This window comes from Ruegeria sp. SCSIO 43209, from assembly GCF_019904295.1.
Classification (GTDB): domain Bacteria; phylum Pseudomonadota; class Alphaproteobacteria; order Rhodobacterales; family Rhodobacteraceae; genus Ruegeria.
Map to the genome: position 1 here is coordinate 2,205,897 of NZ_CP065359.1, position 229,286 is coordinate 2,435,182.

Below are 229,286 nucleotides of genomic sequence, written 5' to 3' on the forward strand. Positions count from 1 at the left end.
CGATCCTTCAGGCCTAAAACCCGCGCGGGACCGGACGAGACAAGCGCCCAGGCGCTCGCAATATCCAGCAGGCCAGATTTTACCAACATCAGCGCAGCGCGGCGCGGGCTGGGGTAGTGGTAATCCGATGCCAATGCATCACACAAACCCATCGAGATCAGATCCACCGCGCTGGCATTTCCCTTATGTGAGCCGCCCCGCACAACATTGGGTGAGCCGAGGATGATGTGATCTCCGCCCGCCCGGGCACATTCGGCGGCTTCCAGCGTTTCCGGAAATTCCGAGATCATCACCCCGCGCTCGCGCCACTCAGCACGATCCTGCGGCGTTGTATCATCATGGCTGCCGAGCCGAATTCCTCGGTTCGCAAGGACAGTGCAAAGGCTGTCCAGTGCTGCTGGCACCTCGGCGCTGCGGTTGTGCATTGCCTTCAGCATCTCAAAATGCACTTCGGGATTCCGTCCCGCCTTCAGCGCCTGCCCCGTCAAGCGGGGTGGTTTTCGCCCCTCAGCCAGCCGGTCATGAGGTAGATGATCATTCAGAACCACATAAGGCACCTGCCAATCCGCGATACGTTCGGGCAGCCCGTCATAGTCGTCCAGCATATGGGTTTCGAAGCGCAGTTGAGGGATCAGTTGGGTTACAACATCATCCCGAACCGCAGCGATGGCGTCAAAAACCTGACCAGCAAACTCGGGCCCGCGCACGCCGCCTTCCCAACTGTGGAACTGCGCCAGAACAGCTGTGGTTATTCCATTCGCGGCCAGTTCCGCCTCGACCGATAAAATGCCCTCTGCCATCTGCTTCATGGCACCGCGCCGGGGCGCGATGTGACGTTCAAAACCGTCGCCATGCAAATCAATGATGCCAGGCAGGATGAGGTATCCTGACAAATCAATCTGCCGCCCTGCCCTGTCGGATTGAATGGTACCTTCGGCGATCGTCAGTTCAGCACGCGACACCCCTTCGCCGGGCAACAGAACATTCGCGCCGGTCAATGTCAGTTCCAATGAGTTCATTGAGTGGGCTCCGAGTCCGGTTCCGAGCAATCTTCCCCAAGACAGATCTGGTCGATGATATCCATCACCCCGTCAAGCCAGGTGATTTGTGGATCGAACTGTCCGAATTCGATGAAATGCAGGGTCTGCGCCATGACCCGCGGGTTGTTCATCATGAACGTATGCGTCACCGGCAAGACGATGTGATCAGCCATACCCTCAACCTTTGTGGTCTCTATCGATACCTTGCCGTCATCTGGACCATCGATCAGAGACGAGAACAATGGGTTCAATGAGTTCTCGCCTGCAATCACCCCCAAATCGAACTCCACGGGCGGCAGGCGGCGTGGAATACCCTCTGGTCCGGTTCCCAACGCAAGCCCTGCAGGGCCATTCAGAAAGCCGAAAACCTCCCAGGCGCCAAGCTCGTCTACCAGTTGGCTGCCCTGATTAGGAGGTCCGAGCATGACAACGCGTCCCAGATTCTCGGGGTCGTTGTCCTGCAACCAATAGCGCAGCAGAATGCCCCCCATCGAATGCGCTACAACGTTAACCGTATCCTCTCCGCAGGCGGCGAACGCAGCTGGTAAAGTCTGGTTGGCGAGGTCTGGTATTGGTAGGTCTGTCGAAGGGTAACCTGGACGAACCACAGTGTAACCATGCGCATGAAAAAGCTGTTCCATGACGGTAAACGAGGCCTCTGTGCGCGCGAGGCCATGCAGAAGAACCACGCATTTCGCATTGGCCACCGCAGGCATAAGGCACAAGAGGAGAACAGCAAGAAATTTCATACACGCCAGATAAGGCCTAACCCAGGCCGAGGGAACCCCTAGCCACGGTTCCGGCGCAGCACCGCCAGTGCGATGCCGCCGAGTACAAATCCGGCGCCGAGCAGAAGCCTTAGACTTGCCATCTCGGCTAACAGGATGACCCCGGCAGCAATTGCGATAACTGGAACGCTGAGTTGCACGATCGCGGCCACCGCCGGTGAAAGCTGTGGCACGACACGGTACCATAGCGCATAGCCGAGACCGGACGTGACGCCTCCGGAAAGCGCAGCCAGCCCATAGCCAAGCGGAGACATTTGCCAATTGCTTCCCAGCAGGAACAGGGCAAATCCCGTGACGGGCAACGCCATGATGAAATTTGCTGCAGTTCCCGACAATGCATCTGGTTCGGACCGGCCCGCGATGGAATATATGGCCCACCCGACCCCGGCAGCCGTCATTAAGCCGGCCCCTGTCGGGTCGACCTGAACCGTCCCAGCAGGCCAAAGAACAAACGCCAGTCCACCAAGCGCAATACCGGCACCCAATATCTGTCTCAACGTGGGTGCAGAACCGGTCATTGCACCAATCGCAAACATGGTAATTTGCACAACCCCGAACAGGATCAGCGCACCAAGCCCGGCATCAAGCGTCAGATACGCTACTGAAAACCCGATCATATAAAGCGACAGTGACCCGGCCCCAACAACACGTCGACGATCCAAAACAGGGATCGAGCCGCCCCTAAGCGCCACCAATACCGTTAAAACCAAGGCACCAGCCAAAACCCGGATGATGGCAAATCCCGCCGGATCACTTGCGCCACTATCGATAGCAAGGCGGTTCAGGATCGAATTCGCAGCGAAGGCGCACATGGTTAAAGCGGTCAGAAGAAACAGTCGCATATCAACCGCATAGCCGTTTCAAAGGGATTTGCACACTCACATTCCCGATTGCCGAGCCAATCCCGACCCTCCTCGGACCAGAGCCTACCAGCGCCAATGATACGAATGCACAACAGACATTCCAAACAAAACCGGGGCCGCCCAAAGGCGACCCCGCTATTAAGCACTAAGGCTTAAGCAGCTTACATCATGCCGCCCATGCCGCCCATGTCGGGCATGCCGCCGGCAGGTGCCGCGCCTTCTTTGGCGGGCTTATCGGCAACCATTGCTTCGGTGGTGACCAGCAGGCCCGCAACCGATGCCGCATCTTCCAGAGCGGTACGGACAACTTTGGCCGGGTCGATCACACCGAACGAGAACATGTCGCCATATTCTTCGGTCTGAGCGTTGAAGCCGAATGCTGCGTCGTCGCTTTCGCGAACTTTGCCAGCAACAACCGCACCGTCGACACCAGCGTTCTCGGCGATCTGGCGCAGAGGCGCTTCGATTGCCTTACGAACGATGTTGATACCTGCGTTCTGGTCGGCGTTTGCACCTTCCAGAGCTTCCAGTGCTTTACCGGCCTGAACCAGAGCAACACCACCGCCCACAACAACGCCTTCTTGTACAGCAGCGCGGGTTGCGTTCAGAGCATCGTCCACACGGTCCTTACGCTCTTTCACTTCAACTTCGGTCATGCCGCCAACGCGGATAACGGCAACACCGCCTGCCAGTTTGGCAACGCGCTCTTGCAGCTTCTCACGGTCGTAATCCGACGAGGTTTCTTCGATCTGAGTGCGGATCTGAGCAACACGTGCTTCGATCTCGGCTTTCTCGCCAGCACCGTCGACGATGGTGGTTTCGTCTTTGGTGATCTCGATCTTCTTGGCGGTGCCCAGCATGTCCATGGTGACGGACTCGAGCTTCATGCCCAGATCTTCGGAGATCACCTGACCACCGGTCAGGATCGCGATGTCCTGCAGCATGGCTTTGCGGCGGTCGCCGAAGCCCGGTGCTTTGACAGCAGCAATTTTCAGGCCGCCGCGCAGTTTGTTGACCACGAGGGTCGCCAGCGCTTCGCCTTCAACGTCTTCCGCGATGATCAGCAGCGGCTTCTGCGACTGGATCACCTGCTCGAGCAGCGGAACCATCGGCTGCAGCGAGGACAGTTTCTTTTCGTGCAGCAGGATCATGCAGTCGTCGAGTTCTGCGATCATCTTGTCTGCGTTGGTGACGAAGTAAGGCGACAGGTAGCCACGGTCGAACTGCATACCTTCGACAACATCGGTCTCGGTTTCCAGACCTTTGTTTTCTTCGACGGTGATAACGCCTTCGTTGCCAACTTTCTGCATCGCGTCTGCGATCTGCTGGCCGATTTCGGCTTCGCCGTTGGCCGAGATGGTGCCAACCTGAGCAACTTCTGCCGAGTCTTTGACTTCACGCGAAGCGTCTTTGATGCCTTCGACAACCTTGGCAGTTGCCAGGTCGATGCCGCGCTTCAGGTCCATCGGGTTCAGGCCAGCAGCAACCTGCTTCAGACCTTCGCGAACGATGGCTTGGGCTAGAACGGTTGCGGTGGTGGTGCCGTCGCCGGCTTCGTCATTGGTGCGGCTGGCGACTTCTTTCACCATCTGCGCGCCCATGTTTTCGAACTTGTCTTCCAGTTCGATTTCCTTGGCAACCGAAACACCGTCTTTGGTGATGCGCGGCGCGCCAAAGGATTTGTCCAGAACCACGTTGCGGCCTTTCGGGCCCAGGGTCACTTTAACAGCATCGGCCAGAACATTTACACCGGCCAGCATGCGGTTACGGGCATCGGTGTCAAACTTGACGTCCTTTGCAGACATGTTGTCTCTCCTTGAGAATATCTGTTGAAATGAAGATCAGAGAAAGCAGGTGCGCTTACTCGATGATCCCCATGATGTCGCTTTCTTTCATCATCAGCAGCTCTTCGCCGTTGACCTGAACCTCGGTGCCCGACCATTTGCCGAACAGGATCTTGTCGCCAGCTTTTACAGCCATCGCGATCAGTTCGCCGCTGTCCTTGCGCGCGCCTTCGCCGGTTGCAACGACTTCGCCTTCGCTGGGCTTTTCTTTTGCGCTGTCGGGAATGATCAGTCCGCCTGCGGTTTTCTCTTCGCTTTCTACGCGACGAACCAGCACACGGTCATGAAGCGGTTTCAATGCCATCTTTGCAGCTCCTTGGGCTCAAAGTTTGTTATCCTCCCCTCGCCGACTGACGAGGCGTTAGCACTCGGGTCTCATGAGTGATAACGACGCATAGCTAGGGAGTTGCAGGAAGCGAGTCAACAATATGTGAAAGATTTTTTTGCCCGGCGCGATAAGCAGGCAAGAACAAGGCAGCTAGTCTGGCTGATCCCAGCTGTACGCCCAGTGTTTCAGACCTTCTTGCCCAGCCTCAGACAACGCGTAGACGCCCTTTTCCACTTTTTCGAACCAGCCGTAGTGATTGTCGTACATCAAACGTGTCGCCGCACTTACGCCAGTGGCCTTTGCGACATCGGCCCCCTTGCCCGCTCCGTTCTCTGCCAGATGGGCCGCGCATTTTAGTGCATCTTGCCGATAGGCCGTTACGATCCCATGGCGGGTTGCACCACCCGAATTGGGATCACCTTGCAACCGTTCAAACTCGCGCAGCAACCGTTTGGCCCTGACCTTATCCTTGCGCGGCGCATATGGGCCGGGATCGCATTGAACCTCGACCGTTCCATCAGAGCGCACGGTGATCAGACCCAACCCCAGGCGACGGCACAACGCCAGATTATCCCTCAACGCCCGTCGCGCTGCTCGGCCTTTTGGTTTACAGACCCCAATGTAGACCTGATCGGTTATTTTCAGACGAGTGATGGCCTGGTGAAACAGCGCGAGGCTGAAGCGAAGCTTGAGTTCAACGATCACCGGCTCCTGCCCGTCTCGCAGAGCAACAATGTCGGCGGCGCCAACTTCACCTTTCACGGTATAACCCTGACGTTCCAACAAGGCTTTGATGGGTGGGTAAAGGTCCTGCTCGAGCTTCATAACGCTATGCTATGTAGTTTCGCGCGGATTGCCAGCCACGGTTTGAAGACAAACTACATTGCAACTGACAAGAAGGCAGGAGTACGTCTTAGTCATATTCGCCATTTCCGGAAGGTTCCATATGCGCTTGCTCAGCTTTTGTCTCGGCCTTTTGCTTCCGATTACCGCCCATGCGGCCTGCGAAGGGAGAGATCTTAGGCTTGACCTGTCGGCCGAAAGTCAAGCTGATCTCGAGAAGACAATCAGTGACATTCCGTTTCCGGAGGGCAACCACTGGATCGCGACAAAAGACGGGACCGTCTTGCACCTGATCGGCACCCTCCACACCAGCGACCCCCGCATGGCACCCGTGGTCGAGCGCTTGGAGCCAGTTCTGAGTCAGGCCGACGCGTTTTTCTTCGAGGTCACACAGGACGAAATGGACGCATTCGAAAAAGATCTGGCCGATGATTTCAGCCCGGTCCTGATTACGTCTGGCCCCACTTTGATTGACCTGATGTCGGAAGAAGATTGGACAGCGCTGTCCGCGACTCTGGCCGAGCGTGGCATTCCTGGCTGGATGGCGGCCAAGATGCGCCCCTGGTTTCTCAGTATGATGCTGGGTATTCCGCCTTGCCTGATGAATACCCCTGATTTTGATCGCGGCATGGACACGCGCCTGACGGAACTGGCCGAACAACACGGGATACCCCAGTACTCGCTAGAGCGGATCGAGGATTTGATCGCGATGTTCGACAGCCATCCGCTGGAAGAACAAGTGGCCTCTCTGACCCGTCTGTCCGGGGCGCTGCAGGCTGGGGACGACCAGATGATCACAATGGCCAACGCCTATATCGAAGAGCAGCACGCCGCGATCATTGAGCTTGCCAAGCTTCAAGGGCTTGAGGCCTCGGGGATGACGCCAGAAGAGTTTGAAGCCGAATGGAAAGGCTTCGAAGATCAGCTTCTGGTGCAGCGCAATGCAAGCTGGATGGAGAAGATTCTGGACCTGAAGGATCAGACCGCGGTGATCGCTGTCGGGGCCGGACATCTGAGCAACGACTACGGCTTACTGAACCAGCTACATCAAGCCGGATATACACTGGAACGCGCTGAATTCTAGGTTTTCAGACCAAGGGTCGCAGCAAGTTTGCTTCCGGGTGACAACCGTGTTTGACCACCCTATAAGGCGCGCAAATCCATATTCTTCAGGACACGAGACATGACAACGCTAGTTTTTGGCCACAAATCTCCCGACACCGATTCCACCGGCTCTCCGATCCTGTGGTCATGGTATCTGAACGAAGTAAAAGGTGAACAGGCACAGCCCGTTTTGCTAGGCGAACCCAACACCGAAGCCGCCTTTATGCTTGAGCGTTGGGACCTGCCCAAGCCGCAAATCATCGAGGACGTGGCCGAGGATGCACCGGTTGTCATCGTCGACACCAACAATCCGGCCGAGCTGCCCGCCAGCATCAACAGCGCAGATATCCGCGCCATAATCGACCACCACAAACTGGTTGGCGGGCTTGAAACCAAAGGCCCCATCGACATCACTGTGCGCCCGCTGGCCTGCACGGCAACCATCATGGTCGATCTAATGGGTGACGACGCCGCCAAGATGCCCGACGCGATCAAAGGTGCCGCGCTGACCTGCATCCTGTCGGACACACTGGAATTCCGCTCACCCACAACCACCGCACACGACCGCGCCGTGGCTGAGAAACTGGCGGCTGAACTTGGTCTGGATGTCTCGGCCTACGCCGCCGACATGTTTGCAGCAAAATCGGATGTATCGTCATTCTCGGACGCCGAACTGATCCGCATGGACAGCAAAGAATACGAAGTAGACGGCACCAAGTTCCGGGTCTCGGTTCTGGAAACCACAGCCCCCGGTGTCGTGCTGGATCGGAAGGACAGCATCGTAAGCTCGATGGCTGATGTGGCCAAGGAAGACGGCGTTGATCAGGTGTTGCTGTTCGTGGTCGACATTCTGAACGAAGAGGCAACGCTGCTGGTTCCAAATGATCTGGTCAAAGGTGTCGCTGAGAAGAGCTTTGGCGCAACCGTGGACGGTGACGCGGTTGTGTTGCCCGGCGTGATGAGCCGGAAAAAGCAGATCATTCCGAACCTCAAGGTTTGAATTTAGATCATCAAAGGCGCCCGAAACCGGGCGCTTTTTTTTGCGAGGCTCTGCCTCGTGCTCCGAGATATTTTTGGCCAGATGAACAAGGCGGGTTGATTTCGGCCGCTCCGCCTTGGGCTGCACCTCTGGCCAATTGCGCCACGCTCTGCCATAGGCTTTGACATCTCGCATTCCCTGCTGCACGAGGCGCGCCATGACCCAGATCGTTTCTTCACTCGCTGAAATCTCTGACCGCTACAAAGCGCTGTTTGTTGATTTGTGGGGTTGCGTTCATAATGGGATAACTGCCTACCCAGAGGCTGTCGCGGCACTGCAAGCTTATCGTCAACGTGGTGGCACGGTGGTTCTTGTAACCAATTCCCCTAAGCCTCGGGCTGGGGTTGCCGAGCAGCTTTTACATTTCAATGTGCCGGCAGATTCCTATGACACGATTGCAACCAGCGGTGATTCGGCGCGTTCAGCGATGTTTCGCGGGGCGATTGGCGAAAAAGTCTATTTCATGGGGGAATGGCAGCGGGATGCCGGTTTTTTTGAACCCCTGAAACTGCTGGATCATCCGATCCACATTGAACGCGTTCCGCTGGACGCGGCCGAAGGCATCGTGTGTTGCGGCCCGTTCGACCCGATGGCGGACCCAGATGTGAACCGGCCCGACTTTCTTTATGCCAAGCAGAAAGGGATGAAACTGCTCTGCGCAAATCCGGACATCGTGGTGGACCGAGGCGAAACGCGCGAATGGTGCGCAGGTGCTTTGGCCCGACTTTATACCGAGATGGGTGGTGAAAGCCTATATTTCGGTAAGCCACACCCGCCCATCTACGATCTGGCCCGGCGCAGGTTGCAGGCGATTGGGGTTGATGTGTCGGATTCTGAAATACTTGCCATAGGGGACGGGCCGCAAACAGATATCGCTGGAGGCATGGGGGAAGGCATTGATACCCTCTTCATCACCGGCGGTTTGGCAGCCGCAGAAACCAAAACATCACATCATCCAGACGAAGACGCGTTGAAAGCTCATAACGAGAAGGAACAGATCAATCCAACCTATTCGATTGGTCGCCTGAGATAGCAAAAAAGACTTGATTTTCTGCAACTGCGAAGTAATAAAGTTGCCGACGAGCGGCAGATGATGGTCTTTTGTTGCTCTTTCGATCTCGAATGAGGGCAGCATGTTGGACAACCTTCCGCGCGGAACGATTTGCATCGAAGACATCGAAATGGGCATGTCACGGCACTTGCGCAAAGTCGTGACCGATGAAGATATCGAGATGTTCGCTCAAGTATCGACCGACCGGAATCCGGTTCATCTGGATGATGACTATGCCCGCGATACGATTTTCGAAGGACGTATTGCGCATGGCATGCTGACCGCTGGCCTGATCTCTGCGGTTATCGGAGAGCAGCTGCCCGGACATGGAACCGTGTACATGGGACAATCGCTTAAATTTCTGGCGCCGGTGCGTCCGGGCGACATGGTTTATGCCGAGGTCAAGGTGATCGATATCGATTTCGCCAAACGCCGGGTTAAGCTGGATTGCCACTGCGCAGTTAACGGAAAGAAAGTGCTGGTGGGTGAGGCCATGGTGCTGGCTCCGAGCCGCAAGTTCGACTGATAATCCACCTTAACCGATCTGCGGCTTGAACCTGACGGGCAGTCCCGCTAGGCAAGCCGCATGCATATCATCCGGGACTTCCAGTTTGTTGAACCAGAAGACCGAGGCGCAAGTGTCGCCATCGGGAACTTTGACGGTGTTCATCTTGGCCATCAATCCGTCATCGAGTTGGCGCGCAATGCTGAATTGAACGCGCCGCTGGGGGTCATGACATTTGAGCCGCATCCACGAGAGTATTTTTCCCCAGAGGCACCGCCCTTTCGTCTGATGCGCGGCAATGCACGCGCGCACCGGCTGGAAAAACTCGGCGTGCAGAAGCTTTATGAACTGCCTTTTAATTCAACGCTCGCGGGTATGACGCCCGAAGCTTTTGCGAGAAATGTCATATGCGATGGTCTGGGGCTTTCTCATGTTGTCGTGGGTGCCGATTTTTGTTTTGGCAAAGGGCGCAGCGGTAACCCTCAGGACCTGGTTCGCTTTGGCGAAGAGATGGGGTTCGGTGTGACCATCGCGCCCCTGTTGGAGCGCACCGAGAATGTGGTTTCGTCGACTGCGATCCGGACAGCTCTGTCAGAGGGGCGCCCGCGCGATGCGGCAACAATGTTGGGGCACTGGCACCGGATTGAGGGTGAGGTCGTCGGAGGCGAGCAACGCGGACGAGAGTTGGGGTACCCGACAGCCAATATGTCGATCGAAGGACTGCACCCTCCAAGATTTGGCGTTTATGCAGTTTTGGTCGACGTCCTGGATGGCCCGCATCAGGGCAGCTATCACGGGGCGGCATCGGTCGGGACCCGGCCCATGTTCCAAGGCGAGGTTCCTAACATCGAGACATTTCTGTTCAATTTCTCAGGTGATCTTTACGGTGCCACGCTGTCCGTTGGTCTGGTCGACTATCTGCGGCCCGAAATGACATTCGACGGCCTTGACGGGTTGATCTCGCAGATGGACGCCGATTGCGCGCGCGCCCGAGAGATACTGGCCAGTACATGACTACGGATCCAATCGATCGAGCTGGCCTCGCGCCCCGATTCTGGGAACGCAAGCCGCTGCGCAAGATGAACCAGCGTGAGTGGGAGGCCCTGTGCGATGGTTGCGGCAAATGCTGTCTGAACAAGCTGGAAGACGAAGATACGGGCGAGGTCGCATTGACCTGTGTTGCCTGTCGCCTGCTGGATGACGAAACTTGCCGGTGCACCCAATATGATATCCGCCACCAATTCGTGCCCGAATGCATCGTCATGACACCCGATAACATCGACAACCATGCCTATTGGCTGCCCCAGACTTGCGCCTATCGACTGCTCTGGGAAGGCAAACCGCTTTACGACTGGCACCCTTTGCTATCAGGTACGCCTGAAAGCGTTCACACCGCCGGCGTTTCCGTTCAGCGGCGAACCGTATCTGAATTCGAAACGCCCATGGAAGAGTGGGAAGACTACATCATCGAGGAGCCGAGTTAATGCATTTTGCCTCTGATAATTCCGGGCCCGTTCATCCCGAAGTTCTGGCCGCATTGGCCGAAGCCAATCAGGGCTATCAGATGGCTTATGGCGCCGACACCTTGATGAACGAAGTGCGCGACCAAATCCGCGGCATTTTCGAAGCACCGGGTGCGGCAGTTTATCTGGTCGCTACGGGAACGGCCGCTAATTCACTGGCGTTGGCAACGCTGAGCAAGCCGTGGGAAACCGTGTTCTGTTCACCCGTTGCTCATATCCACGAAGATGAGTGCAATGCCCCCGAATTCTACACCGGCGCGAAACTGACTCTGGTGCCGGGTGGCGACAAGATGACCCCCGAAGCATTGACCAAGTCCATTGAGGGGGAAGAAACCCGCGGCGTGCATGGTCCGCAGCGCGGGCCTGTCTCGATCACTCAGGTGACCGAGCGTGGCTCGGTTTACTCGCTTGCCGAACTTCAAGCCTTGTGTGGCGTTGCCAAGAAGTATGGGTTGCCGGTGCATATGGATGGTGCACGTTTCACTAACGCTCTGGTCGCTTTGAATTGCTCACCGGCAGAGATGACGTGGAAATCTGGTGTTGACGCAGTCAGCTTTGGCGGCACCAAAAACGGGCTGATGGGTGTCGAGGCCGTAATCTTCTTCGACGAAAGCAAAGCTTGGGAGTTCGAGCTGCGGCGCAAGCGCGGGGCGCACCTGTTTTCCAAGCACCGTTACCTGTCTGCCCAGATGGCTGCTTATCTGCAGGATGACCTGTGGCTGAAATCAGCTCGCAAAGCGAATGCCAATTGCGCGCGATTGGCGGATGGTCTGCGGGCAGTCGGGGCAGAATTCCTGCATGAACCCCAGGCAAACATGATTTTCGCAAGCTTTCCCCGCAGCCAACACAAGCGCCTGCACGAGGCCGGCGCCGTCTATCACTTGTGGGGCGATACGTTGGACGGTGAGGACGAAGACGAGATGCTGGCCTGCCGCTTTGTCTGTGACTGGTCCATCGGAACCGAGCAGGTCGATCGGTTTCTGAACCTCTTGTAGCCGTGCCTCCCTGCCCCGGCTATTTCATCTCAGCCAGATGCTTGTCCAGATCATCAAGACGGTCCTGTCCCCAGAACCTCTGATCGTCCAGTGTGATGTAAAACGGTGCCCCGAAAACACCCCGGTCCACGGCTTCTTCCAGATTTGCGGCGTAGGTTTCCGCACCTACCAACAGGCCACTATCAGCTAGATTTGGATTAAATCCTGCCTGTTCCAGGCAATCCCGGATCACGCCGTCATCAGAGATGTCCTTTTCTTCTGCCCAGCAGGCACGCAAGAAGGAATGGCAAAGTTTACCCACATCACCTGATCCATCCTGTACTGCTGCGATCACAGCGTAAGAGGACGGTGCCATGTTCGTCGGCCAGTGCGCAGGCTGCAGGTTCAACGGCATATCCAGATTGCGCGCTTGGCGCACCAATTCCTGCGCGCGGTATTCGATGCGAGATATATGTCGGTCTTTTGGTGGCGTTCCACCTGTCCGGCCGAACAAGGCAACAATATCCAATGGTTTATAGTTGATCGTCGCACCGTGTTTTGCCGCGATCTCTTCAAGGCGCATTCCCGCCAGATAGGAATAGGGCGAGAGTGTCGCAAAAAAGTAGTCAATCTGGGCCATGTTCACTTTCTCCGCTGCGTTATCTTTGCGGGACGGTAGACCCATGCTAAGCGGTGTCAACATCACGAATCTGTCACATTGCCACTGCTGCCCGGGGAAAATCAGCCGATGCCGACACTTCACGAACCCAAGCTTATCGCTGGGAACGCCAATCTTCCGCTTGCCGAAACCATTGCACGTCGCATGAGCCTGCATCGCGGCGTTGACCAGGGGCTGGTCGATGCTCGGGTCGAACGGTTCAACGACGGAGAGATTTTCGTCGAGGTTTTCGAGAATGTGCGTGGTGAGGATATGTTTATCGTTCAACCAACCTCGAACCCCGCCAATGACAATCTGATGGAGCTGCTGATCATCGCAGATGCCCTGCGCCGTTCATCCGCAGCCCGGATCACCGCTGTCATTCCGTATTTCGGGTACGCCCGTCAGGACCGCCGCACCAAAGCGCGCACGCCAATCAGCGCCAAGCTGGTGGCAAACATGCTGACTGGTGCGGGTATCGAACGGATTCTAACCATGGATCTGCACGCAGCCCAGATTCAGGGCTTTTTCGACATGCCGGTGGACAACCTATATGCCTCTCCGATCTTTGCCCTGGATGTGAAGAAACAATTCAAGGATCAGATGGACGACCTGATGGTGGTCTCGCCGGATGTCGGCGGTGTTGCACGTGCCCGTGAATTGGCCAAACGCATCAATGCGCCCCTTTCGATCGTTGACAAACGCCGCGAAAAGGCAGGCGAAGTGGCCGAGATGACGGTCATTGGTGACGTGAAAGACAAAATCTGCCTGATTGTCGATGACATTTGCGATACCGCTGGCACTCTGTGCAAAGCTGCCCAGGTGCTGATGGATAACGGCGCCAAGGAAGTACACTCTTACATCACCCACGGTGTCATGAGTGGACCGGCGGTTGAACGTGTGACCAATTCGGTGATGAAATCTCTGGTCCTATCGGACACGATCCAGCCTACGGCCGAGATCAACAAGGCCGCCAACATCCGCATCGTACCCACCGCGCCGATCTTTACGCAGGCGATCCTGAACATTTGGAACGGCACAAGTGTATCATCGCTGTTCGAAGACAAGACACTGACGCCGATCTACGAGTCACTTTATCATATGGATTGATCGAAAAACTGCTGACTACCATAGATAATGTCTGAATTCATGACGGCCTGCCTATTCGGCGACCGTCATGATTTCTTCCAACGGCTTTTTCATCTTTGCAACTTTTGGCACCTTCGCGTCGTCTTGCGGATGGCCTACAGCTACGATCATAATAGGCTTTTCATGATCAGGGCGGTTTAGCAGTTTATTCAGGAATTTCATCGGGTTGGGTGTGTGGGTCAGCGATACCAGCCCTGCATGGTGCAGCGCCGTCAACAAAAAGCCCGTGGCAATTCCCGTGCTTTCAGGCACGTAGTAGTTTTTGAACCGATCTCCATCATCGAAATGACCCCAACGTTGGGCGAAAATCACTATCAGCCACGGTGCGTCTTCCAGATGCGGCTTCTGATCGTTAGTCCCGATTGGTTCAAGCGCCTTCAGCCATTCATCTCCGGCACCGCCTTCATAAAACCTGCGCTCCTCAGCTTCTGCCTCTTCCCGAATACGGCGTTTCATCTCAGGGTTCGAGATGGCCACAAAGTGCCAGGGCTGATGATTGGCCCCTGAGGGCGCTGTTCCGGCTGCGCGAATGCACTCTTCGATGACCGTGCGCTCGACGGGCCGGTCCGAATAGTCACGCACGGTATGGCGGCGTTTCATCTTGTTGTAGAACGCTCGCGCTTCGGCCAGCATTTCTTCATCAGACAAGTCCATACGATCCGGAAGGTCCAGGGCCTCGTATTCGATATGATCTCGTGCAAACACCTATAAGATACTCCGGTTGCGTTAGCCGCTATTTGGGATGGCCAGTCTTCTTTATGGGACGACGCGCGAAGGTGCGCAATCTTATGTCACGAACAGGCCTGCTTCACGAGATATCCCAATCGTCTTCATGCGAAACATCTCCAATTGCGGTCCAACTCACCCGAATTCTGGCGATACGCGTATCGGACCAGGTGCGAAACACCGCATTGAATCCTTCCGGCGTTATATCTTCGGCCTGAACTTCAGCCCGTAAAGCGGAAGACGTATCCACATCCCAAAGTACCACCCCTATCTGGATGATTGGCACAGAGCGGAACACTTCTGAAAAACGGACGCTTACGCGACGCTCACGCGGGCCCTCACCAGTCCACATCACGCCACCATCGGCGAAATCGGAAAACAAGACCTCCTCGCCCTGATCAATGCCGATGGGATGGGTTTGAAACTTTTTCATATATCGTCTTTTATTGTTCAATTCCTGCAGCTTAACTTCAGCGAATGGCAAAATCACGACAAAAAAACGGCCCCGCGGATACGGGGCCGTTCCAAGTGATCAGAATGTCATGAACCCTTACAGGCTCATATGCGTTCCTAGAGCTTCCATGTCAGCCAGCAACTTTGCAGCATCGTCGACGATGGTCTGATCGTCACCGGCCTTGGCTGCCTCGTGCGAGGCGCGGGCGTCAGCGATCAGATCGTCCAGATGCGAGCGTGTTACTTCAGCAACCGGAATGGCCTTTTCGGCCAGAACCGACAGGCCATCACCATTGATCTGAGCAAACCCACCGGTGACCAGGTATTCGCTGGAGCCTTGGGGTGCTTCGACCTTCAGGATGCCCGGGCGCAGAGTTGTAATTGTGGGGGCATGATCGGGCATTGCCGTCATGTCCCCGTCCGCGCCGGGAATCTGGACCGCGGTGGCCTCGAGCGAAGCAAGGCTCCGCTCGGGGCTGACGAGGTCGAATTGCATCGTGTTTGCCATCAGGGATACTCCTTAGGCGGCTTCTGCGGCCATCTTCTCCGCTTTGGCGATCACTTCTTCGATGCCGCCAACCATCAGGAAGGCCGCTTCGGGCAGGTGATCGTATTCGCCAGCGACAACCGCTTTGAACGACGCGATGGTCACATCCAGAGGAACCTGAACGCCCGGCGAACCGGTGAAGACTTCGGCCACGTCGAACGGCTGCGACAGGAAGCGCTCGATCTTACGGGCACGTGCCACGGTCAGTTTGTCCTCTTCCGACAGTTCGTCCATGCCGAGGATGGCGATGATGTCCTGCAGTGACTTGTAGCGCTGGAGGATCTGCTGAACGTCGGTCGCAACCTTGTAGTGCTCTTCACCAACGATGGCCGGGTCGAGCAGACGCGATGTCGAGTCGAGCGGGTCAACCGCAGGGTAGATACCCTTTTCCGAGATCGCACGGTTAAGAACGGTGGTCGCGTCCAAGTGCGCAAACGAGGTTGCCGGCGCAGGGTCGGTAAGGTCATCCGCAGGCACGTAGATCGCCTGCACGGACGTGATCGAGCCCGACTTGGTCGAGGTGATGCGTTCCTGCAGGGCACCCATGTCGGTTGCCAGGGTCGGCTGGTAGCCCACCGCCGAAGGAATACGACCCAGCAGAGCCGAAACCTCGGAACCCGCCTGCGTGAAGCGGAAGATGTTGTCGACGAAGAACAGAACGTCAGTACCGGACTGGTCGCGGAACTGCTCAGCCAGGGTCAGACCGGTCAGAGCAACACGCGCACGCGCACCCGGAGGTTCGTTCATCTGACCGTAAACCAGGGCCACCTGCGATTCCGACAGGTTGTCCGGTTTAATAACGTTCGATTCGATCATCTCGTGGTACAGGTCGTTGCCTTCACGGGTCCGTTCACCAACACCCGCGAACACCGAGAAGCCCGAATGCACTTTTGCGATGTTGTTGATCAGTTCCATGATCAGAACGGTTTTACCAACGCCGGCGCCGCCGAACAGGCCGATCTTACCGCCTTTGGCGTATGGGGCCAGCAGGTCAACAACCTTGATGCCGGTTACCAGAACTTCCGACTCGGTCGACTGTTCATCAAAAGTCGGCGCGGGCTGGTGGATCGCACGGGCTTCGGTTGCTTCAACCGGGCCTTTTTCGTCGATCGGCTCACCAACCACGTTCAGGATGCGGCCCAGGGTGGCGTTGCCAACCGGAACCGAGATCGGTGCGCCGGTGTCGGTGACGGCTTCGCCGCGGACCAGACCTTCGGTCGCGTCCATTGCGATGGTGCGGACGGTGTTTTCACCCAGGTGCTGAGCAACTTCCAACACCAGGCGCTTGCCGTTGTTGGTGGTTTCCAGCGCGTTCAGAATTTCAGGCAGCTGATCTTCGAAGTGCACGTCGACGACGGCCCCGATGATCTGTGTGACTTTGCCTTTTGCATTCGCCATGTTTCGTCTCCGGTATGTCTCTACAGCGCTTCGGCGCCGGAAATAATTTCAATCAGCTCGTTGGTGATCACGGCCTGACGCGAGCGGTTGAACTGGATCGTCAGCTTGTCGATCATCTCACCCGCGTTGCGTGTCGCGTTGTCCATTGCGGACATCCGTGCACCCTGTTCAGACGCTCCGTTTTCGAGCAGAGCCGAGAAGATCGCGGTGGCAACCCCCTTGGGCAGCAGGTCGGCCAGGATGGCCTCTTCGCTGGGCTCGTAGTCGAATACCGCACCGCTGTCGTCACCCGTCGCTTCGTCTTCGAACGAGGCGGGGATGACCTGCTGTGCCGTCGGGATCTGGGTCACAACGTTGACGAACTTCGAGTAGAAGATCGTGGCAACGTCGAACTCACCCCCGTCGAAACGAGACAGGACGTCCTTGGCGATGTCTTGCGCGTTGGAATACCCCAGACGCTTGACCTCGCTCAGGTCGATATGTCCAACGAACAGATCGCTAAAATCACGCTTGAGCGCGTCGCGGCCTTTTTTGCCGACGGTCAAAACCTTGACCGTCTTACCTTTGGCGCGCAACTCGTCCGCCTTTTGGCGAGCGAGCTTGGCGATGTTCGAGTTGAAGCCGCCACACAGGCCGCGTTCAGCTGTCATGACAACCAGCAGATGGACATCATCACTGCCCGTGCCACGGAGCAGCTTGGGGGCGCTGTCGCTGCCCCCGACCGAAGCCGCCAGCCCCGCCATCACGGCATTGAACCGCTCGGCATAGGGACGCGAGGCTTCGGCAGATTCCTGGGCGCGACGCAGTTTTGCAGCCGCGACCATCTGCATGGCCTTGGTGATCTTGCGGGTCGATTTGACCGACTCGATCCTGTTTTTAAGGTCCTTAAGATTTGGCATATGCCCGCCTCTCCCTTAAGCGAAGGTTGCGGCGTATTCGTCCAGCGCAGCCTTGATCTTGTCGGAAGCGTCACCCTTGATCTTGGGATCTTCGTCCGTGATCCACTGAAGCAGATCCGCGTGCTTGCCACGCAGGTGCGCCAGCAGGCCAGCCTCATAGCGGCCAACATCGGACACGTCGATCTTGTCGAGGTAACCGTTGGTACCGGCGAAGATTACGCAGACGATTTCAGCGTTGGTCAGCGGCGAGTACTGCGGCTGTTTCATCAGCTCGGTCAGACGCGCACCACGGTTCAGCAGCTGCTGGGTCGCGGCGTCGAGGTCAGAACCAAACTGCGCAAAGGCAGCCATTTCGCGGTACTGAGCCAGCTCCAGCTTAACCGGACCGGCAACCGACTTCATCGAGTTGGTCTGAGCCGAGGAGCCCACACGCGAAACCGACAGACCGGTGTTCACGGCAGGGCGGATGCCTTGGTAGAACAGTTCGGTTTCCAGGAAGATCTGGCCGTCGGTGATCGAGATCACGTTGGTCGGAATAAACGCCGAAACGTCACCACCTTGAGTTTCGATAACCGGCAGAGCGGTCAGCGAGCCCGCACCGAAGTCTTCGTTCAGCTTTGCCGAACGTTCCAACAGACGCGAGTGGAGGTAGAAAACGTCGCCAGGATAGGCTTCACGTCCGGGCGGACGGCGCAGCAGCAGCGACATCTGACGATAGGACACAGCCTGCTTCGACAGGTCATCATAGATGATCAGCGCGTGGCGGCCGTTGTCGCGGAAGTATTCAGCCATCGCGGTCGCGGCGTAAGGTGCCAGGAACTGCATCGGTGCCGGGTCGGACGCGGTTGCCGCCACAACGATCGAGTAGTCGATCGCACCGGACTCTTCCAGTTTCTTCACCAGCTGAGCAACGGTCGAACGCTTTTGACCGATCGCAACGTACACGCAGTACAGCTTCTTCGACTCGTCGTCGCCTGCTGCGTCGTTGTAGACTTTCTGGTTCAGGATCGCGTCCAGAGCAACGGCGGTTTTACCGGTCTGACGGTCACCAATGATCAGCTCACGCTGGCCACGGCCGATTGGGATCATTGCGTCAACCGATTTCAGGCCGGTTGCCATCGGCTCGTGAACCGATTTACGCGGAATGATGCCCGGCGCTTTAACGTCTGCAACGCCACGCTTGGTCGCGTTGATCGGGCCTTTGCCGTCCAGCGGGTTGCCCAGACCGTCAACAACGCGGCCCAGCAGCTCGTCACCGATCGGAACGTCCACGATCGAGTTGGTGCGCTTAACAGTGTCACCTTCTTTGATGTCACGGTCGGAACCGAAGATAACAACACCGACGTTGTCGCTTTCCAGGTTCAGCGCCATACCCATGATGCCGCCGGGGAATTCGACCATCTCACCGGCTTGCACATTGTCCAGGCCGTATACACGGGCAATCCCGTCACCGACGCTCAGCACGCGGCCGATCTCGGCCACTTCGGCTTCCTGACCAAAGTTCTTGATCTGGTCCTTCAGGATTGCAGAAATCTCTGCAGCTTGGATTCCCATTTATCCGACCTCTTTCATTGCATTCTGTAGGGAGTTCAGCTTCGAACGGATCGAGCTATCGATCATTTTCGAGCCCACTTTAACGACAAGACCGCCGATGAGGCTTTCATCAACGGTCGCATTGATTGTCACGGTCTTGCCCACACGCTCGGACAGCGTCTTGGACAGTTTATCCATTTGGGTCTTGGTGAGCGCCTTGGCCGAGGCGACATCGGCGGTCACCTCGCCACGCTCGTCAGCCAGCATGTCGCGCAGAACCTGCACCAGTTGCGGTACAACGAACAGACGACGTTTCTGCGCCATCAGACCCAACGTATTGCGCAGGATGGCATGTAGGCCCATCTTGTCAGCAACAGCAGTGATTGCGCTTTCCTGTTCGGCGCGCGAAACCAAAGGCGATGCGATCAGGTCGCGCAATTCTGCGCTATCACCCAATGCGGCTGCCAGATCGTTGATTCCGCTTTCCAGACCTGCAAGGTCATTATTCTCTTTGGCGATCTCGAAGATCGCGGTGGCATAGCGCTCGGCGATGCCAGTGGAAATCGAAGCTGGTTCGGACACGTCCACCCTTCCGATATTTGAGGCCCCGATTTTGAGTAGCGGCCGCTACCTTGGGGCGTGAGGAAACCCCGTCCATTTAGGGCGGGGATCAAAATCACCGGGGATGTAGCAGAGGTGTTCCAACCAAGCAATACGCTATAGCGGTAACAGTTTTATCCACAAATTATTATTTTTCATACACTTAACCCAACTGCGACCCTTTGGACCGATTGGGGCAGTTGAAAAATGTTACGAATATACAGGTTTTTGCGATTCCTGTGACCTTTTTCCCGCATTTTTTCCGTTCAAAATGCGCCGGACTGTCACGCAGGCTTTAACAAACCATCCAACGCTTTGATCGGGCGCTTCGCTGTGTCTTTGGTAACGCTTCCGCTAGGCGGGCGAATGAGTTTACTGGCCTCAACCATAAGCACGCCTCCGGCCATGACGGTTGGGATGCGTTGTCCAGTCTTCTCGATCAGGCTACCTGATTTTAGCCAGAACCGACGGAACGATGGCGGCAGGTAAAGCGCCGAGCAATGGTTTTCAGGGACGAAGTGGTGCGCTCGCAATTGGTTTTCCAATTGGGTCGTTGAATAGGGCTGCCCAAAGCCAAACGGCGTCCGGTCTGAGCGCGACCAAAGCCCGGCCCGGTTCGGTACGACAAATAGCACACGCCCTCCGGGCCCCAGAACGCGCCAGCATTCTTCCAGCAATTGGCTGGGTCGGTTTGAAGTTTCCAAACCATGCATCACCACGAGTTTATCCACATGGCCAGTTTCGATTGGCCACATCGTCTCTTCGGTCAGAACGGAAACATTGGGCATCCCCGCAGGCCATGGCATTACACCCTGCGGACCAGGCATAAGACCAATCACACGACGCGCATCTTTGAGGTAAGGCCGCAATAAAGGTACGGCAAAACCAAATCCGACCACAGTTTGCCCTTTGGCTTCGGGCCAAAGATCCGCCAACCGACCACGGATCGCTGCCTGGGCCGCGCGACCCAGGGTGCTGCGATAGTAGAAATTCCTCAGATCCTGCACATCAAGATGCATTGCGGACACCCGGTCAATCGGCTTAGCTGGGCGCAGTCTAGCAATGAAAGGGCAAAAGGCCATGCCTCTTGAGATCGTTACCATTCCTTGCCTCAGCGATAATTACGCCTTTCTCGCCCATGATCCGGCCAGCGGTGAGACTGCCTTGATCGATGCGCCAGAGGCAGCTCCGATTCTGGCTGAACTGGATTCGCGCGGCTGGCAGCTAAGCCATGTGTTGCTGACCCATCATCATTGGGATCATGTGGACGGGCTGGGCGACATTCTGGCGAAACAGCCCGCGCGTGTGATCGGCGCAAAAGCAGATGAGCATCGGTTGCCAAAACTCGATCAGGCGGTGGTTGAGGGTGACACATTTTATATCGGCGGTGAGCCGGTCGAGGTTCTTGATGTGTCCGGTCATACAATTGGGCACATTGCATTCTACATGCCCCAAACTGGCGTTGTATTCACCGCTGACAGCCTGATGGCGCTGGGATGTGGGCGATTGTTCGAGGGCACGCCTGCGCAAATGTGGGCCTCTCTCAGCAAGTTGGCGGCCCTGCCCGATGAAACAATCGTGTGCTCAGGCCACGAATACACACAGGCAAACGCCAAGTTCGCCCTGACCATCGATCCCGACAACCCAGCCTTGCTTGACCGCGTGGCCGATATTAATCGCGCCCGCGCTGCTGGAGAACCTACTGTGCCTTCGCTTTTAGGCCTGGAAAAGGCGACAAATCCGTTTCTAAGGGCCACTGATCCGGCGATTCAGGCCCATCTGGGCATGGAAAACTCTGATCCCGTGTCCGTATTCGCCGAAATTCGAGCCCAAAAAGACAGCTTTTAACCCGTTTCAAGCCCCAATCACGGCCACGGTCACAACAAATGTGACTGTCAAGTGAAAGAAAACCCTTGAAGCCGGGGCGGGATCAACCAAACTCTAATAGTATGAGGACATGGTTGGGATGGGGATCCGGCCTGCAGCCCGCCCCCTTCCGGCCCAATACAGAGGAGCACCCGCGTGCCTTCATTCTCGAGCACACTTGAACAAGCCATCCACGCGGCCCTTGCGGCGGCGAATGAACGGCGACATGAATTCGCAACGCTAGAGCATCTGCTGCTGGCGCTGTTGGAAGAACCCGATGCGGTGCGCGTCATGAAAGCGTGCAGCGTCGATCTGGACGAGTTACGCAGCACCTTGGTCGAATTCATCGACGAAGATCTGTCAAACCTCGTCACTGATATCGACGGGTCAGAAGCAGTACCGACTGCAGCCTTCCAGCGTGTCATTCAGCGCGCCGCGATCCACGTTCAAAGCTCTGGCCGCACAGAGGTGACCGGGGCCAATGTATTGGTGGCCATCTTCGCCGAACGTGAAAGCAACGCAGCCTATTTCCTGCAAGAGCAGGACATGACCCGTTATGACGCGGTAAACTTCATCGCACATGGTGTGGCCAAAGACCCGGCCTATGGAGAGAATCGTCCTGTAACGGGTGCTGATGAAGCCGAAGAAGAGGCTCAGACGACATCTGGTGACGCCGAGCAAAAAGAAAGTGCGCTTGGCAAATATTGCGTTGATCTGAACGCCAAATCACGCGCCGGTGATGTAGATCCGCTGATCGGACGCTCGGACGAGGTTGAACGCTGTATTCAGGTGCTGTGTCGCCGGCGCAAGAACAACCCGTTGCTGGTAGGTGACCCCGGTGTCGGCAAAACCGCCATCGCCGAAGGTCTGGCGCATAAGATCGTTGCGGGCGAGGCCCCGGACGTGTTGTCGGAAACCACCATCTACTCGCTCGATATGGGTGCCCTGCTTGCGGGAACTCGCTATCGCGGCGATTTCGAAGAGCGTCTGAAAGCGGTTGTGACCGAATTGGAAGAGCACCCTGATGCAGTTCTCTTCATCGACGAGATTCACACTGTGATCGGAGCGGGTGCAACCTCGGGCGGAGCGATGGATGCGTCGAACCTGCTGAAGCCAGCGCTTCAGGGTGGCAAACTGCGCACCATGGGCTCGACCACGTATAAAGAGTTCCGTCAGCATTTCGAAAAAGACCGCGCGCTGAGCCGCCGATTCCAGAAAATCGACGTGAACGAGCCGTCGGTCGAGGACAGTGTCAAAATTCTGCGCGGTCTGAAACCATATTTCGAAGAGCATCACTCGATCAAATATACTGCCGACGCGATCAAGACAGCTGTCGAATTGTCGGCGCGCTATATCAACGACCGCAAACTGCCCGACAAGGCCATCGACGTGATCGATGAGGCCGGGGCAGCGCAGCACCTGCTCGCCGAAAGCAAACGTCGCAAGACCATCGGCGTCAAAGAGATCGAGGCGGTGGTTGCCAAGATTGCGCGTATCCCACCCAAGAACGTCACCAAGGATGATGCCGAGGTTCTGAAAGATCTCGAAACCTCGCTGAAACGCGTGGTGTTTGGTCAAGATGAAGCGATCGAAGCGCTGTCCAGTGCGATCAAACTGGCGCGCGCCGGTCTGCGTGAGCCCGAAAAACCCATCGGCAACTATCTGTTCGCTGGCCCCACCGGTGTTGGCAAAACAGAGGTGGCGAAACAGTTGGCTGACACGCTTGGTGTTGAACTGCTGCGTTTCGACATGTCGGAATACATGGAGAAGCACGCGGTCAGCCGTCTGATCGGTGCGCCTCCGGGTTATGTCGGGTTTGATCAGGGTGGTTTGCTGACCGACGGTGTCGACCAGCACCCACATTGCGTCTTGTTGCTTGATGAGATCGAAAAAGCGCACCCGGACGTATTCAATATCCTGTTGCAGGTGATGGATCACGGCGAATTGACCGACCACAATGGCCGGACGGTGAATTTCCGCAACGTGGTCCTGATCATGACTTCGAACGCAGGTGCGCAGGAGCAGGCGAAAGCCGCCATCGGCTTTGGCCGCGACCGGCGCGAAGGTGAGGATACCGCAGCGATCGAACGTATGTTCACGCCGGAGTTCCGCAACCGCCTGGACGCTGTGATCTCATTTGCACCACTACCGAAAGAGGTCATTTTGCAGGTCGTTGAGAAGTTTGTCCTGCAGCTGGAAGCACAGTTGCTGGATCGTGGCGTGACCATCGATCTGACACCGCGTGCCGCCGAATGGCTGGCCGACAAGGGCTATGATGACAAGATGGGTGCGCGACCTCTGGGTCGTGTTATTCAGGAACACATCAAGAAACCTCTGGCCGAGGAACTGCTATTCGGCAAACTGGCCAAAGGCGGCGTGGTCCGTGTCTCGATGAAGAAGGGCGAGCTGAATCTGGAAATCCTGGGCCCCGATCAGCCCCGCATTCCGGGCGACAAGCCCCCGCTTTTGACGGCGGACTAACCCACTGCTTCTATAACGAAAAACGCCCGCCTTTTCGGTGGGCGTTTTTCATTTTTGGCAGGTAATCCAAGTTGGTTCGTACCAGCCTTATCGCTCTGTCAGCTTCAACTCGATCCGACGGTTTTGGGCGCGCGCCTCGGGTGTGTCGGCGGGATTAACGGGCTGGAATTCTCCGAACCCGTTTGCCGCCAAACGATCAGGTGGAATGCCCAGCGCATCAACCATGTAGCGCACCACAGAAAGGGCACGGCCCTGGCTGAGCTCCCAGTTGTCGCGATATCGTCCGCTGCCTGCAAGTGGCACATTATCGGTATGCCCATCGACACGGATGACCCAGTTCAGCCCCTCGGGTATTTCGGCGGCAACGCTTCGCAGGATATTGGCAACTTTGGCAACCTCCTGACGACCTTCCGCAGACAGGTTTGCGGACCCGGTGGCAAACAACACCTCAGACGAGAACACGAAACGGTCACCTTCAATGCGCACGCCATCCTGATCACCCAGCACATCGCGCAGTCGCCCGAAGAATTCCGAGCGATAGCGCTGCAAATCCTCGGCCTGTGCGGCTAGTTCCTGATTTTGGCCCGCCAGTTTCTCGGCCTCGGCTTCCAGCCGAATACGTTCAGCCTCTTCCAGCAGTCGGCGACGGCGTTCTTCCGAGGCTGCGCGCGCTAGAGCGGCATTCAGATCCTGGCCCAGCGTCTGTATCTGGATCTCGGCGGCGGTATTACGTTCTTCGTAATCGTCTAACAAAGCCTGCAGCGATCCCAACTGGCTGCGCAAGGCTGCCATCTGCTGATTAAGCAGCGCGGTCTGACGTTGCGCTTCGGTCGAGATTTCCTGTTCCGATGCAAGCGCCTCTCGGGCGAGCGCCAGCAGCGCCGCGCGCTCCTCGGCCAGCGACCTCTGTTCGGCTGCATTTGCTTGCGCCTGGGTTTGGGCATCCAATGCGGCTTGCAATTGTGCCCTCAGTTCTTCGGCATTGATCTCACCAAACTGGCGCTCAAGCTCTGCCTTGGCAGCCTGTGCCGCAGCCAGCAAAGTCAGAGTGTCCTCGGCTTCCTTTCGCTGCGCTTCCAGCGCCAAGGTCATCGCTGTCAGTTCAGCATCTGCATTCTGCAATCGATCACGCAACGCCTCAGCAGCGGCGGCTTCGGCCAGACGCGCGGCCTCTTCCTCGGTCAGTTGCTGTTCTAGCTCGGATATCTGAGCTGCCTGTGCATCTTCGCTGGTTTCAAGTTCGGCGACGAGAGCTTCAAGTGCTTCGCGTCGAGCCGCGGCAAGGCGGGCGGCTTCGGCCTGTGCGTCGATTTCTTGTCTGCTTTGAGCAAGTGCCAAATTCAAGGCATCTTGTTCATTTAGCAACTCATCGCGTTGCGTTTCTAGCGCGGCGATATCCCCCTGCGCACGCGCCTGATCAGCCAGCAAAGCCGCGACCTGTGCTTCAAAGTCGGTTATGCGGGTTTGTGCCTGCGCCAGATCGTCTTCGACCTGATTAAGCGTTGCATTCAAGTTCCCAAGACGCGCTTGAAGACGGCTGTTTTCCCGCTCTTCCAGCCCCAGCGCCCCGGCCAGCGCGGCGATTTCGTCGGATAGGGCCGTCAGTTCATCCTCTTGCCCCGAAATCGTTTCGCGCAGCACAAATTGCACGACCATGAAGATGGTCAGTACAAAGGTCAGCACCATCAACAATCCCGTCATCGCATCCACGAAGCCGGGCCAGACCGAGCCCGAGAATCGTTGACCTGTGCGGCGGGACAGCGCCATGAGTTACTCTCCTTCTGGCGGCGTACGTACGGCGCCCCGTGGCAAGGTCAATGCTTTGACCAGTAGCTCAAAATCCTTGCGCAGTTCGTTCATGCTGTCCTGACGACCAGCGGAGATTTCTTCGAGTATACGCAGCAACTGAACATCCATCGACCGCAGGCGCATGCGGCTTTCCGCATCGATCCCCTCGCCCGCGCCATGTTCGCGCATGTGATCAAGCAACGCGTCCTGCCCCAGCGCCACACGTTCAAGCGCAGCCGTAACACCTTCGGTCTGGGCCTGACGCTGGTTCATTTCCCCGATGACATCGACCAATTGCCCCAGCTTGGCTGATACGTCCGTCCGATCAGCCTCTTGCGCCGAGAACATATCCTGCAGTGCATCCATCTGCTCGGACATGGCATCCAGTACTGGGGTCAGCACGGCCAGTTCCGCGCCGCCCTCATCGCCCGCAGCAAAGCCAACGCGGGTGATTGAGGACAACCATTCTTCCAATTCGCGATAGAACCGGTTCTGGCCATGGCCCGCGAATAGTTCCAGCAAACCGACGATCAAGGATCCGGCCAGACCCAGCAATGACGACCCAAAAGCAACGCCCATGCCCTGCAGCTGCGCTTCCAATCCTGTCATCAGACGGTTGAAGACGGCCAGACCTTCTTCACCTTCCTGCGGGTTCAGGCTGCGGATCGTATCAACGATGGCGGGGACAGTGGTGGCCAAACCAAAAAATGTCCCCAGTAGGCCAAGGTAGATCAGCACGTTGGTGATGTAGCGGGTGATCTCGCGCTCTTCTTCGACCCGTTCGGCGACGGAATCGAGGATCGATCGGGTAGAGCTAGAGCTGATCTGAGACCGCGCCCCGCGTTCCCTCAACAACGACGCCAGTGGGGCAAGCAGTTGCGGCGGGCGCACATCGTCACGTTCGACCCCTCCGGCAAAGGCTTCGATCCAACGAACCGATCCGATCAGCTGTGTGACCTGCAGAAAACAGGCAGCGACACCGATGACAAAGACCAGCAAAATGAACCCGTTAAGATACAGATTGGCCTGAATAACCGGCAGTACATATGGCAACGCCATGAACACGCCAAGTCCTGACAGCCCTATTGCGATCAGCATCATCAAAATCTGACGGATCGGTTGTGAGAAATGTGGTCTCACGCCCTGTTGTGCCTGCGCCATGCGCGTGGCTCCTGGTATTGTCTGCTCTGGGCTGAACCTATCGAAGTTCGCCCCGTGACGCCAAGAGTTTATGCGCTGATTGTCCGCACCCGTTGCGACAACCACTCAAGATCAGGGTCGTGCAGTCCGATCTCGGTCAAGTGCGAGGCAGTATTGTAGAGATATTCGGTATTTGGCCCACGTCCGCCAACCGCGTGGGCGATGATCTGGGCCTGCTCTTCCAATGGAAGACCGCCGCAATACTGAACGTGGTGAGCATCGATGACGTAAGTCACTGCATTTACGATCTGCCCGCAGTCCAGATGCACGTCCAGCATCCGCTCCAGATAGGCTGACGAGATCAGCTCACGCTCACGCAATTCAGCCAAAGTGCGCTCTTCGTGACCTGCCTCGACAGCAAGCGCCAATCCAGTGCAATGCGCGTCTGGCTGTTCGTCCAGCGCCAATACCAAACCGGGGTCTTCTTCCGTGCCGCGATGGTGGATAGAGCGCATGCAAAACGACCGCGCATATCCGTGCAACTTAGCGCGTTCGCTGCGTGCCACCGGAAAGCCCGGGTTCCACAGCAGCGATCCATATCCGAATACCCACATCGTCATTGCACTGGTCCTTGCCCGTTTGGCCCTATAAACATCAAATCCGAGGCAGGAAAAAGGGCCATTCATCATGCGCCGTCTGATACGCGTTTTCGTATTTATCGCCCTCGCGTGGAGCGCCTACTGGTTTGTCGCCGGTTATGGTCTGCGAAACGCCCTGACCGGTTGGTTTGACCGGCAGCAAGAACTGGGCTGGCAGGCCGAATTCTCGGACGTGTCGACGGCAGGATATCCATTTCAGCACATCACACGCCTAAATAATCCCGCTTTGGCCGATCCGGTCAACGGAACGGCGTGGAGTGCGGACTGGGTCGAGTTCCAAAGCCCAGCAATCTGGCCCGGCCGCCAGATGCTGCGCTTTGCCAGTACGCCGCAGCGCCTTTCCTATTTCGACCAGACCACGACCGTTCAGGCCGAAGCGTTACAAGCCGAATTGCAGCTCCAACCCGGTGTCGCGCTGGTGCTCGAGAAAATGGCGCTGACCTCAAAGCGCTGGCTGCTGACAACCGAAGGTGATCCGCAAGCCGGAGGCCAGTCGCTGAGCCTTGTAATGGAGCAATCTGGAGCGCCCGAAAGCTATGGGATTACCGCGAAGATCGACGGATTTACTCCCGGCGATGATTTGAGACGCCTGATGCGTTCAGCATCGACCCTGCCGCAATCGTTCGAAACGCTGGAAATGGATATGTTTGTCACTTTCGACAAACCCTGGGACCGCACCGCACTTGAGCAGCGTCGCCCCCAACCCGTTGCGATTGATCTGCGTTTGGCAGAAATGAAATGGGGTGAGCTGCGTCTGTTCGCCACCGGCGAACTGGAAGTTGACGAACAGGGCATTCCAACGGGTGAAATTGCGATGAAAGCCGAAAACTGGCGCGACATGATCGCGATGGCAAACGCCGCAGGTGCGCTGCCCGATCAGGCAGTCGATCCTGTAACCCGCGCATTGGGCTTCATGGCTGGACTGGGTGGCAACCCAAATGCGCTGGATTTACAGCTGAATTTCCGAGATGGGTTCGTCGCCTTGGGTCCGTTGCCCCTTGGTCCTGCCCCGAGACTGGTACTGCGTTAACGGCAATAGGTGCCGCTGCGGTAGCGCGCGGTGTCTAGGTGGAAATGATCCCGATGGTAGCGATCAGAGTTTGGTCCGAGAACCGTGCCAAATGGCCCACACGCGCCGCGCCATACCTTGGTCAGTTGCTTCTTGGACGGATTTTTGCGCCAGCCATTTAGAACCGTCACCACCTCACCATCGGCCATCTTGAAGCCCGAAATGTCGATGGCGCGCCCTTTACCATGCTCAGAGATCCGCGCCCCTTTACGGTTGTTACGTGTTCTGCAGGCGTAATGCGCGGCGACCTGTAGCTCGACCACCGGACCTCGGCGTTTGAACGTGGGCTTTACAGTTTTGTCGACCCAATTATTCAGCGCCTGTGCAGTGCCGCAATCCATCGTCGCTGGGCGGCTCAGCCCGACCCCCGATACTGAGGTGATTTGCACTGCATCCTTAATCCCGCAGGCTTTGATCTTGCCCTTCACACGTCCAACCGGCTTACCCTGAATATCGATATCGCCACACACTGAACCCTTGCGCAGCTTGCGTTTCTTAAGAAAGACTCGCTGTTCCAGCGCTTCCGGGCGCACAAACGGACGGATCGAATTCTCGGGCCCGAGCAATGGTAATTCAGCGGGACGGGCTGCAGCGGCCGTTACCTGCGGCGAAGCGGGCCGTAGCACCGGCCGGATGTTGGGGGTGACGACTGCCACCATCGCTTGGGTGGTTTCCGGGCGCGTCAACGGCACAATAGAAGTCTCAGGCGCCGCCGCATTTGCAGTCGTTGCCGCCAAAGCAACGCAGAAAATCAAATGGCTGCAACCGATCTTTCTCATGTCGATGTTTTTCCCCGCCCGAAATCTGGCGCATCCGTATCCTGGCCCGCATCAATGATGCCGCGGCGGATCGCCCGTGTGCGCGTAAAGTAGTCGAACAATTGCTCTCCGTCACCAGTTCGGATGGCCCGCTGTAGCGCAAAGAGCTCTTCCGTAAACCGGCCCAGAATCTCCAGCGTTGCGTCTTTGTTGGTCAGAAACACATCACGCCACATCGTCGGGTCCGAAGCCGCGATGCGAGTGAAATCGCGGAAACCAGCTGCCGAATACTTGATGACTTCGGTGTCTGTAACCCGCCGGAGATCATCCGCAACTCCCACCATCGTATAGGCAATCAGGTGAGGTGCGTGCGAGGTGACCGCCAGCACCAAATCATGATGCGCGGCGTCCATTTCATCGACATTCGATCCCAGACCCTCCCACAAAGCCCGCAGGCGAGCGATCGCATCCGGATCGGAATCTTCGACCGGCACCAACAGGCACCAACGGTTGTCGAACAGTTCGGCGAAACCCGATTCAGGCCCGGAATGCTCGGTCCCGGCCAGTGGGTGCGCCGGAATGAAATGAACGCTATCGGGTATGTGGGGTGAGACGGCGTCAATCACGTGACGCTTTACCGACCCCACGTCTGAAACGGTGGCACCGGATTTCAGAACCGGCGCAATCTGCTGCGCCACAGGTCCCATTGCACCAACGGGGACACACAAAACCACTAGATCAGCACCCTCGACCGCCTCTTGCGCGGTCTCGCAAACCCGGTCACAAAGGCCGATCTGGCGCGCCGTCTCGCGGGTTGCCTCGGATCGCGCATAGCCCGTCACTTCCCCCGCAAGCCCAGCCCGTTTGATCGCCCAAAACATGGACGATGCAATCAGGCCCAACCCGATCAGCGCAACACGGTCGTAAATCTGGCTCATGCAGCGCCCCCTTTGAACGCAGTAATCGCTGCAACCACGCGGCCGCAGGCGATTTCGTCACCTACGGTGATCCGCAGCGCGTTTGGCAGGTTGTAGCCCGCGACCCGCCGCACGATCAAACCCTGCGTTTTCAAATAGTCATCGCAGGCTTCCGCCTCGGCCCTGTCAGCAAAGCGGGCGAGGATGAAATTCGTGCATGACACATCGGATGAAACGCCGACCTTCGCCAGTTCATCAGACAACCAAATCCGGAGGCGTGCATTTTCAGACAGGCAGAACCGCAGATATTCCTCATCCCGCACGGCGGCCTCGGCCGCCGCGAGAGCCGTCAGCGATAGGTTGAACGGCTGACGAACGCGGTTCAGCACATCAATAATCTCTTTCGCCGCATAGCCCCAGCCAACGCGCATCCCACCTAGACCGTACACTTTCGAAAACGTCCGGGTCATGATGACATTGCTAAACCGGTCCACCAGCCCCGCGCCTCCATCGAAACCATCGACAAATTCGGCATAGGCACCATCCAGCACCATCAGGCAATCGGCTGGCAATGCATCCGCCAACCTCTGCAATTCGGCGTCAGAGATCATGGTTGAAGTAGGATTTCCCGGATTGGTCACAAAGACAATCCGTGTCTGCCCAGTGACCGCGGCAAGGATGCTATCTACGTCTACACGGCGATCCCTCTCGGGCACCATGACCGGGGTCGCGCCCGCCATTCGCGCGATGATCGGATACATGGAGAATCCATGCTCGGTATATATCACCTCATCACCCGGACCAGCATAGGCCTGCGCCACGAACTGCAACACTTCATCACTGCCGACACCGCAGATGATCCGATTGGAATCCAGTCCGAGCCGTTCAGAAATTGCGGCGCGCAGGCTGGAATGATCGGTGCTGGGATAACGATGCAGCGAAACGGCACTTTCGCGCACCGCTTCGATCGCCTTGGGACTTGGCCCAAACGGGTTTTCGTTGGAACTCAGCTTGATGACATCCGCAACACCGTCAACATGCGACTGTCCGCCCTGATACAGCGCGATGTCCATTATGCCGGGTTGAGGTGTGATCTGGTTCATGAGGGGCTCCACTAGCTTGGCCCCTCATACCTTTCTCAACGGGTTGAGAAAAGCGGCAATTATCTTACGCCGCTTTGAAGCGCGCCGTCGCCGGATCGGCATTGTAGAATGGGACGAATTCCTCGGTCCGGCGCGACAGCTCGTTAACGCTGTCGATAATGAACTGAACGGTCTCTTCGCTCATGAGGTAAGAGAAATTCAACCGCACCCAACCCGGTTTCTTCATTTCCTCACCCTCCGACAGGGCCGCATGCAATTCTTCCGACGCTGCCCGATCAATGCCCAGCAAACGATGCGCATAGGGTCCGGCACAGGCACAGCCGCCACGTGCCTGGATGCCGTAGATATCGCTGAGCATCCGGGTAAACAGCTGCTGATGCACCGGCTGCCCATTCCGATCACACACGAGGAACGAGAATATCGGCAGGCGGTGTGCATTCTCGGCACCTAGCAATGTCAGATGTGGGTTGTCGGACCACCCATCCAACGCCATGCGGTTACACTGCGCCTCACGCTGTGCGATTTCATCCGTTCCGACCGCATCCTTGACAATGAAGGCCAGGGCCGCGCGAATGTCTCCGATCACATTTGGTGTACCCGCCTCTTCTCGTGTCGCGAGATCGGCGCTGTAGTCGTGCCGCCAAGGCGAGACAAAGCTGACAGTCCCACCGCCGGGCCAACTCGGACACGTCCGCTTCACAGCGCATTGGTTAACGACCAGAACACCCGACGCCCCCGGCCCACCCGGAAACTTATGCGGAGAGACAACGATCGCGTCCTTCCGCGCATCTTCCGGCCCCATGTCCATTGGCAAATAAGGTCCACCACCCGCATAGTCCCATACCGCAAGCGCACCATGCTCTTTCAGCATCCGCGTCACTGGATCAGGGTCGGTGATGATGCCGGTGACGTTTGACGCCGCTGAGAATGACCCAATCACAAGATCGGAATCTGCGTGCTCTACCAGTGCCGCCTTTAGCACCTGCATATCGGGACCGCCGTCAACGGCTTCTGGAATCTCGATCACCCGCGCCTTGCTTTCACGCCACGGCAGAATGTTCGAATGATGCTCATACGGACCGATCAAAACGACCGGCTGATTAGCCTCTTGCACTCCCAGCAGACTAACCAGCCGGTTAAGACCCGCTGTAGCGCCAGACCCGGTAAAGATCACCGCGTCCTCTTCCTTGGCGCCAACTATGCGGGCGATCTCGGCCCGCGCCTCGCGGCGCAAACGGGTTATATAGGAACCGCAATAGGAGGCTTCGGTGTGGCTGTTGGCATAGAACGGCAACACATGCTCGGCCACGAAATTTTCGACCTGTCGCAACGCGCGACCCGAGGCAACGTAGTCCGCATACACAAGCGGCACGTCCCCATGCAGACCCGGGATGAGTACCCCCTCACCGATCAGCCCATCACGCAGAGTATTTCCGTGAGCAGCAGATTGAATTTCTGCGCGAAAGTTGGACAAGGTCATAACACAGGCTCCATATTGCTAACTCCAATATGATTGATCCATCCTGTGGAAACCTCACAATTTTATGCTTTATGTGTCCGAGTTTTGTGTCATATGAGTTTATATGGAGAAAAAATTAGATCAAATTGACACGCGTCTTCTGAAGGAACTGCAAAAAGACGCAACACTTTCCCAGCGAGAATTGGCAGATAGGGTCGGCCTGTCCCAAAATGCCTGCTGGCGAAGAATAAAGGCCTTGAACGACGCGGGTGTCCTGCAAGGTTCTACGGCGCGCATCGCGCGCGAAAAGCTTGGGCTGAATCTGGTGGTTTTCGTCATGCTACGCACGCGCCACCACTCTGCCCAATGGTTGCAGGCCTTTCGCAGTCATGTCCTGACCATTCCTGAAGTGGTCGATTTCCATCGCATTGGCGGCGACTATGACTATCAACTCAAGGTCGTTACAGAAGATATGGCCTCTTACGACAAAGTCTATCAACGCCTCATCGATAAGATCGAACTGGACAGCGTCACCTCCTATTTCGCAATGGAGGCCATTGCCGAAAGTCGCCCGCTTCCTATCTGATCCGCCTCTTCATCTGGCCAAATATATCTCGGGGGAGTCGCGCAGCGACTGGGGCAGAGCCCCATCAAAACAAAAAAGACCGCGCTGAAAGCGCGGCCCTTAAACTCAACAGGTCGGCGAAGATTAGTTCTTCGCGTAGAATTCGACGACCAGGTTCGGTTCCATCATAACCGGGTAAGGCACATCGCTCAGGCCCGGTGCACGCACGAAAGTCGCGGTCATTTTCGAGTGGTCGGCGTCGATGTAGTCAGGCACATCACGCTCGGCCAAGCCGACAGCTTCCAGGACAACGGCCAACTGCTTGGACTTATCACGCACTTCGATAACGTCGCCTTCTTTGACGCGATAGGACGGGATGTTGACCCGCTTGCCGTTCACTTTAACGTGGCCGTGGTTCACGAACTGACGTGCGGCGAACACGGTCGGAACAAACTTGGCGCGGTAAACAACGGCGTCCAGACGGCGCTCCAGCAGACCGATCAGGTTTTCACCGGTGTCGCCTTTGACACGCTCAGCTTCTGCATAGATGCGGCGGAACTGCTTCTCGGTCAGGTCGCCGTAGTAGCCTTTCAGCTTCTGCTTGGCACGCAGCTGCAGACCGAAGTCAGACAGTTTGCCCTTGCGGCGCTGGCCATGCTGGCCAGGGCCGTATTCACGACGATTAACCGGGGATTTCGGACGACCCCAGATGTTTTCGCCCATCCGGCGGTCGATTTTGTACTTGGCAGACGTGCGTTTGGTCACGGCTGATCTCCTTCTTTAGATTGAGGCCCCGATGGGCCACTATGAAGGGCGTTGTCCTCTTGAGGTTTCCCCCATGACAGGCATCCCCTCGCGGGGGCCACCAACACCAATGAAGCCGCGCTTATATCCCTGCTTCGGCCAGAGTCAACACGCCACAGCAAGCAAAGGGTAGGATTTCTGCTTAGAGTTGGAATCTTTCTGAGAAGTATCCGTTATTCAGCGGCCCAACCGGCAGTATTTGATAGACTTACCGGCACTGAACTTGCATTTGCGCGAGCCGCCGGGAACACGACAACCTTGTCGTCATAACCGCTGTCAATCTCAACAGGTTCAATATGCGAAGCTGCCAAACTGACCCAGAAATCTTGATCAGGCTCAGGGCATCCATCCTCAAACACAAGCACCAGAGACGCTTCGTTCACCTCACGCACCAGCTCGGCAACGAAAGTCTGAGCCCCGTTTGACAACTCGATCTTGGCACTTTCGTTGATCTCGCCGGGGTTGGCGAAACTGGCTCTGGCCGCCAATATATATCCAAGACCGGTGGAGCCTGCGTGCAGCGCAACTTGGTCAGCACTTGCGGCGAGTTGGACACCTCGCCCCCTCCAGGACCAAGAGCTACCAACGCGCAAGTGGGCCAAAGGCGCCGCCTCAAGCCCGTCAACTTCCGTCTGTGTCCAAAATATTGCTATCCGACCGTTACAACCGGTTCTCATCTGTCCGCCCGCACTTTTACTCATCCCACAAGTAACTGTGCTTGTGTATCAACGAAAAAATGGGCGGAAAAGAGACCGAAATGCAGCAATCACGAAAATGTTGCTAAAGAACAGCCTCATATTGATACTTTTCGTCGAATGTTGGTGAACGTCTGGCACACTGCGCTAGCCCCTAGGCTCATTGAATTTCGGAGCCTGAAAATCTCTGCGAGTGCGATGGCTGATGGGAACACTTTCAGCCATCTTTCGTAGCGGGTTTCTACTCGGCCCTATTCATTCAAGCGACCGAATATGATCTTGATGCGGTTTCGGTGCTTGAACCTGTGTTTATCTTTTCGGACAGGCTTCTCGCGTGACTTTCTGCCGGGGAAGCATGGGCGTATCCCTTTGTCTTTCATAGCCTTTCGGAACCAGTCAGAATCGTAACCCCGATCAGCAATCATCCAATCGGCGGCTGGTAGGCTGCTTAGAAGTGCCCTGGCACCCGTGTAGTCACTGATCTGATCGACAGTTATGAAAGACCGGATTGGGTGGCCAGAAGCATCGCTGACGGCATGCAACTTGGCGCTCATTCCGCCGTTGGCACGCCCAATCAGGCACCAGCGCCCCTTTTTTCAACCGTAGGCTTGAAGCCATGCGATGTGCCTTCAGATACTTGCGCAGGCTCAATTGAACGCATGGCGTTCGCCTGCTCACTTTTATCATGATCGCCCTGTGATCGGAATGGTCCGAAGCCAGCCTTTCCATGATCCGTGCAAACACGCCGTTGTCGCTCTAACGTTTTTAGCAGTTGTAGAGCGTCTTGGGTGGGCCATACTCCTTCGGAGCATCGGACCAGCCCCGTATCGGACTAGCCGACCTTGAACTCGCTTTTCAATCGCTGCTACCGAAATTCACACTAAACGCTTGGCAATTCCGTTTGCGGTTGTTGCAAAAAATTGGCAATCACGCTGCCTTGTAATGGTTGAAAACTTCTGTGGTGCCATCCTTACCGATCAGGAAAACCGAATAGGCTTCCCGCTCACTCTCCGGCCCCATACCAGGTGAGCCATAGGGCATACCTGGCACTGTCAGCCCGACCGCATCAGGGCGTTCGGCCAACAAGCGCCGGATGTCCGCCGGGGGCACATGACCTTCTATGACATAGCCCTCGAGCAAGCCTGTGTGACAGGACGCCATCTCTTCTGGAATACCCTTGTTAGCTTTGTATTCAGACAAAGTCTCCCAGGAGGCATTCTGCACTTCCATCTCGAATCCTTCGCGTTGCATAATATCAATCCACGCGCCACAACACCCGCATGCGGGGTCCTTGAGAACCTGCACCAGCGGTTTGGTCGTTGCAAATGTAGGTGAAGCCAGGGCGATGCCGGAGGCGCTGAGGCCAGCCAGGAAAAGGCGTCGGTCAAGTTTCGTGGTGGTCATGTCATTTCCTTTCCGTGTTTACGCCTGCGCTATGATATTCGGTCTTGTGACCGAAATCGCAGGCAAGTGCTATGATTTGTGTCAAGCGGGCGATCATGACCAGCCCTGTTTCTGTTCGCTTTCGGTGCATAGCGCACGCATGTCGCAACCGCTTGGATAAGATGAGCGCCAAGGCAAATACTGATAGTTTAGCCTCTCTTCCACGCATAATAATCTCCTGTCGACCGCAGTGCATGCTCGAACAGAAACAATTTGAAAACCCGCACTTTCAGGACTTTGGATGTTAGGATATTTGTGGAGGAAGATTGGGCGTCAGAGGCGCTTGAGAATTCTGGTTATCCGTGTCCATGTTACGGTTTCTCTGGCCATAAGCTTCCACCAAAACCGCAAGTCCTAATTGGGTCGGGTTTTCACCAACGCAACAGGTTCCAGTGTGGCATGCCCCGCCACAACTCACGCAGTCGTCCGCGCAATCTTGATCGGTGGTGGAATGAAAACGGCAATTGTTGTGTTTGAATTCTGATGCTTTTGACGCGATCGAAACGCCATTTTGTTTGTGGCTGTCTGCGATCTCAAAGTCGTTATTTGCAAAAGCAACAGAGCCGATGATTGTCACCGTAAAACAGACGCACACTAAAAGCGTTTCTCTTAAAACAGGGATCAACTCATTCACCGTACTGCGGACGTAGTGTGATCGTGGCAACGTGCTGACCCGAAGCCAACAAAACTACAATTGATAGTGCGGCGCGCACTAGAGAAGAGCGGATTGCCACGTCTGAAGAAAAAGATTGCCAAACTTGGAGGCAGATCAAACAACAAGGTTAACTACGCTTGGCCCAAGTTTTTTAGAATTGGACAGTCTGGGCGGTGGTCGCCAGCGCATTCTTCGATCAGATGAGACAGTGTTTCATGCATCGCCTTCAGATCGGAAATCTTATCGTCGATCTCTTTTAGATTCTGTTTTGCAATTTCTTTCACGTCCGCGCTGGCACGTTCTTTGTCCTCGTACAACGCCAGTAGTGAACGACAATCCTCAATGGTAAAGCCCAATGAACGGGCCCGCCCGATGAAGGCCAGCTTGTGCAGTTCCTTTTCGTCGAAATGGCGATACCCATTGAGGCTCCGCTTGGGTTTGATGAACCCGATATCCTCGTAATAGCGGATGGTTTTGGCAGGCAGACCCGAACGTTCTGCTACATCTCCGATATTCACAGCGGTTCTCCTATACTATCCAGCAGGCGCTGAACGCAGCGTCTGCTCGGTGTTCTGCGAGATCTGTTCTCGCCCAACTTTGATCGGCTTTACCCAGCGCAACCGCAGCGCATTGGTTAGGACAAATACGCTGGACAGCGCCATGGCACCTGCGGCCAAAACCGGCGATAGCAGCGGACCGCCAAACGGATAAAGCACCCCTGCCGCTACCGGTATGAGCAGTGTGTTGTAGCTGAATGCCCAGAACAGGTTTTGGCGGATGTTACGCATGGTGCGCTGACTAATATCGAAGGCATTGACCACGCCCGTCAGGTCGCCTGACATCAGAACGACGTCAGCCGCTTCGATGGCAATGTCAGTGCCTGTCCCGATCGCAATTCCTACGTCAGCTGCCGCCAAAGCAGGCGCATCATTGATGCCATCACCCACAAAGGCCAGTTTTCCGCCATTTGTACGCAAATCCTGTAACGCGGATACTTTACCCTCGGGCAGAACTTCAGCCACGACATGATCGATGCCAAGCTGCGCCGCAATGGATTTGGCAGTAGAGGCATTGTCACCGGTGATCATCGCTACTTTCAGGCCCAGCCCGTGCAGAGCTTCGATTGCGTCCGGCGTGGTGGTTTTGATTGGGTCCGCCACAGCGATTACGGCCGCGATAGCCCCGTCTACGGCAGCATAAAGTGGAGTCTTTCCGTTGATTGCGAGTTCAGCGCCCCGATCAGAAAGCGCGCCCATTTCTACCCCTTCGCGACTCATCAGGCGGTCGGCCCCGATCAGGATTTTATGGCCTTCGACTGAGGCGCTTACCCCGTAACCGGTGATCGACGTGAAGTCTTCTGGCTTGGAAAGCTCCAGACCACGGGTTTCTGCCGCGCGCACGATGGCTGTGGCGATTGGATGTTCGGATGTGACCTCAACGGCAGCAACAAGGCGCAGAACCTCATCCTCGGCCAATCCTTCGGCCACAATCAGGTCGGTCAGCTCCGGACGCCCTTCGGTCAAGGTCCCCGTCTTGTCCACCGCAACAACGGTGGTTTCCTGCAGCATTTGCAAGGCGTCGCCCTTTCGAAACAGGACACCCATCTCGGCAGCGCGGCCAGTGCCGACCATGATGGAAGTAGGTGTGGCCAACCCCATGGCGCAGGGGCAAGCAATGATCAGTACCGCAACCCCGGCCACCAACGCCAGGCTAAGCGCGGGATCGGGTCCGAACAACATCCATACCAGCACTGTTACAACGGCCACTGCGATCACTACCGGCACAAACCACAGCGTGATGCGGTCGACCAGGCCTCGAATCGGAAGCTTGGCACCCTGTGCTTGTTCGACCATCTGAATGATCTGGGCCAACATAGAGTCTGCGCCGATCTTTTCAGCACGGTACGTCAATGCACCCGCGCCATTTACGGTCCCCCCGACCACAGTTGCGCCCTCGGTTTTTTCGACGGGAACCGGCTCTCCGGTGATCATGCTTTCATCGACATATGACGCGCCGGTCATTACGGCACCATCCACCGCGATTTTTTCGCCCGGTCGAACGTGCACAATATCCCCTACAACGATCTGCTCAATCGGTAGCTCGACAACCGATCCGTCGCGCTCAACTCGTGCTGTTTTTGCCTGCAGACCGACCAGTTTTCGGATCGCTTCACCAGTTCGGCCCTTGGCGCGCGCCTCGAGGAACCGCCCAAGCAATATAAGAACCACGATTACCGCTGCGGCCTCGTAGTAGACATTTGCGGTTCCGGCAGGAAGAATATGCGGCGCGAAGGTCGAGATCAGTGAGAACCCATATGCCGCCGAAGTGCCCAGGGCCACCAGAGAGTTCATGTCCGGCGCGCCTTTGAACAAGGAAGGGAATCCCTTGGTGTAGAACTGCAAGCCTGGCCCAAAAAGAACGATCGTGGTCAGAAGGAATTGCAGGTAATAGCTGTTCTGGATGCCTATGGTGCTCGCTATCAGGTGGTGCATGCCCGGAATAACATGCGAGCCCATTTCGAGAATGAATACCGGCAATGCGAGCAAGGCGGCGAAGCATGTTCGCCGCGCCAGATGGCTGATCTCTGCCGCTTTGCGGTCTTGTGGTTCGGTCTGCGTTGCGGATCGCAGGCTCGCCGGATAGCCGGCAGATGCCGCAAGCGCCGCGATTGCTTCGGGTGTTGTGACTCCCTCAGCAAAACGCACAGTTGCACTTTCAGTGGCCAGATTGACCGACGCGGACAAGACGCCGCCATCGGCTTCCAGGGCTCGTTCAACGCGCCCTACACAGGATGCGCAGGACATGTTCTGAATATCCAGCGTGACCTCTGCGGTCCGCGCCGGATATCCGGCGCGGTTTAACGCATCAGCAATGGCCGCTTTATCGGCTGGATCGCGGAAATCGACCTGAACGCTTTCACTGGCGAGATTAACCGAAGCGGCATCTACCCCTGGCACATCTTTCAATGCGCGCTCGACGCGCCCAACGCAGGAAGCACAGCTCATACCCTGAACCTGGAACCGCGCATGTGAATTTTCAGTCATATTGCCACCACGTATGTTCTGCTGACGGGCAACATAAGGGTTCCAGCAAGTGGAAGGTCAAGGGATGAGGCTGACTTTCTTTCTCATCATTCATGACGACGCTAAGTATCCCGGATATGAGCTGCGGGCACCGCAAGTCAGCTATAGACAAAGCCATTGACACAGTAAGTTCCTCCGCACAGTTGGACTTTGACATGAAAAACCGCAGGGTACGTGTCTTAAGCACCAATCAACTTGATCATATCCTTGCAGCTCAGAGTCCGAGGGATACGAAGCCACTTTCGCAACAGAAGTTTAGGAGCGCAAATGCTGTCGTCCCTTAGTTCTATCTTGCGTCTCTGACTGCCTCGATTAGCCGGGTCATTTCATCTTCGGCGATCAGACCCGGGGCAAGCGCATCTCCAATCACAAACGAAGGGGTGCCACTGAAGCCAAGCTGCCGGGCCAATTCCATGGACACCTGAATATGCGCGTCGACTTCCGGCGCCTCCATGTCTGCGCGCAATTGATCCTCGTCCAGGCCAAGTTCCCGAACAACTTTCAGGACACTGGCCTCAGTGGCACGACCGTTCAGAGCCATAAGCGCCCAATGAAATTCTTCATATTTTCCCTGATTACGTGAGGCAAGCGCGGCGCGTGCCGCGAAGTCGGAACCTTCTCCGAGTATGGGCCATTCTCGGTAAACAACTCGGACATCGGAATCGCCTGCGATTACGTTTTTCACGACCGGGGCCGCGCGTTTGCAATATGGGCAGTTATAGTCAAAAAACTCGACTACGGTTACATCACCTTCCGGGTTTCCGATGACAGGCGCATTCGGATCCTGTTCCAGCAATTCACGCTGATTTTCCAAGACGTTTCCAATGGCTTCGGCTTTTGCCTGATCTTCGCGCTGTTGAAGCAATTGAATCGCCTGCATGATGATTTCGGGGTTTTCCATTATGGCTTCCAGAGCCAGCCGTTTTACATCGGAGTCAGACAATTCGTCAGCACTCGCCATAGCAGCACCAATCGACATAGTGATGGCAATTAAGCCTGCAAAAAATCGTTTCACGTCAGTTTCCTTCCGTTTGTTCTGCCTCGGTGCGCTGCTCTTGCAGCTTGCGTTCCCGATCCGGCCAACTCTCCTTGATGAAGGCGAGGATGTCCCAGATTTCCTGATCCGACAGAGTGTACTCGAAACCTGGCATACCGCTTTTGACGTCAGTGACACCCATCTGCTTCAAAGTTTGGTACCCGCCAAACTTTGTATAGTCGAACAACAGCTTGTCGCCGTGATGCCAGGTATGCCCGGTTCGGTCATGCGGGGGCGCGCAAGACGCCATCCGGATCAGGTGTTTGCCAATCCTGCTGACCCTCCAAATTTGCCCCGTGGCATGACGCGCAGTTTTCGGCGTACAAAACTGCACCACGTGCCGAATCCGCTGATGCACTGTTTGCGCACGCCCACTCAGGCCCCAGCCAGCGACCGCGACAATGATCACCACAGCAGCTAGTGACACCCATTTCGCCGCGCTCTTGTTCATGACGCCACGCTCAGCCAGGTCTTCATTCCAGCGGCCTGATGCGAAAGCATGTGGCAATGAAACAGCCAGTCCCCCGGGTTATCCGCAACGAACGCAATCTCCCGCGTTTCCATCCGGTCAACCAGTATTGTGTCTCGCAACGGTCCCAGGCTCCCGTTCGACAGAACTTCCTGAAAGTGCGTCCCGTGCAAGTGCATGGCGTGCGCAAAGACAGTGTCGTTCTGCATCTGAATACGGACTATGTCGCCACGCGAAACAGAAGCGAGCGGGTCTTCGGGTAACCCTGCGACTCCGTTGAATGTCCAGATCTGTCCTTCCTGAACCAACTCATTAGGGCTCATGACTTGGCCGTTGTAAGTACCTTGACGCAGTCCGCCCATCGCCCCGCCTTCCATCACCAATGGAACCTTTAAGGCGTCAGAAACATCTTCAAGAAAAGAAACAGGGTTGGGTGGCAGAGCTTCGATCTCATCGCGGCTGGCAGATGTACCGCTTCCCGAAACCGGGATCTCAGCGATAACAAATGATTCATCGCGTTCGTGAAGAGTTATTTGAACGGCTTCGTTCGATTCCGCTGTGACGTCGACAATCAAATCTGCTCGCTGCGCAGGTCCGAAAACAAGTGTTTCGAAATCTTCTGGCTGCCTTACAGGCATGCCATCATAAGCGACCAGTTTCCCGTTTGCGCCACCTACTGACACATACATGATCCGATCAGTTGCCACGTTGACCATTCGAATTCGCAATCGCTGGTTCGTCAAAACTTCGGTCATTGGCGATATGCGCGCGTGAACGTAGTTTCCCATGCGACCTGCATGGGTCCAGTCATGCATCGCGCCGAAATCATCGACGATTTGGGCGTCCTGACCCAACCTCCAGTCATCCAGCAGGATCGTAATGTCATGATCCGTGTCCGGCGGGTCCATTTCGTCGACGATGAACGCGCCGTAAAGGCCCCTGGCCACTTGTTCCGTTGACTGGTTATGAGAGTGGTACCAGAAGGTTCCTGCATCCTTCAGAGGCAAGTCATACTGAAACTCGCCGCTTGTTGGTACAGCCTCCTGTGTAAGACCCGGCACCCCATCCATGTTGTTTGGAACCCGCAGTCCATGCCAATGGATTGCCGTAGGCTGAGGCAGTGAGTTCAGGAGTGTCCGGCGAACCGTTTCGCCCTGCCGGGCACGAATTTCGGGGCCCGGAACACCGCCATCATATCCCCATATCTCGGTTTCAGGATAGCTGTCGGGGGCAACACGTGCCAATCCTGAACGCGCCTCGATTATTCGGGGGGCGGTAGCCGCCCTCCCGATAGTCGGCACTGCGATTAGTGCCGACGTGCCTGCAACGAATTGCCTGCGATTGAGCTTCATTAGGACTTCCTTCCAAAGAATACTTGATCTCGCACTGGATTATCCCCCGTCGTGCACATCCAGCAGATAGGTCGCCATTGCCTTCAGGTCTTCGTCTGTCAGAAAGCTGGTGCCATAGTTTACGACCTCTCCCATGGCGCCGCCGAATACATCGCCATCAGGCATGACGCCGGTGCGCAAGGCATAGGCCAGATCATCAACCGTCCACCCACGCATTTGCAGGGTCTCAAAGTCGATGGCCGGAGCCTTGTTACCGCCCGGCAGATAGTCACTTCCCTTGAAGTGTTCCGTGTCCGAATTTCTTGCGCCAGCCAGGTTTCTCCCGGTGTGACAGGCGGCACAATGCGTGGCACCTTCAACGAGTAACCGGCCCCGGTTCCATACATCATCATTGCCCGGTACGGGATCGGTCCGCGGCGGTTCCAAAAATGCCGCCCGCCACAGCTTCAGGCCCCATCTCTGATTGAAGGGGAACACCATTTCCTGCTCTTTTGACGGTTCCGCTACCGGTGCAACCGTTTTCCAGGCGGCCCAGAGATCGGCGATGTCCTGATCCGTGAAATTGGCATAAAACGGATAAGGAAAGGCCGGGTAGTAGGGCTGCCCGTCTGGCGATACACCCTGACGCACAGCGCGGGCAAATTCCTCGATCGTCCAATCACCGATCCCGTGATCGGGATCTGTGGTCAAGTTCGGCGAAAAGAGCGTGCCGAACGGGGTATCCAACTCCACCCCACCGGCCAAGGGCGCGCCCCCTTTGGCAAAGTCTGTGTGGCAGGCGATACAGCCACTTGCCCTTGCCAGATACGCCCCGCGGTTAACGTCACCTTGAATGTCGAGAGCTTGTAAGGGCTGGCCAATCGGCCAAGCCATCACAGCAACAAACCCTGCTGACGCCGTAACGGCGGCAGCAAGACCCAACCGTATTATCGGCTTCATGATGCATTCCTATTCCGACCGAAATCGCGTGTGACACGCCGAGCATGTCTGGCTCAACATCATGAACACACCATCTGCCGGCATTTCAGACAGCTGTGCTAGGTTTGGACTGCCAGCCATCATCCCGCTGCCCATCATGGAACCACCTCCCATCATGGAACCACTTCCCATCATGGAACCACTTCCCATCATGGAACCACCTCCCATCATGGATTTGCCGCCCATCATGCCGGAACCATGACCCGATCCGGACGCCATCAGCCCGTTGTCTGCCGAAAGCGCAAGGCCTTCTGAGTAGATTTCCAACTGTCTGGCTATTTCTGTAAAGGAACCCCAATCCTGCCAGATTTGCGATTTGGCCTCCGAGGGTTTGCCATCAGATCCCTCTGGAAACAGCTTAGTCATGCTCTCACCGGCGTGGCTTCCGATTTTCTTGGCTTCGCTTCGTACCGTTTGCGCATTGTAGGGCGTTTTCCCCTGCATCATCGGTGTAAGGACCTTCATGCTGTCCTTCATCGCGGACATGCCGTCCATGCGTTCTTTGACGATACCGGTTGCGCCACCATGCGCCAGGGCGGCCGCCGCAAATAGTGAAACCAGGGCCACGCTTGTAGTCATTTTTAGAATGTTCATTTCTTTGTCCTTTTCGTCTGCTTCGACGCGCCCATCTTGGGCCCAATTCGACTCGTCAGATCAGGACACGCGGCGGTGGTGGGTCAAACGCGATAATACTAAGAACCCGGTATTGAGCTCGAGGGATCGAGTATCTTCGTTCCGTGCATTGGGGACCAGGCGGTGTTGGACCCATCAAAAATAGTCCAACAGCGTTGCAGATCGCTCCGCCATGACAATGCCCGGGATGACCCTGCTTGACATGTTCGACGTCCGCAGAGCCGGTTTGGTCAATCACATGCGGTGAATCACCGCCATGTGCATGAGCAGAATCGGCCGTCACAAGTAGCCCGCCAATGGCCAGCGCAATTGACAGGATGAAGTAACGAATTGCGGTGCCCACTCGACTCGTCACCTTCAGAAAATCCCGTTTTCCTGCTGCAACTCTCTTATATACGCTACGATGCCTTTCACATCCGCGCGGGTCAAGCCATCGACCGGCGGCATGTTACCGAACTTCCAATGATGGGCTCGAACACCATTCTGGACGGCCACGTAAAATGCCTCGTCCGAATGGTGGCTTGGTTCATAGATTTTATGCACCAATGGTGGTGCAAGGCCCACCAGACCAGTTGCATTCCCGCCATGGCACGCCGAGCATTTTGCGTCGAATGCCACTTTGCCGACGGCCGCAAATTCGCTTAGCTGGTCCGGTAGATTGACGTTTTGGATTGGGTCTCCCGACGCCAGCGTCGACGTATCAGGTGTCGTCATCGAATGGCCAGCTGGTTGCTGATTTAGATTGTAGACGATTGCGACGGCACCTGCGATCGCCACACCGCCTATCATGAGTGTAAGTTTATCCATTTTACTATTTCACGTCGTTGTCAGTTACCGAGCTTAAGCACCTGTCCAGAAAAGCCGACTTGACCATGGTCAGATCAGTTTTACCTGCGTGCCCACGGTGGCCAGTTCGAACAAGTCCGCGATCTGCTCATTGTACAAGCCGATGCAGCCATTGGAGGATCTTCTTCCGATCTTGCGTGTGTCGTTGGTGCCGTGGATCCGGTAGTATTGCCAGCTCAAATATAGTGCATGTGTCCCCAGAGGATTCTCCGGACCCGGGCCCACATAGTCGGGCCAAGCGGGGTTGCGCTTTTTCATTGCTGGTGTCGGTCGCCAAGATGGCCCCTCAACCTTGCGAGTTACTGTGGTGTAGCCCAGCCTTGTAAGGTCTTCCGTCAGCGGCACGCTGGTTGGATACATCCGATAGACGCTCTCGTCTTCTGACCAATATTGCAGGACCTTGGACTGTGTATCGGACAGGATCACACCATTCTTAAGCGTATCAAAGTGATCCTGCCATTTAGCAACGCGGAATGAAGAAACATTGCGGCGCGTCCCTTGGGTTGTCATCGATTGGGCCCAAACGGCCGGTGCTGGAAAGAGAGTTGTCGCAGCAAACGCGGCAATCACTCCGCGTCGCGTAACAGCCTTTCTATCCCTGTTCGGTTTCATGCCTGCCACCCCAAACGTGTATTCTTGCTTTACGACTCATTTGGGCTGTATGCCCGGTTCCCGCGCTGGAAGGTCAACAAACAACAGGTTTTGCGTAAGGGAAATTTCGTCTGGAATACTGCTGCCGTAGGCACATGAGGCGGTTTCAAAGGTGGCTTCAGATCGTCAAGCCATTGTGAAAACCCAACTTTTCTTAGACATAATGCCAGTTCGCTTTCAGAAAGAGCTTTGTTTTCCGTACCGATCAAATACAATAAAATCAACGTTAACAATCGCTTAGATTCTGGTGAATTGATTTGATCAGCTGCCGGTGCGAAGGTATCAGATACTAAGAATGACAATCATGCTGGTCGAAGCACGATTCTCGTAGGAACTTGGGGACAGCAACCGCTGGGTAAATTCGTATCGAAATTCGCGCCGCATGAACTACGCACAATCAGAGTCTCCACTTCATTGGCAAGTGGTTGATCGAAGTGCGCTAATAACGCTTCCATTGCTTCGTCAGTGGTCCTACCGGGCGCTACGCAAAGGATTTAGTAGATAGGCTCCAAGTGCTCATATTCGTCTGAAGTTAGTGTGAGTGGCTCTCGGGCAAACGCAAAACAGGGGAAAAAAGCTGCGTTGATTATATGTTTAGCAATTTTCATCATCCGCTCTTAGATATTCAATCTGACTTTCTAAACACTCTGAAAATGAGATTAGGAAATGTCCGAAGCATTAAACGGACACCAAAGCGGCCAAATCTCTCCGCTCGTCAGGGCATTTCGCGCTGATCTCCGCGCCTATCGCCGCCGACAAAGCCCAACGATACTCGCGGGCGAAGCTCGCCAAGAAGTTAAAGTGTCATCCGTTATTTATTGCCAGGATTGAGATCGGCCAAAGGCGCATAGATGTGCCAGAACTTGTTATACTATCGCGCGCACTTAGCATTCCCCCGGAGCAGTTCTTAAAATTTGTCGCAGACGCAATGCCACTCGACGAGCGAGTTTAGGGTGCTGCTCTATTAAACGTTCAAGGTTTGAACCTGCACCTGACGCTTGAAGAACTAAAAAGTACTCCAAAGCAAATGTTTGGAACAAATGCCATGCATCAAGTCGCACAGAGAAGCCGAAGCAACTCGCCAAAGGTGCTTCGGTCGACAAGGCCAGTAAATTTCCTTCAGACAAGAAACGTAAAAAAAACTAGCGCTTCTTAGGTTCCGTCAGCAGGTCGGCAGATCGCAGTTAGAGGTCATTTGGTGACAATAATGGCGGTGTCGCCTGAAGCACCACGACATCAAGTCCTCTTCCGCCAAATCAGCCACACTTAGAATGACCGCAGCTGCGGCAGGTCATGCAGCCTTCGATCATCACCATGTCGAACTGACCACAGGATGGGCAAGCCTTGCCACGCGGGGCGTCCATGTTGACCACCTGCGCCTGAGGATCGGACTTCAGGCCCATGCCTTCGCCCTCAAGGAAGCCGATATTGACCATGTGTTGCTCGATCACGCCGCCAATCGCGGCCAGGATGGACGGAATGTACTTGCCTTTAACCCAGGCCCCGCCTCGCGGGTCGAACACAGCTTTCAGTTCCTCGACCACAAAGGACACATCGCCACCGCGTCGGAACACGGCCGATATCATCCGGGTCAAAGCCAGCGTCCAAGCATAATGCTCCATATTCTTCGAGTTAATGAACACCTCGAAGGGACGGCGGCGTCCGCCAATGACGATATCGTTAATTGTCAGATAGATTGCGTGCTCGCTGTCCGGCCATTTCAGCTTGTAAGTCGACCCTTCCAGCGATTGTGGGCGATCAAGCGGTTCGGACATATAAACGACCTCGCCCCCGTCAACCTCATGCGGGGCATCCGCGCTTTCACCTGGCGCTTTGTCGTCGCTTTCCGATACGCTCAGAACCGAGCCGGTCACATCGTTTGGCCTATAGGTCGTGCAGCCTTTGCACCCCTGATCCCAGGCCTGCATATAGACGTCTTTGAAGGCGTCAAAGCTGATATCTTCGGGACAGTTGATCGTCTTCGATATCGAACTATCGATCCACTTTTGAGCCGCCGCCTGCATTTTTACGTGATGGGACGGGCTTAGTGTTTGCGCATTCACGAAATACTCGGGCAATTCGGCGTCGCCAAACTTGTCGCGCCACATCTGCACCGCATAGTCCACAACCTCTTCTTCGGTGCGCGAACCGTCCTTTTGCAGCACCTTGCGCGTATAGGCATAGGCAAAAACCGGCTCGATCCCCGAAGACACGTTGCCCGCATAAAGCGAAATCGTACCCGTCGGCGCGATCGAGGTCAGCAGCGCGTTGCGGATGCCGTGTTCGCGGATTGCGTCGCGCACATCGTCATCCATCTGTTGCATGGTGCCGCTGGCCAGATATTTCTCGGCGTCAAACAGTGGGAAAGCGCCCTTTTCCCTCGCCAAATCGACCGACGCCAGATACGCGGCGCGCGCGATTGCGTGCAACCAGCGCTCGGTCTGACGCGCCGCCTCGTCCGAGCCGTAGCGCAGACCCAACATCAACAGCGCATCGGCCAGACCAGTCACGCCCAGCCCGATGCGGCGCTTGTCTTGCGCCTCGGCTTCTTGTTCGGCCAGCGGGAATTTCGACGCGTCCACCACGTTGTCCATCATGCGAACGGCGGTGGCCACCAGCTCTTGCAAGGCCTCCTCGTCCAGATGCGCGGCATCCTCGAACGGCTCGGCAACCAACCGTGCCAGATTGATCGAGCCCAGCAAACAGGCACCATAAGGCGGTAGAGGTTGTTCTCCGCACGGGTTGGTCGCCGAGATCGTCTCGACGTAATTCAGATTGTTCGCCTGATTGATCCGGTCGATAAAGATCACGCCCGGCTCGGCATAATCATAGGTGGCCTGCATGATCTTATTCCAAAGATCGCGCGCCTGAACGGTGTGATAGACCTTTCCGTCAAATACCAGATCCCACGGTCCATCGGCCTTGACGGCCTCCATGAATGGATCGGTGACCAGAACCGACATGTTGAACATGCGCAAACGCGCCGGGTCGGATTTGGCGGTGATGAACTGTTCGATATCCGGATGGTCGCAGCGCATGGTCGCCATCATCGCACCACGACGCGAGCCTGCAGACATGATCGTCCGGCACATGGCGTCCCAGACATCCATAAAGCTCAGCGGGCCAGAGGCATCAGCGGCAACCCCTTTCACATCCGCGCCACGTGGACGGATGGTTGAGAAATCATAACCGATCCCGCCACCCTGCTGCATGGTCAGCGCGGCCTCTTTCAGCATGTCGAAGATACCGCCCATGCTGTCGGGGATCGTCCCCATCACAAAGCAGTTGAACAGGGTTACCTGTCGCGCGGTGCCCGCCCCGGCGGTGATGCGGCCAGCAGGAAGGTATTTGAAATCCTCTAGCGCCTCATAGAATTTTTCTTCCCAATGCGCCGGGTCTTCTTCCACACGCGCCAGATCACGAGCTATGCGCCGCCAGCTGTCCTCGACTGTCTGATCGATGGGCGTACCATCCGCCTGTTTAAAGCGGTATTTCATATCCCAGATCTGCTCGGCGATGGGGGCGGCAAAGCGGCTCATTGGTGATTCCCTGTGCTGAAAGAGGCATTCAGATTAGCCCAGATCACATCTAAACCACAACACCTTGATGACAAGCGCATGAGGGCTACAATATAGGGATCATCCTTGGGACGACTCTGTGGGAAAGCTGTGGATAAGTACGTAAACCTCATCAAACTTTCGGTTGGGTCAGAAAGCGTCGACACGCTGATGGCGTGGCAAGACAGCCGCAAACCACTCTATGAGGACGGATACCCGCGCCACGTCACCCGCATGTGGCCCAAGCGCGACGCTGAAATTCTGAATGGCGGGTCGATCTATTGGGTGATCAAAGGTGTGGTCCAGTGCCGCCAGCGCATCCTGCGGCTGGATGAAGTCCGAGGCGAGGATGGCATCCGCCGCTGCGCCATCGTCCTGGACCCCGAAGTACACAGAACGCAGAACGCTCTGAAGCGTCCATTCCAGGGCTGGCGGTATCTCAAGCCTGAGGACACCCCTGCCGACTTGCCTAAAAATCGCGAGCAGGACGATGCCCTGCCCGACGATCTGAACCGCGCATTAGCGGAAATTGGGGTGCTTTAGGCCAACCTGTCCAGCAGCTCATTCAAAGCCGTCTTTTCAGCCGCATCGTATTTGGCCACGCGGCTGCGCCACAGCGTGGCCTGCGATTGCAGGATCAACCCATCCGACAGGATTTTCAGGTGGTTCGCCCGCAGTGTTTCCCCGGTCGAGGTGATATCGGCAATCGCCTCGGCTGTCTCATTCACCACCGTCCCCTCGGTTGCGCCCTGGCTGTCGACCAGCGTGTAATCGGCCACTCCCGCTTCGGTCAGGAATTCGCGGACCAGACGGTGGTACTTGGTAGCGATCCGCAGCCGGTGGCCATGCGCCCTGCGAAAACCTGCCGCCGCTGCATCCAAATCATCCAGAGTGTCCACGTCGACCCAGCAGGCTGGGGTTGCGATGATAAGGTCCGCCTTGCCGAACCCCAAAGGTGCAACCTCTTCCACCTGCTGTTCCCAGCGCGGCAGCTTTTCATGCACAAGATCGATGCCGGTCACGCCCAAATGAATGCGTCCCGCCGCCAGCTCGCGCGGAATCTCTCCTGCAGACAATAGGATCAGCGAGACGCCACCAATCCCTTCAACCTTGCCCGCGTATTCCCGGTCTGATCCGCTGCGCGACAGTGTAATGCCGCGCTTTTCAAACCATGCGAAGGCCTTGTCCATCAACCGGCCCTTCGAAGGCACACCGAGTTTCAGGCTCATTGCGCAGCCTCCTCGATTTCGAGCATCAGGTCCGGGCGGATCACGCCGCCAATTGCCGGAATCTCGGCCCCACCACCCAATTGCCTGGTCAGCGCATCATAGCGCCCGCCGGTCGCAACCGGTGGCAGATCAGGGCGGCCTTCGGCGTAAAAGCCGAATACAAACCCGTCGTAATACTCCATCGAGGTCCTGCCATAAGACGCCTCAAAATCCAGTGTATCCACATCCACGCCCCGCGCCTGCAGGGCTGCGATACGAGCTTCCAAACGATCCAAAGCAGATGTGATCTGTGGCAGATCAACCGCAATGTCACGCAGTTGTTCCAGCGCGAAAGGCATGGTTTCGCGCACGTTAAGCAGCGTCTCCAAACCGGCCAGTTCATTGTCCGAGATCGGCGGCGCAGCGCGGTCTTCGCGCAGGGCTTCAATCCGGTCGAGGATTTCCGGCGCGCGGCGTTTACCGATCATGGGCACGTCAATCGCCAATGGGTCAGCTGCGTCTAGCAGAGCATCGCGACCCTCAAGGCCCGCTTTGCGCCCGGCGTATCGGTCCAGCAGAACGCGGAACCGGCGAGGCCGCCAGAGATGTCGCATCAGCGCGGCCTTACGACGGCTAGTGGTCTTGAGCCCCCCGACAGCGGCGATCAGAATACCGATATCACCTGTCGCTGCCCGCAAAGGCAGCCCGCGCAATTGCAGGGCAAATAACGAAAATACCTCGGCATCGGCTCCGGCGGGGTCTTCGCGATCAAATACTTCGTAGCCGACTTGGATATACTCATTAGCACGATCCGGATCGTGTTCCTGACGGCGGAACACTTCGCCGGAATAGGTGTATCTTGCTGGTTCAGCCCCATCGGACATGTGCATCTGTACCACCGGCAGGGTGAAATCCGGGCGCAGCATCTGCTCACCCCGCAGCGCGTCCGAGGTCACGTAAGCACGGGCGCGGATATCTTCTCCATAGAGGTCCAGCAGCGTCCCGGCTGGCTGCAGCAGAGGCGTATCAACCACCTGCGCGCCCGCCGCCTCGAACCGGACACGCATCATGGCGGCGCGGGCCTGTATTTGGGAACGGTTCGGCATGGGTCAGTCCTGATTGTCCAGAATCTCGCGCACCTTAGCGACCAGATCGCCGCGGGGCACTTCGAACTGGCTGGGCCGTTCTTTCCATTCCTCAAGCGTGGCGCTTTCGGCAATCTTGGCGCCAAGAATCAGGTCCTTGATCTGTACGATCCCATTTGCCTTTTCGTCACCGCCTTCGATCACCGCAATTGGAGAGTTCCGCTTGTCCGCATATTTCAGTTGGTTGCCAAAGTTCTTGGGGTTGCCCAAGTAGACCTCGGCTCGGATACCGGCATTGCGCAGTTCTGCCACCATCGCCTGATAGTCCACCATGCGATCGCGGTCCATCACGGTCACAACCACTGGGCCGGTGGCCTGCGCCGCGATCCGCCCCTTTTCACGCAAAGCGGCCAATAATCGGTCAACACCGATGGAGATGCCGGTCGCGGGTACTTCCTGTCCGGTAAACCGCTTGACCAGATCATCATAGCGACCACCACCCGAGACCGACCCGAATTGCCGCTTGCGGCCCTTCTCGTCGTATATTTCGAAGGTCAGTTCGGCCTCATAGACCGGCCCGGTGTAATAGCCGAGGCCACGCACGACCGAAGGATCAATCTCGATCCGGTCCGAACCATACCCGCCTGCATCCAGCAGCGCACCAATCTGCTCCAACTCAGCGATCCCGTCCGCACCGATCTTGCTGTCACCCACAGCGGCGCGCAGGTTGGCCAGCGTTCCGGCGGTATCTGCAGCTTTAGAAGTCAGGAAGGCAATCACCGGCTCGGCCTGATCACCGCTAAGACCAACACCATCGATAAAAGCGCCAGAGGCATCCAATCGGCCTTTGGTCAAAAGCTCACGCACACCAGCCTCGCCCACCTTGTCGAACTTGTCGATCGTGCGCAGAACATTATCTCGGGCGGCGGCGTCTTCACCCAAACCCATCGCTTCGAGCACACCATTCAGAACCTTACGGTTGTTGACCCGCACCAGATAGTCACCGCGCGGGATTCCAACGGTTTCCAGCGTGTCCGACAGCATGGCGCAAATCTCGGCATCCGCAGCCATTGAGGCCGTGCCCACCGTATCCGCATCGCACTGATAAAACTGACGATACCGTCCCGGCCCCGGCTTCTCGTTCCGCCAGACCGGACCCATCGCATAGCGGCGATAAGGCGTCGGCAGGTCGTTGCGGTGCTGCGCATAGACGCGGGCCAGAGGCGCAGTTAGGTCATAGCGCAGGGCCATCCAGTCGCCCCCGGAACCTTTTGAGCCGCCTTCGTCAAATTCCTGCCATGCAAATACGCCCTCGTTCGGGCGGTCCACGTCGGGCAGGAACTTGCCCAACGCCTCAACCGTTTCAACCGCGCTGCTTTCCAAGGCATCGAACCCGTAACGATGATAGACACCCGCAATCGTCCGCAGCATCTCGGTGCGCTGCGTGACTTCCTCGCCGAAATAGTCACGGAACCCTTTCGGCGTTACGGCCTTGGGGCGGGGCTGTTTCTTGGGCTTGGCCATGTGGGGCGTCCTTGGGATTTAGTGTTCCGCGCGCGGTCTATCCCATGGCCCGCATCGGAGCAAGGCGGGGTTTCTCTGGTCAGGGCGTCACAGGGTCGCTATGAGACGCCTATAAGGAGAGCCCCATGCAGCATCTGGAAGAGCAGATCGCCCATCTGACCCGCACGGTCGAAGAGCTGAACTCGGTCGTCACAAACCAACAGAACGAGATCGACCGCCTGACCCGCCGCGTCGAGATGTTGCTGCAGCGTGAAGCAGAACGCGCGCAAGAAGGTTCAGGCGGCGTTGTGTTCGGAGACGAACGCCCGCCGCATTATTGAGGGCAAGCTGATGGCGAGTGAGGACAGCAACGCGCAATGCGTGTGGATTGCTACGACGGTGAACAATATCAACGTCATAGAGGGTGTATCGCGCAGAGAATACACAGACAATTGGCGGAAAAAACAATCTGCCGAAGACGTCGAATGGTCGAAGAGCATCCTCCGTCAAGCCGCTCAAAGCTGGAAACGCGGTGATCTGCTGACCAAAGAACAGGTTGGTAGCGTTTATCATTACAATTCTAAAGCCGAGTATTATACGGCTCCATTCATCAATGGCGGTGGCAAGCCTATGGTTTCCCAATCCGCCAAATCCGTTCTGGAACAGTTCGATCTGGGGGACACGGTATTTCATCCGTTGACGCTGATGGATTCAACTGAAAACCATCTGACCACGTCCGAGCGGTATTACTTTCTGAACGTGTGCAACAAACGACCCATGGGCAACTACGATGTTTTGGGGCCAGAGGGGGATATCCGTTCGCCGTTAAATAACATCGGCAACGGAATCTGCTACCTTCCTAGAAGCAATCAGGAATCTAAACTGGTAGTCATACCTGTAGCGCTTGATGGACCGGACATCTGGCTGGACCCGAAAGTTCCGAACCTTCTCTTTTTGTCCGACCGTCTCGTCTCAGGCCTGAAAGACGCCCAAATGGACAGAGGCTGGGGCCTTGTGCGTTGTCCAGTGGGCAGGCTTTAGCGCTCGCAAGACCAAGCGCTCGCTTACAACCCCAGCGTCGACTTCACTGCATTGTCGACCACCCCGCCCAGAAGGGCGTTCTTATCTGCGGCACAACCTTCAGACAGCGCGGCGATGAAGGCTTCGCGCAGTTGGGCCTTTTCCTCGTCAGAGGCTGCATGATCCTCGATATTGATCTGGCGGTTGTAAAGTGACAGGGCCGTCATCTTTCCTACGACTTCGACAACAAAGGCTTCGTCCCCGTCGGCCTCTTCGGCGATCGAGGCGCATGTATAGTGCATCATAGGCAGGACGTCTTGCACCATCTGCTCAGCAGCCTCATCCGCGAAAGCAAACGTCGGAATAACAAACAGCATGGCGCAGAAGGAAGATTTGATGGGATTTTTCAACATCATGATCACTTCCAGTTATGTCCGATAATCGCACCGGCCACCCCACCGACCGCAGCCCCTTTACCATCGCCTACCAGCGCGCCAACGCCCGCGCCGACCAAGGCCCCGGTAAGAGTGTTTTTCTTCTTTTTGTCGTCTGCATGTACCGCAGTGGCCAATGCCAGTGAACATGCCGCGGCGAGTGTAAATATCCTGAAAACATTGCCTGAACTTGCCATTTCGGAACCCTCCTGTGAAATGACCTTTGAGGATGTTCACCCAGCCTAGCGGGGTCCATCGCGTGTGGCAACATTACGGTTCGGGATCAGATTTCTTCGATCTCCGATATCCCCTCGAGCGACTTCAGCGCGCCTTTGATTTCTGGGTTGATCGGAAATTCCCGGCCCAGATCCATCTCGACCTCGCCTGGCAGTCCGGGATCGAACAGACAAACATAAACAGGTCCCTTGGCCACCCTTTTAGCTGAAGCCTCTGCGCCTTCCAGTACCGTGGCCATGTTCGGCAAAACCTTCGAATCCTCGACAAACACACGCAAACCCGTTGCACCCGCATCGGCCACAACTGTATCAACCGGACCAACGGAACGGCCCAGCAGTTTCAGCTGATCGGCCTCCATGGTCGCTTCGGCCGTCAGTACCACCTGTGCGCCGGTTTCCAGAAACTCTCGGGATTTCTCCAGTGTTTCCGAGAATAACGTGACCTCGAATGCTCCGGTGGGGTCAGAGAGCTGGGCAAATGCGAACCGATTGCCGCGCGCTGATTTCCTTTCTTGCCGTCCGGCAACGACGCCTGCCATCTTGGCAATAAATGGGCCAGCGCGCGCCTTTTCAGTCACCTGATCCAGTGTCAGCACCTGTTTGCGCTTCAGGGCCGGCATATAGTCATCCAGCGGATGGCCAGACAGGTAGAATCCGATGGCCTTGAATTCCTCGCTCAGGCGTTCGGCAGGTAGCCAATCAGGCGAAGGGGACAGACGCGGTTCGGGCAGGTCATCGCCTGCCTCGCCAAACAGGGACACTTGGTTCGAATTCTTCTGCTCGTGAATCGCCGCCGAATACTGAACCAACGGATCAAGGCTTTCGAACACACGGCGACGATTTTTATCGAGCTCGTCAAAGGCACCGGCGCGAGCCAGCATCTCAAGCGGGCGTTTGCCGACCTTCTTCAGGTCAACACGGCGGGCGAAGTCGAACAGGTTTACGAAAGGCTTTTCGCCACGCCCCTCAACCACAAGATTCATTGCCTCGACGCCTACGTTCTTGAGCGCGCCCAGCGCATAGACCAAATGCCCATCGGCCACATCAAAGGTCGCTTGGGATCGATTTACGCACGGCGGAACATAGGGCAGCTGCAGCCCCTTGCGGACTTCCTCAAAATAGATCGCGAGCTTGTCGGTCAGATGGATATCGCAGTTCATGACACCTGCCATGAACTCGACCGGGTGGTTCGCCTTTAGCCAGCCGGTTTGATAGCTGACCACCGCATAGGCGGCGGCGTGGGATTTGTTGAAGCCATAGTTGGCGAACTTGTCCAGCAGGTTCCAGACTTCGGTCGCCTTGGCCTCATCCACATTGTTTTCGGCAGCACCTTTGAGGAACTTGGGCCGCTCTGCATCCATCGCCTCCTGAATTTTCTTACCCATCGCGCGGCGCAGCAGGTCCGCGCCCCCAAGGCTGTAACCCGCCATTTCCTGCGCGATCTGCATCACCTGTTCCTGATAGACGATGATGCCCTGCGTCTCATCCAAGATATGGTCGATGGACGGGTGCAGCGTGTCGCGTTCGCTAAGCTTGTTCTTGACTTCGCAGAACTTCGGGATGTTCTCCATCGGGCCGGGTCGATAAAGCGCGACGAGGGCGATGATATCCTCGATACAATCCGGCTTCATCCGCTTGAGCGCATCCATCATGCCCGAGGATTCAACCTGGAACACCGCCACCGTCTTGGCCGCCGAATAGAGTTTGTACGTCGCCTCGTCATCCAGCGGGATGGCGTTGATCTGATTTGTTGCCCCTTCGGCGGGTTCATAGAGTTCCGTGCCATCGGGAGCTATGTGAAGGTCACGCCCTGACTTAAAGATCAAATCCATCGCGTTCTGGATCACGGTCAGTGTTTTCAGACCCAGGAAATCGAACTTTACAAGCCCGGCCTGTTCAACCCATTTCATGTTGAATTGGGTCGCAGGCATGTCCGAACGCGGGTCCTGGTATATTGGAACCAGTGCATCCAGCGGCCGGTCTCCGATCACCACGCCGGCAGCGTGTGTCGAGGCGTTGCGCAGCAGCCCCTCGACTTGCTGGCCATATGTGAGCAGACGGTCCACGACCTCTTCATTGCGTGCCTCTTCCCTCAGGCGCGGCTCATCCTTCAGTGCCTTTTCGATGGAAACGGGTTTGACGCCTTCGACTGGGATCATCTTGGACAGGCGATCAACCTGCCCGTATGGCATCTGCAATACACGCCCAATATCGCGCACAGCCGCCTTCGACAGCAAGGCACCGAAGGTGATGATCTGCCCCACTTTGTCGCGCCCGTATTTCTGCTGCACGTAGCGGATAACCTCTTCACGGCGATCCATGCAGAAGTCGATATCGAAGTCGGGCATAGAAACCCGCTCGGGGTTCAGAAACCGTTCAAACAGAAGCGAATACCGCAGCGGATCAAGGTCGGTAATTGTCAGCGCATAAGCCACCAGTGATCCCGCACCCGAGCCTCGCCCCGGACCCACCGGAATGTCATGATCCTTGGCCCATTGGATAAAGTCGGCAACGATCAGGAAATAGCCTGGGAAGCCCATCCCTTCGATGATGCCAAGTTCGAAATCCAGCCGTTCCTGATATTCTTCAGGTGTCACGGCGTGCGGGATCACGGCCAGACGTTTTTGCAGACCCTCGTTGGCGATGCGACGCAGTTCGGCGACCTCATCATCTGCAAACTTCGGCAGGATCGGGTCGCGGCGATAAGCCATGAAGGCGCAGCGTTGCGCGATTTCAACCGTATTCTCGACGGCTTCGGGCAGATCGGCGAACAGCGTCACCATCTCCTGCTGCGACTTGAAATAGTGCTGCGCGGTCAGACGTCGGCGACCGTCCTGCTGGTCGACATAAGCCCCCTCGGCGATACAGATCAGCGCGTCGTGGGCCTCGTACATGTCCGAAGTCGGAAAATAGACGTCATTGGTGGCCACCAGCGGCAGGTTCTTGTCATACGCCATCTCGACATGACCGCGCTCGGTCAAGCGCTCGGCCTCAGGTTGGCCTCCTTCGCCAGGGTGACGCTGCAACTCAACATAAAGGCGATCCGGGAAAATCGCTGACAAACGATCCACCAAAGCCTCGGCAGCAGGGCGCTGACCTTGCTGTAACAGCAACCCTACAGGCCCGTCTGGACCGCCGGTTAAGCAGATCAAATCATCTGCTCGTTCCGCCAATTCGTCCAAAGTGACCTGCGGCAACTGCCCGCTTTTGTCTACATACAGGCAGGAACTGAGCTTCATCAGATTCTCATATCCCACCTCGGATTGTGCCAGCAGCACCAGCGGCGCGGGTGCTTTGGGCTTTTCTCCCGGCTGCGCCTGAACGTAACTGAGATCGACCTGACAGCCCATGATCGGTTGCACACCCGCCCCGCTGGCGGTGACCGAAAACTCTAAGGCCGAGAACATTGAATTGGTATCCGTCACCGCGACGGCGGGCATCTCCATCTTCTGGCACAGCTCCGGCAGCTTCTTCAGCCGCACGGCACCTTCCAGCAACGAATATTCAGTGTGAACGCGGAGGTGAATGAATCGGGGGTAACTGCTCATACAGGCTAAGCTATCTCAGCCAGCGACGTTGCAAAAGCGGGAACCGGCACCATCGAATGCCGAAAAAATCATCGGTGATTATTCGGCTTTTTCAGAAGGTGCTTCGGGCGCAGGAACGCACACCTTCCAAAAAAGTGTTTATTTTCAATTTATTAAGTTTCACACATACACGACAATCATGGGCCGCTCGGGTGCAATGGTGTATCATATAGGCAGTTTTTCTTGCCAGATAAGGTGCGCTGTTTCTAACATCTGACGGCAAGCTACCGCCCGCCACTCTTTCTACGTCGCATCGAAGGAGGGCCGAACGGGCGCAACCGGGTAACGCGACGGGTTTCTCGAATGAACATCACGTTTCTTCTGAACGGAGAGACAGTGGAGCTGCCGGATGTCGATCCGACGGCCACCCTACTGGACTGGCTGCGTGAAGATCGCGGTCTGACAGGCACCAAAGAAGGCTGCAACGAAGGCGATTGCGGCGCGTGCACGGTCATGGTGACGGACGAAGACGGTGCAAAAGCTCTGAACTCCTGCATCCTGTTCTTGCCCCAGCTGCATGGCAAAGCGGTTCGTACAGTCGAAGGGGCAAGCGGCCCGGATGGCGAAGCACATCCCGTTCAACAGGCAATGGTTGACCTGCACGGTTCGCAATGCGGTTTTTGCACTCCGGGTTTTGTCATGTCGATGGTCGCCAGTCATGCGACAGGCGCCACGGATCATGACACCCAGCTTGCCGGAAACCTGTGCCGCTGCACTGGCTATGCACCGATTATTCGCGCCGCGAAAGCGGTCGAGGACCGTCCCGTGCCAGTCTGGGTCAAAGACAAGCCACTCGCATCTTCTGCTGCGTCGCGCATGCTGCCTGAATCTTCCGATGAACTGGCAGCTGTATATGTTGAAAACCCGGATGCCACGCTGGTTGCCGGAGCAACAGATGTCGGCCTGTGGGTGACAAAGCAACTGCGCGACCTGGATCCAGTAATCTTCCTCAACCGTTGCGATGATCTCAAACAAATCACCATCACCGACGATGAAATTCGCTTTGGCGCAATGGTCGACATGAATCGGATGGGTGAGGCTCTGGCCGATCTTCACCCCTCTTACGCCGAAATGATCCGTCGCTATGCAAGTGTTCAGGTGCGCCATGCTGCAACGGTGGGCGGCAACATCGCCAATGGCTCGCCCATTGGTGACAACCCGCCTGCGCTGATTGCTCTGGACGCAACCCTTCATCTGCGCAAAGGCGACACCCGCCGGTCCGTTCCGCTGGAAGAGTTCTTTATCGACTATGGCAAACAGGACCGCGTTCCCGGTGAATTCGTCGAAGCTGTCAGTTTCCCCCGTCAGCTGGATCGCCTGAAGGCCTATAAACTCAGCAAGCGGTTCGATCAGGACATCTCGGCCGTCTGCGGGTGTTTCAACATCACCGTCTCGGTCGGCATCGTCACGCAGGCGCGCATCGCGTTCGGCGGCATGGCCGGCATCCCGAAACGGGCAACCCATGTCGAGGCCGCATTGGTCGGTAAACCTTGGGCGCGCGAGACGATTGACGCCGCGCTGCCTGCCTTTGCTGACGATTATTCACCACTCACGGACATGCGCGCCTCGGCCACCTATCGACTGGAATCCGCCAAAGCGATGCTCGAAAGATACTTCCTGGAAGATCAGGGTGAAGTGACCAATGTGCTGGAGGTATCGGCATGAGCGTGACCAAACCCCTCCCCCACGACGCAGCACCGCTGCACGTTTCAGGAACCGCGCGGTATGTGGACGATATCCCGACACCCAGGGACAGTTTGCATCTGGCTTTTGGCCTCAGCCCGATTGCCAAAGGCAAGATCACCGCAATGGACTTATCTGCGGTGAAGGCTGCCGAGGGCGTCGTGATGGTTATGGCTGCGGATGATCTGCCCTTCGCCAACGACGTATCGCCTTCGATCCATGATGAACCGCTACTGTCGGACGGCACGGTTCACTATATCGGCCAGCCGGTGTTTCTGGTCATCGCCAGCAGCCATCTGGCCGCCCGCAAGGCGGCCCGTTTGGGCAAGATCGACTATGCCGAGGAAACCCCGATCCTAACCGTCGAAGAGGCTCTGGCCGCCGACAGTCGGTTCGAAGACGGCCCGCGCATCTATGCCAAAGGTAATGCTGATGCGGCTATTGCAGGATCCGCCCATGTGATCGAAGGGTCATTCGAGCTTGGCGGGCAGGAGCATTTCTATCTGGAAGGTCAGGCCGCTTTGGCCGTGCCGAATGAAGGCGCGGATATGCTGGTTCACAGCTCGACCCAGCACCCGACTGAGATTCAACACAAGGTGGCCGATGCGTTGGGCGTTCCGATGCACGCCGTCAGGGTCGAGACGCGCCGTATGGGCGGCGGTTTTGGTGGCAAGGAAAGCCAGGGCAATGCGCTGGCCGTTGCTTGCGCGGTGGCCGCTCGCGCAACTGGCAAGGCGTGCAAGATGCGCTATGACCGCGACGATGATATGACCATCACCGGCAAACGCCACGCGTTCCGCATCGCCTATAAGGCCGGATTTGACGAGAACGGCCATATTCAGGGCGTCTCGTTCCACCACTACGCCATCTGCGGCTGGGCGCAGGACTTGTCCCTGCCCGTCGCCGACCGCGCGATGCTGCATTCAGACAATGCCTATCTGTTGCCAAATGCACGGATCGAAAGCCACCGGCTGAAGACCAACACCCAATCCGCCACCGCTTATCGCGGCTTCGGCGGCCCGCAGGGCATGGTTGGCATCGAACGCGTGATGGACCACGCCGCGTATGAGCTGGGTCTGGACCCGGTGGAACTGCGCCGCCGAAACTATTACGAACCGGCCCATGCGATTGCCGAGATCACGCCGTCCGAGAAGCCTTTGGGTCATCCCGACCCGCATGAGGACCTAACAAGCCGCGGCGCGGTCGAAACCGGGGACGCCCCCGTGCGCCCTCTGCCCGCTGGCGGCAATACCACGCCCTACGGAATGGAGGTCAGCGATTTCGAATTACACGGGATGACTCAGGCGCTACTGAAATCCAGCGATTACGAAACGCGCAAGGCCTCCATTGCGAAATGGAACGCCGAGAACAGCGTGATCAAGAAGGGCATTGCCTTTTCTCCGGTCAAGTTCGGGATTTCCTTCACGCTGACCCACCTGAATCAGGCAGGCGCTTTGGTGCATGTGTATCAGGATGGCTCGGTCCATCTGAACCACGGCGGTACCGAGATGGGTCAGGGCCTGTTCCAAAAGGTGGCGCAGGTGGCGGCTTCGCGCTTTGGCATCCCGCTGGAGATGGTCAAAATCACCGCCACAGACACGGCCAAGGTACCGAACACTTCGGCCACGGCAGCATCCTCGGGCAGTGACCTGAATGGTATGGCCGTGAAGGCGGCCTGCGATACGATCCGCGATCGAATGGCGGACTATCTGGCCGAGCGGCATCAGGCCGATCCGTCGACTGTCACCTTCTCTGATGGCCATATTTCGGTTGGCGCAGAACGCTACACCTTCGCTGAAGCTGCGGCGCTGGTCTATCAGGGTCGGATCAGCCTGTCGGCGACCGGTTTCTACAAGACACCCAAGATCGAATGGGACCGGATCGCCGGACGAGGCCGTCCGTTCTTCTACTTCGCCTACGGAGCGTCGGTCACCGAAGTGGCCGTCGACACTCTGACTGGTGAGAACCGCATTCTGCGCACCGATATCCTGCATGATGCCGGTGCTTCGTTGAACCCGGCGTTGGATATCGGGCAGGTCGAAGGCGGTTATGTGCAAGGCGCGGGCTGGCTAACGACCGAGGAACTGGTCTGGGACGGCACGGGCAACCTGCGCACACACGCACCCTCGACCTATAAGATCCCCGCCTGCTCAGATCGACCCGACGTATTCAACGTCGCACTCTGGAATGCCGAAAACCGTGAGGACACGATTTATCGTTCGAAAGCGGTGGGCGAACCGCCGTTCATGCTGGGTATTTCAGCATGGCTGGCCCTGTCGAATGCGGTCGCGGCCTGTGGAGAGGCCTACCCCGCTCTTGATGCACCAGCCACGGCTGAAGAGGTTTGGCGCGGCGTCCAAAAGATGAAGGGAGGCATCTGATGGGATTTGACTTGGAGGCTTTGAGGGAGGCGGTCAAAACCCACGGAACAGTGGTCCGGGTGGTCATCGCCGGCATCAAAGGGTCGTCTCCACGTGAAGTGGGGGCCGCGATGCTAGTCTGGAAGGACGGGCAAAGTGGCACCATCGGTGGAGGCACGTTGGAGTATCAGGCAACTGAAGCTGCGCGATCCCAAACCACCGCCACCCGACTAACGCATCACGCTCTTGGCCCCGACATGGGGCAATGCTGCGGCGGTGCAGTTTCATTGCTGAGTGAAGTATTTGATCATGAAGCGCTGAATGCACTGGACGATACCGTCATCGCGCGTTCGGCCTCGGGCGGAGAGATGCCGCTATCGGTCAAACGTCGGCTGGCGGCAGCGCGAGGACAGGGTGTCGCGCCCGAGCCCCAACTGATCGAAGGTTGGATGGTCGAACCCGTTCACAAACCGACGCGTAATCTGTGGATCTGGGGCGCAGGCCATGTAGGCCGGGCGCTGGTGGACGTTTTGTCCCCCCTACCCGATCTGGCAATCACCTGGGTCGATACCGGACCCGAGCGGTTTCCCGATGTGGTTCCAACCGGTGTAACCCCGGTTCCGACCGCAAAACCCGCCGAGCTGGTTCGCCACGCGCCAACCGATGCCGAGCATCTGGTGCTGACCTATTCGCACAATCTGGATCTGGAACTGTGCAACCGGCTGCTTTCGCACAATTTCCTCTTTGCGGGGCTTATCGGCTCGGCTACGAAATGGGCGCGATTCCGGTCGCGACTTGCAGCCCTTGGGCATCCGCCCGAGCGGATCAGCCGGATCACCTGTCCGATCGGCGATCCGGGCTTGGGCAAACACCCGCAGATGATCGCCGTTGGCGTGGCAGCGCAACTGTTACACCCCGCCCGACAGAACGAATTGAAGAAGGACCTGAGCGCGTGACCACTCCACTTCTGAGCTTGCAAGGGCTGACCAAAGCCTATCCCGGCGTCGTGGCCAATGATCAGGTGTCCTTTGACATCGGTGAAGGCGAAGTTCACGCGCTGCTGGGCGAGAACGGCGCAGGCAAATCCACGCTTGTCAAAATGATCTATGGGCTGGTGAAGCCCGACAGCGGCTCAATGCTGCTGCGGGGGCAGTCCTATGCACCGCCTGAACCGCGCGCCGCCCGTGCGGACGGGATCGCGATGGTGTTCCAGCATTTTTCGCTATTCGATGCGTTGAACGTCGCCGAGAATATCGCTCTGGGGATGGAGAACCCGCCCCCAATGGGTGATCTGGCCTCGCGTATCCGCGAAGTATCCGAAACCTACGGCCTGCCCTTGGACCCCTTCCGCACGGTTGGCGATCTGTCTGCAGGTGAGCGTCAGCGGGTCGAAATCATCCGCTGCTTACTGCAGGACCCAAAGTTGCTGATCATGGACGAGCCGACCTCGGTTCTGACGCCGCAAGAGGTTGAAATCCTTTTCGAAACGCTGAACAAATTGCGCTCGGAAGGGACATCGATCCTGTATATCTCGCACAAGCTGGAAGAGATTCGAACGCTATGCGACCACGCCACGATTCTGCGGCTGGGTAAGAATGTGGGCGAATGTGTACCAGCCGAAACCTCAGCGCGCGATATGGCTGAGATGATGGTGGGGTCAACCCTGCAGACACCTGAACGTTCCGGCCGGGAATTCGGTGACGTTGCGCTGGATGTCAGCGGATTGTCAGTGCCGTCGCCGTCGGAATTCGGAACCGCGCTTCGCAACGTCCACATGACCGTCCGCAAGGGCGAGGTTCTGGGGATCGGGGGTGTCGCGGGGAACGGTCAGGATGAATTGCTGGGTGTGCTTTCTGGCGAAATTCCGACCACCGCAGATGCGATCAAATTCAACGGTCAACCCATCGGCAAACTCGGCCCGACCGCGCGGCGTAAGCTGGGCGTTTTGACCGCGCCCGAAGAACGGCTGGGCCACGCGGCTGCCCCTGATATGAGCCTAACCGAAAACGCTCTGCTGACCGGGTCGGTCCGCGAGGGGCTGGAGAATAACGGCTTTCTGAAGTGGTCCGAGACCAAGAGCTTTGCCGAAAAGATCATCAGCGCCTTTGACGTGCGTACGCCGGGTCCTGAAAATGCCGCCCGGTCGCTGTCGGGCGGGAACCTGCAGAAGTTCGTGATTGGTCGCGAAGTGCTGCAAAACCCGGATGTTCTGGTCGTGAACCAGCCGACTTGGGGCGTGGATGCAGCGGCGGCGGCTTCGATCCGGCAGGCCATTCTGGATCTGGCGGCCAAGGGAACTGCGGTCATCTGTATCTCGCAAGACCTCGATGAACTGATGGAAATCTCAGATAGCTTTGCCGCCTTGAACGAAGGACGACTAAGCGCCCCGCGTGAAACTACGGGTCTGACGGTCGATGAGATCGGCCTGATGATGGGCGGCGCGCATGGCATGGAGGTGGCCCATGTCTAAACAGTTAAAAGAAAAGAGAAACGCGGGGGTATGAGCAAATGATTGTGTTGGAGAAACGGCCTCAGCCGTCCAAGGCGTGGTCTTATGCCACCCCTCTGGTCGCGGTCCTGGCGACGATGGTTTTTGGTGGCATCCTGTTCGCCATTCTGGGCAAAAACCCGGTCGAGGCTATTGGAACCATTTTCTGGGAACCCCTGTTTGGCGAGTTCGCCTTCTATTATCGACCGCAATTGCTGGTTAAGGGCGCGCCCCTGGTTTTGATCGCTATCGGCCTGTCTTTAGGCTTCCGCGCAGGTATCTGGAATATCGGGGCCGAGGGTCAGTACATTATGGGGGCCATTTTCGGTGCGGGTGCTGGTCTGGCATTCTATCCGCTGGATGCATTCTACATCTTTCCGATCATGGTGATTGCAGGCGCGTTTGGCGGCTGGCTATGGGCAATGATCCCAGCCTTCCTGAAAGTGCGCTTCGGTACCAATGAAATCCTTGTGTCGCTGATGTTGGTCTATGTGGCCGAACAGATGCTGGCCTCGGTCTCGCTAGGCCTGCTGAAGAATCCCGAAGGGTTCGGCTTTCCCGGTTCGCGCAATCTGCAATCCTACGACAGCGCGTATAATGCCGAGCTGATTGCGGGTTCAGGCATGCACTGGGGCGTAGTCACTGCCCTGATCGCTGTTATCTTTGCATATGTCTTGCTGAACCGGCACATGCTGGGCTTCCACATCCGCCTGACAGGTGAGGCCCCGCGTGCGGCGAAGTTCGCTGGTGTAAACCCTGCCCGCCTGATCTTGTTCTGTCTGGGTCTGGCCGGCGCGCTGGCCGGTCTTGCGGGGATGTTCGAAGTCTCGGGTCCTGCGGGTGTGGTCAGCATCGACTTCAACGTCGGCTATGGTTTTACCGCTATCATCGTGGCTTTCCTTGGCCGACTGCACCCGGTGGGCATCCTGCTGGCCGGAGGCCTGATGGCGTTGACTTATATTGGTGGTGAAATCGCCCAATCTCAGCTGGGTCTGCCCGCCGCAGCCATTCAGGTATTCCAGGGGATGCTTCTGTTCTTCCTGCTGGCATTCGATCTTCTGACAAACTACCGCATCCGTGCGGCCCGTAGCGAGGTAGCGTGATATGGACCTTGGTGAAATTAACCCCGTCCTTCTGGTCGCCTCGCTAATGGTGGCCGCAACCCCACTTTTGTTGGCCGCAATCGGAGAATTGGTGGTCGAAAAAGCAGGCGTCCTGAACCTCGGTGTCGAGGGCATGATGATCGTGGGCGCAATCAGCGGCTTCGCAATCTCAGTCGAGACCGGTTCGCCCTGGCTGGGCTTTATTGCGGCAGCAATCGGTGGCGCGGTGCTATCGCTGTTGTTTGTGCTGCTGACGCAGGTGGCGCTGGCCAATCAAGTTGCCAGTGGCCTGGCCCTAACATTGTTCGGCCTCGGGTTCAGCGCGCTGATGGGGCAGAGCTACGTAGGAATCAAGCCGCCCAGCATGGGTGAAATCCATATCCCGGTGATCAGCGATATCCCTGTTATTGGACCAATCCTGTTTCAGCACGACCCGATCCTCTACGTCGGAATTGCCCTGACGGCCGCCGTCTGGGCCACGCTGAAATACACACGCATCGGCCTGATATTGCGCGCCGTTGGCGAAAACCACGATGCGGCGCATGCGCTGGGCTACAAGGTCATCAAGATTCGCATCATGGCGATCCTGTTTGGTGGTGCTTGCGCTGGCTTGGGCGGCGCCTACATCAGCCTGATCCGCGTGCCGCAGTGGACCGAGGGCATGACTGCCGGTGTCGGCTGGATTGCCTTGGCGCTGGTGGTTTTTGCCAGCTGGAAACCATGGCGTGTCTTGCTGGGCGCCTATTTGTTCGGCGGCATCACTGTGTTGCAGCTTAATTTGCAGGCAGCGGGCGTTGCCATTCCTGTCGAGTATCTGGCAATGTCGCCCTACATCATCACGATCCTTGTGCTTGTGATCCTTTCGGCCGACAAGAGCAGCGCACCTGCCGCATTGGGCCGGACCTTCCATGCCTCGCACTAGGCGAGGCCAACTGAACCAACTTGGGGAGTAACACATGAAATTCACTACACTTTTGGCAAGCGCCGCAATGGCGCTGGGTCTGGCCTCGGGGGCCATGGCCCAAGACAAGACCAAAGTCGGCTTCGTCTATGTCGGCCCAGTGGGCGATGGCGGCTGGACCTATGAGCACAACAAGGGCCGTCTGGCCGTGGAAGAGCACTTTGGCGACAAGGTTGAAACCGTGTTCGTCGAGTCGGTGCCTGAGGGCCCAGATGCAGAACGCGTGATGACCCAGATGGCACTGGAAGGCGCGGACCTGATCTTCACCACCTCGTTCGGCTACATGGATCCGACCATCAATGTCGCGAAGAAATTCCCGGATGTGAAATTCGAGCACGCAACCGGCTACAAGACCGCCGACAACGTCTCGGTCTACTCGGCCCGTTTTTATGAAGGTCGCGCAGTCCAAGGCCACATCGCCGGTAAAATGACGGAATCGAATATCATCGGCTACATCGGGTCCTACCCGATCCCTGAAGTGATCCGTGGTATCAACTCAGCCTATATCCACGCCAAGAAGGTGAATCCGGATGTCGAGTTCAAGATCGTCTGGGCCTACACTTGGTTCGATCCTGCGAAAGAAGCTGACGCCGCCACAGTTCTGATCGAACAGGGCGCGGACGTGATCCTGCAGCACACTGACTCGACTGCACCGCAGGCAGCCGCGCAAGAGGCAGGAAACGTTGTCACCTTTGGCCAAGCCTCCGACATGAGCGAATACGCACCCTTCCCGCGTGTGTCTTCAATCATCGACGATTGGGCTCCCTACTACATCGCGCGGACCCAGGCCGTGATGGACGGAACATGGGAAAGTGCCAACACATGGGATGGCATCCGGGAAGGCATGGTAGCAATTGGTGAGATTTCGGACGCCGTTCCGGCTGATGTTAAAGAAGAAGCACTGGCGCTGAAAGCCGCGATGGCAGCCGGTGAATACCACCCCTTTACTGGCCCGCTGAAAAAGCAGGACGGCAGTGACTGGCTGGCCGAAGGCGAGACCGCCGATGACGGTACGCTGGCGGGCATGAATTTCTACGTTGAGGGGCTGGAAGGCGAAATCCCGCAGTAGAAACTGACCCGGAAACTAACAACAAGGCCCGCATGTTTTTTGCGGGCCTTTTTAGTCGCCCTGAGCCCAATCTGGACATTGACGAGTGGCTATGCGCATCGTGAAACATGTCGCTCACGGAAGACCTGAACCAAATTTTAGAAACTGCCCTGCCGACCGATCCCAGTTTTCGACAGATCGAAAAGGCCGTGATTGACGACTGTATTGGTGAAACCCGGCAATATGCCTCAGAGGGCTCTGTCGAAGCCTTCCTTTTGTCAGCGATGCGTTTATTGGCACTTCCCGGCAATGGGCACACACGGCTGATCCCGAATGATGCGATCGCGGTGCTACCGCTGAGATTCGTGAGCGTTGGACGTTCCGTTCAATTCATCGACGCGGCGCCAGAGATAGCCGCACCGCGAGGAGAGTTGATAGCGGTCAACGGCTCAGCTTTGAGCCAGATTGAAGCCACTGCAGAGAAATTTCTGGCGGGAACGTGCCAAAGGAAACGGGTCATCGGCCCGATTCTACTGGCTTGGCCGTACGCTTTGGCACGTTTGGGTTTTTCGTCAAACGGCGGCACGACCGAGTTCCGTGTGCAGGACGAAAATGGGCGGATAGCCAATCTGAAAGTGGCCAATGAACATACAGTTCCTGGATCGATGCTCTATCCGAGAAACGAGCACGGCAAGGCTGATCCAGCCTGGGAACCCGAGATATTTGTAGAGATAAAGGACTGGCAAGAGCTAGGGCTATCAATAGCGTTACCAAGCTTCTTTGATCCGAACGAAAATGCGCTGCCTAAAGCCATCTCAGCCGCGGTGGAATGCGTGCGCGCATCCTCGAACAAAACACTACTAATTGATGTTCGCGGAAACACTGGTGGCGACTTTCTTCTAACGATGCCCTTGATCGACGCGATCTCAGAAAGCGCAAACAAGCAGGTTGTTATGCTTGTCGATAAATTCACGTTTTCCGCAGCGATAGTGTTTGTAGCCATCCTCAAACATCGATTGGGAAACAGGCTCAAACTCATTGGTGAGGAAATGGGTGATGCGCTGACGTTCTTTGCCGAGGGCGGATTGCTCGAATTGTCGACCAGCGGAGCGGTTGTTCGATACTCATCAGCCTTTCACGACTGGAAGAATGGAACGACTGACGATACCACGCCGCCCGAAATCGCAAGAAAAATCGTACCTGCGGGATCACTGAACTTGGATTTGGAATGGATCGAAAGACCTGCAGTTGAAGATGCACCAACCGAACTCCATCAACGAGTTCTCAAAAGCATGAGCAAATCGCTAGACAGCCGCTAAGTCTGCATAGCTGCATTCCAAGAAAGCAAATGCTGCACGCGCGGCGAAGGTCTACTTGGTGGCCAGTCTTATTGGCGACCCAACACCATCGGCCCGTGGGCAATATTAACCACGAGCGTTTCGATACCCAGCTGTCGTCGGGTCAGGACTTCAAGCGATTGAATCGCCGCAATGGTTAGGTTTTAGGGCGTGAAATTAGTGTCCGCCCAGCACCAGAGTGTTCACTGGCATCAGGATCAGTCGCAGGCGCAGGCCTGCCGCATGAACGACGCCAATCGTGTCTACCACATGCAGGAACGATTTTTCCCAGAAGCCGAGGCTCTCATCCTCCAGCTTTGCATGATTGTCCGTATAGATATTCGCCAGACAGTTGCTGCCCGGAGGCACATCATCGGCCATGCTTTTGTAGAGCGGTTCAAGGTAGACAAGGATCGAACCCGGATTGGTGTTGCTCTGCACGTCCCGCAACTCATCAGATGGCCTGATCTGCCCCGATGGGATCACATCCTGCACCTCGACGACAACCACCGGGATAACGGTAAAGGGCTTGGTCATGCAGCCTAATTCGCCAATCATACCCGGTTTGACCACCTGGGCCGAAAGCTGACTGAACGCCGCCTGGAATCGGTCATGTCCGGAGGAGGATGGCACCAGAATACCCGCCGGGCGCAGCAAAGGGCTGACATAGTCGCCGACCTGAAGCCCGAATTGTTCAACCCTGCCCGTCACTCCAGCGTTGACCACAGTCTTGTCCAACTCGGTCAATGCCGCATCCAGCTGCGCATTGGCACTGGCAAGTTGGGCCGGGATCAGCTCTTCGATCTGTTGTACAACCGCTGCGCGCTTTGAGACGGCTGCTTTGACCTGCGCTTCACGCTCGGCAACCAGATTTTCCAACCGATCAATCTCGGCCAAGCGCACCGCGCTGGATCCCTCGTCACGTAGGGTGGTATTGCGTTCCAGATCCTCGAGCGACTGATCCAGAGCTGCGCGCGCGCCTGCAATCCCGGCCTCAGCCTCGGCCAGATCGGTTTCCGCCACCTTCAACGAGGCTTGAACCTGAGCAATCTGGGCATGCGCTGCTTCGACCTGCGCGGTTTGCGTGAAGTCTTCGATCCGGAAAATCGGCTGTCCAGCTGTCACCTGCTCATTGTTGCGCACGTAGACTTCGGAAACGCGCCCCCCTAGCTGCGGAAGGATCGTTACCGTCCGGAAGTAGGAAGCCGCTGTTTTGCTGGACGGGTGAAAATAGAACAGTGTTGTGATAACGGTTAGCGCCAAAATAGCGCAAGTCGTCAGCCCCCAGCGCAACTCGTACCACATGGTGAACAGCGTGATCTCGTGTCCGATCCGTTTGCCCTGCACAAAGCGGCGAAACAGATAGTCAGGAAGCACGGTAATCAGAGCGCACAGCATCGTCTCGATCATTGTTCAGTGCCCCTGTGCTGCCGGTTCGGAGGGTTTGGATTGTTCGGGCTCAATTTCCAGCTCAGGAGGGGGTGAAGCGTGTTCTTTGTCCTGCCCAGGCGCCAAAGATCGGATGGCATCGGCAATCGAGCGCAGCGGTGCCGCGAAATCAGGGAACTGGAACCCAGCCACAAGGATGGCGGCAACCCAGAAAAGGCCGTTATGCGTAAACAAAGCCAAAAGCGCCAGAATCCCAACCAATTGGAATTGCGGGTGATTGGTTTCATGCGCCATTTTTTCCGGGATCGAATGCAACGTGAAGTAGGCAACCCCGATCAGCACGACCATCCCGACGGTAAAAAACAACATGAAGGTGAAGAGGAAGTCGCTACCATCTGCCTGTGTCACATATGACGGAATGTGCCCCGTTGCCATCGGGTGAATATCTGCCGCGTTCACGTCCGCCTCCGAATCTTATGTTGTTTGCACTAAAAGCAGGCTGGCCGCCTACGATCAAGTTTCCATTGCGGTGGGCTTGTGTCTTTTCGTTTGGCAGTACGCGTGCCATGGTCCGCCAATGTCGCCAGTCAACTTACCACCGGCTCGATCACTCGGCGGCCGGAAACGGAACAAAACGCATGATTGATTTTCTGATAATCGGTGGCGGTGTCGCCGGGCTAAGCGTAGGTGCGCGCCTGTCAGAGCACGGCACAGTTACGGTGTTAGAGGCCGAGGATGGATTAGGATATCATACTTCGGGTCGTTCAGCCGCCCTGTTCGAAAAGGGTTACGGTCCAAACTCGGTCAAGGCATTGAACGAGGCAAGTGCTGCGTTCTTTGAAACAAATGCGTACCTCACACCACGCGGCCTGATGCTGATTGGCGGAAGGGATCAACAGGCGCTGTTTCAAAAAGACGCCCAAGATCTTGGTGTGCAAGAGATTTCGCCGGAAGATGCCATCGGACACATTCCTGTCCTGAATGCTGAAACTGTCGGTTATGCAGCCATAAGTAATAGCGCATATGATATCGATACAGATCGCGTCCTGCAGGACTTTGCGCGAACCGTCCGCAAGAATGGCGGTTCAGTCCTGACCCGTCAGAGGGTCAGCAGCATCCGCAAATCGGTTCATTGGACCGTCGAAACCTCAGAATCCTTAGAGGCACGCAATCTGGTAAATGCCGCCGGAGCCTGGGTCGATGAGGTGGCGCAGATGGCAGGAATCTCCCCCATCGGGATCACACCTTACCGTCGATCGATTGCGCGCATCCCCGCACCGGGCGGACATGACCTGCGAAACTGGCCAATGATGCTGGGCGCAGGCGAGAGCTGGTACGCCAAACCTGATGCGGGCAAGCTACTGGTCTCGCCTTGCGAGGCGGACCCAACCACACCCCATGACGCTTACGCCGATGACATGGTTCTCGCAGAAGGACTGGCACGATACGAAGCGATGGTTACTGAAACTGTAACTCGGGTAGAAACCAATTGGGCGGGGTTACGTAGTTTTGTTGCCGATGGCACGCTGGTGCTCGGACCTGATCCATCCGATCCATCGTTTATCTGGTCGGCAGCACAGGGAGGGTATGGGTTTCAGACCGCTCCTGCTGCCTCGCAACTTGTGGCGGATCTTGTGACTGGCGCGTCGCCGCGCCTTGATGCGGCGATTGTGAAAGCGCTGACACCCGGTAGGCTGTAACGATGTCAAAACGCAAACTGCCCCCAAATGCCAGCGTCGCCACCGAGGGCGACGGCAGCAAACTCGTCGCCCCAGCCGCCAGCCGAAACACGGTTGTGCTGTGCGATCTTCTGGCACGGGTCGCCCCGTCATCAGGACAGGCCCTGGAACTGGCCAGTGGAACCGGACAACACATTTCGGCCTTTGCCCAGCGGATGCCCGGGTTGCATTGGCAACCCAGCGAAGTCACCTCCGAACGGCGCGCCAGCATCGATGCGTACACCAAGGGTTTACCAAACACCGCCGCAGCCGCTCATCTGGATGCAACTGCGGAGGGTTGGCACAAAACAATGGCGCAGCAAGATTTGGTTTTATTGATCAACCTCTTGCACCTGATCAGTTTGCCCGAGGCTGAAACCCTCGTTGCCGAAGCAGCGTGCGCTCTGAAAACGGATGGGCGTTTGGTGCTTTATGGCCCTTTCAAACGTGACGGACACCTGACAAGCGATGGCGACCAGCGATTTCACGACGCACTGGTCCAACAAGACCCTGAGATCGGGTACAAAGACGACACACATATATTGTCTATGTTAAAGGACAACGCCCTCGAACTGGTCGAAATCGTAAAGATGCCTGCGAACAACTTGGCATTTGTCGCCCAAAAAACTGGAATCTGATCAGGATCAAAGTCTGCTTTGCTCTTCATCATTCATATGCAGATTATCATATGTATCAAGAAGGACGTGATAATGAGCTGGCAGGATTCACTGAACGAAACGCGCAAAAGCTTGCGTAACCTTAACGGAGCCATTCCTGATACGGCGCGTGCCTTCGGGGCGCTGGGAAAATCTGTCAAGGAAGGCGGAACGCTGGACTACAAAACCAAAGAGTTCATCGCGTTAGGCATGTCAATCGCAGTACGGTGTGAGCCTTGCATTACCCTGCATTCCGAGGCGTTGGCCAAGGCGGGAGCCACCCGCGATGAGGTTTCGGACGTTCTGGCAATGGCCATCCAGATGGGCGGTGGGCCGTCCATGATGTACGCCGCCAAGGCACTAGACTGTTTTGATGAATTGAGCGCATGAAAAAAGCCCACCGAGAGCGGGCTTTTAGTAGGCGGTGCTACGTGAGTACCGCCTTATTTCTAAAAAGCGTCAGCCGTCCTTGCGGATGACCTCGTTCTTCGGATCATACGGGCTGTCACAAGTGACGACCGCATCCCACAGCTTGTCCTGAATTTTGACCTGCAGCTTGGTGCCTTCGACCGCCAGCTCAGGCTTCACATACCCCATGCCGATGGATTTCTCGAACGCCACCGAGTACCCGCCCGAGGTCAAACGACCCACGCGCTCACCTTCCGGCGTGTACAGCGCCTCGCGGCCCCAGGGGTCGGCATCGTCCGGTCCGTCGATCAGCAGAGTGCAGCACTTCACGCGCACGCCGGTCTCTTCCAGCTTGGCTTTGCCGTAGAAGTCTTTCGACAGATCAACAAAGCGCGGCAGGTCAGCTTCCAGCGGGGTCGCGTCGCGGCCCAGTTCGGTGCCGAAGGCGCGATAGGATTTCTCCTGGCGCAGCCAGTTTTGGGCGCGGGCACCAACCAGTTTCATGCCGTGCTTTTCACCGGCCTTCTCCAGCAGGTCGAACAGATAGTTCTGCATCTCGATCGGGTGGTGCAGTTCCCAGCCCAGCTCACCCGTATAGGCCACGCGGATCGCGTTGACCGGGCACATGCCCAGTTCGATCTGACGGGCTGACAACCAAGGGAAGCGCTTGTTGGACAGCGCGGTTTCCGGATCGGCGTCCTTGATGACCTCTTTCAGAACGTCACGCGACTTGGGTCCGGCGATCGCGAAGACGCCCCACTGGGTGGTCACGTCCTGGATTTCGATGTAGCCGAACTCCTCCATCTTGTCCTCGGCCGCCTTGCGAAGGTAGTCGGCGTCGTACTCGGTCCAGGCACCGGCAGAGACGATGTAGTAATTGTTCTCGCCATTGCGGACGATGGTGTATTCGGTGCGGGTGGTGCCGTGCGCGGTCAGCGCGTAGGTCAGGTTGATGCGACCGACCTTGGGCAGCTTGTTGCAGGTGAACCAATCCAGGAACTGGGTCGCACCGGGGCCTTTGACGACATGCTTGGTGAAGGCCGACGCATCGATCAGGCCAACGCCTTCTCGGATCGCTTTGGCTTCTTCGACGGCATACTGCCACCAACCACCGCGGCGGAAGCTGCGGCTTTCTTTGTCGAAGTTATCAGGCGCATCCAGCGGGCCGAAATAGTTCGGACGCTCCCAGCCGTTGACCCAGCCAAACTGTGCGCCACGCGCTTTCTGACGGTCGTAGGCCGGAACGGTGCGCAGCGGACGGCAGGCTTCGCGCTCTTCGTCGGGGTGGTGCAGGATGTAGACGTGCTCATAGCACTCTTCGTTCTTGCGCGCCGCGAATTCGGTGGTCATCCAGTTCGACGAATACCGCTTGGGGTCCAGCGAAGCCATGTCGATCTCGGCTTCGCCATCGACCATCATCTGAGCCAGATAATAACCGGTGCCGCCCGCAGCGGTGATACCGAACGAGAAGCCCTCGGCCAGCCACATGTTGCGCAGGCCCGGAGCCGGACCAACCAGCGGGTTGCCATCAGGTGTGTAGCAGATCGGGCCGTTGAAATCGTCTTTCAGACCGGACTCAGCACAGGACGGCACGCGTTCGGCCATCGCCATGTACTGATCGGCGATCCGATCCAGATCCAGCGGGAATAGGTCAGCGCGGAAGCTGTCCGGCACGCCGTGTTCGAATTGTGCGGGCGCACCATGTTCGTAGATACCCAGAATCCAGCCGCCGCGTTCCTCGCGCGCATAAGATTCGTTGTCAGCATCACGGACAACAGGGTGTTCAGGATTGCCCGCTTCACGCCATTTGACCAGCTCTGGGTCTTTGTCCATGACGATGAAGGTATGCTCGACCGGGATCGCGGGCATCTTGATACCCAACATTTTCGCGGTCCGCTGTGCGTGGTTGCCTGACGCGGTCACAACATGTTCGGCGGTGATCACAACCTGCTCATCTGACGGAATGAGGTTGCCGCCCTTTTCGACCATCTTAGTGCAGGTGACTTCCCAGTGAGTACCGTTCCAGCGGAACGCATCGGCCTGCATCTTGCGAACGATGTCGACACCGCGCTGACGCGCACCTTTGGCCATCGCCTGGGTCACGTCCGCAGGGTTAATGTAGCCGTCTTCAGTGTGATAGATCGCGCCTTTCAAGTCGGAAGTTTCGATCAGAGGCCAACGTTCCTTGATTTGCTCGGGCGTCAGCCACTCATATGCAACATCACAAGTTTCCGCTGTGGATGCATAGAGCATGTATTCATCCATACGCTCTTGCGTCTGTGCCATACGCAGGTTTCCGACTACGGCGAAGCCTGCATTCAAGCCGGTTTCTTCCTCTAGTGTCTTGTAGAAATCGACTGAGTACTTGTGGATGTGGGTCGTGGCATACGACATGTTAAACAACGGCAACAGGCCCGCTGCGTGCCAGGTGGAACCGGATGTCAGTTCGTCCCGCTCGATCAGCATCACATCATCCCAGCCCGCTTTGGCAAGGTGATAGGCAATCGAGGTCCCGACGGCGCCGCCGCCAACGACCAGTGCTTTGACTTGGGTTTTCATAGCCGGGTGTCTCCCCTTGAATTCAGTTGACACCATATGGCGCATTTGAGGGGCTCGACGCGACATTCATCCGACCAGTGATATAAGAAAAGCGACCTGAGCGTTGCACCAGGTCGCTTTCCAACAGTCGATCTGACGTGTTATCCGCCCCCCAATTTGCACCTTTTGAACGTTCCGGTGGTTGCGCAATCAATGCCCGTTCCGGAACCGCCTCGGTTTACCCGCACGGCAGTTTCTGCTTCGGAATCAGAGCTACCAAAGGCTGACAACAGTCCGGACAGGAAGCCTTCATTTTCGTTTACAGATGCGACTTCTTCAGAGGTTTCCTGATCTTTGAATTTGGCGAACAAGTTTCCAAAGAAACCCTCGTCATCTCTGTCTGCCTGCTGCATCTCGTCTTCAAGCAAATCTGTCAGTCCTTTGCGGTATCCGACCTGGACCAAATCATCTGCAGATTCGATTCTGTTCGCGGTCAAGTCGAAGGTGTCTGCCGGCAAACCGTATTGCGCGGCCAAAGTATTTGCGACAAGAGACAATCCATCAATGTTTTCTAGCTTCAAACGCACCAGCTCGCTGCGAAGCTTGACAAACTCGCCGCGCAAGGCGGCCATGTTTGTCGCCAGTTCACTTTCTCGTTCAGCATCAAAAACGGTATCGTTGCCGACGCCAGGCACTTGCTTTTGAAGCAGTGCGTTCAATCCGTCATAATCCAGTCGATCCAGAAACGCTCGCAGCATAGGCGCTGGTGCATCGGAATAGACTTGTAAACGAATTTCTTCGCCCAGTCCGATTGTAGCCTTGTAGATTTCAAACCGAGGTTCGACCTCAAGGTCCGTCAGGCTCGCCGTGATCATTGACCAAAACTTTCGATCTTTCACTGTGACGGGTTTGTATCGGCTGTTTTCAAACCTGAAATACGCAGCACCACCAATTATGCCGAATGGAGTGTAGCCACTCGATCCTGCGCCCAACCCTTCGACAGACCTGACGATGTTGCCAGTCAGTGTATTGGATTTAGCGTCTTTCCTGAGTTTCGCCTGTAGCCAGACCGTATGCTCGCCGCTTTCGTAGACCCAACTAGAATTATCGAGTTTTCTGGCCAGTTGTTCGGTCTCTTGCACAGCAACTCTTTTTGCAATTGGACGAGCAGCTTCACTTATTCCGTCCTGCAAAACACCTTCTCGGGCATCGCGTGTAAAATCTGCATCCACGATCGAACGACGCACCCATCCTTCGCCCGAATCCGGCAGGTACGGCTTGGCCCCCTCACGCCAACGCTTCTGCCTTTCGCGTTCAACTTCTTCCGCGGCTAGCTCCGCCTGATACAAGTTGAACCGCTGATTAATCGTGTCGACATATCCGTTGAAGGACAACCTACCTTCGACTTTCTTATCCTGCTGATAATAATCCAGACCTACGACAACCACGACGGCAATCAGCAAAAACCCAATGAAACGCAACGCGCCCATGAATAACCTCGGAATCAAATACTGCTCTTTCCCAGATCATTCACCTAAAATTGAGGCGCTGTTATGGCCGAGCCCAACAATCGCGGTCAGAGTACCTTGCCCGGATTCATGATGTTATCGGGATCCAGCGCTGCTTTGATCGCCGCCATATAATTTGTCGCCGCACCAAGTTCTTTCACCAGATAGGGGCGTTTACCCTGCCCGATTCCGTGTTCTCCGGTACAGGTGCCCTCCATCGCAATTGCAAGATCATTTAGCCAACCGACGAATTCCTCTGCACTTGCGACCTCTTTTGCGTCATCCATGTCGATTAACAGAAGTGTATGGAAGTTACCGTCACCAACATGACCCACGATCGGGGCCAGCAAACCCAATTCAGCGGCCTTATCCTGTGCGGCGGTCACACATTCGGCCAAACGCGAGATCGGAACACATACATCAGTAGAAATGCCCCGCGCGCCTGGGCGCAGTTGTAGGCTGGCCCAATACATATCGTGCCGGGCCTGCCACAGCTTGTTGCGCTCTTCGGTTGTCGTGGTGGTGGTGATATCGCTGCCACCAAATTCTTCCGCGATTTGGCCAAAGGTCTCTGCCTGTTCCGCTGCACCGCTTTCCGAACCGTGAAATTCCAGCAGCAGCAGTGGCGTTTCTGGCAAATCCAGTCCCGAATAAGCGTTTGCAGCTTTGACCGACATCTGGTCCAGCAATTCGATCCGCGCAACCGGGATACCATACTGAATAGTCATCATCACAGCCTGACAGGCTGCATCCACCGATGGAAACGAACAGCGAGCTGAACTGATGGCCTCGGGGATACCCTGCAATCGCAATGTGATTTCGGTGATTATTCCCAGCGTGCCCTCGGCACCGATTAGCAAGCGGGTCAGATCAAAACCCGCCGAAGATTTGCGCGCACGATGCCCCGTGCGGATCACTTGCCCGTCCGGCATCACGGCCTCAAGACTAAGCACATTGTCTTTCATTGTCCCATAACGCACAGCATTGGTGCCAGACGCGCGTGTCGCGGCCATGCCACCTAGCGACGCATTCGCGCCCGGATCAATCGGGAAGAACAACCCCTGATCCCGCAGATGGGTGTTCAATTCAGCTCGGGTGACACCCGGTTGGACAACGCAATCTAGATCACCGACATTGACCGCCAATATCTTGTTCATCTGACTCAGATCGACGGATAGGCCACCAGCAGGAGCGTTTACATGACCTTCGAGCGAGGTGCCTGTTCCGAATGGGATGACTGGCACCTTGTGCTCGGCACAGGTCCTGACGATATCGGCCACTTCTTCGGTTGAATGCGGGAAAACCACCGCATCCGGACTCTGGTTCTCAATCCACGTTGTCGTGTGCCCGTGCTGCTCGCAAATCGCAGCACCAGATTGCAGCCGGTCTGCGAACCTCTGCTTCAGAATTCCCAGCGCCGTGTCGATCCCGGCCTCGTTTCGCGGCAAAGCGGTTGCCTGCACCATTGCGTTCCCCTTTTCTCAGGCCACAGCCTAAAGCATTGCAGGCACAACCTGATCTGGCGGGCGATGACCGTCTTCGAAGGTCTTGATGTTGATAATGACTTTCTCACCCATCTCGATCCGACCCTCAAGCGTAGCCGAGCCCATATGAGGCAGCAGCACCACATTCGGCAATTGCCGGAGGCGTGGGTTCACATCCGTGCCCTGTTCATAAACATCCAGACCAGCGCCCGCGATCTCACCGGCGCGGATCATGCGTGTCAGGGCGTTCTCATCGACGACTTCACCGCGTGATGTATTCACGATCACGGCCGTGGGTTTCATCAATTTCAAACGCCGCGCATTCATCAAATGAAAGGTCGAAGGGGTCGACGGGCAGTTGATCGAGATGACGTCCATCCGCGCCACCATCTGATCAAGACTATCCCAGTAGGTCGCCTCCAGTTCCTGTTCAATCTCGGGGCGCAACCGGCGGCGGTTGTGATAGTGAACCTGCATTCCAAACGCGCTTGCACGTCGCGCAACGGCCTGCCCTATCCGGCCCATCCCAAGAACACCCAAGCGGCGACCACCGACCCGGCCACCCAGCAAGGCCGTCGGGGCCCAACCGGCCCAATCGCCCTTTTGCATCACACCTAACCCCTCGGGGATACGTCGTGTAACCGCCAGGATCAGAGCCATAGTCATATCTGCAGTATCGTCAGTCAGTACTCCTGGTGTGTTCGAGACAAGGATCCCGCGCTGCCTCGCCGTCGCCACATCAATATTGTCGACACCGGCACCATAATTGGCGATCAATCGCAATTTCTCACCAGCCTGCCCCAGGATACCGCCATCAATTGTATCGGTTATCGTCGGAACCAGCACATCTGCTGTGTTCACTGCCGCCACCAGCTCTTCGCGAGTCATGGGATCGTCGGTGTCACGCAGTTTTACATCGAAAAGTTCGCTTAGCCGTGTTTCCACCGCTTCGGGCAACCGTCGCGTAACGACAACACTCAGACGTTCTCTTGGCACCTTGACCCTCCTACCGCTTTGCAAACTGCCGCGCGCCATGGCATCGTGGCGCAGGATTACACGGGGCACAAGAACCCCTTGGGCATCGTCTCAACCTTTTTTGCATACGATCCACAGGCATAAGAGCAGACAGGCAGTGAGTGCTAGTTTTTCAGTGAACCGCCATTTTGTGGTGTTGATATCGGTTTTCCTGCTCATGCTCGGCGCAGTGGCCGTGTCCGCGCAGGAAAAACGCGGTCCAGTGACGAATCTACCGCTTCCGCGATATGTCTCGATGAAAGCCGCCGAGGGTAATGTCCGTCGCGGCCCTTCGCTGACTCACCGAATCGATTGGGTGTTCAAACGCCGTGGCATGCCGCTGCAGATCACGGCCGAATATGGAAACTGGCGCAAGGTTCAGGATCGAGACGGTGCCGGGGGTTGGGTGCATTACGCGCTGCTTTCAGGTGTGCGGACAGTCCTTATCGAAGCCGACTTGCTGCCGGTTTACGCGATGCCTGATCCCAAATCGCAGGTGAATGCGCATTTTGAAACCGGCGTCGTCGCCCGGCTTGAAAAGTGCTCACCCGATTGGTGCCGCATTTCTGCAGGCGGCTATCGCGGCTGGACCCTGAAAAGCAATCTTTGGGGGGTCGACCCCACCGAGATTCGGGAATGACGTGCATGCGCGACAGCGCCGACTGAGCTACTCCGCGCCTGCAGCGCTGCCGCGTTTGGCCAGTTCCTGATCCAACAACAGCAGGTTCCATCGGTCCCCGCTGGCCGCCTTGGCCTTATCCAGGATCGATGTGAACAGGTCTTCTTCCTCTATCTGTTCGGCCAGGAACCAGTTCAGCATATTCTGTGTGCTGTATTCTTTGACCTCATGCGCCAGCTCAAACAACGCGTTGATCTGGCCCGTCACGGTTTGCTCCTGCGCCAGCGCCTGCTCCAGTACATCAACGGGTGATTCATAGTCCGTTTGCGGTTTTGCGATGCCGTCGAGATTTACCCTCCCACCCCGCTTGGCGATAAAGTCGAAGATACGCATTGCATGGGTTTCCTCTTCGGCAGAATGCCCCCGAAACCAACTGGCGAATCCAGGCAGATCCTGCGCCTCAAAATAAGCCGACATCGCCAAGTAGGTGTACGAAGCGTGGAGCTCATTGTTGATCTGCTTATTCAATGCTTCTGCAACTTGCGGGTTCAGTTTCATTGCTCGCTCCTTTTTCGTGCTGGTTAGCGGACTTTATCTAGCTAGGTCCGAAGCCAAAGACATTCAACTGATAAAGGTAATTTTTATCGCTATTAATCAATAATTTAATCCAATTCTTGTGCTATTGAAACGCAGTCGCAGGAACGAGCGTTGTGGCGCATTGCGGATTGTATCTCGCGACCGCAAAACCAAGGATTGCCAGTTGGATTTTCGTTTTAGAGATCTAGCTTCGCCTCAAACAATCGCCTGACCAATACTCGACCATCCCGACGATCCAACCGCCATCAGACTAAATTGCATATCCACATCAAAATTGTCCAAAAAAGCCCTTGAACCCTGAAAGCAACAGTCGTAGATAGCCGCTCACCGTTGGGGTGTAGCCAAGTGGTAAGGCAGCGGTTTTTGGTACCGTGTATCGTAGGTTCGAATCCTACCACCCCAGCCATGATTTCCCGGAAATCACACACCGAGAAGTTGCACGCCGATTATAGCGTGTTTTCAGCGACTTAAGATCCAGCAATTTCAACTGAGACCCGAGCGTGTGCGCAACAGTGGTCGATTTCCGACCACAGTCCCAAGTCGCGATTCCGACGGTACGAGTTTGGTGTGTTTCGGAGAGGCGGCAGATCAGAGGGCAGAGAAGCGCTTGTGTTGATCTGACCAGATCGCCGGGAAACCCGACCTGATCTGGTAGTCCATTGTCAGGCCATCAATTTGTTCGCCTGAATCGATGGCATCCAGAGCATCAGGAACCAGCATGGCCAGATCGACCACATACTGCACCCGGCGTTTGGAGCTACCTTCTTCTTGAACGATTTCTGAGAAAGCTCTGCCATCATTGATCATCGCCAACCACCGGCGCGCCTTCACAATCCGATAGACTGTGCTTTTGTCAGATCCTGATCGCTCAACAGTATGTCCTGACTTGCGCATCATCGAAATCGCTGCGCGTGCTGAATGCGGTTGTTAGCCAAAGGCGTTCCGCATCTGCGCAATCGTGGCACCTGCCTTGCGGCACAGCTGTTTCTGTAATTGTTGCTTACGCGTCAGTTTGTTTCGCGCGGATTTGGCAGGCGATTTATTGATTTCTGTATCGGATGAAGTTGTCATTTATGTCTCCACTCTAAGGACACAGGCTGATCCTGCGCCCTGTACTGAGCGGAACCCGGCTGTTCCGGGCAAATATTGGCGATTTCTGTACCGCTTTCTTACGGACCAAAGTCCAGACAATTTCGGCAGATAGAGCCACTACCGCCATTAGTCACTTTATGAGTTCTAGCTAATGCAGCAAATTGGCCACCAAACTGCCGTTCGCTGCATCAGCAACACTGCGCCTCATGAGCGGCGGCTATGCGCGGCAGGCAGACTCTGCAAGTCTGCAATGTCCACCCTCAATCCACAAACGACGTAGTCCGGTACTATCGCCGATTTTATCGACATCTTACGCTTTCAAAGCGGAACTATTTGAATAGATTTTGACGCTCGTTTCGAGGCAATAGTCGCGAAACGTTCGTCAGTATCTACTTAACGTCTCCAGTATTATATTCCGCGTATTGATGTCGTTGTGGAAAATTCTATCGGCGAGAAACTCGGATGGAAACTCAGGCCATGTCCTGCGCATTTCAGCAACGAGCCGTCTTGCTTCTTCTGAATTTCCCAACTGATCGTGCGCAACGGCTTGGAACAAGAGCGAAGGAGCACTTACTGGCGCTCCAGCAGCTGGCGCTCCCTGAAAAGCTTCAACAACATTTTCGTAGTTCCCGAGCATAAGTTGCGAGACGCCCCAGATGTTTCTCGCACCAAACCTCCCGGATCCTGATTTGGGTCTATCCGGGTTGCTAACCTCGGCAGAAAATTCCGGGGCGTTAGCCAAGATGGCGGTGATACCTGCAAGGTCGAGAATATGGCCATCATTCGGCGCCAGCTCGACCGACATCCTTGCGTATTTCAATGCCTCGTTTGGCTGGTTTTTGACAGCCAGCACCCAACCATTTGCGCTGTTTGCCCAGGCGTCGGCCGGGGACAATTGAAGCGCTTTTTCAGACATTTCTGAAGCTTGATTGGAGAAATCATCCCTTTGTGATTCATCCGGCGACAACACCGCCAAGATCGCCAGGACCTGCGCTGATCCGGCATAGCCGTCGGACAGAGCCGGGTCGAGTTCCATCGCGTGCTGGAACATTCCTAGTGCTATCTGCTGACGTTTGACATCAAAAACGGGAAAAAACATGCCTCGGGCTTGGTCTGCAATGTTGGCCGCCTGGAGTCTCGTCAATGATTGTTCACCAAGCGCCACGCGTTCTGCTTTCTCGATGGATCGAGTTGTCGGCACAACCTCCCTGTTATCCTGGCTCATCCAGATGCCAAGCACAGCGACTAATGCAACAACACCTAGTCCAGCAGGCAGCAGTTGCCGCGAACGCCAACGGCCAACTGGATTGTCGCTCTTCAGTTCACTTGATGTACGGTCTTCGATTGTAGATTCGTATGAAAACCGCGGCTTGTATCCGCCGGGATCAACAAAAATGCGAACCCCGTTGCCGTCCCAGTGATCTTCGTAGAACTGATGTAAAAGGCGACGCAGTCGCCTAGCCTCAACGCGAACCAGGTTTTGACCACCAGTACCATCTATGCGCCGCCCATAGACCTCAACAGCGATAGCTTTGCCTCTAATCTGAGCGCTTCGACCAGATAGAGTTTCCTCGACTATATAGGTGAGAAACTGCGTGAGTCGGGGTGAAGCTTGAAACCCGTCGCTTGATACAATTCGACTCAGAGCTTCCCGGATGAGTTCCGGAGAAGGTTGGCCAACTTGTTGATTTATTGGCAAATCGTTTGACTTGTTCAATGTCAACTTACCCCCAACTCACGGTGACTCACTTGGCCTTTGCGGTCAACCGCACTCATCTTGATTTGAGAATAGATAGTGGGTGTCGGGATTTTTCCAGTGACGGTGGACCTGATTGAAGAGATTCCGGAACTTTCTGATGTGCTCTCGAGGCGCATCGAAACGGATGCACTACTCGGCGAGGTCATCGAGGACCTGAATAAAGCATCTGCGTTTTCGAAAGACGCATCGATCACGGCCTCAGAGCGCGCCGAATGGGCCCACATCAAATCTGAACTCATCAACGAGCTTCGCCGGATGTTGAAGCGCAACCTGTGAGATACTCTAACTGAGGACCAATCCATGACCAAGGAAGACAATAGAAAAGACCAGGACGACAAACAGGTTCAGGCGTCAGATCAAATTGAAGACCCGTCGCGGCGGAGTGTTCTAAAGGGCTTGGCCACTGGAGCGGCTGCCACAGGGGCGGCTGGGTTTGCGGCAGGAACTGCCGAGGCCCACGAAGGAGGCGGCCCACTAGGAGAAACACTCAAGAACCCATATGGTGGTCGACCCGCAGGTGGCATATCATTGCCGGATTACTTCCGTCCTACGAAGTACATGACCGGTTCAAATGCGAACTATTTTCCGCTTAGTGAGGAGTTGGGGCCAGATGAGATGCGCATCTCATTCTGCGGCTCAACACCATATCCGCCGCGCGAAGATCAGGCGGGTACTTGTATCATGGTGGAGTTGGGGAATGGAAAACGGTTCTTCTTCGACTTTGGGTCCGGTTGTGTCCGCAACATCATTGCGATGCAAGTGCCTGGGCAGTTGATCAACGACATCTTCATCTCTCACCTGCATGTCGACCATTATGCTGACATTCCGTATATTTACCCCTTCCGTGCCTGGTCGGGTGGCTACACGCCACTACGCATCCATGGGCCGTCAGGTCGAACGCCCGAGCTTGGCACAGCCGGAATGGTCAAAGGCATGCAACAGATGCTCAAATGGCATCTGGAGGCCTTTGATGTTTTCCCGATTGGGGACGGCTACGAGATCGAAGTCAATGAATTCGATTTCCGCCAAGAAGGTGGTATTGTTTATGACGAAGACGGGGTGACTGTTCGGTCTTGGCCGCGAAGTCATGCCAAGGACGGTGCGGTTGGTTATCGGCTCGATTGGAATGGTCTGAGCTTTGTTTGGACCGGCGATGGTCGCCCAGATGAGCTTTCACGAAAATACGGCGAAGGCGTTGATGTCTTTGTAACCGAAATGTCGGGGCAGGATATTGGTCAGTTGATGACCTACAAATACGGTATCCCACAAGATCTCTTTAACTACACTATCGATACGCATCACACCTCCCACTATGCCGTGGGTAAGCTCTTTGCTGACACAAGGCCGCGTTTGGGAATGGTGACACACTATACCCAGGATGAAGACATCGACGCTGAAATGCTGGCTGGTATTCGCGCCCACTATGACGGTCTGTTCCAATGGGGTCTCGATGTAGCCGTTGTGAACGTGACCAAGGATGCAATCTGGTACAGGAAAGCTGCACTGCCCGGAAAATCCGGTACAGTGCCACCATTTCGTGAACTGGCTGCGGCGGCCGAGGCCGGGCGTATTGAGCTTCCGGATGAAATCACATTACCGAACCCAAGACTCACTCGCGCAGACCAGCAAGATCAGAAGTATCGAGATATGGAGATCGATCCACGCGAATACTACCCAACTGACGTTTTCCGAGCACCCGGCGGAGACTGGCCGCAGGACTTTACCATCAAAGTTTCGGATGTAATCGGCTCGCGTGATGAAGACTGAGAGGAGATCGAACAATGATTGAATTTGGTTCGACTTCTGCGATCCCTGTTACGATCCTTACCGGCTTTCTTGGAGCCGGTAAGACGACACTTTTGAACCGGATCCTTACCGGCAATCACGGATTGCGAGTGGCAGTTCTGGTGAATGACTTTGGATCAATAAACGTAGACGCCGACTTGGTGGTTGGCCTCGAAGATGATGTGATGAGCTTGGCTAATGGGTGCGTTTGCTGCTCGATACGAGATGATTTGATCGAAACGGTAGAAGCTGTTCTCGCTCGGCCTGAGAAACCGGAATACATCGTCCTTGAAGCAAGCGGAGTGTCGGATCCATCGTCAATCGCGATGACGTTTACGGATCAACGGTTCCGGGACATGATCCGCTTGGACAGCCTTATGTGTCTTGTCGATGCGGAACAGCTATTTGCTGCGCCAGAACAAATGGAACTGAAGCTTCGTCAAATTGCGTTCTCGGACATGATTATTTTGAACAAGGTTGATCTTGTCGACAGGGCCACAGTTCAGAAGGTGCACGACTGGCTTGGCTCTCGCTTCCGTCGCTATCGTCTTGTCGAAGCTGTAAACGCAGACGTCCCTCTGGACATACTTCTTTCAGTCGGTCGCTTTGCCGCCGAACAGCTCGAAACAGAAATACCCGATCATCACGAACATGGGCCAGATTGTGGTTGCCACCACTCTGATCACTCAGACAGCTTCTCAACAACTATGATGAAAGCTGAACGCCCAATAAGCCTGTCTTCCCTCCGGAGTGCAATTCGGAAGCTTCCGGGCGACGTTTATCGCCTCAAGGGTTTTGTTTTCAGCGAGGAGGATCCAGATCATCGCATTCTTGTTCAGGTGGTTGGAAAACGAATGGACATCGCACGGGATGGTGCTTGGGGTGACCGCAAACCCGAAACAAGGCTTGTCGCAATAGGCGCACCGGGGGCGCTCTCCGAGGATGTGCTTTCGGACACGCTTATGGAGACAGTCTGAAAGCCAGTTTCGACCAAGTATTTTGGCTAAAAGTCAACCAGGTTGGATAAATTCATCCAGTTCGGCGGCGGCGGACTGTGAGTGCGCCATTGACGTCATTGCCAATCTGGCGATTTCAAGTGCAAGCCACCCATGAGAAAACGGCCAACTGAAAGGAGACCGCCTATGAACCTAAGTTTGCTACGCTGCTCCATACTTGCCGGGATTGGTGCCCTTTCTGGTACTGCGTGGGCAGAGTCCCAGGAAGAAGAACTAGCAAAGCAACTTGCTAACCCAGTGGCTGCTCTCATTAGTGTGCCATTCCAGCTGAATTATGATCAGAATTTGGGTGCCGACGGAAATGGTTCGCGTTGGATATTGAACGTACAACCGGTTATTCCGTTTGAGCTTACGGACGATTGGAACCTCATATCCCGAACAATTCTCCCAATTGCCTCTATAGATGGTAGCTTTCCGGGTTCTGGATCCGAGAATGGGCTAGGAGATACTGTTCAAAGCTTATTTCTTTCGCCCAAAAAACCAAGTGCGGGCGGTTGGATCTGGGGGGCTGGACCTGTTTTTCTGCTGCCAACGTCGACAGATAACAGCTTAGGTCTCGGAGCGTGGGGTGCAGGAGTTACCGGCGTGGCACTCAAACAGCAGGGTCCGTGGACATATGGTGGCCTGACAAATCACATCTGGGACATTGATGGTGATACCGACATCAGTCAGACGTTCTTACAGCCATTTATTTCCTACACAAATTCGAACGCGTGGACGTTCACGATTAACACTGAGTCCACCTACGATTGGGAAAACAAACAATGGTCTGTGCCAATCAACGGTGTTGTCACCAAAGTTACCCAACTCGGGGATCAACTTATCAGCGTAGGCGGGGGGATACGCTATTCGGCCGACGGCCCCGATAATGGGCCCGAAGGTTGGGGCGTGAGACTTGTAGCTACCTTGCTGTTTCCCAAATAGTTGAACCTTTCCTCAAAGAATATCGCTTACCGGATGCAGGCATTGGGCGGATGAAAGCGAACGGCAGATTGTCCGCATCTTGGAAGTCACCATGCCTGGATTTGAATGTCCGCTTTGGGCTGCAGACCTGTCTAATGCGTCAACAGCGCTGAACCGTTGTAGCAATGGCCGGTAAGGGCCTCTCCCGCCGTTCTCTGCGGTGGGCATCGATTTGAAGTAAGAGCCCTCACCTGCCTTTGATTCCACCTCTGCCATTCGTTCATGCAGCATGCCACAACCGCTCATTCCTGACGTTCATAATCCAGTGTTAGGTGGCAGGTGAGCGGACCAAAGCTGCCGTTCACCTCGAATCAGCGGACCCACGAATTTGGCTCCGAGCCGACATTCATAAATGACCTCAAATGCTGCGAACGTAGCCCACTTTGCTGTTATGCATTGCGATGGTGGGAATGCTTCTTCTACGAGCGACTGCAAAGCGAACGAACTGCCGTGAATTTCGCGCAGGAACTCATTTCACCCGTAGGATTAGGTGAAACGGCTCTATCTGCTTTTGATTGGTTTAAGCCGTTGAATTCGAAGACCCATACGGTGCGCATGGTCTTGATGGTGTGACGTTTATCCACATCGCATCAAATGAAGTCTGGACGCTGACTCTTTTCCCGACGATGAAGTACGAGTTGTCTACGCACGGTTCCAAAAACCTAGAAGATCACGGAAGTTGTATTCGGGACGGAGAGTAACTTACGTCACGTTTCAAAACAGATCGATGGTGCGCCCAATCCGATAGCATAGATTTATGCCGTAGCCTCCATTTCGGCTGCGGCCAATATAGTTCTTAAGCCATGCACCAAGTGATAATGCGCCTGCCGTACAGCTTTAGGCGGCCGACTTAACTCTTGTGGTTGGTTAATAAGTCGGCCGCCACAAACCAACCGCGGAAAACCGACGCCACTCCAACGTCCGTTTCTGTACCTCGCTTGAGGATCGTGAAATCCATGGCTGTTTGTTTCTAGGGGGTAAGAAACAAAGCGAGAAGAACGCTACCGCTACTTTTTTTCATACCATTTTCAAAAAGAACAAAATTTTTGACATTTTCCCAACGCAATCGGGAGGTCAATTACCAGGATGGTGTGGATGCCAGAATGTGGTTCTGCAATTACCTTTTCATCACCAATGCAAGCTTCAACAAAAACTGCCGATTCTGGTAGATTTTCACAGACACCCGTCATCAAGTTGTCAAGGATCACGACAGAATCGCCTTGGTCCAGAAACTCCCAGGCGATATGGCTGTCGACGTAGCCAGCGTCTCCGGTGATGAGAACAGTCACGAAGCAACCACGGATTGTCCAATGCGGTCAGGCCGACATACTGCTCGGACAAACCGTGGCAACTCAATTTCCGGCCTATCCATAGTCACATAATCGACGGCGTAATCTGCAGCGGCTTTAGAGCGTATTTCGTATTGATCGGATGCTTGAAGAATATATGCAGCTGCTTCGGCCGCAGTATTTACTCGTTCAAGATCCGGGAAGACTGACTCGGGAGCCCCAAAAGGTGCCATCATGGGCCAATTCCGTAGAACCGGTATAGCACCAGTAAGCATGCCTTCGACGAGACTCTCATGACTACCTTCTCTTTGGCTCGTAGATAAAACAAAGCCGATCGACCGGTACCAACTAGCAATGTCGTTTGTATACCCTTCAACTGAAACGCTATCTCCAAACTCAGAAAGTCTTTTCTTGAAATTGAGTTGATATTGCGCTTCAGAGTCCGATACATCGCTACCCCAAGGCTTTCCAACGAAACGAAGCCTCCAGGATGGATCATGCACCTGAAGTTCTTTGAGTATGTCGAGAGCGAATATTGGGTCCTTGTTGGCGGAAGCGTATTGCGTCATACCCAGGGTCTTTTTTGTTAACGTCTCGCGCGTTATAAAGTTGAAATTCGACACATCTCTAATATTGGGAATGACATTTGTAACGGTGTCCAAAAGAGCCTTCTCACCCACCAGCGCAGTCAACACCTTACGAATTTGTGGCGCAATGAATACTAACCCATTGATCCTGCGAAAGTTCGCGATCAGAGGGTATGCCGTAAATGCTTCGTAGCTGTGTAAACGAACTATCAGCGGTTTTTCTTCCTGCAAATAGTGACTCATCCAGACAGCGCCCTCCGTCAGCCACTCACAAAAAACGACATCAGCCCAACCAACAAGGTCACTCGCTAACGGACTGCGGTCTGCCAGCGCTTCGCGGATAGCGGTCGCAGTGGGTCGCCCGGCGATGCTCCTTGTTTGGTACGAAATACCCAGTTTGCGATCCGTATTGGGAAACGCCTGCCTGATAATTCCAAAATCGAGGTAACGCACTTCAAATCCATCGTCCTCGAGTGCCTTCGCAGCCAGCGGAAAAAAGTTCCAGTTGTCAGAGACGACCAACACCTTTTTGCACTCGACGGGGGAACCACCATGCGCGCCGCCAACCTGCCCTGCCCTTATAAGGTCCTGCAATTCGATAGGGAAAGAAGCAACGGCGGGATCACCTTCCTGCACGGTTTGTATAAACCTCTGAAAAACTTCGGGAACCAGAAGAGGATGTCCACCCTTGTAAGGCACCCCGAACTTCAGTTCGTGCACCAACCACATATTGAATACACTTCGGCGAGAATTTGCCTCTTCGGCCACACCAAATTGGTCCAACAACTGAATGAACTTTTGGAAATGGCTACGATCCTCGAACGCATTACTCAACACGCCGATCACTGCAAAAGACAGTACCTTGCGGCGGCGGCGCGATTTCAAACGCGAAAGAGCGTCCAGCGACTGTTCGGCATCAAGTTGCAATGCCTTGACTACGGCCAGTGCTTCGAACGTTGCATCAGAACACAATCTGCGGGTCTCAAGTTTCCGTTCGACTTCGTGAACAAGGTCTATTTCCGCTTCTGCAACTAAGTCTGCCTTTCCTGCTCGAACGTCCGCGGCCTTTGCTTTAGCAAGAAGCTGCGCGCCATTCCTCAGCGCTGGATTACAATTCAACGCCTTCAAAATCGTCCCCGACGCTGAACGAAAGTTCTTCTTCTCGAGAGCGTGTTTTGCCGCAGAACGAAGTTTACGTGCTTCGACGTACTTTCTTGGGTGTGTCAGTCGAAAGATTATAGCATGCAATGATGAACTAAGGTGAAGACTGAAGGGCAATTCGAACCACCGATCTGGATTGTATCAATAGATACGCAGAACTATTCTAGGAAAGCGCATCAGTGCAACCGGCGATCCCCTTTATTCAACTGCTATGCCGCATAGTTGCCATACCATTCTAACGCAGCGTTGTTGAACTCAGAACTTCAATCGTATCAGAGGCACACGTTCAAGACGCAATCGTTTCCAACCAGTACAATCCCCGGCACATGACGTTGCTATACAACGACTTGGACACACAATTTAAACCACCGGCTTTTAACTTGAGACAAATCTGGCAGCCCTAAAGTGGTTCCAGCATTCTTCTGGTGAGAAGAGAGCGTAGATCTCTGAGAAGGCGCCGAACATTTCAGTGAATGTCCTTGCTCCAACGCGATCTGGCTTGGCCGAGACAGCTGGCGGGTGGCGGGTAGACCAGTCGTAGCGTTGTCCCCTTGTCCGTGTGTAGCGTCGCTAGGTGGCCACCAGCGTCTTCTATTGTACTTAAAGCCAAACTTGCTCGGAAACCTGTCATCGCATTAGGGTGTGATTGTACACCGGTCGTATATGCCAGTACATTGGCTAGTTCAGGCATGGTTGTGTCTTCGTCTTGCTCAATCCGTTCGATAAGAAATGAGCGATGGGGATCAAGAATGCTTTCACTGCAAGGTCGAACCTGCGGCGCGGCCTTCAATCGTCCAGTTCGTCGGACCGTAAACCTTGTGCGTGCGCCGGTTGCAGGCGAAAGTTACAACCATAACGCCGTCGCGCTCCCGCATAACCATTCTTCAATCAACTTTCGAAGCCGCGACCGAAACGCATCTGGCAATGGTGCTGTTATGATCCATCCTCTCATAAACGATGAATTACAATTCAGTTCTCATGGGAATCCCGGCGCTTCAGTTTTTCGATAGGACGCTCTAGCGATGTTATTCCACGCAACAAAACCTTAAGTGCATCGATCTTGTTCACGTTGTCGCAACAACGGGAACAAATTGAACGGCGTCTATCCAACAAAAAGAAAGCTAAGTGCATGGCTCTGCTGATCGCGACTACATAAAAGTCTTCACCGTCAAATCTAATCCCTACGCAAAAATCCATCAGGTGCAACGGTCACCTGCAGTTTAGTCGCCATATCGCGATCAATGGTGAAATCGGGATTGTCCTTTAACCAGCTGTGCAGAGCCGTTTTGGGGTTGTTCCCAACATCCCATGGGCGGTCTTCGAAGAATCCCTGCGGCATGTTTTCTACAAAGCTATCAAGAACCAGACAATAGCAACCTGAGGCAACCAAAGGCCCTTATGCCTCTAGTTCGGCGACAACATGGTCGTGGGTATGCATCGAATCGAGACAAACCATGACTCTCTTTGCGTCGCCCACAGCATCCTTGGCACGCGCGATAGTGTCTGGCGCAGTCGAGGATCCCTCGATCATAGTGATCCGGGAGGCCATCGGATGGCGTTCCATCGCGACTTTGTTGTGTGCACGAATATCGATGTCAATGCCGACGACGCGTCGCCTCGGATTAGCCGGATCAAGCAAATCTCCGGTTTCCACAGCGTCAGCATAGTCGAGCATGGCCAGCAATGACGCGGACAAAATCAAAGAGCCACCATGGGCGATGCCCGTCTCAAGAATAACATCGGATTTTGTCTCCCATACTATCTCTTGCAAGGCGACTATATCCTGCGGATATTGGATAATTGGCCGCCCCATCCAATCGAAATTGTAAACGTAACGCCGCTGCATGCTTTCGCGCCGCCAATCCTGGGACAAATGCTGAAAACTTGCATCATTTCGAAAGTCCAGAAGAGATGTGAGCCTCCCCAACTGAACTGGTCCACCGATATGTTTAGGAAACGGATGAATGAGAATGGCAAACTAGCGACCGAAGCCAGAAGAGATTGTCTCGTGGTTGCGGCAGGTTGAAGTTCTTATGGGGCGAGGCATGTCCCGTCTTGATGCGATCAGACTGATCGGGGTTTTTGAACAAACCTATTACTGCTGGAGAAAGAAGAACGGTGGAATGGGCGTAGACCAGTTGAAGGAACTGAAACGGCGTTAGAAAGAGACCGAGCGGCTGAAACACGCGGTTTCAGATTTGACTTTGGACAAATTGTTCCTGACGGAAGCCTCAAAGGGAAACTCTTGAGCCCCGCTCGTCGTCGCCCCCATCCGCGATCACGCTTTCTTTGAGCAGGCGCAATTCCAAGGCCTATTCAGCAAAAAACTTTCTTTAGATCACGGGCTTCCCGTCTCAGATCCTTTACTTGGGTGGAAGTCGCCGCGCGGGCCGTATCACCTGCCACGCGTTTCTTGCCGGATTCCAGGAATTCCTTGGACCAGCTGTAGTAGAGGCTCTGTGCAATGCTTTCACAGCGGCAAAACTCGGCATGCTATCCTCACCCTTCCGGTCATCCGGAACGGCCTGATATTTTCCTCTGCGGAATACTGTTTGCGGGTCGCACGGGGAATGTCCTTTACGACCTTCTCACCGTGGCTCTGCTTGGTTCCGGGTTGCTTTCTCATCTCCACTCCTTGGCGGTTACGATGAGCCAGAAACCCTCTCTTATCAAATCGACTTAAACTGTCCCATTGGCGATGACGTAAGGCAGTTGCGCAGGCGGTACAAGTTGCCTTTCTGGTCGTTAGCGGGTGGAGCAAGCTCAAAGAACTGCTTCATCTCCACCCAATAAGATCAAATCATCGCGCGTTCATTCACTACATCAGCGAAGGACTTGAAGAATTTTCCTGCGAGCTTCTTGGCTGTGCTCTGGATCAAACGACTGCCGAGCTGAGCCAGTTTTCCGCCAATCTCGGCCTTGGCTTCATAGCGCAGGATCGTTTTGTCGCCGTCTGCACTCAGCGTCACATCTGCGCCACCCTTTGCATGACCAGCGGTACCACCATTGCCCTGACCAGACAGAGAGAATGCATCAGGGGCGCCGGTCTGGTCCAGGGTGACATTGCCTCCGAACCGCGCCTTTACGGGCCCTACTTTAAGCAAGACCTTGGCCTCCAGTTCAGTATCAGAATGCTTGATTAGTTCTTCACAACCCGGGATGCATTGTTTCAACACCTCGGGATCATTCAGTGCCGCATAGACGCGATCTTTCGGGGCGTTGATGATGATTTCGTCGTTCAGTTCCATAGTCTAGTCCTTCTTAGCAACAGGGAAATCTTATGTTGTCTGCTTGTTCAGTGGTCATTTCGAGCGATTTAAGACGCCCGCGCATCCAGATCAGAAGTCGGCTCATGAGATCGGCTCGTTCGCGGTTTCCAAATGGGTCGCATAGTCATCCGGGGTATCGACATCGGTGTAGAACCCTGGCGATGGCAGCTTAGCGGCTTGTACATGTTCGGGATGATCGCGCGTGAAGCCCAAGCAGCCGGGGCGTGCGGGGTTTTCCAGCAATCGCCGGCGCAATAGCTGCGGGATAGTAATTGGATTGCCTCGTGCGCCGTTATGGACAGGTATCGTCACTTTAGTCGCATCACCTGCAACGTGAGCGGCAATCAGATATTGCAGATCCTGAGTGGTCAATAGCGGCTGATCACCCAAGCCGATCAGAAGCAGATAGGCGTCAGGTGCACAATGCAATCCCGTGGCAACCGAGCTCTGCTGGCCGCTGGTGAAGTTTGCATTGTGAACCAAAGAAACAGCTAGCCCTGATAATGCCCGGCGCACGGCGCTCGCCTCATGTCCTGTTACCACCGTCAGGTCAGTATCAATGGCACCTAAGTAAGCCATGGCTACCCGGCGGATCATCGGCACGCCGTCTATTGGTAACAGCAGCTTGTTTTGCGCCCCCATGCGACGGGAAAGACCGGCGGCCAGAAGGATCGCGGCAACATCAGCCATCGGCAAGCCCCACAGTCTGCCGTCTGACACGGACTAACTGCGCAAGGATCGACAGCGCTATTTCCTCGGGCGTGACCGCCCCCAGGTCCAGACCCGCCGGGGCGTGGACGGTGTTGATGGCCTCGGGCGTTATGCCGGCGGTCTTTAGTTTTTCAGCCAGTGTCGCGAATTTCCGAGCGCTTCCGACGAAGGCAACATAGTCGGGCAAATCTGTCAGTACGGATTTGAGCGCGTCCAGATCTCCTTGGCCTTGCGTCGCAATGACAACGAAGCGGCGTCGATTGCACGTCGTATCAGCCGACGTGGTGCCAGAAACAGACCAGTGGAATTGCGGTGCCAGGGAACTAAGCGCTTGGGCCACAGGGGATGCGCCAAGCACGACAAGTTCGGGCATTGGCAAACAGGGCTCGATAAAAATGTCGACGGTGCCTTTTGACGGGCAACCATTGCGCGCAAAGCGCGTCCCGTCGATCTCATCCCCCGCTATCACGCCCATTTCTTCCAGGAGTTCCTCGGGCGCGACAGAAACCAGTTGCGGCTGACCGGAGCGCAAAGCCTCTACCGCAGCGCGTTTGACCGCGCCACGCGTGCATCCGCCACCAAGCCATCCATGCAGGATTGTCCCGTCCGCGCTGAGCAGCGCTTTAGCACCCGGCTTGGCCGCCGTCGCCCCCGCAGTGCGCACGATTGTCGCGAAGGCGAAAGGTTCTTGCCGGTCACGCAGGTCTTGTGCCGCATCGGCAAGGTCCGTGTCTAGGATCTCTGCCGGACTCATAGCGTCACCAATTTTGGTTCCAGGGCGGCAAGATCGGCAAGGGTGTTGGCCGGTTGAAAAAGGTCGAGATAAGGCAAGGCCGCAGCCATTCCGCCAGCTACGGGCGCGTAGTCGCTCCAGCCCTTCAATGGATTGAGCCAGATGATCTTACAGCCGCGTTTTCTCAGCTTCTCAAGCGCTGCTGCCAGGATTGCGGGTGGCTCAGTATCATAGCCGTCCGACAAGATCACTACGACAGACCGGCCATCTACAAAGCGCCGCGCATAGGTATCGGCAAAGCGTTGCAACGATGGCCCGATCTTTGATCCACCGCCGAAGCCATCTGCCATCAGCGACATCCGACCAATTGCACGCAGTGCGTCTTTGTCGCGCAATGCTTCAGTGATGCGTACCAGCCGTGTGTGAAAAAGATAAGCGTCGGCATCTTTGTCAGCGCGCATCAGCCCAGCGAGAAAAGCAAGAAAAACTTGCGCATAGACGCTCATCGATCCCGATACATCGCAAAGCGCTACGATTTTGCGGCTGCGATCAGGGCGAGACTTGCGCAAGAGCTGCAGAGGTTCCCCTCCTGTCGCAAGGCTCAGGCGAATGGTCTTGCGAAAATGCAGGCGGTCGCCTTTGCGGGCGGCGATCCGACGGCGCGAACGTCGATCGCGCAAAGCGGCACCGATGCGACGCGCAACTGCTTCGGCCTCTGCGATATCATCCGCGCGGACCAGATCACGCAGATCGCGGCGGCTGAGATTGCGTTGCTGAGTTGCGATAAGTTTACCGGTGCCATCGCTGTCGGCTTCGCCGTCACCGGAATCAGGAGCGATGGCGCTGCCCGATGCGCCCATATCCTGACCCTTGGCTTGACGAGAGGAATGCACGTTATCGCTGAGCGCAGACTGCGCCTTGGGCACGGCCCTTTGCTTCACCCGACCGGAATCCATCCAAAAACTATCGAAGAGGCTGTCGAACCGTTCGGCCTCATCCTTGCATCCTGTGCAGATGGCCCGTAACGCGCGACGGCTTTCATTCGGGACAGCGGCATTGACCTCGCCGAGGGCACGCAAGGCAAGCTCTGCCTCTGCCACACCTAGGCGCAGGCCGTTCTGGCGCAAATGCGCAATGAACCCGGCAACACGGGCCGCTGGCCCCGGATCACGCGCCGCAAATTTGGAAACCCGGCTCATGCGGCCTTCCCCGCGATGCGGGCCGCGACTTCAGCGGTGATCTGTGCCTGATCGCTTTGAGTTTTCAGCAGCGTGGTTAAGGTGGAGTGCAACACGGTTGGATCGTCGGTCAGATCCGCAATCCCGAGTCCCATCAAGGCGGCAGCAAAATCGAGCATCTCAGCGATGCCGGGCGTCTTTTCCAGTTCCTCCTCGCGAAGCTTTTGTACAAAGCCTACGACTTGCGCGCCAAGACGCGCCTCAATCGCGGGGCAGCGGGCTTTGAGGATTGCAAGTTCTGTCTGTCGGTCCGGATAATCGACATAGGTGTATAGGCAGCGACGACGCAGTGCATCGGATAGATCGCGTGTGCCGTTTGAGGTCAGGATCACGATCGGCTTGCTAGAGGCCGTGATGGTGCCGAGTTCTGGGACAGTCACTTGATAGTCGGCCAGAACTTCCAGCAAGTAGGCTTCGAATTCCACATCAGCGCGGTCAATTTCGTCAATCAACAAAACAGGCGGCGTGTCCTGGGTAATGGCGGCCAATAGAGGGCGTTCCAACAGGAAATCACGGGAAAAAATACGCTCCTCAACGCTTTTGCCCGTCTCACCATCTTCGGCGGCGGCGCGGATCGTCAGCAATTGCCGCTGGTAGTTCCATTCGTAGATGGCCTGAGCGGCGTCAAGCCCCTCATAGCATTGCAGTCGGAGCAACTTGGTGTCGCGCGCATCGCTCAGGGTGCGCGCAACCTCTGTCTTACCTACGCCTGCGGCGCCCTCCAGAAGAAGGGGCCGCTCCAACGTCAGCGCCAAATGGAGAGCAACTGCTAGGTCGTCGGATGCGACATAGCCCTGCCCTTCAAGAGCGGATTGTAAATCGGTCCAGGTCATGTGTGTCTCCGGGCAGAGCGGAACGTCTCCGCCCTGCCTTTCGCCTTTAGCCGTGCAGGCCAAGCTCATTGGCGGTCTTCCAGATCCGCCAGTGATCATGGGGCATGTTGGTATGCCGCAGACCAAAGGCCCGGAACGCATCCTGCACCGCGTTGGAGAAGCATGGCACCCCGCCCACATGCGGACTTTCGCCCACGCCCTTCGCACCGATGGGATGATGTGGCGACGGCGTGACGGTGTAGTCGGTCTCGTAGTTCGGAACCTCCCATGCCGTCGGCAGGAAGAAATCCATCAGCGTGCCCGTCTTCACGTTGCCCTGATCGTCATAGGCGATTTCCTGGCCCAAAGCGACGGCGAGTGCTTCGGTCAGGCCGCCATGCACCTGTCCTTCGATGATCATCGGGTTGATCCGGGTACCGCAATCGTCCAGCGCGTAGAAGCGGCGGATGTCTGGCACGCCTGTATCCACATCAATATCCATCACGCAGACATAGGCACCGAACGGATAAGTCATGTTCGGCGGGTCATAGTAGCTAACCGCTTCAAGCCCTGGCTCAATCCCTGGAATGGCCTGATTGTAGGCGGCGAACGCGATTTCTTTCATGGTCTTGAACCGCTCGGGCGCTCCTTTGACCACGAAACGGTCGACGTCGAACTCGACGTCATCGTCATGCACTTCCAACAGATAGGCCGCGATCATTTGCGCCTTGGCGCGGATCTTGCGGCCAGCCATGGCCGTAGCCGCCCCGGCAACCGGGGTCGAGCGCGAGCCGTAGGTGCCCAGACCATAGGGCGCGGTATCGGTGTCACCCTCTTCGATGGTGATGCTATCGGCAGGTAATCCGATCTCGGAGGCCAGTATCTGTGCGAATGTCGTCGCGTGGCCTTGCCCCTGCGAAATCGTTCCAAGCCGTGCAATTGCAGAGCCCGTTGGATGGATGCGAATTTCGCAGCTATCGAACATGCCGAGACCCAGGATATCGCAATTCTTCACTGGGCCGGCACCCACGATCTCAGTGAAGAAACTGAGACCGATTCCCATAAGCTTGCGCGTTTCGCCCCGTTTGAACGCCTCTACACGCTCGGCCTGTTCCTTGCGCAATCCCTCGTAGTCGACGGTGCTGAGCGCTTTGTCCCATGCAGTGTGATAATCGCCAGAGTCATATTCCCATCCAAGCGCAGCCTGATAAGGGAATTGCTCTTTCTTGATGAAGTTGAGCCGGCGCAAATCTGCCGCGTCCATGTTCAACTCGATCGCCAGCACCTCGATCATCCGTTCGATGAAATAAACCGCCTCTGTCACGCGGAAGGAACAACGGTAGCTGACCCCGCCCGGCGCTTTGTTGGTGTAGACGCCATCAACCTCAAGGAATGCAGTCGGGATGTCGTAAGATCCGGTGCAGATATTCATGAAACCCGCCGGGAATTTGGTTGGGTCGGCGCAGGCGTCAAATCCACCATGGTCCGCTGTCACATGGCAATGCAACCCGGTGATCTTGCCGTCCTTGGTGGCAGAAATGCGGCCCTTCATCCAATAGTCGCGGGCAAAGGCGGTGGTCATCAGATTGTCCATCCGGTCTTCGATCCACTTTACCGGTTTGCCGGTGACGATGGAGGCGACGACCGAACACACATAGCCCGGATAGGCCCCAACCTTATTTCCAAACCCGCCGCCAATATCGGGAGAGATCACACGGATATTGTGTTCCTCGATCCCGGAAATCAGGCTGACCACAGTGCGGATAGCATGAGGCGCCTGGAACGTGCCCCAAAGAGTCAGCTTGCCATTGACCTTGTCCATTGAGGCGACACAGCCGCAGGTTTCCAGTGGGCATGGGTGCGTACGGTGGTAATACATGGTCTCTTCGGCAACGACCTCGGCATTGTCGATTGTCTCGAATGTTGGATCCTTGTCGCCCGCTTCCCACGTGAAGATATGGTTGTGGTGCTTTCGAGGACCATGTGCTCCATCGATTGGTTTGCCATCCTCGCCCACGGTGTCTTCACGCAGAACTATCTGTGATTCCATCGCCTTGAACGGATCGACCAGAACCTCAAGCTCTTCGTATTCGACTTCGACGGCCTCGATTCCATCTGCCGCCGCATAGCGGTCTTCGGCGACCACAAACGCCACTTCCTGGCCTTGAAACAGAACCTTGCCATCGGCCAGAACCATCTGCTTGTCGCCGGCCAGCGTCGGCATCCAATGGAGGCCGAGCGGTTCAAGGTCCTTGGCGGTCAGCACAGCGAGAACGCCGGGCACTTCAAGCGCTGCCGCCGTATCGATGTTGGTGATCCGTGCGTGAGCGTAGGGAGAGCGGACGAAATCTCCAAAGAGCATCCCGTCAAGCTTCACGTCATCGACGTAGTTGCCCTTGCCTTGAGTAAAGCGGGCATCTTCCACCCTTTTGCGCGAACAGCCCATGCCCTTGAGGTTCGCGGTGCGTTCCTCACGATCTGGTGTCATGTCATTCATTGGGCCGCCTCCTTGGCTGCATTCATCTCGGCCGCTGCGGCTTTGATAGACTTCACGATGTTCTGATACCCGGTACAGCGGCAGATATTACCTGCCATGCCAAAACGGATCTCTTCCTCGGACGGGTTCGGGTTCTCTTCGAGCAACTTTGCCGCGCGTGTGATCATGCCCGGTGTGCAGTAGCCGCATTGCAGCCCGTGATGTTCCTTAAACGCCTCTTGCAGCGGGTGCAGCGCGTCAGGCCCACCGATGCCTTCGATGGTTGTGATATCCTTGCCATCGGCCTGCGCCACGAACATGGTGCAGGACTTGACTGATTTGCCATCAATGGTGACGGTGCAAGCGCCACAATGGGAAGTCTCGCAGCCAATATGCGGGCCGGTGATGTTGAGCCGCTCGCGCAGCGTGTAGATGAGAAGTTCGCGTGGCTCGGCAAGGAATTCCTCTTCCTTGCCGTTCACCGTGATCTTGTAGTGTTGTTTCTTTGACATCGGACGATCTCCTCACGCACGCGACCAGGCGCGCTCAATGGCGCGGGTTAGAATGATACCTGCCACGTGTTTTTTGAAAGCGACGGGACCGCGGTTGTCCTCGGTGGGGTCAATATCACCGAGCATGGCGGCCACAGCGGTCTTAATGGCATTTGCATCGACGCCGGTGCCAACCAGAGCGGCCCCAGCCGCCTCGGAAAAGACCGGTGTGTCGCTCAGATTGGTCATTGCAATCGAGGCGGAGGCACAGGTGCCACCTTCTTTCACGATCTGGACTGCAGCAGCAGCGGTAGCATAATCGCCAATCTTGCGCTTTTGTTTTTCATAGGCGTAACCGCCATGCGGCGTTGGGATGGTGACTGCAGTCAACACTTCTTCGTCTTCCCGAGCGGTCATGTAGGCGGCTTCGTAAAACTCGCGGGCAGCGATTTCGCGTTCCCCGTCAGGACCCTCGACAGTGAAACGCGCATCCAGGCACTGCATCAGGCCGGGCATGTCATTGCCGGGGTCGCCATTGGCCACGTTGCCACCAACTGTACCCATGTATCGGACTTGCGGGTCTGCGATCTGAAGGGCAGCTTCGCGCAGAATCGGAGCGGCGTCAGCCAGTGCGTCGTGATCAATAATCGCGTGCTGGGTGACCATCGCACCGATGCGAATACTGTCACCTCCGATCTCGATATCAGACATGCCGCCAACATCCTGAAGATCGATCAGATGCGGCACATCCGCCATCCGCAGCTTCATCATCGGAATCAGGCTGTGCCCACCGGCCATGACGCGGGCATCATCGCCATGCTCTTCCAGGATCGACAGCACACCGGCCATGTCCTTGGGTCTGTAGTATTCGAATGCCGCTGGAATCATCGGCTCTCCTCCCTTCAAGCAAATGTTCTGGCTGAAAGGATCACTGCATGCGCTTGGATGGCGACGCTTCAGTAAATCAACAAAAAACAGGTATTTTGCACGAAATGCGCCCTAGGTCTCACGAATTGCGCCCACCTGCGATGCAAGCGCATCCTGAACCGTCTTGAGTTTGGATCGACTGACCGGTGCGGGTGGTAAACCATCCCCGTCGAACAGGCATCGGCCCTTATCCTTGGTACGCTCAAACCGCGCCACGCGCTGAGGATTGACAAGGTAGCTGCGGTGGGTCTGGAGAAATCCGGTGGGCACCAATCGCTTGGCGGCCTCGGTCACTGGCCAGACACAAAACAACCGATCCGTTTCGGTGTAAACTTGGGTGTAGTGCCCATCCGCGCGCAAAAACAGAACATCTTCGGCAGAGATGAAGACCTTTCCACCATCCCGTTCGCAAGGAATTTGCAGCAATGGTTTTACATCCACGGTCGCTTCTGTTGGCTCCGGGTCTTTCCTCGAAGGTCCTGGCAGGTAGGTCACGCTGACCCACAAGCAAGCACCAAATATGATGAAACTGAACAGGATTACGCCAATGGCCAGCGTCTCATTGCTCATCAACGGGCCAAACTCAACCCCACTTGGCACCGCGACGAAACGGGTGCTCGCCAGAGCAAGAAAATGAACGGTGCAAACCGCCGCTGCAAAACACAAAGTGCCCAGCAAAATGTTTCTGTTTGTTCGCTGCCCGTAGGCAATCGCGAAAGCCAGCATACAAAGCGCTATTGCAGCAATCGAGGACAAGATGACGCCACTGGGCGTATACACTGCCCGGCAAAGCTCCAAGCCAGCCATGCCAATATAGTGCATCGCCAAGATGCCCAACCCAACAACGCCTCCTGCCATCGCAATCGTGGCGCGGTTGCGTTCGGTGAAATGCAACAGAATAAGCGCAGCTCCGACGAGCAGGATCGCGACAAGCGCAGACACAAGTGTGATTGCAGCGTCGTAATAGAACAGGATCGGCATCTGAAGCCCGAGCATGGCCACGAAGTGCATGGCCCAGATTCCACCGCCAAGCGAAACAGCCGCAAGAGCCACCGAGGCCTTCTTTTCAAAGACCGGCTTCGTCGAAAGATCTCGCGTCATCGACAATCCTGTAAACCCTGCCACGAAGGCAACAATGCAGGACATGGCGACGAGGAAACTGTTGTGGCTGACGTCGAGAAACTCCATTGTCGCAAATTGGCTAAAAAGTATGCGTTTGGCAAATGGATCAACGATGTCGGACGTTCAAAGAGCGGTTACACATTAGGCGATGCCCAGCTCCGAAGCATTCGTGCCGAGGTGGCTAGCACGCTGCTATTCGGCGGCTTTGAGGCCAAATCCGCCGTTCACATTGATTGGGTGAAAACCACAATTTAAGGCTAATGAAGGTCTGCTCGGCCCCTCCCGCCGTCATCATTTGATGTTTAATTTGTGACTTCCAAAAGCTGTTGGGTGGAATGGCTAGAGATGCCTTTAGACCGCTTTATAAACTTGCCAGTCTTCGGATAAGCCCTTCAGTTCTTTTGTTCCAAGACTTTCGAAGTCCAGACCGGACCCAGCCACCAGATTTTTTACTGTTCTGGAAACGACGATGTCGCCGCCTCTGCCCAATTCTGAGATACGCGCTGCAATGTTAACGGCAATTCCGCGCACATAATGCAAAGAAACTTCGACTTCGCCTGTGTGAACCCCTATGCGAACTTCCAGATTCAGCTTGGAAATGGCATCGCCAATCGCCTTGCCACGATGGATCGCCTGGCCGGGTCCGTCAAACGTAGCGAGAAAGCCATCGCCATATACTTGGTAGGCAATGTGCACCTCATCACTGTGCCTCCTTAGGACAACCCTATTGGCAAAGAAAGGCTATGAGGCACGCTTGGTTCAATCAATATCTTTTCAATCAGCAGTGAAGGCCAGAAGGCCAGCCCGTTAACCGATGGTTCGATCCTTATAGCAATCGATTATCCACAATAGTGCTTATGGTTTCGCTTTTTGTGCTAGCGTTGGGCAGTTGCGAGCACGCACGTTTGAGTATGCTGACGAAAGTGGGAGTATGGAGATGCTGGTTGACCGATATGGACTGACGCTGACGACCAGCCTGCCAGAGGCGCGGGACGCCTATGTCGCGGGGCTTGATCACATCCTTGCAGCAACGTTTGGTGCAAGCGAAGCTTTTTCCGCCGCCATCACGGCCGATCCCGGCTTCGCCCTCGGTCACGTTGGGCTTGCTCGAGCTCGAATGTATGAAAACGATATGTCTGGCGCTCAAGAGGCAATGGCGTCGGCCCGCGCCTGCGCATCTGGGTTGACTGAGCGCGAGGAGGGTCATCTCGCGGTATTCGATCTCTTGCTTCAGGGACGTGTTTCACAGGCACGAAGCGCAGTTCTGAAGCACGCTGCTCATCACCCCCGCGATGTCCTTGTCGCGCAAATCTGTACCAACATTTTCGGCTTGATTGGGACATCGGGTGAGCCTGGTCGGGAAAGCACGCAACTTGCCTACACGACCAAATTATTTGATGCCTTGGGCGAAGACTGGTGGGTAATGAGCGTACACGGTCAGGCGCTGTGCGAAGTTGGGCGTCTTGATGAGGCCATGTCCATGATGGACGGCTCGCTCGCTTTGAACAACGCCAATGCAAACGCGTCACACTTCAAAGCGCACACGCTCTACGAGCAAGGTTATGGAGAGGCCGGTCGCGCATACCTTGCCGACTGGATCGCGGATTATGATGTGCGCTCGGTATTGCACGGCCACTTAAGTTGGCATCGCGCTCTGTGGGCCTTGGAGCAAGGGGATGAGGCTGAGCTATGGACGATTTACGAAGGAGCTATCGCACCCGCAGCGTCCTATTCGTTGCCGATAAATGTTCTAACCGATGCTGCTGCACTTTTGCACCGCACTGAAATTGCAGGTCTTACAGTTGCGCCCAAACTTTGGCGCGACCTGAGTGAATACGCATCACGGTTTTTTCCAAACCCAGGCATGAGTTTTGCAGACATACATGGCGCACTGGCTCATGCAATGGCAGGGGAAGGAGAACGCCTTGCGGTTCTGACCGAAACAAGCTTGGGTTTTGCGTCAGATCTTGTTCGCCCGGTGGCCCGTGCGTGGGGCGCGATTGCGCGACAAGATTGGACGGATGCGCTGCAACAGCTGACACCGGTCATGGCAGATCACGCTCGTCTGGGTGGCAGCCGCGCACAGCGTGACCTTTTGGAGCTGACTTACCTGAATCTGCTATTGAAATCCGGCCATATTCAAGAAGCTCATCGAACGATTACAGCGCGACGCCCGATCTTCAGTCATACTGCGCCCGTTGCAGGCTTTGTCTGAATTCACAAAGCTCTAGTTTATCAGCTCTTCTTACCCCTCCTTTAGCTAGGCTGCGCACGACCGGAATGGACTGGTTACTTCCTGATTACAAATCCCGTATCACGCCATTTATGGTATGCAAGCCTGATCAATCGCTCTGCAACCTGGTCGTAATTTCTGACAGGCGAGACCAGGATTGTAAGGTGACGGGCAAAGCAAGTGCGGCTTCCGCAAACTCCCACGAATAGCTGATAATCGAAAATATCATGCCCGGTGTCGCATCCAGGTTTTGGGTCGCGAACCACAGGTTGAATAGGAGCAGACCTATTAACAGAATGAAGATTACGCCATACAGAACGGCTTCGGTATCCGAGAGCTTTACTTCGAACCGGCGCAGTTTACTCAGGTGGACGAAAACCGGACGGTCACGTCGTTGTTCCAGAACACTGACCTGATGCTCCATTTGCTCATTCAGCGCACGGTTCCATTGCCAAAACGTCGAATGAAACAGAGCGTATACAGATATCATTCCGACAAGAACCCCACAGGCAGACAGGGCCAGAACTGGCGAGAAGTAAAACAGCAAAATTGCTGATACGACGAACTGCACCACCCCCGCGATTGCCGAGGGCAGGATCTCCTCAAGAAAGTCGGCCAGTTCGCGCCCCATGCCGATCCGGGCGTTCAGCGACGAAATTGGAAGATTTGAAAACCGTACGGCAAGCGCCTTGCCCAACTCGACACGGATCATACCGTAGACACGTGTATCGTAAATCCGCCGGATCACGCTGATCATAGTGAGGGCAACCATGAGCGCACCTAACTGCACAAAGGGCTCAAAATCTTCGCTCAGCAATCCATCTATGGCGAAGCCGACGAACAGCGGAATCAGAACCGTCAGGGCAGTTTCAGCCAGGATCAGGAACCACGTAATCCCTACGCGCCAGCGGAACACACTCAGAAGCGTGCCGATTGTCAGTTTTCGATCTGTCAGCATGGCGAATTACTGATCATAGTGAATGCGAACACGCACATCGCCCGGCCAGACCGAGGCAGCCTTGAAATCCGGCTCGTCCTGAGGGTCTGAGGCACCTGTTGAACCCAGCCCCTCCAACAGTTTCGTCTCAGTCATGTTCAGGTCATCGTCCTTGTTTTCGTCATGAAACAGCAGCACAGCGTATGGGCCCGCGTTCAGGTCAGAAAACTCATGGCTGACGCTGCCTTTACGTGACGGAATCTGGGCGTAGTCAATGGCGCTCCAGACATCCAAACTGTCAAAGGCGCGCGCGTTATCGAATACAAGGATCACGATGTTGCCCTTGGCGTTGCGGATGCCGTCCACAGTCACATTCAGACCCTCGGCGGAGGCCGGAGTCGCAAGCGTTACCACGGCGAATGCAGGGGCTAGAAGGTTCCGTATCATGGCTTTGTTCTTTCTTCAGAAGGCTGCGGAAGGGGTGACTTGAAAATGGCAATGACATCCTCGGTGATGGCGATCAGTGCCGGCACCAACAGCAGCATGAGGGCTGTGCCGAAGAGTTCTCCAAAAGCTAAAGAGATTGCCGCAGGGATCAGATACTGCGCTTGCTCAGAGGTTTCGGTCAGCAAAGGCAGCAGACCAATCACTGTAGTTGCGGTGGTCAGAAAGATCGCCTTGAAACGTCCAATGCCTGCGCTTCTCAGCGCCAGATTCACGGGCTGACCTTCCTCTCGCGCCTGATTGTAGCGGGTGATCATGACCAGACTGTCGTTCACAATCACACCGGTCAGAGCAAGCATGCCGAAGAACGAAAACAGCGACAGTGAGACACCCATGATCAGGTGCCCGACGGCGGCTGCGATAAAGCCGAATGGCACGATGGCCAGAATGACGAAAGGCTGCCAATAGCTTTTCAACGGCACGGCCATCAGCACATAGATCAGAACGGCTGCCAGCAACAGCGCGCGCTTCAGGCCATCGCTTATATCGGCCATTTCTTCCAGTTCACCGGCCGGCAGGACGGTTACGCTGGGATATTTGGCACGGAGTTTCGGGACCAGCTGCTCGAACACCGCCTGCCCCACCTCTTCGGGAGCAACAAGGTCGCGGTCGATGGACGCTGCTACGATGTTCATGCGCTTGCCGTCACGGCGATCGATAGTGCCAGAGGCATAGGTGCCCTCGATTTCGGCGACGGTCTCAAGCGGCACCCAAGCGCCGGATGCGCTGCGCAACCGGGTCTGCACCAGATCCGCCAACGTATCGCGGTTTTCACGCGCGTTCTGTACGACTACGCGGACTTCGGACCCATCGCGTCTGACCTTGGTCACCTCGGCCCCGCCGAACCCATAGCCAATCTGTCTGGCCAGAGCCTCGGCGTTAAAACCAAGGTGCCGCGCGTCCGGGCGCAGGCGGAGTTTCAGTTCAGGTTGGCCGCCCACCAACCCATCCCTTACATTTGCCACGCCCTCGATGTTCGACAGGAAACCTTTCATTTCGGCGCTGGCTTGCTGCAGAAGGTCTTCGTCTTTTGACGCCAACCGGATTCGGAACCCTCCGGCAAGCGTTTCCGATCCGGTGAACTCCAACTCGGTGGCACCCTCGACCGCACCGACCCGGTCGCGCCATTCGCGGACCACGGAAAGGATCGGGACATTCGGACGCTTAGCTACCGGGATCATTTCAGCGAAAATTTGGGCATTTCCAGCGCTGTTGATGATGGTGAATACTGTCTGAACGGGTGGAGCAGACATACTCGCCTCTTCTGCAAGCTCGACGTTCAGCTCGTTCAACACGGCTTCGATCCGATTCACGTTCGTGCGGGTCAGTGCAAAGGGGGCGCGGGCATCCATTTCCAGGTTCATCGTGATGACCTGACCGGGCACCTCGGGAAAGAACACCGTCCTGACCTTGCCCTTGTACATCAGGCCAAGCCCCAGCGTTGCGGCGGCAATGAACAAGATCAGCACAGCGTAGCGCTGACGCACCGCCGCGACGAGCAAAGGCTGGTAGATGCAATCCCGCACCCAGTACAACCCGCCCTGCGCAGAATCCTGTACCCGCCCCCACAAGCGGGTCGGCAAGTATCGACGCTCTTGCCGCATCGAAACCTGCGCCAGATGGGCGGGCAGGATGAATTTGCTTTCGATAAGCGAAAAGATCAGCGTCAGGATCACGATGCCCGCGAACCCGGCAAGTACCTTGCCCAGCGGATTGTCGATCAACAGCATCGGGAAAAAGGCTGCGATTGTGGTCAGCACGCCAAAAACGGTCGCAACAGCCACGCGATGTACGCCGCGTTCCGTGTCCCTAATCGGGTCCTTCCCCTTGCGGCGTTCTTCAAAAACGCTTTCGCCGACTACAACGGCATCATCGACCAGAATTCCCAAGGCAATGATCAGACCAAAAGTCGTGACATCGTTCAGCGAATAGTCCACCCATTTCGAGCCCGAGACAGCAAGCGCCCCCATGACCGAAACGGGAATGCCCATGGCAACCCAGAAGGCCAAACGCACGTTCAGGAAAATCGACAGCATCAGGGTCACAAGGATCAAACCCTGCACCCCGTTTGAGCGCAACAGCGCCAGACGGTCCGAGATGTAGCCAGCGCTATCACCCCAAACCTCGACCTGAACCTGCGACGGCAGCTGTCGGCTGAACTCGTCAATCGTGCTGCGCACGACATCACTGATCTCCAGCAGGTTTTCCTTCTGCCCGACCAGAACCTCCATCCCTACGGTTGGTTTGCCGTTCAGGCGAAACAAATACTCGCCGTCCTGAAACCCGTCTTCGATTTTGGCAATATCGCCCAAAGGCACATAGGACCCGTCGTCACGTTCGATGATCGGCAGAGCTGCGTATTCCGGCACGTATTTCGCCCTGTCATCGGCCCGCAGATAAATCGTACCGCCATCAGTCCTCAGACGACCTGCCTGAAAGGCCAGCGAATTCCCTTCGATGGCGCGGGTCACATCCGAAACCGTCAACCCATAGTGGCGCAGCAACGCCGGGTCGATTTCGATGCGTAATTCACGCGGTATCAGGCCCCAGATTTGCAACCGCGACAATTCCGGTTGCGCCAGCAACTCTTCTTTCAGGCGTTGCGCCAAGCTCTGCAATGTGGCGGGGTCTGTTTCTCCGAACAAGTTCAGATACAGCGCCGGGAAATCGAAACCCGAGGCTTCGATCACGGGTCGGCGCGCAGTATCAGGCAGATCAGTCAAGCCGTCGATCCGAATACGGACACGATCCAGGACGGCTTGTAGTTTCTGGCCACCTGCGCGGCGGACAGTCACGACACTTAGGTCATTTTGGGATCGTGATGTCACACTACGCACGCCCTCCAAACCTTCGAGGGCCTGCTCAACTTTCTGGGTCACCAATTCATCAACCTGTTCGGCTGTAGCGTCCGGAAACTCGATCGCGATTGTAACACTTTCCGGCGGAATGCGGGGGAAGCCTTCGATCCGAATGTTCAGCAGCGTTTGCACCCCAAGAAATAGGATCAGTGCCATCATCAGATTGGCAGCGACCGGATTTCGGATAAACCAGGATGTCAGAGCATGCATGGCTCAGCCCCCATCTGATTGCGGCGTCACCCGCTGACCCGGTAGAAACGAGGCCAAAGGTGTTTTGGCCACGCGCCACGGGCCGGTCCCTTCGGGAGCCGATACCGTCACTGTACTTTCGCTGCGGAACAGGATGTTCGGGCTAAGCCTCTGCAATTGGTCCTTATCGTCTACAAGCCAAATGTATCCCGCACGGGTCAGGACGCTTTCGGGTAGGGTTAATGTGTCCGAGATCCGGCGTCCGGGAATGTGAACCTGCAGGAAGTCTCCGGCGAGTATGCGTTCATCGGGCTTTGTGACATCCAGAAAGACCCGCACCTGCCGTGTGTCTTGATCCAGAAACCCTCCTCCGCGCCGGACTTGAGCCCGCCCCAACGCTCCGCCCGAGCGCTGTGTCAGATCAGCAGTGGCGCCAGAGATCGGATGATCCAACAACGCCCAGTCCGCCTGACTAAACTCGGCGACCAGTTCGAATTGCTGGTCGTCCGAAAGGTGTATCAGGGCATCGCCTGGGTTGACCGTCTGGCCCAGGCTGGCAAAGCGATGGGTTACAAATCCCGAAAAAGGGGCGACAACCTCCGCGTCCTTCAATTCATTTCGCGCCGCATTCAGCCGTGCCTGCGCAGCTGCAACGGATTTCTCGGCAATGCGCAATTGCGGTAGATTCACAGCCAGTTCGTTTGGCGGTTCTGTTTCATCCCGGTCAAACTGTCGTTGCGCGACTGTCACTTTGTTCTGCGCGCGCAATAACACCAGTTCCGCTTGCTCAAGCTCCATCTCAGCGGCTGCAACGGCGCTTTGATAAGGTGCATTTTCGATTGAAAACAAAGGGGCACCCCGTTCCACCTTAGTCCCTGCCAAAGCGGCGTAGTGTACTGCAATGATGCGCCCGGACACAGCAGATCGCAGCTTGGCATCCCACCGAGGCCGAACTTCGGCAAACGCCGAAACCTGCGCTTGTACGGTTGCTGAAGCAACCGTGACGACCGAGACGGTCGGTGGCGGAGGTGAGGTCGTTGTTGCCTGAACATCAATTGTATCTTCTGTATCAAACAGGAGGACGACGATCGCTACAAACAGTGCCAACGATAGTCCAATCCAAAGCCATCGCCGGGTCGGTCTTTGCCGAGTTTCCAAAGTTTTTTCTGTCATAGACCAGTCTTTCCTGTGCCGCCGAATCCATTGCACCTTGTGGCATTCGATAGAGTGTCATATACTATGAACGATCGTTCGTTCAATATTAAGTTGAAAAAATGTCCGATGACACCAAGAAGCCGGAATCAATCCGGGAAAAGGCTACAGCCAAGCGTCGCAACCAGATTTTAGAGGCCGCAGTTATGTGTTTCCTTGAGCGCGGCTATCATCAGACAGGCGTCCGCGATATCGCAGCGCGGGCGGGCGTCAGCCTTGGAAATCTCTATAATCATTTTCGCGGCAAACATGATGTGCTTGTAGAAATCGCAATACTTGAACGCCGCGAGATGGAGCCGTTTCTGAAAATCCTGAACTCAAATGCGCCCGCGCCCAAAGTCATAAGAAAGTTCATCAAGGCCTACGCAAAATACCTTGCTGCGCCGGAAAACGTTATATTAACATTGGAAATTTCGAGCGAAGCAGTTCGTCAACCGGACATCGCGCAGCTGTTCGTCGAGAACCGGTCGAGTTTGACTGAGGCCCTGGAAGCCGTAGTGAAGCGAGGAATTACCGGCGGTGAATTGCGCACCGTTCCGGATCCCCTTCAGGCGTCACAACTGGTGATCGAAGTTCTGGAAGGCAGTGCATATCGTAGTGTGCTGTCAGAAATGCCCATGACCGGGATCATTGTGTGCGCTGAAGACTTTATTATGAGTTCCCTGCTGGCACGTCATTAGTACGTAGGTGGCGTGTCGTTTTGGAATTCGTGAATGTCAGCCAAAGGGAGCTGCCTGAGACATTAATGTAGGCAGCAAAGATCGACTTTGAGCCGGCCGAAACGCGGGGGAGGTCAAAGGAAAGTTGGAGTTGCGGTTAGGACTATTGGCTAACGCAATATAATCCGAGGTTCTGTTACCAGACTTCGTTTAGTCACAAGACGAAGAGGTCGCAAAGCGCATGCAGATTCCAACCACTGGCACAGCGCCAGATCGTTTTTGATGCGATTGACGCACTGATCTATTGATACTGTAGGGATCAGGCGATCAGATACGATGGCAGATTTCTCAAGCATCCGCCTTAATCAGGTCGCTTGCCTTTTCGCCAATCATGATCGCTGGTGCGTTGGTGTTGCCGCTGACGATTTCCGGCATGATCGAACAATCAGCCACCCGCAGGTTCGAAATACCGTGTACCTTTAGTCTTGCGTCGACAACAGACGTCTCGGCGTTCCCCATCGCGCAGGTGCCGGTTGGGTGGTAGATCGACACGCTGTTCGATCTGGCCCAATCCAGAGTGCCTTCATAATCTTCGCAGCTCAGCTCTGCCGTTGGTCGAAACTCTTCTGATATCTTCGAGGCCAGAGGGTTTTGTTTGGCAATCCCGCGCGCGATGTTCACGCCGTCGACAATGGTTCGGCAATCCGTTTCAGTGGACAGATAGTTCGGGATGATCTTGACATGTTCGGATGGGTCCGGTCCGTTCAGGCGCAGCTCTCCCCGACTTTCCGGACGCAGTTGGCAGACCGACATCGTGAAGGCCGAAAACGGATGCACACCTTCGCCTGGGCTGTCGGCGGACCAGGGTTGCACGTGGAACTGAATGTCGGGCGTCTCAACATCGGGCCGGGTTTTCATGAAACCAGTCGCAAGGCTGGCGGCCATTGTCATCGGACCCGCACGAAATAGTGCATATTTCAGCGCGATTCGCGCCTGATTGAACAGGCTGCGAACTTCGTCATTCAGTGTGGGCTCATTGCATTTGAACACCAGCCGCGCCTGCAAGTGATCCTGAAGACCTTTGCCAACACCCGGCAGGGCGTGCAGCGGTTTGATACCATTTTCCTTTAGATGATCCGGCTCTCCGATCCCTGACAACATCAGGATTTGGGGAGAGTTGATCGCCCCGCCGGACAGGATGACCTCGCGCCGAACAGTCAGTGTCTGCTCGTTACCAGAACGATCCCGGTAGACCAGCCCGGTTACTTTTTTCCCATCCAGAACCACATGCGACACAAGCGCTTTGGTGATGATGTTGAGGTTCTGACGACCGCGAATGGGCTTGAGATAGGCGACGGCGGCGCTACAGCGGCGCCCATTGCGCGTGGTCAGTTGGAAGTAACCCACGCCTTCTTGCTCGGCCCCGTTATAATCTGGGTTGAACGGGTAACCGGCGGCCTGTGCTGCTGCGACCCAGGCATCGCAGATCGGGCGCTGAATGCGCATGTTGGACACTGACAAGGGGCCATCGACGCCATGATATTCATCCTCGCCGCGTTCTTGATCCTCACAGCGTTTGAACAGGGGTAGCACATCGTCCCAGCCCCAACCCTCGTTGCCCATTTGCCGCCAGCGGTCGTAATCTTCCTTCTGGCCACGCACATAGAGCAACCCGTTCAGCGAAGATGAGCCACCCAGTACCTTGCCCCGTGGCCAGTCGATGGATCGACCGTTAAGGCCGGGGTCGGGCTCAGTGCGATAGCACCAGTCAACCGAGGGGTTATGCATCGTTTTGAAATAGCCGACGGGGATGTGAATCCACGGGTTGGTATCGCGGCCACCTGCTTCGAGCAGCGCAACAGTTGTGTTGGGGTCTGCGCTCAACCGATTGGCAATGACACAGCCCGACGATCCTGCGCCAACAACTGCATAATCCACCTCCATGACCGCCTCCTTCCAAACTCGCTGAAAAAAACTCTATGCAAGATGCAAGAATTATACTAGCCTTTTTTGATACAAAACGTCTCAATAATTGCGATCAGGGAGGTAAGCAATGGAGATCGGACGGAAACTAAGTGGTATTTCACGGCGAGATTTCTTCCGCGTGGCCGGGCGTTACGGCATGAGTTCGACACTGCTGGCGGCAGGCGGGTTCGGCGGCGCGATGAGTCTGGCGAATCTGGCGCAGGCCGCCGAATCCACCTATGAGAAGCGCTTTTCGAAAGAGCCGAAGCACACGCTGAAATTCGGCGCGTCGGGTTTCAACACCCGCAACCTGTTGATTGAGCGCGCCGGCGCAATCGAGTTCGCGCGCGACCTGGAAGAACGCACGGACGGCGAGATTCGCATCGAATTCATCGGCGACAACCAGATCTGCGGCCAGCTGAGCTGTGTCGAAAAGACCCAACAGGGGATCGTCGATATTTATGCTGCCTCAACTCAGAACTCGGCCGGAGGCGCACCTTATCTGAACGTGCTGGACTATGCCTATATGTTCCCCAGCCGCGCGGCGCAGTATCACTTCTTCTATAGCCCGGCGAGCCAGCGCATCCTGCGTGATCCGCTGGAAAAACGGCACGGGTTGAAGTTCCTGTTTACCCATTGTGAGCTACGCGGCCTGCAAATGGGTTCGACCTTTGCCGACAAGCCGACCGTCACCAAACTGGAAGAGTTGTTTGGTACCAAGAACCGCGTGACGGGTACGCAGTTGGGCCGGATTGCAATGCAATTGCTGAATCTGAACCCAGTCCCGGTGGCTTGGGAAGAGACGCTGGATGCGCTTAAGACAGGGCTGATCGATGGGGCGGAAACCTGGGCCTCGGCCGTGGCTTACGCCAACATGGCGCCGGTGGTTTCGCAGTCGGTCAATCTGAAATTTTTCTGCGGCACTGAACATACGTCCATGTCGGCCGAGGTCTTTGACGGCCTGAGTGGAGAATTGCAAGACGCAGTTATGGAATCTTCCTACTTCACTCAAGCGTTGATCCAGGGTGCGAATGAAGCCGCATTGCTGAATACGGTAGGCTTCTCGGAGCCGCAATTGCCGGACACTATCTTCGCCGAAAATGGCGTGCGCCCGGCATTCCTGGCTGACGATCAGATCAAGCTGGCCGAAGAGATGTGCGCTCCGAACTACAACCCAGAGCCTTGGGCCCAGTGGCGCGAACGTCTGAATAAATGGGCAGGCGGCATTGATACCTATCAGGAAATCTACGACATCGCGCGCGAGATTCCGGCCGACACCCTGCCGGAAAATGTCGAACCGCGCCGTTGGTGGAAAGGCGAAGCCTGATAGACTGTTACGAGCCGGCCCTGAGCGGGCCGGTTCAACTTTATACCGACTGGGAGGACGGGGTTCATGTCGTTTTGGGCAGACATCGGCGCGATTTTCAGCGCCTTTCTCAGCCAGGATTCGTTCGAGATTCAATCCGCGCTGGAATCCGACGCCGCCTGGGTGTTGGGCGCGATTGTCTCGGCGATTGGCGGAATCGTGATCATGTTGATCTATCGGGCGGTGCCCTTTGTTGAACGTCATCTGGAACGGTCGGTGATGGTGTATTCCTACCTTGCGATCGCATTAATCATCTTCTGGGGCGTGATCGACCGGTTTGTGTTCAACGATCAGGAACCCTGGTCGACCACCATTCCCCCGCTGCTGTTCATGGTCATGGCGTGGTTTGGGGCGTCGTACAATGTCCGCCTGCGCACACATTTGAGCTTCAGCGAATTCCGCACTGCAATGCCGAGGGCTGGGCAATTGGCTTGCCTGATACTCGACGCGATATTGTGGTTCATCTTTGCGGTGATCGTCATCGTGACCACAACACGGCTGGTGGCATTGTCGGCATCAAACTTTCAGATCGTTCTGGGAACAGACAATATCATGCAGTGGTGGTTCCTTCTGGCCGCACCGCTGTCGTTCTTTCTGATGGTCGGGCGCGTGTTTCAGAACCTTGCCGATGATCTGAACAACTGGAAAACAGGCGAGCCGCTGATCAAGCAGGCCGTGATCGGAGCAGACTGATGACAGACGGAACTATGGTCACACTGATCTCTCTTGCGGTCACCTTTCTGTTCATGCTGGGCGTGCCGGTTTTGCTGGTAATCGGCTATTGGGTCATCGGCTGTTCGTTTGTTCTTGGCCTAACGCTGGACAACATGGGTGCTGAACTTCTGAACGTGTTCAACAAGGGTTTCGCCTTGCTGGCGATGCCGCTTTTCATCCTGACCGGCGACCTGATCAATAAATCGGGCATCGCGCGGCGGCTCAGCGATTTCGCCTATGCCTGTCTGGGCTGGATACGCGGTGGATTAGCGATGGCGTCACTCGGCGCTTGTGGGCTGTTTGCTGCGATCTCGGGGTCGAACTCGGCAACGACAGCCACCATTGGCTCGATGCTGCACCCCGAGATGGTCAAAGGGGGGTATGACGAACGGTTCAGCGCGGCCACGGCGGCGGCAGGCGGTACGGTGGGGATCATCATTCCTCCCTCGATTATCTTCATCGTCTACGGCTTCCTGATGAACCTGCCGATTTCCGAGCTATTCGTGGCGGGTATCCTTCCGGGCGCGCTGATGGTTTTTGGCATGCAATTCGCGTGCTGGATCATTTGCCGCATGAACGGGTGGGGTCATCTGATCCCGCTGCAACTGAACCGGGTGCTGAAGACCGCATTCGGGGCATGGCTTGGATTTTTCGCCATCGGCCTGGTGCTGTGGGGTATCTATACGGGCAAATTCTCACCAACTGAGGCAGCCGGAGTGACGGTCGGCTTCTGCGTTATTGCAGGGTTGGTCAGCTATCCGATCAATCGGATCATGGGCGCGCGGAACGACATCTCACCCACCGAAAAAAGCTATGCCGAGATGTTTGTCGTCGAAGGCTTCACGATCCCCGAGATCCCCTCAATCGTGATCCGCTCGGCCCAGATCACAGGTATCCTCGCACCGCTGATCGCGATTTCTGTGGTGATGCAGCAGATCCTTTCATTGCTTGGCGCTCAGCAAACCATTGGGGATTTCGTAACCTCGATGGGAGGCTACCATGCGGTTCTGTTTACTTCGATGGTGATCGTTTTCTTCTCGGGCATGGTACTCGAAAGCCTGCCTGTCACGATCATCCTGGCCCCGATTCTGGCACCGATTGCGGCCTCGGTCGGGATTGATCCGATCCATTTCTCGGTAATCTTCCTTGTGGGGGCTTCGATTGGCTTCATCACACCACCCTACGGTCTCAATCTCTACGTGGCATCAGGGGTGACTGGCGTTCCCTACTTCCGTCTGCTTCGGTACACTGTGCCCTATCTAGCAGCGCTGATATCAGTGTGGATTTTGATCTCGCTTGTACCTGATCTGGCCTTGATCCTGCTGCCAAATAACTAGACTGTTGCGGGATGGCCGAAACGGAAACACAAGACAAAGAAACCCAGATCCCAACTAACTTGCGCCTTCTCCTCATCCTTGAGGAGGTGGCGCGACGCGGGGTTGCCGTCAAACCATCGGACCTGATCGAGGCACTCGGTCTGGCGAAACCAACAATCCACCGTTTGTTGCAAACAGCAGAGGCCGAAGGTTTCCTGCAGCGTGATCTGGATGGCCGCTCATACGGTCCCGGGCACCGTCTAAGGTTGCTTTCAGTCAACACCATGTCGTCCGAGCATCTGCGCACAGCGCGTTTGGCGATCTTACGCAGTGTCGCCGAGCAGGTTGGTGAGACCTGCAATCTCGCCATCCCTGACCGAGAGGGCATGATCTATCTTGACCGGGTTGAGACGAAGTGGCCTTTGCGCATTCAATTACCGGTCGGGACACAGGTTCCCTTTCATTGCACCGCCAGCGGCAAGATGTACTTGTCCACGCTCCGGCAGAAAACGCTGGATGGATTTCTTTCAGCAGGAAATCTACAGCCACAGACTGAAAGTTCCCTGACCGATCCGCAGTCATTGCGCATGGAAATCCAACATATCGCTCAGAACGGTTATTCCACTGATGATGAAGAGTTCATGAGTGGAATGGCAGCCCTAGCAGTACCCGTTCAAGATGGGCAAGGCCGATTGGTGGGCACACTTTCGGTTCATGCACCGACACAACGTCACAACGTCAACAGCCTGATGTCGTTTCTGGGTATCCTGAAAAAGGGGGCAAATGAACTTTCGGCTCTGTTAACCACGTGACCAGAACCTGAAAGACAGCCGCGACATAATAATTTTTGCCCGATTGCCACGGCAGGCATCGTCCGGTTCAGGGCATTCTGCATCGCAACGGATGAGCCGCGCACAAAGGCCTTCCTCTCAGCAATCACTCTCACAGCTCTCTTGGTCTGCTAGCCATAAACTCTGAGTCTAAGAATTATTCACACCAGTAATTCAAGTTGGATTGGCCGCGCATGCCGAATCCGGACCGTACATCGTTGGTTGATTCGAGCGAGTAGATTTCCAGAGATAGCCTTAAAGGACAGGATCACTCGACAGTGCGGGCAGGACCGAGTGATTGACGTAGTCTTATTTCTGTCGGCAACTCAACACTTTGACCGCTGTGCGCATCACGGAGTATCTGGATCAGCATCCCTGCAGCGCGACGACCCATCTCGCGATGTGGGACATGGACCGTCGTAAGAGCGGGTTCGGCGAGCATTGCAATTTCGATATCGTCAAAACCGGTAATTGAGAGGTCCCTAGGCACCTCAAGCCCCATTTCCCGAGCCGCGCGTAAGGCTCCGACCGCCAAAACGTCATTGACGCACATCACGGCAGTCGTTTCTGGTGCGGCTGTCATGACCTCGCGCAAAGCAACTTCACCAGTTTCAACGCCGTAAGCGGTTTCGACAAGAAACATTGTATTCGGGTCTTGACCGGCCTCTTGTTTGGCATCCCGAATGCCTCGAACGCGTTCCCTTGCCCGATCATTCGAAGCGGTTGGTGCAGAGATACACGCGATATGCCGATGCCCATATCCAATGACCTGCCGGGCAAGGGCAAACATCGCAGCCCGATTGTCAAAGCCGATGGCCGGCGGGGATTGGGCAGGATCAAATGACCAGGCGATCAAAGTTGGTACACGCTGCTTTTCCAGAAACGCATAGATTTCCGGTTCGCGATCGTACCCAATCAGCAGCAACCCATCTGCACCCCGCGCTACCAACGCACGCACCTGTTGTTCTTCCAGCTCTGAATCATAGGCGGACGAAGCAACCAAAAGCGTTTTACCATGCCGCACCAGTTCTTCCTGAAACGCCTGTAGTCCGCGTGCAAAAACAGCGTTCTCCATAGTCGGTATCACGGCGGCAATCGTATTTGTCTGCCTTGCTGCAAGGGCTTGGGCTCCGAAATTTGGCGCGTACCCAAGTTCTCGTACAGCTGCCAGAACTCGTTCCCTTGTGCTTTGCCCTACCCGCTCTGGCGAGTTCAGGCACCGCGAGACAGTTGCGGTGGACACGTTCGCATGTCGGGCAACATCTGCAAGGGTTGGGACTGTGTTTTCGTGACCGCTTTGAGGCATGGTTTTTCTTGTCATTCTGGATGGGCAACTAGCTCAAGACAAATTCTATCAAAAGCACGATTTGTCGGGAACCTACAGCACATATGCAATGTAAGCGCTTGCATAACAAAATGTAAGCGCTTACATTGCGGACGACTCAGTGCGAGACATTGGATGGGTTGGGGAGGACGCATGCCATACTTGATAGCTGGAATATTGCTGCTCGCGTTTGTAGCGAACGTAGTGATCGGAGCAGTCTCGAATGCGCCCTTGGTCAACAATATCTGGGAAATGTTGATCTTGTTTGCTGCGGCCATCGCCTTTTCGATCGGCATTCTGCGGAGCGAAGCAAAAGAAATTTCGGAGAAAAAATCAAAGGAATAAATCCGAAAAAAGTCCAACGGGAGGAGAACACATGGACAAGACTAAACAGGAGCTGGCTTCGGCCGAGCGTCGGAATTTTTTGAAACTCGCGGGCACCGGCTCGTTCACGGCAGCTATGGTCGCCGGCGCGGCTGGGACATTGTGGTCCAGCGAAGCGGCAGCACAGACCGCCGCCGAGGAACGCGATCGCGAAAACGCGGCTGAATTCAAGATGACGTTGGCAACGGCCTATGTTCTGGGCGCGTCTCGCAGCTATCCGATCATGCAGCTGGACCTGAAAGAAAACATCCAGAACATGACGAATGGCAAGGTCTATGTGAAACTGGCGCCCGGTGGTCAGCTTGGTGCAGGTGGTGCTTTGGCGCAGGCGGTTCAGGGGGGGACCATTCAAGCCGCGCAACACTCGTTGTCAAATTTCGCGCCCTTCGCAAGCGTCGTCGACCTGATCAACCTTCCATATTTCTGCGGGTCCAACCAGCGGTTCACGAACCTAACTTCCTCTGAAGCTTGGAAGGCGGAAGTAGACCCCAAGATCGCGGCATCCGGCTTTAAAGCGCTGATGTATATCGTGATCGATCCGCGCGTCGTCGCTGTTCGCCAGGGAGGCAACGCAATTATCACCCCCGGCGATATGTCCGGTGTCAAATTCCGCGTACCCGGATCAAAAATGCTGCAGCAGTATTATGGCATGGTGGGTGCGAACCCGACGCCTGTTGCGTGGGGTGAGACTCCGTCAGCGATCCGGCAAGGCGTCGCAGATGCGCTTGATCCCTCGGTGGGCGCGCTGCATGTCTTTGGCTTTGGTGAGATCCTCAGCCATGTGACCTTCACTCAGGCGGTGCCGGACAGTCAGGTCTATTCGATCAACCTTGAATGGTTCGACAGCCTGCCGATGGACGTCAAGGAAGGTATCGAATTTGCGGGCGAAGTCACCCAGCAGCAGAACCTGTCCAAAGTGCCTTCGGCACGGGCCTACGCCATGTCTCAATTGATCGCGAACGGCGTCGAGTTCCACTCGCTCAGCGAAGATCAGTTGGGCGAATGGAAAGAGGTCGGTGGCTATCAGCGTAGCGAATGGGACAGCTTCAAGACCGAGCTGGCCGGATCGATGGATGCGTTCGCCAAGCTGGAAGAAGCCGCAGACACGCGTGCGAAATACTACGTGCACGACGCCTGATCGCGTCTTCGGGCCGGCGCGTCCAGCGTCGGCTCATCCGATGTTTGCCCATTAAAAACCCACTAGAACACGTCACCGCCGCGTGACGGTAGTGAGGATGCTATGTCTCAGCTCTTTCGAGCGATTGATAAAAATGCCGAACGTTGGCTGCTTTTAGTCTTCTACGTCATGCTCGTCGGCACGATGTTTATCGAAGTGGTCCGGCGCGAGGTCTTTGCCTACTCGTCCATCTGGGGCGAAGAAATCGTCCGGTATGCGTTCATCTATCTCGCATGGATCGGTGCCGCCGCTGCAGTCAAGGAACGCGGGCATATCCGCATTGATGTTCTGATGCACTACGTCCCGCGCACGGTCAAAACGCTGCTGTACATCTTCGGCGACATCGTGATGTTCATCGTGGCACTCGTCGCGATCTATTGGTCGTGGGAGACAGTCCACGTGTCCTGGAAATTCGGGTCTGTCACACACGGCCTGCGGATCAGCCAGGTCTTTTTCCTCATGGCGGTGCCGTTTGGCTTCGCGCTGGTCATCTTTCGGCTGGTGCAGTCCTTCCTCCGCGACATTGCCGACCTTCGAACGGGCCGTCCCGTCTACGAAGGCGACAAGCTGTTTGATTAAGGGAGGGCCTGAGCCATGATGTGGCAACAACTCGGCGGTCAAACGCTTGAACTTGGGTGGGATTTCTACGCCTCCGTCATTCTCTTCGTCGCTCTTGTCGCGCTCGCCGTTCCGGTCTGGGCCGCGATCGGCGCAGCATCGATCACAATGCTGATCATGTCCGGCGCATTGCCGCTGAGCCTTGTCGGCGAAAAGCTGTTCTCGGGCATCGATGCCTTCGCGCTGACAGCTGTGCCGTTGTTTATCCTGACCGGCGACGTGCTTGTCCGAACCGGGCTCAGTCGAAAGTTTCTGGACGTCGCCGAAGCCCTGACCTGCTGGGCCAAGGGTGGCTTCGGTTCGGCCACCGTTTTGGTCTGTGGCATGTTCGCAGCGATTTCCGGGTCGGACGCAGCAGGTGCGGCAGCGGTAGGGCGCATGACTATCGACCGGCTGGTCGAGAGCGGTTATCCCCGCCCCTACGCCTGCGCTTTGGTCGCGGCAGGAGCCTGCACCGGCATCCTCATCCCGCCCTCTATCGCCTATATCATCATCGGCCTCGTGCTGGGCATAGCGGTCTCGACCTTGTTCCTTGCTGCGCTGATCCCCGGCCTTTTGATCCTGACGGCCATCCTGATCACCAACGTCGTGATGAACCGGCTGAACCTTTGGGAAGGTGGCGGCATGATGACCGCAGCTGAATGGCGCGCGAACCTGTGGAAGACGGTCAAGTCCGGCTGGTACGCTTTCCTTGTCCCCGGCATCATTTTCTACGGCATCTTCTCGGGGAAACTGACCCCGACCGAGGCAGGTGCCGTGGCGGTCGTCGTGACCATCGTCATCGGGTTTATCCTGGGCACCCTGAAGCTTTCGGATTTCCCGGCCATGCTGGTCAGTTCGGCCAAGGTCAACGGCGTGATCCTTCCGATCATCGCCTTCTCGATCCCTCTGGCCGAAGCTCTGGCGATCATTGGAGTGCCGCAAGGATTTGTAGGGGCTTTGACCTCGGTCAGCAGTAACGAATTCGTACTGATCGCCATGATGGTCCTTATCCTGATCATTGCGGGCTGCGTTATGGAAACGACGCCCAACATCGTGATCCTGGCACCGATTCTCTACCCGTTGGCGCAAGAGATTGAGATGAACCAGATTCAGTTCTGCATCATGATGATCACCGCGCTGGGGGTCGGGTTTATTACTCCACCCTTGGGGCTGAACTTGTTCGTGGTGTCGGGGATTACGGGCGAGTCGATCCTCAAGATCGCCTACCGCGCCATCCCGTTTGTTTTCTTCATGCTGATCGTGACGTTGATGATCGCCTATATCCCGGCGTTCTCTACCTCACTGTTGCCTGATGTCTATCGATAAGCCGCCGAAAGACGCGGTAAGAAAAGGACTCGATACATGACCCGTGAATACCTGAAGAAAGCCACGCTGACCGCGCGCAGCGGAGCGTCAGACGTCAGTGAAATTGTGCAGGGAATCCTGACTGATATTGAAGCAGGCGGCGATGCCAAGGCGTTGGAATACGCCGCCAAATTCGACAACTACGAAGGCAACGTCATTCTCAGCGATGCCGAAATACAGGCCGCGATGGATGCCGTGCCAGAAAAGCTGAAGCGCGACATCGAGTTCAGCCACAGCAACGTCAAACGCTTTGCCGAGGCACAGAAAGCGTCCATGACCGACATCGCAGTCGAGGTTGTGCCGGGCCTGACCGCTGGCCAGAAGATGATCCCGGTGGATGCAGCCGGTTGCTACGTCCCAGGCGGGCGCTACAGCCATATCGCCAGCGCGATCATGACCGTTACGACGGCGAAGGTGGCGGGATGTAAACATATCGTCGCCTGCTCACCGCCGCGCCCCGATGTCGGCATTGCGCCTGCGATCGTCTACGCCGCGCATATCTGTGGCGCCGACAAGATCATGGCCATGGGCGGCGTGCAGGGGGTTGCGGCGATGACCTTCGGGTTGTTCGGGCTTCCCAAGGCTAACATCCTTGTGGGCCCCGGCAATCAGTTTGTGGCCGAAGCAAAGCGTATCCTGTTCGGGCGTGTCGGCATCGACATGATCGCGGGCCCGACGGACAGTCTGGTCCTTGCGGATGTCACTGCTGATCCGATGGTTGTTGCAACTGACCTCGTTGGGCAGGCCGAGCACGGATACAACTCACCGGTTTGGCTGGTGACAGACAATCGCGACCTCGCCGAAGAGGTTATGCGCTTGGTGCCAGTGCTGATCGAGGACCTGCCCGAAGTGAACCGCGAAAACGCTACGGCTGCGTGGCGCGATTATGCCGAGGTCATCCTGTGCGCGGATCGCGAAGAAATGGCGGCGACATCGGATCAATACGCCCCGGAACACCTGACAGTCATGGCCGATGATCTTGATTGGTGGCTGGATCGGCTGACGTGCTATGGGTCGCTTTTCTTGGGCGAAGAGACCACGGTTGCCTTTGGCGACAAAGCCTCGGGCACCAATCACGTGCTGCCCACGAGCCGGGCGGCCACTTACACCGGTGGCCTCAGCGTCCATAAATACATGAAGATCGTGACCTGGCAGTGCTCGACCGCTGATGCGATGAAGCCGATTGCGCAGGCGACGGCCCGTATCTCACGCCTTGAAGGTATGGAGGGGCACGCGCGTACTGCGGATATTCGACTGGCCAAGTTCTTCCCCGATGAAAACTTTGACCTGACAGCCGAAGACTGACCCAACCCGTGACCTATCATCCTGATCTCACTGGACATACCGCTCTTGTGACCGGGGCCAGCTCCGGCCTTGGTCGCAGAGCGGCAGAGGTACTGTCGCATGCCGGCGCTAAGGTCGTGGGCGTGGCGCGACGTGCAGAAGCGTTGGCCGAGCTGGATCAGGTCCATCCCCTGCCCTGGAATCTTTCGGATCGTGATCGGTTGGCAGAGCTGGCCGTCGCCGCGTCGCAGCCGTTTGGGGCACCGGATATTCTGGTGCATGCCGCCGGGATCAACACGCGCGAGGCTGCGGATGATGTATCGCCTGAGGGGTGGGACATCACACTGGGATTGAACCTTGCCGTTCCCTTCTTTCTGTCGCAGCACCTAGTGCCCGATATGAAGGCCAAAGGCTGGGGACGGATCGTAAATTTCGCATCGCTCCAGTCCAGCCGGGCTTTTCCAGGTGGGCTTAGCTATGGGGCGTCAAAGGGCGGCGTGGCACAGCTGACCCGAGCAATGGCCGAGGCCTGGTCATCAAGCGGAATCTGCGTAAACGCGATTGGCCCTGGGTTCTTTCGAACCGAGCTGACGGCTGCGGTGTTCAATGATCCTGAACGCGCGAACCGTAATGCTGCGCAGACCTGTATCGGTCGCAACGGTGAGCCCAAAGACCTCGACGGCCCGTTGCTGTTCTTTTGCTCTGATGCCTGTGCCTTCGTGACCGGGCAAGTTTTGATGGTCGATGGAGGGTTTACAGCGAAATGAAAGCTTTGGTTTACACCGATGTCGAAACACTGGAATACCGCAAATTCGCGAACCCAGAGCCAGGCCCCGATGAGGTTCTCGTCCGTATCGATAGCGTCGGCATTTGCGGGTCCGACATGCACGCCTATCTGGGCCATGATGACCGCCGCCCGGCACCGCTGATCCTCGGCCATGAAGGGGCCGGAGTGACTGCTGATGGTCGCCGCGTAACCATCAATCCGCTGGTAAACGACCCCAACAGCGCGGCCAGCCGGTCCGGACGTGAGAACCTTTGCCCCTCGCGACAGATCATCTCAATGCCGCCGCGCGAAGGCGCTTTTGCGGAATACGTCGCTATCCCAGAGCGCAATTTGATTGAAGTGCCCTCGCATATCACGCTGGAGCAGGCCGCACTCGCCGAACCGATTGCAGTCAGCTGGCATGCGGTGCGGCTGGGGCTTGCGTCCCTGCACCCGGCAGACGAACGGCGTGCCCATGTGATTGGCGGCGGGGCAATCGGGCTAGCGGCAGCTCTCGCGCTCACTGCGATGGGGGTCGAGCAGGTGACCTTATCCGAACCCAACGCAGCCCGTGCGACCTATCTTCGCGACACCTGTGGAATCGCCGTTGTGGACACACCGGAACAGGACATTCCATTGGTGATCGACGCAGTGGGGTTTTCGTCTACCCGTGCGGTTGCCTCGGCGCTCGTCAGCCCGGGCGGGGTGATTTTGCACATCGGCCTAGGCAGTTCCGAAGGTGGATTGGATATCCGACGCATCACGCTGCAGGAAATCACGCTGATCGGCACCTACACCTATACCGCACAGGACTTCCGCGACACATGCAATGCCATGTTCAACGGCCGCCTCGGGACGCTTGACTGGGTTGAAACCCGCGACCTGTCCGACGGGGCCGCGGCCTTTACAGACATTCGCGCTGGCAAGACGCTTGCGCCGAAAACCATCCTTAAACCATAGCAAAAACCGGAGACCTTCATGTCAAATCCAGCCCCAAATGAAATACCGCACCTTTTGGTGCATGAAGAGGAAGACAATGTCGGTGTCGTGGTCGTTGAAGGCCTGACTGCAGGCACCGACATGCTGTGCTGTATTACACATGACAACTCGACCTTTCGCCTGACCGCAGGCGCGGATGTTCCGATTGGCCACAAGATTGCGCTCACGGACCTCAAGAACGGCGATACGGCGATCAAATATGGCGAAGACATTGGTAAGATCATCGCTGACATCCCACGCGGCGGGCATGTCCACACGCAAAACTGCAAGACCAAGCGCTGGTAAGGGGTTAATACCATGAGCAAATATTCAAACATGACTGTCATGGGCTACCGGCGCGAAAACGGCCGGGTTGGTGTGCGCAACCACGTGCTGATCCTGCCCGTCGATGACATTTCCAACGCCGCCTGCGAGGCAGTCGCCAACAACGTCAAGGGCACGCTGGCAATCCCACATGCTTATGGCCGCCTTCAGTTCGGCGAGGACCTCGAGCTGCATTTCCGCACTATGATCGGCACAGGGGCCAACCCGAATGTCCACTCGGTGGTCGTCATCGGCATCGAGCCGGGTTGGACCAAACGCATTGCCGACGGCATCCGCGAGACCGGCAAGGACGTGGCAGAGTTCTCAATCGAACAGAACGGTGACTTCGAGACCATCCGGCGCGCTTCATGGGCCGCCAAGGATTTTGTCCACAAGGCCACCGAGGTCCAGCGCGAGGAATGCTCGATCAACGAGCTTTGGATTTCGACCAAATGCGGTGAAAGCGACACGACAACGGGTCTGGGGTCCTGCCCAACCGTTGGCAACATGTATGACAAGTTGCTGCCCGAAGGGATCACCGGGTTCTTTGGTGAAACCTCGGAAATCACCGGGGCGGAACATATCTGCCAGAAACGCGCCATCAACGAAGAGGTCGGCGAGCGCTGGTACAAGATGTGGAAGGCCTATCAGGACGATGTGATCTTTGCGCATCAAACCGATGATCTCAGCGACAGTCAGCCAACCAAGGGCAACATCGAAGGTGGCCTGACCACCATTGAGGAAAAGGCGCTTGGCAACCTCGAAAAGATCGGCCGGACTTCGCAGTATATCGACATTCTGGAACCTGCCGAGCAACCTAACTCGGGCAAAGGCCTGTACTTCATGGACAGTTCATCAGCTGCGGCGGAATGTGTGACGCTGATGGCGGCGGGCGGTGCTGTGATCCATACCTTCCCGACAGGTCAGGGCAACGTGGTGGGCAACCCGATCGTTCCGGTCATCAAGATCACCGCGAACCCGCGTACAGTGCGCACCATGGGCGAGCATGTGGACGTTGATGTTTCAGGCATCTTGCGGCGCGAACAAACCATTGATCAGGCTGGTGATGCTCTGATCGATATGATCCGCAGGACAGCAAACGGCCGTAACACCGCGGCAGAGGCGCTGGGACATCGGGAATTCTCGATGACAAAACTGTATCGCAGCGCATAGTAACCTCAAGGCGGCCATTGCATATGCGGTGGCCGTCTTTCTCTTGAACCGAGGTCCAGAATGGGCGCGGCTCGAGGTGTTTGGCCACTAAGGCAGGGCGGGGTCCTGGGCAACAGATCAGAACCGTTAATTCTGAAAGTACTTATCAAGTTATGATGCACCAAGCCCTGCTCGTTGACATCGCCGAAACTCACTGGGAGTGCTTTACATGTATAAATCCATATTGATCCCCGTTGCCATTGATCATGAAGAGTTGGTTGCCGAGAAAATCACCACTGCCCGCAAGCTTTTGGCAGCTGACGGAAAGATCACACTACTTACAGTTCTGGAACAAATCCCGGGTTTTACGGCGGAATTCGTGACAGTGAAATCCGAGAACCATCTGACCAACAAAATCATGGGAACCCTAAAGTCGATCGCCGGAGAAGCGACCGATATAAACTGCCAGGTAGAAACGGGAAAGCCAGGGCTGCGTATTACCGAGTTCGCGCGAGAAATCGGCGCTGATTTGATTGTTGTCGGAGCGCATCACCCATCGGCAATGGACTATTTTCTAGGATCAACGGCAGCGCGTGTTTCTCGTCGGGCATCGTGTTCCGTCTTGATTCAGCGACCGCAATCTTGAAAATTCTCTAAGCGTCGACCCGAACGCTACGGCTGCGTTGCGAGAAGCAGGTGGCCACGGAACCACTCCATGGGTTCGCACCCCTGTTGGATGTTTTCAACCGTGTGCGATCGACGCCAGCGAGAATTGCCCAGGTACACTATGGGAGCCGACGATTGCCTTCGAGATATGCGGACATTTACCCCTCGGAACCTTTACTAAACAGCGATGCGATCGAGCGGCCTTCGGCTGCAGGGTTGATGTCCGTTCGGTATTTCCGGGCTGAGCCGGATCAGATGCCCGAGGATGTTTTCAAAGAGCATCACGTGCTTCTCAATCTCCAGACCATTCCGCACAGAGTTCGGAACTGGAGGGATGATGAGTTGCGGGATTTCATGTTTCACAAGGATGAAATCATCGTCACTCCGGCTGGTATGCGATCGGGTTGGCAGTGGTACGCGACGTCTGATGTCATCGTTATCACGCTGGACCCGGCTAAGGTTGAACGCTTTGCTCAGTCCGAGCTGGGCATGCTGCTTGACCCGCAGCAATTTCGGGATTTGCCGCAGTTCTCGGACCCTGATCTGTGCACGGCTGGCGTTATACTGCGCGACGCATTGGAATCGACCGACATGTCTTCAGTCGTGATGTTCGAAGCCATGAGCCGCGTATTCCTAGTGAAACTGCTCCAGAAATATGGAAAACGCCGGATCGAAGATGTTCAGTTGTCATCCCGCTTCACATCCCGGCATTACCAGCGCGTTTTGGCCTTTGTACAGAACCGGCTGGATCAGACCATAACCGTTGAGCAGCTCGCGACCGAGGCGGGAATGAGCCCTTCGCACTTCGCACGCATGTTCAAAGAGACGTTGGGCACGACCCCGATGCAATATGTCATGGCCTACCGAATTGAACAGGCGATGAAGATGATGCAAGACCAGCAGCGTCCTCTGGGTGATATCGCTTTGGAATGTGGCTTTTCCGATCAGGCTCATTTCACGCGCAGCTTTAAACAGGTGGTGGGACAAACCCCCAAGGCTTATCGCGCGGCCAACATGGCTTGATGCAGGATCATTCAAAAACACAGCAGTCCGGTGCAATCAAGTGAACCTCCGGCAACGTATCTCTTTCGTCATCGGGCTTGCGCCCATCCAGACAGACTTTGGGAGATATCGCGATGAAAACCCTCGCTCTGAATACCGCTGCGGCTTTAATGGCCTCGACAGCTGCCGTCGCACAGGTCGAAACCCGCATTGTCACCTTTGAGAATGAAGGTGCCACCCTATCCGGCACACTGTACCTACCCGAAGAACGCGGCGATGCACCTTTGCCAACGGTCGTGGTCACAGGGGCCTGGACCTCGGTACAAGAACAGATGCCGGCGAACTATGCCCGGGAAATGGCCGAACGCGGATTTGCCGCCTTCACCTTCGATTTCCGGGGCTGGGGTAAATCCGGCGATCTGCCGAACCAAGCGCGCTTTGTCGAAAGCCCCGAAGCCAAGACCTCGGACATCAAGGCAGCGATCGAATTCATAGCGACCCTGCCAGAAGTGGACGCCGAGCACATCAATGGGCTGGGTATCTGCGCCTCAGCGGGTTATATGGTCGATGCCGTCTCGGGCAACCCGCTGGTTCAGCGACTTGGTTTGGTTGCTCCCTGGCTGCAGAACGCCGAAATTGTTGAGGCCGTCTACGGCGGCGCAGAAGGTGTTGCCGGCTTGCTTCAAGTCTCTCGGGCTGCCGAAGCCGCCGGGGGCCAGATCATTCCTGCCGCGGGTCCAGAAGGTGCCGAAGGCGTGCTGATGCCGATCGGTGGCTACTACTATGAGGCGGACCGTGGAGCGATCCCGGAATATGATGACAAATGGAACAATGCAGGCTGGGAAGGCTGGCTGACCTACCATCCCGCCGACAACCCACAGCGTCTGGATAAACCGCTGACCATTGTTCACTCTGAAAGCGCAGCGATCCCGCAGGGCGTGCAGACCTTCCTTGCCGGATTTGCCGGTGAAGCGACTGCGCAGTGGCTCGAGGATGTCACGCAGTTCGATTTCTACGACAACCCCGAGGACGTGACACGGGCGGCCGACGCCGTTGCCGACCACTTCCGCGCCGGATTGGATAATTGATCCTGCTGATCAGGCGTCGGACCTCGCTATCCGACGCCTCATTCCCTTGGAGACCCTAATGACCCGAAAACTTCAACTAGCACTCGCGGTCGCGACCGTTATGGGAGGCAACGCAATGGCCGATACCCCCGAAGACAATATGAAAGTGGTTCAGAATTTTTTTGCGGCTTACGGCTCGAACGACCTTGATGGAATCGCCGCTGTCATGGACGAGGACGTACAATGGCACATTCCCGGCCGCCATCCGCTGAGCGGCACCAAAAACGGTCGGGATGAAGTTTTGGCCTTCTTCGCCCAGTTGGGCGCAGCTGGGTTTCAGGCTGACCCGATCTACTTTGGCGCGGATGAAACCCATGTTGTAGATATTCACCGAGGCTGGTCCAACGCCGAAGGTAAGCCGAATGTCGATACCATCTGGGCTCTGGTCTACCGGATCGAGAACGGCAAGATCGTCGAGGCCACCAATCTCAGTGCCGATCAGGATGCGGCAAATGCGTTTTTTTGGTCGCAATACACCTTAGCGCCCGTGCCTGAACGCCTGGCTAATGAATGAAGCAGGCGCAGCAACGTACGTTGCTTTGTCCAACTCTGACAAAGGACCCGGATATGAAACGATCCCTCATCGCCATGCTCACCGCCATAACAATGATTGGAGGCCCTGCATTGGCCGATCAAACCGACATCACCCGCACCCTAACGGATATCGCTGCAGGCGCAGACCGGCATGATTGGACCCGTGTAAGGGATGCCTTCGCCGATCACGTCAACATTGACTACACCAGCCTTTGGGGTGGAGACCCGGCAACCCAACCCGCTGACGAACTTGTTGCGGGCTGGGCCGCCTTCTTGCCCGGGTTCGACAGCACGCATCACATGGTGACCAACCACGCAATCACCTCAGTTTCAGAAACCGCCGCGACGGCGCAGGCTGATTTCACCGCTACCCACCGGCTTGACGATGGCCTATGGGTATTGGGCGGCCGTTATGACTATGTGCTGGAAAAAACAGGTGACCGCTGGGTTGTAACAGCGATGACAATGACCGCTCTTTGGGAAACCGGCGACCGTGGTCTCGTCGCCCTCGCCGGTGAACGCGGGGCCGGGGCCAACTGACATCAGTTAACGCCGCATCGTTGCGCGCCGGTTGCCTTGCCAGAGCGATGTTGGCAATCTCACTATTAGGCTTTGCTTTCGGTTAACTGACGAAAATTCAAAGGAAACCTCATGACCGAACAACGTATCGCACTTGTGACCGGAGCCAATCGAGGCATCGGCAAAGAAGTCGCCCTACAACTGGCCCGCGATCATGGATTATTTGTTTTGGTAGCATCGCGCGACCCGCAAAAGGGACAAGCCACGGCCGAAGAGATTGGGCATGGAGCTAAGGCCTTGCAACTGGACGTGTCCGATCAGAGCTCGGTCAACGCTGCCTTTGATAAGATCAACTCCGAATACGGATATCTCGACATACTGGTAAACAATGCAGGCGTTGACTACGACACGGATCAGCACACGCTCAGCGCCGACCTGGTGCGCGTGCGCCGTGCTTTCGAGACCAACTTCTTCGGAGCCTGGGCAACAACCATTTCGGCCGTTCCTTTACTTCAAAATGGTCATGATGCCCGGATTGTAAACGTGTCTTCCGGCTCAGGAGCGCTGACAGGCATGTCATCCAGCACTCCTGGATATGGCATCTCGAAAACAGCGCTCAATGCGCTGACCATCAAGACTGCGGCTGATTTGAAACCCGAAGGCATCCTTGTCAACGCAGTGTGCCCCGGCTGGGTCGCCACTGACATGGGCGGGGGTGGTCGCCCGGTGTCCGAAGGGGCCAAGGGCGTCGTGTGGGCTGCAACACTGCCTGTGAACGGTCCAACAGGTGGTTTCTTTCGGGATGGGGTGCAAATTGATTGGTAGGATTTATCTCGGCGCCATGAAATCGATCAGTTTCCTGACACGCTCGGGCAACAGGCGACGGCTGGGATAAACCGCATACATGTCTCGAGTCAGCGGGACAGTATTCTCAACTTCCAGTCGTCGCAGATCGCCCTCCACCATATCCTTAGGCAACATCGCTATCCCCAGATTACGACGAGCGGCCTGTGCTATGACATCAAGGTCGCCAATATTATGGGCTATGTGGGCTGGATTCACCGTCTCTCCCGTTTCCAGTACCCAAGGTTGACCCGCCATCAGCGCAGGAAGAGTCTGGAACTTCGGTCGCGTCAAAGGTCCCGAAAGTCCGTGCTCTCGAATGAAGCCCTGCCCTGCGCAAAAACAATATGGAACTGACCATAACCGCTTAGCAACAAGACCGGAGTCCGCAAGCGGACCGACCCGAAAGGCGAGGTCGATATTGTCCGCGAAAAAATCCAGCATGATGTTAGTCGTCGTCAGTTCAAGCTGGACCTGAGGATTTTGTTCGGCGAAATCCACCAGCTTTGGCCCAATCGTTGTACGAGCTGCCAAGGGTGGGGCCGTAATGCGGATCGTGTGGTGCCGCGTGTCATCGGTAAAACCCGCAACACGCTGAAGCGCTTCAATCGGATCCTGACAACGATCCAGAAGACGGCGCCCCTCTTCGGTCAGGCGCACCTGCCTTGTCGTGCGCTCGAATAGCTTAGCGCCCAGATGATCCTCTAACATGGCAATCCTGCGACTAATCCTGCTAAGCGGAATACCCAGCCGATCTGCAGCTTTGGAAAAGCTGAGGTGGTGGGCGACAACAGTAAACAGGCCAAGGTCGTTGTAGATCATAATTCTATTTATGAGATAATACCTTCTAGATTCAACGATTATCACGAAATGGCGTCATCGCTATCTTCTGCGAAACAAAAGGAGATGCATGATGCCGTACGCGATAGAAATCACCCAAACTGGCGGGCCCGAAGTTCTGCGAAGCGTTGACCAAGCTGTCGCACAGCCCGGTGCCAGAGAAATCCTGATCCGTAATCATGCCGGGGCGGTAAATTTTATCGATACGATTATTCGCCGTGGCGAAATGCCAGAGGGCATGATGCCAGACCTGCCCCATGTACCCGGCGTTGAAGGTGCCGGAATCGTCGAAGCGACGGGCAAAGATGCCGTTGGTTTCGCCGTGGGTGATCGCGTCGCATGGATGGGCCCGATTGGTGCGGGCGGCTATGGTACGCATTCCGTAATAAGTGCACCTTATGTAACCAAAATTGCCGATACCATCGCCTTTGAAACCGCAGCAGCAATCCCTGTAAACGCAATGACGGCCTATCACATGCTGGTCAATCTGGGCGGTGCGGCGGCCGGAAGATCCGTACTGGTGCATGCGGCTGCAGGCGGAGTGGGCACGATGGCCCTCCACATCGCCAAGCATCTGGGCATGACTGTGATCGCTTCGGTCAGCACTGAAAAGGTCGGATACGCCCAGGCGCAAGGAGCAGATTTTGTCATCGACTATCGTACTCAGGACGTGGCCACGCTGGTGCCAGAGATCACAAGTGGGCGCGGTGTTGATCTGACGTTGAATCCGGTTTCCGGTGACTCCTTGAAATCAGACCTTGATGCGCTGGCTCCCCTTGGAACGGCTGTGCTCTTCGGATTCCTTGCCGGGCCGCCAGCTGGCGATTTTGCCGAGGATCTGGCGAAACACTTCCAGAAATCTGTCTCAGTGCGGGTCAGCGATATTTACACGTATTTTTCCAACCGACCAACTGCATTCGGCGCGGACATGACCAAGGTATTCAAGCTGTTGGAAACTGGCATTCTGCGTCCTCAGATCACCACATACCCAATCGCCAAGGCTACGGAAGCACATCGCCGCCTAGAGGCGGGCGAAACCACCGGCAAGTTGGTGCTCAGCATCGATTGACTCATTTAACAGACACGACATGCAAGGAACCAAAGCAATGAACTCGGTTTTCGAAACGGCCCTCATCGGCAAACACGTTGTTATCATTGGCGGCAGCAGCGGCATGGGTAAGGCCACCGCAAAGCTGGCGGTGGCGCTCGGTGCGAAAGTTACCATCGCCAGCCGGAGTCTCGCCAAGCTGGAGGCAGCAGCGGCAGACATCGGAGGCGGAGTTCAGATCGCACCGGTCGATACCACCAACGAAACTGGCATGAAGTCCTGGGCCAGCGGCCTTGAAAAAGTAGATCATCTGGTCATCTCTGCCTCAAGCGCAGCGCGTGGGGCCTTCGCCGAATTGCCAACCACTGACCTGCGCGCGATGTTCGAGGCTAAATTTATCGGGCCCTATGTGGCGGCGCGTGAAGTCTTGCCTGTCTTGACTGAAGGCGGCTCCATCACCTTCTTTTCTGGCGTCCTCAGCCGCCGACCCTCTGCCGGTGCAACGGGTCTTGGGGCCGTGAACGCGGCGGTCGAAGCCCTGTCCAAGGGGTTGGCATTGGAGCTATCAGGTCGTGCGCGCGTGAACTGCATTAGCCCAGGAATGGTTGCGACCGAGGCTTACGCGGCAATGTCCAATGAGGCTCGCGAGGCCATGTTCGCTCAGGTTGGTAACAGCCTGCCCGTCAGACGTATTGGTGAGGCAGAGGACATCGCCCAAGCCGTGATAATGGCAATGACAAATGGCTATCTCACGGGCGCTGTGCTGGATGTGGATGGTGGTCACCTAGTGCGTGGCTGAAAGGCCAATGCGGATTGGCCTGATCCAATCAGGGCTCTTCCGCGTGATATAGGCCTAGCTGATGGCGACGCTTGTGAAAGGTCGCCACTCTTTCGACGATCTCGTCGCTGGCCACTGCAATGACGAACGACAAAAGCGTTTCGAGCAATGCGATAGTACTTACTGATGACGGGAAGAATTGCGGCGTATCCGCCGAGATGACGAACCCGTGTTGTGCATTGCGCAGAACAGGGCTGGCTGGGCTGTCAGAAAGACCGACCACCGTCATGCCCTGCTCTCGGGCAACTTGCACCGCCTCGACCACTTCATTCCGATAAGGTTTGCAGGTCATCGCAATTAGCACATCGCGTTTGTCCGCCCATGCCAGATCGTCAATCGGATTTGATCCAGCGCGCGGGATAGCATGAAACTGCACCATGCCCGTCGAGGCCAGATAAACAAAGTTTCGCGCATTCGAATTGTTCACGCCAACGCCCAGCACGAACACGTTACGCGAATTCCAGATATCTTCAGCGGCGGCTTTCAGCTGTTCGGACGAGATATTGGCAAACGTCTCCTCGACATTGCGCAGGGCGTCCTGAACCATATCCGCATAAAGCCCGCCCATATTGCCGGACTTACGAATATCCTGCAGCCAACGTGCGCGTTCCGGGAAATCGGCCTGCCCGCGCCGGATCGCCTCGCGGAAGGGAACCCGGAAATCTTCGTAGCCTTCGAACCCCACCTGCCGCGCCATTCGGACAATGGTATTGGGTTTCACATTGGCGGCTTCAGCAATTTCGCGTACAGTCGATACGCCCACGTCGCGCGGGTTCTCAAGCACATAGGTCGCAGCCTTGCGTGCCTCGGGTGTCAACTGAGACAGTTCTTCCGCCAGCCGTTCCAAAACTAAATTTGATACATCTGTCCCATTCATGATTGACGATGGTATTTTTGTTTGCATACGGTGTCGAGACCAAATCGACTCAGGGGGGGGCGGACCGATGTCTTTCAGTTCACTCCCGCGCTTGATTGAGGTCACCGTAAATGCATCGACGGAGTTTGCCGCATGGCCCAATCCGAGACAATGAAGGCGATGGTCACCATGGGGCACGGTGATCTTGATCAGATGGTCTGGCACGAAAACTGGCCGTGTCCTACTCCCAAACCGGGCGAAGTTCTGATCAAGGTCGGTGCCTGTGGCCTGAACAATACCGACGTAAACACTAGGTCCGGCTGGTATTCTAAAACCGTCAGCGATGCGACCACCGGTGGCGCGTTTGAAGAGGTCGGCACTGATGACCCAACCTGGGGCGGAGCGCCACTGGCCTTTCCGCGCATTCAAGGGGCGGATGTCTGTGGGCAGATCGTTGGAGTTGGAGACGGCGTGGATCCAAACCGCTTGGGCGAGCGTGTGATAACCGATTGCTGGTTGCGCGATCCGACCGATCCGGTAAACAAGGACAAAACCGGCTACTTCGGATCAGAGCGAGATGGCGGCTTTGCCGAATACACAACGATCCCGGCTGTCAATGCGATAGCCATCCAATCAACACTTTCGGATGCTGAGCTGGCAACCTTCTCCTGTTCCTACTCAACCGCCGAAGGCATGCTGACCCGCGCCAAGGTCACCGCGGCTGACACTGTTCTTGTTCCGGGCGCATCTGGCGGCGTCGGTGGCGCTCTGGTTCAACTGGCCAAGCGCCGAAATGCGCGGGTCATCGCGATGGCGTCGGAGGCTAAGCACGACGACGTGGCCCTGTTGGGTCCAGATGTCATCCTGTCCCGCGCCCCCGATGATTTGCGCAAATCATTGGGAGACGAAAAGATCACGGTCGTTGCCGACGTGGTGGGCGGGTCATACTGGCCGCAGCTTATCAGCATTCTTGAACGCGGCGGACGCTATACCTGCTCGGGCGCCATCGCGGGCCCTATGGTCGAGTTCGATTTGCGGACGTTCTACTTGCGCGATCTGACCTTTACAGGCTCGACCGTCATCGACCCCGAAGTAATGCAAAATCTTGTACGTTATATCGAAGCGGGCGAAGTAAAACCGGCCCTGGCCGCAACCTACCCTCTAAGCCAATTGCATGAGGCACAAACCGCCTTCATCGCGAAGAAACACACCGGAAACATCGTGGTGATCCCATGACGTTGGATGATGTTTTAATGGCCGCCAGGCGATTGCATCAGAACCACCCGGATTTGGCGGGTTTTGGGGGTTGGCCAACAGATTTATCCAGAACGGACTTACAGCCCGCACAGATTCCGGCAACCCGGCTTGTCAGCAAATTTGGTCTGAACGGTACGCCCGAAACACAGGCATTGGTTACGGCTATTGCAGCAACTGCTGAGCAAGCGCACTGGAAACTGACCTATTCCGAATCCGAAGTCGGTGCGGATTTCTTGTCTCGATACGGGTATTACGAACTGTTCGGACCCAGCGGGCATTTCCATTCGACCCAACTACGCGGTTATGTCGCCTATTGGGGCGCAGGTCTGCAGTATGACTGGCACAGCCATCAGGCTGAAGAGCTATACCTGACGCTCGCTGGAAAAGCCTGTTTTAAGGTTGAAGGGAATGCACAGCTTGTCGGGCCGGGCCAGACCCGCCAGCATGAAAGTTGGCAAAGCCACGCCATGACGACAAGTGATCATTCAATCCTGACCTTTGTCTTGTGGCGGGGCGATGGAATGGATGATCTGCCTCGGATGGATGCCGCATGACATACTGCGTCGAGGTGAAACCAAAATGAAAATTGCCGGGATTTCTGTCTTTCAAATCGACCTGCCATTGGAGCATCCATACTGGCTGTCAGGCGGGCGATTGAAGTTTGAGAAGCTCGATGCGACGCTGGTCAAGATTGAAACCGACAAAGGGCTTGTTGGTTGGGGCGAAGGCACGCCCTGGGGGCATACCTATGTACCCGCCCACGGCCCCGGCATACGGGCCGGGATCGAGACGATGGCACCGTTTGTTCTTGGCCTCGACCCGCGGCGAGTTCTGGATGTTGAACGCGCGATGGATCAGGCCCTACCCGGGCATCTCTACGCCAAAAGCCCGATTGACATGGCGTGCTGGGACATAGCCGGTCAGGTTGCTGGTCTTCCGATTGCTGATTTGATGGGGGGAGGGTCGCGTACGCCGCGCCCAATCGCATCCTCCGTAGGAGCCAAGACAATCGAAGAAACCCGCGCCGTCATCGAACGATACCGGCAGCGCGGCTATATCGCCCATTCCGTCAAAATCGGCGGCGATGTGGCCCGTGATATCGCCCGAATCCGTGACATGGAAAGCCTGCGCAATCCCGAAGACATCATCCTCTATGACGTCAATCGCGGCTGGACGCGGCAGCAGGCATTACGCGTGATGAGTGCGGTCGAAGACCTCAATGTCATGATCGAACAGCCTTGCGAAACACTGGATGACATTGCCGCGATCTCAGGCAAACATGCTTCGCCTGTTTCCGTTGATGAAAGCCTTGTGACCCTTCAGGACGCGACGCGCATAGCCCGCGATGGCATTGCCGAAATATTTGGCATCAAGCTCAACCGGGTCGGCGGGCTGACCAAAGCGGTCCGAATGCGCGATGTCGCGCTGGCGCATGGGATTGACATGTTTGTAATGGCAACCGGTGGTTCTGTGCTGGCGGATACCGAAGCGCTGCATCTGGCGGCGACAATTCCGGATGCGAATTGCCATGCTGTCTGGGCCTGTCAGGACATGATCACCGTCGATATCGCCGGTGGGCGTGGGCCGAGAAACGTGGATGGCCACCTGCATCTACCCGAAACACCGGGCCTTGGCGTTCACCCAGATGAAGATGCGTTGGGTGATCCTGTGGCGATCTACCGGTAACGATACACGCCTCTTGTGCAAGTTCGATAACGGTCATCTGCCGAGGTTGACCTTGCCGCTTCGCCATGGGAACGATGCGCGATGGCTTAGTCGAACAGGATAGCGCGATGAAGATCGAACCCTTTGGCGTCGAAATCTGGATGGATGAATGGGAAACCCGCTGCGCCTATAACCTTGCAGAGACTTGCGTCGAGAGCCTGAGTATCGCCGAGCTTTTGAAGCTTTCCGGCAAAAACTCGGATGATCTGTCTGAATTGTTGGGGATGAAAATGACCTATGGCGCGATCCGGGGCTCGGACCGGCTGCGCGATGCGATTTGTAGCCTATATGAACAGCAAAAGCGTGAGAATGTCATCGTCACCCATGGCACCATCGGTGCCAACATGCTGGTCCACAAAACGCTGGTCGAGCGCGGCGACAAGGTGGTGGCCGTCGTGCCCACCTATCAGCAACACTATTCCATCCCGGCCAGCATCGGCGCGGAGGTGACGCAGATCCATTTACGGGCCGAGAACGCTTATTTGCCCGATCTTGAGGAGCTGCGCGCCGCCGTAACTCCGGGCACCAAACTGATTGCCATCAACAACCCCAACAACCCAACCGGTGCGGTGATGGATCGCGCATTCCTGCTTGAGATCGTCGAAATCGCGCGCTCCGCTGGAGCATGGTTGCTGTGTGATGAAGTCTATCGCGGTACCGGGCAAGAAGGTTCGGGCATGACGGATGCGGTTGCAGATCTTTATGAGAAAGGCATTTCAACCGCGGGCATGTCCAAGGCGTTTTCGCTGGCAGGGCTGCGACTGGGTTGGATTGCGGCCAACCCAGAATTGATCGAAGCGGTTTCGATCCATCGGGACTATGACACGATCTCGGTCGGCATGATCGACGACCATTTCGCCGCGCTTGCGCTGGAAAACCACGACAAGATTCTGGCGCGCAGCCACGCCATAACGCGCGGCAACCTCGCCATGCTGGAAGAATGGGTCGAAAGCGAGCCCAAAATCAGCTGGGTCAAACCCAAAGCAGGAACAACTGCACTTTTGTATTACGATGTCGACATGCCCTCGCGCGAGTTCTGCGTGAAACTGCTGCAGGAAACCGGCGTGATGTTCACACCGGGCTCTGCCTTGGGTCTCGAAGGCTGTGTTCGGATCGGTTACGCCAATACTCCGTCGATCATTCGCGAAGGGCTGGAAAAAGTTTTCACCTTCCTTGCGAAGCTCGACTAGCGCCTCATCGACTGACCGTTGTGGAACAGATGCACCTTTTCGGGTGCCGCCGTGACCGAGACGGTTTTTCCTCGCAGATTGCGCTGAACACCAGGTAGTTTTGCAATCACGGCCTCCCGTCCATCCGGGACTGCAAAGTAAAGCAGCGTGACCTCACCCAAAGCTTCGGTGAAATCCACCAAGCCGGAATAAATTGGTGTTCCATCAGTGATGTTTAAGTCCTCAGGCCGGACACCGATATTGACCTTTTTGCCTTCGTCAGCGGCATCCGTCGGGATTGATGAGATTGCCACGCCGCCATCATCCAGCGTGACGGTTGTTGTCTCTCCTGTCGCGGTAATAGTCCCGGGCAGCAGGTTCATTGCTGGTGAGCCGATGAACTGCGCGACAAACTCGTTATCTGGCGTCTCATAGAGTTCCAGCGGCGTGCCAACCTGCGCAACTCCCTTATTGGCCAAAACCACAATGCGGCTGGCGAGTGTCATCGCCTCGACCTGATCGTGGGTGACGTAAATCATCGTGCTGTCGGGCATCGCCTCTTTCAGGCGTGCAATCTCGATCCGCGTCGCCACGCGCAGGGCAGCGTCGAGGTTCGAAAGCGGCTCGTCGAACAAATATACTTTGGGGTCGCGCACGATGGCACGACCGATGGCAACGCGCTGGCGTTGTCCACCAGACAATGCCTTGGGCAGGCGATCCAGCAGGGGTTCAAGCTGTAGAATCTGGGCCGCGCGCTCCACGGCGGCATCAACCTCAGCGCTCGGCATCTTCGCGATCTTGAGCGCGAAGGCCATGTTTTCGCGCACCGTCATATGCGGGTAAAGCGCATAGGACTGGAACACCATCGCGATGCCGCGTTGTGCAGGTGGCACATCGTTCACCACCTGCCCTTCGATCTCAAGCGTACCGCCAGTGATCTTTTCAAGGCCCGCGATCATCCTCAGCAAAGTGGATTTTCCGCAACCTGACGGGCCGACAAAGACAATCAGTTCGCCTTGCTCGATCTCGAGATCGATATGTTTCAGAACATCGATAGGACCATAGGATTTGGCCACATCCGTAAGCTTGAGTTCCGACATGGTTTACCTCTTTTCCCGAGCCAATAGACAGAATTGAGCGGCATCCAGCGTCACGTTGCTTTCCCCGCGAACGCCGCCCAACTCCTCCCCGATCACTTGCCAGTCACCTTCTGGCAGGGTCACGCCAACCGGACAGTCACCCAGATTGAAGGCGCAGAAGACCTGCTCGGCTTCATCCTCTCGGGTGAAGGTCAATACCGAACCGATTTGTGACATCCCTGTCTGCGCGCCGGACATCAGCGCTGAGTGCGCATGACGCAATGCAATCGCATGGCGGTAGTGGTGCAGCATCGACGCTGGATCTTTTTCCAACCGATCCACCGCCCGCTCGGCCTGCGCAGCGCTGACTGGCAACCAGGGACGGCTCGTGCTGAACCCGGATTGTTCGTCCTGTGCGGCCCAGACCATCGGAGTACGGCAGCCATCGCGACCTTTGAATTCCGGCCAGAATTCAATACCATAGGGGTCTTGCAAATCTTCGAACGCAACATCTGCCTCGGGTAGCCCCAGTTCCTCACCCTGATACAGGCAGGCTGAGCCACGCAGGCACATCATCAGAACGGCGTGCTGCCGGACAGCTGCATCGTCCAAACCCCAACGCGAAGCATGGCGTTGCACGTCGTGGTTTGAGAAGGCCCAGCATGGCCATGCATCACCCGCCTTGTCCTCAAGCTGGTCAAAAACCTGCTTTGCGTAAGCTGCCGTCAAAGCCCGCTTTTCGAGGAACTCGAAAGCATAACACATGTGCATCCGTTTATCGCCGCTGGTGTATTCGCCCATAATCTCAAGCCCGCGCTGCGCGTCGCCGACCTCACCCAGACATGCGCGGCCCTCGTATTCATCGGTCAGGGCGCGCAGACGTTCTAAGAAGGCGATATTCTCGGGCTGACTTTTGGAATAGAGGTGATCCTGATGGTTATACGGGTTCACCATCGGCGCAATTGATGAGTTCCTCTGATCCATCGGCAGGCCAGGATTGTCACGTAGCTGGGCGTCGTGGAAATAGAAATTGATGGTGTCCAGACGGAAGCCGTCGACCCCCATTTCCAGCCAGAAGCGCGCCACATCCAGCAGGGCATCCTGGACAGCCTTGCAATGGAAGTTCAAATCTGGCTGCGAAGTCAGGAAGTTGTGCAGATAATACTGCAAACGCCGCGCATCCCACTGCCAAGCCGAACCACCAAAAATCGATAACCAGTTATTCGGAGGTGTCCCGTCGGGTTTGGGATCAGCCCAGACATACCAATCGGATTTCGGGTTCTCGCGGCTGGCGCGGCTTTCGTTGAACCATGGATGCTGATCTGAGGTGTGGGATAGCACCAGATCGATCATCACCTTCAACCCATGCGCATGGGCTTGATCCAGCAGCTCTTTGAAGTCCGCCATAGTACCGAACATCGGATCGACATCGCGGTAGTCGCTGACGTCATAGCCGAAATCCTTCATCGGAGATTTGAAGAACGGCGAAATCCAGATTGCATCAACCCCTAGCGAGGCGATGTAGCCTAACCGCTGGGTGATACCCTTTAAGTCTCCGATCCCGTCACCGTTGCTGTCCTGAAAGCTGCGCGGATAGATCTGATAGATCACCCCGCCCCGCCACCAATCTGACGCCGACTTGGTTTTTTCGAATGCTGTCGCGTTGGTCTGCACGTTCATCACACGCCCTTATTTTACGGAACCGGCCAGCAAGCCGCGAACCAGATATTTCTGCATTGCAAAGAAGACTGCCAACGGCACCGCGATTGAGACAAACGCCGCCGTGGCCAAGATTTCCCAGTTACCGCCCCGCGTACCCAGCAGTTCGACGATACGGTTGGTCATTACCGTTGTCTGGCCGCTGGCATCGATCAGGAAGACTTTGGCAACCAACAGATCGTTCCATGTCCAAAGGAACTGGAAGATCGCAAAGGATGCCAGTGCCGGAAAGCTAAGCGGCAGGATCAACTTGGTAAAAATCTGAAACTCGGTTGCGCCATCTACCCGGGCGTTCTCAATCAGGTCACGAGGCAGCCCGGCCATGTAGTTACGCAATAGGTAGATCGCCAATGGCATCCCGAACCCGGTATGGGCCATCCAGACCCCCAGGTATCCTTTGCCGATCCCGATATTGAGATGCAGTTTCAACAACGGGATCAGCGCCAGCTGCAATGGCACCACCAATAGGCCAACCACCGCAGCGATCAGCAGGGCACGCCCCGGGAAATCCATCCATGCCAGCGCGTAAGCCGCAAATGCTGCGACAAGAATCGGGATAATCGTCGCCGGGATCGTCACCGTCAGGGTATTGAAGAACGCCTTGCCCATACTGTCGGAACTGCTTTCGTTGAAGAGAACATGGGCATAGTTTTCCAAGGTGAATTCAGGCGGCAGAGTAGTCGTCACAAACACGCGAGGGCCGCGCTTGCCCGAAAACTCTTCTGCGTTTTCCATCCGATAGTCACCGTTGGCCTGAACCGTGATCGTCCCGCCACGACGAAGCTCAGCCGTTTCGCCCGGAGCAAAGGCATCAATCGCACGGGAATTCACACCCCATCGCGAAATGTCCGAGGCCCGATCACCATCGAAGATATTGCCTTCGATCACATAGAGACCATCCTGCAAAACTTGTGTTTCAGGTGCCGCCGCGCGCAGAGTCAGGTTTTGTTCCGACGGGAAGAGCGCCCGCCACCAGCCGCTGCTGGATATCTGGTCCGCTGTTCTGAATGACGAGATCAACAAACCGAGTGTTGGGAAAACCCAAAGCACCACAAGCAGCACGACCGAGGCGTGAACGACCCATCTTAGGGCTGGGCGGGTTCCTGCAATATCGCTCATAACCCGGTCCTCCTACTGCATTTCTTTGCGCGCATTGCGCACGTTCCAGATCAGGATCGGCGTCACCAGCAACATGATCACCATGGCGGATGCCGATCCCACGCCCCAGTCATTGGCGCGGAACATCTTGTCGTACATGTAATTGGCCAGAACCTGGGTCTCCCACTGGCCGTTGGTCATCGCAAAAACGATGTCAAAGACCTTGAGGACCACGATGGTGATGGTGGTCCAGACCACCATGATCGTGGTTTTGATCTGCGGCACTTTGATCTTGAAGAAAATCTGGAACGGATTGGCCCCGTCCAGAATGGCCGCCTCGATGGTCTCTTCCGGGATGCCGCGCAGCGCGGCGGACAGAATGACCATGGCAAAGCCGGTTTGTATCCAGACCAGCACGATCATCAGGAAGAAATTGTTCCAGAAAGGCAGGGTCAGCCAGGTGTGCGTTTCGGTTCCACCAAAGAAGATGTAGATCGCGTTCAGGACGCCGATCTGATCCTGATCGGCCGGACGTGCATCATAGACCAGTTTCCAGATTACCGAGGCGCCAACGAAAGAAATCGCCATCGGCATAAAGATCAGCGACTTGGCGACGTTACCCCAGCGGATGCGATCCGTTAGCTGCGCCACGAGCAGGCCAAATGCGGTGGACATGGCAGGTACAACAATCAGCCAAAGCATGTTGTTGCGCATCGCCTCCCAGAATTTCGGCTCGGCTACCATCTGGGTATAGTTGTCAAAACCCGCCCATTCATATCCACCACCGGCGACCCGATCAGTCAGCGATAGGCGCAGCGTCTCAAACACCGGATAGGCAAGATAGACCCCAAGGGCGAGGATCGCGGGAAGCAGAAACAGCCAGGGCCGGATCATATTCGCGCGGTTGATATTGCGACCCGCGTTCGGTCCACGCGCAGGGAACAGGACTTTATCCAGAAATTGGTTGGACAGGTAGAAATAGCCCACGCATCCCGACACACCGATTACGATTGTTAGCAGGCCCTGAATTGCCGGATTCATGGCGTCCTCTCCCTTGCTAGGGTTTCGGGCAACCTGATTGAAAGGTTGCCCGAAGGTTCAGCGGATTACTTGATTGCGTCCCAAGATGACTGGATTTCGCCGGTGACTTCTTCGGCGGATTTCCCGCCAGTATAGTCAACCATGCCGGTCCAGAACGTACCCGCACCCACGGCGCCCGGCATTAGGTCCGAGCCGTCGAAGCGGAAGGTGGTCGCGCCCAGTAGAATGTCACCCAGACCGCGCAGAGTATCATCCTTATAGGCTTCGGTGTTCACGCCCTTATGCGGGGTCAGGAATCCGGTTTGTGCCATCATGACTTCATGTGCAATCGGCTGCTTGAGGAACTCCATGAACGCGCTGGTCGCATCCGATGGATTGCTTACCGCCATCAGAGTACCGCCACCCAGAACCGGGTTACCCAAGTCCTTGTCTGCGAAAGACGGCATGTAAAAGAAATCTGCATCCAGGCCGAACTCGACATCTTCGGGGAAGAAGGCCGGAACAAAGGACGCCTGACGGTGCATGTAGCACTGGGGCGGCGATGAGAACATACCCTTGGGACTGTCGCGGAAGTCAGTCGAGGCGACAGCATCTGACCCACCCGAGACCTTGGCGTCATCACGCGCGAACCAGCCAAACTCTTCGATTGCGGCGATAACGCGCGGATCGTCAAATGGGATCTCGTTTGTCACCCACTGGTCGTAAACCTCGGGCGGCTGAGTCCGCAGCATCATGTCTTCAACCCAGTCGGTCGCGGGCCAACCGGTGGCGGCACCCGATCCCAGGCCAATGCACCACGGGGTTTCGCCATCGGCGACGATCTGCTCGGTCAGGGCCTTCAGTTCTTCCATTGTCGTCGGCACTTCGTATCCGGCATCCTCGAAGTTTTCCGGGTTATACCAGACCAGAGACTTGACGTTCACATTGTAGAAGAAGCCATACATCTGGTCATTGCCGTCAGCGTCTTTGTAAGTGCCAAGATCAACCCAGGAATCGCCAGCCGCATAATTATCACCAACCCAGGCCGCCATATCTTCACCCAGCGGCGTCAGCTGCCCTTTGGATGCCATTATCGCCGCCAGACCAGGTTGCGGGAAGACCGCTATATTGGGGGCTGATCCTGCCTCGGCATCGATAACGATCTGCTGCTCGAAACTGTCGGAACCGGTATAGATCACATCTGCGCCAGTCGCCTCTTCGAAATAGGCAATCATGTTGTTGAAGTAACCGTCCTCCGGGGTCAGCCACGGACCAAAAATCGTGACCGTCTGACCGCTCAGATCCGGGGCGCTTTCGGCCCAGGCATTATAGCTGTCCCAGTTGAACGGCCCCTCGCCCGGCGCGAAGACCAAATCTTGTGCTTGAACCGACCCGGCCAGCAGAGCGATCGCCGCCGCACCCGAATAAAGTGCGTGTCTCATGAGTTCTCCTCCCAATATTTTCGGCGCAAACGAGATTCGTTTTCAAAGCGCTTTGGATGCCGTACTTTATCCGCTAACATTCAGACCCTGTCAATATCTCGCCTACTAGCCCCTAAAAAACTGCCATTCTAAGGCATTCTCTCGAAACATGTTGACTGAGCCAGGTTTTCACAACAAAACAAATGGGAATCAATTTGAAGGCGCTTTGAGTGAAATGAACCTAAAGCAACTCTCTGAGATCCTCGGCCTTTCACAAACAACTGTCAGCCGCGCGCTGAACGGTTACCCGGAGGTCAGCGAAGGGACGCGCATCCGGGTTCAGGCTGCCGCGAACAAGCATGGTTACCGCCCCAACAGCCGCGCCAAGGGGCTGGCGACAGGGCGGTCTATGGTCATCGGCCATGTGATTCCCACCTCGTCCCGGCACGAAATGGTCAATCCGATTTTCGGAGATTTTGTGGCAGGCGCAGCCAAAACCTATGCGGCGAACAATTATGACATGATGTTCACGCACGCGCCGGACACATCAATTGAAGAATCCTATCGCAGCCTGTTCAATCGGGGTGTCGTAGACGGCGTGGTCCTGCAAGGCCCCAAGGTACGAGAGCCGCGCATCTCCGTGTTATCGCGCCTCGGCGTACCCTTCATTGTTCATGGCCGGTCGACCTACGCCAAAGAGCCATATGATTGGATCGATGTGAACAATCAGCGTTCATTCGAACGCGCTACTCGGTTTTTGATCGATCTGGGCCATCGGCGCATCGCCTTGATCAACGGGCTCGAGGAAATGGATTTCGCGCGTCGGCGGAGGAACGGCTATCTGGCGGCGCTCAAAGAAGCCGGGATCGCGCCTGATCCAAACCTACTGCGCAGCGCTGAGATGACCGAGATTTATGGGCATCAGACAGCCTGCGACATGCTGAAGCTCGACGACCCGCCAACAGCAATTTTGGCCTCTTCGATTATCTCTGCGGTTGGAGTCCGGCGCGCACTGGAAGAAAGCGGCCTGAAAATGGGGCGCGATATCTCGGTGATCGCTCATGATGACGAGTTGTCATACATGCGCAATGGTATGGATGTTCCAATTTTCACCGCAACGCGCTCGTCGGTCAGACACGCGGGCGAGTTGGCTGCCGAAATGCTGATCGAGCGGATCAACGCTCCGGATGACCCACCCAAAACGCGCTTGCTGGAGGCTGAACTTGTCGTCGGCAGCTCGACGGGGCCAGCCCCACAAAGGATGTGATATGAAGTACAAACGCGCAGATTTCCCGCCAGATTTTCAGTTTGGCGTGGCGACGTCGGCCTATCAGATCGAGGGACACGCCAATGGGGGCGCAGGCCAGACCCATTGGGACAGTTTCGCTGCAACTCCAGGTAACGTCGCCAATGCGGAAAACGGAGATTTGGCCTGCGATCACTATAACCGGTTCGAACAGGATCTGGATCTGATCCGGGGCGCCGGCTTCGACTGTTACCGGTTTTCAACCAGTTGGGCGCGCGTGCTGCCCGAAGGACGCGGACCGATCAATCAGCAAGGCTTGGATTTCTATGATCGCCTGACCGATGCGCTGCTTAAACGCGGCATCAAACCCTGCGCAACGCTGTATCACTGGGAACTCCCGTCACCGCTCGCCGATCTGGGCGGTTGGCGAAACCGGGATATCGCGAATTGGTTTGCAGACTTCACCGAGATCATCATGGGCCGCATAGGCGATCGGATGTTCAGCGTCGCACCTGTCAACGAGCCTTGGTGCGTAAGCTGGCTGAGCCATTTCGAAGGCCAACATGCCCCCGGCTTGCGCGACATCCGGGCGACCGCACGCGCGATGCACCACGTGCTGCTGGCCCATGGTCGCGCAATCGAAACTATGCGCGGATTGGGCATGTCGAACCTTGGCGCAGTGTTCAACCTTGAATGGGCGGAACCTGCTGACGACAGTAGCGAAGCACAAACCGCTGCAGCGCTATATGACGGGATCTACAACCGCTTTTTCCTGGGCGGCGCTTTCAAGAAATCCTACCCTCAGAATGTTCTGGAAGGATTGGAGCCGCATCTGCCGGACAAGTGGCAGGATGATTTCGACACTATAGCTGCACCTGTCGATTGGTGTGGGCTCAATTACTATACGCGCAAGTTGATAACGCGCGCAGATACGTCTTGGCCTTCCTTGACCGACGTCCCTGGCCCCTTGCCAAAAACGCAAATGGGGTGGGAAATTGATCCGGCAGCCCTGTCCCGTTTCCTGATCCGGACCGCGCAAGAGTATACTGGGGACCTGCCTATCTACGTGACCGAAAATGGCATGGCGAGCGCAGAACGTCAAAACGACGCTGACAGAATTGACTACTTGAACCAGCATCTTGCCGAAGTGTGTAATGCCCTGGACCACGGCGTTCCGATCAAGGGATATTTCATCTGGTCCCTTCTCGACAATTACGAGTGGGCGCTGGGATATGAAAAACGGTTCGGGCTGGTCGATGTAGATTTCGAGACGCTGGAAAGAAGGCCAAAGGACTCCTACCGCGCGTTGCAGGCCGCATTGGTCCGGGATCAGTCTGGTTGACCGTCAAGCTTTGCTACTGCGGGCACACGCCGGTTCAGTTTGGCACCTTCAAATGTGGTGTTTGGCGTTCCACCGTAAGGTTCTGTGTGGCCGAGGATGATGTCAGCTCAACAAACAAGCGCTCGGCGCGCGCAAACCGTTCGAAATAGGTGAACTGGATTGAAGTCACTAACGACGGCTCCTGACACTGCACCAGATAGTCGGCCTGAAATTCGGTGTGATGCGCGGCATTATCGCTGACTTGCCCCTCATCCTGAACGAAGACATCACCAACAAGCGCGACATTGGCCGTTGCAGTCACACACCCCGCTTCAGGCGGCACCTCAAAGATCTCAAGCGGTTTAGAAAGGTCCGAGATTGCGACGGCAACATCCGCCCTCTCATCTTCGTTCTCGGCAGTGTGCTCGAACCCAACAATATCTACGCCTGGCACTTCAAGCGTCAGGCTAAATCCGGTTTCAACAAATGAAATTGCCATATGACCCGCGCCATGAGTATGCGCTTCGATGGCGGTCTCTGCCTGCGCCATCAGCGCGGCTGGTATTAGCGCAAGAACAACGGCCGCGCGTTTCATTCTGTTCACCATTAACCAAACAAACCGTAGGGCATTTTAATACAATTGCGCCTCAGCGCAATGTTCGCCGGGTGCCTCGGGCTCCCCAGATATGGTTAGTCAGAAATGGGAATAATACCTGACAATAAAACTCAGGTTGACATTACTGACTATTTCTCTAAGAAATTGCCGCATCCAGCCCCGCTGCGTCTGCCGGGGTCCGAATCCCGCTAAGAAAGAAAAGTGTTCCACATGACCAGATTGTTCAACGCGGCCAGTGCCCTGACCTTGTGTATCGCAAGTACAGCTGTCGCCGAGGCCCCGTCCAAAGCCGATGTTCTGACCACATATTCCAATATCGCCGAAGCCAAATATGACGACAGTCTGATTGCAGCAAAGAAACTGCAAGCTGCCGTCAACGCCCTCATTGCTGACCCGTCCGATGCCACTCTGAACACAGCCCGTGCCGCATGGATCGCCGCGCGCGTGCCGTATCAGCAGACCGAGGTTTATCGCTTTGGCAACGCCATCGTCGACGATTGGGAAGGCAAGGTGAACGCATGGCCTCTGGACGAGGGCATGATAGACTATGTGGATTCCTCCTACGGAGGCCCCAGCGATGAGAACGAGTTTGCGGCGCTGAACGTCATCGCCAACCCCAGCTTTGATCTGTCTGGCGAGACCATCGACGCAAGCGAAATCACCCCTGCCCTGCTGTCGGATACGCTGCACGAGGCTGACGGGATCGAGGCGAACGTCGCCACCGGCTATCACGCCATCGAATTCCTGCTGTGGGGTCAGGACCTGAACGGCCACGGCACGGGCGCAGGAAGTCGTCCTTATACCGATTATCTAGTTGGTGACGGCTGTACAGGTGGCAACTGCGATCGCCGCGCCCAGTATCTGAAAGCGGCAACCGATCTGCTGATCAGTGATCTGGAATGGATGACTGCCCAGTGGACCGAAGATGGTGACGCACGTGCCGCTCTTGCCGCAAATGAAACTGCTGGCGTTAGTGCGATCCTAACCGGCATGGGTTCGCTGTCCTACGGCGAGCAGGCTGGTGAGCGTATGCGCCTCGGCCTGATGTTGAACGACCCCGAGGAAGAGCAGGACTGCTTCTCGGACAACACCCACAACAGCCATTACTATGACGGCCTGGGCATCCAGAATGTGTATTTGGGCAGCTATACCCGCATCGATGGCACGCCTGTTTCGGGTGCATCCCTATCGGATCTGGTGACCGCAGCCGATCCGACGCTTGATACAGAGATGAAAGCCAAGCTGGCCAACACCATGCTGGCGCTAGGCCGTATCAAATCAACCGCCGAAGCGGGTTTTGCGTATGACCAGATGCTGGAACGCGGCAATGAAGGTGGCGAAGCGCTGATTATGGGTGGCGTCAATGGACTGGTCGATCAAACCAAGACCATCGAACGCATCGTGACCGTGCTGGAGCTTGAGCAGATCGATTTTGAAGGCTCGGACAGCCTGGATAACCCTGGCGCGGTATTCCAATAGGTATCATGGCCGGGCGCATTTTTAGTGCTCTCGGCCTTTTTCAACATCGAGTGTGGCGTCTTGGCACTGGACGCGCCCTCAATAACCTACTATTTCACTAGGAAATAGCATACCCCGACTGAGTCGCCATGATCGTTTGCCAATGCACCAACATCTCTGACCACGACATCCGAGCGGCGATCGATTGGATGCGCACGGCAGACCCACAGACCATCATCACTCCCGGCAAGATCTATCATGCCCTTGGCAAGTCAGCGGATTGCGGCGGATGTATGCCGCTTTTCCTAGACACAATGCGCGCAGACGATAATCTTAAAGTCCCCATGCAGCTTCGGTCATTGCGATCCGAAGTATCACAGGAGAAAGCACATGAAGGGCGATCCCAAGGTCATAGAATACCTCAACAAATCTCTGCGGCATGAACTGACGGCGGTCAGCCAATACTGGCTACATTACCGCCTGCAAGAGGATTGGGGGCTTGGCCATATGGCCAAGAAAAGCCGTGAGGAATCCATCGAGGAGATGGGCCATGCAGACAAGCTGATCGAGCGGATCATCTTTCTGGAGGGCCACCCCAACCTGCAGAAACTTGACCCACTCCGCATCGGGCAGACCCCGAAAGAAACACTGGAATGCGATCTAGCCGCCGAACAAGACGCGCGGGCGCTTTATGTCGAAGCGCGGGAATACTGCCGCGAGGCCGGCGACTATGTGTCCATGGGCCTGTTCGAAGAATTAATCAGCGACGAAGAAGGACATATCGACTTCCTCGAAACGCAGCTCGACCTTTATGAAAGGATTGGCGAAGCCAATTATGCGCAACTTAACGCATCCAAGATGGACGAAGGCGAGTAAGCTTGCCCTTGCATCGGTGGCCGCACTCACGGCCACCTCTTCCCAAGCCACCGAGCTGCGAGACCCTCATCTAAATTTCCTTCCAAGAACAGCCGAAGAACGCGCCCGGATCGACGCTGTCACAGCAACGCCGGACGACTTCAGTGTGCCGCAACGGTTCGAAGAACTGTCCGCTGGTGCTGCGACCGTGCGGGCGCGCACTGATGCGGACGCGTTTTCTCAGCCCTCCGCCAATTTAAGCTTCGAACAGGAGCTGGACTTCAAAGTCGGCAACGGGTTTTTCAAAAAGATCTGGGTCTCGTCTCCGTCGTCCACTCTGGCTTCGGACGGTTTGGGTCCGCTATACAACGCCCGCTCGTGTCAGCGCTGTCACATCAAGGACGGGCGCGGTCATACGCCTAACGGCCCGGATGACAATGCCGTCTCGATGTTCCTGAGAGTTTCGGTTCCCGGCAAGCCAGAGGGCGCGCCTGCCGAGATCGAAGACTATATCGCCACCCTGCCTGATCCGAGTTATGGCACTCAACTGCAGGATTTCGCTCTGGCAGGCCATCCCGCAGAATATCGGCTGGACATCACGTATGAGGAAGTCCCCGTCGCGCTGTCCGACGGCGAAACGGCCTCGCTCCGCCGCCCCAGCTATAAGGCCGCCGATTTGGGCTATGGCCCGCTGCACCCGGACGCGATGCTTAGCCCTCGAGTTGCGCCGCAGATGATCGGACTGGGGTTGCTGGAATCAATTCCGGTTGAGGACTTGCTGGCCAAAGCCGATCCTGATGACGAAGACGGCGATGGCATCTCGGGCCGTCCGAACATCGTATGGTCGACGGAATTTGGCGAACCAATGATGGGCCGCTTTGGTCACAAGGCCGGGATGCCCACGGTGATGGAGCAATCGGCGGCGGCCTTCGCAGGTGATATCGGCATATCAAGTCCGCTTTACCCCGCGCCGTACGGCGATTGCACCGAATTACAGGCCAACTGCATCGATGCACCGCACGGAGACAACGATGCGCGGGGATTCGAGATTGACGCGATTGGCATGGACCTCGTCGCCTTCTACAGCCGCAATCTCGGTGTTCCGGCGCGCCGAGACACCGATGACCCTGAAGTGCTGCGCGGGAAAGAAGTGTTTCTTGCCTCGGGCTGCGCATCCTGCCACACGCCTGCATATGTCACCCACAGGATGCCCGATAGGCCCGAACAGAGCTTCCAGCTTATCTGGCCCTATACCGACCTGCTGTTGCACGATATGGGCGAGGGTCTGGCCGATAACCGCCCCGAGGCCCGCGCAACGGGCCGCGAATGGCGCACGCCGCCTTTGTGGGGCATCGGCCTGACCCAGCGCGTCTCGGGCCACACCCAATTCCTGCACGATGGTCGCGCGCGATCCCTGCTTGAAGCCATCCTTTGGCATGGTGGCGAGGCGCAGGCCGCCCGCGACACGGTTGTTTCAATGCCTAAAGCCGACCGCGACGCCCTGATCCGCTTTCTTGGGAGCCTCTGACCCATGCGTAGCCTTACTTTCGCCGCCGCCCTGCTGGTGCCCTTGGGCGCCTTTGCTCAGGATCGTGCTCCGATTTTGATGGATGTGACCGAAACGCATATTCTACCGCGCTTTGCAGAGCTGGCTGACGCAACCGGTGCTTTGTCGACCACAGCCCAAACAGATTGCGAATCGGAGTCAGACGACCTGCGCGCTGATTACGCCACGGCATTCGATAGCTGGATTTCGGCCAGCCATTTACGTTTTGGGCCGTCCGAGGCTGACGATCGCGCTTTTGCACTGGCTTTCTGGCCAGATACCAAAGGATTCACGCCCAAAACCCTGTCCCGACACATCGCCAGTGAAGACACTGCCGTCGACGACCCTGATGCCTTTGCCGAAACCTCAATCGCCGGGCGCGGCTTTTTTGCATTGGAACGAATGCTCTTTGATCCAGCGATGACAGAACAAGGAAGCGCCGACTATCGTTGCGCGCTTATCCGCGCCATCACCACTGATATCAACCGAAATGCCGTCGCGATCAACGCGGACTGGCAAAGCTACGCACCACGACTGACGCAGCCGGGGGACAACAGCCCCTATCGCTCGGGCGATGAGGCAATGCAGGAGCTGTTCAAGGCGCTTACAACGGGGCTAGAGTTCACAGCCGACACACGCATTGGACGCCCTTTAGGAACGTTCGAGCGTCCGCGCCCGAACCGTGCTGAAGCGCGGCGGTCCAAGCGGTCGTTGCATCATGTCACGCTGTCTCTGATCGCCCTGCGTGACTTGGCCGCCCGTCTGTCCTTTGACCACCCCGAGATTGCTGCAGATCTGGATGCCGGTTTCGCGCGGGCCATCGACCGGGCTCAATCACTGGACGACCCCGCCCTCGCCGGTGTTGCGACACCGCAAGGTCGCGTCCGCATCGAAGCGCTGCAGCAATCGATCAACGACATTCGCGAGATCGCCGCGACCGAGCTTGGCCCGACGCTCGGCATCAGCGCCGGATTCAACTCACTGGATGGGGATTGACCATTGACGAACCGCCGCGAATTTCTTGCAGGCCTTGGTGCCGCCAGTCTTGCTTCGGTGCCGGGCTGGGCGTCCGTCGGCGCGCCCCGCTATCTGGCCGCTGCCTTATTCCCAGATGGTAGCTACCGCCTGTCCGGCCTGGATAACTCGGGCGCAGTTTTGTTCGCTATACCGCTACCCGCGCGCGGGCACGCCGCCGCGGCCCATCCGTTCAAAGCCCAAGCGGTCGCCTTTGCCCGCCGCCCCGGGACCTTTGCAATTGCAATTGATTGTACAGATGGTTCTGTCCTAAAGCGGCTGGAGGCACCCAATGGCCGCCACTTCTACGGGCATGGTGCATTCTCGGCTGATGGAACACAGTTTTTCACAACCGAAAACGACTATGAGGCCGCAGAAGGTGTGGTTGGCGTCTGGGACGCGATCAGCTTCGCACGGCTGGGAGAGTTCTCGTCAGGCGGGATAGGCCCCCACGACATGCGCTTGCTGCCCGGTGGCGACATACTGGTCATCGCCAATGGCGGCATCGAGACACACCCCGACAGCGGTCGGACCAAGCTAAATCTGCCAACGATGCAGCCCAACCTGAGCTATCTCGACATTTCGGGTTCGATATTGGAGCAAGTAGAGCTACCCCGCGCGCTGCACAAAAACTCGATCCGCCATCTTGCGGTGCGTGACGATGGTCTAGTGGGTTTTGCAATGCAATGGCAAGGCAGCCAGACCAAGTACCCTGCCCTTCTGGGGCTTCACCGAAGGGGCGAAAAGCCTCGCCTTTTGTCAGCGCCCGAAACGCAGCAAAGAGAGTTGCAAGGGTATGCTGGCAGCATTGCCTTTTCCACCGATGGCCAATCGGTTGCGATCACCTGTCCGCGAGGCGATGCATTGCACCGTTTCGACGTAAATAGCGGAGCATTCATCGAAGCTTTAGTGTTCGAAGATGTTTGCGGTTTAGGCGCCGGCAAGGCTGGGTTGGCGTTTACCACCGGAACCGGTGCATTTGGCACTCTGACGACCACCGGCGCCGAAATCACCGCGCGGTCGGATTGCCAGTGGGACAACCACCTGATCCCGATCCGTACATACGGCTAGAATTCGGCGGCGAACCCTCTCACAGTTTACACTTGGACGAATCAAACTGCTGCCGTATTGGCAGGCGCTAAACCAGCACACCCAAGTTAAGGACTGATCTGATTGAAACAGACGCCCGACGCACCGCATTCCATCTACGGGGTTGAGAAATGGGGCCATGGCCTCATTGAGGTGACAGAAAGGGGCGAGATAGCTCTGCGCAATCCGATGGCCCCCGAGGCCGAGGCAATCAGCCTGCCGGGTATCCTCAGCGATCTGGACGACCGGGGGATCAAAGCCCCGATGGTCTTGCGTGTTGCGTCTTATCTAGAGCATGAAATCGCGCACCTGAACGAGAGCTTTGCCGAGGCAATCGCGCGCGTAAACTATAAGGGCCACTATCGCGGTGTCTTTCCGATCAAGGTGAACCAACAGGCGCAGGTGGTCGACCGGATCGTCGAGTTCGGCAAGAAATACAATTATGGCCTTGAAGCAGGATCAAAACCCGAACTGGTGGTGGCCCTGGCCCATCGCCTGGCCCCCGAAGCGCTGATCGTCTGCAATGGCGTCAAGGATGCTGAATTCATCCAATTGGCGATCCTGTCTCGCAAGATCGGGTTCAACACCGTCATCGTGCTGGAAAGCCCAAAAGAGGCCAATACCGTCATCGAGGTCTATAACCAACTGGGGATCGAGCCCCTGATAGGCGTTCGGGTCAAATTGACCAATCAGATCAGCGGCAAATGGGAAGAAAGTTCGGGCGACCGTTCCGCCTTTGGAATGAACACCGACCAGCTTGTTGCCACCGTGGACAAGCTTAAATCGGCGGGATTGCTGCACTGCCTCAAGCTGCAACATTCGCATCTGGGTTCACAGGTGCAAGACGTTAACGATGTGCGCCGCGCTGTTGGCGAGGCATGCCGGTATTACACCGAACTCTCGCGTGAAGGCGTACCACTCAGCTATCTGGATCTCGGCGGCGGCATGGGGGTGGATTACACGGGCGAAAAAAAGGCCGCGGAAAACTCGATCAACTACACGGTCGAGGAATATTGCGCCAACGTAGTCGAAACCGTGGCCTACGCCATGGACGAGGCAGAAATCGATCATCCCACGCTTATCACCGAAAGCGGTCGTGCGGTTGTTGCGACGTCGTCCATGCTGGTCTTCAACGTGTTGGAAAGCACACTCTACGACGCCCCGAACGGACCAATGGCCGAGCCCGATGACCACCACATGGTTTCCGACCTCGCCGCAGTACACGGCTATCTCAGCAAGGATCGGCTGCAGGAATGCTGGAACGACGCAACTTTCTATCGCAATGAATTGCGCGCGCTTTTCAGACGCGGGTATGTCGACCTGCGCCAGATGGCCCGGGCCGAGCGCATCTACCTGTCCCTTATGGCCCGGCTCAAGGCCTTGGCGGCAAGTGATGATCTGGACACGGAAGTGGATGACCAGCTTGAGAAGGTCGCAGACATCTACCATTGCAACTTCTCGCTGTTCCAATCCCTCCCCGATGTCTGGGCCATCGACCAATTACACCCGATCGTGCCGCTGCAAAGCTTGAATGAAACACCAGACCGACGCGCGGTCCTGTCCGACATCACCTGCGACAGCGACGGAAAGATCGACCGTTTCATACTGGCCGACGGCGTGTCCCCCAGCCTGCCAGTGCATTCGCTGCCCGAAGAAGGCGAGTATTTCATGGGCGTCTTCTTCGTTGGCGCCTATCAGGAAACACTTGGCGACCTGCACAATCTGTTCGGCGACACCAATGTAGTCACCATCGACCTGCGAACCGACGGTGGCTTCGACTTGCTGCATGAACAAGAGGGCGACACAATTTCTCAAGTCTTGTCTTATGTGGAATTCGACCCGCAAGACTGTGTCGCCGCGTTCCGCAAAATGGTGGACGAGGCGATTTCGACCGGTACTCTGCAAGCCAAGGACCGAAAAACCCTGATGAGCGCCTATCGCGACTCGATCAACGGCTACACCTATTACGAATAACCCCTTGAGAGGAGACTATCCCATGGGCAAAACACTGGTTGTCGGCGCGGGCGGCGTGTCCCACGCAGCCGTGCACAAAATGGCGATGAATTCGGACATCTTTACCGAGATAACGCTCGCCAGCCGAACCAAGTCAAAATGCGATGCCATCGCAGCGGCCGTTAAGGACCGCGTCGGTGTGGACATCGCGACTGCCGAGTTGGACGCCTACAAGGTTGAAGACACAGTCAAACTGATCAAAGAAACGGGTGCAGAAATCCTCGTAAACCTAGCCCTGCCGTATCAGGATCTGGTTCTGATGGACGCGTGTCTTGAGGCCGGCATCCACTATCTCGACACCGCGAACTATGAGCCCGAGGACGAGGCCAAGTTCGAATACCACTGGCAATGGGCCTATCAAGAGCGGTTCAAAGAGGCTGGTTTGACTGCCATCCTCGGCTCGGGCTTCGATCCGGGTGTGACCAGCGTCTTCGCCAAATGGCTGAAGAAGCACAAGTTGGATACGATCCGTCAGATCGATGTGCTGGACGCGAATGGCGGCAGCAACGATCAAGAATTCGCCACCAACTTCAACCCGGAAATCAACCTGCGCGAAGTGCTGGCCGAGGTGCGCCATTGGGAAAACGGCGCATGGCAGCACAGCCCGGCGATGACCCACAAGGTCGAGTTCGACTTCCCCGCCATCGGCCCCAAGAACATGTACCTGATGTATCACGAGGAACTGGAGTCGCTCAGCACCCATTTCCCCGAGATCGAGCGCGCGCGCTTCTGGATGACCTTCGGCGACGCCTACATCACCCACGCCAAGGTGCTGGAAAACGTCGGTATGACTCGCATTGACCCGGTGATGCATGACGGCAAGAAGATCATCCCGATTCAGTTCCTGAAAACCCTGCTGCCCGATCCCGGCAATCTGGGCGCGGAGACCAAGGGCAAAGCCTGCATCGGTGACATCGCCACAGGTCAGGCCAAGGACGGCTCGGGCGAAAAGACCTATTATATCTACAACATCTGCGATCACGAGGAATGCTATGCCGAGGTCGGCAGCCAAGCCGTCAGCTATACCACCGGCGTCCCCGCCATGATCGGTGCGGCGCAGGTGCTGAAAGGCAACTGGACCCAGCCGGGCGTGTGGAACATGGAACAGCTCGACCCGGACGACTTCATGGACATGCTGAACGAACATGGTTTGCCATGGCAGGTCCACGAACTCGACGGCCCCGTCGATTTCTGATCCGCATCAGCTTCATCTGGCTAAAAATATCTCGGGGGGTCCGGGGGCAGCGCCCCCGGCCTCTCCACAATCCGGAGACACCCGAATTGTCCGACATGATGACCACCCAAGCTGGAGATGCCGGAGCTTTCCGCAATTTCGACTTCAACCGCGTGCCCACCCCTTGCTTCGTGGTCGATGAGAAAGCCGTTGAGCGCAACCTGACCATCCTCTCCGAGATCGGCACCTGCTCCGGCGCACATGTCCTGAGCGCGCTCAAGGCGTTTTCCATGTTCTCGCTGGCCCCACTGGTGCGCCGACACCTTGGCGGCACCTGCGCGTCCGGCATCTATGAGGCGCGGCTGGGGCGCGAGGAATATGGCGGCGAGGTCGCAACCTTCTGCGCCGGATATAAAGACGCGGACATGGACGAAATCCTGTCGCTATCGGACCACATCATCTTCAACTCACCCGCGCAAAAGGACCGCTTTCTGGCAAAAGCCCAAGCCGCCGGCGTACAGGTCGGTCTGCGTATCAATCCGGAACATTCCGAAGGCGAAATCCCCAAATACGACCCTTGCGCGCCCTGCTCGCGTCTGGGCACGCCGGTCAGCCAATTGACCGCCGAGACTATGAGTGGCGTGGACGGGCTGCACATGCACACGCTCTGCGAACAGGGGTTCGAGCCGTTGCAGCGGACTTGGGACGCGGTTGAGCCAAAACTCAAACCGTACCTTGGCCAACTCAAATGGCTGAACTTCGGCGGCGGGCATCATATCACCCGTGATGACTATGACCGCGACGGGCTGGTCGCCTTCATCAAATCCATCCGTGAGACACACGGTATCGACGTCTATCTGGAACCCGGTGAGGCGGTGGCCCTGGATGCGGGCATTCTGGTTGGCGAAATCCTCGACTTGCCGACCAACGGTATGACCCTTGCGATCACCGATATCTCGGCCACCTGCCATATGCCGGACGTCATCGAAGCCCCCTATCGCCCCGCCCTCATGGATGAGGCCGAGGCAGGCCATACCTATCGCCTGGGCGGCCCGTCCTGTCTGGCGGGCGACGTGATCGGTGACTACACTTGGGACAAGCCACTGGAAATCGGCCAACGCTTTGCCTTCCTCGATCAGGCGCATTACTCGATGGTCAAAACCAACACCTTCAACGGAGTTCCGCTACCGACTATAGCGCTGTGGAACAGCGAAACGGACGAACTGAAAATCATCAAACAGTTCGGCTATGACGACTTTAAAGGCCGCCTCTCATGAGTATTTTCCTCGACAGTGAACTGTCCGCATCCGAGCGCACCGAGGACGCGCGGTTCCGTGTGATCCCTGTGCCGCTGGAACGCACCGTATCTTACGGGGCGGGCACCGCCAAAGGCCCGGACGCAATTATCGAAGCCAGTAATGAACTGGAACGCATCACTGGCCACGCCGAGCCCTGCGTCGAGGGGATCTTGACCGAAGAACCCGTTGACTGCGATGCAGCGTTGTCAGAGATAATGGAACGCCTAGCCCAACGCACGGAAGCGGCCGTTCGCGCCGGCAAAATCCCGGTGACGCTAGGTGGAGAGCATTCACTTAGCTACGGCGCAGTGTTGGGTGTTGCCCGCGCTCTAAACCAACCGATTGGTATCGTGCAGATCGACGCCCATGCTGATCTGCGCAACGCCTATCAGGGCGAGAATCATTCTCACGCCTCAGTCATGCATCTTCTTGCCGAAGAAGGTATCCGTCTGGCGCAATTCGGCGTTCGCGCCTTTTCGACCGAAGAAGCCCAAAGCCGCCTGAGAAACCACGTGTTTCATGTGGACGCCGAAGAACTGGTTACCGGCAACATCCACTCGGTTGATCTGCCCAAGGATTTTCCCGAACTGGTGTACGTCAGCTTTGACGTTGATGGGCTGGACCCGGCAATCATGCCCGCCACTGGAACACCCGTCCCAGGCGGGCTGGGATATTATCAAGCACTGCGCCTGGTGGAACACGCCCTGAAGGGCCGAAAATGTGTGGGTTTCGACGTCGTCGAACTGGCCCCGAACGGCAATGCCGCCTGGGATTTTACCGCCGCCCAGATCGTCTATCGCCTGATGGCCGCCTGTTAAGCCTCGGCGGTCTCATTCAGTTCCATGTGCCCTTCGCCCTTGTTCAGAACGCGGCGTAGCATGGGCTCGAAGAACTCCAGCGGTTTGGTCGGATAATCCGGGTCGAACGCCTTCTGATCATATTCATGACAAAAATAGCGGCAGTCCTCCCAATACGGACTGTCGCGATATTTGTCGCGGGCATTCCGATCACCACCTAGATGATGATTGTAGTAGTAGCCCTGAAACACGCAGTGGTGCTTGAGAATCCAGTGTGTCTTCTCACTGACATAGGGCTTCATCATCGCGGCGGACAGTTCCCCGTGATTATAAGGCGACAAGATATCGCCGGTGTCATGGATCAGGGCAGCCACAACCAACTCTTCGTCAGCGCCGTCCTCATACGCTCGTGTCGCGGCCTGTAGGCTGTGCTGATAGCGATTTACCGGATACGGCGTCCATTCTTCGTCCAGTGAACGAATGGCGTCCAGTATGCGATCCGGCAAAGCAGCGTTGTAGCTGTCTTCATACTCCATGACCGCATCCCAGTCGGCCTTGGTCGCCTCTTCAAAACTGGTCCAGGTGGGTTTGTGGCTCTTGTCCAGCATCGCGCGAATCCTTTGGCTACGTTCGTCAAATCACTTTAAAGCGGCAGATATAGGCAAAAAAATGAATTGATTTTATCAATACGATCAAAAAATACTTTCAATATGCAAACCAAATCTCTGGAAACATTTTTAAGCGTAGCCGAAACCGGTGGGTTTCACTCAGCGGCCCGTAAGTTGAATGTAACCCAAACCGCAGTCAGCGCCCGGATCAGGGCCCTGGAAGACGCAACAGGCAAACCGCTGTTTTCGCGCGGGGCAGGCGGAACGGTATTGACCGAGTACGGTCGCCAATTCAAACCCTATGCTGAACAGATGCTGTCGCTGTGGTCGTTCGCAGCCAACGACCTGCCTGAACAGATTCAAAATCGGTTGGCACTGCGTCTGGGTGCCCAGTTGAGCGTGTGGGATCCGTTACTGGTGGACCTTGCTGTTCGCTTTGAACAACGGTTTGGACAATTGCTTTTAACCCTGAATTACGACCATGATTTGGATATGGTCGACGCCGTTGCTACCCACGTACTTGACGCCGCGCTGACCCATGAAAAACCTGCGGACCGGCGCGTGGTATTCCACGAACTTGCGCCCGAACGGCTGTCTTTGGTTCAAAGCAGGAAGGATGCGAACACCGACGCTGAACGGGTATTTGTCAACATAGAACTGGGCGAGACCTACCGGGATCATGTCCGTTCCACAGCGCGTCTCGCGACAGGGCAAACTATCTTTCTGGGTAATTGCTTGATGGCTTTACGCTATCTCCTACAGCGTGGCGGGTATGGGTATTTCCCGGACTATGTCATCACTCAGCATCTGAACTCGGGCGAGCTGTTGCGCGAGAAAGATGCGCGCGACTTAATGCTACCGCTGTTTTTGGTGGTCCGTTCGGATAGTCAAGAAGTTGAAAACATCCTGCAGTGCCTGGAGGAACTTCGCCGCTGACTTCAGACCGGTGACGGCTTTGGTGCTCCGTTTCGAACCCTTTTTCGCAGCAAGGGTCGCCCCGCGGCCAGTAAAAACAGAACCGACACAAGCACGCCCATAACGGCGGGAAGATACAGCAAGCCCCAAAGTCTGGGATCATTGATGACGAACGGGGATACGAATCCCCGAACTCCCTCAAGCAGGACCAGAATGGTAAAGGCACCCAGGATCTGAGGCCAAAGCCCAAAGCGCGAAAAGCTACCCAGCATCAGGGTCGAATATCCGACCAATGCGACCGCAATACATATCGCAATCCACGAGAACCTCTGGTGCAGCTCATCCACCAGATGGCCGATGCTGTGATCATCTTTCACTGAGACCGCTTCGCGATCCCAGATCAACTCGACCGTCGGGATGGCTTCAAGGCTGCGATGGCCCATACTCGAATTCTGGGTCAGTTCGGAAATGTCGTAAGAGGCGTCTTCGAACAACGTGGATGACAGCGTGTTACCAGCCTGATCATACCGCAGCGCAATCCCATCCAGCATAACCAGATGAATGCCCGAAGCCTGATTGACCAGATAGGCGGTGGCACTGGAATAACTGACAGGGTTAATCCCATCGCGACGGTCTGAGACGAAGACTTCGCGCAGCGTTCCGTCCAAATCGATATCGCCGATATAGACGGTTACACCTTCTGCTGGATGCAAGAATTCGCCCTCATTCAACAGCTGTGCGGTGACATCTCCGGCAACTTCATCCTGTCTTAATTCCAGTTGATCAACCGATGCAGGTCGCAAAAAGACGCTGATGACAGCCATCATCAGTCCCGCACTGAGCCCGAACACCAAGACCGCGCGCGCCAGTCGCCACGGGCTGGAGCCTGTTGCCAGCATCACCGTCATCTCGCTTTCGCGGCTCAAACGGTTGGTGGCGTAAACAGCGGCCGCAAACACCGCCATGGGCATGACCGTCCGGATCAGCGTCGGCAAGGTCAACGCCGTGAACTCCAGGAACACCATCGCCGATTGGCCGCCGCTGATGACCCGATCAAAAAGGCTGACCGAACGCGTGATCCAGAACACCCCGACAAGCACAAGGGTGAAAAAGCCAAACAGCACCAGCAATTGCCGCAGGAAATACCCATCAAAACGCGACATGCGACCTCTTGTTTCTTGGCGATTGGCGTTGCGGCGGACTTTAGGTGATTCAACGCGCCGAGGAAACCTCGATTAAGCCTGATCAGCGGCGGGGATCACGATGCGATGATACCAAAGCCAGCGCAGAATGCGCGACGCCGTGTGTGTGGCCAAAACCTCTGACCAGCTCTTGATGATGTTCAAAGTGGTTGTCGGGGCGCCCAGCCGCTCTAGCAACGGTCCCAGCATTGCGCCCTCCAGATTGGCAACTGGCCTTGGAAGATTCGGGTGCCCTATGACAAGGCCGGGTTCGATATGCGAAGCGGTTTGCACGCCGGAAGCGATGAGCTTGGCCTGAGGTGACAGGATCAGGGGCTGATCATCACGCAACGCCTCCCTGTTTGGATCGAACGCTGGGGACTTTACCCAATCCAACGGCTTTGCGCGCTCAGCCCAGAAGTGCGAAGGATCGACAGCATGCTGCCGTGCATAGAAATCGGCTGCAAGCGCTGCATGGGTCTGCACACGCTCGAATTGCCGATCCGCATAAAAAGACAAGGCCAGATCACTATGTTCGGGGGTTGTCAGAAGCGTGTTCACCACAGCTGCGGCCTGCACCGCCTGCCCCATCGCCAATTGCACCCCCTGCGACGACAACGCGTCGACCGCGAAGCTGGCCTCTCCGACCCGCAGAAGGTCGCGCGTTGGTGGTGTTGTCTCGGCCTGGCTGGTCGCATCCGCCCGCCGCACAGGCCCGATACGGCGCTGTTCCAGACAGGGCGCTAGTAGTGTCGAACGGGCCAGAAGATTCAGATAGAGATCGCGTCGATCTGCGGGTGGCAGCCCGATGCAGGCGTCGGGATCGACAAAAACCATTGCGTTGACCACTCCTCCCGGTAACAACGCGCCCCAATACCAATGTCCTTGTCCCGCCTCGACCCGGGCTTGCGGGCCAAAGCCCGGCGGCACGTGCCAATAAGCATAAAGCGCCAACAAAGGTTGGGATGCAGGGAGAAACCTGCGGCCCAGCCCGGCTTGCCGTCCCGCTGCGTCCAGCAGGATTTGTGCCTGGATCCGAAAGGCGCCCGTGTCGGTCCGAACGGGAATCTCCCAACCAGACTGCTGGCGCACCGGGCGGTATGCGCGCGCAGGTTGGACGACCTGCGCCCCTGCCGCTTGTGCTGCACGTAACAGCACCGCATCAAACTGGCCCCGGTCAACCAAAAGTCCGGGGTGATCACCGGCGACGCCGCGACGTTCGAACGCTCCGGCCCAATGCAAAAGCGATCCGCTTGCACGCAGAAAACCGGCCTGGGAAACGGTTTCGTCGACCCCCAACAGGTTCAGGATCGGCCAGATTGATGGCGGCAATGACTCGCCGACATGTTGGCGCGGGAACGTTTGCCGCTCGATCAGGCAGACGCGCCGACCTAGCTGAGCCAACCTCAGCGCAGCAGCGCTACCTGCCGGGCCGCCTCCGATCACGCAGATTTCGGTCTCAATCTCCATCCGTTCAGGCAGAGGCCACCCGTGCGGACACGCCAAAATAATCCGGACGTGCTTCGGACAAGCGGACATAGGCCTGAAGGCAATAGTGCAACCAACCTCGAATGTAGTCGCAAGCGGGGCGTCCGCGATGGATGACTTCGTGATGACACCCGCCGCCGCACAGATACCGCGCCCAGCAGGTGCCGCACGGGGATTGTGTGTGCACGTGCCGATCCGCCAACCAGTTCTCGCGCCGTAGGTCGGGGCCATCATAGACGTTGCCCATGGCTCCGGCTTCGTCTTCAACAAAGCGATGGCAAGCGAACAGGCCGCCATCAGCAGACACGCCAAAATACCCTCCCCCTGCCCCGCAGGCATAGGGCCGGTGGGTGCCTCGGTGGATCTCCTGCATCGCCGCTGCCATGTTCGAGAAAGGGTAGCGCCGCCCTTCGATTACCGCCGCCTCGAAAACTTCGCCGCAACGGATCATCTGCGATAGCATCTCGTCCAAATCACTCCGGTTCAGTTCATGCTGACCGTTGGGCGAGGCCAGCATGGGCGAGAATCCAATCGAATGAAATCCCATTCCCACAAACCGATCCAGCGTCTCTGGCAGGTTCATATTCTGCGGCGTAACCGTTACCCGGGCACCAACCTGCATACGGTGTTGAGCTGCCAGCAAAGGCTCGACCCGTTTCAGGATCGTATCAAAACTACCCCGACCGCCACGATTTGGGCGCAGCTTGTCATGGACCTCGCCCACGCCATCCAGACTGATGGTGACAGCAAATCCATGCGCTTCGAAAAACGCCGCATCCTCGGGGCGTAGCAGGGTCCCGTTGGTTGTGATCGAGAACCCGACGCTCAACCCGTTGGCCTGCGCCTTATCGACGGCATATTCCGTAGTGCGTTGCACCAGATCGCGGTTGATCAGAGGTTCTCCACCCAAATAGGCAAGGTTGATCCGCACACCGGGTTCGGCTTCGGCCACCAGCCGATCAACCGAAGCCTTGGCGACTTCCCATTCCATATTCCGCGCGGGTCCGCCAAATTCTCCCCCTGCAGCATAGCAATAAGTGCAAGCCAGATTGCATTTCTGCGCCACTGCCAGTGACAGCGACCTCACGGGCATACTCTGAGGCGGCGTGTCATCGATGAAAGGTGTTCCATCCAATCCCATGGACCTGAGGAAAGCGCTTTGACTTCTCTTGTCCATCGTTGCGAATTGCTCCGCCGCCCCCTCAGGCACATCAAACACGCGCGATCCATCAACGGCCAGCATGTGATCTCCATGCCCTGTGTCAAAGAAATGCACCTGCGCGGCGGGTGGGATCACGCCTTACCCTCCGTCCAGAACGGGATGCCAATCCCCTTGGCGGCCAGCGCTTCGCCCTCGACGCGGAACAGCTTCATGTCATCGCGCACCTGCTGGATGTAGGCCTGGGAGTCTTCAAATTTGCCATCCGCTTCAAGCGCATAGGCGTTGGCTAACCCATCCTTGACCTTAGCGTAGAGTTCCAGCGCCGTCCTGGCCTCCTCTTCAGTGCCAACCTCAATCTGACGCAAATAGGCAGGCGTGCCTTCTCCCGTATCGTATTTGGCCAAAACGTCCTTCATTTGACTGAAGCGCAGGAAGTGCTCGTCCCCGTCGGTGTCGATCCGTACCGCCAGCGCATAAAGGCGGCGTTCCGGGAACAAATCCTCCTGCTCCAAAGTCGCCACACATTGTGCATAAGCGCGGTCAATAAAGCCTCCGGGGCGCTCGATCTCGATGAAATCCGCAAGCGCTTGGGCCGTCAGTGGCCTCAGTGCGCGCGGCTGCGTCTTACCCTTGCCCGCCGGCAAGGTTTCGGACGGGGTCAAGATGGGTTCATACCCCTCGGGCTCAAGCTCCCACAGCAGTTGGTTCGCCCAGCGCATATGGGTCATCTCGCCAATCGCGACCTCCAGCACCGAACGCCGGGCAAATATCAGATCGTCTTTCAGCGTCGGCCATTTTCGGGTATCCGCCGTTTCGGGATCCGCCAACGAAAAATAGGCGTAAAGATATTGCAGGCTCAGCGTCATCTCCATCGCGGCCAGACGCGTCTTGAGGTCCTCGATCATCGCCTGCGGCGTGTCATAGGGCTCCACGCCTGGCATTTCGGGATCAACTTCATAAACCTCGCCCGTTTCGCGGCCTTCAACGACGATAGGCAATTCGCTCCACATCTGATTTACCTGATAATGGTCAATCTGGTAGGGGCGGTTTTGTTCGACCGTATTCAGCGCCGCGACGTTACCGGACGGAGACTTGTCCGAGCGCAGCCAATCCAGATAGGTCTCGGCCTCGATCGGGTTCTTTGACTGACCCGAGGGTAACTGATCGTCATGTGCAACCTCGGCCATCACCACATCGGGATGGTTCGAGGGCCAGTAGTGGCAGCCGCAGTCGCGGAAGTCATGGGACCACGGGTTGCACAGGCTTTGCGTCAATTCTCCGGGATCATAGGCTTCGCTGAAGACCCCCGCCTCGGTCCGGTACTGGCGGCGGAATCCGTGCAGGACGACCTGCTCGGTATCCACGATGCCCTCATGATTGCGCCGTTCCAGAGCAATGCTGACCGGTTTGTCATCACCATGTTCCAGACTGCGGATGAACCGCCAAATCATCAGCCCGTCATAGGGTGTGCCGTCTTTCTCCTGAAAGGTGATCCGCTTGCCGCTTTGTTCGACCCAGGACAGGAACCAGCGACCTTGGCTGAGCTTTGCGCCAATGTCACCGCTGTAGGCCTCCAACAGCGTCTGCACCCACTCCTCGGGGCTGTTGTCAGGCAGCATCGGGTCGTAGAAATAGTCCACAAAAACCAGATGGAAGCCCTGCGAATTCTTCGGCGCCACGGGCACGGGGTTCAGCGGCACCCGCGCGGCGTTGAACACCAGACCGGGGAAAAAGCGGCGGTCGAGGTTGCGCACATCCATTTCCAGACCGGGAAAGCAATTCCCCACCGATCCGTCCAGTCGCGTGTTGTCGGGGTTGCCCGGTACCTTATAGGCCGCGCGGGCGGTCAGGTTGCGGGGTTTAACGCGAATTTGGCCGGGCTGATCAGACATTCTGAGCCTCCGTTTCCTGTGCAACCAGATAGTCGATGAACGAGATCACCAGATGGTACTGCCTGCGCGACAGCGACAGTGGGTAATAGTTGGAATCGCGCATATAGGGCGGCATCCGCGCGTCGTGCATCGAGTCGCGGATAATCCGAGGATCGCGAAAATCCGGGTTCGGATTTTGATCAGGGTTCGGGTCGGTTTCAAGCTCGGTCAGGATACCATATGGTGGACGCAGCAGTGTTTTAACGAAATCCGGGCGACGGCGTAGGAAATCCAGCAGGTTGGCCTCGTCAATCAACTGCTCATGCACGAACTTCGTCGCCACTGTATAGGGCAGCCGATCATTGGGCACGGAGTTCGAAAAGACCGAGATCGGTTGCGGGCGGATCAGTTCGTCGATCTTGTCCGGCGGCCTTGCATCCTCCTCCGTCATGGATTTCGCATCGGTTGACGGCAGGCCCGGCGTCGGGGAAATCCCGGTTTTCGCCTGTAATTTGGCATTGTCCTTCAAACCTTGCGCGCGGATATCGTCGAGGTTGATCAGGCTGTTGGTCTCGAAGGCGCGGCGGAAGATATCGACCACCTCGTCTTTGGCCTGGATGTAGTTTTCTTCAGTTACCGAGATTAGCGACAGATCACGATCGGCCAGATCATCCTCAAGGCTGTAGAACGGCCGCGCATCAGGTGCAAAATCGGGTGGTCCGGTCATGATCGTGGCGCGCGCGGTCAGGCGTTCGCCACGTACTGCCAGCGTCGCCTCGATCACGCCATCGCTGGTGTCATCGGCCACTCCCCAGGATTGGTCATTGCCCACACGGGCACCGTCGTAACTATCGTGCGGCTCAGGGTCGTCCGAGGTGCCGGACATCATGATCCATTTCGACCAAGGGGTGTCGGGGTTCAGGATGCGGTTCTGTTCGGGCACGATTTCGTGGATGCGACCATATTCCGATTTCGGCGGGTCGTTCTGATAGCCCGGTACGGCCAGCGTCGCCGGACCGTATGCAGCATCAGGCGGGCCATAAACCTCACCTTTCGGAGGCATAAAGCGCAGGCGCAGGATACTGCGGTCGATGAACTCCCCTTCGACTGGTTCATCATGACCCTGCACAGGATGCATCACACGGATCGAACCTAGCGGGATCGGGTTATGCTCATAGACCATCGGCTGTTGTTCGGACGTATACGGGCTGAAGGCCAGCAGGGGTTTCGGGGTGAAATCCTGACCCGCAATCTCGACCCGTGCACGAAACCCGCAAGCCGCGTCGCCAGTCCGGCGCTCGGCCTTGGTGTTCCCGACGGTGACCGAATAGCGCACGTTTTGCAGCGACAGGCCCTGATCGTCGAGCAGATCGAGCGTCACCGGTGTCTCATATTCCTCGCCCGTCTCGGCATCATGCATCCGCGCCCACAGCTCAAAGAACGGGGCAACCGGGCGCAACGCGCCGCCTTCGTCGCGAAAGCGGATCGTGTCGGGATCGGGAAGATAGGCGGTGACACTGCCATCTTCGATCTCGCGCAGGGTTATGTTCGAACGGATGACCGTTTTGTTGTTGCCATGGGCATCCATGTCCTGCTGCCACTCATAGCTTTCCAGCGGTGTCTCGCCCGGTCCCAGGCGAGCAACCGCCATGGGTGGCAGAAAGAAAATCTCTCGGATCGTGTCCATACTGGGCCCTCCCCCGTTTGGCCTTGGCAGCCCCTGCTTTCAGGGGTTCGAATAGCTCTCGTATGTGATCGTTGGGTCGTCGAAAATCGACTTGGACGTATCTCGGATGATGTCTGGCGGAGCGTCATCCGGCACCGGTGAAATGCTCTGCTGATAATGGAAGAAATTATGCGGGTCGAATTTCTGCTTCACGAACAGCAAAGAGTTGAAATACTCGCCCCAGTATTGCCAGCGATAGTTCTTCTGGGTCCGCCGTGGATAGTTCTGATAGACGCGATCAATGAAATAGCCCTCTTCGGTCATCAGTTTCATGAATCCGTCGAGCCACGGCACCACGATCTCTTTTTCTTCTTCCGACACCCAGAACACATCGACGTAGAAGTTCAGCGACACATCACGGTGAATGAAGGCATTGCCTTGTTTGCCCAACGGCATCCGATTGATCGCCCCCCCATAGGGTTCGATGGCCACAGCGCCATAAGCGTTGGGCGTGCTGTCGAGGTAGTCTACGACGCGCTGCCATTCGGCTTCGTTGAGCTGGCGTTCAATATATCCGGCCTGCTTATCTTCACGCGCCTGATCGGGGACGACGGGGATGTCATATTTGTCGTCATACAGCCATGAGTTGATTTCTTGATAGGTGCCATAGTTCTGGTCGTCCTCACCCATCTCGCCGCCGATTTCATCGCTCAGCAGGGGCTGAACAAACGCGTTCCCCTCTTCGGACGTGCCATCATAGAGCGCCGACACCAGCAGCACTTTTCGATCTCCCTGATAGGCCAGAAAGATATAAGCCCCGAAACGGTCATCTTCGCAGGTGCGCATGTAGTTGGCCTGCAGGTACTCCAGTGCCTTGGCGGCTTTGTCCAACGGCCATGTGATGTGGCAACCCCAGACTTCATACAGCTGGTGCAGCTGGTAGCGGATTTCCAGCAACACACCAAAGTTGTTGCCGGTCCCGCCTCGTATGGCCCAGAAGAGGTCGGAGTTCGTGTCTTTGTCCGCGATCACGATACTGCCGTCCCACAGCATCACGGTGACACCCAGAACGCTGTCGCAAGCCATCCCAAGCCTGCGCGAGGTAAAGCCATAGCCGCCGCCCATCATGAAACCCGCCACGCAGACATCCTGACAGGCCCCGCCCGGCACATGCAGGTGATAGGAGTTCAACTCCGAATTCAGCATCTTGAACGGTGTGCCCGGACCGACATAGGCCATCGGCACCTTTGGATCGACGGTCACGTAACGCATTCGGCTGGTATCCAGCACCATCTGGTTATTGACCGAATACCCCGCCGTGCTGTGACGCCCTGACCGCGCAACAACCCATAGGTCATGCTCGCGCGCGAAAGCAAGGCTGGCGCGTACATCCTGAATGGTCTCGCAATAGACGATGATCTCTGGGTAGTCCTGGAAAGCCGGATTCCAAACCTGCCGGTCATTGTTGTAATCCGCGTCGGTCGGCAGAGTGACCGTTCCGATCAGTTTCTTCTCAAATTCACGTATCTCATCGGGCGTGATCGAATGGTACTGCTGCAGCGCCAGATCGGTACGGCTTTGCGCCAAGACATCCTTGGCCAGAAGGGTTTTGCTGATCTTACGCATTAGGTCTCCTCATACCACAAGAGCGGGGCGCCGGACTGGTGACCCAGCGCTAAAAAGTCGAAATTCAGGTATCATCCCAACTCTGCCCGCGCCCAAGCTGGCAGCAAGTTGGCCTTCGGGTCAAGTAATCGTTTCCATCAACGCTCGTGCGTCTTTGAGGTCCGGCAGTTGGGCATCTTGATGGAAATGCGACATGACCGAATTCAACGCCTCACCAACCGGTTCGCCTCGGTGTTGCCGCCACTCCGCCAACGCGACCGCTGCACGAAGCTCGTAAAGCCGCGCGCCTTGCCTTTGCGCTGTTTCGATAGCGCGCAACAGCAGCGGTACTGGATCGCCCCCGGTCTTGGCTACAAGGGCGGCCTCAATACGCAGTTGATCGGCCTCGGCCCATTTCTCTTCGGTTTTGCTCAGAACATTTCTGGCGTGCGTCAGAGTCTGATGCGCAGCGTCGTGATGGCCGGCGTTTGTCTGAATCTCGGCAATCAGCGAAGGGAAGAAAGTCTTGTAATTTCCGGCCCCAACCGACCACCAGTCTTCCGACGCCTGACGCAGGTCCTCGATATGTTCGACTTCAGAGGTCGTGGTTGCCTTTGCCCAGCTTTCCCATAGCCGCGCAATGGTCGCCATAAAGGGTAGCGAATGCTCCTCGGCGACTTCGGACAGCGCCTTAACATCCCTTTGCAATGCAGGGATGTCGCGCGCCAGCAGGTGAACCTTGCACATGTAAACCAAGATCTGCGCCACACTATGCGCGTGCTTGAGGTTCTTGGACCATTCCAGCGCTGTATTCTGCACCTGCAGGGCATCTTGATGCCGACCCATCAGGCAATAACATGTGCCCAGAAATGCTGATGTAATCGCGGCATGATCCGTTCCATAGACATAGGCTAGCTGGCTGTGCTGATCGAAATCATAAAGCGCCCAAGCTTGCTCAAGATGGCGCTTTGCATCTGACAGGTTGCCCAAATGCAATTGCACCGCCCCCATGGCGCGATGACCGACCATGCGGTGTTCGGTCTTGCCGCTTGTCGCCGCCAGATCGAGGATCTGCGCAGCCACGCCTTTCGCCAATTGATATTCAGCACGCACAAGATGGAATGCATATAGCCCGTTGAGCACAGGAAACAGCCGCTCGGTCTCGTCAGCTCGGTGACATAGTTCGCGCAGACGCCCATAGGCCTCACCCGTCGCATCCCCTGAAATACCGCTTGTTGAGCGCAGGACACCGGCACGTAGAATCTGGATGTCGATCTCTTGCAAATCCCGTGCACGGCTCTTTGGCAGATCGGCAAGCTGATCCAGAGCTTTCGACAGATGGGTCAACGCCTCGGCCTGGGCCGAGCGTTCGATCGCTCGACGCCCCGCGCTTTGCCAGTGCATCACGGCCTCATCCGCGCGTTGGGCCAACGTGTAATGCTGTGCCAGAACCTCGGGCTGAGTCTGGGCCAGTTGCGGCTGGTTCTCCAGCAACGCACCCGCCGCGCGGTCATGCAGCGACTGCCGTTCCGTGCGCAGCAAGCTGTCATAAGCCATGTCGCGAATCAATGCGTGGCGGAAGATGAACTCATCCTCTGCCGCATCCGGGGCTTGAAGAATGATCCCGGCCGATGAGAGCTGTTCCAGTCCGGCCTGCAGAACCGTCGGAGACAGAAACGAAACAGAGGCCAGCAACGCGATCGAGAACTGCCGCCCGAACACGGCGCCGGTTTGCGCCACTTCTTTGGCCTTGCCCAAACGGTCCAGACGCTCCATCAGCGAATCCTGCAACGTGCTGGGTACTGAAAGCGATGGCAGGGGGCCGCGCACGACATACCCCTTGTCGCTCAAGCGCAATTGCCCCGATTCCAAAAGACCGCGGGTCACTTCCTGGACATAAAGCGGAATGCCATCCGTCTTGGCCGCAATAAGGTCGCAAACCTCGGGTGGTACTGGGTGCCCCCCCGCCACCTCAGCTACGATCTCAGCCACATCCCGATTGGTCAAACGCTTGAGAGGTATACGCAGGGTATTGTTGTGGTGACCCCAACCCGGATCGAAACCGGTACGTGCTGTTACGACGATCAGCACCGGTAGGTCCCGAATATGTTCGATCACCCGATCTGTAAGAGACAAGGTGGTCGGATCAACCCAATGCGCATCTTCGAACAACAGCAACACCGGTCGTTCTCGCGCTAGCGTTGCAAGCTGTTCTGTCACTGCCTCCAACGTCTTCTCAAGCTTCACTTGCGGCGGCAGGTCGAGAGGCCCCAGCGTAGCATCAGCATCAACGCTCAACAAATCAGCGATCAGGCGCACATGCTCTGGCGGGTGATGGCGCAAGAGGTACGAGAGTTTTCCCAGTTTATCCTCATCGTTGTCTGTCGGCGCAAATCCTGCGGCGCGTTCCAGATGCTGAATGATCGGATAAAGTGCCGAGTTGGCATGAAAGGGCGAACACTGGAAGTTCAGGCGAAGCGCGCCTTGATCCAGCACTTCTTGGCTAAGCCCCTCAATCAGGCGTGATTTGCCGATCCCTGCCTCGCCAGTGACAAGAACCGATTGTCCAGCGCCCTGACTTGCCTCATTCCATTTGTCGGTCAGCTTGCGGAACTCTGCCTGGCGCCCAATGAGCCGACCAGAACCGGCATCAGGCATTATGTCAAATCTGCGCTCGATCCGCGCCTGCCCTGTGACGCTCCAGGCTTGTATCGGTTCCGAAAACCCTTTCAGTGCGAAAGACCCGCGATCCTGCAGTTCAAATGCATTGCCCACCAATCTGCGAGTGGACGGGCTGATGATCAGTGTATTGGGCTCGGCCAAACTCTGCAAACGTGCTGCCAGATTGGGTGTACGCCCCATGACCACGTCATGTTCCTTCAACCCTTCGCCATGGATCTCGCCCACAACGACAAGACCGGTCGAAACACCGATCCGCGCAGTCAGACGCTCCTGGCCTTCCATGCGATTCAATCCTTCAAGAATATCCAGACCCGCATGAACGGCGCGCGAGGCCGCATCTTCCACCGCGTGAGGATACCCGAAATAGATCATCGCCCCGTCACCCATGAAATCGGCGATATGTCCACCAAAGCGAGCAACCGAGGTCGAGCAAATTTCCTTGAACCGCCGAAGCAGCTCCCCCAAGTCTTCGGGGTCAAGCCGCTCGGACATGGCAGTCGAGCCAACCAGATCAACAAACATAACTGTCAGTTGCCTCCGCTCGGCGACAATCTTCCCGCTGCCTTGGACCGGGGTCGGATTGGCATCCCGCGCCTGCCCCAATGCGGCCATCAATCGGCGCCTTGGTCCAAGTGGCAGCCCAAGGTCGATCAAATCATGTTCGGAGAGGTGTGCGAGATCGGCCAATGTAACTTCGTTCGACGCGAATACCGGCGCATACTTCGACAGCCCGTGTTCTTCAAGGAATGCGTCGATCTCTGTCATTATCCCCGTTGTCCCCGATCGTCTCCGGGTTCCCCTACCCGGTCAGGCTTGCATATTGTGACACAAAAGCCGAACGACTTTAGCACATTAGCTGGACAGTCCTGATGGCTTTTCCTTCAGCCTTGATCAAGCTTTTTCTTTATTGCCGCACACGTCAAGTGAATTGCGCCACACGTATGCACCAAGCCCGCGCCTCTGTTGCAGGAATTTCGCTTGTCCGGTGGGAAATGGCAGGGGCAGCAGGGTTCGAACCCGCGACCTACGGTTTTGGAGACCGTCGCTCTACCAACTGAGCTATACCCCTAGGCTGGGCCATCAGATATGACAGAGGCGCAGCGGACTCAAGAGGCTTTTTGAGTTTTCCGAACACTTTACCGCTGACAAAAAAGTTGCGCCCGGCGCGCAGTTCTTTAAGACAAGGCTCGGCCAGCAGGAGGACCGCAGCCTTGAGCATCCGCAAGAAAATCGCAGACAGCGAAGCCGTGCTGAACTGGGTCGCGCGACGGATCGCAAGCTATATCCGATTGGTGCATCGCAACACACGCTGGCAGCGCATCGGTTACGAAGAACTGGATCAACTGGCAGAACAGGGCGAACCGGTCATCGTGGTGCTGTGGCACCAGAGACTGGCACAATCGCCATATTTCTTCCCACTGGACAAGGGCCGCATCTGCTCGATCACTTCGGCAGCGCGCGCGGGCAGCATGGTGGGGCGAGTGCAGAAGCTGTTCGGGATGGATACAATTGCAATGTCCAGCCGCAAGCGCCACGTCGCCTTGTCGCGGGAAGTGCTGGGTAAGATGAAACAGGGTATCTCGATCGGCATTGCCGCCGACGGCCCTCGCGGACCCGAGCGGGTATCCTCGACTGTACCGCTGGTCTGGGCTCGCACATCAGGTAAACGAGTTTTCGGCATCACCTATTCCGCGCGGCACGGGTGCGAAGCCGGAACTTGGGATCGTCTGCTGATGCCTCGCCCCTGGCGCAACGACGGCGTGTTTCTGTGCCGCGAATGGACCGATCCAGTTCCACGCAAGGCCAGCGAAGAGCAGATTGAGGCCCTTCGTCTGAGCCTTGAGCAGCATATGAACGACATCACCGCCGAGGCCGACCGGATGGTCGGGCGTGAGCCATGGGCAAAGCGCATGTGAACCCAGAAACCGGCGTGAAACGACTTTTGCGCCGTTAGGCCGCGTCTGCGCTGGTTTTGACCGAGGTCGCTCCTCTCGCCATGCTGTCCGACATTTCAGCAAGCTTGATATCAAATCGCTTGCGCTCTCGGCAAAAGTCGCTGATTTTGCACTCAACTTCCTGTTCGTCGTCACCGAGAACAGCGGCTCTCATATCGTCCAAATCCTTGCTGTGAAGGATTTGCGTTCCATAGTTTAGAAATTCAAAACCAAACATCTTAGTCTCCCCTGATCGCCGGGACGCGCTTGATTTGCGCGTCACCTTTGCTGTTGCAATAGAGAGCTGGGAGTTCAGTCTTCGTTTGGAGTGGACGGTAGATTAAGAATGCGAGATCGACAGCTGTTTTGTTCAATGAACTCAGCTTGCCCGAGATCATTCGACGAATAATCTCAATGCGCCGAGAAGATTGGATGAGAAAAGGCCGCCCCATGTGGAGCGGCCTTCTTTAGTTCACCGATTTGTCGGGCCAAAGCCCGACTACCGTGATTACTCGATGATTTTCGAGACGACGCCGGCGCCGACGGTGCGGCCGCCTTCGCGGATCGCAAAGCGCAGGCCGTCTTCCATCGCGATCGGGGCGATCAGCTCAACGGTGAAGCCGACGTTGTCGCCGGGCATAACCATCTCGGTGCCAGCCGCCAGGGTCACGGTGCCGGTCACGTCAGTTGTACGGAAGTAGAACTGCGGACGGTAGTTCGCGAAGAACGGAGTATGACGACCGCCTTCTTCCTTGGTCAGGATGTAGGCTTCGGCTTCGAACTTGGTGTGCGGTGTAACCGAACCCGGCTTACACAGAACCTGGCCACGCTCAACGCCGTCACGGTCGATACCGCGCAGCAGGGCGCCGATATTGTCGCCCGCTTCACCGCGATCCAGCAGCTTGCGGAACATTTCAACACCGGTACAGGTGGTTTTCTGAGTGTCACGGATGCCGACGATTTCGATCTCGTCGCCAACATTGATCACGCCACGCTCAACACGACCGGTCACAACAGTACCACGGCCCGAGATCGAGAACACGTCTTCAACCGGCATCAGGAACGGCTTGTCGACTTCACGCTCAGGGGTGTCGATGTAGTCATCAACAGCCGCCATCAGTTCCTTGATCTTCTCTTCGCCGATTTCCGGGTTGTTGCCTTCCATCGCGGCCAGAGCCGAACCTGCGATGATCGGAATATCGTCGCCGGGGTATTCGTAGCTGGACAGCAGTTCGCGAACTTCCATCTCAACCAGTTCCAGCAGCTCTTCGTCGTCAACCTGGTCAACTTTGTTCATGAACACGACCATCTTCGGGATGCCAACCTGGCGGCCCAGCAGGATGTGCTCGCGGGTCTGCGGCATTGGGCCGTCAGCGGCGTTCACAACCAGGATCGCGCCGTCCATCTGAGCGGCACCGGTGATCATGTTCTTGACGTAGTCGGCGTGGCCGGGGCAGTCGACATGCGCATAGTGGCGGTTGTCGGTCTCGTACTCCACGTGGGCGGTCGAGATGGTGATGCCACGTGCTTTTTCTTCAGGCGCGCCGTCAATCTGGTCATACGCTTTGAAGTCACCGAAATACTTGGTGATTGCTGCGGTCAGCGTGGTCTTGCCGTGGTCAACGTGGCCAATCGTGCCGATGTTGACGTGCGGCTTATTACGCTCAAACTTTTCCTTTGCCATTCCTCAGGCGCCCTTTTTGCAATTTGGGGGACCCTTGGTCCCGTGGTTACATCTGCGCGCGCGAGATATTTGGTTCAGGGGGGAAAATCAAGCACATCCTGAGGGAAATGCATCCATCACGCCGGATTTTGTGTGACAGCTTCGGTTTCAAGCGGCTGGATCAAGCTGGGGCGCTTGTCAAACCAGCCATCATCCTTGTGCTCTTCGGCCAGCCACTCCTCAACCCGGTCGGCAACCTTCAAGGCCAGACCGTTCATCTGTTCTTCTCGGGTGCGCGCATTTCCTGATCCAGTAAGGGCGCTTTCACCGGTGGTATCTTCGAGCACCTGAAACTGCTTGCCTTTAGCAAGGAACTCTTTCTTTTCGACGTCATAGACGTTTACCAGAACGATGGCGGTGCTTTTGGGGTTGTAAATCACAGGAATTCCCGGAGGTGCCAACATGTAGCCCTCGAGACTGATGCCAATGTCGTATTCCTGTGAACCTTCATACCGGCCAAGCCTGATGTCCACTGCATTCTGGATCGCTTTGGTCCATTCATCCGGCGTAGCATCCCGCGAAACCGGTCCCTGAACGGCCTTTTCCGCAAAGGCATAATTCACGCGTAGCTTGAATTCACCCAGCGACTCGGGGTCTTCATAAACCTGCGTTTGGGTGCATGCGCCCATCAGGGCCAACCCGGTGATCAGTGTCAGAATGCGCAGCATGTCTCTCGTCTCGATAGGCCTGTTTTCTTTGGATGTAGCGCACCGATACGGGTTGTGCCAAGCCGTATCGGCAGATTTTCACCAAGCGGACAGCATATCACGAGAACTTGTAATCCCTCGGAAAGCCATAAGGTGCTTTTTTCCCAACACCCGCACGCTTGGCCAACCAATGGGACATATCTGCCTCGTGCCGGGTTTTGTCGCCGCCCATGGACCATTTCAGGCCCTCTTCCCAGTTGAAGGTGGTGATATCGGATAACCCACCATCCAATTCCAGTGTGCCCTGCCGCCCACGCGCCATGTTGTACTTCTGCAAGCGGACACCCTTACCACGGGTCATCTCGGGCAGCTCCTCTGTCGGGAAGACTAGGAATTTCCCGTTCTGCGAGACAACAGCAACATGATCGCCCTCAACCGGCTTACAGATCATCGCCGTCTCGTCTCCTTTGACGTTCAGCACCTGTTTGCCATTCCGGGTCTGCGCCAGAACGTCATCTTCCGGCACCATAAAGCCGTTGCCCGCATCCGAGGCCACAAGCAGCTTGCGCCCCGGTTTGTGGATCAGGATGTCGATAATCTGCGCCTCGTTCGGCAGGTCGACCATCAGACGTAGCGGTTCGCCCATGCCACGCCCGCCGGGCAGGTTAGCGGCGCTGACGGTATAGAATCGGCCATTTGACGCAAAGACCAGCAGGCGGTCCGTAGTTTCCGCGTGGAAAATGAAACGTGGGCCGTCACCATCTTTGAACTTCAACTCGCGCTTCAGATCGATATGGCCGGTCATTGCCCTGATCCAGCCCATCTGAGAGCAGACGACCGTGATCGGTTCCTTGTCGATCATCGCCTCAAGCGGCACTTCCTCGACCTGACCTGCCTCGGCAAATTGTGTCCGGCGCGCGCCGCCTTCATAGTCTTTGCCGAAGGTCTTCTTGGTCTCTTTGAGTTGCTCAGCGATCTTGGCCCATTGCAGGGCGGGATCAGCCAGCAGGTCTTCGAGATTGGCGCGTTCCAGCATCAGTTCGTCACGTTCGCGTACCAGTTCCATCTCTTCCAGACGGCGCAAGCTGCGCAGGCGCATGTTGAGGATCGCATCGACCTGCACCTCGGACAGTTCGCCCTCACCCGGCTTCGGCGAGACGTAATCGGACTCATCGGTTGCGCGGACGTGATCGATGCCCCAATCTTCGCGCATCAGAGCGGCCTTGGGGTCGTCGTCGTAGCGGATGATATCGATCACCCGGTCGAGGTTCAGGAAGGCGACGATAAAGCCCTCCAATACCTCAAGGCGGTGGTCGATCTTGGCCATGCGGTGACGCGACCGCCTGATCAGCACCTCTTGCCGGTGATCAAGGAACGCGCGCAGCACTTCCTTCATCGAACAGACCTTAGGCGTCACCCCGTCGATCAGCACGTTCATGTTGAGGCTGAAGCGCACCTCAAGGTCCGAGTTGCGATAGAGCATGCCCATCAGCACCTCGGGGTCCACATTCTTAGAGCGTGGTTCAAGGATCAGGCGGATGTCATCAGCGGATTCGTCGCGGACATCGGCAAGGATCGGGATCTTCTTGGTCTGGATCAGTTCCGCGATCTTTTCGATCAGCTTGGATTTCTGAACCTGATAGGGAATCTCGGTGACGATGATCTGCCACTGGCCACGCCCCAGATCTTCAACCTCGTATTTACAGCGCAGCCGGAAGGATCCACGCCCGGTGCGGTAGGCCTGCGCGATATTTTCGGGCGGCTCGACAATGACGCCGCCGGTCGGAAAATCCGGGCCGGGAACATAATTCAATAGCGTATCGTCACGCGCATCCGGCGTCTTGATCAGATGCAGACAAGCGTCGCACAGCTCGGAAATATTATGCGGCGGGATATTAGTCGCCATGCCCACCGCGATGCCGCTTGCGCCATTGGCCAGTAGATTCGGGAACTGTGCGGGCAACACGACCGGTTCGGTCAGTGTGCCGTCATAGTTGTCGCGGAAATCGACAGCGTCTTCGTTCAACCCTTCCAACAGGGCTTCGGCAACGATGGTCATCCGCGCCTCGGTGTATCGAGAGGCCGCCGGATTATCGCCGTCGATATTGCCAAAATTCCCCTGCCCGTCGACCAGTGGATATCGGACGTTGAAGTCCTGTGCCAAGCGCGCCATTGCGTCGTAAATCGCCGCGTCGCCATGAGGGTGATAGTTACCCATCACGTCGCCAGAGATTTTCGCTGACTTACGGAAACCGCCCGTCGCACTGAGTCGCAACTCGCGCATCGCGTAGAGGATTCGCCGGTGAACCGGCTTCAATCCATCGCGCGCATCTGGCAAAGCGCGGTGCATGATGGTGGAAAGCGCGTAGGTCAGGTAGCGCTCGCCAATTGCGCGGCGCAGCGGCTCGGCTACCTCGCCCCCATTGTCAGGGGTCTCCATTTTGGGGTCGTCGATCGTATCGTTCATACATGATGTGATACGACGCAAGCGCGCGCGGGTAAAGCAATCGGCGCATATTTTGCTGGGGACAAGTCGGGCTTTTTGCAACAGGGGGAGGCAAGTATCGGATTTCCCCCGCTTTTCGACTCGAAGCTGAATCTATGGTAGGCTTTCGAACATTAAGACTGCTGCCTTTTATTGATGTTACGATTGCCAGGGGGTGCGCCATGAAGCGTGTTATTGTTATCACTTTCGCCATGCTCGGCTGGAGCTTCTATGTGATGAGCGGGGGCCCGGATTTCGAACCGCGCGGCACCCGCACCGAGCAACCGGTTCGCGTCGCCTCTGTGCCAGAACACGAGCCTGCATCCGACCACGCACCTCGGGCTGAAGACGACCACGCACCTCGGGCTGAAGACCTTGTGACCAACGTTGCCGCGCGCATTGTACAGGCGCGCGCTCAGCCCGAGCCACAAGTAGAGGAGGATGCCGCGGTCGTCCTGTCACAAGTCACCAACGATCCGCTGTCTCAGTTCTCTGCATTTGACGAGAACGGCGTCAGCTTTACTCTGGCTTCGCTTGAAGACGGAGCCGCCGGACTGTTGCAGGTCGAGGCCGAGGTGCAGGATGACATCACACCTGTGAATCAAGTCATCGAGCCAGAGAAAGATATCCGCGAAATCTCGGGCACGCGGGTCAATATGCGCGATGGGCCCGGAACGATTTACCCCATCATCGCCAAAGCCAAACTTGGCCAGCGCGTTGAGGTTCTCAGTGATTCCGGCACCGGCTGGCTGCGTTTGCGGTTATACCCTGATCAGCGGGTGGGTTGGATTTCTGCCTCACTGGTTCGGAAACCAACAAACTGACGCAACTGTGTCATTGTCCTGACCTAAAGCTCGCCATAGCTATGGGCGAAATGCACAGGCGGGGGCAATATGCAGAAATCGATTCTGATCACAGGCTGCTCATCCGGGATCGGTCTGGACGCGGCGCACGGGATGCGCGCGCGCGGTTGGCGCGTTTTTGCCTCATGCCGTCAACAGCGTGACTGTGATCGGCTACGGGCACAGGGTTTCGACAGCCCGCTGATCGACTATACCGATTCCGATAGCATTACCTCAGGCCTGCAGCAGGTTTTGGACGCGACCGGTGGCACGCTGGATGCGTTGTTCAACAATGGCGCTCACGGCCTTCCCGGCGCGGTTGAAGATGTCCCAATCGAAGGGCTTCGCCTAATTTTTGAGACCAACGTATTTGGCTGGCACGAACTAACCCGACAAGTGATTCCCGTGATGCGGGCTCAGGGCCATGGGCGCATCGTGCAGAACTCATCAGTGTTGGGACTGGTCGCGTTCCCCTGGCGCGGGGCATACGTCGCCACCAAATACGCCATCGAAGGCCTGACCGATACCTTGCGCCTAGAGCTGCGAGACACCGACATCAAGGTCATCCTGATCGAACCAGGCCCGGTCACCTCGAAGATCCGTGTGAACGCGATCCCTGTCTTCGAACGCTTTATTGACTGGAAAAGCTCAGCCCTGCGACAGAGATACGAGGAAACGCTGCTGAAACGCCTCTACGAATCCTCCGGACCTGACAAGTTCGAACTGCCTGCCTCGGCTGTTACCGCCAAATTGGCGCATGCGGTTGAATCCAAGCGCCCACGTCCGCGATACTATGTGACGACGCCCACCTATATCGCCGGATATCTGCGCCGTATTCTGCCCACCCGGGCCATTGATCGCATCCTCTCGGACATATGAGGCGAAATTACCTGTTCGCTTTTGCCGCTATCAACGCTAGATGACGGCTCAACAACTGAACAAACACGGACGGTGAGCTATGGACCTGACGATGGTCATACTGCTTCTGGCCATGGCGGCGGTCGTCGTCGTGCTGGTGATGGGCATTGCCAATTTTGGAAAACCCGGCAAAGAGGCCGCGCTGAAAAGCAACAAGCTGATGCGCCTGCGTATCCTGTTTCAGTTCATTGCGGTGCTGCTGATCGTACTTTACGTCTATCTGCGTGGGCAGGGAGGGTAAGGCATGGTCGTTCTCAACAAGATTTACACGCGCACCGGCGATGATGGGAAAACCGCTCTGGGCAATGGCGAGCGCGTCGCCAAATATTCCGGGCGTGTCGCGGCCTATGGCACTGTGGATGAGCTTAATTCCTTTGTCGGCGTGGCACGGACCGAAGCAGACGGAGAAGTCGAAGCCGCCTTGTCCCGTATCCAGAATGACCTGTTTGATCTGGGTGCCGATTTCTGCCGCCCCGACATGGATAAGGATGCCGAGGCCGACTATCCGCCCCTGCGTATCGTTTCCGCTCAGATCGACCGGCTTGAAGCCGAGATCGACGCGATGAACGAAGCGCTCCAGCCCTTGCGCAGTTTCATCCTGCCCGGTGGCTCACGTTTGGCCGCGCATCTGCATGTGTGCAGAACAGTTTCGCGCAGGGCCGAGCGGTTGGCGGTTGAGCTGACAAACATGGAGCCGGTCAATGAGGTGGCTGTCAAATACCTCAACCGCCTGAGCGATTGGTTCTTTGTCGCGGCGCGCTGTGCCAACAACGGCGGGCACGATGATGTGCTCTGGATTCCCGGTGCAAACCGGTGATCGCGCCTGCCGTCGGGAAACTAAATTTCGTTTTTGGTCCAAAAAATGACAAAACGCGACGTCTCGAAACCATGACGTGACGATTTTGCTCTGTCGCAGAACATCACGACCCGCTATCTAAGCCAGCGAGAGCATTGGTGGAGTCGCTGCGCGGCTTGCCGTTTTTGTAAGGAGCATACGCAAAAATGAAGGTACTCGTGCCTGTCAAGCGCGTGATTGACTACAACGTGAAAGTTCGTGTGAAAGCGGATGGCAGCGGCGTTGATCTCGCCAATGTAAAAATGTCGATGAACCCGTTCGACGAAATTGCCGTGGAAGAGGCGATCCGCCTGAAAGAGGCGGGCAAGGCCGATGAGGTTGTTGCCGTTTCGATCGGTGTGAAACAGTCGCAGGAAACCCTGCGGACCGCACTGGCCATGGGCGCCGACCGCGCCATTCTGGTTGTCGCGGCGGATGACGTGCATCAGGACATCGAACCGCTTGCCGTTGCCAAGATCCTCGCCAAAGTGGTCGAAGAAGAGCAGCCGGGCATCGTTCTGGCGGGCAAGCAGGCGATCGACAACGACATGAATGCCACCGGCCAAATGCTGTCGGCCCTTCTGGGTTGGTCGCAAGGCACCTTCGCGTCCGAGCTAGACATCGAAGGCGACACCGCCAAGATCACCCGTGAGGTTGACGGCGGTCTGCAGACCATCTCCGTCAAAATGCCAACCATCGTGACCGTCGACCTGCGCCTGAACGAGCCGCGCTATGCGTCGCTGCCGAACATCATGAAGGCGAAGAAAAAGCCGCTGGATGAAAAAACCGCCGCCGATTATGGCGTCGACGTCACTCCGCGTCTGGAAATCGTCAAGACCGAAGAGCCGCCGGCACGCGCCGCAGGTATCATCGTGGGCTCGGTTGATGAGCTGGTCGAGAAACTCAAAGAAGCGGGGGCTGTGTAATGGCTGTTCTTCTTCTCGCAGAGGTTAACAATGGTGAGCTGTCGGTTGACGCCACAGCCAAGACCGTTGCCGCTGTCAAATCGCTGGGTGAAATCACCGTTCTGGCCGCAGGTGGTTCTGCCGCTGCTGCTGGTGAGGCCGCTGCCAAGATCGATGGCGTATCCAAGGTTCTGGTCGCTGAAGACGCCTCGCTGGGTCATCGCCTGGCGGAATCGACCGCAGCCCTGATCGTGGGTCTGGCCGATGGGTACGAGCATATCGTTGCCCCTGCCACCACCGACGCCAAGAACGTGATGCCGCGCGTTGCAGCCCTGCTGGACGTGATGGTGATCTCGGACGCGTCCGGCGTGGTCGATGCCACCACTTTCGAGCGTCCGATCTATGCGGGTAACGCGATCCAGACCGTGAAATCGAACGACGCCAAGAAAGTCGTGACCATCCGGACCGCCAGCTTCGATGCGGCGGGCGAAGGTGGTTCGGCGGCGGTCGAGACCATCTCGGTCGGCGAAAACCCCGGCCTGTCGTCGTGGGTCGAGGACAAGGTTGCTGAAAGCGACCGTCCTGAACTGACTTCGGCTGGTGTTGTTGTTTCGGGTGGCCGTGGTGTGGGCTCGGAAGACGACTTCAAACTGATCGAAGGCCTGGCCGATAAGCTGGGAGCCGCCGTTGGTGCCTCACGCGCCGCAGTTGACTCGGGCTACGCCCCGAACGACTGGCAGGTGGGTCAGACCGGTAAAGTTGTTGCCCCTGACCTGTATGTTGCAGTCGGCATCTCGGGTGCGATCCAGCACCTGGCGGGCATGAAGGACTCCAAGGTCATCGTTGCGATCAACAAGGACGAAGAAGCGCCGATCTTCCAGGTCGCAGACTTCGGTCTGGTCGCAGACCTGTTCCAGGCCGTGCCGGAACTCACCGAAAAACTCGGCTGATTTCCGACAAAGATTTTTCGACGAAAAATCTTAGAAGGTCCGCCACTGGCGGGCCTTTGCTGTTTATACGCTCAGGTCGTTGATCACTTGGGCAAGTGAGCCAGCGATATTGCGATGTGTGGCTGGGCCGATCATATGCTCGGCAATCGGTTGTTGCAGTGTGCCAAACAACATGTCTTCAAGCTCATCGGATACGCCGGACACCTGAACCTGCAAGGACAAAATATCCGTACAATGGGGTCTCAAAGGCTCAATCATCTCGGGGTTGATTGCAAAGCCGTCACCCGGTGTCGAATCCAAATCGCTCCTCTCCACTTGCAGATGCAAAAGCAGGACGGGCGGGCCTACTTCTGCAAGAAACTTGCCGAGCTTTTCGATCCAGACATTGCGCAACTCTTGTTCCACAAGTTCAATTCGGGCATCCGAGCGTGCCGACAGGCGGTTCAGCAAGTGCTGTACAAAATGGACATCCGTAAAATCTTCTTCGGGATACAGCGCAACCAGATCGGCATTTGGCGCAACGAAACGGTCATTGCGTCGTGGGTGCACCCGGTAGAATCGGTTCGATAGCCCCAGCATGCCGGGTAACTGCAGGACGCATATATCAGATCGGTTTGCGATCTCCAGTAGCCCTTTGTCCTGCGTCAACGCTTCGACACCGCAGAACAGGCTGCCAAGGTTGAGGCATCGACGATCCAGACGACGTTCCAACTCATTGGGAAAGGGGGTTTCCACGAAACGGCCAAAAGTCTCTTCGCCCCCCAAACATGCCACATAGGGGTTGTTCAACGCCCTTTGAGGGCCCCTGAAACGTAGTTTCGAATTTTCATATTCGCACGTCGTTTCCGCGGAATGGACCGCATTGATCGATTGATAGCTCATCACACTCACCCAAATATTCACCCAACCGCCATTTTGCCGCCGCAAGTCTTGAGAAAATCCTAATGCGCGCATTTGAAGCGAAATTGACTGTCCCCGTCCCCTTGCCGCCCATAGGGAACTGCCGATAATGTCGCCATATTCTGCGAACAAGGGCATCGAACAAATGGACGTAAAATCAGTCGGAGTGATCGGCGCTGGACAGATGGGTAACGGGATTGCTCATGTTATGGCGTTGGCAGAGTATGATGTTCTACTGAACGATGTCAGCCAGGACGCGCTAAACAGCGCGATGGCAACCATTGAAACCAACCTGGCGCGTCAAGCGTCGCGCGGCAAAATCTCGGATGATGCAGTGAAATCCGCGTTGGGTCGGATCACAACGACGCTGAATCTGCCGGATTTGGGGCAGACCGATCTTGTAATCGAAGCCGCGACCGAGCGGGAAACGGTTAAACAGGCAATCTTTGAAGACCTGTTGCCGCACCTACAGCCACATACGATCCTGACATCGAACACTTCGTCGATCTCAATTACCCGGCTGGCCAGCCGCACCGACCGGCCCGAACGTTTCATGGGATTCCACTTCATGAACCCGGTCCCTGTGATGCAGCTCGTCGAGTTGATCCGGGGCATCGCCACCGATGAAGCAACCTTTAACTCCTGTAAAGCCGTAGTGGACCGGCTTGGCAAAACCTCAGCCAGCGCCGAAGATTTTCCGGCCTTTATCGTGAATCGCATTCTGATGCCCATGATCAATGAGGCGGTTTACACATTGTATGAAGGTGTCGGGAATGTGCAGTCCATTGACCAATCGATGAAACTGGGCGCAAACCACCCTATGGGCCCATTGGAACTGGCGGACTTCATCGGCTTGGATACCTGTCTGGCGATCATGAACGTGCTGCATGACGGGCTGGCAGACACCAAGTATCGTCCCTGCCCGCTGTTGACGAAATATGTCGAAGCCGGATGGCTGGGGCGCAAGACGGAACGTGGGTTTTATGATTATCGAGGCGAGGTTCCGGTACCGACACGATAGGATTTGAGAGGGCCAGCCCTCTCTTGAGCCTTTGGCTCAATTCACTCCCGAGATATTTATGGCCAGATGAAGGGGCGGATCAGGATTTGAGCGTCTTGCCCAGCGCCATGGTGTGATCACGGAGCCATGCCATGAAACCGCGGGGGTCGCGTTCCAGCAGGTCCATGTCTTTATCCGAAATCGGGTCACCGATCACCGGCGACTGGGGCCTGTTGCAGGATCGGACGATTTCGTGCAGCAGTAGGCCCTGGCGCAGGATGGGCGATATCCGGTTGGCAATTTGATACCAGCGCGAGTTGCTGCCGGGGAAGAAGATCGGCACGACCTTGGCACCCGACCTACGGATCATCTTCGCGGTGAAGACATTCCACTCCCGCTCGATGGCTGGTCCGAACCAATCATCCGAAGACATCACAACACCTGACGGGAATAACGCGACAACGCCCCCATCTGCCAGATGTTTCATCGTCTTGCTGCGCATCTCGAGCATCTTGGCCTGCGCTTCAGGATCATGCGGGAACGGCACCGGGATCATGAATGAGGTCGCAGCTTCATCCAACCCGGTCAGGACTGAGCGGGTCAGGATGCGATAGTCACTGCGGACCCGGCCGATGAGTTCAGCGAAGATCATGCCATCAACCATGCCGTGCGGATGGTTCGCGACGACCACTACGGGGCCTTCTTTTGGGATGCGGGCGATCTGTTCGGCTGGGGTTGTCAGCTCGATACCCATGGTCTTGAGCGCACCGCCCCAGAACTTCTGACCTCGATAGCGTTCGTTCTGCTTCTCGAACTTGTTGACCATGCGCAAGATGGTCAGCTTGCCTGTGCACCATTCGATGGCGCGAATGGCCGTAGACGTCCAGGCATCGTCAAACGAGTTGGCGTAGGTCAGGGTTCTGCGGTCGTAGATTTCACCCTGATCGGTGTCGTGATCCACTACAGGACCTGTCTTGGTATCGTGCGTGGTTTCCGCCAATTGCCTTGTCTTTCCGTCCTTGGTGTCGTGGCTGTCAGAACCCTTCGCCGAACTTATCGTTCACCAATGTTTCCAAAGCCTCTGCCAACGCCTCAGCATCCGGGCCGGACGTCTCGACGTCAATAGTGCTTCCGCGCGACGCTGCCAACATCAAAAGGCCCATGATACTGTCGCCCGAGGCAGAAAGCCCGTCTCGTGACACCTCGGCGCGCGCATCAAAGCCCTCGACCACCTCGACCAGCTTGGCAGAAGCGCGGGCGTGAAGGCCCTTTTCATTGATAATTTTCAAACTCTTGGTCGTCATATGAATCTATCCGGTGTCAATCCAATGTCACATTTTGCGCATTGATGTACTTTCGTCCAGCTTCCAAAGCCAAACGCACGGCCTCGGCCAGTGGCAAGTGGCGACTTTTGGCCAGTTTGATCAGCATGGGAAGGTTGGCCCCGTAAAGGATTCGCCGGTCTTGTGGCGCACATGCACGCAGGCTCAGATTCGAGGGGCTGCCGCCGAACAGATCGGTCACCACAACGACGCCATCGCCCATATCGACCTCGTCCGCCGCGCGGCAGATTTCAACTTGTTTCGCTTCGCGATCATGGTCGGCTTCTATCGGGATGGCCACCAGTCCGGGTTGCTTTCCAACCACATGCTGCGTGGCCGCAAGATACTCCTGAGCCAACCCACCATGTGCAACAATAACGATCCCGATCACTCCGGCCTCACATTCAACGCGCGTCGTTCCATTTCGCGATGCCTAATTGCCACCTGCTGCCCCCCTTCTGCAAGGGCCTTTGCAACTGCTTCAGCCACCGCGACCGAGCGGTGCTGCCCTCCGGTGCACCCAAATGCAACTGAAAGGTGCGCTTTGCCTTCCTCACGGAAGGCCGGAAGCAGTTCGATCAGCAGGTCGACCACCCGGTCAAAGAAGACGCCATAGTTTGCATCTGATTGAACATAGGCCGCCACATCCGAGTTTCGACCATCCGCATCCCGCAGTTCAGGCCGCCAGTATGGATTGGCCAGAAACCGGCAATCGAACACCATGTCCAAACCGCGCGGCAAGCCCCGCTTGTACGAGAAGGATTCGATCGACACCGCCAGATGCCGCCCGCCCTTTGGGGCGAACCAGCGTTCGACCTCTTCCCGCAGCTGATGCACATTCAACGCGCTGGTGTCGATCAGCGTGTCGGCAAACTCGCGAATTGGGGCTAACAGTTCCTTTTCCTGACAAATGCCGGTTTCCGGGCTGGCATCAGTCGCAACCGGGTGACGGCGGCGGGTCTCCGAGAAGCGACGCAGCAGCACCTCGTCCCGGCAATCCAGATAGAGGATCGTCAGGTCGACATTCTCCATCCGGCCCAGTTTGGCGGCAAGTTCGATAAACCCGGTGGTTGAAAAATCGCGGTTGCGCGCGTCGATACCCAAAGCCATTGGGCGCGCAGGCTCCGAATTGTCGACGAGGCGAGCCAGCAACCCCATCGGCAGGTTGTCAATCGCCTCGAACCCCAGATCTTCAAGCACATGAATTGCGGTCGATCGCCCTGCACCGGAAGGACCTGTTATCAGAACGACGCGCTGTTGTGCTGTCATGTATTCGGCCATTCCGGGGCTACGCGCCCCATTTTCACAAGTTGAATAAGTCCTGCAGCCAAATTGGGCACGCCAGCCCCCCGAAGCAAGGGAACAGTTTGCTTCAACACAAGAATTTCAGCGGGTTCAGGTAATCGCGCGGGCTCGGGTTGGTCCATATCCACAACAAATGCCAATCGGACCGGCCTCGCGGCTTCAGCTCGCAGTAACCCGATGCCGCGCGCTTCAATCAGGCCGCGGATCTGCGGAAGTCCAGCTGCCATCACGTGATCGGCCTGTCCAGTCAATTCGACCCGGTCATCCGCGACAAGCTGCGCCCCAAGCGCCATCATCTGTAGCGCCAAAGAAGATTTGCCCGTACCCGAGGCGCCAATGATCAATAAGCCTTTTTCCTGAACCACAACACAGGTCCCATGAATGCAGGCCGACCCTTGACCCGCTATCTCAGAAAGTGGGGTGGTGCTCATAACCTAGACGGGAAGCCCGACAACAAACCGCGCACCTAGCGGGTCCGAGGTGATATCGGCTTCGGTCGGACGGATGTTTTCTGCCCAGATCACACCACCATGCGCCTCGACGATTTGTTTCGAAATCGCCAATCCAAGGCCCGAATTGTTGCCGAAATGCTCTTCGGGGCGTTCGGAGTAGAAACGCTTGAAGATCTTGGTCAGCGCCTGATCAGGAATGCCGGGACCGGTGTCTTCAACCACCACGAGCACGCGGTTGTCACGACGGCGGACCCAGACCCGGATGGCGTCTTTGTCCTCACAGAACGAAATCGCATTGGTGATCAGGTTGACAAAGACCTGCGCCAGACGCGCCTCGAGCCCGTTGACCACGATGGGGTCCGAGGGAAGGTCAGTGATATATTCGATGCCTTTCGAACGGGCATCTTCACCCAGAAACTGACTGATATTGCCAAGCAGATTGAGCAGGTCAAAGGGCTGCTCTTCTTCTTTCACCAGTTCCGCGTCCAGCCGCGATGCGTTCGAGATATCGCTGACCAGTCGATCCAATCGCCGCACATCATGCTCAATCACGCCCAATAGCTTTTCGCGCTGATCATCGCGTTTTACCATGCGCATGGTGCCCACGGCGGATTGCAGGCTGGCCAACGGGTTCTTGATCTCATGCGCGACATCGGCCGCAAATTGTTCGTTCGCGTCAATGCGGTTATAAAGCGCCGTGACCATCCCGCGCAAAGCCTGGCTCAGACGGCCGATTTCATCCGGGCGCGCACTGAGATCCGGGATGCGGATACGTCCGGGGTTCACTCCGGCTCCGCGGTCCTTGCCCATCTCGGCAGCGGCGGCCAGATCAGCAAGAGGATTGGCAATCGTTGAGGCCAAAACGAGGCTCAGACCGATCGAGACCAGCAGTGCCACCACAAACATCTGCAGGATCCGCTCTTGCTCCTTGCGGGCCAGCGCATCGATCTCGCCCGCCGGGCCCGCCATAGCAACGGCACCCACAGGCGTATCGTCCAATAGGATCGGGGCCACGGCGACAATCACCGTCTTGCCTTTATCGTCGTGCACGGCCTGTACTTGCAATCCGCCGTTCAGCGCCTGCGGGATCATTTCCTGCACCCGTTGCGCCAGCGTCGGAGCCTCGCTTTCGGAAGAACCGCTAAAGACCGCAGACACACCATTCCAAACCGCATTCAATGCGTCGCTGATCAAAGTGCTTCCAGTGGCGCTGTCGGCGTCCTGATGCAAAAGGCTGGGCAATTTGTCGGCCATGGACGCCCCGCGTGTCCAACCGATCAGAGTGCCCGTGCCGTCATAAACAAAAACCTCGCCGCCTTCGGGCAAGCTGAGACCCGCTAGCGTATCACGGACATCCAATGTGCCTGCACCATTGGCAGAGGGTTGACGCAGCTGGGTTTCAAAAACGTTGCTGACAAGTTGCGCATCACCGACCAGGTTCTGCGCGGTCTGTTGAACCCGTTCTTTTCGCGTGTCGTCCAGATACAGCAGCCCTGCAACCAAAATGACAAGGGCAATGAGGTTGAAGGTGATAATCCTGCGCGCCAGGGGCGAATAGCGCATCGAAAACAGGTTTCGTCGCGAACGCTTGGCCTGTAGCTCGGCAGCATCAGGGTCTTGGGGGATGACCCAGTCATCCCCAAGAACGACGTCTGCGTCGTGCACTTGGTTGGCTTGTTCAGTATCGCGCACGAGACCCCTTCGGCTTGATAAAACGGCCGCGCCTATTCTTCGTTGTAACGATACCCGATACCGTACAGCGTTTCTATCGCCGAAAACTCGGGATCGGCGGCGCGCATCTTCTTACGCAGACGCTTGATATGGCTGTCAATGGTCCGGTCATCCACGTAGACCTGATCATCATAAGCCACATCCATCAGCTGATCGCGGCTTTTGACAAAGCCCGGACGTTGCGCCAAGGCCTGCAGCAGCAGAAACTCGGTAACTGTCAGCGAGACATCATTGCCTTTCCAGCTGACTGCGTGGCGCAGCGGGTCCATCCGCAGCTCGCCCCGCTCCATCACTTTTGTATCGCCCGAGGCCGCGTTGGTCACATCACCATCGACCGCTTCCTGACGGCGCAACAAGGCGCGAATCCGTTCGACCAGCAGCCGCTGAGAGAATGGTTTTTTGACGTAGTCATCTGCACCCATGCGCAGACCCAGAACCTCGTCAATCTCGTCATCTTTGGAGGTCAGAAAAATCACGGGCATCTGGGTTTTCTGCCGCAGCCTTTGCAGCAGATCCATGCCGTCCATCCGCGGCATCTTGATATCCAGTACGGCCATGTCTGGCAGCTTTTTGTTGAAAGCGTCCAGCGCAGCCTGACCATCGTTGTATGTTTCGACCTCAAACCCTTCGGCTTCGAGTGTCATGGACACAGACGTCAGGATATTTCTGTCGTCGTCCACCAGTGCAATCTTTGACATCGGGTTCACCCCTATTCCTGCTCACTCGCGCAATAATACGCTTTTTTGTAAGGCATTGTTGGCGGTTTTGAGCCACCGAATCAACTCGTAACCTCGAATCGTGCCATTCTTGCGGCAGGTATGCGGCAAATTTGCCTTGCTGCGCCCAAATAGCTGCCTTGATTTACGGCAGACAAATCGTGATGGCGCTAAACCTCAACTTGGTTGCGCTAACTACCCCCAACCCTCCTGTTCATGTCCCAAAATACCGTGATAAGAGGCGCTTGACCGCCGGCTCTTTCCGGTATCCGCCCCAATGGTGCACCCGGCCCAAGGCCCTCGCGCCGCCACAGGAGAAGACACACATGACATCTGGACGGGTTAACCCGCAATTCCGCCTCGAAGATCAGGGCATCGAGGGTCTGGGCAATGTCTATTACAACTTCATGGAACCGGCGCTGATCGAAGAAGCGCTGAAGCGCGGCGAAGGCACCCTTGGCAATGGCGGCGCCTTTCTGGTCACCACCGGCAAATTCACTGGCCGCTCGCCCAAGGACAAGCATGTCGTCAAGACAGACAGTGTTGCCGACAGCATCTGGTGGGAAAACAACGCCGCCATGAGCCCTGAAGGTTTTGACGCGCTCTATGAAGATATGCTGACCCATATGAAAGGCCGCGACTACTTCGTTCAGGACCTCGTGGGCGGGGCTGATCCCAGCTACTCGATCAATGTGCGCATGGTAACCGAGCTGGCGTGGCACAACCTGTTCATCCGCCACCTGCTGCGCCGCCCGGATCGTGAGGATCTGGATGATTTCACGGCTGACTTTACTATCATCAACTGTCCCAGCTTCCAGGCGGACCCCAAAAAGCATGGCTGCCGCAGCGAAACGGTGATTGCACTGAACTTTGATCGCAAGCTGATCCTGATCGGCGGCACCGAATACGCCGGCGAGAACAAGAAGTCCGTCTTCACCCTGCTGAACTATATGCTGCCCGAAAAAGGCGTGATGCCGATGCACTGCTCGGCTAACCACGCGGTTGGCAACCCGGTCGACACCGCCGTATTCTTCGGCCTGTCCGGCACCGGCAAGACCACCCTGTCTGCCGACCCGTCGCGCACCTTGATCGGTGATGACGAACACGGTTGGTCGGATCGAGGCACCTTCAACTTTGAAGGTGGTTGCTATGCCAAGACCATCAACCTGAACGCCGAGGCCGAACCAGAAATCTACGCCACCACCTCGAAATTTGGCACCGTGATCGAGAACATGGTTTTTGATCCCGAGACCAAAGAGCTGGATTTCAACGACGACTCTCTGACTGCGAATATGCGCTGCGCCTACCCGTTGGAATACATCTCCAACGCGTCGAAAACTGCATTGGGCGGGCATCCTAAGAACATCATCATGTTGACCTGCGATGCGTTCGGCGTTTTGCCTCCGATCGCTCGGTTGACGCCTGCGCAGGCGATGTATCACTTCCTTTCCGGCTTTACCTCGAAGGTCGCCGGGACCGAACGTGGCGTGACCGAACCGCAGCCCACCTTCTCGACCTGCTTTGGCGCGCCCTTTATGCCACGCCGCCCCGAGGCTTATGGCAACCTTCTACGCGATAAGATTGCTCAGCATGGCGCGACCTGCTGGTTGGTCAACACCGGCTGGACTGGAGGTGCCTACGGCGTGGGCAGCCGCATGCCAATTAAGGCCACCCGCGCGCTGCTGACGGCTGCACTGGAAGGATCACTGACCGATGCGGAATTCCGCAAGGACGCCAATTTCGGCTTCGATGTGCCGGTCTCTGTCCCTGGTGTGCCCGAGGTCTTGCTGGATCCGCGCCGCACCTGGGACGATCAGGAAGCCTTCGACAAACAGGCGGAAAAGCTGGTGCACATGTTCGCGGAAAACTTCGAGCAGTACCTGCCCTTCATCGACGAAGACATCAAAGCTGTCGCGATCGGTTGATCGAATTCAGGGGCCATCATGGCCCCTGACCCACCAAAGCTTACGCATCGGCACCTTGTGCACACAGACAAGTTCATTGCGATAACGTGCAACATGCGCTATCGCAATTTACCCAAGACGCTTCGAAGCCCGGCGTCCTTTGGCAGCGGCTTCTGTTAAATTTGAACATCGGGCGATCCGGGCTAGCTTACTCACATCATGTCTCGGGCCGTTCAACAAGGTAATGATTATTTCTACACGGGGATGGGTGTCGGCGTGATGTGTTCAAAAGGTCAGCCTTTCGAACTGCCTCGGTCCGTCACGGAAACTATAGGCAAGTAATGACTGAAATCTCAAAACTCACCGAACTGCGCAAATTGATGCAAAGCATGGAGCGCACTCTTGGGCTGGAAGAACTCTCACCGGTCGAGCGCGACATCTACTATGCCGCCGAAGAACTGTCGAAAGATGATCGCGAAGTACGCACCTTTGGTCTGATCGAACACACGCTGGTCAAAAGCGTATCTCGCCCGACATTTTTCCGCGCGCTGAAGTCTCTGGTTCAAAAGGGTTATCTGTCGCAAAGCGGCAGCGCCAATCGCGGACGGTATCTGGTTCATGCGCCCAGGTGATCGCCACCCCAGATCTGTAATCGGCTGACCCCGTGCGCAGATGGGCCTCTGAAACATTCTATGCCTCTTTGGCCTATGTCGCTGCATCGTTCCTAACATTCCAGGTGCTGATGCCGCTTCAGAACGTGTTTTTTCCCGCATACCCCAGCTATGCCAGCTTATTGTTCCTGCCGCACGGCGTGCGGGTTCTGTCGGCTTGGTTGTTGGGATGGAGGGCGATATTCGCACTGTTGCCCGGCGTTGCCATCGTCTTTGCCCTTGTGGGCGGTTGGGATGTTCTTCTGCCCAGCAGATTGCTGGCGATCACTATCGCGGTCACCACAGTTCCAGCGGTTTTTTATGTCTGCAAGGCGTTGGGCTGGGATTTGTTTCCGCGCGTCGATCGGAAGCCATGCTGGCTGTGCGTGATGGGCGTTGGAATCATCACATCGGTATTGGTGTCCGTTCTCACCAACATGGCCTTCGGCAGCGCAACGGCCGAGTATATCGCCTATCTGATCGGTGATATCTCAGGTCTTTTTTTCCTAATGTTGGGCCTCTATTTCGCCTTTCGATTTGCTGAAAGACGCAATTAACCCAAAAGACCCCTGCGCAGCAGGTTCAGCCCCGCAATCAGCAGTACAAGCAGAGTGAGTTTGCGGAACTGTGCCTGATCGATACGATCCTGCAGAAACTGACCCCCACGCATTCCCACCAAGGCAGGGATAATCAGCAGCGCTGAGAACACCGCGGTGTCAGTCCTTAGAATACCCGAACCCAGATGCGCCACAATAAGCGCCACGGCGCCCAGACCGTATATCACGCCCTGTACCCGCATCTGATCCTTCTTCGGTGTATTCAAGGCTGTCAGATAGGCCACGGTTGGTGGTCCCCACACGCCCGAGATGCCGCCGACAGCACCGGCCACCGCACCCACCATAGCCTCAACCCGCATTGAGGGCGCTTGCAGCGTCAGTTTCAGCCCCAGTAGTTGCATCAGAGCGAAGAACGAAACTGGTGCGCCTAAGATCAGCAGAAATGCCTTGGGCGACAAGATGTTGATCAGCTGCGCGCTGGCCAATAGACAGACCAGTCCAACGCTCAGAAATACCTTGAACTTTCGAACTGACGCCGCCGCCGCAGGTAAACCTTCCCGCAAGGCCTGCAGCCCATTGGTCACCAGCGTGGGCAAGATTAGACCTGCCAGCGCCAGCTCAGGCGGCAGCATCATGCTAAGACCAGAAACAAGCACCATTGGCATGGCAAAACCGACCATGCCTTTGACCCAGCCCGCGACGAAGGCAACGACCAAAGCCAGACAGAAATCCTGCGGCGACATAAGTGAAAACAGTCCCATCGACCCTTCATACCAGCCCAAAAAATTTCTGCACTGCAAAAGTCACTAAGCAATTTTTGAACTTTTTATGGATGATTTGCGTATTTTTGTTGCGCTGCATGTGCAGCATGATATGACCAGACAACCCAGCAGAGGACGTGATTCATGGCCCATGACGGACAGGATGTGACGAACATGACGCAGCCAGCGGTTTTGCCCGATCTTCTAACACTCAGCGCAGCCGCCCTGCCCGGCGTTCAAGCGGTGTTCGATAAGGCGGTCGAATCGGTTCGCGCGCAGGTGACTAGCGAAGGGCGCATATCGGGCGCACTGATCGAGGCCAATCAGACAGCCGCCCATGGGCTGGCTTGGCTGGCCACATACCACCAGTCGCTGCAGCAGATGCAGCGCTGGGCCGAGGCGCTTCAGGCCGAGGGAAAATTCGGCGAGATGGAGCAGCTGTTGCATCAGATCGCCTTTGGGGAATACTTGCATCAGATCGCCGGTGGTATTCCGATGAACCAGGGCGAGGTTGTACGTTTGCAGGATCTTGGCCTTGGCTGGGATGCTCTGTCGGGATTCCAATGCAGCGAAGTGCAGACACTGATGGCGCAAGCCAACTCTCAGGCCGCGCGCACGCGTCTGGTTGAGTTGATGCAGGACCAGTCCGGTGCCACCATGTTTGGTGCGTCTGGTCTGGACGAAGAACTGGAGATGATCCGAGACCAGTTTCGCCGCTATGCCGTTGAAAAGGTTGAGCCAAATGCCCATGAATGGCACCTGAAGGACGAACTGATCCCAATCGAGATTATCGAGGAACTGGCCGAGATGGGCGTGTTCGGTCTGACCATCCCCGAAGAATTCGGCGGGTTCGGCCTATCCAAAGCCTCAATGTGTGTGGTCTCGGAAGAGCTTTCGCGCGGGTACATCGGTGTGGGTTCTCTGGGCACACGGTCCGAAATCGCCGCAGAACTGATCATCGCGGGCGGTACGGATGAACAAAAGGCCAACTGGCTGCCAAAACTGGCCAGCGCCGAGATCCTGCCAACCGCTGTTTTCACTGAACCCAATACCGGATCGGATTTGGGCAGCCTGCGCACGCGGGCCGTCAAGGGTGAAGATGGTAACTATAAGATAACAGGAAATAAAACATGGATCACGCACGCGGCGCGCACCCATGTGATGACCTTGTTGGCGCGGACTAATCCCGACAGTACCGATCACCGTGGGCTGTCCATGTTCCTGGCTGAAAAGACACCTGGAACCGACGAGAACCCCTTCCCCACGCCCGGCATGACTGGTGGTGAGATTGAGGTGTTGGGTTATCGTGGCATGAAGGAATACGAGCTGGGATTTGACGGCTTCGAAGTGAAGGGTGAAAACCTGCTGGGCGGCGAAGAAGGCAAAGGTTTCAAGCAGTTAATGGAAACCTTCGAATCTGCCCGCATCCAAACGGCTGCCCGCGCCATCGGCGTAGCGCAGAGTGCTTTGGACATTGCCATGCAATATGCACAAGACCGCAAGCAGTTCGGCAAATCTCTGATCAATTTCCCTCGCGTCTCGGGCAAGCTGGCGATGATGGCGGTCGAAATTATGATCGCACGGCAGCTAACCTATTATTCTGCTTGGGAAAAAGACCACGGTCAACGTTGCGACCTTGAGGCCGGGATGGCCAAGCTGCTGGGTGCTCGAGTTGCTTGGGCTGCGGCGGATAACGGGCTGCAGATTCATGGCGGCAACGGCTTCGCTCTGGAATACAAAATTAGCCGCGTGCTTTGTGACGCGCGCATCCTAAATATCTTTGAAGGCGCCGCAGAAATACAGGCGCAAGTCATCGCGCGTCGATTGCTGGGCTGACGCCCGAAGCGACGCGGTTTCCCCAACTGAACCCGGCCTTGCGCCGGGTTTTCTTTTTCTTTCGTGTTGTACGGACCTTCAGGCCTATTTCTTCCGAGTTGTACAACTCGGTTTCAGGGCTTAATGGGCGAAACTTCCCCCTCGGATCGAGCGCAGAAATCGGGTAAAGGGCGTCAACCAAACCCAGCGCCCAAGCTGGCCAGAGGAGAATCGAGCGTGAAGATCATCATCGCAGTTTTGGCCACCTGCATGGCCCTTGCCGGATGCGCCATGGCACCAAACACCGGGCCCGATGATGTGGACCAGTTGGCACAAGCGATCCAGCAGCTTGACCCCAAGGTTGACCCTGCCGAGGCGCGGCGTGCAGCCGAGATATCTTATGCCTATTCCAATCAACTGAAACAGGACTGGAACGTCACCGATCCAGCCATCATCCACAACGCAAAGGTCATCAACGGATTTCGCGAAAAAGGTCTGTGCAATGATTGGGCGCAGGCCATGACCACGCGTTTGAAGCAAGAGAACTTTCGCACGCTGGACCTGCACTGGGCCACGTCGCCTCCAACTGCGTTCCGGATCATCCACCATTCGGCTCTGATCAGCGCTAAGGGAGATTCAATGTATGAAGGCATCATCCTTGACCCGTGGCGCAACAGCGGGGTGCTTTATTGGGATCAGGTGCGCGAGGATATCAAATACAACTGGCGCCCCCGCCTTGAAGTGCGCGAAGAGTTAATCAGCGGTGTGAACCCCTATTGACAGGATATTGCGATGTTACGTCTGGCCTTGTTCCTGCCCCTTTTGACCCTGTTCCAATGCGACAAGGATGAGACTGTCGCCGCCTATGGCGCAGCGGATCAGACATGGGCTTTGCAAGAGATCGACGGGCAGCCTTTTGAGGCCAGCGCCCTTTTGCGATTCCCCGCAGAGGGTCGGATTGAGGGCAATGCCCCGTGCAACACCTATTCAGGTACACTGAATGCACCCTACCCGTGGTTTGAGATCACCGATCTTGTCGCCACCCGCGCGGCTTGCGCCGGGCTTGAAGCCGAGGGGTTTTATTTCGCCGCACTGATGGCGATGACCCAGTCCGAGGTGTCCGGCGATGTGCTGATCCTGCGCAATGAGGACGGGCACGAAATGGTGTTCAAAGCCGCCGAGTAAACTGCGCCACAAATCGCGCGCGTGCGTCCGGCAACGGCGTATGACCCAGCGACGGAGCCAGATGGTTTTCCAGAAAATACCCGGTTGTGCGTAAGGCTTCAGCAATCTCGGTATCCGGAGCCGCGCCTTCGCCGCGCAGGGAGGGGGGCAAAGGCAGCAGCTTATCGGCCCAGTCCCCTGCCCCCGCCGCACTGACCGCGCGGCCGGTTTTCGGAGAGACATAGACCAACCCCTCGGTCGCCCTTGTCACTGCGCAGGCCGAAAGATCCAAGCCAAAGCCCAGCTCTTCCAGCAGCGCCAGTTCCCAGCGCAGATAGGCCAGTGGCCAGACCTCATCCTGACCCAACAGGTCCATCAACTGTTCTGTTTGCTGATAGATCGCCGGATGAGGCTCGCGTTCGGGCAGGCAAAAGGACAGCAGCGCCACCACCGCATTTAATCCGGCCAGCGCCAGCCGCCCTGAAAACGCCGCTGCAGCGCGCGAACGCAGGGGTTCGACCTGAAAGGTGCCAAGATGTTCTTCGAGCCGCGCGCGCCAAAGCACGTCCAGTTGCGCGCCGGGTTGCAGGATCGGGGCGATCTTGCGGCTGGTGCCACCGCGCACAATGCCGGCGTGACGACCATGGGCTTCGGTAAAGACCTCGATGATCGCCGCTGTCTCACCATGACGGCGAGAGGTCAGAAGAATGCCGTGATCACGCCAGTCCAAGTTTGGCCTCGTCAGGTCACCAGATATATACGCAGGAAATCTTATGGCCGTTGCAGGTTCAAGGTGGAAACGCGTCAGGTTGACCCTGTGGAACACCAAAAACACGTTGCGTGACATCTGTTCACGCAATAGTGTTCACTTTATGTTCTGCACGGAGGAATTTAAGAAATGTCACTTAACTATGTCATGATCGGTTCAAATGATGTCGTCAAAGCGCGAAGCTTTTACGATGCGGTTGTGCCCAAAATCGGCGGCAAGGTTATTGCTGAATATATGCCCCACGCTGTTTGTTACGAGCTGCGGGGCGGTGGGTCCATGTGGGTCGCGACGCCCTTTGACAAAGAGGCCGCGACGGTTGGAAACGGCAACATGGTTGGCTTGCTCTGCGAAAGCGAAGCGGAAGTGCGCGAGGTGCATGCCGAGGCTCTTGCCAATGGCGGAACAAATGAAGGTGATCCCGGAGATCGACCTCAATATGGCCCGAACTTCTATGGCGCTTATGCGCGCGATCCTGATGGCAACAAGATGAGCTTTGTCTATTTTAGCGATGCAGGCTGATCGCGCGCCCTAGAACGTCATACCTGCGTGAATCAGAATGCCGATAACCATCAGCAGGTTCAGCACCATTGAGATACCGTTGCCCACATAGATGGGCAACTTGCCCACCACCAGCCCATAGGCGAACCACAAAAACGACAGCCCGGCATACAGAGACCAGGACAGCAGCGACTGTCCGGTCGCGTGTTCGGAGTGGGTGAAATAAAGCTTGATCAGTTGTGGAAGCGTGGCGAAGGGGCCAACGACGCCGATGAAGACCATGAACCCCTCGAACCGCTGCATCCAGTGACCGAGATTTGAGTTTTCCAGTTTCTGGGCAAGCGTTTCAGCCACTCAACCCCCTCCTGTTCCTGCGGCCCCCGGAAGATTGGGCCGTTTCATTCAGCCGGTTGCAAAGCAAAATAGTCGCTTTGCGCCGTACGTCCAAGATCATTTGGCGCGGGTTAGTCCAGACCTTCTTCACCCAGCAGGTGCCTGCCTTGGCGGTCTTCCACCTCGATTACCCAAAGGTCGGGGTCAAAACTGCGTTGGCGGGTGATGGCGGCATCTACGTCTGCCTCTTCGCCGGATGAGAGCTCCACCCATTTGCGCTCGCCGCTCATCAGATCAAAACTGCGCTGAAAGGCTGCGGCCCGCCCGTTGAGTGTGTTGAGTTTGATAAGCACCGCCCCAGCGGTGTCATCCCCATGCGCCACAACAAAAGCCGGTATTTCCTGAAACCGCAGCCGCGCCAGATAGGCATGCACCCAGAATTCAGCTGTCAGCCGGGTCATGGTTCTGACCTTTCCGTAGGGGTTGAGAATTTTCGACGAAAATTCTTGGCCCGGGTCATGCGTTGCCGTCTTTGAAATCCAGACCCATTTCCGAGTAGCGCTCGGACTCCTCCAGCCAGTTTGGTCGGACTTTCACCTGCAAGAACAGGTGAATCTTGCGGTCCAAAAACTCTTCCAGCTCGGCACGCGCCGCCTGACTGACGGCCTTTATGGTCTCACCACGTTTGCCCAGCACGATCCCTTTGTGGCCATCACGCATAACATAGATGACCTGATCGATCTTGGCCGAGCCGTCCTTGCGCTCTTCCCAGTTCTCGGTCTCGACGGTCAGCTGGTAGGGCAGTTCCTGATGCAGGCGCAGAGTCAGTTTCTCGCGCGTCATCTCAGCCGCGATCATGCGCAGAGGCAGATCCGCAATCTGGTCTTCTGGATAGAGCGACGGGCCCTCGGGCAGTTCCGAGGCCAGCCATTTGCGCAGGTCGTCGACACCGTGGCCTTTTTCGGCCGAGATCATGAAGGTCTCGGCAAAGGGATAACGCGCATTCAGGTCACTGGTCAGCGCCAGCAGCTTTTCCGAGGGCACCTTGTCGATCTTGTTGATCGCAAGTGCGATGGTGCGGCCCTGCCCGATCTCTTCGAGGCCTTCGAGGATGCGTTCGACACCTTCGGTGATACCGCGATGCGCCTCGATCATCAGCACGACCACATCCGCATCCGCAGCCCCGCCCCAAGCGGCGGCGACCATGGCACGGTCCAGACGGCGGCGTGGTTTGAAGAGGCCCGGCGTATCCACAAAGACCAGTTGCGCATCGCCCTCCATCGCCACGCCACGGATGCGAGCACGCGTGGTTTGCACCTTATGTGTCACGATCGAGACCTTGGCTCCGACCATGCGGTTCAGAAGGGTGGATTTGCCTGCGTTGGGCTCTCCGATCAGGGCGATAAATCCGGCGCGTGTGCTCATGTGTCCTGCGATCCTGTTTGCAAGTGCGCACCCCTATAGCAGAATGCGCGGACGGGCCAGAGGGATTTGTCGCATCGCGGATATCTGTGAGCGAAGGCCAGTCTGCGGCCCATAGGGCGACGCTGCCCGGTCGGCCGGTGCCGGCATTGGCCGGGCTTGATCGCGCGATCAGGTTGTAGTGTTCAACGCCAGAACTTGGTTCGGATAGGCTTGGTCCCCGATCCGAAAATCTGTGACTCCGACCTGCCGGAACCCTTTGGCTAGATAGAAGTCGATTGCGGGCGTGTTCTCGGAATTGGTTGTCAGCCAAATCGACGGGCGCCCTTTTTCACGCATGTAGTCAATCGCGATATCAAGCAGCGCCGAGCCGATGCCTTTACCTTGATGGCGGTGCTGGACGTAGAACGTCACGATTTCTAGGTCAGAAAGCCCGTCCACAGGTGCGGCGCGACTTTCCGCAAGCCGAATATAGCCGTCGATCCCGTCTTCGTTTTCGGAAACCATCAAGAGGTCTTGGCCGTCCTCCAATATGGCTTCGAACCGGGCGGTCGTGAACTCGGACAGTGCGAACTCGGCAAAGAAGGCGTTCACACCACGCTTTAGATAGGTTCCGATCCAGACCTCAATCGACAGGGCCGCGAGGCTGGCGGCGTCGGCTTTCTGGGCGGGTCTGATTTTCATGATCTGGCTGCGCAGAGGATCAAGACAACTGTTCCAACAACGCCTTTGCCGCGGCTTGTTCGGCTTGTCGCTTGGAGCCGGCGGTAGCCTGCGCCTCGGTCCCGTCCTGCAGGCGCGCGGCGATGGTGAAGATCGGAGCGTGGTCGGGGCCGGTGCGTTTGACCTCGACATATGCAGGGGGTTTCTGACCGCGGGCCTGCGCCCATTCCTGAAGCGAGGTTTTGGCGTCGCGGGCGTCGGCCTCGACCTTGTGGATGCGATCGCCCCAGAGGGCGAGGATCACGTCTCGGGCAGCCTCGAATCCTGCGTCGCGGTAGATGGCCGCGATGACCGCCTCCATCGCGTCGCCCAGCAAGGCCTGCTTGCGACGACCTCCGGACAGCATCTCGGACCGGCCCAGTTTCAGCACCGCACCCAGATCAATCTGGCGGGCCACATCGGCGCAGGCTTCCTTGCGCACCAGCGCGTTGAAACGGGGGGCCAGTTGGCCTTCGGAAGCTTTCTTGTCGGCCTCAAGCAAAGCAGTGGCCATGACGAGGCCCAGGACGCGGTCGCCCAGAAATTCAAGACGCTGATTGTCGGGGCGCGTGGCAGAAGACACCGAGCCGTGGGTCAGCGCGCGCACCAGCAGTTCAGGGTCGGAAAACTCATACCCCAAGCGCTGCTGGAACGCCTTTATCTCAGCCGATAGCTTCAATTGACCGCCTTGAAGAAACGATCACCGCGCCATGTCCAGAAGAACAGCATGGACCGGCCAGCGGAGGAGAACATAATCCGGTCGGCGCGACCGATCAGGTTTTCGTACGGCACAAAGCCAACGCCTCCGGCGGATTGCGGCAGACGGCTGTCGGCCGAGTTGTCGCGGTTGTCGCCCATGAAGAAATAATGGCCCTCGGGTACGGTATAGACCCCGGTATTGTCGGAGCCCTGATTGCCGATGTTCAGCACGTCGTAGGAAACACCATTTGGCAAGGTCTCGATCAGGCGGTTCTTTTCGCAAACACCGCCGATCCCGACGGGACCGTTGGAACAGCGCGGGCGCAGGCCTTGTGGGCCCTGCGGTTCAGCAACTTCGGTGAACACACCATCGGGTTGCTGCGGCACAGGAGTGTCGTTGAGGATGATTTGGCCTCCACGAATCTGGATACGATCACCCGGCAGGCCGATCAGTCGCTTGATATAGTCGCGCCCTGTTACCGGATGGCGGAAGACGATGACATCGCCCCGCTCGGGATCGCCACCCAGCAGACGGGAGTTGTCATCACCCTGCATCCAACCGCACACATCCTCGGCATCGATGTTCAGGCCGACGCTGGGGATGATCAGGCTAGGGCAGGACGCGTAGGAATAGCCATAGGCCATCTTATTGACGAAGAGGAAATCACCGATCAGCAGCGTCTGCTTCATGGAGCCTGAGGGAATCCAGAACGGCTGAAAGAAAAGCGTGCGGAAAACGCCCGCGATCAGCAGGGCGTAGACGATAGTTTTGATCGTCTCCCAGACGGCGTTTCCGGATTTGGCTTCCTCGGCCATACTGCTCTCTCCAGTCTATGCGTGGTTGGGGTGCTACATGCGTGTCGGGTGGAGGCAAGTCAAGGCTGCGCGGGTGCTTCTTGCAGCGGACGGGCCTCGATCACCACAAAGGCCTGCGCCCAGGGGTGATCATCGGTCAGGGTGACGTGGATGATCGCCTCGTGGCCTTCGGGAGTCATTTCTTTCAGACGCTCGGCGGCCCAACCGGTGACATGCATGACGGGCTGGCCGGTGCGCAGGTTGGTCACCGCCATGTCTTTCCACGCGATCCCCATCCGCAGGCCGGTGCCTAACGCCTTCGAGCACGCCTCTTTCGCGGCCCAGCGTTTGGCGTAGGTGCCCGCAGTATCGGCGCGACGCTCAGCCTTGCGCTGTTCGGTTTCAGTGAAGACACGGTTACGGAAGCGGTCGCCGAACCGGTCGAGCGCGCCCTGAATGCGGTCAATATTAGCGAGGTCGGTGCCGATGCCGAGGATCATGTCAGACCTCCAACACAACGGTCCCGAGCTTTTGCCCCGCCTCGACCATTGCGTGTGCATTTGCCGCATCCATCAGCCCTCCGCCGGGGACGACGGCGTGCGACAGTGCGCCTTGTTCCAGCCACTGGCCCAACTGCGCCTCGCCACGACGGCGGGCCGCGGCGTCGAGTTGGTAGACGATCAGCATATGCAGGCGGATGTTCTTGAACATGAAGCCATAGAAATCCAGTTCGGGCTTCATTTGCGAAGCCGAGGCATAGCTGGCGATGGTGCCACCGGGGCGGATCATAGAAAGGGAAGCGGGTTGGTTGGCGGCGAAATCAACCTCGACAATGCGGTCTATGCCTGCGCCGTTGGTCATGTCCATCGCCGCCTCGGCCACGTCTTGCGTGCGGTAGTTGATCCATTCGGACGCGCCGGAATGGGCGGCTTTTTCATCTGAACTGACCGTTGTGATAACGCGTGCGCCGCCCAGTGCGGCCATCTGGCAGGCGTAGCGTCCGACCGTGCCTGCGCCGCCGGTCACAAGCACGGTCTGGTCAGTGATCGGTCCGTCACAATAGAGCGCGTACCATGCAGTCAAGGCGGGGATACCAAAACACGCGCCCTCGGCGAAGCCGGTCGTATCTGGAAGGAATACGGCCTGTTCGGAGGGGAGCGCGATGTATTCGGCCCCAGTGCCAAAAGCGCGTTGCCATTGGCCGTTCCAGATCCAGACACGTTCGCCGACGCGCGCGGGATCGACCCCTTCGCCTACGGCCTCAATCACTCCGGCCCCGTCCGAGTGGGGAACAACCATCGGGTATTGCATCACAGCGCCAGGGCGCGCGCCGCCGCGCAGCTTGACGTCTGAGGGGTTGATGCCGCTGGCATGGACCCGGACAAGAACGTCGCCTGGGCCGGGGTTGGGCGTGGGCAGGTCGACCAACTCAAGGACATCCGCCGCCGCACCAAATCCGCGATAGGTGATTGCTTTCATGACAGTCCCTCGTCTCCTATTGGTCAGCCGCGTCGGGCGTTTCCAGATCGAACACCAAGACGCCCTCGGCCCCATCCACGCACAGCGCGACAAGCCGTGCGCCAAGTTGCTGGTGGGTTTCGTCACTGGCGTAGCGCTGTAGGTCGGCCTGAGCCGCGAAATCCAGCGTGAAGCCGTAGGGATAGCTTGGGGATTTTGCCTCAAAATCGCGGTTGGGGCCGTGGATGAAGCCACCGCAGCCAGACAAACGGTCTGCGACCGCGCCCAGCCCATCCATCACAGCTGCAAGCTCTGCGGTGTCGTGATCGGGCTTGAGTCGCAGCATCACGCAATGTCGGATCATCCTTGCACCTCAGAGGTCATGACAGGCGCACCGTGAGAATCTTGTAGCTGGCCACGCCAAAGAAACCCGCGAAGGCAAAATCAAACCAACGGCGGGCGCGGCGATAGGCGTTGACCATGCGCGCAGACGAAAACAAGAAGGCGTAGCCGATGAAGATCAGCAGTGAACCCGCATAGAGCATGGCGAAATAACCCAGCAGCATAGCAAGGCTGGCGTCATTTGGCGCAACGATGGCGTAGATCGAGCCCCAGCTGAGGATCGCCTTGGGGTTGGTCAGATGGATCGCTGCACCCTTGGCAAATATCGTGCCCAATGAGCCGGTGACCGGATTGCCCAGCGCGACCTCATCCGAAGTCAGCGCGCGGCGCAGCGCCTTGAGCGCCAGCCAGCCCAGATAAGCGACGCCGATATAGCGGATCACCTCGAACACCCAGACATTGGCCAGCATGATCGCCGACAGCCCCAGTGCGGCGGCGATGCCCCACGCGGCGGACCCGGCGCAGATGCCCAGCGCAAAGGCCAGACCGGCGGTGCGGCCTTCGTTCATGGCGGTTCCGGCGATGCCCATGGTGGCAGGGCCCGGAGAGCCCCCGGCCATGAGCCATGCAAACCAGATCGCAACAAAGCCGGGTGTGATCATGCCCGCGCCTCGTCCATCAGGCGGCGCATTTCGTGAACCGCAGGGGTGAGGCCGCGAAAGATGGCCTCGCCGATCAGGAAGTGGCCGATATTCAGCTCTCGCACTTCAGGGAAGGCCGCCACCGGTTGCACGGTGTCGTAAGTCAGCCCGTGACCCGCATGAACTTCAAGACCCAGCGAATGGGCATAGGCGGACATCTCGCGCAGGGCTTCCAGTTCGCGCGCGGCGTCGTCCAGTTTGCCTTCGGCGTGGAAATCGCAATAGGCACCGGTGTGCAGTTCGATCACCTCAGCCCCAATGCGGTGGGCGGCGTCGATCTGGCGCTGGTCGGCGGCGATGAAGATCGACACGCGGCAGCCCACATCGCGCAAGGGCGCAATGAAATGGGCCAGCTTATTTTCCTCGCGCGCGACTTCTAACCCCCCTTCGGTTGTGCGTTCCTCGCGCTTTTCGGGAACGATGCAGACGGCGTGCGGCTTGTGGCGCAGGGCGATTTTCTGCATCTCGTCGGTTGCGGCCATCTCGAAGTTCAGCGGCACCGACAGGATCTCCATCAACCCGTCGATATCGGCGTCCGAGATGTGGCGGCGATCTTCGCGCAGATGTGCTGTGATGCCGTCGGCCCCGGCCTCTTCCGCGATCCGGGCGGCGCGTAGTGGGTCGGGATAGGCCCCGCCGCGCGCATTCCGCACGGTGGCTACGTGGTCGATATTCACGCCCAGACGCAAACGGTTGTCAGACATCTTTCGAATCCTTCATTGTCCCTGAGGTCGAGCCTAGTGGTTTTGTCGGGGGAACGTCAGCCTCTGCCTGAGCAAGGCGTTTGATTTGTTCAAACTTCGCTTTGATTCTGGCGCGGCGGCGTTGCTGATAAGTACGGATAAGCGGCAGGCTAAGATAGGCGCAGATCACTCCGGCCACGATGCCTGGAATGACCCCGCCGATCATATAAGGAAAGAACACATCGTCATAGAACCGGCTAAGCCCGTGCCAGTCCGCCTCGCGATGGGTGAACATGGCGATGCAATTGTCCTTGAGATCGCCCATCGCATCCGCAAATTTCCCCATCAACCCATCGGTATCGTCTTTGCGGAACTTGGTCCCCAGCAGGAAATGCCCGGTTTGCAGGCTTATGACCGCGATCGGCACATAGGTCAGGGGATTGCCAAAGAACGTGCCGCTGAGCGCGGCAAGAATGTTGCCGTTCAGCAGCCGCGCCAGCACGGCGGCGACCAGGAAATGCAAGCCATAGAAAGGCGTGAACGAGGCAAACACCCCTGCCCCGATGCCACGCGCGATGCGTTCCGGGCTGTCAGGCAGGCGCCGAACCCGATGTTTGACATAGTGAAAGGCACGGGTCCATCCGCCGCGCGGATAGACGAACTCTGACGCGACTTGGACAGGCGAGCGGCGATCTCGGCGCTTGAAAACCACTCGTGATCACCCCTTCTCAGCCAGCCGCAACGGCGGGTTTCGCACTTTCCCGGTACCGTTCGACCGCAGCAACGTCGCTTTCAGCCTCGAGCATCAGCATCAGCGAATGCAGCTGTTCAAGATCGCGAAGTTCGACATTGATCATCAGCCGATAAAAATCCGGTTTGCGGTCGACAAATTCGAGGTTCGAGATATTGGCCTTTTTCTCGCCGATCAATGTGCAAATACGCCCCAGCACCCCGGCATCATTGCCGATGGTCAAATCCAGCGTCGCGCCATAGACGGCGGGGTGGGTGCCCGAATGCCAGTGCAGATCAACCCAGCGCTCGGGTTCATTTTCAAACTCGGTCAGGCGATCACAGTCGATGGCGTGCACGACAACACCCTTGCCGCGATATGTAATTCCGACGATGCGCTCGCCTGGCAGTGGCTGGCAACAGGGGGCACGATCGAATTTCTGGCCCGGTTCAAGCCCGATCACAGCACGACGGGGCGAGATCGCGTCGCCATCATCCTTGGTGAGTTCGGGATATACCGCTTCGACCACCTCATGGGCGGTCAACTCGGCACTGCCCAGACGGGCCAGCAACTCGTCCCGATCTTTTAAACGCAGGTGTTTGGCAGCGGTTTCCAGCGCCTTGTCGGTGGCTTTGCGGCCCAGGTTTTCGAACCCGGCGCGGGCCAGTTCCTTACCCAGCTTGATGAAGCGTTCCCGGTCGACCTCGCGCAAGGCGCGGCGGATCGAGGTGCGGGCTTTGCCGGTGACTGCGATCTCAAGCCACGTGACCTGCGGGCTCTGGCCATCGGCGGTGATGATGTCCACCGACTGCCCGTTCTTGAGCCGGGTCCAAAGCGGCACACGAATGCCATCAACCTTGGCCCCCACGCAGGCATGACCAATGCGGGTGTGGATTGCGTAAGCAAAATCAATCGGCGTCGCCCCACGCGGCAGTTTCACCACATCGCCCTTGGGGGTGAAGCAGAACACCTGGTCCGAATACATCTCGAGCTTCACAGCTTCGAGGAAATCCTCATGATCATCCTCGCTGTCGAATTGCTCGGTCAGGTTTGCGATCCACTTTGCCGGGTCGACCGCAAAGGGGTTTTCGGACCGCACACCGTCGCGATAGGACCAGTGCGCTGCAACGCCGGTTTCGGCCACATCGTGCATCTGGCGGGTGCGGATCTGAACCTCGACCCTTTTGCCGTCGCGCCCCGAAACCGTTGTGTGGATCGAGCGATAACCGTTCGATTTCGGCTGGCTGATATAGTCCTTGAATCGCCCTGGCACCGCGCGCCAGCGCTGGTGGATGGCACCGAGTGTGCGGTAACAGTCTTCCTCGGTCTGGGTGATGATGCGGAACCCGTAGATGTCGGACAAACGTGAGAAACCCTGATCCTTTTCCTGCATCTTGCGCCAGATCGAATAGGGTTTCTTGGCGCGACCAAAGACTTCGGCTTCAATGCCCGCCTTTTCCAATTCGTGCCGCATGTCGCCGGTAATGCGATGGATCACGTCGCCGGTTTCGCGTTGCAGAGTGATAAAGCGGCGGATGATCGACTGGCGGCCTTCGGGGTTCAGGACGCGGAAGGCAAGGTCTTCGAGTTCCTCGCGCATCCATTGCATCCCCATGCGGCCCGCAAGCGGCGCGTAAATATCCATTGTCTCACGCGCTTTTTGCACCTGCTTTTCAGGGCGCATCGCCTTGATCGTGCGCATGTTGTGCAGGCGGTCGGCGAGTTTGACTAGAATAACCCGAAGGTCCTTGGACATGGCCATGAACAGCTTGCGGAAATTCTCGGCCTGTTTGGTTTCACGGCTGGACAGCTGCAGGTTGGTCAGCTTGGTGACGCCATCGACCAGCTTGGCGACCTCATCCCCGAACAGTTCGGTAACCTTGCCATAACTGGCTTTGGTGTCTTCGATCGTGTCGTGCAACAGGGCCGTTATAATGGTCGCATCATCCAGACGCTGTTCGGTCAGGATGGCGGCAACTGCAACGGGATGAGAGAAATAGGGCTCGCCGGAATGGCGAAACTGGCCTTCATGCATCTTTTGGCCAAATTCATAGGCCCTTTCGATGCGGTCGGCATTTGTCTTGGGATTGTAATTGCGGACCAGCGCAATCAGGTCTTCTTCTGAAATCATCCGGTCCGCACCTTTGTCGCTTGGGTTACCCCTGGCCCTGGGCCTCCATCAGAGCGCGCAGGAGCTTTTCTTCCGACATGTCGTCATCCGCAGGCTTGTCAGATTCCGCACCCATCAGCAGGGCCATCTGATCTTCTTCGGGCTCATCAACCTCGATCTGGGTCTGGTTGGCTTCGATCAGACGCTCGCGCAGCTCATCAGCGCTTTGGGTTTCGTCGGCGATTTCGCGTAGCGAGACGACAGGGTTCTTGTCGTTATCGCGGTCAACGGTGATCGGGCCACCAGCAGAAATCTCGCGCGCCCGGTGGGCTGCAAGCATCACCAGTTCGAACCGGTTCGGGACCTTGTCTACACAATCTTCGACCGTAACGCGGGCCATAGGGCGCTCTCCGTAAATGAATCCGTGGCAGGAAGGGGTTTATCTAAGCGCGAATCCCCGCCTTGACAAGCAAGAAATGCCGCAAATGCGAGGATCACAGAGGCTTGACCTCTGCCACCTCATCGGGTGGCAAGGCTGCAACCATCTGCGTCACTGTCCGGTCCAGAACGGGATGGCGCCAATCGGGGGCGACATCCATCATGGGAACAAGCACAAAAGCGCGGTCCTGCAAGCGCGGATGGGGCAGGATAAGGTGTTCCGGCGCAGATTTGGTCTGATCTTCGGGGGGAAGGGTCAGCCAGCGCTGGTATTCGGCGTCATCCGGCAGCACAAGTTCATCCCAACAGACCAGATCGAGGTCCAGAGTGCGCATGCCCCAACGCTGTTCACGGGCGCGCTCAAAATCATGTTCGATGCGGTGCAGCAGGTCCAGAACACCCTGTGGCGTGAGGTCCGATTCGATCAAAACCGCTGCGTTGACATAGTCCGGCCCTGCCCCTGCCGGAAAGCATGGGGTGGCAAAAAACCGGCTTGTCTCGCGAATCACCAAGCCCGCCTCGGCCATCGCGATCAGCGACCGCTCAAGTGTCACCTTGGGCCCACAACCTCTCAGACTGAGATTTGCCCCTAGGGCAATGACCGCTTTTGACAAGGTTTTGTCCACTTCAGACCCCATATTCGGACCAGAGAATACTTGCGATAAAGCCTAAAACACCTATTTTAAGGACACCATTGCACTGACCTATTACTTTATCACTCACGGAGCTCACGGTGCGGTGGCTTATACCGGAAGGACCATTTTATGTTTTACAAGGACGAACGGCTAGCGCTGTTCATCGACGGCTCGAATCTTTATGCAGCCGCCAAAGCACTGGGGTTTGACATCGACTACAAGTTGCTGCGTCAGGAATTTATGCGCAGAGGCAAACTGCTTAGAGCTTTCTACTACACAGCGCTACTGGAAAATGACGAGTATTCCCCGATCCGGCCTCTGGTGGACTGGCTGCACTATAATGGCTTCACCATGGTCACCAAACCGGCCAAGGAATACACCGACAGCATGGGGCGTCGGAAGGTCAAGGGAAACATGGATATCGAGCTTACCGTCGATGCCATGGAACTGGCACCACGCGTTGATCATATCGTACTGTTTTCGGGCGATGGGGATTTCCGCCCGCTGATCGCAAGCCTGCAACGGCAGGGCGTACGTGTTTCCGTTGTTTCGACCATCCGTAGCCAGCCGCCGATGATTTCGGACGAACTGCGCCGCCAGGCCGATAACTTCATTGAGCTGGAAGACCTGCGCGACGTGATCGGCCGCCCTCCGCGCGAGATGCCGACTGAACCCCGCAGCGTCGCAGCTGCAGGCGGGCACTGACCCCACCAAACCCCACCACTCACCAATGGGGGTTGGCAAGAATATGCGCGGCCAGGGCCAGAAGCCCTGGCCGCGCGACTTTAAAGGTATAGGTGCTGAAAACACCCTTGTGCTAACAGCGATTCATGTCAGTGAAATGACGCAGTGCTGTCTGGACCATGGCAATGAAAAGACCTAGGTGTTCGGTCCAGGAGATCGCCGAATGACAAAGCCGCCGCTGACATTATATCTGGCCGCCCCGCGCGGGTTCTGCGCCGGAGTGGACCGTGCCATCAAGATTGTGGAAATGGCCCTTCAAAAATGGGGGGCGCCTGTCTATGTGCGCCATGAGATTGTTCACAACAAATTCGTCGTCGACGGTCTGCGCGCCAAGGGTGCCGTGTTTGTCGAGGAGCTGGACGAATGCCCTGATGATCGCCCCGTGATCTTCTCGGCCCACGGTGTGCCAAAATCGGTGCCCGCCACAGCAGCCCAGCGCGAGATGATATATGTCGACGCCACCTGCCCGCTTGTATCCAAGGTACATGTCGAGGCGCAGCGCCATGCGGATGCCGGGCTGCAGATGATCATGATCGGCCACAAGGGCCACCCCGAAACCATCGGCACCATGGGACAGCTGCCCGATGGCGAGGTGCTGCTGGTTGAAACGGTAGAAGATGTGGCGCAGGTCGCTGTGCGTAACCCCGAAAAGCTGGCCTTTGTCACCCAGACAACCCTATCGGTGGATGACACCAAGGACATTATTGCCGCGCTTGAGGCCCGCTTCCCCGCCATCGTCGGGCCGCACAAGGAAGACATTTGTTATGCCACCACCAACCGGCAGGAAGCGGTGAAAGCCGTCGCTCCGAAAGCCGATGCCTTGCTGGTGGTGGGTGCGCCGAACTCATCGAATTCACGTCGTCTGGTCGAGGTCGCCTCGCGCGCCGGATGCAGTTATGCGCAGCTGGTGCAGCGCGCGACCGAGATCGACTGGCGTGCGCTGGAAGGAATTTCCAGCATTGCGGTTAGCGCCGGGGCATCCGCGCCCGAGGTGCTGGTGAACGAGGTGATCGATGCATTCCGCGACCACTACGATGTCACCGTCGAGCTGGTCGAAACCGCTGTCGAGAATGTCGAGTTCAAAGTTCCCCGCGTATTGCGGGAACCAGCATGAGCGGCATCCCCCGCGCGCCGTTATTCCTTGGTTTGGCTGGGCTGATCCCGTTTGTCTGGGGCGCGCTGACTTATCTGAACGGTGATTTGAACGATTGGGGTCGGCAGACGCTGGGGTCGCGCTTCGTGGGGCCGTATATTCAGCTATTCTATGGCTCGGTGATCCTGAGTTTCATGTCGGGCGTGTTGTGGGGCTTCGCCACCAAAACCTCAGGCAGCAAAGCTGCGGCCTGTTACACCTTGTCGGTGTTGCCTGCACTTTGGGCATTTTTCACGACCGGCGGCGGTCCGGTGAATGCGGGCACCAACCTGATGTATGGGTTTGCGGGCTTGCTTTTGCTGGACGCCATGTTCTCATATTGGCGGTTGACCCCGGTCTGGTGGATGCGGCTGCGCGTCCTGCTAACCGCTGTCGTGCTGACCTGTCTTGCTGTGGGAGTTTACCTGTGAGTGATGAACGGACCATCAAGGCCTACACGGATCGCGTTGCGGATTACCTAAGGATCCCCCTGCCCGCCGAGCAGCTAGAGGCGCGTCAGGCTTTTGTAGATGCGGTCCGCGAGGGTGGATATGTGCTGGATCTGGGCTCGGGTCCCGGATCAGACAGCGCGTTTCTGATGCGGCAAGGGCTGAAGGTACGGGCGCTGGATGCAACCCCTGCCTTTGTTGAACATGCGCGGAGCAACGGTGTTGACGCCCACCTTGGCACCTTCGATGACGTCACAGAGGTAGCAGAGTATGACGGCGTCTATGCCAGTTTCTGCCTGCTGCACGCCCCGCGCGCCGATTTCCTGCGTCATCTGAACGCGATCCACACCGCACTGAAGCCGGGCGGGCAGCTGTTCCTGGGAATGAAGCTGGGCACGGGCGAGCATCGCGATGATTTGGACCGTTACTATACCTATTATTCAGAGGCCCAGATCAAGGACGCCCTGACCTCGGCAGGTTTCATCATTGATCGTTCCGTGCAGGGAATGGGGAAGGGTTTGGCCGGGTCTTACGACGGGTTCATTCTGGTATTCGCTCATGCCTGATCTCTTTGCCTATACCGATGGTGCCTGTTCCGGAAATCCCGGCCCCGGCGGCTGGGGCGTACTGCTGCGCGCGATGGATGGCGAGACCATCCTGAAAGAACGCGAGCTGAGCGGAGGCGAAGCCGAGACAACCAACAACCGGATGGAACTGCTGGCTGCAATCAGTGCTTTGGAGACGCTGGAGCGGCCCTCGAAGCTGACTATCGTCACCGACAGCGCTTATGTGAAGAACGGCGTTACGGGATGGATTTTCGGGTGGAAGCGGAACGGCTGGAAGACGTCGAACAAGAAGCCGGTCAAAAATGTCGATCTGTGGCAGCGGCTGGATGAGGCGCAAGAGCGGCATCAGGTGACATGGGAATGGGTCAAGGGTCATGCGGGCCATCCCGAAAATGAACGCGCGGATGAGTTGGCACGCGCCGGCATGGCCCCATTCAAACCTAAGAAGGCGCAGGCGTGAGCGGGCTTGCCCTGCTGGATTACGCCTCGGTTTTGGTCTTTGCGCTGACCGGTGCGCTGGTGGCCAGCCGAGCGCAGCTTGATCTGGTCGGGTTTGCCTTCATCGCCTGTCTGACGGCAGTGGGCGGTGGTACCGTACGCGACTTGCTGCTGGACCGACATCCGATCTTCTGGGTCGGTCAGCCCGCTTATATCCTGATCGCTTGCGGCGCTGCGGTGCTGGTATTTTTTACCGCTCATCTGGTCGAAAGCCGGTATAATTGGCTGGTTTGGTTGGACAGTTTCGCCCTGTCCATCGCGGTCGCTGCTGGCACGGGTGCGGCGTTGTCGTTGGATCAATCCGGTATCATCGTAGTGCTGATGGGGGTGACCACGGGCTGTTTGGGCGGCTTGATGCGTGACGTGGTGTGCAACGAGGTGCCGCTGGTACTGAAACAGGGTGAGCTTTATGTATCCTGCGCCTTTATCGGAGCCTTGACCGCTGTGTTTGCCACCCGCCTCGGGCTGGAAGGCCTGCTGGCATTGGGCTTATGTGCATTGATTTGCTGGGCGTTGCGCGCCGGATCTCTGCTGTTCGGTTGGCAGTTGCCGGTTTACAAGGCCCGACCGCCTCGGCAATAGGGTAGAAACGGACAAGAGATCGCGATGACCTACAGACTTTCGTTTCTGGCCACGGCACTGCTGCTAACGGCATGTGCAGAGCAATACGCCCCGGTCAGCTTCACGGCAGTGGGCAATCAGATCGTCGCATCCGGAACGATCGACCACACAACGCTCAGCGCGTTTGAAGAAGTGATGGACGAGAACCCCGAGATCAAGACGCTGGTGCTGCAAAATATCGAAGGTTCGGTCGATGATGACTCGAATGTGGTCTTCAGTCGCGTAGTGCGTGAGGAAGGGTTCGACACGGTGGTTCCGTCAAACGGGCTGGTGGCCTCGGGCGGCACCGATTTGTTTCTAGCGGGTAACCGACGCGTGCTGGAACCCGGCGCCTGCGTGGGCGTACACAGCTGGGGCGGCGGCGGCTATGTCGCTGCGGAGCTACCCGAAGATCACCCCGAGCATGACCGGTATTTGAACTATTTCGAAGATATCGGCGTCGATCCCGACTTCTACTGGTTCACGCTGGATGCAGCATCCGAGGAAGAGATGCACTGGATGACGGCGTCCGAGGCGAACCGGTTCGACATGACTACACGGTCCGCCCCTCGCCTTGGCACTGCCGCAATCTGCGACGAACGTTAGCGACTGAGCAGCCGCGCGCCGATTTCCTTGACGAATTTCGCTGCCACCATGGCGGTCATGCCATAGGGATCGCGGTGCGGGTTCAACTCGACAATATCCGCGCCGACCAGCTGCCCTTTGAAGCGATGGATCAGGTCGATCACCTCGCGCGTGCTGAGACCGCCAGGTTCGTGATGTGAAACGCCGGGAGCAAAGGCTGGATCCAGCGCATCGAGGTCCAGCGACAGATAGACCGGGCCGTCAAAGCTGATCTCCAGATCGGGGCGCCAGTTGCGCATGTCGATCACCTCGACCCCGAACTTGTCGGCCTGTTCCTGTTGGTGCTTGTTCATGGTGCGGATCCCGACCTGAACAAGACGTTTGATCTTGCCGGTCTCCATCACGCGGGCAAATGGACAGCCATGACCCAGCGGGCCAATCTGCTGGCTGTCATAAAGGTCGGGATGGCTATCAATATGCAGGACATTCAGCCCCTCATACCGGTCCGCATGCGCCTTGATCAGCGGATAGGCGACCGAGTGATCGCCCCCCAACGACAATAATCGTGCACCGGTTTCAATCCGGGCGGCGGCCCCTGCCTCGATCCGGTCGATGGGTTCCTGCCCCATCATCTCGAACACATCCAGATCGCCGGTGTCTTTGAAACGGTCGGCTGCGCCCAGATCAGTGCCATCCTCGGCGGTCAGGTTGGCCGCGCCGGAATGCAACGCCTCGCGGATGCGACCCGGGGCAAACGCGGGGCCTTGCAGGAATGAGGAATGCAGGTCCAACGGCACGCCCATCAGCGCGACGTCTCCGGCGGTCAGATCATGCGACATGAGAGGCCTTTCAACAAAGAATTGACGGGACATTGGTCGCAGATCACGGTCGGGTCAAGCGATCAGCGGCGGATATATGTCTGCCAGATCCAGATCACCAAGAGCGCCCCCAGAACGGCGCCGATAAACCCTGAGAGCCAGCCCATCACAGTGATGAGCGTGCGCAGTACCAAACCGCCCACCAAAGCGCCGACAATGCCGATCAGCATGGTGGTTGGAATATCGGCCTCGATCCGCATTAGGCGGGTGGCGAGGAAACCTGCAGCGGCTCCGACGATGATCAGGGCGATGATCGGCATATCATTTCCTCCAATGCGTGGGCACGATGATCAGCGCACCGATCGAGGACAGCACCGCGTCCAACCCCGGCGGGCCAAAGCTGATGCCGAACATGATGCGCACGAAATAGAACAGGAAAGCACCACCCACGCAGATGATGATCGACTGCAGATAGCCGTTATGGGTAAAGCCAGTCTGTTCAGACAGATAGCCTACGATCCCGGCAATCACGACCGTGCCCATCATGATCATGATCATGTACGCCTACTCCGATGACAGGCGGGTCCCGGCCGGCATGGGCCATCCCCGCAGAAAAGTTTCCCTATCCTGCGCGCCCTTGCCTGCCCGTTGCAAGCGCAGCAACTCAACTGCGCCTTCGCCGCAAGCCACGCGCAGGTGGTCGTCCAGCACCTCGCCCGGAGTGCCCCGTCCTTCGGCCAGCCGCGAAGCCAGCAGTTTGATCCGATTACCCTCAACCTCGGTCCATGCGCCGGGGAACGGGGAGAGACCGCGGATTTTTCTATCGACTTCGGACGCGGGGGCCGACCAATCGATCCGCGCCTCGGCTTTGTCGATCTTGGCGGCGTAGGTCACGCCCTCATCGGGCTGCGGGTCAGGTGTAAGGCTGTGCAGTTTGGCCAGAGCCTCAACGATCAGAGCCGCGCCCATATCCGACAGGCGGTCATGGAGTTGCGCGGTGGTTTCCTCGATGCCGATATCGGTGGCTTCGCGCAGCAGAACGGGGCCTGTATCCAGCCCGGCCTCCATCTGCATGATACAAACACCGGTTTGCACATCGCCTGCCATGATCGCGCGGTGTATTGGCGCGGCCCCACGCCAGCGCGGCAACAGGCTGGCGTGAATGTTCAGGCAGCCATGGGTTGGCGCGTCCAGAATAGGTTGTGGCAGGATCAGGCCATAGGCGACGACCACCGCGATATCGGCGTACAGCGCGGCAAAGCTGGCCTGTTCTTCGGGCGATTTCAGCGAGTTGGGGTGGCGAACGTCTAAGCCCAGCGCCAAGGCACGCGCGTGCACCGGGGTTGGACGGTCTTTTTTACCGCGACCGGCGGGGCGTGGCGGTTGGCAATAGACGGCGGCGATTTCGTGTTCGGCACGGACCAGCGCATCCAGCACCGGCACCGAGAAATCTGGCGTTCCCATGAAGATGATACGCATCCGTCCCTCCCTAGGATGGGGTTTCACCCCATCTTCTGTGCTTTGCGCAGCAGCATGTCGCGTTTGACCTTGCTGAGCCGGTCGAAATACATCCGCCCGTTCAGGTGGTCGATCTGATGCTGCACGCTGGTGGCTTCGATGCCGACAAAATCACGGCGGTCGATCTGGCCCTGTTCGTTGAGAAATTTCACGGTCACTGCGCGCGGTCGCTTCACCTTGGCAGATACGCCGGGCAAGTTCGGGCTGGCCTCGTCATGTTCACGCAGCTCAACCGAGCTGTGCAGAATCTCGGGGTTGGCCAGTCGCACAGCTTTGCCCCGCTGGGTCGAGCCATCCACGACAGCCAGCCGCAGCATAACTCCTATCTGCGGCGCAGCGAGGCCAACGCCCGGCATCGCCTCCATCGTATCGATCATGTCATCCCAGATGGTGCGGATGTCGTCGGTGATCTCGGGGACGTCCTCGGCCTTGGTGCGCAGGCGCTTGTCGGGCCACGGCAGGCAGGTCCGCACCGTCATGTGCGGGCCTTTTCGCGCTTGAGCTTCTGCATCTTACGCGTGATCATCTGGCGCTTGAGCGGTTTGAGATAGTCGATGAAGAGCTTACCGTTCAGATGGTCGATCTCATGCTGCACACAAGTCGCCCAGAGATCATCAAAGGTTTCCTGCTGCAGATTACCGTCACGGTCCAGCCAGGTGACATCAACCGTCTTCGGGCGCGTGACTTCTGCATATTGCTCAGGGATCGACAGGCAGCCTTCTTCGTAAACGTTGGTCTCGTCCGAGGAGGCGATGACCTCGGGGTTGAACATCACCAGTGGGCGTGGGGCCTCACCTTCTTCTTTGACGCAGTCCACCACGATCAGCCGGTCGAGCACACCGATCTGCGGCGCAGCAAGGCCAATACCGGGCGCGTCATACATCGTCTCCAGCATGTCATCGGCCAGTTTGCGCAGATCATCGGTGATGTCAGCCACCGGCGCGCAGACCTTTTTCAGGCGGGGATCGGGATGGATCAGGATATTACGTTTCATGGGGCTGATTTAGGCCATCGCGCCCGCCTCCGCAACGGCCCCCTTGCACCTTATGGATTTGTGGTTAGCTTTCGCCTCGACAGATGGAGATGACATGACTTTCAACGACCTGATCGACCGCCGGGGCACCAACTCTTCAAAATGGGACAAGATGGAGCAGCTTTACGGTGTCGCCCCCGAGGATGGGCTGGCCATGTGGACGGCTGATTCCGACTATGCCACGGCCCCTTGCGTGATCGAGGCGGTGCGGGAAGCGGCCGATCATGGCGCGTTTGGATATTCATGGATGCACCCGGATTATCTGAATGCAATCCAGTGGTGGATGAAGACTCGCCATGGCTGGGAGATCGACACCGATTGGATTCTGACCTCGCAAGGGTTGGGCAATGCGATTGCCCTGTGTCTGGATGTTTGGAGTGACCCGGGAGATGGCGTCGTGATCTTCACGCCCGTCTACCATGAGTTTGCCCATAAGGTGAACAAATCCGGCCGCCGCGTGGTGGAATGCCCGCTGGTACGCGATGGCGACAGCTATGGGCTTGATCTGGACGATGCGCAGTCGCAGTTGGACGGATCAGAAAAGCTGCTGCTGTGGTGCTCGCCGCAAAACCCGTCAGGTCGGGTCTGGACGCCGGATGAACTGCGCGCTGTAGCGGCGTTTGCGGAGCGCAACGGGCTGATCCTTGTGTCGGACGAGATTCACCATGATCTGGTTTATCCGGGCAATACCTTCGTACCGATGGATACGGCCGCCCCCGACGCGCGCCCGTGGACGGTGACACTGACCGCGGCGTCGAAAACATTCAACATCGCCGGTCAGCGTACCGGCAACATGATCATTCCCGACGCCAAGCTGCGGGCCGAGATGCGGCACCGGATCACCACGCTGGACTATGACCCCAGTGCGTTGGGTGTGGCGATGATCACTGCCGCCTATTCGCCGGAAGGTGCAAAATGGGTCGATGAACAAATTGCCCACCTGGACGCGAACCGGAAGCTGTTTGATGCTGCCATCGCCGAGATACCGGGCCTGTGGTCGATGCCTCTGCAGGCGACCTATCTGGCATGGGTCGATTTTTCGGGCACGGGTATGAGCCACGATGAGTTTGTCCGCCGCCTACGCGAAGATGCGCGGATCGCGACATCCTCAGGCCCCGGTTTTGGCACCGGTGGAGAAACCTTCGAGCGCTTCAATCTGGCCACCCAACGCGAGCGGGTTGAAGAAGCCTGTGCGCGATTGAAGACAGCCTTTGGCGATTTACAATGAACCCCGTTCATAAATAAACGGAGGCACGTCATGCCCAACCACCTTTTTACGCTTCCGGACATCCCAAGCATCCCGGTGCAGGGGGAACAGGCGACCTATCCGATCGGACGGATTTTTTGCGTGGGCCGCAACTATGCCGCCCACGCTGCCGAGATGGGGCATGAGGTGGATCGTCAGGCGCCGTTTTACTTCACCAAATCCGCGCCCAACGCGGTTTTGACCGGAGCGCATGTGCCGTATCCGGCAGGCACCGAGGATTATCATCACGAAATGGAACTGGCCGTTGCCATCGGCAAGCCGGTTTTTCAGGCCACGGCCGCGCAGGCCCAAGCCGCGATCTTTGGCTACGGCTGTGCCTTGGACATGACGCGCCGCGACTTGCAGATTCGTGAGCGCAACAAGCAGCGCCCCTGGGATCTGGGCAAGGATGTGGAAAACGGCGCGGTCTTCGCTCCGCTGACCCGCGCCGATGACTGGAGCCCATCTGATGACAAGCGCATCTATCTGAGCGTCAATGAGCGGGTCGTACAAGACGCCACATTGTCAGAGCTGGTCTGGAAGATCGATGAACTGATCTCCCATCTATCGGGTTTCTACCATTTGCGCCCCGGCGATCTGATCCTGACCGGCACACCCGCCGGGGTCGGGCCTGTGGTCGCCGGAGACCGAATTGAAGGCGGCATCGATGGTTTGGCTCCTGTGCACCTGACCCTGACGGCCTCCGACTAAACCGTCCGGCCTGATACCGAGAATCTCGTGGCACCATTGCCGCCCGAGCGCCGGTGGCGCGTCGGTGCCAAAGGTCAAACGGTGCGCGCGTCAGTCGCGGTTTTCGAGCAATGCGATCGGTGCATCCGGGGCGCGGTAGAAATCCAGCGGGGCCTTGTCGGCTGCCACAGTGTTACGCTTGAACTCATAGCGCATCTCACCCACCGCTTCTTCATCTGCGATGATCAGGCACTGATACATGTGATTGGCACCGTCATAGATATCGACGAGCCCACGCAGGCGCGGCGTGGTTTCGGCCTCGACGGTGAAACCATCCTTCCACAATGTCAAAATTTTGAAGCTATTGTCGCCAACCTCCACCCGCAAACGGCTGGATTTCTTGAGGGTAGCGATTCGGGCCGCATCCAATTCGGCGCGAATTTCCTTGGAAACATAGGTACTCATAATAAACTTCCCCCCTTAACACTCATTAGTCTGACGCGATTCCTGTAAAAATCCAGTGAACGGCGTCACATAAGTTTTGGCATTGCGGTTCTGGTGCCCAGACACCGCACCCCACCTGTGCGCGCATGCAGGCCTGATGCGCGCCCGGTGAAATAGGATCGTGACGCAAGACGGCCTATCTTTGACCCAATCGCAATGCGAAAGGAATAACGATGGGCCTGCTTGTCGACGGCGAATGGCATGACACCTGGTATGACACCAAATCCACAGGCGGGGCGTTCAAACGCTCGGCCGCACAGTTTCGCAACTGGATCACCGCCGATGGCGCGCCCGGCCCCTCGGGGCGCGGCGGGTTCGAGGCGGAATCGGGGCGCTATCACCTTTATGTCTCGCACGCCTGCCCTTGGGCGCACCGCACACTGATCTTTCGTGAGTTGAAAGAGCTGAGCGACCACATCTCGGTCTCGGTCGTGCATCCGGATATGCTGGATAAAGGTTGGACCTTTGAGACCGACGACCATGGCGCGACCGGCGACAAACTGTTCGGATCAGAATTTGCCCATCAAATCTACTCCCGTGCCGACCCTCACTATTCGGGCCGCGTTACGGTTCCGATCCTGTGGGACAAAGTTGAGAAAACGATCGTGTCGAACGAAAGCTCGGAAATCATCCGCATGTTCAACTCGGCTTTCAACGGGATCACCGGCAACACAGACGACTACTGGCCCGAGGCAATGCGGGACGAGATCGAAGAGGTCAACGCGCGCATCTATTCCGATGTCAATAACGGGGTCTACAAATCCGGCTTTGCCACCTCGCAAGAAGCTTATGACGCCGCGGTTGGCCCTCTGTTCGACACGCTGGACTGGCTTGAGGATCGTCTGGCCCGGAACCGCTATCTTATGGGTGACCGCGTGACCGAGGCCGACTGGCGCCTGTTCACCACATTGATCCGGTTCGACCCGGTTTATCATTTACATTTCAAGTGCAACAAGCGTCGGTTGGTGGACTACCCGAACCTCTGGGCCTTTACGCGGGAGCTATATCAATGGCCCGGCGTGGCGCAGTCTGTGAACATGAACCACATCGTGCGCCACTATCACTTCAGCCATGACAGCATCAATCCGCACCGAATTATTCCGGTGAATCCAACGTTGGACTATTCAGAACCCCATGGGCGGGATCAGCGCCCCGCCGCGTAGTGTTCGACCATGGCCGCCAGATCCTCGGGCGGGGTCGAGCTTTGGACATAGGCGCAGGCATTCGCGCTATGGGCAAAGATTGATCCGTCCGAGAAGAATGTGGTGTTGGTGACGAAGATCACTCGCGCCTCGGGCCTGCGATAGCTTGCGAAATCGGCAACCGCCAAGGCGCTGCCGGTTTCCAGAACCAGATCCAGCACGATGATATCGAATGCGGTACCATACAGTGCCAGGATCGCGGCCTCTTGCGTTTCGACCAGCGTGACTTCGGCCTCCTGCCTTTGCAGATGCCGCTGCCAGACCCGACCTAGATCGGGGTTACTCTCAACAATCAGTACTTTCATTTGCAACAACCTCGGCACGTGATATGGGTGAGTGGTGCCGACCCCTGTTGTCCGTGATCACGCGATTTCCTTAACAAAGTGTTAACAAGACCCGCACAGCGCCGTGATCGGGCGGATTCGCTTGTAAGAACGGCAAAAATCCGCTTGAAGCATGAGAAATAGGCGATTCCGGCTGGGGCAGATGGTTGGACAGGATGACAGATTGAACCCTCGGGCTGCGCGCGATCATGGCGGAGGGCTGGATGGCGCGATGACGCGGTTTGGGGGCACGCGCGCAGACTGGATCGATCTGTCCACGGGGATCAATCCGCATGCTTATGAGGTCTCGGGCCTGCAGCCTCCGGACTGGATGGAACTGCCGGATCATGGCGCGTTCGAACGCCTCTCGGACGCGGCGCGGGTGTTTTGGAACGTGCCTGATGGGGCCGAGATTCTGCCATCGCCTGGTGCCTCTGCGGTGATTGCCCGCGTGCCCGCGCTGACCAAAGCCGGTCGCGTGCAGATCACGATGCCCACTTATAACGAACATGCCGCTGCATTCACCGCTCAGGGGTGGACGGTGCACGAGAGCGGCCCGGCTCAGGCACGTGTCATCGTACACCCCAACAATCCCGATGGGCGCATCTGGCAGGACGCGGATGTCGACGCGCCGCTGACGGTGATCGATGAAAGCTTCTGCGACGTAACGCCCGAAGCCTCGCTGATTCATCTGGCCCAGCGGCCCGGCATCGTGGTGCTGAAGAGCTTTGGCAAATTTTGGGGGTTGGCCGGGTTGCGACTGGGTTTTGCAATCGGCCATCCCGATCTTATTGCACGGTTGAATGACCTGACGGGACCATGGGCCGTATCCGGCCCGGCACTGCGGATCGGCGCGCAAGCGTTGCACGATGTAAAATGGGCTGATGAAACGCGCATGCGTCTGGCAAATGAATCAACACGGTTGGATCAGCTTGTAGCGGCCAAAGGTGCGCGGCTGATTGGCGGCACCAGCCTGTTCCGCCTCTACGACGTTGATGACGCGACCGCCTGGCAAGACCGATTGGCGCGGGCGCATATCTGGAGCCGTATTTTCCCCTATTCCCGGACCTACCTGCGCCTTGGATTACCGCCAGCAGATGGTTGGGCCCGGTTGGAAGCAGCGCTGTGAGCACCGCGTTCCTATTGGTCTGCGCTATGTGTCTGGACGCAGCATTGGGTGAGCCGGATTGGCTGTGGTCGCGGATTCGCCACCCTGCCGTACTGATGGGCAACGCGATTGGCTGGCTGGACAACCGGCTGAACCATGGGGCGTATCGCCGCCTCAAAGGGGTTGCGACGGTGCTCATCCTGGTTGCGGTGGCACTCATCCTTGGCCGGTTGCTGGAGCTGCTTGGTCCGATCGTCGAGATCGTGGTCTGCGCCATCCTTCTGGCCCAGAAATCCCTGATCACCCATGTTCGCGCAGTAGGTGAAGGCCTGTTGACCTCGCTTGCCGAAGGGCGCGCGCAAGTCGCCATGATTGTCTCGCGCGATACGCGGGACATGACCGAGGCGCAGGTGGCGCGGTCCGCCATCGAAAGTGCCGCCGAAAACCTGAGCGACGGGGTGATTGCCCCTGCCTTCTGGTTTCTGGTCGCAGGTCTGCCGGGGCTGCTGGTTTACAAGGTCGTCAACACCGCCGACAGTATGATCGGTTATCGCAACGACAAATACCGCGCCTTCGGCTGGGCAGCGGCGCGGCTGGATGATTTACTGAACCTTGTCCCGGCACGCCTGACCTTTGTAATGATCGTGGCGCTGTCCAGCCAATGGTCGCGCTGGCGAGAGATGGTTGAGGATGCACGCCGCCATATCTCACCTAACGCAGGCTGGCCCGAGGCCGCGATGGCACGTGCGCTTGATATCGCACTGGCCGGACCGCGCAGCTATGACGGGCAGATGCGGGATCTTGCTTGGGTGAACGGGAATGCGCGGCAGAATATAGACGCTGCGGAGGTTTTTCGCGCATCAGACATGCTCTGGCAGGTATGGGGGCTTGCGCTTGGGCTCGTGTCGGTGTGGGTTGGGTTCAACTTCATATTCTGACGGATCAGCCTTATGCGTTTCCTTTCCGGCCTTATTGCCGCCGCCCTCTTCGCCTCGCCTGCACTCGCCCAATGCGGCGGCGGGTTCAATACCTTCGTCAAAGGGCTGAAAGCCGAAGCCATTCAGCAGGGTTACGACAAATCCACCGTCAACAGCTTTTTCAAGGGCGTGCAGCAGGACGGAGCCGTTCTGAAAGCCGACCGCGCGCAGGGCGTATTCCAGAAACCATTCATCGACTTCTCGCGGCGCCTGATTTCACAGAACCGGATCGACCGGGGCAAGGCCATGTCTGGCAAATACGACGCGATATTTGACCGGATTGAGCAGGAATACGGCATTTCGCGCGGTGTGCTACTGGCATTTTGGGCGTTCGAGACCGACTACGGGTCCTTTCAGGGCGATTTCAACACTCGCAACGCGCTGGTGACGCTGGCCCACGACTGCCGCCGCCCCGAGTTGTTCCGCCCGCAGATTTTCGCCGCGATCGAGCTGTACAGCCAGGGCAATTTTGACCCCGCCCGCACCACCGGGGCTTGGGCCGGTGAAATCGGCATGGTCCAGATGCTGCCCCGCGACATTCTGGAAAACGGCGTTGATGGGGACGGAGACGGCAAGGTTTCACTAAAAACCTCGGCGCCAGATGCACTGATGTCCGGGGCCAAGATGCTGTCGCATCTGGGTTGGCAACCGGGTCAGCCATGGTTGCAAGAGGTCACCGTGCCCGCGCAGATGGACTGGTCTCTCTCTGGCCCCGGCAAGCCCCGCTCAGTGTCCGAATGGCAGGCGATGGGCGTGCAGGCGCGCAGTGGGTCGTTGGCAAATCTGCCTGCCTCGCTGATCCTGCCACAAGGGCACAAGGGCCCCGCCTTTCTGGCTTACCCGAATTTCGACGTCTATTTCGAATGGAACCAGAGCTTCGTTTACGTCCTGACCGCCGCCTATTTCGGCACACGGCTGGAAGGCGCGCAGATTTACGATGCAGGTAATTCTGCGCCGGGGCTGACGGGCGCGCAGATGAAGCAGTTGCAGAGCAAACTGCAGGCGCGTGGGCACGACGTGGGCAAGATCGACGGCATCCTTGGGGCCGGAACGCGTGCGGCTGTGCAGGCTGAACAATTGCGTCTGGGTTTGCCAGCGGATGCGTGGCCAACGACACAGCTGCTGAAGCAGCTATAAGGGTCAGCGCCTAGGCAACCTTTGCAGGTTCACGTTTCACTGACGGATCAAACGCATGGATAGATACCAGCGAGCCTTCTGTGACGATGGCGGTATTGGGCTGTATTTCAACCCAGCCGTCACTGTCTGCATCAAGCGGTTCGGACGATATCACTATCCCGTCTTCTGAGGTTCGGTAATGCAGACTGGGTGCATAACGATCAGACGCATAGCGCGCCGCAAATACACGCTTGCCGTCTGACCAGCACGCAGCAAACCGCATATAAGGCGACGATCCGCATTGTCGGGACAGCGCTTCCACCCGCCCCACGGCCCGTGCCATTGCCTCGATCGGATTTGAATCCAGACCTTCGCCATGAGCAATCAAAAAGATCGCTTCACTTTCTGTCGCACCCATTCGGTGCCCGTATAAATGTGCCGGGATCATAGCATCGAGCTGCTGCCGGATTTGGTCATGCCCTCCAGCCTGGCCATTGTGCATGAAGCTCCATTTGCCAAATCCAAATGGGTGACAGTTGTTGCGCGAGGTCGCAGTGCCTGTCGACGCTCTTACATGGGCCAAAAACAGTCGTGATCGTGTGTGATGAGCCAGTTGTTTGAGATTTGCATCGGACCATGCGGGATGAGTGTCCTTGTAGAAACAGGGCGTTTCGCGATCAGAATACCAGGCCAGTCCAAACCCATCGGCATTGATTGGTGTCTTCCCAATCAACGCGTTGCGGCTTTGAATGACAAGCGATTGCTCTTGCTCCTGAATCAATTCATCCAGATATCGCTGCTCCCCAACCCAAGCCAAAAAACGGCACATTTGGCATCCCCATCAGTTTTTCGATCCAGGGCATTCTACAACTTGATTTGACGATGATTATCCCGTTTTCTTCCGTTTTTATTCAGAGCCTCTATCAAATTTACCAATTGATCGGGAAAAACAGATCAATTACTCGCTCTGACCGGGTAGCGATCGCCTTTCTCGTCGATCAGGATCAACCGCTCACCACTGCGGACATATAGGTCGCATCGGCTGAGCCCATTGCGATACGCTATGCAAACACTGCCGTCCCCGGCGATGGAATAGGTGCCAAAGGCGGATTCTCCGCTGGCATAGGTATAAGAATAGGCCCCTCCAGCCGAGTATTTGGACTGGCCGTCGTCGTAGAAAGTGAGAGTGCGGCCGGCCAAAGCCTCCAATTCTTCTGGCGTCAAGGGGACGTCACCGGGTTTCGTGGGCCATTCGGCAGCCCAGAGGGGGTTGGCCGCGAGCAATGCGAGGATGAAATATCGGATCATGATGCTAGCCTACCCTCATACACGGGTGATGGCTCATAACGTTGCAGTGATCGATCAAGCGACCATCTGCTCGGCCTTTTTCAGATCGACCGAAACCAGTTGGCTGACACCCTGTTCCTGCATCGTCACACCGAACAGCCGATCCATCCGCGCCATGGTCACCGCGTGGTGGGTGATGATCAGGAAACGCGTATCGGTCTGGCGGCACATCTCGTCCAGCAAGTCGCAGAAGCGGGTGACGTTGGCATCGTCCAGCGGCGCGTCGACCTCATCAAGCACACAGATCGGCGCGGGATTGGCAAGGAACACGCCAAAGATCAGCGCGGTCGCGGTCAGCGTCTGTTCGCCGCCCGACAGCAGGCTGAGAGTCGAGAGCTTTTTGCCCGGCGGCTGGCACATGATCTCAAGGCCCGCATCCAGCGGATCGTCGCTTTCGACCATGACCAGATTGGCCTCGCCGCCACCAAACAGATGCTTGAACAGCATGGCGAAGTTGGAATTCACCTGTTCGAACGCGGTCAACAGACGCTCGCGTCCTTCGCGGTTGAGGCTGGCGATGCCGCTGCGCAGGGCCTTGATCGCCTCTTCCAGATCGGCCTTTTCGCCGTTCAGCGTGTCGAATTCTTCCTGGACTTCTTTGCTGTCCTCTTCAGCCCGTAGGTTCACTGCGCCCATGGCGTCGCGCTGACGCTTGTGGCGGTTCACTTCGGCTTCAAGTGCGTCGGCGGCGGGCATCTGATCAGGGTTCACGTCCAGTTGGTTCAGCAGCTGGTTAGGCGTCAGTTGCTGATCCTCGGCAATGCGTTCTGCTGCGGCGACTACGCTTTCCTTGGCGGCGTCGCAACGCGCCTCAGCCGCCGCGCGGCTTTCGCGCGCCTCCGAGGCCAGACGTTCGGCTTCGCGCTCGGCAAGAACCACCTCGCGCTGCTGGGTCTCGGCCTCGGCCAACTTGTCGGCGGCTTCGGCGCGCCGAGCCTCAGCGGTTTCGATCAGCTCGTTCAGTTCTTCCCGTGCCTCGGCGATTTCGCTGGGGGCCGCCATCGCCTCGGTCAGTTCTTCTTCCGAGCTTTCCTTGCGTTCGGCCAGTTCCGATATCCGCTTTTCCGCCGTTTCCAGACGATGCCGCCAACCGCTGAGGTCCTTAGTCACCTCCTGCGTGCGCCGGGTGCGCGCCTCGCCCTCGCGGCGCAATTCATCATGCGTCGAGCGGTGGGTCAGCATGGTGATCCGCGCCGCCTCGACCGTCTG

Annotated in this window: 228 protein-coding genes, 2 tRNA genes and 4 pseudogenes (2 of these 234 cut by a window edge); 102 read left to right on the plus strand and 132 right to left on the minus strand. The window is 56.9% G+C overall.

The window, feature by feature from the left end; translation table 11 throughout:
- The 6 genes from I5192_RS11085 to I5192_RS11110 all read right to left on the minus strand — a co-directional run.
- Positions 1-1,019: the 5' portion of an alpha-D-ribose 1-methylphosphonate 5-triphosphate diphosphatase gene (locus I5192_RS11085; protein WP_170401837.1), read on the minus strand. 133 nt of this gene lie to the left of the window's left edge; the window shows 1,019 of its 1,152 coding nt (coding positions 1-1,019); the start codon lies at positions 1,017-1,019; its stop codon lies off the left edge, out of view.
- Positions 1,016-1,789, minus strand: coding sequence for an alpha/beta fold hydrolase (locus tag I5192_RS11090; protein WP_170401841.1), 774 nt, complete (start codon positions 1,787-1,789; stop codon positions 1,016-1,018). Before I5192_RS11090 ends, I5192_RS11085 begins: the two co-directional genes overlap by 4 nt.
- 38 nt (positions 1,790-1,827) lie before the next feature.
- Positions 1,828-2,670, minus strand: coding sequence for a DMT family transporter (locus tag I5192_RS11095; protein WP_223116847.1), 843 nt, complete (start codon positions 2,668-2,670; stop codon positions 1,828-1,830).
- 182 nt (positions 2,671-2,852) lie between these two features.
- Positions 2,853-4,496 (minus strand): chaperonin GroEL, encoded by a 1,644-nt coding sequence (gene groL / locus I5192_RS11100; RefSeq protein ID WP_223116848.1) that lies wholly within the window; start codon positions 4,494-4,496, stop codon positions 2,853-2,855.
- Between the two features lie 55 nt (positions 4,497-4,551).
- Positions 4,552-4,839 carry a co-chaperone GroES gene (groES, locus tag I5192_RS11105; protein ID WP_010441779.1) on the minus strand — a complete coding sequence of 96 codons (288 nt, stop codon included), beginning with the start codon at positions 4,837-4,839 and terminating at the stop codon, positions 4,552-4,554.
- A 174-nt stretch (positions 4,840-5,013) separates the two neighbouring features.
- Entirely contained in the window at positions 5,014-5,688 is a 675-nt protein-coding gene (locus I5192_RS11110) for a DUF2161 domain-containing phosphodiesterase (protein WP_223116849.1), read from the minus strand.
- 121 nt (positions 5,689-5,809) lie between these two features.
- On the opposite strand from I5192_RS11110, the gene I5192_RS11115 reads away from it, so the two are divergent.
- The 7 genes from I5192_RS11115 (at position 5,810) to I5192_RS11145 (ending at position 11,923) form a co-directional block, all read left to right on the plus strand.
- Entirely contained in the window at positions 5,810-6,790 is a 981-nt protein-coding gene (locus tag I5192_RS11115; RefSeq protein WP_223116850.1) for a TraB/GumN family protein, read from the plus strand.
- A gap of 99 nt (positions 6,791-6,889) precedes the next feature.
- Entirely contained in the window at positions 6,890-7,810 is a 921-nt protein-coding gene (locus tag I5192_RS11120) for a manganese-dependent inorganic pyrophosphatase (RefSeq protein ID WP_170512514.1), read from the plus strand.
- 196 nt (positions 7,811-8,006) lie between these two features.
- On the plus strand, positions 8,007-8,882 hold the full coding sequence (locus I5192_RS11125; RefSeq protein ID WP_170392423.1) for a TIGR01459 family HAD-type hydrolase: 876 nt from the start codon (positions 8,007-8,009) through the stop codon (positions 8,880-8,882).
- 100 nt (positions 8,883-8,982) lie between these two features.
- On the plus strand, positions 8,983-9,426 hold the full coding sequence (locus I5192_RS11130) for a MaoC family dehydratase (protein ID WP_170661787.1): 444 nt from the start codon (positions 8,983-8,985) through the stop codon (positions 9,424-9,426).
- Between the two features lie 60 nt (positions 9,427-9,486).
- Positions 9,487-10,419 carry a bifunctional riboflavin kinase/FAD synthetase gene (locus I5192_RS11135; protein ID WP_170392424.1) on the plus strand — a complete coding sequence of 311 codons (933 nt, stop codon included), beginning with the start codon at positions 9,487-9,489 and terminating at the stop codon, positions 10,417-10,419.
- The gene (locus I5192_RS11140) at positions 10,416-10,889 is read left to right on the plus strand and encodes a YcgN family cysteine cluster protein (RefSeq protein WP_170609497.1); all 474 of its coding nucleotides are present in this window, start codon (positions 10,416-10,418) and stop codon (positions 10,887-10,889) included. Before I5192_RS11135 ends, I5192_RS11140 begins: the two co-directional genes overlap by 4 nt.
- Complete coding sequence (locus tag I5192_RS11145) at positions 10,889-11,923, plus strand: low specificity L-threonine aldolase (RefSeq protein ID WP_223116851.1); 1,035 nt, start codon at positions 10,889-10,891, stop codon at positions 11,921-11,923. Before I5192_RS11140 ends, I5192_RS11145 begins: the two co-directional genes overlap by 1 nt.
- Positions 11,924-11,942: 19 nt before the next feature.
- Here the strand turns inward: I5192_RS11145 and I5192_RS11150 are convergent, their stop codons facing one another.
- Positions 11,943-12,542 carry a 2-hydroxychromene-2-carboxylate isomerase gene (locus I5192_RS11150; protein ID WP_223116852.1) on the minus strand — a complete coding sequence of 200 codons (600 nt, stop codon included), beginning with the start codon at positions 12,540-12,542 and terminating at the stop codon, positions 11,943-11,945.
- Between the two features lie 108 nt (positions 12,543-12,650).
- On the opposite strand from I5192_RS11150, the gene I5192_RS11155 reads away from it, so the two are divergent.
- Positions 12,651-13,670: a ribose-phosphate pyrophosphokinase gene (locus I5192_RS11155; RefSeq protein ID WP_170392433.1), complete on the plus strand. Its 1,020-nt coding sequence runs from the start codon at positions 12,651-12,653 to the stop codon at positions 13,668-13,670.
- 51 nt (positions 13,671-13,721) lie between these two features.
- Here the strand turns inward: I5192_RS11155 and I5192_RS11160 are convergent, their stop codons facing one another.
- The 8 genes from I5192_RS11160 to I5192_RS11195 all read right to left on the minus strand — a co-directional run bounded on the left by I5192_RS11160 (position 13,722) and on the right by I5192_RS11195 (position 20,884).
- Positions 13,722-14,414, minus strand: coding sequence for a nitroreductase family protein (locus tag I5192_RS11160; protein WP_170564154.1), 693 nt, complete (start codon positions 14,412-14,414; stop codon positions 13,722-13,724).
- A gap of 103 nt (positions 14,415-14,517) precedes the next feature.
- Complete coding sequence (locus tag I5192_RS11165; RefSeq protein WP_170594556.1) at positions 14,518-14,868, minus strand: H-type lectin domain-containing protein; 351 nt, start codon at positions 14,866-14,868, stop codon at positions 14,518-14,520.
- A 117-nt stretch (positions 14,869-14,985) separates the two neighbouring features.
- A complete protein-coding gene (locus I5192_RS11170) occupies positions 14,986-15,396 on the minus strand; it encodes a F0F1 ATP synthase subunit epsilon (RefSeq protein WP_170420547.1) in 411 nt (136 codons plus the stop codon).
- Positions 15,397-15,408: 12 nt separating this feature from the next.
- Positions 15,409-16,833 (minus strand): F0F1 ATP synthase subunit beta, encoded by a 1,425-nt coding sequence (gene atpD / locus I5192_RS11175; RefSeq protein WP_039537698.1) that lies wholly within the window; start codon positions 16,831-16,833, stop codon positions 15,409-15,411.
- 20 nt (positions 16,834-16,853) lie between these two features.
- Positions 16,854-17,732: a F0F1 ATP synthase subunit gamma gene (locus I5192_RS11180; RefSeq protein WP_170392441.1), complete on the minus strand. Its 879-nt coding sequence runs from the start codon at positions 17,730-17,732 to the stop codon at positions 16,854-16,856.
- Positions 17,733-17,747: 15 nt separating this feature from the next.
- On the minus strand, positions 17,748-19,286 hold the full coding sequence (atpA, locus tag I5192_RS11185) for a F0F1 ATP synthase subunit alpha (RefSeq protein ID WP_170392443.1): 1,539 nt from the start codon (positions 19,284-19,286) through the stop codon (positions 17,748-17,750).
- Entirely contained in the window at positions 19,287-19,847 is a 561-nt protein-coding gene (locus I5192_RS11190; protein WP_170564161.1) for a F0F1 ATP synthase subunit delta, read from the minus strand. It abuts the gene before it with no gap.
- Between the two features lie 302 nt (positions 19,848-20,149).
- Positions 20,150-20,884, minus strand: a complete 735-nt coding sequence (locus I5192_RS11195; protein WP_170564164.1) for a class I SAM-dependent methyltransferase — start codon at positions 20,882-20,884, stop codon at positions 20,150-20,152.
- A 61-nt stretch (positions 20,885-20,945) separates the two neighbouring features.
- On the opposite strand from I5192_RS11195, the gene gloB reads away from it, so the two are divergent.
- Together gloB and clpA are read left to right on the plus strand one after the other, a co-directional pair.
- Entirely contained in the window at positions 20,946-21,713 is a 768-nt protein-coding gene (gene gloB, locus I5192_RS11200) for a hydroxyacylglutathione hydrolase (RefSeq protein ID WP_170512527.1), read from the plus strand.
- Positions 21,714-21,887: 174 nt separating this feature from the next.
- Positions 21,888-24,212 carry an ATP-dependent Clp protease ATP-binding subunit ClpA gene (clpA, locus tag I5192_RS11205; RefSeq protein ID WP_170401887.1) on the plus strand — a complete coding sequence of 775 codons (2,325 nt, stop codon included), beginning with the start codon at positions 21,888-21,890 and terminating at the stop codon, positions 24,210-24,212.
- Positions 24,213-24,299: 87 nt separating this feature from the next.
- Here the strand turns inward: clpA and I5192_RS11210 are convergent, their stop codons facing one another.
- From I5192_RS11210 to I5192_RS11220, 3 genes are all read right to left on the minus strand, one after another.
- The gene (locus tag I5192_RS11210) at positions 24,300-25,979 is read right to left on the minus strand and encodes a peptidoglycan -binding protein (protein WP_170392453.1); all 1,680 of its coding nucleotides are present in this window, start codon (positions 25,977-25,979) and stop codon (positions 24,300-24,302) included.
- A 3-nt stretch (positions 25,980-25,982) separates the two neighbouring features.
- Complete coding sequence (locus I5192_RS11215) at positions 25,983-27,161, minus strand: biopolymer transporter ExbB (protein WP_170636081.1); 1,179 nt, start codon at positions 27,159-27,161, stop codon at positions 25,983-25,985.
- 68 nt (positions 27,162-27,229) lie between these two features.
- On the minus strand, positions 27,230-27,760 hold the full coding sequence (locus I5192_RS11220) for a gamma-glutamylcyclotransferase (RefSeq protein WP_170392457.1): 531 nt from the start codon (positions 27,758-27,760) through the stop codon (positions 27,230-27,232).
- Between the two features lie 67 nt (positions 27,761-27,827).
- On the opposite strand from I5192_RS11220, the gene I5192_RS11225 reads away from it, so the two are divergent.
- Positions 27,828-28,829: a DUF2125 domain-containing protein gene (locus I5192_RS11225; protein ID WP_170392459.1), complete on the plus strand. Its 1,002-nt coding sequence runs from the start codon at positions 27,828-27,830 to the stop codon at positions 28,827-28,829.
- Here the strand turns inward: I5192_RS11225 and I5192_RS11230 are convergent.
- From I5192_RS11230 to I5192_RS11245, 4 genes are all read right to left on the minus strand, one after another.
- The gene (locus I5192_RS11230; protein WP_223116853.1) at positions 28,826-29,647 is read right to left on the minus strand and encodes an extensin family protein; all 822 of its coding nucleotides are present in this window, start codon (positions 29,645-29,647) and stop codon (positions 28,826-28,828) included. The genes I5192_RS11225 and I5192_RS11230 overlap by 4 nt on opposite strands.
- A complete protein-coding gene (locus I5192_RS11235) occupies positions 29,644-30,564 on the minus strand; it encodes a prephenate/arogenate dehydrogenase family protein (RefSeq protein ID WP_223116854.1) in 921 nt (306 codons plus the stop codon). The genes I5192_RS11230 and I5192_RS11235 overlap by 4 nt, the downstream gene beginning before the upstream one ends.
- Complete coding sequence (hisC, locus tag I5192_RS11240; protein ID WP_223116855.1) at positions 30,561-31,646, minus strand: histidinol-phosphate transaminase; 1,086 nt, start codon at positions 31,644-31,646, stop codon at positions 30,561-30,563. The genes I5192_RS11235 and hisC overlap by 4 nt, the downstream gene beginning before the upstream one ends.
- Positions 31,647-31,710: 64 nt before the next feature.
- The gene (locus I5192_RS11245) at positions 31,711-33,126 is read right to left on the minus strand and encodes an aminotransferase class V-fold PLP-dependent enzyme (RefSeq protein ID WP_223116856.1); all 1,416 of its coding nucleotides are present in this window, start codon (positions 33,124-33,126) and stop codon (positions 31,711-31,713) included.
- A gap of 103 nt (positions 33,127-33,229) precedes the next feature.
- On the opposite strand from I5192_RS11245, the gene I5192_RS11250 reads away from it, so the two are divergent.
- Positions 33,230-33,691 (plus strand): Lrp/AsnC family transcriptional regulator, encoded by a 462-nt coding sequence (locus I5192_RS11250; protein WP_170392465.1) that lies wholly within the window; start codon positions 33,230-33,232, stop codon positions 33,689-33,691.
- A 123-nt stretch (positions 33,692-33,814) separates the two neighbouring features.
- Here the strand turns inward: I5192_RS11250 and rpsD are convergent, their stop codons facing one another.
- The 15 genes and pseudogenes from rpsD to I5192_RS11320 form a co-directional block, all read right to left on the minus strand.
- Positions 33,815-34,435: a 30S ribosomal protein S4 gene (gene rpsD, locus I5192_RS11255; protein ID WP_170392466.1), complete on the minus strand. Its 621-nt coding sequence runs from the start codon at positions 34,433-34,435 to the stop codon at positions 33,815-33,817.
- Between the two features lie 212 nt (positions 34,436-34,647).
- Positions 34,648-34,962, minus strand: a complete 315-nt coding sequence (locus I5192_RS22495) for a hypothetical protein (RefSeq protein WP_255611765.1) — start codon at positions 34,960-34,962, stop codon at positions 34,648-34,650.
- 395 nt (positions 34,963-35,357) lie between these two features.
- Positions 35,358-35,988, minus strand: a pseudogene (locus tag I5192_RS22500) (IS5 family transposase); the annotation flags it as partial.
- Between the two features lie 108 nt (positions 35,989-36,096).
- Positions 36,097-36,573: a DUF411 domain-containing protein gene (locus I5192_RS11270; RefSeq protein WP_170564198.1), complete on the minus strand. Its 477-nt coding sequence runs from the start codon at positions 36,571-36,573 to the stop codon at positions 36,097-36,099.
- Between the two features lie 283 nt (positions 36,574-36,856).
- Positions 36,857-37,246 carry a hypothetical protein gene (locus I5192_RS11275; RefSeq protein WP_223116858.1) on the minus strand — a complete coding sequence of 130 codons (390 nt, stop codon included), beginning with the start codon at positions 37,244-37,246 and terminating at the stop codon, positions 36,857-36,859.
- A 152-nt stretch (positions 37,247-37,398) separates the two neighbouring features.
- Positions 37,399-37,785, minus strand: coding sequence for a Cu(I)-responsive transcriptional regulator (cueR, locus tag I5192_RS11280; protein ID WP_170392471.1), 387 nt, complete (start codon positions 37,783-37,785; stop codon positions 37,399-37,401).
- 15 nt (positions 37,786-37,800) lie between these two features.
- Positions 37,801-40,311, minus strand: coding sequence for a heavy metal translocating P-type ATPase (locus tag I5192_RS11285; protein WP_223116859.1), 2,511 nt, complete (start codon positions 40,309-40,311; stop codon positions 37,801-37,803).
- Positions 40,312-40,636: 325 nt separating this feature from the next.
- A complete protein-coding gene (locus tag I5192_RS11290; protein ID WP_050605746.1) occupies positions 40,637-41,329 on the minus strand; it encodes a DsbA family protein in 693 nt (230 codons plus the stop codon).
- A gap of 37 nt (positions 41,330-41,366) precedes the next feature.
- Positions 41,367-41,636, minus strand: coding sequence for a cytochrome c (locus I5192_RS11295; protein WP_370644305.1), 270 nt, complete (start codon positions 41,634-41,636; stop codon positions 41,367-41,369).
- Positions 41,611-41,817, minus strand: a complete 207-nt coding sequence (locus I5192_RS22765) for a c-type cytochrome (RefSeq protein WP_370644306.1) — start codon at positions 41,815-41,817, stop codon at positions 41,611-41,613. Before I5192_RS22765 ends, I5192_RS11295 begins: the two co-directional genes overlap by 26 nt.
- Positions 41,818-41,833: 16 nt before the next feature.
- Positions 41,834-43,207 carry a multicopper oxidase family protein gene (locus I5192_RS11300; RefSeq protein WP_223116860.1) on the minus strand — a complete coding sequence of 458 codons (1,374 nt, stop codon included), beginning with the start codon at positions 43,205-43,207 and terminating at the stop codon, positions 41,834-41,836.
- Between the two features lie 39 nt (positions 43,208-43,246).
- On the minus strand, positions 43,247-44,146 hold the full coding sequence (locus I5192_RS11305) for a cytochrome c (protein ID WP_223116861.1): 900 nt from the start codon (positions 44,144-44,146) through the stop codon (positions 43,247-43,249).
- A gap of 9 nt (positions 44,147-44,155) precedes the next feature.
- A complete protein-coding gene (locus tag I5192_RS11310) occupies positions 44,156-44,779 on the minus strand; it encodes a cytochrome c (protein ID WP_223116862.1) in 624 nt (207 codons plus the stop codon).
- Positions 44,780-45,175: 396 nt separating this feature from the next.
- A complete protein-coding gene (locus I5192_RS11315) occupies positions 45,176-45,625 on the minus strand; it encodes a cytochrome c (RefSeq protein ID WP_223116863.1) in 450 nt (149 codons plus the stop codon).
- 69 nt (positions 45,626-45,694) lie between these two features.
- A complete protein-coding gene (locus I5192_RS11320) occupies positions 45,695-46,276 on the minus strand; it encodes a L,D-transpeptidase (protein WP_170421575.1) in 582 nt (193 codons plus the stop codon).
- A 784-nt stretch (positions 46,277-47,060) separates the two neighbouring features.
- Here I5192_RS11320 and I5192_RS11325 point away from each other — a divergent pair.
- A complete protein-coding gene (locus I5192_RS11325) occupies positions 47,061-47,267 on the plus strand; it encodes a helix-turn-helix domain-containing protein (RefSeq protein WP_255612146.1) in 207 nt (68 codons plus the stop codon).
- 304 nt (positions 47,268-47,571) lie between these two features.
- Here the strand turns inward: I5192_RS11325 and I5192_RS11330 are convergent, their stop codons facing one another.
- Entirely contained in the window at positions 47,572-49,854 is a 2,283-nt protein-coding gene (locus I5192_RS11330; RefSeq protein ID WP_170625177.1) for an adenosylcobalamin-dependent ribonucleoside-diphosphate reductase, read from the minus strand.
- Between the two features lie 129 nt (positions 49,855-49,983).
- On the opposite strand from I5192_RS11330, the gene I5192_RS11335 reads away from it, so the two are divergent.
- The gene (locus I5192_RS11335; protein WP_170392480.1) at positions 49,984-50,415 is read left to right on the plus strand and encodes a DUF1489 family protein; all 432 of its coding nucleotides are present in this window, start codon (positions 49,984-49,986) and stop codon (positions 50,413-50,415) included.
- Here I5192_RS11335 and hisG read toward each other — a convergent pair.
- The 3 genes from hisG to hisS are packed head-to-tail and all read right to left on the minus strand — an operon-like array spanning position 50,412 to position 53,689.
- On the minus strand, positions 50,412-51,101 hold the full coding sequence (gene hisG / locus I5192_RS11340) for an ATP phosphoribosyltransferase (protein ID WP_223116864.1): 690 nt from the start codon (positions 51,099-51,101) through the stop codon (positions 50,412-50,414). The two genes, I5192_RS11335 and hisG, sit on opposite strands and share 4 nt — an antisense overlap.
- Entirely contained in the window at positions 51,098-52,186 is a 1,089-nt protein-coding gene (locus I5192_RS11345) for an ATP phosphoribosyltransferase regulatory subunit (RefSeq protein ID WP_223116865.1), read from the minus strand. Before I5192_RS11345 ends, hisG begins: the two co-directional genes overlap by 4 nt.
- Before the next feature lie 3 nt (positions 52,187-52,189).
- Positions 52,190-53,689, minus strand: a complete 1,500-nt coding sequence (hisS, locus tag I5192_RS11350; RefSeq protein WP_223116866.1) for a histidine--tRNA ligase — start codon at positions 53,687-53,689, stop codon at positions 52,190-52,192.
- Positions 53,690-53,814: 125 nt separating this feature from the next.
- On the opposite strand from hisS, the gene I5192_RS11355 reads away from it, so the two are divergent.
- Entirely contained in the window at positions 53,815-54,009 is a 195-nt protein-coding gene (locus I5192_RS11355) for a SlyX family protein (RefSeq protein WP_170392484.1), read from the plus strand.
- Positions 53,939-54,709, plus strand: a complete 771-nt coding sequence (locus I5192_RS11360) for a hypothetical protein (protein WP_223116867.1) — start codon at positions 53,939-53,941, stop codon at positions 54,707-54,709. The genes I5192_RS11355 and I5192_RS11360 overlap by 71 nt, the downstream gene beginning before the upstream one ends.
- 23 nt (positions 54,710-54,732) lie before the next feature.
- Here the strand turns inward: I5192_RS11360 and I5192_RS11365 are convergent, their stop codons facing one another.
- The 3 genes from I5192_RS11365 to dnaE form a co-directional block, all read right to left on the minus strand.
- Complete coding sequence (locus tag I5192_RS11365; RefSeq protein WP_223116868.1) at positions 54,733-55,104, minus strand: YmgD family protein; 372 nt, start codon at positions 55,102-55,104, stop codon at positions 54,733-54,735.
- A gap of 2 nt (positions 55,105-55,106) precedes the next feature.
- Positions 55,107-55,319: a YMGG-like glycine zipper-containing protein gene (locus I5192_RS11370; protein WP_170392486.1), complete on the minus strand. Its 213-nt coding sequence runs from the start codon at positions 55,317-55,319 to the stop codon at positions 55,107-55,109.
- 86 nt (positions 55,320-55,405) lie between these two features.
- A complete protein-coding gene (gene dnaE, locus I5192_RS11375; RefSeq protein ID WP_223116869.1) occupies positions 55,406-58,906 on the minus strand; it encodes a DNA polymerase III subunit alpha in 3,501 nt (1,166 codons plus the stop codon).
- A gap of 342 nt (positions 58,907-59,248) precedes the next feature.
- Between dnaE and xdhA the strand changes: the two genes are divergently transcribed.
- From xdhA to I5192_RS11415, 8 genes are all read left to right on the plus strand, one after another.
- Complete coding sequence (gene xdhA / locus I5192_RS11380) at positions 59,249-60,610, plus strand: xanthine dehydrogenase small subunit (protein WP_223116870.1); 1,362 nt, start codon at positions 59,249-59,251, stop codon at positions 60,608-60,610.
- Positions 60,607-63,009: a xanthine dehydrogenase molybdopterin binding subunit gene (gene xdhB / locus I5192_RS11385; protein WP_223116871.1), complete on the plus strand. Its 2,403-nt coding sequence runs from the start codon at positions 60,607-60,609 to the stop codon at positions 63,007-63,009. Before xdhA ends, xdhB begins: the two co-directional genes overlap by 4 nt.
- Positions 63,009-63,944 (plus strand): xanthine dehydrogenase accessory protein XdhC, encoded by a 936-nt coding sequence (gene xdhC, locus I5192_RS11390; protein ID WP_223116872.1) that lies wholly within the window; start codon positions 63,009-63,011, stop codon positions 63,942-63,944. The genes xdhB and xdhC overlap by 1 nt, the downstream gene beginning before the upstream one ends.
- Positions 63,941-65,458, plus strand: a complete 1,518-nt coding sequence (locus I5192_RS11395; RefSeq protein WP_170512676.1) for an ABC transporter ATP-binding protein — start codon at positions 63,941-63,943, stop codon at positions 65,456-65,458. Before xdhC ends, I5192_RS11395 begins: the two co-directional genes overlap by 4 nt.
- A gap of 38 nt (positions 65,459-65,496) precedes the next feature.
- Entirely contained in the window at positions 65,497-66,579 is a 1,083-nt protein-coding gene (locus I5192_RS11400) for an ABC transporter permease (protein ID WP_170392492.1), read from the plus strand.
- A 1-nt stretch (position 66,580) separates the two neighbouring features.
- Positions 66,581-67,501, plus strand: coding sequence for an ABC transporter permease (locus I5192_RS11405; RefSeq protein ID WP_170392493.1), 921 nt, complete (start codon positions 66,581-66,583; stop codon positions 67,499-67,501).
- A gap of 34 nt (positions 67,502-67,535) precedes the next feature.
- Positions 67,536-68,609 (plus strand): BMP family ABC transporter substrate-binding protein, encoded by a 1,074-nt coding sequence (locus I5192_RS11410; RefSeq protein ID WP_170392494.1) that lies wholly within the window; start codon positions 67,536-67,538, stop codon positions 68,607-68,609.
- A 107-nt stretch (positions 68,610-68,716) separates the two neighbouring features.
- Entirely contained in the window at positions 68,717-69,907 is a 1,191-nt protein-coding gene (locus I5192_RS11415; RefSeq protein ID WP_223116873.1) for a peptidase S41, read from the plus strand.
- A 195-nt stretch (positions 69,908-70,102) separates the two neighbouring features.
- On the opposite strand, the gene I5192_RS11420 is transcribed toward I5192_RS11415, so the two are convergent.
- Together I5192_RS11420 and I5192_RS11425 are read right to left on the minus strand one after the other, a co-directional pair.
- On the minus strand, positions 70,103-71,335 hold the full coding sequence (locus I5192_RS11420; protein ID WP_170392496.1) for an HlyD family secretion protein: 1,233 nt from the start codon (positions 71,333-71,335) through the stop codon (positions 70,103-70,105).
- Positions 71,336-71,338: 3 nt separating this feature from the next.
- Positions 71,339-71,749: a hypothetical protein gene (locus tag I5192_RS11425; protein WP_170595262.1), complete on the minus strand. Its 411-nt coding sequence runs from the start codon at positions 71,747-71,749 to the stop codon at positions 71,339-71,341.
- Positions 71,750-71,952: 203 nt separating this feature from the next.
- On the opposite strand from I5192_RS11425, the gene I5192_RS11430 reads away from it, so the two are divergent.
- The 3 genes from I5192_RS11430 (at position 71,953) to I5192_RS11440 (ending at position 74,078) form a co-directional block, all read left to right on the plus strand.
- The gene (locus I5192_RS11430; RefSeq protein ID WP_223116874.1) at positions 71,953-73,014 is read left to right on the plus strand and encodes an FAD-binding oxidoreductase; all 1,062 of its coding nucleotides are present in this window, start codon (positions 71,953-71,955) and stop codon (positions 73,012-73,014) included.
- A gap of 2 nt (positions 73,015-73,016) precedes the next feature.
- Complete coding sequence (locus I5192_RS11435) at positions 73,017-73,670, plus strand: DUF938 domain-containing protein (RefSeq protein WP_170512574.1); 654 nt, start codon at positions 73,017-73,019, stop codon at positions 73,668-73,670.
- Positions 73,671-73,742: 72 nt separating this feature from the next.
- Positions 73,743-74,078, plus strand: coding sequence for a carboxymuconolactone decarboxylase family protein (locus tag I5192_RS11440; protein ID WP_170401940.1), 336 nt, complete (start codon positions 73,743-73,745; stop codon positions 74,076-74,078).
- Between the two features lie 69 nt (positions 74,079-74,147).
- Here the strand turns inward: I5192_RS11440 and I5192_RS11445 are convergent, their stop codons facing one another.
- The 4 genes from I5192_RS11445 to I5192_RS11460 form a co-directional block, all read right to left on the minus strand.
- Positions 74,148-76,655 (minus strand): FAD-dependent oxidoreductase, encoded by a 2,508-nt coding sequence (locus tag I5192_RS11445; RefSeq protein ID WP_223116875.1) that lies wholly within the window; start codon positions 76,653-76,655, stop codon positions 74,148-74,150.
- Positions 76,656-76,795: 140 nt separating this feature from the next.
- A complete protein-coding gene (locus I5192_RS11450) occupies positions 76,796-77,866 on the minus strand; it encodes a hypothetical protein (RefSeq protein WP_223116876.1) in 1,071 nt (356 codons plus the stop codon).
- 344 nt (positions 77,867-78,210) lie between these two features.
- On the minus strand, positions 78,211-79,608 hold the full coding sequence (locus tag I5192_RS11455; protein ID WP_223116877.1) for an FAD-binding oxidoreductase: 1,398 nt from the start codon (positions 79,606-79,608) through the stop codon (positions 78,211-78,213).
- A 27-nt stretch (positions 79,609-79,635) separates the two neighbouring features.
- Positions 79,636-80,622, minus strand: coding sequence for a D-glycerate dehydrogenase (locus I5192_RS11460; protein ID WP_170392503.1), 987 nt, complete (start codon positions 80,620-80,622; stop codon positions 79,636-79,638).
- Positions 80,623-80,818: 196 nt separating this feature from the next.
- Between I5192_RS11460 and I5192_RS11465 the strand changes: the two genes are divergently transcribed.
- Complete coding sequence (locus I5192_RS11465) at positions 80,819-81,280, plus strand: SH3 domain-containing protein (protein WP_255612147.1); 462 nt, start codon at positions 80,819-80,821, stop codon at positions 81,278-81,280.
- Between the two features lie 27 nt (positions 81,281-81,307).
- Here I5192_RS11465 and I5192_RS11470 read toward each other — a convergent pair whose 3' ends face one another.
- Entirely contained in the window at positions 81,308-81,817 is a 510-nt protein-coding gene (locus I5192_RS11470; protein ID WP_170401952.1) for a ferritin, read from the minus strand.
- Between the two features lie 370 nt (positions 81,818-82,187).
- On the opposite strand from I5192_RS11470, the gene I5192_RS11475 reads away from it, so the two are divergent.
- Positions 82,188-82,262: transfer RNA gene (locus I5192_RS11475), tRNA-Gln, on the plus strand.
- Positions 82,263-82,444: 182 nt separating this feature from the next.
- On the opposite strand, the gene I5192_RS11480 is transcribed toward I5192_RS11475, so the two are convergent.
- From I5192_RS11480 to I5192_RS11490, 3 genes are all read right to left on the minus strand, one after another.
- The gene (locus I5192_RS11480; RefSeq protein WP_223116878.1) at positions 82,445-82,663 is read right to left on the minus strand and encodes a hypothetical protein; all 219 of its coding nucleotides are present in this window, start codon (positions 82,661-82,663) and stop codon (positions 82,445-82,447) included.
- A gap of 120 nt (positions 82,664-82,783) precedes the next feature.
- Positions 82,784-82,927, minus strand: a complete 144-nt coding sequence (locus tag I5192_RS11485) for a hypothetical protein (protein WP_223116879.1) — start codon at positions 82,925-82,927, stop codon at positions 82,784-82,786.
- A 403-nt stretch (positions 82,928-83,330) separates the two neighbouring features.
- Positions 83,331-84,671, minus strand: coding sequence for a tetratricopeptide repeat protein (locus I5192_RS11490; protein WP_223116880.1), 1,341 nt, complete (start codon positions 84,669-84,671; stop codon positions 83,331-83,333).
- Positions 84,672-84,770: 99 nt separating this feature from the next.
- Between I5192_RS11490 and I5192_RS11495 the strand changes: the two genes are divergently transcribed.
- The 4 genes from I5192_RS11495 (at position 84,771) to I5192_RS22505 (ending at position 88,432) form a co-directional block, all read left to right on the plus strand.
- Positions 84,771-84,983 (plus strand): hypothetical protein, encoded by a 213-nt coding sequence (locus I5192_RS11495; protein WP_223116881.1) that lies wholly within the window; start codon positions 84,771-84,773, stop codon positions 84,981-84,983.
- Between the two features lie 24 nt (positions 84,984-85,007).
- Positions 85,008-86,474, plus strand: a complete 1,467-nt coding sequence (gntH, locus tag I5192_RS11500; RefSeq protein WP_223116882.1) for a guanitoxin biosynthesis MBL fold metallo-hydrolase GntH — start codon at positions 85,008-85,010, stop codon at positions 86,472-86,474.
- 14 nt (positions 86,475-86,488) lie between these two features.
- The gene (locus I5192_RS11505) at positions 86,489-87,469 is read left to right on the plus strand and encodes a GTP-binding protein (protein ID WP_223116883.1); all 981 of its coding nucleotides are present in this window, start codon (positions 86,489-86,491) and stop codon (positions 87,467-87,469) included.
- A gap of 165 nt (positions 87,470-87,634) precedes the next feature.
- Positions 87,635-88,432 carry a transporter gene (locus I5192_RS22505; RefSeq protein WP_255611774.1) on the plus strand — a complete coding sequence of 266 codons (798 nt, stop codon included), beginning with the start codon at positions 87,635-87,637 and terminating at the stop codon, positions 88,430-88,432.
- Between the two features lie 1,067 nt (positions 88,433-89,499).
- On the opposite strand, the gene I5192_RS11515 is transcribed toward I5192_RS22505, so the two are convergent.
- From I5192_RS11515 to I5192_RS11530, 3 genes and pseudogenes are all read right to left on the minus strand, one after another.
- Positions 89,500-89,760, minus strand: coding sequence for an NAD-dependent epimerase/dehydratase family protein (locus tag I5192_RS11515; protein ID WP_170564275.1), 261 nt, complete (start codon positions 89,758-89,760; stop codon positions 89,500-89,502).
- Positions 89,757-91,475 (minus strand): hypothetical protein, encoded by a 1,719-nt coding sequence (locus I5192_RS11520; protein ID WP_223116884.1) that lies wholly within the window; start codon positions 91,473-91,475, stop codon positions 89,757-89,759. Before I5192_RS11520 ends, I5192_RS11515 begins: the two co-directional genes overlap by 4 nt.
- A 1,207-nt stretch (positions 91,476-92,682) precedes the next feature.
- Positions 92,683-93,354: pseudogene (locus tag I5192_RS11530) on the minus strand (cephalosporin hydroxylase family protein).
- Positions 93,355-93,508: 154 nt separating this feature from the next.
- On the opposite strand from I5192_RS11530, the pseudogene I5192_RS22510 reads away from it, so the two are divergent.
- Positions 93,509-93,795 (plus strand): annotated as a pseudogene (locus I5192_RS22510) (transposase); the annotation flags it as partial.
- Between the two features lie 32 nt (positions 93,796-93,827).
- On the opposite strand, the pseudogene I5192_RS22515 reads toward I5192_RS22510, so the two are convergent.
- From I5192_RS22515 to I5192_RS11580, 11 genes and pseudogenes are all read right to left on the minus strand, one after another.
- Positions 93,828-94,134: pseudogene (locus I5192_RS22515) on the minus strand (transposase); the annotation flags it as partial.
- Between the two features lie 169 nt (positions 94,135-94,303).
- Positions 94,304-94,756 carry a CoxG family protein gene (locus I5192_RS11535; RefSeq protein WP_170564281.1) on the minus strand — a complete coding sequence of 151 codons (453 nt, stop codon included), beginning with the start codon at positions 94,754-94,756 and terminating at the stop codon, positions 94,304-94,306.
- A 102-nt stretch (positions 94,757-94,858) separates the two neighbouring features.
- Positions 94,859-95,467, minus strand: a complete 609-nt coding sequence (locus tag I5192_RS11540) for an NTP transferase domain-containing protein (protein WP_223116887.1) — start codon at positions 95,465-95,467, stop codon at positions 94,859-94,861.
- The gene (locus I5192_RS11545) at positions 95,460-96,242 is read right to left on the minus strand and encodes an XdhC family protein (protein ID WP_223116888.1); all 783 of its coding nucleotides are present in this window, start codon (positions 96,240-96,242) and stop codon (positions 95,460-95,462) included. Before I5192_RS11545 ends, I5192_RS11540 begins: the two co-directional genes overlap by 8 nt.
- Positions 96,239-97,420 (minus strand): VWA domain-containing protein, encoded by a 1,182-nt coding sequence (locus I5192_RS11550; RefSeq protein WP_223116889.1) that lies wholly within the window; start codon positions 97,418-97,420, stop codon positions 96,239-96,241. Before I5192_RS11550 ends, I5192_RS11545 begins: the two co-directional genes overlap by 4 nt.
- The gene (locus I5192_RS11555; RefSeq protein WP_170594367.1) at positions 97,417-98,292 is read right to left on the minus strand and encodes a MoxR family ATPase; all 876 of its coding nucleotides are present in this window, start codon (positions 98,290-98,292) and stop codon (positions 97,417-97,419) included. The genes I5192_RS11550 and I5192_RS11555 overlap by 4 nt, the downstream gene beginning before the upstream one ends.
- A 46-nt stretch (positions 98,293-98,338) precedes the next feature.
- Positions 98,339-100,768, minus strand: coding sequence for an aerobic carbon-monoxide dehydrogenase large subunit (locus tag I5192_RS11560; RefSeq protein ID WP_170465120.1), 2,430 nt, complete (start codon positions 100,766-100,768; stop codon positions 98,339-98,341).
- Complete coding sequence (locus I5192_RS11565) at positions 100,765-101,259, minus strand: (2Fe-2S)-binding protein (RefSeq protein ID WP_170392521.1); 495 nt, start codon at positions 101,257-101,259, stop codon at positions 100,765-100,767. The genes I5192_RS11560 and I5192_RS11565 overlap by 4 nt, the downstream gene beginning before the upstream one ends.
- 12 nt (positions 101,260-101,271) lie before the next feature.
- Positions 101,272-102,126 (minus strand): xanthine dehydrogenase family protein subunit M, encoded by an 855-nt coding sequence (locus tag I5192_RS11570; protein ID WP_170513581.1) that lies wholly within the window; start codon positions 102,124-102,126, stop codon positions 101,272-101,274.
- A gap of 111 nt (positions 102,127-102,237) precedes the next feature.
- Positions 102,238-103,353 carry an MHYT domain-containing protein gene (locus I5192_RS11575; RefSeq protein ID WP_223116890.1) on the minus strand — a complete coding sequence of 372 codons (1,116 nt, stop codon included), beginning with the start codon at positions 103,351-103,353 and terminating at the stop codon, positions 102,238-102,240.
- A 285-nt stretch (positions 103,354-103,638) separates the two neighbouring features.
- A complete protein-coding gene (locus tag I5192_RS11580) occupies positions 103,639-103,983 on the minus strand; it encodes an adenylate/guanylate cyclase domain-containing protein (protein ID WP_170512794.1) in 345 nt (114 codons plus the stop codon).
- Between the two features lie 241 nt (positions 103,984-104,224).
- Between I5192_RS11580 and I5192_RS11585 the strand changes: the two genes are divergently transcribed.
- Positions 104,225-105,502, plus strand: coding sequence for a tetratricopeptide repeat protein (locus tag I5192_RS11585; protein WP_223116891.1), 1,278 nt, complete (start codon positions 104,225-104,227; stop codon positions 105,500-105,502).
- Between the two features lie 127 nt (positions 105,503-105,629).
- Here the strand turns inward: I5192_RS11585 and I5192_RS11590 are convergent, their stop codons facing one another.
- From I5192_RS11590 to I5192_RS11605, 4 genes are read right to left on the minus strand one after another with little or no spacing between them, the layout of a single operon-like run.
- The gene (locus tag I5192_RS11590; RefSeq protein ID WP_223116892.1) at positions 105,630-106,478 is read right to left on the minus strand and encodes an ABC transporter six-transmembrane domain-containing protein; all 849 of its coding nucleotides are present in this window, start codon (positions 106,476-106,478) and stop codon (positions 105,630-105,632) included.
- A 6-nt stretch (positions 106,479-106,484) separates the two neighbouring features.
- Positions 106,485-106,904: a DUF2141 domain-containing protein gene (locus I5192_RS11595; RefSeq protein ID WP_170512800.1), complete on the minus strand. Its 420-nt coding sequence runs from the start codon at positions 106,902-106,904 to the stop codon at positions 106,485-106,487.
- Positions 106,901-110,029 carry an efflux RND transporter permease subunit gene (locus tag I5192_RS11600; protein ID WP_223116893.1) on the minus strand — a complete coding sequence of 1,043 codons (3,129 nt, stop codon included), beginning with the start codon at positions 110,027-110,029 and terminating at the stop codon, positions 106,901-106,903. The genes I5192_RS11595 and I5192_RS11600 overlap by 4 nt, the downstream gene beginning before the upstream one ends.
- 3 nt (positions 110,030-110,032) lie before the next feature.
- Positions 110,033-111,115 carry an efflux RND transporter periplasmic adaptor subunit gene (locus I5192_RS11605; RefSeq protein ID WP_255611779.1) on the minus strand — a complete coding sequence of 361 codons (1,083 nt, stop codon included), beginning with the start codon at positions 111,113-111,115 and terminating at the stop codon, positions 110,033-110,035.
- Positions 111,116-111,282: 167 nt separating this feature from the next.
- On the opposite strand from I5192_RS11605, the gene I5192_RS11610 reads away from it, so the two are divergent.
- Entirely contained in the window at positions 111,283-111,900 is a 618-nt protein-coding gene (locus I5192_RS11610; RefSeq protein ID WP_223116895.1) for a TetR/AcrR family transcriptional regulator, read from the plus strand.
- A 327-nt stretch (positions 111,901-112,227) separates the two neighbouring features.
- Here the strand turns inward: I5192_RS11610 and I5192_RS11615 are convergent, their stop codons facing one another.
- Positions 112,228-113,823: a GMC family oxidoreductase gene (locus I5192_RS11615; protein WP_223116896.1), complete on the minus strand. Its 1,596-nt coding sequence runs from the start codon at positions 113,821-113,823 to the stop codon at positions 112,228-112,230.
- A gap of 109 nt (positions 113,824-113,932) precedes the next feature.
- Here I5192_RS11615 and I5192_RS11620 point away from each other — a divergent pair, with 109 nt between their 5' ends.
- From I5192_RS11620 to I5192_RS11635, 4 genes are all read left to right on the plus strand, one after another.
- A complete protein-coding gene (locus I5192_RS11620; protein WP_170402109.1) occupies positions 113,933-115,171 on the plus strand; it encodes a TRAP transporter substrate-binding protein in 1,239 nt (412 codons plus the stop codon).
- Positions 115,172-115,237: 66 nt separating this feature from the next.
- The gene (locus I5192_RS11625) at positions 115,238-115,903 is read left to right on the plus strand and encodes a TRAP transporter small permease (RefSeq protein WP_170392533.1); all 666 of its coding nucleotides are present in this window, start codon (positions 115,238-115,240) and stop codon (positions 115,901-115,903) included.
- On the plus strand, positions 115,903-117,261 hold the full coding sequence (locus I5192_RS11630; protein ID WP_170392534.1) for a TRAP transporter large permease: 1,359 nt from the start codon (positions 115,903-115,905) through the stop codon (positions 117,259-117,261). The genes I5192_RS11625 and I5192_RS11630 overlap by 1 nt, the downstream gene beginning before the upstream one ends.
- Positions 117,262-117,272: 11 nt before the next feature.
- A complete protein-coding gene (locus I5192_RS11635; RefSeq protein WP_223116897.1) occupies positions 117,273-118,052 on the plus strand; it encodes an IclR family transcriptional regulator in 780 nt (259 codons plus the stop codon).
- Between the two features lie 286 nt (positions 118,053-118,338).
- On the opposite strand, the gene I5192_RS11640 is transcribed toward I5192_RS11635, so the two are convergent.
- A complete protein-coding gene (locus I5192_RS11640; protein WP_370644307.1) occupies positions 118,339-119,391 on the minus strand; it encodes a LacI family DNA-binding transcriptional regulator in 1,053 nt (350 codons plus the stop codon).
- Between the two features lie 156 nt (positions 119,392-119,547).
- On the opposite strand from I5192_RS11640, the gene I5192_RS11645 reads away from it, so the two are divergent.
- The 15 genes from I5192_RS11645 (at position 119,548) to I5192_RS11715 (ending at position 132,097) form a co-directional block, all read left to right on the plus strand.
- Complete coding sequence (locus I5192_RS11645) at positions 119,548-119,739, plus strand: hypothetical protein (protein ID WP_170392536.1); 192 nt, start codon at positions 119,548-119,550, stop codon at positions 119,737-119,739.
- Between the two features lie 31 nt (positions 119,740-119,770).
- Complete coding sequence (locus I5192_RS11650) at positions 119,771-120,916, plus strand: TRAP transporter substrate-binding protein (protein WP_170402121.1); 1,146 nt, start codon at positions 119,771-119,773, stop codon at positions 120,914-120,916.
- A gap of 102 nt (positions 120,917-121,018) precedes the next feature.
- Positions 121,019-121,534, plus strand: coding sequence for a TRAP transporter small permease (locus I5192_RS11655; protein ID WP_170392538.1), 516 nt, complete (start codon positions 121,019-121,021; stop codon positions 121,532-121,534).
- Positions 121,535-121,549: 15 nt separating this feature from the next.
- Positions 121,550-122,881, plus strand: coding sequence for a TRAP transporter large permease (locus tag I5192_RS11660; protein ID WP_170402124.1), 1,332 nt, complete (start codon positions 121,550-121,552; stop codon positions 122,879-122,881).
- Positions 122,882-122,917: 36 nt separating this feature from the next.
- The gene (gene hisD / locus I5192_RS11665; RefSeq protein ID WP_223116898.1) at positions 122,918-124,225 is read left to right on the plus strand and encodes a histidinol dehydrogenase; all 1,308 of its coding nucleotides are present in this window, start codon (positions 122,918-122,920) and stop codon (positions 124,223-124,225) included.
- 8 nt (positions 124,226-124,233) lie between these two features.
- Entirely contained in the window at positions 124,234-124,971 is a 738-nt protein-coding gene (locus I5192_RS11670; protein WP_255611781.1) for an SDR family NAD(P)-dependent oxidoreductase, read from the plus strand.
- Complete coding sequence (locus I5192_RS11675; RefSeq protein WP_223116899.1) at positions 124,968-125,930, plus strand: alcohol dehydrogenase catalytic domain-containing protein; 963 nt, start codon at positions 124,968-124,970, stop codon at positions 125,928-125,930. Before I5192_RS11670 ends, I5192_RS11675 begins: the two co-directional genes overlap by 4 nt.
- A gap of 18 nt (positions 125,931-125,948) precedes the next feature.
- The gene (locus tag I5192_RS11680) at positions 125,949-126,254 is read left to right on the plus strand and encodes a UxaA family hydrolase (protein ID WP_170392543.1); all 306 of its coding nucleotides are present in this window, start codon (positions 125,949-125,951) and stop codon (positions 126,252-126,254) included.
- Between the two features lie 12 nt (positions 126,255-126,266).
- On the plus strand, positions 126,267-127,445 hold the full coding sequence (locus tag I5192_RS11685; RefSeq protein ID WP_170392544.1) for a UxaA family hydrolase: 1,179 nt from the start codon (positions 126,267-126,269) through the stop codon (positions 127,443-127,445).
- 208 nt (positions 127,446-127,653) lie between these two features.
- Positions 127,654-128,070, plus strand: a complete 417-nt coding sequence (locus tag I5192_RS11690) for a universal stress protein (protein ID WP_170402133.1) — start codon at positions 127,654-127,656, stop codon at positions 128,068-128,070.
- Between the two features lie 155 nt (positions 128,071-128,225).
- Positions 128,226-129,113, plus strand: coding sequence for a helix-turn-helix transcriptional regulator (locus tag I5192_RS11695; RefSeq protein WP_223116900.1), 888 nt, complete (start codon positions 128,226-128,228; stop codon positions 129,111-129,113).
- Positions 129,114-129,226: 113 nt separating this feature from the next.
- Positions 129,227-130,180 carry an alpha/beta hydrolase gene (locus I5192_RS11700; protein WP_170392547.1) on the plus strand — a complete coding sequence of 318 codons (954 nt, stop codon included), beginning with the start codon at positions 129,227-129,229 and terminating at the stop codon, positions 130,178-130,180.
- 58 nt (positions 130,181-130,238) lie between these two features.
- Complete coding sequence (locus I5192_RS11705) at positions 130,239-130,733, plus strand: nuclear transport factor 2 family protein (RefSeq protein WP_223116901.1); 495 nt, start codon at positions 130,239-130,241, stop codon at positions 130,731-130,733.
- Between the two features lie 53 nt (positions 130,734-130,786).
- Positions 130,787-131,293 (plus strand): nuclear transport factor 2 family protein, encoded by a 507-nt coding sequence (locus I5192_RS11710; RefSeq protein WP_223116902.1) that lies wholly within the window; start codon positions 130,787-130,789, stop codon positions 131,291-131,293.
- Between the two features lie 111 nt (positions 131,294-131,404).
- Complete coding sequence (locus tag I5192_RS11715) at positions 131,405-132,097, plus strand: SDR family NAD(P)-dependent oxidoreductase (protein WP_170646668.1); 693 nt, start codon at positions 131,405-131,407, stop codon at positions 132,095-132,097.
- 3 nt (positions 132,098-132,100) lie between these two features.
- On the opposite strand, the gene I5192_RS11720 is transcribed toward I5192_RS11715, so the two are convergent.
- Positions 132,101-132,937 (minus strand): LysR family transcriptional regulator, encoded by an 837-nt coding sequence (locus I5192_RS11720; protein ID WP_223116903.1) that lies wholly within the window; start codon positions 132,935-132,937, stop codon positions 132,101-132,103.
- A gap of 91 nt (positions 132,938-133,028) precedes the next feature.
- On the opposite strand from I5192_RS11720, the gene I5192_RS11725 reads away from it, so the two are divergent.
- Positions 133,029-134,024 (plus strand): zinc-binding dehydrogenase, encoded by a 996-nt coding sequence (locus tag I5192_RS11725; protein ID WP_223116904.1) that lies wholly within the window; start codon positions 133,029-133,031, stop codon positions 134,022-134,024.
- Positions 134,025-134,061: 37 nt separating this feature from the next.
- Positions 134,062-134,802: an SDR family oxidoreductase gene (locus I5192_RS11730; protein ID WP_223116905.1), complete on the plus strand. Its 741-nt coding sequence runs from the start codon at positions 134,062-134,064 to the stop codon at positions 134,800-134,802.
- 28 nt (positions 134,803-134,830) lie between these two features.
- Here the strand turns inward: I5192_RS11730 and I5192_RS11735 are convergent, their stop codons facing one another.
- Positions 134,831-135,718: a MurR/RpiR family transcriptional regulator gene (locus I5192_RS11735; protein ID WP_170392553.1), complete on the minus strand. Its 888-nt coding sequence runs from the start codon at positions 135,716-135,718 to the stop codon at positions 134,831-134,833.
- A 132-nt stretch (positions 135,719-135,850) separates the two neighbouring features.
- Between I5192_RS11735 and I5192_RS11740 the strand changes: the two genes are divergently transcribed.
- The 4 genes from I5192_RS11740 (at position 135,851) to I5192_RS11755 (ending at position 139,869) form a co-directional block, all read left to right on the plus strand.
- Positions 135,851-136,933 (plus strand): alcohol dehydrogenase family protein, encoded by a 1,083-nt coding sequence (locus tag I5192_RS11740; RefSeq protein WP_255611785.1) that lies wholly within the window; start codon positions 135,851-135,853, stop codon positions 136,931-136,933.
- A gap of 17 nt (positions 136,934-136,950) precedes the next feature.
- Entirely contained in the window at positions 136,951-137,508 is a 558-nt protein-coding gene (locus tag I5192_RS11745; protein WP_255611786.1) for a dimethylsulfonioproprionate lyase family protein, read from the plus strand.
- A gap of 25 nt (positions 137,509-137,533) precedes the next feature.
- A complete protein-coding gene (locus tag I5192_RS11750; protein ID WP_223116906.1) occupies positions 137,534-138,640 on the plus strand; it encodes a mandelate racemase/muconate lactonizing enzyme family protein in 1,107 nt (368 codons plus the stop codon).
- A 107-nt stretch (positions 138,641-138,747) separates the two neighbouring features.
- A complete protein-coding gene (locus I5192_RS11755) occupies positions 138,748-139,869 on the plus strand; it encodes an aminotransferase (protein WP_223116907.1) in 1,122 nt (373 codons plus the stop codon).
- Here the strand turns inward: I5192_RS11755 and I5192_RS11760 are convergent.
- From I5192_RS11760 to I5192_RS11780, 5 genes are all read right to left on the minus strand, one after another.
- Positions 139,866-140,948, minus strand: coding sequence for an ABC transporter ATP-binding protein (locus I5192_RS11760; RefSeq protein ID WP_170420443.1), 1,083 nt, complete (start codon positions 140,946-140,948; stop codon positions 139,866-139,868). The two genes, I5192_RS11755 and I5192_RS11760, sit on opposite strands and share 4 nt — an antisense overlap.
- A 3-nt stretch (positions 140,949-140,951) precedes the next feature.
- The gene (locus I5192_RS11765) at positions 140,952-142,607 is read right to left on the minus strand and encodes an alpha-glucosidase (protein ID WP_223116908.1); all 1,656 of its coding nucleotides are present in this window, start codon (positions 142,605-142,607) and stop codon (positions 140,952-140,954) included.
- 9 nt (positions 142,608-142,616) lie between these two features.
- Complete coding sequence (locus I5192_RS11770) at positions 142,617-143,765, minus strand: carbohydrate ABC transporter permease (RefSeq protein ID WP_170392558.1); 1,149 nt, start codon at positions 143,763-143,765, stop codon at positions 142,617-142,619.
- Positions 143,766-143,777: 12 nt separating this feature from the next.
- Positions 143,778-144,785, minus strand: coding sequence for a carbohydrate ABC transporter permease (locus I5192_RS11775; protein WP_170402173.1), 1,008 nt, complete (start codon positions 144,783-144,785; stop codon positions 143,778-143,780).
- 65 nt (positions 144,786-144,850) lie between these two features.
- Positions 144,851-146,206: an ABC transporter substrate-binding protein gene (locus tag I5192_RS11780; protein ID WP_170402176.1), complete on the minus strand. Its 1,356-nt coding sequence runs from the start codon at positions 146,204-146,206 to the stop codon at positions 144,851-144,853.
- A gap of 214 nt (positions 146,207-146,420) precedes the next feature.
- On the opposite strand from I5192_RS11780, the gene I5192_RS11785 reads away from it, so the two are divergent.
- Together I5192_RS11785 and I5192_RS11790 are read left to right on the plus strand one after the other, a co-directional pair.
- Positions 146,421-147,452, plus strand: a complete 1,032-nt coding sequence (locus I5192_RS11785; RefSeq protein ID WP_223116909.1) for a LacI family DNA-binding transcriptional regulator — start codon at positions 146,421-146,423, stop codon at positions 147,450-147,452.
- 1 nt (position 147,453) lies between these two features.
- A complete protein-coding gene (locus tag I5192_RS11790; protein WP_223116910.1) occupies positions 147,454-148,773 on the plus strand; it encodes a GH1 family beta-glucosidase in 1,320 nt (439 codons plus the stop codon).
- A 34-nt stretch (positions 148,774-148,807) separates the two neighbouring features.
- Here I5192_RS11790 and I5192_RS11795 read toward each other — a convergent pair whose 3' ends face one another.
- A complete protein-coding gene (locus tag I5192_RS11795) occupies positions 148,808-149,347 on the minus strand; it encodes a DUF2796 domain-containing protein (RefSeq protein ID WP_170513516.1) in 540 nt (179 codons plus the stop codon).
- A 231-nt stretch (positions 149,348-149,578) separates the two neighbouring features.
- On the opposite strand from I5192_RS11795, the gene I5192_RS11800 reads away from it, so the two are divergent.
- Positions 149,579-150,847 (plus strand): imelysin family protein, encoded by a 1,269-nt coding sequence (locus I5192_RS11800; protein WP_223116911.1) that lies wholly within the window; start codon positions 149,579-149,581, stop codon positions 150,845-150,847.
- 89 nt (positions 150,848-150,936) lie between these two features.
- Here I5192_RS11800 and I5192_RS22520 read toward each other — a convergent pair whose 3' ends face one another.
- On the minus strand, positions 150,937-151,086 hold the full coding sequence (locus I5192_RS22520) for a hypothetical protein (protein WP_255612159.1): 150 nt from the start codon (positions 151,084-151,086) through the stop codon (positions 150,937-150,939).
- On the opposite strand from I5192_RS22520, the gene I5192_RS11805 reads away from it, so the two are divergent.
- The 9 genes from I5192_RS11805 (at position 151,036) to speB (I5192_RS11845) (ending at position 160,633) form a co-directional block, all read left to right on the plus strand.
- Entirely contained in the window at positions 151,036-151,269 is a 234-nt protein-coding gene (locus tag I5192_RS11805) for a (2Fe-2S)-binding protein (protein WP_255612148.1), read from the plus strand. The genes I5192_RS22520 and I5192_RS11805 overlap by 51 nt on opposite strands.
- Positions 151,217-151,702, plus strand: coding sequence for a bacterioferritin (gene bfr, locus I5192_RS11810; protein WP_170392566.1), 486 nt, complete (start codon positions 151,217-151,219; stop codon positions 151,700-151,702). Before I5192_RS11805 ends, bfr begins: the two co-directional genes overlap by 53 nt.
- Before the next feature lie 16 nt (positions 151,703-151,718).
- Positions 151,719-153,209, plus strand: a complete 1,491-nt coding sequence (locus I5192_RS11815; RefSeq protein WP_255611788.1) for a di-heme oxidoredictase family protein — start codon at positions 151,719-151,721, stop codon at positions 153,207-153,209.
- A gap of 3 nt (positions 153,210-153,212) precedes the next feature.
- Positions 153,213-154,223: an imelysin family protein gene (locus I5192_RS11820; RefSeq protein ID WP_223116913.1), complete on the plus strand. Its 1,011-nt coding sequence runs from the start codon at positions 153,213-153,215 to the stop codon at positions 154,221-154,223.
- A gap of 3 nt (positions 154,224-154,226) precedes the next feature.
- Entirely contained in the window at positions 154,227-155,312 is a 1,086-nt protein-coding gene (locus tag I5192_RS11825; RefSeq protein ID WP_223116914.1) for a DUF1513 domain-containing protein, read from the plus strand.
- Between the two features lie 102 nt (positions 155,313-155,414).
- The gene (gene speA, locus I5192_RS11830; RefSeq protein WP_170636796.1) at positions 155,415-157,304 is read left to right on the plus strand and encodes a biosynthetic arginine decarboxylase; all 1,890 of its coding nucleotides are present in this window, start codon (positions 155,415-155,417) and stop codon (positions 157,302-157,304) included.
- 22 nt (positions 157,305-157,326) lie between these two features.
- Entirely contained in the window at positions 157,327-158,538 is a 1,212-nt protein-coding gene (locus I5192_RS11835; protein ID WP_170636797.1) for a saccharopine dehydrogenase family protein, read from the plus strand.
- A gap of 86 nt (positions 158,539-158,624) precedes the next feature.
- On the plus strand, positions 158,625-159,794 hold the full coding sequence (gene nspC, locus I5192_RS11840; RefSeq protein ID WP_223116915.1) for a carboxynorspermidine decarboxylase: 1,170 nt from the start codon (positions 158,625-158,627) through the stop codon (positions 159,792-159,794).
- Positions 159,791-160,633, plus strand: coding sequence for an agmatinase (gene speB, locus I5192_RS11845; RefSeq protein WP_223116916.1), 843 nt, complete (start codon positions 159,791-159,793; stop codon positions 160,631-160,633). The genes nspC and speB (I5192_RS11845) overlap by 4 nt, the downstream gene beginning before the upstream one ends.
- On the opposite strand, the gene I5192_RS11850 is transcribed toward speB (I5192_RS11845), so the two are convergent.
- Complete coding sequence (locus tag I5192_RS11850) at positions 160,630-161,220, minus strand: HD domain-containing protein (protein ID WP_170564393.1); 591 nt, start codon at positions 161,218-161,220, stop codon at positions 160,630-160,632. The two genes, speB (I5192_RS11845) and I5192_RS11850, sit on opposite strands and share 4 nt — an antisense overlap.
- Before the next feature lie 102 nt (positions 161,221-161,322).
- Between I5192_RS11850 and I5192_RS11855 the strand changes: the two genes are divergently transcribed.
- Positions 161,323-162,156, plus strand: a complete 834-nt coding sequence (locus I5192_RS11855; protein ID WP_223116917.1) for a LysR family transcriptional regulator — start codon at positions 161,323-161,325, stop codon at positions 162,154-162,156.
- A gap of 2 nt (positions 162,157-162,158) precedes the next feature.
- On the opposite strand, the gene lptF is transcribed toward I5192_RS11855, so the two are convergent.
- The 8 genes from lptF to I5192_RS11895 all read right to left on the minus strand — a co-directional run bounded on the left by lptF (position 162,159) and on the right by I5192_RS11895 (position 174,859).
- Positions 162,159-163,298 carry an LPS export ABC transporter permease LptF gene (gene lptF / locus I5192_RS11860; RefSeq protein WP_170392575.1) on the minus strand — a complete coding sequence of 380 codons (1,140 nt, stop codon included), beginning with the start codon at positions 163,296-163,298 and terminating at the stop codon, positions 162,159-162,161.
- A 72-nt stretch (positions 163,299-163,370) separates the two neighbouring features.
- Positions 163,371-164,786 carry an NAD(P)/FAD-dependent oxidoreductase gene (locus I5192_RS11865; protein ID WP_223116918.1) on the minus strand — a complete coding sequence of 472 codons (1,416 nt, stop codon included), beginning with the start codon at positions 164,784-164,786 and terminating at the stop codon, positions 163,371-163,373.
- Between the two features lie 4 nt (positions 164,787-164,790).
- On the minus strand, positions 164,791-166,101 hold the full coding sequence (locus tag I5192_RS11870; protein WP_223116919.1) for a radical SAM/SPASM domain-containing protein: 1,311 nt from the start codon (positions 166,099-166,101) through the stop codon (positions 164,791-164,793).
- Positions 166,098-167,858, minus strand: a complete 1,761-nt coding sequence (locus I5192_RS11875; RefSeq protein WP_223116920.1) for a ferritin-like protein — start codon at positions 167,856-167,858, stop codon at positions 166,098-166,100. The genes I5192_RS11870 and I5192_RS11875 overlap by 4 nt, the downstream gene beginning before the upstream one ends.
- Positions 167,851-169,524 carry a hypothetical protein gene (locus I5192_RS11880; RefSeq protein ID WP_223116921.1) on the minus strand — a complete coding sequence of 558 codons (1,674 nt, stop codon included), beginning with the start codon at positions 169,522-169,524 and terminating at the stop codon, positions 167,851-167,853. The genes I5192_RS11875 and I5192_RS11880 overlap by 8 nt, the downstream gene beginning before the upstream one ends.
- 39 nt (positions 169,525-169,563) lie before the next feature.
- Positions 169,564-171,129, minus strand: coding sequence for an FAD-binding oxidoreductase (locus I5192_RS11885; protein WP_223116922.1), 1,566 nt, complete (start codon positions 171,127-171,129; stop codon positions 169,564-169,566).
- A gap of 120 nt (positions 171,130-171,249) precedes the next feature.
- On the minus strand, positions 171,250-174,555 hold the full coding sequence (locus tag I5192_RS11890) for an adenylate/guanylate cyclase domain-containing protein (protein ID WP_223116923.1): 3,306 nt from the start codon (positions 174,553-174,555) through the stop codon (positions 171,250-171,252).
- 228 nt (positions 174,556-174,783) lie between these two features.
- Positions 174,784-174,859 (minus strand) — tRNA-Trp (locus tag I5192_RS11895).
- A 142-nt stretch (positions 174,860-175,001) separates the two neighbouring features.
- On the opposite strand from I5192_RS11895, the gene I5192_RS11900 reads away from it, so the two are divergent.
- A complete protein-coding gene (locus tag I5192_RS11900) occupies positions 175,002-175,706 on the plus strand; it encodes a lysophospholipid acyltransferase family protein (protein ID WP_223116924.1) in 705 nt (234 codons plus the stop codon).
- A gap of 34 nt (positions 175,707-175,740) precedes the next feature.
- Here the strand turns inward: I5192_RS11900 and I5192_RS11905 are convergent, their stop codons facing one another.
- The 4 genes from I5192_RS11905 to parC form a co-directional block, all read right to left on the minus strand.
- Positions 175,741-175,962, minus strand: a complete 222-nt coding sequence (locus tag I5192_RS11905) for a hypothetical protein (protein WP_170420395.1) — start codon at positions 175,960-175,962, stop codon at positions 175,741-175,743.
- 270 nt (positions 175,963-176,232) lie between these two features.
- Entirely contained in the window at positions 176,233-177,408 is a 1,176-nt protein-coding gene (gene tuf, locus I5192_RS11910) for an elongation factor Tu (RefSeq protein ID WP_010441214.1), read from the minus strand.
- A 116-nt stretch (positions 177,409-177,524) separates the two neighbouring features.
- Positions 177,525-178,115 carry a hypothetical protein gene (locus tag I5192_RS11915; protein WP_170392584.1) on the minus strand — a complete coding sequence of 197 codons (591 nt, stop codon included), beginning with the start codon at positions 178,113-178,115 and terminating at the stop codon, positions 177,525-177,527.
- Between the two features lie 97 nt (positions 178,116-178,212).
- Entirely contained in the window at positions 178,213-180,561 is a 2,349-nt protein-coding gene (gene parC / locus I5192_RS11920) for a DNA topoisomerase IV subunit A (RefSeq protein WP_223116925.1), read from the minus strand.
- Positions 180,562-180,761: 200 nt separating this feature from the next.
- On the opposite strand from parC, the gene I5192_RS11925 reads away from it, so the two are divergent.
- The 6 genes from I5192_RS11925 to I5192_RS11950 all read left to right on the plus strand — a co-directional run bounded on the left by I5192_RS11925 (position 180,762) and on the right by I5192_RS11950 (position 185,029).
- Positions 180,762-181,403, plus strand: coding sequence for an SH3 domain-containing protein (locus I5192_RS11925; RefSeq protein WP_255611794.1), 642 nt, complete (start codon positions 180,762-180,764; stop codon positions 181,401-181,403).
- A 69-nt stretch (positions 181,404-181,472) separates the two neighbouring features.
- Positions 181,473-182,300, plus strand: coding sequence for an SDR family NAD(P)-dependent oxidoreductase (locus I5192_RS11930; RefSeq protein WP_170609723.1), 828 nt, complete (start codon positions 181,473-181,475; stop codon positions 182,298-182,300).
- Positions 182,301-182,379: 79 nt separating this feature from the next.
- Positions 182,380-182,580, plus strand: a complete 201-nt coding sequence (locus I5192_RS11935) for a twin transmembrane helix small protein (RefSeq protein WP_170392587.1) — start codon at positions 182,380-182,382, stop codon at positions 182,578-182,580.
- Between the two features lie 3 nt (positions 182,581-182,583).
- Positions 182,584-183,156, plus strand: coding sequence for a cob(I)yrinic acid a,c-diamide adenosyltransferase (locus I5192_RS11940; RefSeq protein WP_170425243.1), 573 nt, complete (start codon positions 182,584-182,586; stop codon positions 183,154-183,156).
- 185 nt (positions 183,157-183,341) lie between these two features.
- A complete protein-coding gene (locus I5192_RS11945) occupies positions 183,342-184,100 on the plus strand; it encodes an electron transfer flavoprotein subunit beta/FixA family protein (protein ID WP_170425241.1) in 759 nt (252 codons plus the stop codon).
- On the plus strand, positions 184,100-185,029 hold the full coding sequence (locus tag I5192_RS11950) for an electron transfer flavoprotein subunit alpha/FixB family protein (protein ID WP_170392590.1): 930 nt from the start codon (positions 184,100-184,102) through the stop codon (positions 185,027-185,029). The genes I5192_RS11945 and I5192_RS11950 overlap by 1 nt, the downstream gene beginning before the upstream one ends.
- A 63-nt stretch (positions 185,030-185,092) precedes the next feature.
- On the opposite strand, the gene I5192_RS11955 is transcribed toward I5192_RS11950, so the two are convergent.
- Complete coding sequence (locus I5192_RS11955; RefSeq protein WP_255611800.1) at positions 185,093-185,911, minus strand: DUF6473 family protein; 819 nt, start codon at positions 185,909-185,911, stop codon at positions 185,093-185,095.
- A 163-nt stretch (positions 185,912-186,074) separates the two neighbouring features.
- Between I5192_RS11955 and I5192_RS11960 the strand changes: the two genes are divergently transcribed.
- Positions 186,075-186,950 (plus strand): 3-hydroxybutyryl-CoA dehydrogenase, encoded by an 876-nt coding sequence (locus I5192_RS11960; protein WP_170392931.1) that lies wholly within the window; start codon positions 186,075-186,077, stop codon positions 186,948-186,950.
- Between the two features lie 79 nt (positions 186,951-187,029).
- On the opposite strand, the gene I5192_RS11965 is transcribed toward I5192_RS11960, so the two are convergent.
- From I5192_RS11965 to I5192_RS11995, 7 genes are read right to left on the minus strand one after another with little or no spacing between them, the layout of a single operon-like run.
- A complete protein-coding gene (locus tag I5192_RS11965; RefSeq protein ID WP_170392592.1) occupies positions 187,030-187,929 on the minus strand; it encodes a lysophospholipid acyltransferase family protein in 900 nt (299 codons plus the stop codon).
- A 34-nt stretch (positions 187,930-187,963) separates the two neighbouring features.
- Positions 187,964-188,233, minus strand: coding sequence for an HPr family phosphocarrier protein (locus I5192_RS11970; protein WP_170392593.1), 270 nt, complete (start codon positions 188,231-188,233; stop codon positions 187,964-187,966).
- 16 nt (positions 188,234-188,249) lie between these two features.
- The gene (locus I5192_RS11975) at positions 188,250-188,642 is read right to left on the minus strand and encodes a PTS sugar transporter subunit IIA (protein WP_170392594.1); all 393 of its coding nucleotides are present in this window, start codon (positions 188,640-188,642) and stop codon (positions 188,250-188,252) included.
- On the minus strand, positions 188,639-189,520 hold the full coding sequence (gene rapZ / locus I5192_RS11980) for an RNase adapter RapZ (RefSeq protein ID WP_255611801.1): 882 nt from the start codon (positions 189,518-189,520) through the stop codon (positions 188,639-188,641). Before rapZ ends, I5192_RS11975 begins: the two co-directional genes overlap by 4 nt.
- Positions 189,517-189,987: an HPr kinase/phosphorylase gene (locus I5192_RS11985; RefSeq protein WP_223116927.1), complete on the minus strand. Its 471-nt coding sequence runs from the start codon at positions 189,985-189,987 to the stop codon at positions 189,517-189,519. Before I5192_RS11985 ends, rapZ begins: the two co-directional genes overlap by 4 nt.
- 3 nt (positions 189,988-189,990) lie before the next feature.
- Complete coding sequence (locus I5192_RS11990) at positions 189,991-191,700, minus strand: sensor histidine kinase (RefSeq protein ID WP_170392597.1); 1,710 nt, start codon at positions 191,698-191,700, stop codon at positions 189,991-189,993.
- A 32-nt stretch (positions 191,701-191,732) separates the two neighbouring features.
- A complete protein-coding gene (locus I5192_RS11995) occupies positions 191,733-192,437 on the minus strand; it encodes a response regulator transcription factor (RefSeq protein WP_170392598.1) in 705 nt (234 codons plus the stop codon).
- Between the two features lie 344 nt (positions 192,438-192,781).
- Between I5192_RS11995 and I5192_RS12000 the strand changes: the two genes are divergently transcribed.
- The 3 genes from I5192_RS12000 to I5192_RS12010 all read left to right on the plus strand — a co-directional run bounded on the left by I5192_RS12000 (position 192,782) and on the right by I5192_RS12010 (position 195,566).
- Positions 192,782-194,380, plus strand: coding sequence for a phosphoenolpyruvate carboxykinase (locus I5192_RS12000; RefSeq protein ID WP_170513460.1), 1,599 nt, complete (start codon positions 192,782-192,784; stop codon positions 194,378-194,380).
- Between the two features lie 320 nt (positions 194,381-194,700).
- Positions 194,701-194,991 carry a hypothetical protein gene (locus I5192_RS12005; protein ID WP_170392600.1) on the plus strand — a complete coding sequence of 97 codons (291 nt, stop codon included), beginning with the start codon at positions 194,701-194,703 and terminating at the stop codon, positions 194,989-194,991.
- A gap of 32 nt (positions 194,992-195,023) precedes the next feature.
- Complete coding sequence (locus tag I5192_RS12010; protein WP_255611805.1) at positions 195,024-195,566, plus strand: hypothetical protein; 543 nt, start codon at positions 195,024-195,026, stop codon at positions 195,564-195,566.
- Here I5192_RS12010 and I5192_RS12015 read toward each other — a convergent pair.
- Positions 195,563-196,327, minus strand: a complete 765-nt coding sequence (locus I5192_RS12015; RefSeq protein WP_170402277.1) for a sulfite exporter TauE/SafE family protein — start codon at positions 196,325-196,327, stop codon at positions 195,563-195,565. The genes I5192_RS12010 and I5192_RS12015 overlap by 4 nt on opposite strands.
- A gap of 144 nt (positions 196,328-196,471) precedes the next feature.
- On the opposite strand from I5192_RS12015, the gene I5192_RS12020 reads away from it, so the two are divergent.
- The 3 genes from I5192_RS12020 to I5192_RS12030 all read left to right on the plus strand — a co-directional run bounded on the left by I5192_RS12020 (position 196,472) and on the right by I5192_RS12030 (position 199,327).
- Positions 196,472-198,163 (plus strand): acyl-CoA dehydrogenase family protein, encoded by a 1,692-nt coding sequence (locus I5192_RS12020; RefSeq protein ID WP_170513458.1) that lies wholly within the window; start codon positions 196,472-196,474, stop codon positions 198,161-198,163.
- A gap of 216 nt (positions 198,164-198,379) precedes the next feature.
- Positions 198,380-198,922: a hypothetical protein gene (locus tag I5192_RS12025; RefSeq protein WP_223116928.1), complete on the plus strand. Its 543-nt coding sequence runs from the start codon at positions 198,380-198,382 to the stop codon at positions 198,920-198,922.
- A 12-nt stretch (positions 198,923-198,934) separates the two neighbouring features.
- Entirely contained in the window at positions 198,935-199,327 is a 393-nt protein-coding gene (locus I5192_RS12030; protein ID WP_223116929.1) for an META domain-containing protein, read from the plus strand.
- Here I5192_RS12030 and recO read toward each other — a convergent pair.
- Positions 199,311-200,036, minus strand: coding sequence for a DNA repair protein RecO (gene recO, locus I5192_RS12035; RefSeq protein WP_223116930.1), 726 nt, complete (start codon positions 200,034-200,036; stop codon positions 199,311-199,313). The two genes, I5192_RS12030 and recO, sit on opposite strands and share 17 nt — an antisense overlap.
- A gap of 168 nt (positions 200,037-200,204) precedes the next feature.
- Here recO and I5192_RS12040 point away from each other — a divergent pair, with 168 nt between their 5' ends.
- Complete coding sequence (locus I5192_RS12040; protein ID WP_170402289.1) at positions 200,205-200,594, plus strand: VOC family protein; 390 nt, start codon at positions 200,205-200,207, stop codon at positions 200,592-200,594.
- Between the two features lie 9 nt (positions 200,595-200,603).
- Here I5192_RS12040 and I5192_RS12045 read toward each other — a convergent pair whose 3' ends face one another.
- The 15 genes from I5192_RS12045 to folK all read right to left on the minus strand — a co-directional run bounded on the left by I5192_RS12045 (position 200,604) and on the right by folK (position 211,624).
- Positions 200,604-200,927: a SemiSWEET transporter gene (locus I5192_RS12045; protein WP_170392607.1), complete on the minus strand. Its 324-nt coding sequence runs from the start codon at positions 200,925-200,927 to the stop codon at positions 200,604-200,606.
- A 110-nt stretch (positions 200,928-201,037) separates the two neighbouring features.
- Entirely contained in the window at positions 201,038-201,367 is a 330-nt protein-coding gene (locus tag I5192_RS12050; protein ID WP_170402292.1) for a DUF1491 family protein, read from the minus strand.
- Positions 201,368-201,422: 55 nt separating this feature from the next.
- Positions 201,423-202,331: a GTPase Era gene (era, locus tag I5192_RS12055; RefSeq protein WP_223116931.1), complete on the minus strand. Its 909-nt coding sequence runs from the start codon at positions 202,329-202,331 to the stop codon at positions 201,423-201,425.
- A 168-nt stretch (positions 202,332-202,499) separates the two neighbouring features.
- Positions 202,500-203,012 carry an N-acetyltransferase gene (locus I5192_RS12060; RefSeq protein WP_170425217.1) on the minus strand — a complete coding sequence of 171 codons (513 nt, stop codon included), beginning with the start codon at positions 203,010-203,012 and terminating at the stop codon, positions 202,500-202,502.
- Between the two features lie 19 nt (positions 203,013-203,031).
- Positions 203,032-203,709, minus strand: a complete 678-nt coding sequence (gene rnc, locus I5192_RS12065; protein WP_170686674.1) for a ribonuclease III — start codon at positions 203,707-203,709, stop codon at positions 203,032-203,034.
- Positions 203,706-204,545, minus strand: coding sequence for a signal peptidase I (gene lepB / locus I5192_RS12070; protein WP_170625107.1), 840 nt, complete (start codon positions 204,543-204,545; stop codon positions 203,706-203,708). Before lepB ends, rnc begins: the two co-directional genes overlap by 4 nt.
- A gap of 59 nt (positions 204,546-204,604) precedes the next feature.
- A complete protein-coding gene (acpS, locus tag I5192_RS12075; protein ID WP_223116932.1) occupies positions 204,605-205,024 on the minus strand; it encodes a holo-ACP synthase in 420 nt (139 codons plus the stop codon).
- A 1-nt stretch (position 205,025) separates the two neighbouring features.
- Positions 205,026-206,003: an NADPH:quinone reductase gene (locus I5192_RS12080; RefSeq protein WP_170402304.1), complete on the minus strand. Its 978-nt coding sequence runs from the start codon at positions 206,001-206,003 to the stop codon at positions 205,026-205,028.
- 16 nt (positions 206,004-206,019) lie between these two features.
- On the minus strand, positions 206,020-206,346 hold the full coding sequence (locus I5192_RS12085) for a Dabb family protein (RefSeq protein WP_170636242.1): 327 nt from the start codon (positions 206,344-206,346) through the stop codon (positions 206,020-206,022).
- 16 nt (positions 206,347-206,362) lie between these two features.
- A complete protein-coding gene (locus tag I5192_RS12090; RefSeq protein ID WP_170425202.1) occupies positions 206,363-206,986 on the minus strand; it encodes a LysE family translocator in 624 nt (207 codons plus the stop codon).
- Complete coding sequence (locus I5192_RS12095) at positions 206,983-207,729, minus strand: pyridoxine 5'-phosphate synthase (protein WP_170392617.1); 747 nt, start codon at positions 207,727-207,729, stop codon at positions 206,983-206,985. The genes I5192_RS12090 and I5192_RS12095 overlap by 4 nt, the downstream gene beginning before the upstream one ends.
- The gene (locus I5192_RS12100; protein WP_170392618.1) at positions 207,722-208,420 is read right to left on the minus strand and encodes a DUF2062 domain-containing protein; all 699 of its coding nucleotides are present in this window, start codon (positions 208,418-208,420) and stop codon (positions 207,722-207,724) included. Before I5192_RS12100 ends, I5192_RS12095 begins: the two co-directional genes overlap by 8 nt.
- A 16-nt stretch (positions 208,421-208,436) precedes the next feature.
- Positions 208,437-210,569 carry a bifunctional (p)ppGpp synthetase/guanosine-3',5'-bis(diphosphate) 3'-pyrophosphohydrolase gene (locus tag I5192_RS12105; protein WP_170662887.1) on the minus strand — a complete coding sequence of 711 codons (2,133 nt, stop codon included), beginning with the start codon at positions 210,567-210,569 and terminating at the stop codon, positions 208,437-208,439.
- A gap of 25 nt (positions 210,570-210,594) precedes the next feature.
- Entirely contained in the window at positions 210,595-210,948 is a 354-nt protein-coding gene (rpoZ, locus tag I5192_RS12110; protein WP_010437681.1) for a DNA-directed RNA polymerase subunit omega, read from the minus strand.
- A 94-nt stretch (positions 210,949-211,042) separates the two neighbouring features.
- A complete protein-coding gene (folK, locus tag I5192_RS12115) occupies positions 211,043-211,624 on the minus strand; it encodes a 2-amino-4-hydroxy-6-hydroxymethyldihydropteridine diphosphokinase (RefSeq protein WP_223116933.1) in 582 nt (193 codons plus the stop codon).
- Positions 211,625-211,750: 126 nt separating this feature from the next.
- On the opposite strand from folK, the gene I5192_RS12120 reads away from it, so the two are divergent.
- The 7 genes from I5192_RS12120 (at position 211,751) to I5192_RS12150 (ending at position 216,216) form a co-directional block, all read left to right on the plus strand.
- The gene (locus I5192_RS12120; protein WP_039541714.1) at positions 211,751-212,326 is read left to right on the plus strand and encodes an NYN domain-containing protein; all 576 of its coding nucleotides are present in this window, start codon (positions 211,751-211,753) and stop codon (positions 212,324-212,326) included.
- A 202-nt stretch (positions 212,327-212,528) separates the two neighbouring features.
- A complete protein-coding gene (ispH, locus tag I5192_RS12125; RefSeq protein WP_170392621.1) occupies positions 212,529-213,479 on the plus strand; it encodes a 4-hydroxy-3-methylbut-2-enyl diphosphate reductase in 951 nt (316 codons plus the stop codon).
- A complete protein-coding gene (locus I5192_RS12130; protein ID WP_170392622.1) occupies positions 213,476-213,928 on the plus strand; it encodes a DUF3429 domain-containing protein in 453 nt (150 codons plus the stop codon). Before ispH ends, I5192_RS12130 begins: the two co-directional genes overlap by 4 nt.
- Positions 213,925-214,512 (plus strand): bifunctional 2-polyprenyl-6-hydroxyphenol methylase/3-demethylubiquinol 3-O-methyltransferase UbiG, encoded by a 588-nt coding sequence (locus tag I5192_RS12135; protein WP_223116934.1) that lies wholly within the window; start codon positions 213,925-213,927, stop codon positions 214,510-214,512. Before I5192_RS12130 ends, I5192_RS12135 begins: the two co-directional genes overlap by 4 nt.
- Positions 214,505-214,972 (plus strand): ribonuclease HI, encoded by a 468-nt coding sequence (rnhA, locus tag I5192_RS12140; protein ID WP_170402325.1) that lies wholly within the window; start codon positions 214,505-214,507, stop codon positions 214,970-214,972. Before I5192_RS12135 ends, rnhA begins: the two co-directional genes overlap by 8 nt.
- Positions 214,969-215,592, plus strand: coding sequence for a trimeric intracellular cation channel family protein (locus tag I5192_RS12145; protein WP_170392625.1), 624 nt, complete (start codon positions 214,969-214,971; stop codon positions 215,590-215,592). Before rnhA ends, I5192_RS12145 begins: the two co-directional genes overlap by 4 nt.
- A 24-nt stretch (positions 215,593-215,616) precedes the next feature.
- On the plus strand, positions 215,617-216,216 hold the full coding sequence (locus tag I5192_RS12150; protein WP_170392626.1) for an alpha/beta hydrolase: 600 nt from the start codon (positions 215,617-215,619) through the stop codon (positions 216,214-216,216).
- Here I5192_RS12150 and speB (I5192_RS12155) read toward each other — a convergent pair.
- The 6 genes from speB (I5192_RS12155) to def (I5192_RS12180) form a co-directional block, all read right to left on the minus strand.
- Positions 216,213-217,034, minus strand: a complete 822-nt coding sequence (speB, locus tag I5192_RS12155) for an agmatinase (RefSeq protein ID WP_223116935.1) — start codon at positions 217,032-217,034, stop codon at positions 216,213-216,215. The two genes, I5192_RS12150 and speB (I5192_RS12155), sit on opposite strands and share 4 nt — an antisense overlap.
- A gap of 62 nt (positions 217,035-217,096) precedes the next feature.
- Positions 217,097-217,333 carry a GlsB/YeaQ/YmgE family stress response membrane protein gene (locus I5192_RS12160; RefSeq protein ID WP_170392628.1) on the minus strand — a complete coding sequence of 79 codons (237 nt, stop codon included), beginning with the start codon at positions 217,331-217,333 and terminating at the stop codon, positions 217,097-217,099.
- Position 217,334: 1 nt separating this feature from the next.
- Complete coding sequence (locus I5192_RS12165; protein ID WP_170392629.1) at positions 217,335-217,571, minus strand: hypothetical protein; 237 nt, start codon at positions 217,569-217,571, stop codon at positions 217,335-217,337.
- 6 nt (positions 217,572-217,577) lie between these two features.
- Entirely contained in the window at positions 217,578-218,492 is a 915-nt protein-coding gene (fmt, locus tag I5192_RS12170; RefSeq protein WP_223116936.1) for a methionyl-tRNA formyltransferase, read from the minus strand.
- Positions 218,493-218,515: 23 nt separating this feature from the next.
- Positions 218,516-219,010 (minus strand): peptide deformylase, encoded by a 495-nt coding sequence (def, locus tag I5192_RS12175; RefSeq protein ID WP_170513416.1) that lies wholly within the window; start codon positions 219,008-219,010, stop codon positions 218,516-218,518.
- Positions 219,007-219,525 carry a peptide deformylase gene (gene def / locus I5192_RS12180; RefSeq protein WP_170392632.1) on the minus strand — a complete coding sequence of 173 codons (519 nt, stop codon included), beginning with the start codon at positions 219,523-219,525 and terminating at the stop codon, positions 219,007-219,009. The genes def (I5192_RS12175) and def (I5192_RS12180) overlap by 4 nt, the downstream gene beginning before the upstream one ends.
- Before the next feature lie 94 nt (positions 219,526-219,619).
- Between def (I5192_RS12180) and I5192_RS12185 the strand changes: the two genes are divergently transcribed.
- Entirely contained in the window at positions 219,620-220,792 is a 1,173-nt protein-coding gene (locus I5192_RS12185) for a MalY/PatB family protein (RefSeq protein WP_223116937.1), read from the plus strand.
- A gap of 30 nt (positions 220,793-220,822) precedes the next feature.
- The gene (locus tag I5192_RS12190) at positions 220,823-221,521 is read left to right on the plus strand and encodes a fumarylacetoacetate hydrolase family protein (RefSeq protein ID WP_170609756.1); all 699 of its coding nucleotides are present in this window, start codon (positions 220,823-220,825) and stop codon (positions 221,519-221,521) included.
- 90 nt (positions 221,522-221,611) lie between these two features.
- On the opposite strand, the gene I5192_RS12195 is transcribed toward I5192_RS12190, so the two are convergent.
- Positions 221,612-221,965 carry a hypothetical protein gene (locus tag I5192_RS12195; protein WP_223116938.1) on the minus strand — a complete coding sequence of 118 codons (354 nt, stop codon included), beginning with the start codon at positions 221,963-221,965 and terminating at the stop codon, positions 221,612-221,614.
- 212 nt (positions 221,966-222,177) lie between these two features.
- Between I5192_RS12195 and I5192_RS12200 the strand changes: the two genes are divergently transcribed.
- Positions 222,178-223,167 carry a glutathione S-transferase family protein gene (locus I5192_RS12200; RefSeq protein ID WP_223116939.1) on the plus strand — a complete coding sequence of 330 codons (990 nt, stop codon included), beginning with the start codon at positions 222,178-222,180 and terminating at the stop codon, positions 223,165-223,167.
- On the opposite strand, the gene I5192_RS12205 is transcribed toward I5192_RS12200, so the two are convergent.
- On the minus strand, positions 223,149-223,511 hold the full coding sequence (locus tag I5192_RS12205; RefSeq protein WP_008756687.1) for a response regulator transcription factor: 363 nt from the start codon (positions 223,509-223,511) through the stop codon (positions 223,149-223,151). The two genes, I5192_RS12200 and I5192_RS12205, sit on opposite strands and share 19 nt — an antisense overlap.
- A gap of 181 nt (positions 223,512-223,692) precedes the next feature.
- Between I5192_RS12205 and cobD the strand changes: the two genes are divergently transcribed.
- From cobD to I5192_RS12220, 3 genes are read left to right on the plus strand one after another with little or no spacing between them, the layout of a single operon-like run.
- Positions 223,693-224,658, plus strand: a complete 966-nt coding sequence (gene cobD, locus I5192_RS12210) for a threonine-phosphate decarboxylase CobD (RefSeq protein WP_223118300.1) — start codon at positions 223,693-223,695, stop codon at positions 224,656-224,658.
- The gene (gene cbiB / locus I5192_RS12215; RefSeq protein WP_223116940.1) at positions 224,655-225,575 is read left to right on the plus strand and encodes an adenosylcobinamide-phosphate synthase CbiB; all 921 of its coding nucleotides are present in this window, start codon (positions 224,655-224,657) and stop codon (positions 225,573-225,575) included. Before cobD ends, cbiB begins: the two co-directional genes overlap by 4 nt.
- Before the next feature lie 12 nt (positions 225,576-225,587).
- A complete protein-coding gene (locus I5192_RS12220) occupies positions 225,588-226,751 on the plus strand; it encodes a lytic murein transglycosylase (protein WP_223116941.1) in 1,164 nt (387 codons plus the stop codon).
- Between the two features lie 10 nt (positions 226,752-226,761).
- On the opposite strand, the gene I5192_RS12225 is transcribed toward I5192_RS12220, so the two are convergent.
- From I5192_RS12225 to I5192_RS12235, 3 genes are all read right to left on the minus strand, one after another.
- Entirely contained in the window at positions 226,762-227,559 is a 798-nt protein-coding gene (locus I5192_RS12225) for a class II glutamine amidotransferase (RefSeq protein ID WP_170392639.1), read from the minus strand.
- A gap of 125 nt (positions 227,560-227,684) precedes the next feature.
- Positions 227,685-228,038 carry a hypothetical protein gene (locus I5192_RS12230; RefSeq protein WP_223116942.1) on the minus strand — a complete coding sequence of 118 codons (354 nt, stop codon included), beginning with the start codon at positions 228,036-228,038 and terminating at the stop codon, positions 227,685-227,687.
- Positions 228,039-228,092: 54 nt separating this feature from the next.
- On the minus strand, positions 228,093-229,286 hold the end of the coding sequence (locus I5192_RS12235) for a chromosome segregation SMC family protein (protein ID WP_170402353.1). 2,262 nt of this gene lie beyond the right edge of the window; 1,194 of the gene's 3,456 nt are visible here — the last part of the coding sequence; its start codon lies off the right edge, out of view — the gene reads right to left on this strand; it ends in the stop codon at positions 228,093-228,095.

Bases quoted from the DNA above. Each gene is read 5' to 3' on its own strand.
- I5192_RS11155 (WP_170392433.1), top strand. From the start codon at position 12,651: ATGCCGACACTTCACGAACCCAAGCTTATCGCTGGGAACGCCAATCTT.
- I5192_RS11880 (WP_223116921.1), bottom strand. From the start codon at position 169,524: ATGGACACGATCCGAGAGATTTTCTTTCTGCCACCCATGGCGGTTGCT.
- I5192_RS11090 (WP_170401841.1), bottom strand. From the start codon at position 1,789: ATGAAATTTCTTGCTGTTCTCCTCTTGTGCCTTATGCCTGCGGTGGCC.
- I5192_RS11955 (WP_255611800.1), bottom strand. From the start codon at position 185,911: ATGAGCTATCAATCGATCAATGCGGTCCATTCCGCGGAAACGACGTGC.
- I5192_RS11700 (WP_170392547.1), top strand. From the start codon at position 129,227: ATGAAAACCCTCGCTCTGAATACCGCTGCGGCTTTAATGGCCTCGACA.
- I5192_RS11675 (WP_223116899.1), top strand. From the start codon at position 124,968: ATGAAAGCTTTGGTTTACACCGATGTCGAAACACTGGAATACCGCAAA.
- I5192_RS12000 (WP_170513460.1), top strand. From the start codon at position 192,782: ATGACATCTGGACGGGTTAACCCGCAATTCCGCCTCGAAGATCAGGGC.
- I5192_RS11435 (WP_170512574.1), top strand. From the start codon at position 73,017: ATGTCAAAACGCAAACTGCCCCCAAATGCCAGCGTCGCCACCGAGGGC.
- I5192_RS11765 (WP_223116908.1), bottom strand. From the start codon at position 142,607: ATGAACGTGCAGACCAACGCGACAGCATTCGAAAAAACCAAGTCGGCG.
- I5192_RS11535 (WP_170564281.1), bottom strand. From the start codon at position 94,756: ATGGAACTGAACGACGAAATCATCATCAACGCCCCGAAAGATCGCGTC.
- I5192_RS11125 (WP_170392423.1), top strand. From the start codon at position 8,007: ATGACCCAGATCGTTTCTTCACTCGCTGAAATCTCTGACCGCTACAAA.
- hisD (WP_223116898.1), top strand. From the start codon at position 122,918: ATGACCCGTGAATACCTGAAGAAAGCCACGCTGACCGCGCGCAGCGGA.
- I5192_RS11795 (WP_170513516.1), bottom strand. From the start codon at position 149,347: ATGAAACGCGCGGCCGTTGTTCTTGCGCTAATACCAGCCGCGCTGATG.
- I5192_RS11745 (WP_255611786.1), top strand. From the start codon at position 136,951: ATGGCCGCCAGGCGATTGCATCAGAACCACCCGGATTTGGCGGGTTTT.
- I5192_RS11865 (WP_223116918.1), bottom strand. From the start codon at position 164,786: ATGGAGATTGAGACCGAAATCTGCGTGATCGGAGGCGGCCCGGCAGGT.
- acpS (WP_223116932.1), bottom strand. From the start codon at position 205,024: ATGATCCTCGGCATCGGCACCGACCTCGCTAATATTGACCGCATTCAG.
- I5192_RS11730 (WP_223116905.1), top strand. From the start codon at position 134,062: ATGAACTCGGTTTTCGAAACGGCCCTCATCGGCAAACACGTTGTTATC.
- groL (WP_223116848.1), bottom strand. From the start codon at position 4,496: ATGTCTGCAAAGGACGTCAAGTTTGACACCGATGCCCGTAACCGCATG.
- I5192_RS11970 (WP_170392593.1), bottom strand. From the start codon at position 188,233: ATGACGACCAAGAGTTTGAAAATTATCAATGAAAAGGGCCTTCACGCC.
- I5192_RS11370 (WP_170392486.1), bottom strand. From the start codon at position 55,319: ATGGCAAGTTCAGGCAATGTTTTCAGGATATTTACACTCGCCGCGGCA.
- I5192_RS11720 (WP_223116903.1), bottom strand. From the start codon at position 132,937: ATGATCTACAACGACCTTGGCCTGTTTACTGTTGTCGCCCACCACCTC.
- I5192_RS11300 (WP_223116860.1), bottom strand. From the start codon at position 43,207: ATGAAGCTCAATCGCAGGCAATTCGTTGCAGGCACGTCGGCACTAATC.
- gntH (WP_223116882.1), top strand. From the start codon at position 85,008: ATGACCAAGGAAGACAATAGAAAAGACCAGGACGACAAACAGGTTCAG.
- I5192_RS11545 (WP_223116888.1), bottom strand. From the start codon at position 96,242: ATGAGTCCGGCAGAGATCCTAGACACGGACCTTGCCGATGCGGCACAA.
- I5192_RS11785 (WP_223116909.1), top strand. From the start codon at position 146,421: ATGAACCTAAAGCAACTCTCTGAGATCCTCGGCCTTTCACAAACAACT.
- I5192_RS11660 (WP_170402124.1), top strand. From the start codon at position 121,550: ATGATGTGGCAACAACTCGGCGGTCAAACGCTTGAACTTGGGTGGGAT.
- I5192_RS12030 (WP_223116929.1), top strand. From the start codon at position 198,935: ATGTTACGTCTGGCCTTGTTCCTGCCCCTTTTGACCCTGTTCCAATGC.
- I5192_RS12005 (WP_170392600.1), top strand. From the start codon at position 194,701: ATGACTGAAATCTCAAAACTCACCGAACTGCGCAAATTGATGCAAAGC.
- I5192_RS12205 (WP_008756687.1), bottom strand. From the start codon at position 223,511: ATGAAAGTACTGATTGTTGAGAGTAACCCCGATCTAGGTCGGGTCTGG.
- I5192_RS11985 (WP_223116927.1), bottom strand. From the start codon at position 189,987: ATGAGCACCACCCCACTTTCTGAGATAGCGGGTCAAGGGTCGGCCTGC.
- I5192_RS12150 (WP_170392626.1), top strand. From the start codon at position 215,617: ATGACCTACAGACTTTCGTTTCTGGCCACGGCACTGCTGCTAACGGCA.
- I5192_RS11290 (WP_050605746.1), bottom strand. From the start codon at position 41,329: ATGTCGATTGGTGCTGCTATGGCGAGTGCTGACGAATTGTCTGACTCC.
- I5192_RS11355 (WP_170392484.1), top strand. From the start codon at position 53,815: ATGCAGCATCTGGAAGAGCAGATCGCCCATCTGACCCGCACGGTCGAA.
- I5192_RS11935 (WP_170392587.1), top strand. From the start codon at position 182,380: ATGGACCTGACGATGGTCATACTGCTTCTGGCCATGGCGGCGGTCGTC.
- tuf (WP_010441214.1), bottom strand. From the start codon at position 177,408: ATGGCAAAGGAAAAGTTTGAGCGTAATAAGCCGCACGTCAACATCGGC.
- I5192_RS11890 (WP_223116923.1), bottom strand. From the start codon at position 174,555: ATGACAGAGATCGACGCATTCCTTGAAGAACACGGGCTGTCGAAGTAT.
- I5192_RS11680 (WP_170392543.1), top strand. From the start codon at position 125,949: ATGTCAAATCCAGCCCCAAATGAAATACCGCACCTTTTGGTGCATGAA.
- I5192_RS11590 (WP_223116892.1), bottom strand. From the start codon at position 106,478: ATGCTGACAGATCGAAAACTGACAATCGGCACGCTTCTGAGTGTGTTC.
- def (WP_170392632.1), bottom strand. From the start codon at position 219,525: ATGAAACGTAATATCCTGATCCATCCCGATCCCCGCCTGAAAAAGGTC.
- I5192_RS11645 (WP_170392536.1), top strand. From the start codon at position 119,548: ATGCCATACTTGATAGCTGGAATATTGCTGCTCGCGTTTGTAGCGAAC.
- I5192_RS11410 (WP_170392494.1), top strand. From the start codon at position 67,536: ATGAAATTCACTACACTTTTGGCAAGCGCCGCAATGGCGCTGGGTCTG.
- I5192_RS11430 (WP_223116874.1), top strand. From the start codon at position 71,953: ATGATTGATTTTCTGATAATCGGTGGCGGTGTCGCCGGGCTAAGCGTA.
- I5192_RS11740 (WP_255611785.1), top strand. From the start codon at position 135,851: ATGGCCCAATCCGAGACAATGAAGGCGATGGTCACCATGGGGCACGGT.
- I5192_RS12105 (WP_170662887.1), bottom strand. From the start codon at position 210,569: ATGATTTCAGAAGAAGACCTGATTGCGCTGGTCCGCAATTACAATCCC.
- I5192_RS11485 (WP_223116879.1), bottom strand. From the start codon at position 82,927: ATGACAACTTCATCCGATACAGAAATCAATAAATCGCCTGCCAAATCC.
- I5192_RS11550 (WP_223116889.1), bottom strand. From the start codon at position 97,420: ATGAGCCGGGTTTCCAAATTTGCGGCGCGTGATCCGGGGCCAGCGGCC.
- I5192_RS11635 (WP_223116897.1), top strand. From the start codon at position 117,273: ATGGCCGAAACGGAAACACAAGACAAAGAAACCCAGATCCCAACTAAC.
- I5192_RS11170 (WP_170420547.1), bottom strand. From the start codon at position 15,396: ATGGCAAACACGATGCAATTCGACCTCGTCAGCCCCGAGCGGAGCCTT.
- I5192_RS11140 (WP_170609497.1), top strand. From the start codon at position 10,416: ATGACTACGGATCCAATCGATCGAGCTGGCCTCGCGCCCCGATTCTGG.
- I5192_RS11250 (WP_170392465.1), top strand. From the start codon at position 33,230: ATGGAGAAAAAATTAGATCAAATTGACACGCGTCTTCTGAAGGAACTG.
- I5192_RS11235 (WP_223116854.1), bottom strand. From the start codon at position 30,564: ATGAGCCAGATTTACGACCGTGTTGCGCTGATCGGGTTGGGCCTGATT.
- I5192_RS12130 (WP_170392622.1), top strand. From the start codon at position 213,476: ATGAGCGGCATCCCCCGCGCGCCGTTATTCCTTGGTTTGGCTGGGCTG.
- hisG (WP_223116864.1), bottom strand. From the start codon at position 51,101: ATGAGCCTGAAACTCGGTGTGCCTTCGAAGGGCCGGTTGATGGACAAG.
- I5192_RS11690 (WP_170402133.1), top strand. From the start codon at position 127,654: ATGTATAAATCCATATTGATCCCCGTTGCCATTGATCATGAAGAGTTG.
- I5192_RS11885 (WP_223116922.1), bottom strand. From the start codon at position 171,129: ATGCGTAAGATCAGCAAAACCCTTCTGGCCAAGGATGTCTTGGCGCAA.
- speB (WP_223116916.1), top strand. From the start codon at position 159,791: ATGAGTATTTTCCTCGACAGTGAACTGTCCGCATCCGAGCGCACCGAG.
- I5192_RS11465 (WP_255612147.1), top strand. From the start codon at position 80,819: ATGCTCGGCGCAGTGGCCGTGTCCGCGCAGGAAAAACGCGGTCCAGTG.
- I5192_RS11800 (WP_223116911.1), top strand. From the start codon at position 149,579: ATGACCAGATTGTTCAACGCGGCCAGTGCCCTGACCTTGTGTATCGCA.
- I5192_RS11625 (WP_170392533.1), top strand. From the start codon at position 115,238: ATGTCGTTTTGGGCAGACATCGGCGCGATTTTCAGCGCCTTTCTCAGC.
- I5192_RS11455 (WP_223116877.1), bottom strand. From the start codon at position 79,608: ATGGTGCAGGCAACCGCTTTGCCGCGAAACGAGGCCGGGATCGACACG.
- I5192_RS12230 (WP_223116942.1), bottom strand. From the start codon at position 228,038: ATGATCCGATATTTCATCCTCGCATTGCTCGCGGCCAACCCCCTCTGG.
- lptF (WP_170392575.1), bottom strand. From the start codon at position 163,298: ATGTCGCGTTTTGATGGGTATTTCCTGCGGCAATTGCTGGTGCTGTTT.
- I5192_RS11505 (WP_223116883.1), top strand. From the start codon at position 86,489: ATGATTGAATTTGGTTCGACTTCTGCGATCCCTGTTACGATCCTTACC.
- I5192_RS11245 (WP_223116856.1), bottom strand. From the start codon at position 33,126: ATGACCTTGTCCAACTTTCGCGCAGAAATTCAATCTGCTGCTCACGGA.
- I5192_RS11780 (WP_170402176.1), bottom strand. From the start codon at position 146,206: ATGAGACACGCACTTTATTCGGGTGCGGCGGCGATCGCTCTGCTGGCC.
- hisS (WP_223116866.1), bottom strand. From the start codon at position 53,689: ATGGCCAAGCCCAAGAAACAGCCCCGCCCCAAGGCCGTAACGCCGAAA.
- I5192_RS11775 (WP_170402173.1), bottom strand. From the start codon at position 144,785: ATGAATCCGGCAATTCAGGGCCTGCTAACAATCGTAATCGGTGTGTCG.
- I5192_RS11135 (WP_170392424.1), top strand. From the start codon at position 9,487: ATGCATATCATCCGGGACTTCCAGTTTGTTGAACCAGAAGACCGAGGC.
- cobD (WP_223118300.1), top strand. From the start codon at position 223,693: ATGGTTGGACAGGATGACAGATTGAACCCTCGGGCTGCGCGCGATCAT.
- I5192_RS11230 (WP_223116853.1), bottom strand. From the start codon at position 29,647: ATGAGAAAGATCGGTTGCAGCCATTTGATTTTCTGCGTTGCTTTGGCG.
- I5192_RS11225 (WP_170392459.1), top strand. From the start codon at position 27,828: ATGCGCCGTCTGATACGCGTTTTCGTATTTATCGCCCTCGCGTGGAGC.
- I5192_RS11940 (WP_170425243.1), top strand. From the start codon at position 182,584: ATGGTCGTTCTCAACAAGATTTACACGCGCACCGGCGATGATGGGAAA.
- I5192_RS12015 (WP_170402277.1), bottom strand. From the start codon at position 196,327: ATGGGACTGTTTTCACTTATGTCGCCGCAGGATTTCTGTCTGGCTTTG.
- I5192_RS11620 (WP_170402109.1), top strand. From the start codon at position 113,933: ATGGAGATCGGACGGAAACTAAGTGGTATTTCACGGCGAGATTTCTTC.
- I5192_RS11735 (WP_170392553.1), bottom strand. From the start codon at position 135,718: ATGAATGGGACAGATGTATCAAATTTAGTTTTGGAACGGCTGGCGGAA.
- fmt (WP_223116936.1), bottom strand. From the start codon at position 218,492: ATGCGTATCATCTTCATGGGAACGCCAGATTTCTCGGTGCCGGTGCTG.
- I5192_RS11565 (WP_170392521.1), bottom strand. From the start codon at position 101,259: ATGTCAAAGAAACAACACTACAAGATCACGGTGAACGGCAAGGAAGAG.
- I5192_RS11440 (WP_170401940.1), top strand. From the start codon at position 73,743: ATGAGCTGGCAGGATTCACTGAACGAAACGCGCAAAAGCTTGCGTAAC.
- I5192_RS11600 (WP_223116893.1), bottom strand. From the start codon at position 110,029: ATGCATGCTCTGACATCCTGGTTTATCCGAAATCCGGTCGCTGCCAAT.
- I5192_RS11650 (WP_170402121.1), top strand. From the start codon at position 119,771: ATGGACAAGACTAAACAGGAGCTGGCTTCGGCCGAGCGTCGGAATTTT.
- lepB (WP_170625107.1), bottom strand. From the start codon at position 204,545: ATGGCCGAGGAAGCCAAATCCGGAAACGCCGTCTGGGAGACGATCAAA.
- rapZ (WP_255611801.1), bottom strand. From the start codon at position 189,520: ATGACAGCACAACAGCGCGTCGTTCTGATAACAGGTCCTTCCGGTGCA.
- I5192_RS11110 (WP_223116849.1), bottom strand. From the start codon at position 5,688: ATGAAGCTCGAGCAGGACCTTTACCCACCCATCAAAGCCTTGTTGGAA.
- I5192_RS11750 (WP_223116906.1), top strand. From the start codon at position 137,534: ATGAAAATTGCCGGGATTTCTGTCTTTCAAATCGACCTGCCATTGGAG.
- I5192_RS11320 (WP_170421575.1), bottom strand. From the start codon at position 46,276: ATGAAACCGAACAGGGATAGAAAGGCTGTTACGCGACGCGGAGTGATT.
- I5192_RS11960 (WP_170392931.1), top strand. From the start codon at position 186,075: ATGGACGTAAAATCAGTCGGAGTGATCGGCGCTGGACAGATGGGTAAC.
- I5192_RS11575 (WP_223116890.1), bottom strand. From the start codon at position 103,353: ATGGAGTTTCTCGACGTCAGCCACAACAGTTTCCTCGTCGCCATGTCC.
- I5192_RS12095 (WP_170392617.1), bottom strand. From the start codon at position 207,729: ATGTCTGACAACCGTTTGCGTCTGGGCGTGAATATCGACCACGTAGCC.
- I5192_RS11220 (WP_170392457.1), bottom strand. From the start codon at position 27,760: ATGACGATGTGGGTATTCGGATATGGATCGCTGCTGTGGAACCCGGGC.
- I5192_RS11710 (WP_223116902.1), top strand. From the start codon at position 130,787: ATGAAACGATCCCTCATCGCCATGCTCACCGCCATAACAATGATTGGA.
- ispH (WP_170392621.1), top strand. From the start codon at position 212,529: ATGACAAAGCCGCCGCTGACATTATATCTGGCCGCCCCGCGCGGGTTC.
- I5192_RS12160 (WP_170392628.1), bottom strand. From the start codon at position 217,333: ATGCCGATCATCGCCCTGATCATCGTCGGAGCCGCTGCAGGTTTCCTC.
- I5192_RS11345 (WP_223116865.1), bottom strand. From the start codon at position 52,186: ATGCCGAACCGTTCCCAAATACAGGCCCGCGCCGCCATGATGCGTGTC.
- I5192_RS11995 (WP_170392598.1), bottom strand. From the start codon at position 192,437: ATGTCAAAGATTGCACTGGTGGACGACGACAGAAATATCCTGACGTCT.
- I5192_RS12090 (WP_170425202.1), bottom strand. From the start codon at position 206,986: ATGATCACACCCGGCTTTGTTGCGATCTGGTTTGCATGGCTCATGGCC.
- I5192_RS11570 (WP_170513581.1), bottom strand. From the start codon at position 102,126: ATGATTCCAGCGGCATTCGAATACTACAGACCCAAGGACATGGCCGGT.
- I5192_RS12185 (WP_223116937.1), top strand. From the start codon at position 219,620: ATGACTTTCAACGACCTGATCGACCGCCGGGGCACCAACTCTTCAAAA.
- rnhA (WP_170402325.1), top strand. From the start codon at position 214,505: ATGCCTGATCTCTTTGCCTATACCGATGGTGCCTGTTCCGGAAATCCC.
- I5192_RS11305 (WP_223116861.1), bottom strand. From the start codon at position 44,146: ATGAAGCCGATAATACGGTTGGGTCTTGCTGCCGCCGTTACGGCGTCA.
- I5192_RS11315 (WP_223116863.1), bottom strand. From the start codon at position 45,625: ATGGATAAACTTACACTCATGATAGGCGGTGTGGCGATCGCAGGTGCC.
- parC (WP_223116925.1), bottom strand. From the start codon at position 180,561: ATGAACGATACGATCGACGACCCCAAAATGGAGACCCCTGACAATGGG.
- I5192_RS11630 (WP_170392534.1), top strand. From the start codon at position 115,903: ATGACAGACGGAACTATGGTCACACTGATCTCTCTTGCGGTCACCTTT.
- I5192_RS12085 (WP_170636242.1), bottom strand. From the start codon at position 206,346: ATGATCCGACATTGCGTGATGCTGCGACTCAAGCCCGATCACGACACC.
- I5192_RS11835 (WP_170636797.1), top strand. From the start codon at position 157,327: ATGGGCAAAACACTGGTTGTCGGCGCGGGCGGCGTGTCCCACGCAGCC.
- hisC (WP_223116855.1), bottom strand. From the start codon at position 31,646: ATGAACCAGATCACACCTCAACCCGGCATAATGGACATCGCGCTGTAT.
- I5192_RS11760 (WP_170420443.1), bottom strand. From the start codon at position 140,948: ATGTCGGAACTCAAGCTTACGGATGTGGCCAAATCCTATGGTCCTATC.
- I5192_RS11610 (WP_223116895.1), top strand. From the start codon at position 111,283: ATGTCCGATGACACCAAGAAGCCGGAATCAATCCGGGAAAAGGCTACA.
- I5192_RS12220 (WP_223116941.1), top strand. From the start codon at position 225,588: ATGCGTTTCCTTTCCGGCCTTATTGCCGCCGCCCTCTTCGCCTCGCCT.
- I5192_RS12050 (WP_170402292.1), bottom strand. From the start codon at position 201,367: ATGACCCGGCTGACAGCTGAATTCTGGGTGCATGCCTATCTGGCGCGG.
- I5192_RS11400 (WP_170392492.1), top strand. From the start codon at position 65,497: ATGATTGTGTTGGAGAAACGGCCTCAGCCGTCCAAGGCGTGGTCTTAT.
- I5192_RS12165 (WP_170392629.1), bottom strand. From the start codon at position 217,571: ATGATCATGATCATGATGGGCACGGTCGTGATTGCCGGGATCGTAGGC.
- I5192_RS11145 (WP_223116851.1), top strand. From the start codon at position 10,889: ATGCATTTTGCCTCTGATAATTCCGGGCCCGTTCATCCCGAAGTTCTG.
- I5192_RS11210 (WP_170392453.1), bottom strand. From the start codon at position 25,979: ATGGCGCTGTCCCGCCGCACAGGTCAACGATTCTCGGGCTCGGTCTGG.
- I5192_RS11480 (WP_223116878.1), bottom strand. From the start codon at position 82,663: ATGATCAATGATGGCAGAGCTTTCTCAGAAATCGTTCAAGAAGAAGGT.
- folK (WP_223116933.1), bottom strand. From the start codon at position 211,624: ATGGGGTCTGAAGTGGACAAAACCTTGTCAAAAGCGGTCATTGCCCTA.
- I5192_RS11855 (WP_223116917.1), top strand. From the start codon at position 161,323: ATGCAAACCAAATCTCTGGAAACATTTTTAAGCGTAGCCGAAACCGGT.
- I5192_RS11445 (WP_223116875.1), bottom strand. From the start codon at position 76,655: ATGAAAACCCAAGTCAAAGCACTGGTCGTTGGCGGCGGCGCCGTCGGG.
- I5192_RS11115 (WP_223116850.1), top strand. From the start codon at position 5,810: ATGCGCTTGCTCAGCTTTTGTCTCGGCCTTTTGCTTCCGATTACCGCC.
- I5192_RS12020 (WP_170513458.1), top strand. From the start codon at position 196,472: ATGGCCCATGACGGACAGGATGTGACGAACATGACGCAGCCAGCGGTT.
- I5192_RS11470 (WP_170401952.1), bottom strand. From the start codon at position 81,817: ATGAAACTGAACCCGCAAGTTGCAGAAGCATTGAATAAGCAGATCAAC.
- I5192_RS11950 (WP_170392590.1), top strand. From the start codon at position 184,100: ATGGCTGTTCTTCTTCTCGCAGAGGTTAACAATGGTGAGCTGTCGGTT.
- I5192_RS11295 (WP_370644305.1), bottom strand. From the start codon at position 41,636: ATGGCGTCTTGCGCGCCCCCGCATGACCGAACCGGGCATACCTGGCAT.
- I5192_RS11420 (WP_170392496.1), bottom strand. From the start codon at position 71,335: ATGATCGAGACGATGCTGTGCGCTCTGATTACCGTGCTTCCTGACTAT.
- I5192_RS11415 (WP_223116873.1), top strand. From the start codon at position 68,717: ATGTCGCTCACGGAAGACCTGAACCAAATTTTAGAAACTGCCCTGCCG.
- I5192_RS11150 (WP_223116852.1), bottom strand. From the start codon at position 12,542: ATGGCCCAGATTGACTACTTTTTTGCGACACTCTCGCCCTATTCCTAT.
- I5192_RS22520 (WP_255612159.1), bottom strand. From the start codon at position 151,086: ATGATAGATCTTGCCGGGAGTGATGATGGTCTGTGGGTCTGCCGTGCG.
- I5192_RS11770 (WP_170392558.1), bottom strand. From the start codon at position 143,765: ATGAGCGATATTGCAGGAACCCGCCCAGCCCTAAGATGGGTCGTTCAC.
- I5192_RS11310 (WP_223116862.1), bottom strand. From the start codon at position 44,779: ATGAACATTCTAAAAATGACTACAAGCGTGGCCCTGGTTTCACTATTT.
- I5192_RS11195 (WP_170564164.1), bottom strand. From the start codon at position 20,884: ATGCATCTTGATGTGCAGGATCTGAGGAATTTCTACTATCGCAGCACC.
- I5192_RS11330 (WP_170625177.1), bottom strand. From the start codon at position 49,854: ATGAGCCGCTTTGCCGCCCCCATCGCCGAGCAGATCTGGGATATGAAA.
- I5192_RS12200 (WP_223116939.1), top strand. From the start codon at position 222,178: ATGGGCCTGCTTGTCGACGGCGAATGGCATGACACCTGGTATGACACC.
- xdhB (WP_223116871.1), top strand. From the start codon at position 60,607: ATGAGCGTGACCAAACCCCTCCCCCACGACGCAGCACCGCTGCACGTT.
- I5192_RS11615 (WP_223116896.1), bottom strand. From the start codon at position 113,823: ATGGAGGTGGATTATGCAGTTGTTGGCGCAGGATCGTCGGGCTGTGTC.
- I5192_RS11365 (WP_223116868.1), bottom strand. From the start codon at position 55,104: ATGATGTTGAAAAATCCCATCAAATCTTCCTTCTGCGCCATGCTGTTT.
- I5192_RS11165 (WP_170594556.1), bottom strand. From the start codon at position 14,868: ATGAAAAAGTTTCAAACCCATCCCATCGGCATTGATCAGGGCGAGGAG.
- I5192_RS22505 (WP_255611774.1), top strand. From the start codon at position 87,635: ATGAACCTAAGTTTGCTACGCTGCTCCATACTTGCCGGGATTGGTGCC.
- I5192_RS11120 (WP_170512514.1), top strand. From the start codon at position 6,890: ATGACAACGCTAGTTTTTGGCCACAAATCTCCCGACACCGATTCCACC.
- I5192_RS11685 (WP_170392544.1), top strand. From the start codon at position 126,267: ATGAGCAAATATTCAAACATGACTGTCATGGGCTACCGGCGCGAAAAC.
- I5192_RS11725 (WP_223116904.1), top strand. From the start codon at position 133,029: ATGCCGTACGCGATAGAAATCACCCAAACTGGCGGGCCCGAAGTTCTG.
- I5192_RS11270 (WP_170564198.1), bottom strand. From the start codon at position 36,573: ATGACCACCACGAAACTTGACCGACGCCTTTTCCTGGCTGGCCTCAGC.
- groES (WP_010441779.1), bottom strand. From the start codon at position 4,839: ATGGCATTGAAACCGCTTCATGACCGTGTGCTGGTTCGTCGCGTAGAA.
- I5192_RS11805 (WP_255612148.1), top strand. From the start codon at position 151,036: ATGCGCACGGCAGACCCACAGACCATCATCACTCCCGGCAAGATCTAT.
- atpD (WP_039537698.1), bottom strand. From the start codon at position 16,833: ATGGCGAATGCAAAAGGCAAAGTCACACAGATCATCGGGGCCGTCGTC.
- I5192_RS11905 (WP_170420395.1), bottom strand. From the start codon at position 175,962: ATGTTTGGTTTTGAATTTCTAAACTATGGAACGCAAATCCTTCACAGC.
- I5192_RS11850 (WP_170564393.1), bottom strand. From the start codon at position 161,220: ATGCTGGACAAGAGCCACAAACCCACCTGGACCAGTTTTGAAGAGGCG.
- I5192_RS11130 (WP_170661787.1), top strand. From the start codon at position 8,983: ATGTTGGACAACCTTCCGCGCGGAACGATTTGCATCGAAGACATCGAA.
- I5192_RS12225 (WP_170392639.1), bottom strand. From the start codon at position 227,559: ATGTGCCGTTTTTTGGCTTGGGTTGGGGAGCAGCGATATCTGGATGAA.
- I5192_RS11930 (WP_170609723.1), top strand. From the start codon at position 181,473: ATGCAGAAATCGATTCTGATCACAGGCTGCTCATCCGGGATCGGTCTG.
- I5192_RS12120 (WP_039541714.1), top strand. From the start codon at position 211,751: ATGTTTTACAAGGACGAACGGCTAGCGCTGTTCATCGACGGCTCGAAT.
- def (WP_170513416.1), bottom strand. From the start codon at position 219,010: ATGACGGTGCGGACCTGCCTGCCGTGGCCCGACAAGCGCCTGCGCACC.
- I5192_RS11095 (WP_223116847.1), bottom strand. From the start codon at position 2,670: ATGCGACTGTTTCTTCTGACCGCTTTAACCATGTGCGCCTTCGCTGCG.
- I5192_RS12080 (WP_170402304.1), bottom strand. From the start codon at position 206,003: ATGAAAGCAATCACCTATCGCGGATTTGGTGCGGCGGCGGATGTCCTT.
- I5192_RS11585 (WP_223116891.1), top strand. From the start codon at position 104,225: ATGCTGGTTGACCGATATGGACTGACGCTGACGACCAGCCTGCCAGAG.
- I5192_RS11945 (WP_170425241.1), top strand. From the start codon at position 183,342: ATGAAGGTACTCGTGCCTGTCAAGCGCGTGATTGACTACAACGTGAAA.
- I5192_RS11705 (WP_223116901.1), top strand. From the start codon at position 130,239: ATGACCCGAAAACTTCAACTAGCACTCGCGGTCGCGACCGTTATGGGA.
- I5192_RS11925 (WP_255611794.1), top strand. From the start codon at position 180,762: ATGAAGCGTGTTATTGTTATCACTTTCGCCATGCTCGGCTGGAGCTTC.
- speB (WP_223116935.1), bottom strand. From the start codon at position 217,034: ATGTCGCATGATCTGACCGCCGGAGACGTCGCGCTGATGGGCGTGCCG.
- xdhC (WP_223116872.1), top strand. From the start codon at position 63,009: ATGGGATTTGACTTGGAGGCTTTGAGGGAGGCGGTCAAAACCCACGGA.
- I5192_RS11560 (WP_170465120.1), bottom strand. From the start codon at position 100,768: ATGAATGACATGACACCAGATCGTGAGGAACGCACCGCGAACCTCAAG.
- gloB (WP_170512527.1), top strand. From the start codon at position 20,946: ATGCCTCTTGAGATCGTTACCATTCCTTGCCTCAGCGATAATTACGCC.
- I5192_RS11180 (WP_170392441.1), bottom strand. From the start codon at position 17,732: ATGCCAAATCTTAAGGACCTTAAAAACAGGATCGAGTCGGTCAAATCG.
- atpA (WP_170392443.1), bottom strand. From the start codon at position 19,286: ATGGGAATCCAAGCTGCAGAGATTTCTGCAATCCTGAAGGACCAGATC.
- I5192_RS11790 (WP_223116910.1), top strand. From the start codon at position 147,454: ATGAAGTACAAACGCGCAGATTTCCCGCCAGATTTTCAGTTTGGCGTG.
- rpoZ (WP_010437681.1), bottom strand. From the start codon at position 210,948: ATGGCCCGCGTTACGGTCGAAGATTGTGTAGACAAGGTCCCGAACCGG.
- I5192_RS11820 (WP_223116913.1), top strand. From the start codon at position 153,213: ATGCGTAGCCTTACTTTCGCCGCCGCCCTGCTGGTGCCCTTGGGCGCC.
- I5192_RS11915 (WP_170392584.1), bottom strand. From the start codon at position 178,115: ATGCTGCGCATTCTGACACTGATCACCGGGTTGGCCCTGATGGGCGCA.
- I5192_RS22765 (WP_370644306.1), bottom strand. From the start codon at position 41,817: ATGGGTGTCACTAGCTGCTGTGGTGATCATTGTCGCGGTCGCTGGCTG.
- bfr (WP_170392566.1), top strand. From the start codon at position 151,217: ATGAAGGGCGATCCCAAGGTCATAGAATACCTCAACAAATCTCTGCGG.
- dnaE (WP_223116869.1), bottom strand. From the start codon at position 58,906: ATGAGCAGTTACCCCCGATTCATTCACCTCCGCGTTCACACTGAATAT.
- I5192_RS11640 (WP_370644307.1), bottom strand. From the start codon at position 119,391: ATGACAAGAAAAACCATGCCTCAAAGCGGTCACGAAAACACAGTCCCA.
- I5192_RS11285 (WP_223116859.1), bottom strand. From the start codon at position 40,311: ATGACTGAAAATTCACATGCGCGGTTCCAGGTTCAGGGTATGAGCTGT.
- I5192_RS11875 (WP_223116920.1), bottom strand. From the start codon at position 167,858: ATGTCTGATCAGCCCGGCCAAATTCGCGTTAAACCCCGCAACCTGACC.
- I5192_RS11555 (WP_170594367.1), bottom strand. From the start codon at position 98,292: ATGACCTGGACCGATTTACAATCCGCTCTTGAAGGGCAGGGCTATGTC.
- I5192_RS11540 (WP_223116887.1), bottom strand. From the start codon at position 95,467: ATGGCTGATGTTGCCGCGATCCTTCTGGCCGCCGGTCTTTCCCGTCGC.
- I5192_RS11655 (WP_170392538.1), top strand. From the start codon at position 121,019: ATGTCTCAGCTCTTTCGAGCGATTGATAAAAATGCCGAACGTTGGCTG.
- xdhA (WP_223116870.1), top strand. From the start codon at position 59,249: ATGAACATCACGTTTCTTCTGAACGGAGAGACAGTGGAGCTGCCGGAT.
- I5192_RS12195 (WP_223116938.1), bottom strand. From the start codon at position 221,965: ATGAGTACCTATGTTTCCAAGGAAATTCGCGCCGAATTGGATGCGGCC.
- I5192_RS12060 (WP_170425217.1), bottom strand. From the start codon at position 203,012: ATGAAAATCAGACCCGCCCAGAAAGCCGACGCCGCCAGCCTCGCGGCC.
- I5192_RS11425 (WP_170595262.1), bottom strand. From the start codon at position 71,749: ATGGCAACGGGGCACATTCCGTCATATGTGACACAGGCAGATGGTAGC.
- era (WP_223116931.1), bottom strand. From the start codon at position 202,331: ATGAGCACACGCGCCGGATTTATCGCCCTGATCGGAGAGCCCAACGCA.
- I5192_RS11215 (WP_170636081.1), bottom strand. From the start codon at position 27,161: ATGGCGCAGGCACAACAGGGCGTGAGACCACATTTCTCACAACCGATC.
- I5192_RS11715 (WP_170646668.1), top strand. From the start codon at position 131,405: ATGACCGAACAACGTATCGCACTTGTGACCGGAGCCAATCGAGGCATC.
- I5192_RS11755 (WP_223116907.1), top strand. From the start codon at position 138,748: ATGAAGATCGAACCCTTTGGCGTCGAAATCTGGATGGATGAATGGGAA.
- I5192_RS12190 (WP_170609756.1), top strand. From the start codon at position 220,823: ATGCCCAACCACCTTTTTACGCTTCCGGACATCCCAAGCATCCCGGTG.
- I5192_RS11405 (WP_170392493.1), top strand. From the start codon at position 66,581: ATGGACCTTGGTGAAATTAACCCCGTCCTTCTGGTCGCCTCGCTAATG.
- I5192_RS12040 (WP_170402289.1), top strand. From the start codon at position 200,205: ATGTCACTTAACTATGTCATGATCGGTTCAAATGATGTCGTCAAAGCG.
- I5192_RS11595 (WP_170512800.1), bottom strand. From the start codon at position 106,904: ATGATACGGAACCTTCTAGCCCCTGCATTCGCCGTGGTAACGCTTGCG.